Annotated in this window: 189 protein-coding genes, 3 tRNA genes and 2 pseudogenes (2 of these 194 only partly in view); 100 read left to right on the forward strand and 94 right to left on the reverse strand. The window is 65.1% G+C overall.

Going from position 1 to position 230,686, the window contains the following annotated elements; translation table 11 throughout:
• The 7 genes from IDF66_RS12495 to IDF66_RS12525 form a co-directional block, all read right to left on the reverse strand.
• Positions 1-485, reverse strand: the 5' portion of a protein-coding gene (locus tag IDF66_RS12495; protein WP_190267067.1) for a CoA transferase subunit B. 184 nt of this gene lie to the left of the window's left edge; 485 of the gene's 669 nt are visible here — the first part of the coding sequence; its start codon is at positions 483-485; its stop codon lies off the left edge, out of view.
• Positions 482-1,258: a CoA transferase subunit A gene (locus IDF66_RS12500; RefSeq protein ID WP_190267475.1), complete on the reverse strand. Its 777-nt coding sequence runs from the start codon at positions 1,256-1,258 to the stop codon at positions 482-484. The genes IDF66_RS12495 and IDF66_RS12500 overlap by 4 nt, the downstream gene beginning before the upstream one ends.
• A gap of 31 nt (positions 1,259-1,289) precedes the next feature.
• Positions 1,290-1,877 (reverse strand): RBBP9/YdeN family alpha/beta hydrolase, encoded by a 588-nt coding sequence (locus IDF66_RS12505; protein WP_164310044.1) that lies wholly within the window; start codon positions 1,875-1,877, stop codon positions 1,290-1,292.
• Between the two features lie 38 nt (positions 1,878-1,915).
• Positions 1,916-3,253, reverse strand: coding sequence for an MFS transporter (locus tag IDF66_RS12510; RefSeq protein WP_190267068.1), 1,338 nt, complete (start codon positions 3,251-3,253; stop codon positions 1,916-1,918).
• A gap of 38 nt (positions 3,254-3,291) precedes the next feature.
• Positions 3,292-4,359, reverse strand: coding sequence for a BKACE family enzyme (locus tag IDF66_RS12515; protein ID WP_190267069.1), 1,068 nt, complete (start codon positions 4,357-4,359; stop codon positions 3,292-3,294).
• Positions 4,360-4,439: 80 nt separating this feature from the next.
• Positions 4,440-5,324 (reverse strand): TauD/TfdA dioxygenase family protein, encoded by an 885-nt coding sequence (locus IDF66_RS12520; RefSeq protein WP_190267070.1) that lies wholly within the window; start codon positions 5,322-5,324, stop codon positions 4,440-4,442.
• 38 nt (positions 5,325-5,362) lie between these two features.
• Entirely contained in the window at positions 5,363-6,337 is a 975-nt protein-coding gene (locus tag IDF66_RS12525; RefSeq protein ID WP_190267071.1) for a quinone oxidoreductase family protein, read from the reverse strand.
• Positions 6,338-6,518: 181 nt separating this feature from the next.
• Here IDF66_RS12525 and IDF66_RS12530 point away from each other — a divergent pair, with 181 nt between their 5' ends.
• Positions 6,519-7,529 carry an AraC family transcriptional regulator gene (locus IDF66_RS12530; protein WP_164310049.1) on the forward strand — a complete coding sequence of 337 codons (1,011 nt, stop codon included), beginning with the start codon at positions 6,519-6,521 and terminating at the stop codon, positions 7,527-7,529.
• Positions 7,530-7,581: 52 nt separating this feature from the next.
• Here IDF66_RS12530 and ggh read toward each other — a convergent pair whose 3' ends face one another.
• Positions 7,582-8,922, reverse strand: a complete 1,341-nt coding sequence (gene ggh / locus IDF66_RS12535; RefSeq protein ID WP_190267072.1) for a glucosylglycerate hydrolase — start codon at positions 8,920-8,922, stop codon at positions 7,582-7,584.
• A gap of 86 nt (positions 8,923-9,008) precedes the next feature.
• On the opposite strand from ggh, the gene IDF66_RS12540 reads away from it, so the two are divergent.
• Positions 9,009-9,689, forward strand: coding sequence for an SDR family oxidoreductase (locus tag IDF66_RS12540; protein ID WP_190267073.1), 681 nt, complete (start codon positions 9,009-9,011; stop codon positions 9,687-9,689).
• A gap of 3 nt (positions 9,690-9,692) precedes the next feature.
• On the opposite strand, the gene IDF66_RS12545 is transcribed toward IDF66_RS12540, so the two are convergent.
• Both IDF66_RS12545 and IDF66_RS12550 read right to left on the reverse strand, forming a co-directional pair.
• Positions 9,693-10,082 carry a nuclear transport factor 2 family protein gene (locus IDF66_RS12545; RefSeq protein WP_164310052.1) on the reverse strand — a complete coding sequence of 130 codons (390 nt, stop codon included), beginning with the start codon at positions 10,080-10,082 and terminating at the stop codon, positions 9,693-9,695.
• 51 nt (positions 10,083-10,133) lie between these two features.
• Positions 10,134-11,309, reverse strand: a complete 1,176-nt coding sequence (locus IDF66_RS12550; RefSeq protein WP_190267074.1) for a thiolase family protein — start codon at positions 11,307-11,309, stop codon at positions 10,134-10,136.
• Between the two features lie 101 nt (positions 11,310-11,410).
• Between IDF66_RS12550 and IDF66_RS12555 the strand changes: the two genes are divergently transcribed.
• The 7 genes from IDF66_RS12555 (at position 11,411) to IDF66_RS12585 (ending at position 18,768) form a co-directional block, all read left to right on the forward strand.
• Entirely contained in the window at positions 11,411-11,899 is a 489-nt protein-coding gene (locus IDF66_RS12555; RefSeq protein WP_387999213.1) for a winged helix-turn-helix transcriptional regulator, read from the forward strand.
• A 32-nt stretch (positions 11,900-11,931) separates the two neighbouring features.
• The gene (locus IDF66_RS12560; protein ID WP_190267076.1) at positions 11,932-12,846 is read left to right on the forward strand and encodes an IclR family transcriptional regulator; all 915 of its coding nucleotides are present in this window, start codon (positions 11,932-11,934) and stop codon (positions 12,844-12,846) included.
• Between the two features lie 174 nt (positions 12,847-13,020).
• Positions 13,021-13,857 (forward strand): mycofactocin-coupled SDR family oxidoreductase, encoded by an 837-nt coding sequence (locus IDF66_RS12565; RefSeq protein ID WP_190267077.1) that lies wholly within the window; start codon positions 13,021-13,023, stop codon positions 13,855-13,857.
• A 52-nt stretch (positions 13,858-13,909) separates the two neighbouring features.
• A complete protein-coding gene (locus tag IDF66_RS12570) occupies positions 13,910-15,091 on the forward strand; it encodes an NADH:flavin oxidoreductase (RefSeq protein ID WP_317628672.1) in 1,182 nt (393 codons plus the stop codon).
• 36 nt (positions 15,092-15,127) lie between these two features.
• Complete coding sequence (fadD1, locus tag IDF66_RS12575; protein ID WP_190267079.1) at positions 15,128-16,738, forward strand: fatty-acid--CoA ligase FadD1; 1,611 nt, start codon at positions 15,128-15,130, stop codon at positions 16,736-16,738.
• Positions 16,735-17,934 (forward strand): alpha/beta hydrolase family protein, encoded by a 1,200-nt coding sequence (locus tag IDF66_RS12580; RefSeq protein ID WP_190267080.1) that lies wholly within the window; start codon positions 16,735-16,737, stop codon positions 17,932-17,934. Before fadD1 ends, IDF66_RS12580 begins: the two co-directional genes overlap by 4 nt.
• Positions 17,935-17,979: 45 nt before the next feature.
• Entirely contained in the window at positions 17,980-18,768 is a 789-nt protein-coding gene (locus IDF66_RS12585; RefSeq protein ID WP_190267081.1) for an SDR family oxidoreductase, read from the forward strand.
• Between the two features lie 65 nt (positions 18,769-18,833).
• On the opposite strand, the gene IDF66_RS12590 is transcribed toward IDF66_RS12585, so the two are convergent.
• Positions 18,834-20,027 (reverse strand): acyl-CoA dehydrogenase family protein, encoded by a 1,194-nt coding sequence (locus tag IDF66_RS12590; protein ID WP_190267082.1) that lies wholly within the window; start codon positions 20,025-20,027, stop codon positions 18,834-18,836.
• A gap of 63 nt (positions 20,028-20,090) precedes the next feature.
• Between IDF66_RS12590 and IDF66_RS12595 the strand changes: the two genes are divergently transcribed.
• Positions 20,091-20,423 (forward strand): TfoX/Sxy family protein, encoded by a 333-nt coding sequence (locus tag IDF66_RS12595; RefSeq protein WP_164310062.1) that lies wholly within the window; start codon positions 20,091-20,093, stop codon positions 20,421-20,423.
• Positions 20,424-20,456: 33 nt separating this feature from the next.
• Here the strand turns inward: IDF66_RS12595 and leuS are convergent, their stop codons facing one another.
• Positions 20,457-23,366 carry a leucine--tRNA ligase gene (gene leuS / locus IDF66_RS12600; RefSeq protein WP_190267083.1) on the reverse strand — a complete coding sequence of 970 codons (2,910 nt, stop codon included), beginning with the start codon at positions 23,364-23,366 and terminating at the stop codon, positions 20,457-20,459.
• A gap of 89 nt (positions 23,367-23,455) precedes the next feature.
• Here leuS and IDF66_RS12605 point away from each other — a divergent pair, with 89 nt between their 5' ends.
• From IDF66_RS12605 to IDF66_RS12615, 3 genes are read left to right on the forward strand one after another with little or no spacing between them, the layout of a single operon-like run.
• On the forward strand, positions 23,456-23,986 hold the full coding sequence (locus IDF66_RS12605; RefSeq protein WP_190267084.1) for an SdpI family protein: 531 nt from the start codon (positions 23,456-23,458) through the stop codon (positions 23,984-23,986).
• Between the two features lie 6 nt (positions 23,987-23,992).
• Complete coding sequence (locus tag IDF66_RS12610; RefSeq protein ID WP_387998547.1) at positions 23,993-25,000, forward strand: bile acid:sodium symporter family protein; 1,008 nt, start codon at positions 23,993-23,995, stop codon at positions 24,998-25,000.
• A 44-nt stretch (positions 25,001-25,044) separates the two neighbouring features.
• Positions 25,045-25,710: a helix-turn-helix domain-containing protein gene (locus IDF66_RS12615; protein WP_164310065.1), complete on the forward strand. Its 666-nt coding sequence runs from the start codon at positions 25,045-25,047 to the stop codon at positions 25,708-25,710.
• Between the two features lie 18 nt (positions 25,711-25,728).
• Here IDF66_RS12615 and IDF66_RS12620 read toward each other — a convergent pair whose 3' ends face one another.
• Together IDF66_RS12620 and IDF66_RS12625 are read right to left on the reverse strand one after the other, a co-directional pair.
• Positions 25,729-27,753 carry a CocE/NonD family hydrolase gene (locus tag IDF66_RS12620; RefSeq protein ID WP_190267477.1) on the reverse strand — a complete coding sequence of 675 codons (2,025 nt, stop codon included), beginning with the start codon at positions 27,751-27,753 and terminating at the stop codon, positions 25,729-25,731.
• A gap of 103 nt (positions 27,754-27,856) precedes the next feature.
• Positions 27,857-28,504 carry a YqgE/AlgH family protein gene (locus IDF66_RS12625; RefSeq protein ID WP_164310066.1) on the reverse strand — a complete coding sequence of 216 codons (648 nt, stop codon included), beginning with the start codon at positions 28,502-28,504 and terminating at the stop codon, positions 27,857-27,859.
• A gap of 51 nt (positions 28,505-28,555) precedes the next feature.
• Between IDF66_RS12625 and IDF66_RS12630 the strand changes: the two genes are divergently transcribed.
• The gene (locus tag IDF66_RS12630) at positions 28,556-29,887 is read left to right on the forward strand and encodes an MFS transporter (RefSeq protein WP_164310067.1); all 1,332 of its coding nucleotides are present in this window, start codon (positions 28,556-28,558) and stop codon (positions 29,885-29,887) included.
• Here IDF66_RS12630 and IDF66_RS12635 read toward each other — a convergent pair.
• Entirely contained in the window at positions 29,847-30,482 is a 636-nt protein-coding gene (locus IDF66_RS12635; RefSeq protein WP_317628674.1) for a hypothetical protein, read from the reverse strand. The genes IDF66_RS12630 and IDF66_RS12635 overlap by 41 nt on opposite strands.
• A gap of 13 nt (positions 30,483-30,495) precedes the next feature.
• The gene (locus IDF66_RS12640) at positions 30,496-30,834 is read right to left on the reverse strand and encodes a hypothetical protein (protein ID WP_190267085.1); all 339 of its coding nucleotides are present in this window, start codon (positions 30,832-30,834) and stop codon (positions 30,496-30,498) included.
• Between the two features lie 208 nt (positions 30,835-31,042).
• Here IDF66_RS12640 and IDF66_RS12645 point away from each other — a divergent pair, with 208 nt between their 5' ends.
• Complete coding sequence (locus tag IDF66_RS12645) at positions 31,043-32,134, forward strand: aminotransferase class V-fold PLP-dependent enzyme (RefSeq protein WP_190267086.1); 1,092 nt, start codon at positions 31,043-31,045, stop codon at positions 32,132-32,134.
• 49 nt (positions 32,135-32,183) lie between these two features.
• On the opposite strand, the gene IDF66_RS12650 is transcribed toward IDF66_RS12645, so the two are convergent.
• Together IDF66_RS12650 and IDF66_RS12655 are read right to left on the reverse strand one after the other, a co-directional pair.
• Positions 32,184-33,725, reverse strand: a complete 1,542-nt coding sequence (locus IDF66_RS12650) for a glycerol-3-phosphate dehydrogenase/oxidase (protein WP_190267087.1) — start codon at positions 33,723-33,725, stop codon at positions 32,184-32,186.
• 13 nt (positions 33,726-33,738) lie between these two features.
• Positions 33,739-34,341 carry a TetR/AcrR family transcriptional regulator gene (locus IDF66_RS12655; protein WP_190267088.1) on the reverse strand — a complete coding sequence of 201 codons (603 nt, stop codon included), beginning with the start codon at positions 34,339-34,341 and terminating at the stop codon, positions 33,739-33,741.
• 20 nt (positions 34,342-34,361) lie between these two features.
• Here IDF66_RS12655 and IDF66_RS12660 point away from each other — a divergent pair, with 20 nt between their 5' ends.
• On the forward strand, positions 34,362-35,297 hold the full coding sequence (locus IDF66_RS12660) for a YegS/Rv2252/BmrU family lipid kinase (RefSeq protein WP_190267089.1): 936 nt from the start codon (positions 34,362-34,364) through the stop codon (positions 35,295-35,297).
• Here the strand turns inward: IDF66_RS12660 and IDF66_RS12665 are convergent.
• The 3 genes from IDF66_RS12665 to IDF66_RS12675 form a co-directional block, all read right to left on the reverse strand.
• Positions 35,272-36,978 (reverse strand): chloride channel protein, encoded by a 1,707-nt coding sequence (locus IDF66_RS12665; protein WP_223309433.1) that lies wholly within the window; start codon positions 36,976-36,978, stop codon positions 35,272-35,274. The two genes, IDF66_RS12660 and IDF66_RS12665, sit on opposite strands and share 26 nt — an antisense overlap.
• Positions 36,975-37,475 carry a MarR family winged helix-turn-helix transcriptional regulator gene (locus IDF66_RS12670; RefSeq protein WP_190267090.1) on the reverse strand — a complete coding sequence of 167 codons (501 nt, stop codon included), beginning with the start codon at positions 37,473-37,475 and terminating at the stop codon, positions 36,975-36,977. The genes IDF66_RS12665 and IDF66_RS12670 overlap by 4 nt, the downstream gene beginning before the upstream one ends.
• A gap of 88 nt (positions 37,476-37,563) precedes the next feature.
• Entirely contained in the window at positions 37,564-39,000 is a 1,437-nt protein-coding gene (locus IDF66_RS12675; RefSeq protein ID WP_164310073.1) for a CCA tRNA nucleotidyltransferase, read from the reverse strand.
• A 135-nt stretch (positions 39,001-39,135) separates the two neighbouring features.
• Between IDF66_RS12675 and IDF66_RS12680 the strand changes: the two genes are divergently transcribed.
• From IDF66_RS12680 to IDF66_RS12690, 3 genes are read left to right on the forward strand one after another with little or no spacing between them, the layout of a single operon-like run.
• Positions 39,136-40,344 carry an NUDIX hydrolase gene (locus IDF66_RS12680; RefSeq protein WP_190267091.1) on the forward strand — a complete coding sequence of 403 codons (1,209 nt, stop codon included), beginning with the start codon at positions 39,136-39,138 and terminating at the stop codon, positions 40,342-40,344.
• Complete coding sequence (locus IDF66_RS12685; protein WP_223309434.1) at positions 40,337-43,105, forward strand: DUF6049 family protein; 2,769 nt, start codon at positions 40,337-40,339, stop codon at positions 43,103-43,105. Before IDF66_RS12680 ends, IDF66_RS12685 begins: the two co-directional genes overlap by 8 nt.
• Positions 43,102-47,121 carry a murein biosynthesis integral membrane protein MurJ gene (locus IDF66_RS12690; RefSeq protein ID WP_223309435.1) on the forward strand — a complete coding sequence of 1,340 codons (4,020 nt, stop codon included), beginning with the start codon at positions 43,102-43,104 and terminating at the stop codon, positions 47,119-47,121. The genes IDF66_RS12685 and IDF66_RS12690 overlap by 4 nt, the downstream gene beginning before the upstream one ends.
• Positions 47,122-47,134: 13 nt before the next feature.
• Here IDF66_RS12690 and IDF66_RS12695 read toward each other — a convergent pair whose 3' ends face one another.
• Positions 47,135-48,040: a sterol desaturase family protein gene (locus tag IDF66_RS12695; protein WP_190267092.1), complete on the reverse strand. Its 906-nt coding sequence runs from the start codon at positions 48,038-48,040 to the stop codon at positions 47,135-47,137.
• A 132-nt stretch (positions 48,041-48,172) separates the two neighbouring features.
• Here IDF66_RS12695 and IDF66_RS12700 point away from each other — a divergent pair, with 132 nt between their 5' ends.
• Both IDF66_RS12700 and sigM (IDF66_RS12705) read left to right on the forward strand, forming a co-directional pair.
• Entirely contained in the window at positions 48,173-48,868 is a 696-nt protein-coding gene (locus tag IDF66_RS12700; protein ID WP_190267093.1) for a TetR/AcrR family transcriptional regulator, read from the forward strand.
• A gap of 192 nt (positions 48,869-49,060) precedes the next feature.
• A complete protein-coding gene (sigM, locus tag IDF66_RS12705) occupies positions 49,061-49,621 on the forward strand; it encodes an RNA polymerase sigma factor SigM (protein ID WP_164310076.1) in 561 nt (186 codons plus the stop codon).
• Between the two features lie 18 nt (positions 49,622-49,639).
• Here the strand turns inward: sigM (IDF66_RS12705) and sigM (IDF66_RS12710) are convergent, their stop codons facing one another.
• The 3 genes from sigM (IDF66_RS12710) to IDF66_RS12720 form a co-directional block, all read right to left on the reverse strand.
• Positions 49,640-50,227, reverse strand: a complete 588-nt coding sequence (gene sigM, locus IDF66_RS12710; protein WP_387999210.1) for an RNA polymerase sigma factor SigM — start codon at positions 50,225-50,227, stop codon at positions 49,640-49,642.
• A 192-nt stretch (positions 50,228-50,419) separates the two neighbouring features.
• Positions 50,420-51,442 (reverse strand): GAF domain-containing protein, encoded by a 1,023-nt coding sequence (locus tag IDF66_RS12715; protein WP_190267095.1) that lies wholly within the window; start codon positions 51,440-51,442, stop codon positions 50,420-50,422.
• Positions 51,439-52,824 carry a cytochrome P450 gene (locus IDF66_RS12720; RefSeq protein WP_190267096.1) on the reverse strand — a complete coding sequence of 462 codons (1,386 nt, stop codon included), beginning with the start codon at positions 52,822-52,824 and terminating at the stop codon, positions 51,439-51,441. The genes IDF66_RS12715 and IDF66_RS12720 overlap by 4 nt, the downstream gene beginning before the upstream one ends.
• A 256-nt stretch (positions 52,825-53,080) precedes the next feature.
• On the opposite strand from IDF66_RS12720, the gene IDF66_RS12725 reads away from it, so the two are divergent.
• From IDF66_RS12725 to IDF66_RS12740, 4 genes are all read left to right on the forward strand, one after another.
• The gene (locus IDF66_RS12725) at positions 53,081-53,839 is read left to right on the forward strand and encodes an anti-sigma factor (RefSeq protein ID WP_190267097.1); all 759 of its coding nucleotides are present in this window, start codon (positions 53,081-53,083) and stop codon (positions 53,837-53,839) included.
• 156 nt (positions 53,840-53,995) lie between these two features.
• Positions 53,996-55,000 (forward strand): thioredoxin-disulfide reductase, encoded by a 1,005-nt coding sequence (gene trxB, locus IDF66_RS12730; protein ID WP_190267098.1) that lies wholly within the window; start codon positions 53,996-53,998, stop codon positions 54,998-55,000.
• Between the two features lie 44 nt (positions 55,001-55,044).
• A complete protein-coding gene (trxA, locus tag IDF66_RS12735; RefSeq protein WP_164310080.1) occupies positions 55,045-55,383 on the forward strand; it encodes a thioredoxin in 339 nt (112 codons plus the stop codon).
• A 207-nt stretch (positions 55,384-55,590) separates the two neighbouring features.
• Positions 55,591-56,769 carry an N-acetylmuramoyl-L-alanine amidase gene (locus IDF66_RS12740; RefSeq protein ID WP_164311057.1) on the forward strand — a complete coding sequence of 393 codons (1,179 nt, stop codon included), beginning with the start codon at positions 55,591-55,593 and terminating at the stop codon, positions 56,767-56,769.
• A gap of 41 nt (positions 56,770-56,810) precedes the next feature.
• On the opposite strand, the gene IDF66_RS12745 is transcribed toward IDF66_RS12740, so the two are convergent.
• The 9 genes from IDF66_RS12745 to rpmH all read right to left on the reverse strand — a co-directional run bounded on the left by IDF66_RS12745 (position 56,811) and on the right by rpmH (position 64,113).
• Positions 56,811-57,650 (reverse strand): hypothetical protein, encoded by an 840-nt coding sequence (locus IDF66_RS12745; RefSeq protein WP_190267099.1) that lies wholly within the window; start codon positions 57,648-57,650, stop codon positions 56,811-56,813.
• 141 nt (positions 57,651-57,791) lie between these two features.
• Positions 57,792-58,892 carry a ParB/RepB/Spo0J family partition protein gene (locus IDF66_RS12750; protein WP_190267100.1) on the reverse strand — a complete coding sequence of 367 codons (1,101 nt, stop codon included), beginning with the start codon at positions 58,890-58,892 and terminating at the stop codon, positions 57,792-57,794.
• 142 nt (positions 58,893-59,034) lie between these two features.
• On the reverse strand, positions 59,035-60,003 hold the full coding sequence (locus IDF66_RS12755) for a ParA family protein (protein WP_317628676.1): 969 nt from the start codon (positions 60,001-60,003) through the stop codon (positions 59,035-59,037).
• Between the two features lie 143 nt (positions 60,004-60,146).
• Positions 60,147-60,857, reverse strand: coding sequence for a 16S rRNA (guanine(527)-N(7))-methyltransferase RsmG (gene rsmG, locus IDF66_RS12760; protein ID WP_190267101.1), 711 nt, complete (start codon positions 60,855-60,857; stop codon positions 60,147-60,149).
• Between the two features lie 184 nt (positions 60,858-61,041).
• A complete protein-coding gene (locus IDF66_RS12765) occupies positions 61,042-61,752 on the reverse strand; it encodes a Jag family protein (protein ID WP_190267102.1) in 711 nt (236 codons plus the stop codon).
• Positions 61,753-61,829: 77 nt separating this feature from the next.
• Positions 61,830-63,161: a membrane protein insertase YidC gene (gene yidC, locus IDF66_RS12770; RefSeq protein WP_190267103.1), complete on the reverse strand. Its 1,332-nt coding sequence runs from the start codon at positions 63,159-63,161 to the stop codon at positions 61,830-61,832.
• Between the two features lie 3 nt (positions 63,162-63,164).
• Positions 63,165-63,497, reverse strand: a complete 333-nt coding sequence (gene yidD / locus IDF66_RS12775) for a membrane protein insertion efficiency factor YidD (RefSeq protein WP_164310087.1) — start codon at positions 63,495-63,497, stop codon at positions 63,165-63,167.
• Positions 63,494-63,916 (reverse strand): ribonuclease P protein component, encoded by a 423-nt coding sequence (gene rnpA, locus IDF66_RS12780; protein WP_190267104.1) that lies wholly within the window; start codon positions 63,914-63,916, stop codon positions 63,494-63,496. Before rnpA ends, yidD begins: the two co-directional genes overlap by 4 nt.
• Before the next feature lie 53 nt (positions 63,917-63,969).
• A complete protein-coding gene (rpmH, locus tag IDF66_RS12785; RefSeq protein ID WP_124709456.1) occupies positions 63,970-64,113 on the reverse strand; it encodes a 50S ribosomal protein L34 in 144 nt (47 codons plus the stop codon).
• Positions 64,114-64,697: 584 nt separating this feature from the next.
• Between rpmH and dnaA the strand changes: the two genes are divergently transcribed.
• The 15 genes and pseudogenes from dnaA (at position 64,698) to IDF66_RS12855 (ending at position 83,483) form a co-directional block, all read left to right on the forward strand.
• Positions 64,698-66,200, forward strand: a complete 1,503-nt coding sequence (gene dnaA / locus IDF66_RS12790) for a chromosomal replication initiator protein DnaA (protein WP_190267105.1) — start codon at positions 64,698-64,700, stop codon at positions 66,198-66,200.
• Positions 66,201-66,788: 588 nt separating this feature from the next.
• Positions 66,789-67,994: a DNA polymerase III subunit beta gene (gene dnaN, locus IDF66_RS12795; protein ID WP_190267106.1), complete on the forward strand. Its 1,206-nt coding sequence runs from the start codon at positions 66,789-66,791 to the stop codon at positions 67,992-67,994.
• A 48-nt stretch (positions 67,995-68,042) separates the two neighbouring features.
• Positions 68,043-68,969, forward strand: coding sequence for a phosphogluconate dehydrogenase (NAD(+)-dependent, decarboxylating) (gnd, locus tag IDF66_RS12800; RefSeq protein WP_190267107.1), 927 nt, complete (start codon positions 68,043-68,045; stop codon positions 68,967-68,969).
• A 1-nt stretch (position 68,970) separates the two neighbouring features.
• Positions 68,971-70,164 carry a DNA replication/repair protein RecF gene (gene recF, locus IDF66_RS12805; protein ID WP_190267108.1) on the forward strand — a complete coding sequence of 398 codons (1,194 nt, stop codon included), beginning with the start codon at positions 68,971-68,973 and terminating at the stop codon, positions 70,162-70,164.
• A complete protein-coding gene (locus tag IDF66_RS12810) occupies positions 70,161-70,721 on the forward strand; it encodes a DUF721 family protein (RefSeq protein WP_190267109.1) in 561 nt (186 codons plus the stop codon). The genes recF and IDF66_RS12810 overlap by 4 nt, the downstream gene beginning before the upstream one ends.
• Positions 70,722-71,052: 331 nt before the next feature.
• Entirely contained in the window at positions 71,053-73,128 is a 2,076-nt protein-coding gene (gyrB, locus tag IDF66_RS12815) for a DNA topoisomerase (ATP-hydrolyzing) subunit B (RefSeq protein ID WP_190267110.1), read from the forward strand.
• An 84-nt stretch (positions 73,129-73,212) separates the two neighbouring features.
• Complete coding sequence (gyrA, locus tag IDF66_RS12820; RefSeq protein ID WP_190267111.1) at positions 73,213-75,717, forward strand: DNA gyrase subunit A; 2,505 nt, start codon at positions 73,213-73,215, stop codon at positions 75,715-75,717.
• 66 nt (positions 75,718-75,783) lie between these two features.
• Positions 75,784-76,740: a DUF3566 domain-containing protein gene (locus IDF66_RS12825; RefSeq protein WP_203588391.1), complete on the forward strand. Its 957-nt coding sequence runs from the start codon at positions 75,784-75,786 to the stop codon at positions 76,738-76,740.
• Between the two features lie 117 nt (positions 76,741-76,857).
• Positions 76,858-76,931: transfer RNA gene (locus IDF66_RS12830), tRNA-Ile, on the forward strand.
• Between the two features lie 60 nt (positions 76,932-76,991).
• Positions 76,992-77,067 (forward strand) — tRNA-Ala (locus IDF66_RS12835).
• Positions 77,068-77,284: 217 nt separating this feature from the next.
• The gene (locus tag IDF66_RS12840; protein ID WP_190267112.1) at positions 77,285-78,046 is read left to right on the forward strand and encodes a class II aldolase/adducin family protein; all 762 of its coding nucleotides are present in this window, start codon (positions 77,285-77,287) and stop codon (positions 78,044-78,046) included.
• Between the two features lie 785 nt (positions 78,047-78,831).
• A pseudogene (locus tag IDF66_RS24125) lies at positions 78,832-78,941 on the forward strand (agmatinase); the annotation flags it as partial.
• Between the two features lie 512 nt (positions 78,942-79,453).
• Positions 79,454-80,308 (forward strand): hypothetical protein, encoded by an 855-nt coding sequence (locus IDF66_RS12845; RefSeq protein ID WP_190267113.1) that lies wholly within the window; start codon positions 79,454-79,456, stop codon positions 80,306-80,308.
• A gap of 73 nt (positions 80,309-80,381) precedes the next feature.
• Positions 80,382-81,677, forward strand: coding sequence for a hypothetical protein (locus IDF66_RS12850; protein ID WP_190267114.1), 1,296 nt, complete (start codon positions 80,382-80,384; stop codon positions 81,675-81,677).
• A 1,092-nt stretch (positions 81,678-82,769) separates the two neighbouring features.
• On the forward strand, positions 82,770-83,483 hold the full coding sequence (locus tag IDF66_RS12855) for a hypothetical protein (protein ID WP_190267115.1): 714 nt from the start codon (positions 82,770-82,772) through the stop codon (positions 83,481-83,483).
• 715 nt (positions 83,484-84,198) lie between these two features.
• Here the strand turns inward: IDF66_RS12855 and IDF66_RS12860 are convergent.
• Together IDF66_RS12860 and IDF66_RS12865 are read right to left on the reverse strand one after the other, a co-directional pair.
• Complete coding sequence (locus IDF66_RS12860) at positions 84,199-84,675, reverse strand: DUF4190 domain-containing protein (protein WP_190267116.1); 477 nt, start codon at positions 84,673-84,675, stop codon at positions 84,199-84,201.
• 736 nt (positions 84,676-85,411) lie between these two features.
• Positions 85,412-85,615, reverse strand: a complete 204-nt coding sequence (locus tag IDF66_RS12865; protein ID WP_190267513.1) for a hypothetical protein — start codon at positions 85,613-85,615, stop codon at positions 85,412-85,414.
• Between the two features lie 117 nt (positions 85,616-85,732).
• Here IDF66_RS12865 and IDF66_RS12870 point away from each other — a divergent pair, with 117 nt between their 5' ends.
• Both IDF66_RS12870 and IDF66_RS12875 read left to right on the forward strand, forming a co-directional pair.
• Complete coding sequence (locus IDF66_RS12870; RefSeq protein WP_164310104.1) at positions 85,733-86,254, forward strand: peptidylprolyl isomerase; 522 nt, start codon at positions 85,733-85,735, stop codon at positions 86,252-86,254.
• Between the two features lie 47 nt (positions 86,255-86,301).
• Positions 86,302-87,195, forward strand: a complete 894-nt coding sequence (locus IDF66_RS12875; RefSeq protein ID WP_190267117.1) for a rhomboid family intramembrane serine protease — start codon at positions 86,302-86,304, stop codon at positions 87,193-87,195.
• Between the two features lie 16 nt (positions 87,196-87,211).
• Here the strand turns inward: IDF66_RS12875 and IDF66_RS12880 are convergent, their stop codons facing one another.
• Together IDF66_RS12880 and crgA are read right to left on the reverse strand one after the other, a co-directional pair.
• Positions 87,212-87,715, reverse strand: a complete 504-nt coding sequence (locus IDF66_RS12880; RefSeq protein WP_190267118.1) for a PH domain-containing protein — start codon at positions 87,713-87,715, stop codon at positions 87,212-87,214.
• A 92-nt stretch (positions 87,716-87,807) separates the two neighbouring features.
• Positions 87,808-88,098: a cell division protein CrgA gene (crgA, locus tag IDF66_RS12885; protein WP_124709472.1), complete on the reverse strand. Its 291-nt coding sequence runs from the start codon at positions 88,096-88,098 to the stop codon at positions 87,808-87,810.
• Between the two features lie 218 nt (positions 88,099-88,316).
• Here crgA and IDF66_RS12890 point away from each other — a divergent pair, with 218 nt between their 5' ends.
• Positions 88,317-89,000 carry an aminodeoxychorismate/anthranilate synthase component II gene (locus IDF66_RS12890; RefSeq protein ID WP_190267119.1) on the forward strand — a complete coding sequence of 228 codons (684 nt, stop codon included), beginning with the start codon at positions 88,317-88,319 and terminating at the stop codon, positions 88,998-89,000.
• Between the two features lie 96 nt (positions 89,001-89,096).
• On the opposite strand, the gene pknB is transcribed toward IDF66_RS12890, so the two are convergent.
• The 7 genes from pknB to IDF66_RS12925 form a co-directional block, all read right to left on the reverse strand.
• Positions 89,097-91,025: a Stk1 family PASTA domain-containing Ser/Thr kinase gene (pknB, locus tag IDF66_RS12895; RefSeq protein WP_190267120.1), complete on the reverse strand. Its 1,929-nt coding sequence runs from the start codon at positions 91,023-91,025 to the stop codon at positions 89,097-89,099.
• Positions 91,026-91,131: 106 nt separating this feature from the next.
• Positions 91,132-92,508, reverse strand: coding sequence for a serine/threonine-protein kinase (locus IDF66_RS12900; RefSeq protein ID WP_190267121.1), 1,377 nt, complete (start codon positions 92,506-92,508; stop codon positions 91,132-91,134).
• Positions 92,508-94,013, reverse strand: coding sequence for a peptidoglycan D,D-transpeptidase FtsI family protein (locus IDF66_RS12905; protein ID WP_164310112.1), 1,506 nt, complete (start codon positions 94,011-94,013; stop codon positions 92,508-92,510). The genes IDF66_RS12900 and IDF66_RS12905 overlap by 1 nt, the downstream gene beginning before the upstream one ends.
• Complete coding sequence (locus IDF66_RS12910; protein ID WP_164310113.1) at positions 94,010-95,440, reverse strand: FtsW/RodA/SpoVE family cell cycle protein; 1,431 nt, start codon at positions 95,438-95,440, stop codon at positions 94,010-94,012. The genes IDF66_RS12905 and IDF66_RS12910 overlap by 4 nt, the downstream gene beginning before the upstream one ends.
• A complete protein-coding gene (locus IDF66_RS12915) occupies positions 95,440-96,900 on the reverse strand; it encodes a PP2C family protein-serine/threonine phosphatase (protein WP_190267122.1) in 1,461 nt (486 codons plus the stop codon). The genes IDF66_RS12910 and IDF66_RS12915 overlap by 1 nt, the downstream gene beginning before the upstream one ends.
• Positions 96,897-97,361, reverse strand: coding sequence for an FHA domain-containing protein FhaB/FipA (locus IDF66_RS12920; protein ID WP_164310115.1), 465 nt, complete (start codon positions 97,359-97,361; stop codon positions 96,897-96,899). The genes IDF66_RS12915 and IDF66_RS12920 overlap by 4 nt, the downstream gene beginning before the upstream one ends.
• Positions 97,362-97,543: 182 nt before the next feature.
• Positions 97,544-98,743, reverse strand: a complete 1,200-nt coding sequence (locus tag IDF66_RS12925) for a DUF3662 and FHA domain-containing protein (RefSeq protein ID WP_190267123.1) — start codon at positions 98,741-98,743, stop codon at positions 97,544-97,546.
• A 388-nt stretch (positions 98,744-99,131) separates the two neighbouring features.
• On the opposite strand from IDF66_RS12925, the gene IDF66_RS12930 reads away from it, so the two are divergent.
• Positions 99,132-99,217: transfer RNA gene (locus IDF66_RS12930), tRNA-Leu, on the forward strand.
• A 138-nt stretch (positions 99,218-99,355) separates the two neighbouring features.
• Here the strand turns inward: IDF66_RS12930 and IDF66_RS12935 are convergent.
• Together IDF66_RS12935 and IDF66_RS12940 are read right to left on the reverse strand one after the other, a co-directional pair.
• A complete protein-coding gene (locus IDF66_RS12935; RefSeq protein WP_190267124.1) occupies positions 99,356-100,015 on the reverse strand; it encodes a DUF6802 family protein in 660 nt (219 codons plus the stop codon).
• Between the two features lie 216 nt (positions 100,016-100,231).
• Entirely contained in the window at positions 100,232-102,079 is a 1,848-nt protein-coding gene (locus IDF66_RS12940) for a multicopper oxidase family protein (RefSeq protein WP_317628677.1), read from the reverse strand.
• Positions 102,080-102,307: 228 nt separating this feature from the next.
• On the opposite strand from IDF66_RS12940, the gene IDF66_RS12945 reads away from it, so the two are divergent.
• Entirely contained in the window at positions 102,308-103,936 is a 1,629-nt protein-coding gene (locus tag IDF66_RS12945; RefSeq protein WP_190267125.1) for an MFS transporter, read from the forward strand.
• A gap of 5 nt (positions 103,937-103,941) precedes the next feature.
• Positions 103,942-104,784, forward strand: coding sequence for an SDR family NAD(P)-dependent oxidoreductase (locus tag IDF66_RS12950; protein ID WP_164310120.1), 843 nt, complete (start codon positions 103,942-103,944; stop codon positions 104,782-104,784).
• Between the two features lie 270 nt (positions 104,785-105,054).
• Here the strand turns inward: IDF66_RS12950 and IDF66_RS12955 are convergent, their stop codons facing one another.
• Genes IDF66_RS12955 through IDF66_RS12970 form a run of 4 tightly spaced genes read right to left on the reverse strand, consistent with a single transcriptional unit; the run spans position 105,055 to position 110,277 of the window.
• Complete coding sequence (locus tag IDF66_RS12955; protein ID WP_190267126.1) at positions 105,055-106,782, reverse strand: dipeptide ABC transporter ATP-binding protein; 1,728 nt, start codon at positions 106,780-106,782, stop codon at positions 105,055-105,057.
• On the reverse strand, positions 106,782-107,726 hold the full coding sequence (locus tag IDF66_RS12960; protein WP_190267127.1) for an ABC transporter permease: 945 nt from the start codon (positions 107,724-107,726) through the stop codon (positions 106,782-106,784). Before IDF66_RS12960 ends, IDF66_RS12955 begins: the two co-directional genes overlap by 1 nt.
• Positions 107,726-108,682 (reverse strand): ABC transporter permease, encoded by a 957-nt coding sequence (locus IDF66_RS12965; RefSeq protein ID WP_164310124.1) that lies wholly within the window; start codon positions 108,680-108,682, stop codon positions 107,726-107,728. The genes IDF66_RS12960 and IDF66_RS12965 overlap by 1 nt, the downstream gene beginning before the upstream one ends.
• Complete coding sequence (locus IDF66_RS12970; protein ID WP_190267128.1) at positions 108,682-110,277, reverse strand: ABC transporter substrate-binding protein; 1,596 nt, start codon at positions 110,275-110,277, stop codon at positions 108,682-108,684. The genes IDF66_RS12965 and IDF66_RS12970 overlap by 1 nt, the downstream gene beginning before the upstream one ends.
• 222 nt (positions 110,278-110,499) lie before the next feature.
• Between IDF66_RS12970 and IDF66_RS12975 the strand changes: the two genes are divergently transcribed.
• Both IDF66_RS12975 and IDF66_RS12980 read left to right on the forward strand, forming a co-directional pair.
• Positions 110,500-112,839 carry an arylsulfatase gene (locus IDF66_RS12975; protein WP_190267129.1) on the forward strand — a complete coding sequence of 780 codons (2,340 nt, stop codon included), beginning with the start codon at positions 110,500-110,502 and terminating at the stop codon, positions 112,837-112,839.
• A gap of 92 nt (positions 112,840-112,931) precedes the next feature.
• Positions 112,932-113,915 carry a TauD/TfdA dioxygenase family protein gene (locus IDF66_RS12980; protein WP_164310127.1) on the forward strand — a complete coding sequence of 328 codons (984 nt, stop codon included), beginning with the start codon at positions 112,932-112,934 and terminating at the stop codon, positions 113,913-113,915.
• A gap of 108 nt (positions 113,916-114,023) precedes the next feature.
• Here IDF66_RS12980 and IDF66_RS12985 read toward each other — a convergent pair whose 3' ends face one another.
• The gene (locus IDF66_RS12985) at positions 114,024-114,179 is read right to left on the reverse strand and encodes a DUF6131 family protein (protein WP_190267130.1); all 156 of its coding nucleotides are present in this window, start codon (positions 114,177-114,179) and stop codon (positions 114,024-114,026) included.
• A 172-nt stretch (positions 114,180-114,351) separates the two neighbouring features.
• Here IDF66_RS12985 and IDF66_RS12990 point away from each other — a divergent pair, with 172 nt between their 5' ends.
• From IDF66_RS12990 to IDF66_RS13005, 4 genes are read left to right on the forward strand one after another with little or no spacing between them, the layout of a single operon-like run.
• Positions 114,352-115,173, forward strand: coding sequence for an SDR family oxidoreductase (locus IDF66_RS12990; protein WP_190267131.1), 822 nt, complete (start codon positions 114,352-114,354; stop codon positions 115,171-115,173).
• A gap of 10 nt (positions 115,174-115,183) precedes the next feature.
• Positions 115,184-116,449, forward strand: a complete 1,266-nt coding sequence (locus IDF66_RS12995; RefSeq protein ID WP_190267132.1) for an acyl-CoA dehydrogenase family protein — start codon at positions 115,184-115,186, stop codon at positions 116,447-116,449.
• Positions 116,446-117,495, forward strand: coding sequence for a phosphotransferase family protein (locus tag IDF66_RS13000; RefSeq protein ID WP_190267133.1), 1,050 nt, complete (start codon positions 116,446-116,448; stop codon positions 117,493-117,495). Before IDF66_RS12995 ends, IDF66_RS13000 begins: the two co-directional genes overlap by 4 nt.
• A gap of 4 nt (positions 117,496-117,499) precedes the next feature.
• Positions 117,500-118,138 (forward strand): TetR/AcrR family transcriptional regulator, encoded by a 639-nt coding sequence (locus tag IDF66_RS13005; protein WP_164310131.1) that lies wholly within the window; start codon positions 117,500-117,502, stop codon positions 118,136-118,138.
• A gap of 64 nt (positions 118,139-118,202) precedes the next feature.
• On the opposite strand, the gene IDF66_RS13010 is transcribed toward IDF66_RS13005, so the two are convergent.
• Together IDF66_RS13010 and IDF66_RS13015 are read right to left on the reverse strand one after the other, a co-directional pair.
• Positions 118,203-119,705: an AMP-binding protein gene (locus tag IDF66_RS13010; RefSeq protein WP_190267134.1), complete on the reverse strand. Its 1,503-nt coding sequence runs from the start codon at positions 119,703-119,705 to the stop codon at positions 118,203-118,205.
• Between the two features lie 41 nt (positions 119,706-119,746).
• Positions 119,747-120,706, reverse strand: a complete 960-nt coding sequence (locus tag IDF66_RS13015; RefSeq protein WP_190267135.1) for a phosphotriesterase family protein — start codon at positions 120,704-120,706, stop codon at positions 119,747-119,749.
• A 220-nt stretch (positions 120,707-120,926) separates the two neighbouring features.
• On the opposite strand from IDF66_RS13015, the gene IDF66_RS13020 reads away from it, so the two are divergent.
• The 4 genes from IDF66_RS13020 to IDF66_RS13035 all read left to right on the forward strand — a co-directional run bounded on the left by IDF66_RS13020 (position 120,927) and on the right by IDF66_RS13035 (position 124,135).
• Positions 120,927-122,384, forward strand: a complete 1,458-nt coding sequence (locus IDF66_RS13020) for a sulfatase family protein (RefSeq protein WP_190267136.1) — start codon at positions 120,927-120,929, stop codon at positions 122,382-122,384.
• A 103-nt stretch (positions 122,385-122,487) separates the two neighbouring features.
• A complete protein-coding gene (stf0, locus tag IDF66_RS13025; RefSeq protein WP_317628678.1) occupies positions 122,488-123,303 on the forward strand; it encodes a trehalose 2-sulfotransferase in 816 nt (271 codons plus the stop codon).
• Positions 123,304-123,313: 10 nt separating this feature from the next.
• Entirely contained in the window at positions 123,314-123,460 is a 147-nt protein-coding gene (locus IDF66_RS13030; RefSeq protein WP_190267138.1) for a hypothetical protein, read from the forward strand.
• Between the two features lie 48 nt (positions 123,461-123,508).
• Entirely contained in the window at positions 123,509-124,135 is a 627-nt protein-coding gene (locus IDF66_RS13035) for a hypothetical protein (RefSeq protein ID WP_190267139.1), read from the forward strand.
• On the opposite strand, the gene IDF66_RS13040 is transcribed toward IDF66_RS13035, so the two are convergent.
• Entirely contained in the window at positions 124,070-124,879 is an 810-nt protein-coding gene (locus tag IDF66_RS13040) for a DUF1266 domain-containing protein (protein ID WP_190267140.1), read from the reverse strand. The two genes, IDF66_RS13035 and IDF66_RS13040, sit on opposite strands and share 66 nt — an antisense overlap.
• Before the next feature lie 255 nt (positions 124,880-125,134).
• Between IDF66_RS13040 and IDF66_RS13045 the strand changes: the two genes are divergently transcribed.
• Both IDF66_RS13045 and IDF66_RS13050 read left to right on the forward strand, forming a co-directional pair.
• Positions 125,135-126,553, forward strand: a complete 1,419-nt coding sequence (locus IDF66_RS13045) for a phytoene desaturase family protein (protein WP_190267141.1) — start codon at positions 125,135-125,137, stop codon at positions 126,551-126,553.
• A 97-nt stretch (positions 126,554-126,650) separates the two neighbouring features.
• Positions 126,651-127,238: a histidine phosphatase family protein gene (locus tag IDF66_RS13050; protein ID WP_190267142.1), complete on the forward strand. Its 588-nt coding sequence runs from the start codon at positions 126,651-126,653 to the stop codon at positions 127,236-127,238.
• A gap of 3 nt (positions 127,239-127,241) precedes the next feature.
• Here IDF66_RS13050 and IDF66_RS13055 read toward each other — a convergent pair whose 3' ends face one another.
• Entirely contained in the window at positions 127,242-127,871 is a 630-nt protein-coding gene (locus tag IDF66_RS13055) for a TetR/AcrR family transcriptional regulator (RefSeq protein ID WP_190267143.1), read from the reverse strand.
• Positions 127,872-127,987: 116 nt separating this feature from the next.
• Between IDF66_RS13055 and IDF66_RS13060 the strand changes: the two genes are divergently transcribed.
• Positions 127,988-129,397, forward strand: coding sequence for an NAD(P)/FAD-dependent oxidoreductase (locus tag IDF66_RS13060; RefSeq protein ID WP_190267144.1), 1,410 nt, complete (start codon positions 127,988-127,990; stop codon positions 129,395-129,397).
• A 286-nt stretch (positions 129,398-129,683) separates the two neighbouring features.
• Here IDF66_RS13060 and IDF66_RS13065 read toward each other — a convergent pair whose 3' ends face one another.
• Positions 129,684-130,883: an acyl-CoA dehydrogenase family protein gene (locus IDF66_RS13065; protein WP_190267145.1), complete on the reverse strand. Its 1,200-nt coding sequence runs from the start codon at positions 130,881-130,883 to the stop codon at positions 129,684-129,686.
• Entirely contained in the window at positions 130,880-132,262 is a 1,383-nt protein-coding gene (locus IDF66_RS13070; RefSeq protein ID WP_317628679.1) for an LLM class flavin-dependent oxidoreductase, read from the reverse strand. Before IDF66_RS13070 ends, IDF66_RS13065 begins: the two co-directional genes overlap by 4 nt.
• Positions 132,263-132,447: 185 nt before the next feature.
• Here IDF66_RS13070 and IDF66_RS13075 point away from each other — a divergent pair, with 185 nt between their 5' ends.
• From IDF66_RS13075 to IDF66_RS13090, 4 genes are read left to right on the forward strand one after another with little or no spacing between them, the layout of a single operon-like run.
• On the forward strand, positions 132,448-134,115 hold the full coding sequence (locus IDF66_RS13075; RefSeq protein ID WP_190267146.1) for an ABC transporter substrate-binding protein: 1,668 nt from the start codon (positions 132,448-132,450) through the stop codon (positions 134,113-134,115).
• A complete protein-coding gene (locus tag IDF66_RS13080) occupies positions 134,112-135,131 on the forward strand; it encodes an ABC transporter permease (RefSeq protein ID WP_190267147.1) in 1,020 nt (339 codons plus the stop codon). The genes IDF66_RS13075 and IDF66_RS13080 overlap by 4 nt, the downstream gene beginning before the upstream one ends.
• Entirely contained in the window at positions 135,128-135,997 is an 870-nt protein-coding gene (locus IDF66_RS13085) for an ABC transporter permease (protein ID WP_190267148.1), read from the forward strand. Before IDF66_RS13080 ends, IDF66_RS13085 begins: the two co-directional genes overlap by 4 nt.
• Positions 135,994-137,679 (forward strand): dipeptide ABC transporter ATP-binding protein, encoded by a 1,686-nt coding sequence (locus tag IDF66_RS13090; RefSeq protein WP_190267149.1) that lies wholly within the window; start codon positions 135,994-135,996, stop codon positions 137,677-137,679. The genes IDF66_RS13085 and IDF66_RS13090 overlap by 4 nt, the downstream gene beginning before the upstream one ends.
• A 134-nt stretch (positions 137,680-137,813) precedes the next feature.
• On the opposite strand, the gene IDF66_RS13095 is transcribed toward IDF66_RS13090, so the two are convergent.
• The gene (locus IDF66_RS13095) at positions 137,814-138,239 is read right to left on the reverse strand and encodes a MarR family winged helix-turn-helix transcriptional regulator (protein ID WP_190267150.1); all 426 of its coding nucleotides are present in this window, start codon (positions 138,237-138,239) and stop codon (positions 137,814-137,816) included.
• 80 nt (positions 138,240-138,319) lie between these two features.
• On the opposite strand from IDF66_RS13095, the gene IDF66_RS13100 reads away from it, so the two are divergent.
• The gene (locus IDF66_RS13100; protein WP_190267151.1) at positions 138,320-138,631 is read left to right on the forward strand and encodes a DUF2316 family protein; all 312 of its coding nucleotides are present in this window, start codon (positions 138,320-138,322) and stop codon (positions 138,629-138,631) included.
• Between the two features lie 41 nt (positions 138,632-138,672).
• Positions 138,673-139,593, forward strand: a complete 921-nt coding sequence (locus tag IDF66_RS13105) for an aldo/keto reductase (RefSeq protein ID WP_190267152.1) — start codon at positions 138,673-138,675, stop codon at positions 139,591-139,593.
• A 38-nt stretch (positions 139,594-139,631) separates the two neighbouring features.
• Here the strand turns inward: IDF66_RS13105 and IDF66_RS13110 are convergent, their stop codons facing one another.
• Together IDF66_RS13110 and IDF66_RS13115 are read right to left on the reverse strand one after the other, a co-directional pair.
• Entirely contained in the window at positions 139,632-140,822 is a 1,191-nt protein-coding gene (locus tag IDF66_RS13110) for an alkaline phosphatase family protein (protein ID WP_190267153.1), read from the reverse strand.
• Between the two features lie 69 nt (positions 140,823-140,891).
• Entirely contained in the window at positions 140,892-141,875 is a 984-nt protein-coding gene (locus tag IDF66_RS13115) for a hypothetical protein (RefSeq protein ID WP_190267154.1), read from the reverse strand.
• A 321-nt stretch (positions 141,876-142,196) separates the two neighbouring features.
• On the opposite strand from IDF66_RS13115, the gene IDF66_RS13120 reads away from it, so the two are divergent.
• A complete protein-coding gene (locus IDF66_RS13120) occupies positions 142,197-142,583 on the forward strand; it encodes a VOC family protein (RefSeq protein WP_190267155.1) in 387 nt (128 codons plus the stop codon).
• 374 nt (positions 142,584-142,957) lie between these two features.
• Here IDF66_RS13120 and IDF66_RS13125 read toward each other — a convergent pair whose 3' ends face one another.
• Positions 142,958-144,691 carry a DUF3556 domain-containing protein gene (locus IDF66_RS13125; RefSeq protein WP_190267484.1) on the reverse strand — a complete coding sequence of 578 codons (1,734 nt, stop codon included), beginning with the start codon at positions 144,689-144,691 and terminating at the stop codon, positions 142,958-142,960.
• Positions 144,692-144,941: 250 nt separating this feature from the next.
• Between IDF66_RS13125 and IDF66_RS13130 the strand changes: the two genes are divergently transcribed.
• Entirely contained in the window at positions 144,942-145,343 is a 402-nt protein-coding gene (locus IDF66_RS13130) for a hypothetical protein (protein ID WP_190267156.1), read from the forward strand.
• Here IDF66_RS13130 and IDF66_RS13135 read toward each other — a convergent pair.
• Positions 145,325-146,026, reverse strand: a complete 702-nt coding sequence (locus IDF66_RS13135) for a GNAT family N-acetyltransferase (protein WP_190267157.1) — start codon at positions 146,024-146,026, stop codon at positions 145,325-145,327. The genes IDF66_RS13130 and IDF66_RS13135 overlap by 19 nt on opposite strands.
• 1,227 nt (positions 146,027-147,253) lie before the next feature.
• Here IDF66_RS13135 and IDF66_RS13140 point away from each other — a divergent pair.
• Both IDF66_RS13140 and IDF66_RS13145 read left to right on the forward strand, forming a co-directional pair.
• Positions 147,254-148,126 carry a hypothetical protein gene (locus tag IDF66_RS13140; protein ID WP_317628680.1) on the forward strand — a complete coding sequence of 291 codons (873 nt, stop codon included), beginning with the start codon at positions 147,254-147,256 and terminating at the stop codon, positions 148,124-148,126.
• A gap of 74 nt (positions 148,127-148,200) precedes the next feature.
• On the forward strand, positions 148,201-148,680 hold the full coding sequence (locus IDF66_RS13145) for an enoyl-CoA hydratase (protein ID WP_190267158.1): 480 nt from the start codon (positions 148,201-148,203) through the stop codon (positions 148,678-148,680).
• Positions 148,681-149,201: 521 nt separating this feature from the next.
• Here IDF66_RS13145 and IDF66_RS23790 read toward each other — a convergent pair.
• Positions 149,202-149,471, reverse strand: coding sequence for a PASTA domain-containing protein (locus IDF66_RS23790; protein ID WP_223309437.1), 270 nt, complete (start codon positions 149,469-149,471; stop codon positions 149,202-149,204).
• Between the two features lie 265 nt (positions 149,472-149,736).
• Positions 149,737-150,021, reverse strand: a complete 285-nt coding sequence (locus IDF66_RS13155; protein WP_190267160.1) for a hypothetical protein — start codon at positions 150,019-150,021, stop codon at positions 149,737-149,739.
• Positions 150,022-150,225: 204 nt separating this feature from the next.
• Between IDF66_RS13155 and IDF66_RS13160 the strand changes: the two genes are divergently transcribed.
• Entirely contained in the window at positions 150,226-151,524 is a 1,299-nt protein-coding gene (locus IDF66_RS13160; RefSeq protein WP_190267161.1) for a lipase family protein, read from the forward strand.
• 15 nt (positions 151,525-151,539) lie between these two features.
• Here the strand turns inward: IDF66_RS13160 and IDF66_RS13165 are convergent, their stop codons facing one another.
• Positions 151,540-152,022, reverse strand: a complete 483-nt coding sequence (locus IDF66_RS13165; RefSeq protein ID WP_190267162.1) for a hypothetical protein — start codon at positions 152,020-152,022, stop codon at positions 151,540-151,542.
• 93 nt (positions 152,023-152,115) lie between these two features.
• Positions 152,116-153,738 (reverse strand): long-chain fatty acid--CoA ligase, encoded by a 1,623-nt coding sequence (locus tag IDF66_RS13170; protein ID WP_190267163.1) that lies wholly within the window; start codon positions 153,736-153,738, stop codon positions 152,116-152,118.
• 171 nt (positions 153,739-153,909) lie between these two features.
• Between IDF66_RS13170 and IDF66_RS13175 the strand changes: the two genes are divergently transcribed.
• Together IDF66_RS13175 and IDF66_RS13180 are read left to right on the forward strand one after the other, a co-directional pair.
• Positions 153,910-154,281: a hypothetical protein gene (locus tag IDF66_RS13175; RefSeq protein ID WP_190267164.1), complete on the forward strand. Its 372-nt coding sequence runs from the start codon at positions 153,910-153,912 to the stop codon at positions 154,279-154,281.
• A 93-nt stretch (positions 154,282-154,374) separates the two neighbouring features.
• A complete protein-coding gene (locus IDF66_RS13180) occupies positions 154,375-155,448 on the forward strand; it encodes an NAD(P)H-dependent amine dehydrogenase family protein (protein WP_317628681.1) in 1,074 nt (357 codons plus the stop codon).
• An 18-nt stretch (positions 155,449-155,466) separates the two neighbouring features.
• Here the strand turns inward: IDF66_RS13180 and IDF66_RS13185 are convergent, their stop codons facing one another.
• Complete coding sequence (locus tag IDF66_RS13185; RefSeq protein WP_190267165.1) at positions 155,467-156,732, reverse strand: PucR family transcriptional regulator; 1,266 nt, start codon at positions 156,730-156,732, stop codon at positions 155,467-155,469.
• 201 nt (positions 156,733-156,933) lie between these two features.
• Between IDF66_RS13185 and IDF66_RS13190 the strand changes: the two genes are divergently transcribed.
• Genes IDF66_RS13190 through IDF66_RS23795 form a run of 4 tightly spaced genes read left to right on the forward strand, consistent with a single transcriptional unit; the run spans position 156,934 to position 160,950 of the window.
• Positions 156,934-158,325, forward strand: coding sequence for an MFS transporter (locus IDF66_RS13190; protein ID WP_190267166.1), 1,392 nt, complete (start codon positions 156,934-156,936; stop codon positions 158,323-158,325).
• A 47-nt stretch (positions 158,326-158,372) separates the two neighbouring features.
• Positions 158,373-160,268: an alkyl/aryl-sulfatase gene (locus IDF66_RS13195; protein ID WP_223309438.1), complete on the forward strand. Its 1,896-nt coding sequence runs from the start codon at positions 158,373-158,375 to the stop codon at positions 160,266-160,268.
• A complete protein-coding gene (locus tag IDF66_RS13200; RefSeq protein ID WP_317628682.1) occupies positions 160,265-160,645 on the forward strand; it encodes a YidH family protein in 381 nt (126 codons plus the stop codon). The genes IDF66_RS13195 and IDF66_RS13200 overlap by 4 nt, the downstream gene beginning before the upstream one ends.
• Complete coding sequence (locus tag IDF66_RS23795) at positions 160,642-160,950, forward strand: DUF202 domain-containing protein (protein WP_317628683.1); 309 nt, start codon at positions 160,642-160,644, stop codon at positions 160,948-160,950. The genes IDF66_RS13200 and IDF66_RS23795 overlap by 4 nt, the downstream gene beginning before the upstream one ends.
• A gap of 5 nt (positions 160,951-160,955) precedes the next feature.
• On the opposite strand, the gene IDF66_RS13210 is transcribed toward IDF66_RS23795, so the two are convergent.
• The 5 genes from IDF66_RS13210 to IDF66_RS13230 all read right to left on the reverse strand — a co-directional run bounded on the left by IDF66_RS13210 (position 160,956) and on the right by IDF66_RS13230 (position 166,168).
• The gene (locus IDF66_RS13210; RefSeq protein ID WP_190267167.1) at positions 160,956-161,873 is read right to left on the reverse strand and encodes an alpha/beta fold hydrolase; all 918 of its coding nucleotides are present in this window, start codon (positions 161,871-161,873) and stop codon (positions 160,956-160,958) included.
• A gap of 75 nt (positions 161,874-161,948) precedes the next feature.
• On the reverse strand, positions 161,949-162,926 hold the full coding sequence (locus tag IDF66_RS13215; protein WP_190267168.1) for a hypothetical protein: 978 nt from the start codon (positions 162,924-162,926) through the stop codon (positions 161,949-161,951).
• Between the two features lie 275 nt (positions 162,927-163,201).
• Positions 163,202-163,477, reverse strand: a complete 276-nt coding sequence (locus tag IDF66_RS13220) for a hypothetical protein (RefSeq protein WP_190267169.1) — start codon at positions 163,475-163,477, stop codon at positions 163,202-163,204.
• A gap of 1,091 nt (positions 163,478-164,568) precedes the next feature.
• Entirely contained in the window at positions 164,569-165,030 is a 462-nt protein-coding gene (locus tag IDF66_RS13225) for a TY-Chap domain-containing protein (RefSeq protein ID WP_190267170.1), read from the reverse strand.
• Between the two features lie 313 nt (positions 165,031-165,343).
• The gene (locus IDF66_RS13230) at positions 165,344-166,168 is read right to left on the reverse strand and encodes a hypothetical protein (protein ID WP_190267171.1); all 825 of its coding nucleotides are present in this window, start codon (positions 166,166-166,168) and stop codon (positions 165,344-165,346) included.
• A gap of 298 nt (positions 166,169-166,466) precedes the next feature.
• Between IDF66_RS13230 and IDF66_RS13235 the strand changes: the two genes are divergently transcribed.
• Genes IDF66_RS13235 through IDF66_RS13245 form a run of 3 tightly spaced genes read left to right on the forward strand, consistent with a single transcriptional unit; the run spans position 166,467 to position 167,866 of the window.
• On the forward strand, positions 166,467-167,033 hold the full coding sequence (locus IDF66_RS13235) for a DUF3558 family protein (protein WP_190267172.1): 567 nt from the start codon (positions 166,467-166,469) through the stop codon (positions 167,031-167,033).
• Between the two features lie 7 nt (positions 167,034-167,040).
• Positions 167,041-167,397, forward strand: a complete 357-nt coding sequence (locus IDF66_RS13240) for a hypothetical protein (RefSeq protein WP_190267173.1) — start codon at positions 167,041-167,043, stop codon at positions 167,395-167,397.
• A complete protein-coding gene (locus IDF66_RS13245; RefSeq protein ID WP_190267174.1) occupies positions 167,390-167,866 on the forward strand; it encodes a hypothetical protein in 477 nt (158 codons plus the stop codon). Before IDF66_RS13240 ends, IDF66_RS13245 begins: the two co-directional genes overlap by 8 nt.
• On the opposite strand, the gene IDF66_RS13250 is transcribed toward IDF66_RS13245, so the two are convergent.
• Both IDF66_RS13250 and IDF66_RS13255 read right to left on the reverse strand, forming a co-directional pair.
• Entirely contained in the window at positions 167,835-169,097 is a 1,263-nt protein-coding gene (locus IDF66_RS13250; protein ID WP_190267175.1) for a glycosyltransferase, read from the reverse strand. The genes IDF66_RS13245 and IDF66_RS13250 overlap by 32 nt on opposite strands.
• Complete coding sequence (locus IDF66_RS13255; protein ID WP_317628684.1) at positions 169,094-169,738, reverse strand: TetR/AcrR family transcriptional regulator; 645 nt, start codon at positions 169,736-169,738, stop codon at positions 169,094-169,096. The genes IDF66_RS13250 and IDF66_RS13255 overlap by 4 nt, the downstream gene beginning before the upstream one ends.
• A 138-nt stretch (positions 169,739-169,876) precedes the next feature.
• Between IDF66_RS13255 and IDF66_RS13260 the strand changes: the two genes are divergently transcribed.
• The 4 genes from IDF66_RS13260 to IDF66_RS13275 all read left to right on the forward strand — a co-directional run bounded on the left by IDF66_RS13260 (position 169,877) and on the right by IDF66_RS13275 (position 173,310).
• The gene (locus IDF66_RS13260) at positions 169,877-170,845 is read left to right on the forward strand and encodes a hypothetical protein (protein ID WP_190267176.1); all 969 of its coding nucleotides are present in this window, start codon (positions 169,877-169,879) and stop codon (positions 170,843-170,845) included.
• A complete protein-coding gene (locus IDF66_RS13265; protein WP_190267177.1) occupies positions 170,836-171,618 on the forward strand; it encodes a hypothetical protein in 783 nt (260 codons plus the stop codon). Before IDF66_RS13260 ends, IDF66_RS13265 begins: the two co-directional genes overlap by 10 nt.
• A 199-nt stretch (positions 171,619-171,817) precedes the next feature.
• Positions 171,818-172,201: a hypothetical protein gene (locus tag IDF66_RS13270; protein ID WP_190267178.1), complete on the forward strand. Its 384-nt coding sequence runs from the start codon at positions 171,818-171,820 to the stop codon at positions 172,199-172,201.
• 140 nt (positions 172,202-172,341) lie between these two features.
• A complete protein-coding gene (locus tag IDF66_RS13275; protein WP_190267179.1) occupies positions 172,342-173,310 on the forward strand; it encodes a DUF808 domain-containing protein in 969 nt (322 codons plus the stop codon).
• An 11-nt stretch (positions 173,311-173,321) separates the two neighbouring features.
• Here IDF66_RS13275 and IDF66_RS13280 read toward each other — a convergent pair whose 3' ends face one another.
• Positions 173,322-173,630, reverse strand: a complete 309-nt coding sequence (locus IDF66_RS13280; RefSeq protein WP_190267180.1) for a hypothetical protein — start codon at positions 173,628-173,630, stop codon at positions 173,322-173,324.
• A 148-nt stretch (positions 173,631-173,778) separates the two neighbouring features.
• Between IDF66_RS13280 and IDF66_RS23800 the strand changes: the two genes are divergently transcribed.
• The 3 genes from IDF66_RS23800 to IDF66_RS13290 all read left to right on the forward strand — a co-directional run bounded on the left by IDF66_RS23800 (position 173,779) and on the right by IDF66_RS13290 (position 175,439).
• Entirely contained in the window at positions 173,779-173,970 is a 192-nt protein-coding gene (locus IDF66_RS23800; protein ID WP_317628685.1) for a maleylpyruvate isomerase N-terminal domain-containing protein, read from the forward strand.
• Positions 173,971-173,997: 27 nt separating this feature from the next.
• A complete protein-coding gene (locus tag IDF66_RS23805; RefSeq protein ID WP_317628710.1) occupies positions 173,998-174,396 on the forward strand; it encodes a maleylpyruvate isomerase family mycothiol-dependent enzyme in 399 nt (132 codons plus the stop codon).
• A 170-nt stretch (positions 174,397-174,566) separates the two neighbouring features.
• Positions 174,567-175,439 (forward strand): hypothetical protein, encoded by an 873-nt coding sequence (locus IDF66_RS13290; protein ID WP_190267181.1) that lies wholly within the window; start codon positions 174,567-174,569, stop codon positions 175,437-175,439.
• A gap of 4 nt (positions 175,440-175,443) precedes the next feature.
• On the opposite strand, the gene IDF66_RS13295 is transcribed toward IDF66_RS13290, so the two are convergent.
• Positions 175,444-176,958 carry a Na+/H+ antiporter NhaC family protein gene (locus tag IDF66_RS13295; protein WP_190267182.1) on the reverse strand — a complete coding sequence of 505 codons (1,515 nt, stop codon included), beginning with the start codon at positions 176,956-176,958 and terminating at the stop codon, positions 175,444-175,446.
• A gap of 13 nt (positions 176,959-176,971) precedes the next feature.
• Positions 176,972-178,129 (reverse strand): aminotransferase class V-fold PLP-dependent enzyme, encoded by a 1,158-nt coding sequence (locus IDF66_RS13300; protein WP_223309442.1) that lies wholly within the window; start codon positions 178,127-178,129, stop codon positions 176,972-176,974.
• Positions 178,130-178,223: 94 nt separating this feature from the next.
• On the opposite strand from IDF66_RS13300, the gene IDF66_RS13305 reads away from it, so the two are divergent.
• Complete coding sequence (locus IDF66_RS13305; protein WP_190267183.1) at positions 178,224-178,760, forward strand: helix-turn-helix domain-containing protein; 537 nt, start codon at positions 178,224-178,226, stop codon at positions 178,758-178,760.
• A gap of 388 nt (positions 178,761-179,148) precedes the next feature.
• On the opposite strand, the gene IDF66_RS13310 is transcribed toward IDF66_RS13305, so the two are convergent.
• Positions 179,149-180,984, reverse strand: coding sequence for a lipase family protein (locus IDF66_RS13310; protein ID WP_190267184.1), 1,836 nt, complete (start codon positions 180,982-180,984; stop codon positions 179,149-179,151).
• 33 nt (positions 180,985-181,017) lie between these two features.
• Complete coding sequence (locus IDF66_RS13315) at positions 181,018-187,020, reverse strand: DUF4011 domain-containing protein (protein ID WP_190267185.1); 6,003 nt, start codon at positions 187,018-187,020, stop codon at positions 181,018-181,020.
• Between the two features lie 190 nt (positions 187,021-187,210).
• Between IDF66_RS13315 and IDF66_RS13320 the strand changes: the two genes are divergently transcribed.
• The 3 genes from IDF66_RS13320 (at position 187,211) to IDF66_RS13330 (ending at position 189,855) form a co-directional block, all read left to right on the forward strand.
• On the forward strand, positions 187,211-187,555 hold the full coding sequence (locus IDF66_RS13320; RefSeq protein ID WP_190267186.1) for a hypothetical protein: 345 nt from the start codon (positions 187,211-187,213) through the stop codon (positions 187,553-187,555).
• 212 nt (positions 187,556-187,767) lie between these two features.
• Entirely contained in the window at positions 187,768-187,980 is a 213-nt protein-coding gene (locus IDF66_RS24130) for a helix-turn-helix domain-containing protein (RefSeq protein ID WP_190267187.1), read from the forward strand.
• A 375-nt stretch (positions 187,981-188,355) separates the two neighbouring features.
• Positions 188,356-189,855, forward strand: a complete 1,500-nt coding sequence (locus tag IDF66_RS13330) for a restriction system modified-DNA reader domain-containing protein (RefSeq protein WP_190267188.1) — start codon at positions 188,356-188,358, stop codon at positions 189,853-189,855.
• A gap of 18 nt (positions 189,856-189,873) precedes the next feature.
• On the opposite strand, the gene IDF66_RS13335 is transcribed toward IDF66_RS13330, so the two are convergent.
• From IDF66_RS13335 to IDF66_RS13350, 4 genes are read right to left on the reverse strand one after another with little or no spacing between them, the layout of a single operon-like run.
• Positions 189,874-193,092, reverse strand: coding sequence for a type I restriction endonuclease subunit R (locus IDF66_RS13335; protein ID WP_190267189.1), 3,219 nt, complete (start codon positions 193,090-193,092; stop codon positions 189,874-189,876).
• A gap of 1 nt (position 193,093) precedes the next feature.
• Positions 193,094-194,335 carry a restriction endonuclease subunit S gene (locus IDF66_RS13340; RefSeq protein WP_190267190.1) on the reverse strand — a complete coding sequence of 414 codons (1,242 nt, stop codon included), beginning with the start codon at positions 194,333-194,335 and terminating at the stop codon, positions 193,094-193,096.
• On the reverse strand, positions 194,332-195,945 hold the full coding sequence (locus IDF66_RS13345) for a type I restriction-modification system subunit M (RefSeq protein ID WP_190267191.1): 1,614 nt from the start codon (positions 195,943-195,945) through the stop codon (positions 194,332-194,334). The genes IDF66_RS13340 and IDF66_RS13345 overlap by 4 nt, the downstream gene beginning before the upstream one ends.
• 23 nt (positions 195,946-195,968) lie before the next feature.
• On the reverse strand, positions 195,969-197,894 hold the full coding sequence (locus IDF66_RS13350) for a hypothetical protein (RefSeq protein ID WP_190267192.1): 1,926 nt from the start codon (positions 197,892-197,894) through the stop codon (positions 195,969-195,971).
• 630 nt (positions 197,895-198,524) lie between these two features.
• Here IDF66_RS13350 and IDF66_RS13355 point away from each other — a divergent pair.
• From IDF66_RS13355 to IDF66_RS13380, 6 genes are all read left to right on the forward strand, one after another.
• Positions 198,525-201,905, forward strand: a complete 3,381-nt coding sequence (locus IDF66_RS13355) for a helicase-related protein (RefSeq protein ID WP_190267193.1) — start codon at positions 198,525-198,527, stop codon at positions 201,903-201,905.
• On the forward strand, positions 201,902-203,872 hold the full coding sequence (locus IDF66_RS13360) for an AAA family ATPase (RefSeq protein WP_190267194.1): 1,971 nt from the start codon (positions 201,902-201,904) through the stop codon (positions 203,870-203,872). The genes IDF66_RS13355 and IDF66_RS13360 overlap by 4 nt, the downstream gene beginning before the upstream one ends.
• Positions 203,873-203,937: 65 nt before the next feature.
• Positions 203,938-205,443 carry an ATP-binding protein gene (locus tag IDF66_RS13365; RefSeq protein WP_190267195.1) on the forward strand — a complete coding sequence of 502 codons (1,506 nt, stop codon included), beginning with the start codon at positions 203,938-203,940 and terminating at the stop codon, positions 205,441-205,443.
• 27 nt (positions 205,444-205,470) lie between these two features.
• Complete coding sequence (locus IDF66_RS13370) at positions 205,471-206,460, forward strand: PD-(D/E)XK motif protein (protein ID WP_223309443.1); 990 nt, start codon at positions 205,471-205,473, stop codon at positions 206,458-206,460.
• Complete coding sequence (locus IDF66_RS13375; protein WP_317628686.1) at positions 206,457-209,405, forward strand: Z1 domain-containing protein; 2,949 nt, start codon at positions 206,457-206,459, stop codon at positions 209,403-209,405. Before IDF66_RS13370 ends, IDF66_RS13375 begins: the two co-directional genes overlap by 4 nt.
• Before the next feature lie 47 nt (positions 209,406-209,452).
• On the forward strand, positions 209,453-209,932 hold the full coding sequence (locus IDF66_RS13380) for a very short patch repair endonuclease (protein WP_190267196.1): 480 nt from the start codon (positions 209,453-209,455) through the stop codon (positions 209,930-209,932).
• Here the strand turns inward: IDF66_RS13380 and IDF66_RS13385 are convergent.
• From IDF66_RS13385 to IDF66_RS13400, 4 genes are read right to left on the reverse strand one after another with little or no spacing between them, the layout of a single operon-like run.
• Positions 209,892-211,004, reverse strand: coding sequence for a DNA cytosine methyltransferase (locus IDF66_RS13385; protein WP_190267197.1), 1,113 nt, complete (start codon positions 211,002-211,004; stop codon positions 209,892-209,894). The genes IDF66_RS13380 and IDF66_RS13385 overlap by 41 nt on opposite strands.
• 51 nt (positions 211,005-211,055) lie before the next feature.
• On the reverse strand, positions 211,056-211,940 hold the full coding sequence (locus IDF66_RS13390; RefSeq protein ID WP_190267198.1) for a DUF6339 family protein: 885 nt from the start codon (positions 211,938-211,940) through the stop codon (positions 211,056-211,058).
• Positions 211,933-212,883, reverse strand: a complete 951-nt coding sequence (locus IDF66_RS13395) for a hypothetical protein (protein ID WP_190267199.1) — start codon at positions 212,881-212,883, stop codon at positions 211,933-211,935. Before IDF66_RS13395 ends, IDF66_RS13390 begins: the two co-directional genes overlap by 8 nt.
• A complete protein-coding gene (locus IDF66_RS13400) occupies positions 212,880-214,796 on the reverse strand; it encodes a hypothetical protein (RefSeq protein ID WP_190267200.1) in 1,917 nt (638 codons plus the stop codon). The genes IDF66_RS13395 and IDF66_RS13400 overlap by 4 nt, the downstream gene beginning before the upstream one ends.
• A 614-nt stretch (positions 214,797-215,410) precedes the next feature.
• On the opposite strand from IDF66_RS13400, the gene IDF66_RS24135 reads away from it, so the two are divergent.
• A complete protein-coding gene (locus IDF66_RS24135; protein WP_223309445.1) occupies positions 215,411-215,632 on the forward strand; it encodes a DUF3293 domain-containing protein in 222 nt (73 codons plus the stop codon).
• A gap of 181 nt (positions 215,633-215,813) precedes the next feature.
• On the opposite strand, the gene IDF66_RS13410 is transcribed toward IDF66_RS24135, so the two are convergent.
• Both IDF66_RS13410 and IDF66_RS13415 read right to left on the reverse strand, forming a co-directional pair.
• Entirely contained in the window at positions 215,814-216,824 is a 1,011-nt protein-coding gene (locus IDF66_RS13410; protein ID WP_190267202.1) for a hypothetical protein, read from the reverse strand.
• 196 nt (positions 216,825-217,020) lie between these two features.
• Complete coding sequence (locus IDF66_RS13415; protein ID WP_190267203.1) at positions 217,021-217,938, reverse strand: arginase family protein; 918 nt, start codon at positions 217,936-217,938, stop codon at positions 217,021-217,023.
• Positions 217,939-218,715: 777 nt separating this feature from the next.
• On the opposite strand from IDF66_RS13415, the gene IDF66_RS13420 reads away from it, so the two are divergent.
• Both IDF66_RS13420 and IDF66_RS13425 read left to right on the forward strand, forming a co-directional pair.
• Positions 218,716-222,075: a TM0106 family RecB-like putative nuclease gene (locus IDF66_RS13420; RefSeq protein ID WP_190267204.1), complete on the forward strand. Its 3,360-nt coding sequence runs from the start codon at positions 218,716-218,718 to the stop codon at positions 222,073-222,075.
• 619 nt (positions 222,076-222,694) lie between these two features.
• Positions 222,695-223,132: a hypothetical protein gene (locus IDF66_RS13425; RefSeq protein WP_190267205.1), complete on the forward strand. Its 438-nt coding sequence runs from the start codon at positions 222,695-222,697 to the stop codon at positions 223,130-223,132.
• Positions 223,133-223,234: 102 nt separating this feature from the next.
• On the opposite strand, the gene IDF66_RS13430 is transcribed toward IDF66_RS13425, so the two are convergent.
• Entirely contained in the window at positions 223,235-224,449 is a 1,215-nt protein-coding gene (locus IDF66_RS13430) for an McrC family protein (RefSeq protein WP_190267206.1), read from the reverse strand.
• Positions 224,449-226,692, reverse strand: coding sequence for an McrB family protein (locus IDF66_RS13435; RefSeq protein WP_190267207.1), 2,244 nt, complete (start codon positions 226,690-226,692; stop codon positions 224,449-224,451). The genes IDF66_RS13430 and IDF66_RS13435 overlap by 1 nt, the downstream gene beginning before the upstream one ends.
• 663 nt (positions 226,693-227,355) lie before the next feature.
• Between IDF66_RS13435 and IDF66_RS23810 the strand changes: the two are divergent.
• A pseudogene (locus IDF66_RS23810) lies at positions 227,356-227,894 on the forward strand (hypothetical protein); the annotation flags it as partial.
• Positions 227,895-228,033: 139 nt separating this feature from the next.
• Here IDF66_RS23810 and IDF66_RS13440 read toward each other — a convergent pair.
• A complete protein-coding gene (locus tag IDF66_RS13440; RefSeq protein WP_190267208.1) occupies positions 228,034-230,112 on the reverse strand; it encodes a DUF3883 domain-containing protein in 2,079 nt (692 codons plus the stop codon).
• Positions 230,112-230,686: the 3' portion of a hypothetical protein gene (locus tag IDF66_RS13445; RefSeq protein ID WP_190267209.1), read on the reverse strand. 43 nt of this gene lie beyond the right edge of the window; only the last 575 of its 618 coding nucleotides appear in the window; its start codon lies beyond the right edge, outside the window; the stop codon is at positions 230,112-230,114. The genes IDF66_RS13440 and IDF66_RS13445 overlap by 1 nt, the downstream gene beginning before the upstream one ends.

Below are 230,686 nucleotides of genomic sequence, written 5' to 3' on the forward strand. Positions count from 1 at the left end.
TTCGGGTAGCCGAGCTTGTCGGTGTGGTCCATCAGCACGATGACCGTGCGGGCTCCGTGCACCAGATCCATTGCGCCGCCCATGCCCTTGACCATCGCGCCCGGCACCATCCAGTTCGCCAGATCCCCGGACTCCGACACCTGCATGCCTCCGAGTACCGCGACATCCACGTGCCCGCCCCGGATCATGCCGAAGCTGGCGGCGGAATCGAAGAAGGACGCGCCCGGGTTCACCGTCACGGTCTCCTTCCCGGCGTTGATCAGGTCGGGGTCGACCTCGTCCTCGGCGGGGTACGGTCCGGTGCCGAGGATCCCGTTCTCGCTGTGCAACGTGAGCTTCTGCTCAGGGGTGAGATGATTCGGGATCAACGTCGGGAGCCCGATACCCAGATTGACGTAGCTGCCCGCGGTCAGCTCCTGTGCGGCTCGGGCGGCCATCTCGGTCCGCGAGCGGCCGACGACCCGAACGAGGTCCGGCGCGGTCATCGAATTGTCTCCTCGGCAGAGCGCACGGTCCGTCTCTCGATCTTCTTGTCCTGCGGGCCGGTGTGCACGATCCGGTGGACGAAGATCCCGGGTAGGTGCACGCAGTCCGGATCGAGTTCACCGGCCGGCACGAGTTCCTCGACCTGTGCAATGCAGATCCGCCCGGCGGTTGCCGCCGACGGGTTGAAGTTCATCGCCGCCTTGCTGAACACCAGGTTTCCCTCGGTGTCACCTCGTGCCGCGTGCACCAGCGAGAAGTCGGCGGTGATCGATTCCTCCAGGACATAACGCTTCCCCGCCCACGCCGCACCGAACTCGCGTACTTCCTTGGGTGGCGAGGCGACCGCCACCGTGCCGTCGCCGTGATAACGCCACGGCAACCCACCGTCGGAGATCGGTGTCCCCACACCGGCCGGGGTGAAGAACGCGGGGATACCGGCACCCCCGGCGCGCATCTTCTCCGCCAGGGTGCCCTGCGGGATCAGCTCGACCTCCAGTTCGCCGGCGAGATACTGGCGGGCGAACTCCGTGTTGCCACCAACATAGGACGCGGTTACCCGTCGGATCTGCCTGCTGTCCAGCAGCATTCCCAACCCGAGGCCGTCGATGCCGCAGTTGTTCGAGAACACTTCGAGGTCGGTGGCGCCGCCGGCCGCCACTGCGGCGATCAGTTGATCGGGGATGCCGGTCAATCCGAATCCCCCCACGGCCAGTGATGCGCCCGTGGTGATATCGGCGACCGCCTCGGCCGCCGTTGCGCAGATCTCGGTCATTGCCGTCCCGGAAACCGTCGGCGTCTGTGTGTCAGACATGGGCGTCGACGATGCTGTGCGCGATCAACTCGTCCAGGAGTTCGGCCGCCCGCGGCCACCGGCCATGCCCCGAGGCCGGGTTGACGTGACCCACGTCGCCGAGGTCGACCAGCCGGCTGCCCCATGCCTCGGCCATGCCGCTGATACGGCGGTATCCCCCGAGTGCGTCGTCACGACTCGCCGCGACGACGCTCGGGAACGGCAACCGCCGGCGCGGAACCGGGAGCCAGCCACCCTTCTCGATGTCGGCCTTCTTCGGATAGCCGTCCGGCAGTGGGAGTTCCAGATCGGCTGGGGTGACGAGCAACGCACCCTGCACGGGACGTGCGCTGTGTTGCGCCCAGTGGACAGTGGTCATCACGCCTGCACTGTGCGCCACCAGCACGATCGGTCCGTCGATCTGCCGGATGACGTCATCGAGGGCAGCAACACGATCTCGGCGACTGAGCTTGTTGCGTTCGAGCGCGGCCACGGTCCGTGCATCGCCGAGGTCGGCGGCGAGGTGTGTCTGCCAATGGTCGGCCACGAAGTCTCGCAGGCCGGGGACGATGACCACGGTGGGCGAGGTCTCGGTGTTCATGAATTGCTCCTGGCGGGTGGGGTTTTCGTGGTGGGAGATCAGGCAGCCTGCGGCGGTGCGCCTGCGCCGAGGGCCGCGAGCTTGCGCAGTCCGAGCGGATGCAGTCGCCTGCCGGCGACCAGCGCGACGATCGCGAGGATGTAGACGAAGGGTGCGAGCTGCAGCGCCCCGCGCAATCCGAGGTGATCGGCGAGAATGCCGATGACGAACGGCCCCAGCGCCAGGCCCAGGAGGTTGTTGGCGACGGTCAGCGTTCCCATTGCCGAAGCCCGCACCGACGAGTGCGTCAGGTTCGCGACCATGGCAGCCGTGGGTCCCGACGAACCGGCCGAGAAGAATGCGCCGATGCCGAGCAACACCAGCTGCGCGGTGCTGGTTTCCATGCTGAATCCGATCGTCAGACAGACCAGTGAGATGCCGCAGAAGCCGATGGCGGCCTGCCATTTTCGGGTGATGTCGCCGCGGCCGAGCCGATCGGTCACGATCCCGCAGCCCACCATGCCACTGCCGACGAGGAGGATGATGACGGCCGCCGCGACGCCTGCCTTGTCCGGGGCGAGGTCGTAGTAGCGGTTGAAGAAACTGGGCATCCAGGCCAGCAGGATGGCAGCGGTGAACATCTGCAGTCCCCCACCGATGTAGGCACACAGCACTGCCGGGTTGGTGAACAGGCTGGACACGGGTGCACGGAATCGGCGGGACTGTGGTGTGGCCGCCGATTCCGGTTCGTCGACCGCATGCTGCGCCAGTCTGTCCTCGGTGACCAGTGCTCGGAACAGTGCCACCAGAAGCAAACCGAGGACCGCCATCGCCGCGAATGACCAGCGCCAGCCCAGGTGAACGGCGATCGCACCCCCCAGGGCGACACCGAGCACCGAGCCGAAGGACCCGCCTGCCATGAACGAACCACTCAGTGTGGCATGCAGACGCGGCGCGAAGACACTGAGCACCAAGGCGATACCGACGCTCCCGTACGCGGCCTCACCGACCCCGACGAGGAATCGGGCACCGAGCATCTGCTCGTAGTTCGTCGCCACCGCACAGAGCAGGGTGGCCACCGACCACAGCACCGCCATCACGATCAGGCTCCGCACCCGCCCCCACCGATCGGCCAGCAACGACAGCGGCAGCGTCAGCAGACCGACCATCAGCGCCACGATGCTGGTCAACGAGGCGAGTTGCGAATCCGCCAGTGACCATTCCGCTTTGAGGAGGGGGAAGATCGCGCTGAGTACCTGCCGGGACATGTAATCCGAGAGGAGCAGACCGAACGCGAGCGCGAAGACGATCCACGGGTACTTCCGAGATCGTGTGGATGGGCGGGCGGGACTGCCGTCGTCGCCGACGCGTTCCGCGACGGAGGTGGATGTCGCCATGGGAGGTACTCCTGGGGGGGCTCGTCTGAGACGGCTGATCAGCCGTGGTGGGGGAATCCGTGATGGGTGAAGCCGACCTGTCCGGGACGGCGATTGGGTGCATAGCCGAGCTTGGCGAGCGTTTCGTCGGCATCCCGGTAGGTGTCACCGATCCGGTAGATCTCGCGGGCTTCCTTGCCGGTGGCCACTTCCCGGCCCAGCTCACCTGCGATGCGCACCAGCTGCTGGATCTGCTCCACCGACGTGTACTTCTCGCCGATGCCGCCCCAGATGGTGTCCTCGTTGCCGCAGCGGCTGTGCAGGCCCATCGCGATCGCCATCGCGTTGACCGGAAGCACCGACCGCATCAGGGTTTCCAACGTCAGGCATGCCCCGTCGGGGACCCGCTGGATGAAGTTCATGATGTTGTACGGATTGGGGCCGTCGAAGCCGCCACCGATGCCGACCCAGGTGAGGTTCAACGGGCCCGTGTAGACGCCGCGACGGATGAGGCGCTCGACGGTCTCCAGCTGGGGGATGCTCGAGAGCTGAAAGTGCGGCTGGATGCCGGCGGCCTGCAGTCGACGAAGGTGCTCTTCGACCCATTCCGGTCCGGCGGGTACGGTCATCTCCCGGTAGGTCGCGGAGAGTTCCGGGCGTTCGAGTGACGTACCGGCGATGTCGTCGGCGGTCATCAGCTCCATGATGTTCATCTGGCTGGTGTTGATGGCAATGGTCACCTGATCGGGGGCCGGGTCGAGCTCGGCGAGCATGTGGCGGGTGTCGTCGGAGAGCCATTTGGCGTCGGCCCCCTCGCCTTCCGGTGCGAACGAGATCGATCCACCGACCTGCAAGATCATGTCCGGCACTGCTTCCCGAAGTCCGGCGAGCAGTTCGTTGAACTTCGACAGCCGCTTGCTGCCCTTGCCGTCGAGCTCCCGCACATGGATGTGCAGTACGGTGGCGCCGGCCTCGTAGCAGTCCACACCCTTCTGGATGTGCTCCTCCATGGTCAGCGGGAGGTCTTCGCGGAAATCGTCGAGTTCCCATTCGGGGCCATAGGGGGCGGCGGTGATGACCAACTTCTCCTGGGTCTCGGGGAAGAGGGCGTCGTCGTGGAAATGCATGGCTGTCTCCTGGTTGATCTGTTGTGGTTCAGAGGTTTTGGGCGATGCTGGGGTTTCGGTGGTGCTGGGGTGCCGGTGGATCAGAAGGGGCGGTCGCCGACGATCCCGGCGCGCTCCATCTTCCGAACGGCGGGCCAGTAGTCCTGGACCGCGTAGTGCTGGGTGCACCGGTTGTCCCAGATGGCGATGCTGTTCTCGGTCCAGCGCCAGCGGACCTGGTACTCCGGTATCGCGGCCTGACTGGTCAGGTACTGCAGCAGATTGCCTGCGCCAGGGGCGTAGTCGCTACCGAAGCGGACATTGTCGGCCGTGTGGTAGTTGACCAGGTGCGTCGTGAACGAGTTGACGAACAGGATCTTCTCGCCGGTCTCCGGATGAGTGCGTACGACAGGGTGTTCCGCGTCCGGGAACCGGGCGTGCAGAGCGTGCCGCTGGTCCATCGTCATCCGTGCACCGAAGGTCGCCTCGATGCTGTGCCGGGCCCGGAGCCCGGCGATCTGGACCTTCACGGTCTCCGGCAGACGGCGGTACGCCTCGGCCATGTTGACCCAGATCGTGTCGCCACCGACCGCCGGTCCCTCCACACAGCGCAGCACCGAGCCGAACGGCGGGTTGTCGCGCCAGGTGGCGTCACAGTGGAAGGCATTCTCGAAATGCTCTGGCGGACTGTCGACGTCCTTGTAGATCCGGACCAGTCCGGGATGGTCGGGGTCACTGCCGACGACGGGATGGTCCTCGAGGGGACCGAACCTCTCGGCGAGTGCGACATGCTCGGCACGGGTGATGTCCTGATCGCGGAAGAAGAGCACCTTGTGGTCGATCAGCAGCGACCGGAGGCGGTCGAACTGCGCATCGTCGCGGGCGACCTCGCCCAGGTCGATGTCGGACACCTCTGCTCCGATGGAGCAGGTGAGCGGTTCGACCCGAAATGCCGTGCGGCTCGACGGTCGGGTGGCGGTCGTCATGATTCGTCCTTTCTGACAGGCGAAATGGTTCGGGTGGCTCAGAGGGAGAAGACCGACGACCCGACACTGCGGCCGGACTCGAGGTCCCGGTGTGCAGCCGCCGCGTCGGCGAGCTCGTAGCGCTGGTTGATGTCGATCGCGATGTGACCAGCAGCGACCATCGAGAACAGCTCGGAGGCGAGCTCGGCGCGCTCTGCGGGATCGGCGATGTAGTCGGCGAGTGCCGGCCGGGTGACGAACACCGAACCGTTGACGGCCAGTTGCATCGCATCGATCGGTGGGACCGGCCCCGACGCGGTGCCGAAGCAGACGAGTAGTCCTCGGCGGGCGACCGACTTCAGCGATGACTCGAACGTGGTGGCACCGATGCTGTCGAAGACGACGGGAACCCCTGCGCCATCGGTCAGCTCACGGACGCGGGATGCGATGTCCTCTCGCTTGTAGACGATGACCTCGTCGCATCCGTGATTGCGCGCCACCTCGGCCTTCTCGTCAGTCGATACACTGCCGATCACTTTCAGGCCCAACAGCTTTGCCCACTGACTGAAGATGAGTCCGACCCCGCCGGCGGCCGCGTGCAACAACACGGTGTCACCGGACTTCAGCGGCCAGATCCGGCGCAGCAGGTACGCGGTGGTGAGTCCGCGCATGGTCATGGCGGCGGCGGTCTCGAATCCCACCGCGTCGGGCAACGGGATCAGGTGCTCGACCGGCATCACGCGTTGGGTGCTGTAGGCACCGAGCGGGCTGCCGGTGTAGGTCACCCGATCGCCCTCGCCAACCGACGTGACGCCCGGCCCGACCTCCTGCACGATGCCTGCGGCCTCCACGCCCATGCCTGCCGGGAGCGGCGCCGGGTACAGCCCGGTACGAAAGTAGGTGTCGGCGAAGTTCAGGCCCACGGCCTCGTGCTGGATCCGGACCTCACCCGGCCCCGGCGCCCCCACCTCGACGGTCTCCCAGCGCAGAACCTCAGGCCCGCCGATCGCGTCGAATCGCACAGCTTGCGCCATGGTGTCCTCCTCCTTTTCGGCCCGGGATCGCTCATGGGAGTCATCACGGCAGGCCTGTGACTGTGATCGCCGCTTCGGTCGACCATCTGATGTGATGCATTCGACATTACGAGGATTACCGCCCGGATTCTTTTCGCTACGGGACGTGTGATTGTGCAATCGGGGACATAGGCTGAATGTCGTGAAACCGCTCGCCCGCTACGCCGCCCTCAACAACTTCGTCGAGCTCGGTCACTCGCTGCGGCTCGATCCCGCCCAGCTCGTCCGTGACGTCGGACTCGACCCTGCGAGCCTCAGCCTCCAGGACCGTTGGGTACCCGCCGAGGCGATCGCCGACCTACTCGAGCGATCTGCTGCCGCGTCGGGTCGGGAGGATTTCGGGCTCGCACTGGCGCGCTATCGCCGCCTCGCCAACCTGGGCCCACTGAGCCTGGTCATCCGGGAGGAACCCGACGTGCGGAGCGCTCTCGGGGTGTTGATCCGTCATCAGCACATGTACAACGAAGCCCTGCGTACGCGATTGTCGGAGGTCGGCGGCATCGCGACGCTCCGCATCACCCTCGACGTCGGTGTTTCCGGAGAGTTCCGGCAATCCGTCGAACTCGCCGTCGCCGTTCTGCACCAACTCCTCCAGGGATTCATCTCGCCCGACTGGCACCCGGTCGGCGTCACCTTCACCCATCTACCGCCCGACGATGCCCGGGCACACAACCAGTTCTTCGGAACCGACGTCCGATTCGGACAGGACTCGAACGGGATCTCGCTGTACACAAAGGATCTCGACACCCCCAACGTCTTGTCGGATCCGGAGCTCCGCCGCTACACCCAGGATTTTCTCGACGACACCGTCGGCTCGGCCGATCCGCGAACCGAGTACCGGGTGCGCGAACTGATCGAGCTCCTCCTACCGACCGGGCGCTGTTCGGTCGATCAGGTCGCGCGCAGCCTCGGGGTCGACCGCCGGACCGTCCACCGACGACTCGCCGCCGAGGGTGAGACCTTCTCTTCGGTCCTCGACTCCATCCGAGTCGAGCTCGCCAAGCACATGGTCGGCAACCGGCGCCACGCCCTCATCGAGATCGCCGAACTGCTCGGGTTCTCGTCCCCCGGCAACTTCTCGCGCTGGTTTCGTCAGCGGTTCGGCCAGACGCCGACCCAATGGCGGCGGGAGTACGCGGTCGAGCCGGCCTGATCGAGGGCGAGCGCCAGGGGCGCGTTTTGCCGGTGCCCGGGCCGACGATGTGTCAATCCAGCCAATCCAGCACTGCCGCCGCGGTCCAGCTCTGCTGCATGCTGCCCAGTGGTTCGCCGGTGAAAGGTTCGTAGTATTCCGCGAATGCGCCGTCGGTGGCCTGACGGAGCCCTTCCTCCCGCAGGCGCGCCGACCGCTCGGTCCACCCACGGCGCGCGAACGCCCAGCTGAACAGCCAGGTCATCACCGGCCACACCGGCCCGCGCCAGTACTCGCGCGGTTTGAAATCCATCGAGATCGGCGACGTCGACGGCGGCACCGCGTAGCGCAGATCCGGGTGACCGCAGAACCGCGGACCGTCGAACAATCGGAGCAGTGCCCGCTCACGCTCCCGCGACAATCCGCCGCAGATGAGCGGCGCGAACACCGCGATCGTCTCGGTGTTGATCCAGGCGCCGGCGCGCAGATCGAAATCGCTTGCCGCACCGTTGCGTTCGTTGGCTGCCGCCACCACGCCGGCACGGAAACGATCCGCCCAGGCGCGCAGGTCACGGACGTCGGACCGGGGCTTGGAATAGTCCTCACCGATCGTCGCGAGCACGTCGCAGGCCACCGCGAAGATCGCACTGACGAACACGTCCTCCACCGCGAAGCTCATCACCTTGGGGAGGATGTCGTCGTCGTACTCGGCCCGCTTCATCTGCTCGACCAGCCAGATGTACCGGTCGTACTCGTTGTTGCTCGGACGCATGGACAGATCCGCCACGTGGTCGAGGTCGGCCCGGGTGTACGGCGGGAGATCCTCGCCGGGAACCACATTCGCGTAGGGACGGTCCCACCGTGGCGAGTTGTCCATCCCCGACTCCCAGCCGTGGAACAGGGTGATGCGGCCGCGGCCGTTGGGATCACGAGCGTGGGCGAGCCACCGATGCCACCGCACCAGCGAACCCCATCGCCGATCGATGAACTCGTTGGCGACCGACCGGGTGGTGCGTCCGTGGCGACGCGAGTGGTCCAGGATGCGTTGCACGGCAATGGCATGCACCGGCGGTTGGGTGATGCCGGAGGTGTCCGGATAGTCCGGAGCACAAGCGGCGAGCCTGGCGCACTCCCAGCGCGCGGGCCCCGGGAAGTAGCCGTCGCGCCCGTTGGCGAACACGATGTGCGGGATCATCCCGTTCTCCCACTGCGCAGAGAGCAGGGTGTCCATCTCGATCACGGCGCGCTCGACCGACAACGGCGCCAGACCGACCGTCACGAATGCGGCATCCCAGCTCCACATGTGCGGGTACAGCTTGGGGGCGGCGCTCGTCATGGTGCCCAGGTCATTACCGCGGAGCAGATAGGCGGCACGCGCAGACAACTGAGTCGGGGTGAATCCATACCGGGCCACGGGTCGATTCTGCACTGCGCGCCGCGCCTGCGCGCAGCGAGGGGAAGCGCTGTCGGCGCCCAGGCGGACCCCGTAACCTCGAACCCGTGCCCACCGCTCTGATCACCGGGGCAAGCCGCGGCCTCGGCGCCGAGATCGCCCGCCGGCTGTCCCCCACTCATGACCTCCTGCTCGGAGGACGCCCCTCGTCCGAACTCGACACGCTCGCGACCGAGTTGGACGGAGCGAGCACCTTCCCCGTGGACCTCACCGACTACGACGAGGTCGAGGCGGCCACCGAGGCGATCAACGCCCTCGACGTCCTGGTCCACAATGCCGGAGTCGGCAGTTCCCTGGAAGGTGTGGCCGATACGCCGGTCGAGGAATGGCAGCACGTTCTGGAGGTGAACCTGGTGGCCGCCGCCGAATTGACCCGGCTGCTGCTGCCCGCGCTACGGGAGGCCGGCGGCCACGTGGTGTTCGTCAACTCCGGCGCCGGCCGTCGCGCCAATCCCGGCTGGGCGCCGTACGCGGCCAGCAAATTCGGCTTACGGGCGCTGGCCGACGCACTCCGCGCCGAGGAGCCCACACTGCGGGTGACCTCGGTCTTCCCCGGTCGCATCGACACCGAGATGCAACGGGACCTCGTCGCCATCGAGGGCAACGAATACGACCCGTCCCAGTTCCTCAAGACCTCCACGGTCGCGAACGCCATCGTCCATGCGATCGCCACGCCGGCCGACGCACATCCCGAGGAGATCGTGCTCCGGCCGACGGGGCGGGGCTGACTGCTAGAGCTGCTTGAGGTCCGACTGCTCCCACACGGCGCGCATCGACGACACCTTGCCCTGCGCGTCGAACACCATGATGTCGATCGGGGTGATCTCGAACTTCATCCCCGACGTACCGGTGACCAGGGTGAACTCGAAGACCGCGGTGTCACCGGCGATCTTCTTCCACTTGAGTGTCGCCGTCCGCTCATCCATACCGGTGATCACCGAGTAGAACTCCACGAGCTGATCGCGCGTCGTGCGCAGATCCGCACCGATCGGGTCCTCTACCGATGCGTCGGCCGCATAGAGATCGGCGATCTGCTCGGCCGTTCCCGAATTGAGCAGCTCGACGTAGGCGTCCACCGCCGCATTGATCTTCTCGCTCAGTGTGCCCTGGTCAACCGTCATCACAAGCCTTCCTCGAAGTAGAACGTGTTCTATTTCGAGACGGTAGCACTGTCAGGCATCGAGGCGCTCGTAGATGGTCGCGTTCGCGAGACCGCCCGCCTCACACATCGTCTGCAGCGCATAGCGTTCGTCGCGTTGCTCGAGCGCGTTGATCGCCGTCGTCGCCAGTCGGGCACCGCTTGCACCCAACGGATGGCCAAGCGCGATGGCACCGCCGTGCACGTTCACCCGCTCCGGATCGACACCGAGTTCGGCCGCCCAGGCCAGCACGACGGGAGCGAACGCCTCGTTGACCTCGAACACCCCGATGTCGGCGAGATCGAGGCCACTGCGGGCGAGGACCTTGCGGGTCGCAGGGATCACCGCCGTGAGCATCATCAGCGGATCGTCACCTGCGACCGAGAACGAGTGCACCCGAGCCCGTGGCCGCAGACCCAGTTCGCGCGCCTTTTCCTCGGACATGATCAGCAGCGCGGCCGAACCGTCGCTGATCTGACTCGCGCTCGCGGCAGTGATCTTCCAGCCGATCTCCGGGAACCGCGTCGCGATCACCTCGTCGTAGTAGGCCGGCCGGAGCCTTGCGAGATCGGCGACCGTGCTGCCCATCCGGATGCCCTCGTCGACGGCGAGTCCGGCCAGTGGCACGATCTCCTTCTCGAACAGTCCGTTCTTGGTCGCCACCGCCGCGAGATCATGGGACCGGAGCGCGAACTCGTCGATGGCGGTTCTCGAGATGTTCCAGCGGGCGGCGATCAGCTCAGCCGAGATACCCTGCCCGACAAGACCCTCGGGATAACGTTCGTCGAATGCGACGCCGTTGAGGTCACTCGTCCCGGCGACCGCCGATCCCATCGGCACCCGCGACATCGACTCCACCCCGGCCGCGACCACGACGTCGTAGGCGCCGGAGATGACCCCCTGCGCCGCGAACGCGATCGCCTGCTGGCCGCTACCGCACTGGCGATCGACGGACACGCCAGGCACCGACTCGGGATACCCGGCAGCCAGCAATGCGCGACGTGCGATGTTGAACCCCTGCTCGCCGGACTGGGTGACCACCCCGGTCACCACGTCGTCGACGACCGCCGGATCGATACCGGTGCGTTCGACGAGGGCCGACAGGCTGTGTGCCAGCAGATCCACCGCATGCACATCGTGCAGCGCTCCGGTCGGTTTCCCCTTGCCGATGGGCGTCCGTACCGCATCGACGATGACCGCGTTTGTCATGGTTCCTCCATCTCCGGGCCCACCTGACTTGGGTGGGACATAGTCAGAGGTCTACGCGCTGACTATGGTTATGTCAAGCCAGATGTAGGATGTCTCACATGATGACGCTCACCGGACCCCTCGCCGACCGCGACAGCTGGGAGGCAACCGACTGTTCCATCGCCAAAGCCCTCGACCTGGTCGGAACGCGGTCGGCGATGCTCATCCTGCGCGAGGCGTTCTACGGCGCCACCCGGTTCGACCAGTTCGCCCGTCGCGTCGGGATCACCGACGCGGTCGCGTCGACCCGGCTGAGGGAACTGACCGAAGCAGGCATCTTCGAGAAGGTTCCGTACCGGGAGCCCGGACAACGCGCGCGAAACGAGTACCTCCTGACCCAGATGGGCCGCGATCTGCTGCCGGTGGTGCTCGGCCTGCTGCAGTGGGGCAATCAGTACCTGCAGCCGCAGGGCGCCCCGCTTCGCCTCACCGATTCCGAATCCGGCGAGCCGGTGATCGTGGACGTCCGGACGCGGTCGGGCGACGAGGTGGATGCCGACCACATCGATGTCGGTCTCGTCCGGCGGCCCCCATCTCGACCGCATCGGTAAGGTGATGGCGTCCGGGCGATGGAGAGGTTTCGGTGGCAAAGCACAGCAGAAGTGCCTCACCGCCGACGGCTCGCGTCCTCGACATCCTGGACTACTTGGTGGAGCACCGGGGTCAACGGTGGGGCCTGTCGGAGCTGGCGCGCAACTGTGAGATCAGCAAGCCGACCTGCCTGGCGATACTGACCGAACTCACGGCCCGCGGATACCTGCGCAGCCATCCTGAGGACAAGACGTACGGCCTCGGCCCGGCGCTTGTCACGGCGGGACGGGCGGCCCGACGAGACTTCGCGCTCGACCCGGTCGTTCGCGACGAACTCGATTCGCTCACCCGGCAATTCGGCGTCATGAGTGTTGCATCGGGTCGCGTCGGCGACCAGTTCATGGTGCTGGAGGTGGCCACCCCACCCGGCGTCCGACCGCCGGTCAGCGTTGGGCAGACCTTCCCCTTCGCCCTGCCGACGGCATTGATGTACGTGCTCTGGCAACCGGACGAGGTCCTCGAGCAATGGGTGCGCGGTGAACACACGTGGTCGGCGGGGCTCGATCTCGATGAGCTGCGCCGCATGGCTGCCGAGTGCCGCAGCACCGGCTATCTGGTCGAGAAACTCACTCCGACGCTCGAACGCGTGTACCAGATCCTGGGCAGCGCCGCCGCAGATGACCTCCCACCCGAGTTGCGTTCGCTGATCACGGATCTGCTGGCCGGTATGGGCGGACAGCGCGTGCTCACCCGCGACGAACTCCGGCAGGCCGATCCAGGCATGTCTCATCGCGTCGGTGTCATCGCGGCACCGACCTTCGACGCAGACGGCGACCAGTCACTGCTCCTGACCGTCAATGTGCAGGACGCGCTCACCGCGGGCGAGATCGCCCACCACGGAACGGTTCTCAAGCAGACCGCGGATACCCTCACCGACTCGCTCGGTGGGCGGAAATCCCAGGCGTAGAAACGCCTCACACCGCACCGCCTTTCCACGCACCTTCCTCAGCGCACCCCTTGACCCTTCCGGATGCCGCTTGTAGCGTGACGCCCATCATATTCGACCGAACTGGTCGATTATTCGACCGACTGCCGATGGCCCTCGGACTGCCGGGCCATCTCGAGGAGAAGTGGTGTCACGTTGAACGCCTTCGCAGGAAGAACCGCACTCATCACCGGCGGCGCACGGGGACAGGGCCGCGCGCATGCCGTGGCTCTCGCGGAGCAGGGTGCCGACATCGTCGTGGTCGATCGTTGCGCCGACAGCGAGTCGGTGCCGTACCCACTCGCCACGAAGGCTGATCTCCAGGAGACCGTCCACCTCGTCGAGCAACTCGGCCGCAGGTGCATCGCCGTCGAGGCGGACGCGGCCGACCGCCGCGCAATGGACGGTGTGGTCGCCACCACCGTGGCCGAGATGGGTCGGATCGACATCGCGATCGCGAACGCGGGTGTCTCCGTGGCGGCCCCGGTGCACGAGATGACCGGTGAGGTGTGGCACGAGGTGCTGTCGAGCAATCTGACCGGGGTGTTCACCACGATCGCCGCGGTCGCGCCCGAGATGATGTCGGCCGGCTTCGGACGCATCGTCACGATCAGTTCGATGATGGGCCGATCCGCGGCTCCCGGGCTGGCCGCGTACAGCGCGTCCAAATGGGGCGTGATCGGCCTGACCAAGAGTGCGGCACTCGATCTCGCCCCCCACGGCATCACGGTCAACGCCGTGGCACCCGGCAATGTGTCGACGCCGATGGTGCACAACGACTCGCTCTACGCCCGGATGCGCCCGGATCTGGACCACCCGGGGTTCGACGACGTCGAGCCGATCTTCCGGACCCTCCATGGCCAACCGGTCGCGTTCCTCGAACCCGAGGAGGTCACTCGGGCGGTGCTGTTCTTCGCAGCCGAACAGAACGCGCACATCACCGGCACCGTTCTCGCCGTCGATGCCGGCGCCGCGGCACGGGTCAGCGCCTGAGCACGGCCGAATCACCCCACACCTGACCACATCTCGCCCCGAGGAGTCGCCCGTGCTCGCCAACAGCCCGCCCGACGTGTTCGAGCCCGCCCGGCTCGGTCCGATCACCCTGCGCAACAGAATCATCCGGTCCGCCACCTTCGAGGGCCGGACTCCTCGCTCGCTGGTCACCGACGATCTGATCGAGTTCCACCGCCGACCTGCTGCAGGCGGGGTCGGCATGACCACCGTCGCGTACTGCGCCGTCGCGCCCGAAGGGCGCACCCAGCGCGGCCAGATCTGGATGCGTCCCGAGGCCGTCGACGGATTGCGCTCGCTCACCGACACGATCCACGCCGAGGGCGCCGCGGCGTCAGCGCAGATCGGCCACGCGGGGCCCGTCGCGAATCCCCGCTCCACAAGGAGCGCGGCCCTCGCACCATCCGCAATGCTCAGCCCCATGAGCCTGCGCCGCATCCACGCGGCCACCGAAGACGACATCATCCGCATCGTCGGCGCCCACGCAACCGCAGCCGAGTACGCCGTCGACAGTGGATTCGACGCGGTCGAACTCCACTTCGGGCACAACTACCTCGCCAGCTCGTTCTTGAGCCCACGACTCAACAAGCGCACCGATTCCTACGGCGGCACCCTCGTGAACAGAGCCCGGCTCGCACGTGAGGCCGCGCGCGCGGTGCGTGACGCGGTCGGCGACCGCATCGCCATCACCGCCAAGCTGAACATGGATGACGGTGTCGCGGGCGGTTTCTGGGTCGACGAGGCGATCCAGGTGGCCCGATGGCTGGAATCCGACGGCAGTCTCGACGCTCTGACCCTCACCATGGGTAGTTCCCTGCTGAATCCGATGTATCTCTTCAAGGGCGACGCCCCGATCCGCGACTTCGCGGCTGCCATGCCTCAACCGATCCGGGCCGGTGTTCGCACCGTGGGAAAGTTCTTCATCAAGGAATACCCGTACCAACCGCTGTTCATGCTCGAGCAGGCCAGGCAGATCCGGGCCGCCGTACGGATGCCACTCGTGCTCCTGGGCGGTGTCACCGACAGATCCGGGATGGACCGGGCGCTGTCGGAGGGATTCGACTTCGTCGCGATGGCCCGGGCATTGCTACGTGAGCCGGAACTGGTGAATCGGATTCGGGCGGAATCCGATTCACAGTCGCTGTGTATCCACTGCAACAAGTGCATGCCGACCATCTTCACCGGCGCGCGGTGCGTCCTCGCCGACCCCGCCTGAAACCGGACATCACCCACCCCTGACCCCGGAGACCACATGGCCGAGACCATGCACGAACTCATCACCCGACGAGCGGCCCAGCACACGCCTGCAGTCATCCATGCCACCGATGACGGGCAGGTCGTGTCCTTGACCTGGGCCGAATATGTCAGTCGCTCAAGCCAACACGCAGCCGCCGTGCTCGAACACGTCGACACCGCCAGGCCCGCGCACGTCGGCGCCCTGCTCGGCAACTCCCCGGAGATGCTCGTCGCCCTCGGCGCCGCAGCACTCGGCGGCTACGTCCTGTGCGGCATCAACAACACACGCCGGGGCGCAGGCCTCATCACCGACCTCCGGACCGCAGACGTACAGATCCTCCTCGTGGACGACGACCACGCGCGACTTCTCGACGGTCTCGATCTGACCGGTGTCGAGATGATCAACGTCGACGACCCGCACTGGGCGGAAGAATGCGCGGCGGCTCCGGCATCGACCCCGAGCCGGCGGGTCGAGGGTGGCGATCCGTTCATGATCATCTTCACCTCCGGCACGAGCGGCGACCCCAAGGCGGTTCTGCTCACCCACCACATGGCGGTGTTCGCCGGTGACAATCTCGTCGGCAGGTTCTCGCTCGGCGAATCGGACGTGTTCTACCTCGCGATGCCGCTGTTCCATTCGAACGGGATCATGGCGGGCTTCGCACCGGCCGTCGCGGCCGGTGGCTCCATGGCACCCGCCCGATTCTCGGCATCCCGCTTCCTCCACGACATCCGGACCTATCGGGCGACGTACATGAACTATGTGGGAAAGCCCCTCGCGTACGTGCTGGCCACCCCTGCTCGACCCGACGATGCCGACAACCCCTTGCGCGTGGCGTTCGGCAACGAAGCATCGGATCGCGACATCGCCGAGTTCTCGCTGCGTTTCGATGCCCACGTGGTCGACGGTTTCGGCAGCACCGAGAACGCCGTCATCATCACGAGGGAGGACGGCACCCCACCCGGATCGATCGGTCGCGGACTTCCGGGCGTCGCGATCTATCGGAGCGACCCGATCACCGAGTGCGCCCCCGCGATCTTCGACGGCGCAGGCCGGCTCTCCAACCCGGACGATGCGATCGGCGAACTGGTGAACACATCGGGTGCGGGCTTCTTCTCGGGCTACTACAACAACGAGAAGGCGAACGCGGAACGTATGCGCGGCGGCATCTACTGGTCCGGTGATCTGGCCTACCGCGACGTCGACGGTTGGATCTATCTCGCGGGGCGTACCGCGGACTGGATGCGTGTGGACGGTGAGAACCTCACGGCCGCACCGATCGAACGGATCCTCTCGCGCTGCCCGCAGATCAATCGGGTCGCCGTGTATGCCGTCGCCGACCCGACCGTCGGGGATCAGATCATGGCGGCAGTCGTGCTGCAGGGCGGGAGTGTGCTGACTCCCGACGAGTTCACCCGCTTCCTCTCCGCACAAGACGATCTCTCGCCGAAGGCGTGGCCCCGGTACGTGCGCGTCGCCGCCGAACTCCCCACGACCGCGACGAACAAGATCCTCAAACGGGCGCTGATCGCCGACGGGACCACCGTCGGCTCCGATGTGCTGTGGGCGCGGGACGTCCGCGGCCGTTCCTACCACTCCGCCTCTGCAACTGTGAGGATTCCATGACCGCTCGCTCATCAGTCCGTTCTCGGCGCACCTTCGCCACGCTCGCCGCCGTCGTGGCGTCGGTGGCCGCTCTCGCTCCGGTCGGCGCCGCAACGGCGCAGCCCTCACCCGGCTCCCTGAGGGCCGGCGCCCTGCTCGGTGCACGGCCGTTGACCACCGCCGCCGCCCTGCCCGACGCCGCACGCACAACGCGTATTCTCTACGCCTCCGACGATGCCCACGGCAAGCCGATCGTGGTGTCCGGCACCGTCGCGGTTCCCCGGTCGGCTCCGCCGCGCGGCGGATGGCCGGTGATCAGCTGGGCACACGGGACGACCGGCTACGCCGATCCGTGTGCGCCGTCGAGAGACACGAGCACCGGGCCCGAGCATGGCTATCTCGGCCCGATCACCTCCGTCCTCGACACCTGGATTCGACGCGGATACGCCGTCGTACAAACCGATTACGAGGGCCTCGGGACCCCCGGCGGGCACCCCTACATCAACGGGACGAGCGAGGCGAACGCCGTGACCGACATCGTCCGCGCCGCACGTGCGCTCAACCCGCGCATCGGCCGGAACTGGATCGCGGCCGGGCACAGCCAGGGAGGCCACGCCGCCCTGTTCGCGGCACAGATGTCCGGTGCGCGAGCGCCACAACTCTCGCTGAAGGGGGTCGTCGCCATCGCCCCCGGCGGCGTCGGACTGAGCAGAACCGTCGACTTCGTCAGAAGCGGGATGCCCGGCGCCGAGGCCGCCGAGGCCTTCCTGCCGCTCATCGTGCTGGGCGCCAACGCCGCCGAGCCGTCGATCAGGCCGGACGCCATCTTCTCCGATCAGGCCGGGCCGCTCGTGCAGGCGGCGCGAACCGGCTGCCTTGACCAGATCCGCGCCGTTCCTCCGATACCTCCCACACAGGTCCTCCGGGCCGACGCCGACACCGCCGCGCTGACCCGGTACCTCGACAGCCAGGACCCGGCGCGCACCATCCCCCGGGTGCCGGTCATGATCGCTCAGGGCACCGCCGACACGCTGGTTTCCGAGACCGGCACCGATCAGCTCGTCGCCACGCTATGCGGGAGAGGACGACCCATCGACTACCACGTCTACCCCGGGCAGGATCACCGCGCGACGGTACCTGCATCGCTGTCTGACACACAGGCATTCGTGAGCTCGGTGCTGGCCGGCAGACCGCAGGCGAACACCTGCGGGACCTGATCGACGTCACCTCTCGCCCACTTCCCCACTCAGCAAGGAGTTCTCGTGATCCTCGATCGATTCCGCCTCGACGGAAAGGTCGCTGTCGTCACCGGCGCCGGCCGCGGACTCGGTGCCGCCACTGCCGTCGGATTCGCCCAGGCCGGCGCCGATGTGGTGATCTCTGCTCGCACGGAGGCCGACCTGGTCGGCGTCGCCGATGCGGTCGCGGCTGCTGGTCGGCGTGCCCTGGTGATGCCTGCCGACCTGTCGACCACCCATCCGGGCGTCCTCGCGTCGGCGGCCGTCGACGAGTTCGGCCGCCTCGACATCGTCGTGAACAACGTGGGTGGCAGCTATCCCAAGCCCCTGATCGACACCAGCGTCGACGATCTCGCCCGCGCATTCGATTTCAACGTCGCCACAGCACATTCGCTGGTGCTGGCGGCGGTGCCGCATCTACGCCGAAGTCCCGGCGGTGGCTCGATCATCAACATCGCCTCCGCCGTCGGGCGGCTGCCGGGTCGCGCGTTCGTCGCATACGGCACGGTGAAAGCCGCGCTGATCCACTACACGAAGCTGACCGCGCTCGATCTCAACCCACATATCCGGGTGAATGCGATTGCCCCGGGGTCGATCCTGACGTCGTCGCTGGAGACGGTCGCCGCCGATGACACGCTACGAGCGGAGATCGAGAACCGCACACCGCTACGCCGGCTCGGAGAACCGTCCGACATCGCCGCTGCCGCACTCTTTCTGGCATCCGACGCCGGAAGCTTCCTGACGGGCAAGGTGATCGAATCGGATGGCGGCCTGATCGCTCCCAATTTCGAACTCGCCGTTGCCGACGTCTGAGCTGCGGCGTACGGGTTCCGCCGTCGACGCGGCCCGGCCGCGCGGGGGCACGGGCCCGCAGGTCATCACCTCAGGTCGGCGCTGGACTTCCCGAGTACGCGTCGCGCGATGATCAGCTGCTGAATCTGCTGAGTGCCCTCGAAGATGTCGAGGATCTTCGCGTCGCGGGCCCACTTCTCCAACAGCATCGTCTCCGAGAAACCCGCCGTCGACCCGACCTCGACCGCCTTGTTGGTGATGTCGGTGACGGTGCGGCCCGCCTTGGCCTTCGACATCGACGCCTCGCTGGAGTTCGGCTCCTTGTTGTCGGCCATCCAGGCCGCCCGCACCGTGTGCAACCACGATGCCTCCCAATCGGATTCGAGACGGATGAACTCACACACCGACGCATGCTGGGCAGCGGCCGGCTTGTCGTAGTCGATCGTGTGCCCGGCCTCCTCGAGCATGCGCCGCAGCTCCTCGAGCGCGGCTCGGCCGAGGCCGATGGCCATCGCGGCCACCACGGGACGCGTGTTGTCGAAGGTCTGCATGACGCCGGCGAACGCCTTCTTGGTGTCCACCTCGGGCGAGCCGAGCAGGTTGTCGGCGGGGACGCGGGCATTCTCGAAGCGCAGCACCGCGGTGTCCGACGACCGGATGCCGAGCTTGTGTTCGAGGCGGGCGACGGTCACCCCCTCGGTGTCCATCGGCACGACGAAACTCTTGATCGCGGCCCGCCCCGCGCTGCGGTCGACGGTCGCCCAGACCACGACGTGATCGGCCCGGGAGCCCGCGGTGACGAAGATCTTCTCACCGTTGATGACGTAGTCGCCGCCGTCGCGCGTCGCCGTCGTCGACACGGCGGCCGAGTCGGAACCGAAGCTCGGCTCGGTGATGGCCATCGCCGCCCACACCCCGGAGAACTTCTCGAGTTGCTCGTCTGTGGCCACGGCGGCGATCGCCGCATTGCCCAGCCCCTGGCCGGGAATGGAGAGCAGCAGCCCGACATCTCCCCAACTCATCTCGCGAGCGGAGATGAGGGCCCGCATGTTCGGGCCGTTGCGCGACGGAGCCTCGGCGCCGACGGTGTCACCGTCGGATTCCTTCTCCTTCGACCGGGCCTGCTTGGCGAGTTTGCCCAGCTCATCGAGCTCGGTCGGGTAGTCGTGCTCACCCTTGTCGTACTTGCGCGAGATGGGCCGGAAGATGTGCTCGGCCGCGAGATGGGTGCGCTCGACCGTCGGGTCAAATGTCGACGGGAGCTCCAGGTTGATCGCCATGCCGACATCTTACTCATCGGTAAGTTCTTTTCCAACCCTCCCGTCGGGCTTACTCTCGACTCCGTGGCCTACGACGACGACCTCGCCCACCGGATTCGTGGGATGCTGGCCGCCGAATGCGGACTGGACGAGAAGTCGATGTTCGGTGGACTCGCGTTTCTGATCAACGGCAACATGGCCATCGCGGCGAGCGGCCACGGCGGTCTCATGGTGCGGGTTCCACCCGAGGAGACCGAGGTGCTGCTGGAGTTCGACCACACCGAGCCCATGGTCATGTCCGGTCGCGAGACCCGCGGCTGGCTGCGCATCTCCGACGACGGCATCCGCACCGAACGCCAACTGCGGCGGTGGGTGGCCATCGGCGCCGACTACGCCCGCAAACTCCCGCCCAAATAACCGGCCGCAGTCGATCGCGGCCCCAGCGGCAGCCTAGGGGACGACGTTGACCATGCGGCCCGGCACGACGATGACCTTGCGGGGCTCGCCGTCGAGGAGCGGCGCGATCTTCTCGTCGGCCAGCGCGGCGGCCCGCACGGTCTCCTCGTCGGCGTCGGCGGCCACGGTGATACGGCTACGGACCTTGCCCTTGACCTGGATGGGGATCTCGATCGTGTCCTCGACAAGCCACGTGTCGTCGGCCTCAGGGAAGGGGCCACGCGCGAGCAGCGTCTGATGACCGAGCCGATGCCAGAGCTCCTCGGCGACGTGCGGCGCCAGCGGAGCCAGCATGACGACCAACGGTTCCACGGCCGCGCGGGGGGCACCCGACTTCTCGAAGTTCTTGGTCAGGTGATTGGTCAGCACGGTCAGTTTCGCGACCGCGGTGTTGTTGCGCAGCTCGGCGTAATCCTCGCGCACACCGGCGATCGTCTTGTGTAGCAGTCGTTTGGTGTCGTCGTCGAGTTCCGTGTCGGTGCACCGTACCGAGCCGGCTTCCTCGTCGACCACCAGCCGCCAGATCCGCTGCAGGAACCGCTGCGACCCGACCACATCCTTGGTGGCCCACGGCCGCGATTGGTCCAGTGGCCCCATGAACATCTCGTAGACCCGGAGCGTGTCCGCTCCGTAATCACGGCAGATGTCGTCGGGCGCAACGGAGTTCTTGAGGGACTTGCCCATCTTGCCGTATTCCTGGGTGACCGGTTCGCCGTTGTGGAAGTACCCACCGTCACGTTCGACGACGTCGTCGGCCGGCACATAGATGCCTCGCGCATCGGTGTAGGCGTACGCCTGGATCATGCCCTGGTTGAACAGCTTTCGGTATGGCTCGCGGCTCGTCACGTAGCCGAGGTCGAAGAGCACCTTGTGCCAGAACCGTGAGTACAGCAGGTGCAGCACCGCATGCTCCACACCGCCGATGTACAGATCGAGCCCGCCCGGATCGTCGGGGCCGTGTCCGGCCGGACGCGGTCCCATCCAATAGGCCTCGTTCTCCTTGGCGCAGAACGTGTCCTCGTTGGTGGGATCGATATAGCGCAGCTGATACCAGGAACTGCCCGCCCACTGCGGCATCACGTTGGCGTCGCGGGTGTAGGTCTTGACGCCGTCGCCCAGATCGAGTTCGACGGTCATCCAGTCGGTGGCCTTGGCCAGCGGTGGAGACGGTTCACTGTGCTCGTCGTCGGGGTCGAAGGACACCGGCGCGTAGTCGTCGACCTCCGGGAGCTCCACGGGCAGCATCGATTCCGGCAGTGCATGCGCGTTGCCGTCCTCGTCGTAGACGATCGGGAATGGCTCACCCCAGTACCGCTGCCGGGCGAACAGCCAGTCGCGGAGCTTGTACTGGATGGTGCCCCGACCGGCCCCCTGCTCCTCCAACCACTCGACGATGGCGACCTTGGCATCGTCGACCTGCAGGCCGTCGAGGAAGCCGGAGTTGACCGTGGGGCCGTCCCCGATGAAGGCGTCGGTCTCGATCCCCTGTTCGGAGCCGATGACCTCACGGATCGGCAGACCGAACAGCGTCGCGAACTCGTGGTCGCGGGTGTCGTGTGCCGGCACCGCCATGATGGCTCCGGTGCCGTAGCCCATCAGCACATAGTCGGCGATGAACACCGGGATCTGTTCGCCGTTCACCGGATTCGTCGCGAAAGCGCCGGTGAAGACGCCGGTCTTCTCCTTGTTCTCCTGACGCTCGAGATCCGACTTCGCCGCGATCGCGGTGCGATAACTCTGCACCGCTTCGGTCGGGCTCTGCGCGCCGCCGGTCCAGCGATCGTCGGTGCCGGCCGGCCAGGCGTCGGCAGTCAGGATGTCGACCAGCTCGTGCTCGGGTGCGAGCACCATGTAGGTGGCGCCGAAGAGCGTGTCGGGTCGGGTCGTGAACACCTCGACGGCGTGGTCGCCGGCCGCAAACGTCACCTGCGCGCCCCGCGATCTGCCGATCCAGTTGCGCTGCATGGTCTTGACCTTGTCCGGCCAGTCGAGCAGGTCCAGGTCGTCGAGCAGGCGGTCCGAGTAGGCGGTGATGCGCATCATCCACTGCCTCAGGTGCTTGCGGAACACCGGGAAGTTGCCGCGATCGCTGCGGCCGTCGGCGGTGACCTCCTCGTTGGCGAGCACCGTGCCCAGCCCCGGACACCAGTTGACCAGCGAATCACTCTCGTAGACAAGGCGGTACGAGTCGATCACACCGTTGCGCTCCGCCGGTGTCAGCGACGACCACTGCCGGCCGTCCCCCACTTCACGCTCGCCCGAATCGAACTCGTCGATCAGTTCGGCGATCCGACGCGCCTTGCGCTGGTCGGTGTCGTACCAGGCGTTGTAGATCTGCAGGAAGATCCACTGCGTCCACCGATAGAACTCGACGTCGGTCGTCGCGACACGGCGGCGCTCGTCATGTCCCAGACCCAATCGGCGGATCTGGCCCAGGTAGCGCTCGATGTTGGCCTCGGTAGTGGTCCGCGGGTGCGTGCCGGTCTGGACCGCGTACTGCTCGGCCGGCAGCCCGAAGGCGTCGAAGCCCATCGTGTGCAACACGTTCTTGCCGGTCATCCGCTGATACCGCGCGAACACGTCGCTGGCGATGAAGCCCAAGGGGTGGCCGACGTGCAGCCCCGAACCCGACGGGTACGGGAACATGTCCTGGATGAAGACCTTCGCCTCGGCGTCTGCTCCGGTTCCACCGAACGCGGCCAGATCCCCGGCGAGCGGGCCCACCGGATTGGGAGCCTCATACGCGTGCTGGTCGGCCCAGTGACGTTGCCACCGCGCCTCGATCTCCCCGGCGAGCTCCGCCGTGTACCGATGACCGGGCAGACCGGCGTCCGGGGCGGTCGACGCGGTGCGGGCAGAATCAGCTGAAGTCACCCGACCAGCGTAAATCCTCGGTTCGGCCATGTTGTCGACGGGGAGTGGTCTCGACTGTCGCCGACACGACCACGGGTGCGCGAGCGCGGTCGATTCGGTCTGCTACGACGGTCGGTCGTATGGTGGTCGATGTGATCGTCCTGTCTGTCGTCGCTGCTGTGGTCGTCTTCGCGCTCGCCGCGTTGTGGCTCGTGGTCGGCGGGCTGGGTATCGTCGGCCGTCTCCCTCGCAACCGCTGGCTGGGTGTCCGCGCCGACGAGTCCATGCGGTCCGACGAGGCATTCCAGGTGGCCAACCGGGTGGCCGCGCCCGGCTTGTTCGCCGCCGCCGGCATCCTCGTGCTCAGCGGGATCGTCACACTCGGCATCGGCGGATACTGGTCGATCGCCTTCGCCGTCGTCGGAGTGGTCGCCGCGCTGTTCGTGGTCGGCCTGGTCAGTGCCTACGGGGTCCGCGCCGCTGCCGCGGTACCTGCCGACGACGAGGGGTGTTCGTGCTGTTCCACGCACGACCATGACGAGCCGGCGGCCGACCCTGCCGGCGCCCCCGCCGACACTGCCGACGAGGCTCATGCGGCCGAGTGCGGTACCTCGAGCTGCGGGGCATGCAGCCTGCGCGCCGTCTGCTCCAACGAGTCCGCCCAGGCCTGAGAGTCGGTGCCATCTCCTCTGGCGGTCGCCCGTGGGCTGCTGAGCCGCTCGCCCGTCGACGGCTTCGTCCTGGCCATCCTCGGTACGGTCGTGCTGGCCGCGTTCCTACCCGCACGCGGCGACGCCGCCGACGTCCTCGACTGGGTCGTCGTGGCCGCGATCGCCCTGCTGTTCTTCCTCTACGGCACGCGGCTTCATCCGCGCGAAGCGCTCGAGGGCCTCAGACACTGGCGTCTGCATCTGACCATCCTGACGTTCACCTTTGTGGTGTTCCCGATCGTCGGCCTGGTCCTCCGTCCGCTGGTCGAGCCGATCGTCGGTGGAGGTCTCGCCGCCGGCCTCCTGTTCCTGTGTCTCGTGCCCTCCACCGTGCAGTCGTCGATAGCGTTCACGTCGATCGCACGCGGGAACGTACCCGGCGCGATCGTGAGCGCATCGGCGTCCAACATCCTCGGTGTCGCGTTGACGCCGCTGCTGGTCGTCGCGCTGATGACCACCCAGAACGGCGTACAGATCGACGCGACGTCGGTGCTCAAGATCCTCGGCCAGATCCTCCTGCCGTTCATCGTCGGGCAGCTCGCGCGCCCGTGGGTCGGCGCCTTCTTCTCCCGGCACGCCCGGGCCACCAAGCTCGTCGACCGAGGTTCGATCGTGCTGGTCGTCTACTCCGCATTCAGCGAGGGCGTCCGCGAGGGCATCTGGTCGATGGTCGACGCCTCGCAGGTCGTCGCGGTGGCCGCGATCGCAATGGTGTTGGTCGCGGTGATGCTGGTGGTCACCCGATGGGTTCCGCGGCGCCTCGGATTCGACCGGGCCGACGTCATCGCCATCCAGTTCTGCGGTACCAAGAAGAGTCTCGCCACCGGCTTGCCGATGGCGACGGTGCTGTTCGCCGGCCCGACGGTCGGCCTGATCGTGCTTCCGTTGATGATCTTCCATCAGATCCAGCTGATCATGTGTTCCTGGCTGGCGACGCGGTACAGCCGAGATTCCGAAGCCGTCACCGCACCTTGAGCGCTTGTCCACTGTCAGGAAACAAAGTTCGCTAGACTGCGCCCATGAGAGCCGACGCGTCCAACATCGTCCGCGACACCGGCGACCCCGCGCCCGTCCAGCGTGAGGTCGTCGGGGACCCGCCGACCGGCGGCGATCTGGAAGCGGCGATCGCCCATCAGGTACGACTTCTCCGACGCAACGCCGGCCTCTCGGTGGCCGAGATGGCCACCAAGGTCGGCATCTCCAAGGCGATGCTGTCGAAGATCGAGAACGCTCAGACCTCCTGCAGTCTGTCCACCCTGGCCCGGCTCGCAGCCGGCCTCGACGTGCCGGTGACCTCGCTCTTCCGTGGCGCCGATGTGGAGCGGGAAGCCGTCTACACCGAGTCGGGCAAGGGTGCCGTGATCGTCGGGCGCGGCACTCGGGTCGGCCATCACTACGAACTCCTCGGGGCGCTACGTGGTCAACACAAGCGTCTCGAGCCCGTGCTGGTCACGCTGGCCGACGACAGCGAGGTGTTTCCCCGCTTTCAACATCCGGGCACCGAACTGCTCTACATGCTCGAAGGCGTGATGGTCTACGGGCACGGGAACGCCGAGTACACGCTTCGCCCCGGCGACTGCCTGCTGCTCGACGGGGAAGGCATCCACGGCCCGCACGATCTGGTGCGACTGCCCATCCGCTTCCTCGCGGTGACCGCCTATCCGGACAACCACGAGGCGGAGTGACCCGGCGCGGCTCCCGCGCTATGAGATCGGCGTCGACAGCGGGAGGTTCACGAAGCTGGGTCGCTGCGGGTCGAGCTGGATGTGCTGCGGCTTCAGTTGCGACTCGTTCAGCAAGGGGCGCAAGGGAAGTCCGCGCGGCACGTTCATCGCGAACACGTCGACGCGCAACCGGTGGCCCGGCTTGATCAGCGCTTCGGTCGGCAACAGCCCGATGTCGACGCCAACCGGCGTCCCCGGTGTCACCGGCTGCCGCGAGGCCAGGGTCAGATTGTAGAACGGATCGATCACATCGCCATTCGGCGCGAACTGCGATCGTGACCGATCGTATCCGCGCAGCGACGCCATCACCTGTCCGGAACTGATCACCTTCGATGACCCGTCCGGCGCAACATCGTTGAGCGTCGCCGTCCAGTAACCATCGGTCGCATCCATGACCGTGTTGAGGTGCAGGTTGGTGTAGCCGGACACGCTGCGCGTCGTCCGCATCGGCGCGGTGGTGAACGTGAGCGCATTGCGTTCGGGGATGCGTGCATCCTCGGCGCAGAACGGGAACAGGGCGAGTGCACCGGCCGTCTGCTGTGCGGAATCCCGCGAGCAGAGCGTGAGGAGCCCGGGCGAGACGGTCATCCGCCCACGCGTCGCCGGGGTGGCGGTGGTCAGGCTCCCGTCCCGCACCGCATAGGGCGCGGTTCCGCTGCGCCGGTCACCGAGGTAGAGGCGCTGTCGCGACATCCCTGCCCGCGGGAACTGCTGTGCCGAGATCCACTGATAGCCGACCTGCTTGAGGTTGACCGGCCCGTAGGAGTCGACGTTGTTGTCGATTCCCTTGAGCCACTTGTCGAACCACGCCTTCTGCAGCACGTCCAGACGCGGAGGCGTCCCACGCCTGCCCTGCTGGCCGCCGCCGATCGTGAGGTGGTAGCCGTCGCCCATCATGAGCTGCTTGTGCCCTGGCGGCAGCGGGATCTTGTTGTACATCCGCACTTCACTGTTGGTGAACAGGTCGAACCAGCCGCCGTAGATGAAGGTGGGGGTGGTGATCCGTTCCGCGTTGTCCTGCCACGCCTTTCGGGGCTCGGAGTTGTCGGTCAGCAACTCGTCGAGTTGCGGCGGCACCGACTTGACATCGGGGGTCACCAGCGCCGCCAACAGCTGCGGATAGAACGTGAGTGGGTCGGAGATCCGGTCGGCCAACCATTTCCAGTCAAAGGTGCCGTTGAGCATCGACGCGACGTTCGGCACCATCTTGGTGGTGTTGACCAGCGTCAGCCACAGCGGCAGGAAGCCTGCGCCGAGTGCACCGCCGGGCGCGACGATGTCGCGGATGAGGTCGCCACCCGGTTCGACCGGGAAGATCGCCTTGAGCGCCTTCGGATTCTTGTTGGCGGCCTGGATCTGGTTGATCGCCGAATACGAGACCCCGGACATGCCGACCTTGCCGTTCGACCAGCGTTGCCGGGCCGCCCAGTCGATCACCTCGGTGGTGTCGGCCTGTTCGCGGCTCTGGAAGACATCCCATTTCCCCTGCGAGAAGCCCGTGCCGCGCACGTCCACGACCACCTGGGTGTACCCACTGCGCACCAGGTCGAGGTCGACCATGAAGGTCTTCGCGCCGCCGTCGCGGAGGGTGTTGGTGAGTTGCGAGATGTCGGCGAAGTCGCGGATCGGCGTGGCGACCTGGTTGACAGCCGTCACGAGCTGCCTCAGGAGCGGTTCGAGAACCGGATGTTGGGTGACCGCGGCGCCCACAGCAGTGATCAGCTTGGTGTACGGCGTCATGTTCACGATCACCGGATCGCGTTTGGTCGTCGCCCGACCGGCGCCGTCGGCGGGCCGATAGATGTTGGCGCGCAGTATCGTTCCGTCACTCATCCGGATCGGGACATCCCAGGTGACCGCGACCCCCGGATAGGGCTGCTTGCCGTCGTGGGACGCTGCCCACCCCGCCGCGGACGCACCCCCGCTCGGCGTCGAGGGCGCCGCGCCCGCCGTCGCCGGAACCACCAACATCGCCACGAGGATCCCGAAGATCCCGCTGATCATCCCCACCCGCACGCCATCGACCCCCGTCTGACTGGACCAAGCGTCCAAAACCTAGCAGAGACCGTGTCGCACGTCACCCACTATCGCGGATATGGGGATCAGCTCAGTTACGTGAGACGTCGATCGGATGCGAGGCGAGCAGCGGCCTCGGCCACGGTTGCCTGCGGAGTACGTCGCCCCACAGATCGGCGGTCGGCGGCACGAGCAGATCGGTGGCCAGTGCCGAGGCCAGCATCCAGCTGTTCTGTTCGAGCTCGCCGTCGAGCTGGCCGATGCCCCAGCCCGAGTAGCCCGCGAACACCCGGACACCGACGAGCACCTCGGACAGCGCCTCCGGATCACCATCGAGATCGACGAGTGCCACGCGGCCGTCCAACGGTCGGATGGCCTCGTACCCGCTGACGTCCGCGCCGAGTCTCACCACGCCGAGGCAGAGGGCGGCATCCTGCTTGACGGGGCCACCGATGAACAGCGCCCGGGGCGATGCCGAGAGATCCGACCACTGCGGCAACAGATTGTGCACGGCGGTCTGGCTCATCCGGTTCAGGACGACGCCGAGACTCCCGGCGTCGTTGTGTTCCATGACGTAGATGACCGTTCGGGCAAACGTCGGTTCGAGGAGATCCGTCGATGCGAGGAGCAGGGTGCCGGGCCGGACCCGACCGGCCGACGAAATGTCTCGCGCGGCATCCGGTGCCCCCTCCGAGTAGAACTCGGGGGTCGGTTCCTCTGAATCGTCGCCGCCGGCCACCCACACATCATCGCATGGCAGCGACGTTCAGGTCGGTAGTCTGGATCAGTGATGTCAGGCTTGCAGCATGCCACCCCCGGTATACGGGGGTTCGTTCGCTCGCTCGCTCATTCACCCGGCCTCGGGCGCCTTCTCGCGGTCCGCCTGACCAGCCAGATCACCGACGGTGTCTTCCAGGCCGCGCTCTTCGGTGCCATCCTGTTCAACCCCGAGCGGCACGCCGATCCGCTCGCCATCGCGGGCGGCCTCGCCGTGTTGCTGCTCCCCTACTCCGTGATCGGTCCGTTCGCCGGGGCGCTCCTCGACCACTGGGACCGACGCCACGTCCTGATGTACGCCAACGTGATTCGGGCCGTCATGATCGGGCTCGTCGCGGTTGCGATCGCCGCCGGGGCCACCGACACCATCGTGCTGATCGGCGCTCTTGCAGTGACAGGGGCGAGCAGGTTCGTGGCCTCGGGTCTGTCCGCGGGGCTGCCCCACGTGGCACACCGCGACGTCATCGTCGCGACGAATGCTCTGTTCACCACCCTGGGAGCGGGCATGCTCGCCGTCGGTGCGGGCATCGCCGCGGTGTTGCGCGCGCTGTTCGGCCCGGACAATTCCGGCAGCGCCCTGACCACCCTCGGCGGTGTGGTGATCGCCCTGATCGCCGGGGCCCTGGCCCACGGCTTCGCGCGACTCCAGCTGGGTCCCGACGAACCCGACGATCCGGGCCGCTCGGCCCTGCACGCGGTGACCGTCGGGTTGCTGCACGGCGCCCGGGCAGTCGCCGGGTCACGCACGGTGTCGGCCGCCCTCTCCGCGATAGGCGCCCATCGCCTCGTCTTCGGCATGAACACCCTCATGCTCCTGGTGATCGGCAAGCAGGCCGGTGCAGGCGACGGCCTCGCCGGCGTGAGCGTGGTCGCCGGGTTCACCGCGGGCGGCGCCCTGCTCGCGGCTCTGGTCACGCCCTACTCGGTGGATCGGATCGGCCGGAAGACCACCTTGATCGTCGCGTTGCTCGTCGGCGCCGTCGCAGAGGTCTCGCTGGTGACCTTCAACCCCGTGGTCCTCTGCATCTCCGCCTTCGTGCTCGGCCTCATCGGGCAGATCGCCAAACTCTGCGGCGACGTCGCCATGCAGGTGGACATCGGCGACGCGGTGCGCGGGCAGGTGTTCTCCGTTCAGGACGCCGTCTTCAACATCGCCTACGTCGGAGCGGTGGCGTTGGCGGCCGTCGCGATCCCGGACAACGGCAAGTCGGTGGGCCTTGTCGTCTTCGGCACCGTGCTCTACGTGATCGGCTCGCTCGTGGTCCGCGTCGTGCACACCCCGTACCACCCACGCCATGAGTCACTCAGCGACGATCGAATCCAGGCGAACGGGAGTCATAGCTGACGTCGGCCACCCCGTCACCGTCGTCGTCGATCAACACGTGGTCGAAGCGGCCATCACCGTCGTCGTCGACATAGAGCCGATGCGCCACCGGGATCCCGGCCCGGCGATCCCCCGTCATCTCGATGTCGGCGGCGCCGTCGCCGTCGAGATCCTCGGAGCGGACCACGACGGCATCCATCGTAGAGCCGGCCGGAGCGCGACGGGGCGACGGGACATCGACCCGGCCCGCTGCCTGCGGATTCTGCGGAGTGTGCCCGGCCGGTGATTCACCGACCGACGGATCCTCGGTCCGTTCACCCCACACCCCGGCACCGTTGTCGCGGTAGTGGTCGTCGGGGCGGCCGTCGTCGTCGGTGTCGATTGCGACGACATCGGCGGTTCCGTCGCCGTCGGTGTCCCACATCGCATCGTCTCGACGACCGTCGCCGTCGAAATCCAGCCGGACCGCATCGGCCGTCCCGTCGCCGTCGAGGTCGACATCCGCGGCCGACACCCACGACGTGGTGTGACCGTCGCCGGTTCCGAACAGGTAGTCGATGGCGGAATCCATACCGGTTGGACGCAGTGCGGGCATGGCGGGTTCCGGCCGCGCCATCGCACTCAATCGATCATGCGTTGTCCACCGGTTGCGGACGGGGATCCGCGGACCTCCCCGGACGATCCTCGGTGATCGTCATCCTGGGCCACGGTGGCTGGCGGAGGACCGCGGCGGAACCGAGGGCCGCGGCGATCAGACCGGTCATCACACCGATGAGAGCCACCCGTCCCTGATCCACCGCGGGCGTCCATGTGGTGGCCCCGTCGGTGACGGTGAACGCACCCACCGCCACCGGCCGGCCCCGAACGCCCTTGCGGGTGACCGGGATGAATGTCGTGTGTTCGTCGATGGTGACGGGATCACCGATGAGCGCACGGTCGACCGGACCGGCGGGTTCGCGATTGGCCATTGATTCTCCTTGCGCGCCTTGATGATCGTCGACACACTCCGATGCCCACAGGCAACACAATGGTAAGCGAGGCCGCGTCACGTCACGTGCCGAATCGGGCATGTGCACAGCGGGGATCCGGACCGGCTCCGATCCCACGATCGCCCGATGTCCGGCTCATCCGACCCGATCGTCGATTCGTCGGCACAAACCGGTAGGTTCAGGGTCTATGTACGTGAGCGAACTGGGTGAACAATGGCGCCGTGCTCGCCTCCGCCCGGAGATCGTCCACCTCGACTCGGCGGCCGCCGGTCGGTCGTCGAACGCGGTGATCGGCGCCATCTCCGCCCATCTGTGGCGTGAGACCGAACGCGGCTCCTACATCGCCGCCGCCGATCGTGACGACGAGATCTCCCGCGACAAGCGCGATCTCGCATCCCTGATCGGGCACACCGCCGACGAACTGGCCTTTCGCGAGAGCGCGCGGGCCGCCCTGCGTGCTCTGCTGACCTACTGGAACCTGCCGATCTCCACCACCGTGTGGGTGGCGAAGAACGAGTTCGGTCCCAACCTCGTCGAGTTCGAACGCCGGGGCTATGCCGTGCGACCGCTGCCGGATGCCGATGTGTCGGGGCATGTCGACACCGACGCGCTGGAGAACATGCTGCAGTTCGAGCAGCCCGACTTCATCCACATCTGTCAGATCGGCTCGGCCTCGGGTGTCGTGCAGCCGGTCACCCGAATCGTCGAGATCGCCCACGCCGCCGGGGTGCCGGTGGTGGTGGACATGGCCCAGTCCGCCGGACACGTTCCGACCGTGACCGGGGCCGACGTGGTCTACGGGACGAGCCGCAAATGGCTGACCGGACCACGCGGCGTGGGATTCGTCGCGGTCCGGAAGGACTCCCTGCGGCCCGTCGAGGTGGAGAGTTCGGAAGCGTTCGTCGCCGGCCGCCTCGGCCTCGGTGTCGCCGTGTCGGAGATGCTGACCATCGGGCAGCAACGCGTGTTCCGCGAACTGGCCGCGATCGGTCGCACCACCCGCGAGCGACTCGACGGTATCGCCAGCTGGGAGGTCCTCGAACCGATCGACGAGCCCTCGGCCATCACCACTCTTGCACCGCCCCCCGGCTGGGGGCCGTCCGACGTCGCGGCCGCGCGTGACAAGCTGCTCGGGCTGGGCATCCTGGTCACCTGCGCGGACTCGTGGCGCGCACCGCTGGCCACCGAGCAATCGGTGTTGCGGGTGAGCCCGCACCTCGACGTCGAGCGTGAGGATCTCGATCGCCTCGCCGAGGCCCTGAGGACGATGGGTTACTGACCGCGCTCGCCGGAGTGCACCCCGGTCGACGAGGGGTGGAGGGTTGGCCTCAGCAAGGCGAACTCAGCGCGGCGTCGACGATATCGGTGACCGCTGCCCGGGCCAGCTCGGCATCGGCCGCCACCAGTCCGATGCGGGTGCGCCGATCCAGGACGTCGTCGACCGTGATCGCACCTTCGTGGGTGACCGCGAACTCGACCTCTGCCCGGGTCACATCGAGCTCGCCCGCGATCGGATCGAGCGGCCGGGCCAGCCGCGCGGCAGACACCACCTTCGTTGCCTCCGAACCGAATCGATGGATCATCGAGGACGGCAGATCGATGTTGTCGGGAACCCCGGCCGCCCCGACCAACGGGGTGTTCGCCGTCACGCAGGCGCCTGCGGTGAGCCCGCCGGCCGCGATCGCCGCGTCCACGGCGTCCTGTGCCATGCGCCGGTAGGTGGTCAGCTTTCCGCCGATCACACCGACCAGGGTGCCGTCGGTCACCTGCACCCGGTGGCGGCGCGACACATCGGCGAGATCGCCTGTACTGCCGTCGGTTCCGTGCCCGGTGTCGATGAGCGGACGCAGTCCCGCGAAGCTGCCGATGATGTCGGCGCGGGAGACCGGTTGTTCCAGAGCGACATTCACCGAGTCGATCAAGAAGTCGATCTCGTCGTCGGACGGCTCGGGGACGTCGGGTATGGGGCCGGGTGCATCGACGTCGGTGAGCCCCACGTAGACGCGACCGAGCTGCTCGGGCAGGGCGAACACGAAGCGCGAGACCGAACCCGCGACCGGAACCGTGAGCGCGCCGGTCGGATGTCCGAAGGTCGCCGCGTCGAAGACCAGGTGGGTGCCGCGGCTCGGCCGCACCCGTACCGACGGATCCACCGTCCCGGCCCACACGCCGGTCGCATTGACCACCGTGCGCGCCGCCACGTCGAAGCTCTCCCCGGTGCGGGTATCCGTCAGTCGTGCACCGGTTCCGGTGACGTTGTCGGCCCGGGTGTAGGTGCACACGGTGACGCCGAAGGTGGCGGCGGTGCGCGCGATCGCGATCACCAGTCGTGCGTCGTCGACGAGCTGGCCGTCGGCGCTGGAGGCGGCGCCGCGCAAGTTCTGTCTGGTGACCGCCGGACACAGCGCGATGGTCTCGTCGGCGGTCAGTCTGGCCGGGGCGGGCAGGATGTCGGTCGGTGTACCGGCGACCCTCCGCAGGAGATCGCCTGCGCGGAAACCGGTCCGGATCAGGGCGGCCGAGCCCTTCGACCCGATGTCCGGAACCACCTGTCGCAGTGGGCGGATCAGGTGCGGTGCGATCGCGGTCATGAGGTGGTGGCGCTCGACCGCGCTCTCCCGCGCGATGGGGAGGTGGCCGCCGGCCAGATAGCGCAGGCCGCCGTGGACGAGCTTGCTGCTCCACCGCGACGTTCCGAAGGCGAGGTCGTTGGCCTCCACCAATGCCACCCGCAGTCCACGGGTCGCGGCGTCGAGCGCCACGCCGACGCCGGTGATCCCGCCGCCGATCACCAGCAGGTCGAGCGGCTCGGTCGGCTCGGCGAGCGCGGCCAGCCCGTCGCGACGACGATCGGCGTTCAGCACTGCCATCAGCTCGCCCGCATCAGGTTGCCGCCGGCAGGTCGTCGAGCGGACGGAGATAGGACGAGAGCGCGTGGTGGAGTTCATGGCTCCACTCGTCGCCGAGGATCGATTCGACCAGTGCCCGCGACTGGATGGATGACTGGGTGATCAGCAGGACCATCGCAGCCATCTTGTCGGGGTCGCCGTCGCGGACCTGCCCGCGCGCCTGACCGTTGGCGATCGCGTCGGACAGGATCGCGAGAACGCCCTGCTGACTCGTTCCGAGCCGGTCGAAGACATAGGGCATCATGAACTCGCGTTGTTCGCGCCACAGGGCCGAGACCAGTTCGTCGTCGCGCAGCGCGGCGACCACCCGCACCACGACGTCGACCGTGGCGTCGAAGTCGGCGGTGCGCAACGGCGTGACGTCGTTGACCGCGGCGACGACGCCGAGGACCTCCCGGGTCAGCAGAGCGCGGATGATCTCGGACATGTCCGGCCAGCGCCGGTAGACCGTGGGCCTGCTGACCCCGGCCTCGCGCGCGACCTCGGCAACGGTCACCTTGCGGCCGTTGTTGCGCACCAGGCATCGGCGGGCGGCGTCGAGCACCTGGTCCCTGATGTCCTCTTTACAGATTGACATGATATGTAACACTGTAACCCATGGGTTCCACATCCCACGGCCATCGGGTTCGTCACACGACGGTCCTGGCCAATCCGCACTCGCGACACGGCGCAGGCCGTGCGATAGCCGAACGTGCGGTCCGCGAGTTCGAGGCGCGGGGAATCGACGTGGAACTGATCATCGGCCGCGATGCGCAGGACGCCGCCGAACGGGCGGCCAAGGCCGCGCGCACCGACACCGATGCGATCGTCGTGGTGGGCGGTGACGGGAGCGTCCGGCTCGCACTCGAGGCAACCGTCGACACCGGAACCCCGGTCGGCGTGATCCCCGCAGGCACCGGAAACGACGTGGCCCGCAACCTCGGCATCCCGCTCGACGACGCCGCGGCGGCGGTCGAGGTGATCGCGAACGGACACACCCGCACGGTGGATCTCGGGCGGGTGACCTTTCCCGACGGCCGGTCGTCGCTGTTCGCCACCGTTGCCGCGACGGGCTTCGACGCGTCGGTGACCGCGCGCGCCATCGGGATGCCCTGGCCGAAGGGCCAGGCCCGCTACACCATCGCGGCGTTGCTGGAACTGATCGGTCTGCGCTCGCGCCACTATCACGTGCGTGTCGACGAGACGGAACTCGACGACGACATGGTCTTCGCGTCGGTGGGCAACACCACCTCGTACGGCGGGGGCATGCAGATCACCCCAGCGGCGTCGATGGTCGACGGATCTCTCGACGTCACGCTGGCCGTCCGTCCGTCGCGGTTCGCACGACTGACCGTCGCCAAGGTGTTCCCCACGGTCTTCTCCGGTCGCCACGTAGATCATCAGATGGTTCGTACGCTCCGTGGCCGTGAGATCGAATTCTATTGCGACCCACCGGCTCTGGTGTCGATCGACGGTGACCTCGTCGGCGAGCTGCCCGCGACCTTCGAAGTGGTCCCGAGCGCCGCGGTCATCTTCGCGCCGCCGGCAGAATGAGCTGATCCTCGCCCGCAGGCGTCGTCACACGGCGACGCGGCAGCGGTAGGTACCGTTGCCGATGTCGCGACTCGGTCAGATCGTGCAGCCTTGCGGTGAGGAGGTCGGCGGTCGTCAGCAGTCCGATCGGCCGGCCCCCGGCACCGAGAACGATGGCGCTGGTGGCACCCGCGTCGGCCAGATCGTAGGCCACTTCCCGCAGGGTCTGCCGCGGGTAGACGTGCGGAAGGCTGCCGACTTGTGCCGCGGCCTGGGCCAGGGCATCGGAATCGGCCCGCGCCACATCCGCGACCGTGAACGCCTCGAGCGGATCCGTGGAGTATTCGCGTGTCAGATGCTGCCCTCGGCGGGCGAGCTTCTCGGTCAGCACCGAGCGTTTGAGTATCAGCACTGACAACGCGTAGGCGGCGGTCGCGGACACCAGAAGTGGCAGCATCGCTGACCACGCGTGAGTCAGTTCGACGGTGAAGATGACTCCGGTGAGCGGTGAGCGCATGACACCACCCAGCACGGCAGCCAGTCCCAGCATCGCCCATAAGCCAGCAGTGGTGTGCGGCAGAATATTTCCCTCCAACGCACCGAGCGCCGCACCGATCATGAAGATCGGTGCCAGCACTCCCCCAGATGTACCCGAACCCAACGAGAGCGCCCAGATGACGGTCTTCACGGTCAGGATGCCGACGATCAGGCTCATCGTCGCGTGCCCCGTGAGGAGATCGTCGATCACGTCGTAGCCGACACCCAGTGCCCTCGGCTCGATCAGTCCGCCGATCCCGATCACGAGTCCGCCGATGGCCGGCCACCACATCCAGTGCACTGGCAATCGCGCGAACGCGTCTTCGGACCGGTACACCAGCCACGTCGCGGCGACGGCCAGCAGACCGCCGCTGAGTCCGATCAGCACGGCGCCGAGATCGACCGTCCACGGGAACACGTTCTGCGACATCGGGACTGCGAATACGGCGTCGGTGCCGAGGATGAACGCCCGCACCACGGTCGCGGTGGCGACCGCGGCAACAACCGGGATGAAACTTCTCGGTCGCCACTCGAACAGGAGTAGCTCCACCGCCAGCAGCACTGCTGCGACGGGCGAGTTGAAGGTGGCGGCCATACCGGCCGCGGCTCCCGACACCAGCAGCGTCTTGCGCTCGTCGGCCGTGATATGCAGATGCTGCGCGAGGATGGAGCCGATCGCACCCCCGGTCATGATGATCGGCCCTTCGGCCCCGAAAGGTCCTCCGGTGCCGATGCTCACGGCGGAGGACACCGGTTTGAGTACGGCCACCCGAGGTGAGATGGTGCTTCCGCGCGTCAGGATAGCCTCGATCGCCTCGGGCATTCCGTGGCCGCGGATCGCGGCGGAGCCGAAACGCGCCATCAACCCCACAACCACGCCACCGAGGACCGGTGCCGCGACGATCAACCACCAAGGATGTCCGTGCGCTCCCGGGGAGATCTGGTCGAATCGAAACCGTTGATAGAAAACAAGATTGGTGACGAGTCCGATCAGATGCAGCAGCACCCATGCAGCTCCGGCACCGAGCGCCCCCACGGGGATGGCCCAGGCAGTGACGAGGAGCATTCGTCGGTCGACTGCGAAGTCGCCGAGCGCCGGCCGGTCCGATCCGTCACCGTGCTCGTCACAGACGCCTTCCAACATGTCTTGTTTGATGGAGGTCATAACGGAAGCGGGCCGGTTTCGGATGCGTACTCTTCACCGACCCCCTGATGCATGGCGTGTAGGCCGTCGACCAGACCCGCGCGCACATCGGGCCCGAGTAGGGACAGAATCCTGGTCAGTTCGTCCTTGCGCCACTGCAGCACGCGTTTCACCAGTTCGTGCCCCGCCGTTGTCAGATCCAGCGTCACCACACGCCGATTGGTCGGTTCCGAACCCCGCTCGAGGTATCCGGAATGCTGCAGCCGGTCGGCCAATCGCGTCACCGACGATGCCCCGACACCGAGAGCGTTCGCCACCTGTGCTGACGAACTCGGCCCGATCACCGCGAGGGTCCACAGCATCCGGAACTGAGCGAGTGACACGTCGCCGGTCGTCGCCGCTACGCTGCGCAACGCGATACCGACGAGGTCGCGGGTCGCCAACTGCAACGTGTCGACGTCGGACGCGGTCGGGCCGTCCAGCCGATCCCGCGGGCCAGGCCTCCCATTCGTTTGCATTTCAGAAGTATTGCATAATGCAAGTGTTGCCTAGTGCAAGGGCCTGCTGGCGCCCGCCCGGGACCGGTGATCCGCCGGGTGACTCCCGCTAACCCTGCTCGCGCCACCACTCCTGGAGTGCCTCGACGGCCTCCTCATACGAGAGTGGCCCGCGGTCGAGCCGCAGCTCCTTCAGGTATCGCCATGCCTCGCCGACCTTCGGGCCCGGAGGCAGTCCGAGCAGCTCCATGATGGCGTTGCCGTCGAGGTCCGGTCGTACGCGGTCGAGATCCTCCGCCGCCTTGAGATCGGCGATCCGCCGTTCCAGATGGTCGTAGTTCTCCTGCAGACGCCGCGCGCGGCGCTTGTTCCGGGTGGTGCAGTCGGCCCGGACGAGTTTGTGCAGTCGATCCAGGAGGGGTCCGGCATCACTGACATAACGTCGGACCGCCGAGTCGGTCCAGGTGCCGTCGCCGTAGCCGTGGAACCGCAGGTGCAGGAACACCAGGTTCGAGATGTCCTCGACGACCGCCTTCGGATACTTCAGAGCCCGCATCCGGCGGCGGACGAGTTTGGCCCCGACCACCTCGTGATGGTGGAAACTGACCCCACCGCCGGGCTCATGGCGACGGGTCGCGGGCTTACCGATGTCGTGGAGCAGGGCCGCCCATCGCAGCACCAGATCGGGATCGCCCTCCTCGAGGTCGATCGCCTGCCGCAGCACGGTCAGCGAGTGCTGGTAGACGTCCTTGTGCTGGTGGTGTTCGTCGATGGTGAGCTTCATCCCCGGCACCTCCGGGAGCACACGCTCGCCGAGGCCCGTGTCGACCATCAGGTCGATGGCCTCCAGCGGATGCTCACCGAGGATCATCTTGTCCAGTTCGGTACGGACACGTTCGGCGGTGATCCGCTCGATCTGCGCCGACATCTCGGTGATCGCGTCGGACACCCTGGGCGCGACCCGGAAGCCGAGCTGCGAGACGAACCGGATCGCCCGCAACATCCGCAGCGGGTCGTCGTCGAAGGACTCCTGCGGGGTGGCCGGGGTGTCGATGATCCCGGCCAGGAGCGCGGTCATCCCGTCGAGGGGGTCGCAGAACTCGGCCGGACCGTCCGCCCCGACCCGGACCGCCATCGCGTTGATGGTGAAGTCGCGGCGCACCAGATCGTCGGCTAGCGATTCACCGAAGACCACCTCGGGATTACGTCCGATCCGGTCATACGCATCGGACCGGAATGTCGTGATCTCGACCATGTGCTCGCCCTTGCGCGCACTGATCGTGCCGAACTCGATACCGGTGTCCCACTGGGCATCGGCCCAGTCGGACATCAACGCCGAGACCTGCTCGGGCCTGGCATCTGTGGTGAAGTCGAGATCGCCCGAGAGCCTGCCGAGCACCGCATCCCGCACCGACCCGCCGACCAGATACAACTCGTGGCCCGCGCCCGCGAACGCCGCGCCGAGCGGTACCAGGACGTCGGAGAGGCCCCGCAACGTCACCGCCGCTGATGCCAGCAGACGGGTACGGCGTTCGGGCTCTGTCACGGCATGCCAGCCTACCGCTGCCAGGTCCGGCGACCACAAATCGTCGCCGGGCCCGCAGACAGGACCGGCCGCCACCCCGCCGCCCACGGGGCCATCCGGGCAAACAGCAGGTGACCAACGGCTAGCATCGAGAGCGTGTCCGCCGATCCGTCCACCGACCCCTCTGACGTCTCCTCCGACGTCACCGCGGGTGGTCACGGTCCCGGCGATGTGACGCACAACACCTCATCGGCGCGACCGGACGCCGGTTCCGGCCGGCGCGTCACCCCCGCCGATCTGGCTCGGGGATCGCACGGCACCGCATCGAGTCCGGCCACCGCGGCCACCCCGGAGGAGACCAGCCCCGGGCAGGCCCGCCGAGGACGGCGGGGACGCCGGCGGCGCGGACGACGACCGTCGGTGGCGCCGTCGGGCAGCGATACGCCTCACAGCGCCCCCGACGACACTCCCCCGCGTCCCGTCGAGCGCCGCGACGCGCCCAAGCCCGGGCCCATGCCGAAGCGGCCGACAGATCCCGAGCGGCTCGTCGGCGACGACGACGAACTGCACCCGACCCACACCAGGGTCTCGCCGCCGAAGCCGTCCGATCTGGTCGCGGTCACCGCCAAGATCACCAAGACCGGCCTCACCCATGCGGTCGGCTCCGACGGCGCCACGACCGCAGGCAAGTCCAAGAACCGCCGCCGGACGGGTACCCGGCCCGACCGCGGGCAGGGCCAGGGGCAGGAGCGCCTGCGCACCGTACGCGAGACGTCGGCGGGCGGGCTGGTCATCTCCGACCTCGACCTCCCCGTCGATGAGCTCTGCGCGGCACTCATCGGCCGGATGGACCGGCGCGGCCGGATGATGTGGTCGTTGCCGAAGGGCCACATCGAGACCGGGGAAACCGCCGAGCAGACCGCGATCCGGGAGGTCGCGGAGGAAACGGGCATCAACGGCACCGTCGTCGCGCCGCTCGGAAAGATCGACTACTGGTTCGTCAGCGAGGGCAGACGTATCCACAAGACCGTTCACCACTATCTTCTCCGCAGCATCGGGGGCGAGCTGTCGGACGCCGATTACGAGGTGAGTGAAGTGGCATGGGTGCCGCTCGCCGAACTACCCCGCAAGCTCACGTACTCTGACGAGCGGCGACTGGCCCGCATGGCCCGAGGCGTCATCGCCGATCTCGCTGCCGACCCGAACCGGTTGGCCCAGTCCGAGGCCGAGAGCATTCGCACCGAACCCAACGCCTATGAGAGAGCCGCAGCCGCACGCAACCAGCGCCGCAACGAACCGCCACCCCCGTCGCGGTCCCGTCGGCGCAGGCGGCGTCCCCGGCGCCCACCGGCCGGCGATGCCTGACCGCCGGGTGAACAGACTCCTCGCTCCCCTCCGTCGATTCGCGCGGATCTCCGCCGCGATCTTCGCTGTCCTGACGATCGCGCTCCTGTCCGCGGCGCCGGCGGCCGCCGCGCCGGACGCATCGGCCGCCTCGGACGGCGAGATACCGGACGACTTCCTACGGCTGGCCATCGACACCATCACGCCGTCGCTGGTCACCAGCAGTGGTGGTTCCGTGGTCACCGTCTCGGGGCACCTCGAGAACATCGGGGACCGCCAGCTGCACAACCTGTCGGTGCGGCTCGAACGTGGCGATCCCGTCGCGGACGCCGCGGGACTCCGCAGCAGCCTCGCCGTGACCCCCGTCCCGGTGAGCGCCGCCACCCCGTTCCGGCACATCTCCGACGACCTCACGCCGGGCCGGTCGATCCCGTTCACCGTCACGGCCCCGCTGTCGGGCAGCGGCGGCCTCGACATCCAGCGCACCGGGGTGTTCCCACTGCAGGTGAACGTGAACGGTCTCCCCGACTACGGGAATCCGGCCAAACTCGCACAGTCGCGCACCCTCCTGCCCGTGCTGTCCCTGCCACCCGATCGTGGTCGGGCGGCAGGGTACGTCGATCCGACCACCGATGCGGAACAGGCCGATCCGCGTGACACCGATCTCGGCGCGGACGGCTCGGTCTCGGCCAACCTGTCGAGCCCGGCACGGTTCACGATGCTCTGGCCGCTGGCCGCACCGCCGCAGCTCACCCCGGGCGTGCTCGGCGGACAGACCGAGCAGGTCCGTCTGGTGGGCGAGGACCTGGCCAGATCCCTCGAACCCGGTGGCCGGCTCAATGTGCTCCTCGCGGCGGCACGATCGGTCGCAGGAGAATCCGAGTCAGCCGACAACGATTCGGCTGCCTCCGGATCCGAGGCCGTGACGAGCGGCAACGGAGCGTCGAAATCCGCCGAATCGGCCCCACCGTCGTCCGGCGGCGACAACAACTCCCCTGATACCGGCAACTCCGACGACACCGGCACCTCGACCGATCGGAAGCCGTCCAAACTCGAACAGAGCATGTGCCTGGCCATCGATCCGGATCTCCTGGTGACCGTCCGGTCGATGTCGCTCGGATACGGGGTGTCGAGCGATCCGATGGACCCGACGTCGTCGACCACCACGGGCTCCGGGCAGGCGGCCGCAGTGCAGTGGCTGACCGAGTTGCGTCAGCTCGCGGGACAGATGTGTGTGGTGGCGTTGCCGTTCGCGCAGTCCGATCTGACGTCGCTGGCCCGCATCGGCAACACCGGCCTCACCACGGACGCCCTGTCGACGCCCCCCGACGTCGTCGACGCGATCCTCGGTGTCCGTAGCGTCCGCGGCATCACCATCCCCGCGCTCGGGGCCCTCGACTCGACGGGCGCAGGCGTGTTGAAGTCGGCATCCGTCGGGAAGGCCGTCACGTCGACGAGCAGCGTGGCGACCGCCCGCCCGGGCGCCACCGGGCAGTACCGGGTGGGCGACCTGCGCGTCCAGTCCACCGATGCGCCGGTCTCGGCGTCCCTGGCCGGCCTCGGTCCTGCCCCGTCGACGACTCCGCTGACACCGCCCGACCAGGAGGTGTCGTTCGCCGGTGAGTCGGCCGCGGGCAGGCGGCAGGCCGCGGTCGCAGCGCTGGCGTATCAGTCGATCGCCGCGCCCGAACCTGTCGAGCGCGGGCGGGCGCAGCCTCGACTGCCCGCCGCCGGACGCAGCGCCTTCGTGATGCCACCGACCTACTGGGCACCGTCCACCGACGACACCAACGCGTTGTTCACCACCGCCACCCTCCTGCTGGAGTCCGGCGCAGCGACACCCACCTCGCTCACCGACGTCGTCGGCGAACTCGACCGTGCCGACTCGACCGCGCGGTTCGTGAGACCACCCGGCGTCGCGTCGCTCGCATCGCTCGGCGTCGCGGTGTCCGACCGGGTCGCGACGACGATGCGTGACAACGCCGAGTTGTCGTACCAGTTGCAGGCCTCGCTGATGCAGTCCGCCGACGTCGCCGCCACTCCCGAGCGGTACATGGCGCCGCTCCGGGAAGACCTGTTGCGCGCCATCCGGACACCGGATCGGGCCGGTGCCGCCGAGCGGGCCGACATCCGCACCCAGCGCGCGGCCAGGGTCACCGCATCCGGCGGCACCCTGCAGCGGATGCGCAACGCCGTGACCATCCTCGATCCCGGTGGGAGGTACACGCTCGCGTCCGAGCGCAGTCCCCTGCTGCTGGTGGTCCGCAATGAGCTGTCGCTGCCGATCCGGGTGCGTATCAACGTCGCCGCGCCCAAGGAACTCGACGTCGGCGACATCGGCGTCATCGAGATCCCCGCCCGTGGCACCCGCCAGATCCAGCTGCCCACCCGCGCGGACAGCTCGGAGGCCGTCACCGTCACCATCGGTATGTCCACCTCGAGCGGGGTCTCCCTCGGCTCGCCCATCCGGCTGTCGGTGCATGCGAATGCCTATGGAAAGCCACTGTTCTGGATCACGATCGCTGCGGGTGTCGCCCTCGTGCTGCTGACCGCGCGGCGCCTCTGGCACCGATTCCGCGGCGAACCCGACCCGGCCGACGATGACCGTCCCGACCCCGATGACCACGAACGATTGCTTGCCGGCACCACCTATCAGGAGCGTCGCCGTACCCTGCATCAAGAGATGCTGCACGCAGAGGCCGACCCGGAGACAGAGCACCCCGAGACAGAGGATGAGGCACCGCCCGCGACGACGGGCCCGACCGACCGAGACACACCATGACCGACCAAGGACCACGCGAACCGCGCCGCGCGTCGCCCCGCCGGATACCTCCCCGCGGGGCTCCTGAACGACGCCCCGCCGCCGGTCCGCCACCGATGACGGGCCCGGTGGCCGACCAGCCACCCCTCGCCGGCCGGCCCTCCGGTCCACCGGCATCCGGTCCCCGCGCGCCTGCACCACGGCCCGCCCCGCCCCGCCCCGCGCAGGCCAGGCAGCAGGCGCCGCCGCCACGGTTCATTCCGTCGCGGCCACCGGCCGACACGCTCACCGACACCGGCGAGCGGCCTGCGCGTGACACCGGCACCGGCGCGAGCGCCACCACCGGGCTCTCGCGCGATTCCGACTCGAGCATCCTCAAGACCAGCGGCTCCATCGCTCTGGCCACGCTCACGAGCCGCATCACCGGGTTCATCCGAACGGTGCTGGTGCTGGCCATGCTCGGACCGGCCATCGCGTCGGCCTTCCAGGCCGCCTACGTGCTGCCGAACATGATCGCCGAGGTCGTCCTCGGTGCCGTGCTCACCGCGATCGTGATCCCGGTGCTGGTCCGTGCCGAGGCCGAGGACGCCGACGGCGGACGCGGGTTCATCAACCGCATCTTCACCCTCACCCTGGTCACCCTCGGTACGGCGACGGTCATCGCGCTGATCGCCGCGCCACTCCTGACCTTCCTCAACGTCGGCGACGGGGACGTCAACCGGCCACTGACCACCGCGCTGGCCTACCTGCTCCTACCGGAGATCCTGTTCTACGGACTGTCCGCGCTGTTCATCGCGATCCTGAACATGAAGGGGTTCTTCAAACCCGGCGCCTGGGCTCCGGTGATGAACAACATCGTCCAGATCGCAACGCTGGTGCTGTACGCCCTGATGCCCGGCGAGATCACGCTCAACCCGGTCCGGATGTCGGATCCTCAGCTCCTGGTGCTCGGCATCGGCACCACGCTCGGTGTGGTGGTCCAGGCATCGGTCCTGGTGCCGTGGCTCAAGCGGGCGGGGGTGCGGCTACAGCTGCAGTGGGGACTCGACGCACGCCTGCGCACCTTCGGGAACATGGCCCTGGCCATCGTGCTCTACGTCGCGATCCTGCAGGTCGGGCTGGTCATCACCTACCGCATCGCCGCACACGCCGACGCATCGGGTATCAGTGTCTACGCCACGCACTGGCAGCTGCTCCAACTCCCCTACGGCGTGCTGGGCGTGACGATCCTGACCGCGATCATGCCCCGGCTGTCACGCAACGCCGCCGCCGACGACGATCGTGCCGTTGTCGACGACCTGTCGCTGGCCACCCGGCTGACCATGGTCGCACTGGTGCCCGTGGTCGCGTACATGACCTTCTTCGGCCCGGCCATCGGCATCGCGGTGTTCAACTTCGGCAAGTTCGACGCCGACACCGCCTCCCAACTCGGCTCGGTCCTCGCGTGGGGTGCCTTCACCCTGATCCCCTACTCCATGACGCTGGTGCAGCTGCGCGTGTTCTACGCGCGCCAGGATGCCTGGACGCCGACCGTGATGGTCCTCGGCATCACGATCGTCAAGGTGGCCGCCTCCTACCTCGGGCCGGTGCTCTTCTCCGATCCCGAGTTGGTGGTGCGCTGGCTCGCATTGTCGAACGGACTGGGATATCTGGTCGGTGCCGTCGTCGGCCACTACCTGCTGCGCAACCGCCTGAACAACGCCCGTCTCACCGATGTGTACCGCACGACGGTCATCACCCTCGGCGTGTCGATCGGTGTCGCTGCGGTCGTCTGGGCGGTCGCCAACCTGTCGGGAATGCATCTCCTCGCCACGGAGGTCGGCAAGCTCGGCTCGCTCGTCTATCTCCTCGTCACCGCGGTCGTCGTCCTGGGCGTGACCTATGCCGGACTTGCCGCGGCCAAGGTTCCCGACGTGGTTTCGATCGGAATGTCCGTGCGGCGCATGCTCGGTCGGTTCATTCCGGCGCTGGCACCACCGCCGAGTTCGGTAACAGAATCGGCACCGACGATCACGGTTCAGTTTCCGCGGATCACTCCGGACGAGTCGCTCCCGTACTCTGGTCAGGTACAGGTGCTCCGACGATTCGACCGGGGCACAGCCACCTGGCAGTCGTACTCGGTTCACAGCGGTGGAGCCGCACGCCTTCGTGATGGCGGCGAGATGCGGGTCCATTCGCCTCGCGATATGCGCTACCGCAGGAGAGGAGCTCGGCGCTTGAGTGACAACGAGATCGGTACCACACAGGACACCGAGATCATCCCCGACGCCCCGACCTCCGACGGCGGTTCGGTGACCGTCGACGAGAAGCCGGACCGACCACGCGGTGACGAGGTCGACACGTCGGCGACATCGGACCGGCCGGGCCCGGATTCCCCTGACTCCGCGCAGCAGGCGCCGACCCGAACCACACCCAAGGGCGAGAAACCCTCCGACACAGACAAATCCGACAAGGACGCGGTTCCCGTCAAACGGCCGCGGCCGCGCGGCCCCCGCCTGGTGCCCGGTGCCGCCGTTGCCGGTGGCCGCTATCGACTGCTCGATCACCACGGCGGATCCCGCGGCCTGCAGTTCTGGCGCGCACTCGACATCAACCTCGACCGAGAGGTCGCCCTGACCTTCGTCGACGCCGAGCAACTCGCACCTCCCCCGGAACGTGGTGAATCGGCCAAGGTGACCGACGAAGGTCCGCAGGCCGTGCTGTCCCGGACATTACGGCTGGGGCAGATCTCGTCATCCGGGGTCGCACGTGTGCTCGACGTGGTGCGCGGCTCGTCCGGCGGCATCGTCGTCAGCGAATGGGTACCGGGCTCGTCGCTCAGCGAGGTCGCACAGTCCGGCCCGTCCCCGATCGGCGCCGCTCGCGCCGTCCGGGCGCTCGCCGCCGCCGCGGAGGCCACCCATCGATCCGGTGGAACGCTGTCGATCGATCATCCGGATCGCATCCGCATCAGCACCGACGGCAACGCGGTGCTGGCATTCCCGGGCACCCTCACCCCGGACGACAAGTCCTCCGACGTGCGCGGACTGGGCGCCGTGCTCTACGCACTGCTCCTCGCCCGGTGGCCTCTCGACAGCGAGACCGGATCGACGCTGGTCACCACCGACGACACCACCGAACCGGTCGGTGGGCTGCCGATCGCCGCGCCCGGCAAGGACGGATCGCCTATCGAGCCGCGCCAGGCGCGGCCGGAGACCCCGTTCGAGATCTCCGCGGTCGCGGCGCGCGCCCTCGACGGCAGTCGCGGTATCCGAACTGCGGGCACCGTCCAGCACGTCCTCGACCAGGCCACCGTTCTCGACCTCAACACCGACATGCTGCCGGCCATCGACGCCGACGCGGCGCCGGTCGCGATGGGATCGAAGTCCGATCGTCCCTCCGGCTCCGGCGAGGCCGACAAACCAGGCAGACGCAACATCGCGCTGCTCGTGGGCGCCGGGTTGTTGACTCTGTTCATCGTGCTCGCGCTGGTGATATGGGCGACCAATCTCTTCGGATCCGACGACGGATCGACCGATATCGACTCGATCCTGACCACCACATCGGCGCCACCGTCGCCGAGTGCCGCCGCTCCGCCCGCACCCACCCCGGCCGCGGCGGGACCCATCGCACTCCGGAATGTGTCGCTGGTGGATTTTTCGGGTCAGCCGCCCGACAACGCGTCGAACCTGCAGAACGTGATCAGTGGCGCTGCCCCGCCGTGGCAGACCGACAGCTACCGCGGGTCGGCGAACTTCGGCGGACTCAAGCAGGGGCTCGGGTTGATGTTCGATCTCGGCGGCCCGCACGCGGTGAAGTCGGTGACCATCACGACGCCGACGCCGGGTTTCAACGTCTCGATCCGCACCTCACCGACCGCCCAGCCCACGCTCGCGCAGACAGCCGAGGTGGCGGCCGGACCGGTTTCCCAGCCCACCACCACCATCACGATCCCGAACCCGCAACAGAGCCCGTTCCTGATGGTGTGGCTCACCTCGCTGCCCCCGGGTCCCGGCGGCTTTCAGGCCAAGATCGGCAAGATCGAGATGACCGGGTGACGGTCAGTCCGGATCAGTACGGCCGGTGATCCGGCCGCCAGCCGGGCGGACCGAACACATGGCCCAGGCGCGCCCGCAGGCCGTCGGCCGTGCGCACGTCCCGCGCGATCGCGCCGTACTCATGAGTCTGCAACCGCCAGATGTTGTAGGTGTCAACCGGTTTGGTCAATCCGTACGTTGGTCGGTAGGTCTCGGAGCGGAAGGTTCCGAACATCCGGTCCCAGATGATGAAGGTTCCGCCGTAGTTGCGGTCCAGGTAGTCGGCGTCGCTGCCGTGGTGTACCCGGTGATGTGACGGCGTGTTGAAGACGAACTCAACAGGCGCCCAAAGCTTTCCGATGTGCTCGGTGTGAATCCAGAACTGGTAGACCAGGTTCAGCGAGTACGCCGCGAACACCAGGGCGGGTGGCACGCCCAGGAGGGGGAGTGGCAACCACATGACGATGCCCGCACTGTTGTTCCACTTCTGGCGCAGCGCGGTGGTGAAATTGAAGTACTCGCTGGAGTGGTGGGCCTGGTGGGTGGCCCAGACCAGCCGGACGCGATGGGCCATCCGGTGCTCCCAGTAGAAGAGGAAATCCAACCCGACGAACGCGATCAGCCAGGTGTACCAGGCGTTCGCCGGGAGCTGCCAGGGTGCGAGATAGGCGAAGATCGCCGAATACGCGAGCAGCGCGGTCATTTTCCATCCCGCACTGGTGGCGATCGAGACGAGTCCCATCAGGAGGCTGGCACGAGAATCTCGTGCGTTGTACGAACCGCGTGGCGCCGGGACGCGTTCGTCGTGTTGAGACGGACGGTCCGTCGCGGTGTGATCGAGTTTCCAGGCCGCCACCCACTCGAGCACCACGAGGAGCACGAAGAACGGGATCGCGAGCACGGTCGGCTCGCGCATCGCCTCCGGTAGGAAGTCGAGCATCGGTTCTCCTGCTGGTCCGTTCGGCCATCTGACACGGGAACATGTCAGATGATGTTCTGACACGATATCGTGTCAGATAGAGTCGTGTAAAGAGATCTACAGCCGTGACCACCGACGATGCCGAGGAGTCCGATGAGTACCCCCGAGGGGCGCCGCTACGGCGGGGCCGACGCCGACGAACGGCGTGACCGGCGACGGCTCGATCTGATCGCCGCCGGGTTGGATCTGTTCGGCTCCGACGGTTATGCGAGCGCCTCCGTGAAGCGGGTGTGCGAGCACGCCGGTCTGACGCAGCGCTACTTCTACGAGTCGTTCGCCGACCGCCCCGCGCTGCTGGCCGCGGTCTACGAGGATTGTGTGGAGTTCGCCCGCGTCGCGACCGTCGATGCCGCGGCCGGTTTCGTCGCCGACGGTGGGGGAGTGGGTGCGGTCGGTGTCTCGTCTCCCGACGCACCTGCCGTCGCACGGGCTGCGCTGACCGCATTCGTGCGATGCCTGGCCGACGACGCACGTCGGGCCCGCGTGATGCTCGTCGAGGTCGTCGGTGTCAATCCTGATCTGGAACGCCTGCGGCTCAACGCGATTCACGAGTGGGCCGATCTGATCCTGACGTTTGCGCTGGGGGAGGAGACCGCCGATCGCACGCAACGCCTTGCCGCCATCGGTCTGGTCGGCGCGCTCACGCAGCTCCTGGTCGATTGGTACACAAGTGCCAACGGGGAGTTTGCCGCGCCCGCCGACGCCGGCCCGGACCTGTTCGACCTCGACGCGATCCTGGACGTGAGCGTCGAACTGTTCGTCGCCGCGTACGAGAGCCTGCTGGGCTGAGTCCCTGCTGCGCCGACGACACCCGATTTCTCGCCCTCAGCAACCACCGTTCCGCCGACGGCAACTGATTCTCCGCCATCCGCGCCACCCCGAATCATCCACTCGTCCACAACCTCTCCGGTGTCCCCAGAACTGTGGACAACGTGCAGGTCAGTGCGCCGAGGACCCGTGGTGTCCACTAACCTTCTCGGCATGACTCGGGGGAGCGTCGACGCGCGCAGCGACGAAGATCTGCTCCGCGCCCATGTTGCCGGTGAGCCCGACGCCTTCGCGACGCTGATCGAACGTCATCAGACCTATCTGTGGTCGCTGGCCTGCCGCACGAGCAACAATCCCGACGACGCCGCCGACGCCCTGCAGGACGCCCTGCTCAATGCACACCGAATGGCGTCGCGATTCCGGTCCGACGCCAAGGTGACGAGCTGGCTGCACCGGATCGTGGTGAACGCCTGCCTCGACCGCATCCGCCGCAACCGCGTGCGGCGCACGGTGCCGATCCCGGAGTACGACCTCCTGCCCCTCGCCGACGATCACGACCAGATGGCGGCCGTCGACCTCTCGATCTCGATCGGCAGGGCACTCGACACCCTGCCGCCGGATCAGCGTGCCGCGGTGATCGCGGTGGACGTGGAGGGCTACTCGGTCAGTGAGGCCGCGCAGCGTCTCGGTGTACCGATCGGAACCATCAAGAGTCGGTGCTCACGCGGTCGGCTCCGGCTCGCGCAGGCTCTCGGTCATCTTCGAGAGTGCTGACCTCGGCCGATCGGGCCATCACCGTGTTCGCAGGTGACCGAGCATCGTGGCGAGTTCGGCGCGCCCCCGTGCGCACCTGCTCTTGACGGTGCCGGGTGCCACGCCGAGCCGCTCGGCCGTGTCGGCGATGCTGTAGCCCTCGACGTCCACGGCGATGATCGCCACGCGCTGATGATCCGGCAGGGCGGCCAGGGCGTCGGCGATGTCGAGCCGGAAGACGAGCCGGTCGGCCGGATCGGTTCCGTCGGAGCGGTCGGGCGCGTGGTCCTCCGGCCGTTCGACGGCCAGGCGGGCCTGATCCCGGCGCAACCTGTCGAAACACGCATTGACGACGACACGATGGAGCCACGACCGGACCTGGGCGTCGCCCCGGAATCGGCAGGCGTGACGGTGAGCGTTGAACAGAGCGTCCTGCAAGGCATCGGCGGCGGCGTCGGAATCGCGGGTCGTGCGCATCGCGACGGCCCACAGGTAGCTGTCGTGGCGACGCACCAGCGTGCGGAAAGCGCGGGGATCGCCTGTGGCATGTGCGGCCAGCAGTTCGGCGTCCGAACGATCGGCGCCGTCGGAATACGGATCGATCCGACGGACCCCACCACCGGCCACGCCTTCCGCCGAGGCGACTGTCAACACGCTCGTGCCCTCTCGCATACTGCCGAAGCAGTCGACCCTGCAGGGTGCTGCTTCAGGCTCTGTGTGCGACCGGGCTCGGACATCCAGAGCGCCGGGAACTTCCACCTCGAGAGGCGCGCGTTTGTGTCGCTGATGCTAGCAGGCGATGCGGGGTCGACCTGCCGCTCAGCCGGCAGCGGGGGCGAAACGACCGACGAGCAGCTGACTGCCGACCGCACCCGGGTAACGCCTGAGCCGGAAGCGCACCGGCACCCACGCCCCGTCCGGTGCGAGCAACCGCACCGCCGAGGGCACCTCGTAGTCGTCGAGTTCATTCTGCAAGGCCTCTCGCGCCCGTAGGAATCCCTCGAAGTCGTCGGGGTGGATCAGATTACCCGGCAGATCCGGATGGTGGTCCACCGCGGATTCCGCGACATAACCGGGTCGGGTCGACAACCAATAGATGAGGAATGGCACAACATCGTCGGGATCTGCCGGATTGGTCCGGAACGCGACCAGGACCGCAGGCGGGACGTCACCATCCCGGTCGAGATCGACGAGACGGAGGGCGGTGAGCGGATCGACGCGGATCGGTTCGGTGTCGGTGACGTCATGGAACAGCCCTCGCACCTCGTCGGCATCGCGACCGGCACCACTGCGGGCCAGGCCGCGCCAGGTCATCAGGTGACTGTCGTCGTGCAGCACGGTGAGCGGGCCCTGGAACGTGGTGCGCTGGCCGGAGTTCGTGCACAGCTCGGCCAATTCGTTCAAGGCGTCGAACTGCACCACCTTGCGCAGGAACTGGCCTGGGTCCCGGGTGTCGCCGAATCCGTCCGGGCTCTGCGACGACATCAGGTACGACTCCAATGTGTGCCGGGCGATCAGCGTCTGGGGATCCCAGTTGACCGATGCGATCGCGCGCTCCGGCGACACCGGCTCGCCCGGGTCGCCCACCCAGGTCTTGACGCCGTAGACCTCACCCTCGTATCCGAGGACCGGCCGCAGCACGAGGCGGCGGTCGCCCAGTCGGCCTCCGATCACACGATCGAGGGGTAGCCGCGACCTGATGACCTCCGCGATCGGCGCAGCGACGTCGATGCCGTCCGATCGGGTCAAGGCACGCAACGACCCCCAGTCGCGAAACTCGCCCTCCCGGAAGACGATCGACATCGTGTCGTCGGTGAGGCACTCGATCAGGTACCAGGTCATCGCTCAGACTTCCGCGGGGTCGCGACGATCCTGAAGGGTTCGGGCCGCAGTGTGGCCCGCTCCCGCATCACCAGCTCGCCGGATTTCTCCAGTCGGAAACGGAATCTGGACAGCAGGGTGGCGAGTAACAGACTCGCCTCATGCATCGCGAACTGGCGACCGATGCACGACCGCGGTCCGGCACCCCAGGGCGAGAAGAACTTTCCGGAACCGGCGGTGATCCGCTCGGCGGTGAAGCGATCCGCCCGGAATCGGTGGGCATCCGGACCCCACACCGCGGTGTCGCGCTGCGCGGCCAGTGCGAGGACGAACACCCCTCGCCCGGAAGGGATGTGATAGCCACCCAACTCCTGGTCGGTGCGCGCAACCCGGAAAAAGCCCGGGGCCGGCGGCCACAGTCGAAGGCATTCGTTGACGTAGGCGCGGATCTGGCGTGACTTGACGACCCCCTCGTAGGTCAGCGGCGCCGGGTCGAGCTCTGTCTCTGCGATCCGATCGGCCGAGATCGGTTCGGCCGCCAGGTGATAGAGCGCCACCTCCATCAGCGCCGCGGTCGTCTCGTGTCCGGCGGCCAGAAATGTCAGCACCTGGTCGGTGACGTTGTGCAGTGGCAGCCGGTCGCCCGTGTCGGGATCCTCCGTCTCGAGCATGAGGCCCAGGAGATCGGTGTTCCCGTGATCGCCTGACTGCAAACGGCTTTCGATGATCCGCTGGACGAAGTTGCGGCAGACCGCGATGTCCGCGTTGCGGCGCCGGGCACCGAGAAACTCACGGACCGTACCCACGATCGGTACGTCGTTGGTCGATTCACTGGCCCAGACAAGCACGCGCCCAAGGGAATCCAAGAACTGCTCGGTTCCCTCCGCCGCTCCGTCTTGTCGGCCGAGCAGGCCCATGCGGCACGAGAACCCGGCCCGGCCGATCACTTCCAGGGTGGCCGAGGTCATGTCCTGATGCACGTCGACCACCGGCGACGTCGCCCATTTCGCGGCCAGGTCGTCGGCGACGCTCGCCATGGCGTCGTGATAAATGCGCATCGCCGATTGCGAGAACCCCGGTGTCAGGATTCGGCGCGCCTGTCCCCACAGCGGGTCCTTCGACCGTGCCGTGAAAAGACCCGCTCCGGCGAGCTCACGCAGCTGCGCGAGCGGCCCGACGAGCGCCCGCCCCCAGGAACGCTCGTCCAGCGTCTGGTTCGCCAGATCGGCTCCACCCACCACCACCAGGCGGTTGCCGAGCAACTCGCGCTGGAAGACGGGACCGAGCCGGAGGGCCAACTCTGCTTCGTGTTGGGTGGGGCGCCGCCGATCTGCTGAACGGACATCTCCCAGGATCGGGATGCGACCCGGCGGATGTGGCAGAGCACTCAGTGGCTTGCTCACGAACTGCTGCCTCTCGACGTTCGGATGTTCGGCGGACGCCCGTGGGCACCGCGCTGACACGCATGGTGCCACGACCGAGATGTCGCCCGCCGCACCGCTGACGGCCGCTGACGAATCCGATGGAACCGGACCGCGGACCGGTGCGTCTTAAACCCTGACGATCACGATCACAGGCACGGCCAGATACCAGTCGGACGCCGCGCTCGATCCACCCACTGTGGATCGGGTCCGGGGAGAGAAGTGGGAGAGTGGAGCGATGATCCCGCCGGGAGCAGCAGACGACCCTGACCGCACGGTCTCGCGCTTCCCGCAACCTCCCTACTCGACCGATCTCCTCGCAGATCTGCACGCCGATGTCCTGCCGCCCGACGTCGCCGAGTACATGAGATCTCGTATCTCCGACGACCCCGATGCCCGCGCGGTTCTCGACGCACTCGACCGCACCACCGCACAGCTGCGCGGCACTGACGTGCCACCCATTCCCGTACCCGCCGAGGTGGCGTCCAGGACCCGGCGGACGCTCGACGAGATCGGCGCGGAGACCGCCACCACGCCCGACGGCGCCGTCGGTGATATCGCCGAACGCCGCAGGCGGCGGATGCCTGCCCGATGGTTGGCGGCCGGTGGCGTCGCCGCCACGATCGTCGCGGTGCTCGCCATCACCGTCACGGTGCTGCGGTCACCGGCATCCGACCCTCCGCTGCAGGCCCAGCCGTCCGCGCCACCGATCACCGACCTGGCACCCGGTGAACGGGTCGCGCTGTTGTCCGTGCTGGGAAAGGACGACGTCGCGCCGTTCGGATCGGCGCAGGCACTGCGCCGCTGCACCGCTGCCAACGGTGTCGCGGCAGACACCGTGGTCCTCGGGACCGGGCCGGTCACCGTGCGTGGACGCAACGGTGTCGTCATCCTGCTGTCCACCGGGACCGCGGGCCGCTTCGATGCGCTCGTCGTGGCGCCCGACTGCACCACCGGAAATCCCGCGCGCATCAGCCGTACCGTGATCGGCGGCTGACACCGCGCCCGAACAGTCACATCGGCCCGACCACATGTGATCGTCCACGCACGCCTCCCGCTGCCGGGAACATCTGCCCTTACCCTGATGTTGAGACAGCCGAGACACCCGGCGCGGCGTCGAACAACGCATCGCGCCGTCGAGCACGGAGGACGGATGACCCAGCCAGACAGCCAGCAGATCCACGACCTGATCATCATCGGATCGGGCCCCGCCGGCTACACCGCCGCGATCTACGCGGCTCGCGCCGAGCTCGCCCCGATCGTTTTCGAGGGCACACAGTTCGGTGGCGCGCTGATGACCACCACCGAGGTGGAGAACTTCCCCGGCTTCCAGGGCGGCATCCAGGGCCCACAGCTCATGGACGAGATGCGGGAACAGGCGATCCGTTTCGGCGCCGACCTGCGCATGGAAGACGTGGACACCGTGCGCCTCCAGGGACCGGTCAAGGAGGTCGAGGTCGGTGGCGAGGTGTTCCGTGCTCGCGCAGTGATCCTGGCCATGGGTGCTGCGGCCCGGTACCTCGGCGTCGAGAACGAGCAGACCCTGCTGGGTCGCGGTGTCTCCGCATGTGCCACCTGTGACGGCTTCTTCTTCAAGGACCAGGACATCGCCGTGATCGGCGGAGGCGACTCCGCGATGGAAGAGGCGACGTTCCTGACCAAGTTCGCGCGCAGCGTCACCCTCGTCCATCGGCGCGAGGAGTTCCGTGCCTCCAAGATCATGCTCGAGCGCGCCCGCGCCAACGAGAAGATCCGGTTCGTCACCAACTCGGCCGTGACGTCGGTCCTCGGCGACAATTCCGTCACCGGGCTCGGGCTCACCGACACCACGAGCGGCGAGACCAGCACGATCGACGTCACCGGCATGTTCGTCGCGATCGGACATGATCCCCGTAGCGAACTGGTCCGCGGCCAGGTCGACCTGGACCCCGAGGGATACGTGCAGGTCGCCGGCCGGACCACCTACACGTCGATACCGGGCGTGTTCGCCTGTGGCGACCTCGTCGACCACACCTACCGTCAAGCCGTCACGGCTGCCGGCAGCGGCTGTTCGGCCGCGATCGACGCCGAGCGCTGGCTCGCCGAACAGGGCGATGTCGACATCGACGCCGGACTCGAGGGTGAGTTCGTGGTCGTCGACGCGCCTGCGACTGCCTGATATCACCAGACACATCGACTTCTGACGTCCATAAGGAGGACACCATGGGAGCAAACACCGTCGCCGTCACCGACGCGACCTTCAAGGACGAGGTACTCGGCGCCGACAAGCCGGTACTCGTCGACTTCTGGGCGACCTGGTGCGGCCCGTGCAAGATGGTGGCACCCGTTCTCGAGGAGATCGCCCGCGATCACGGCGACAAGCTGACCATCGCGAAGCTCGACGTCGACGCCAACCCAGGCGTCGCCCGCGACTTCCAGATCATGTCGATTCCGACCATGATCCTGTTCGAAGATGGCAAGGCCACCAAGACGATCGTCGGCGCCAAGGGCAAGGCCGCCCTGCTGCGTGAGCTCGACGGAGTCGTCGGCTCGCCTGCATGATCAACTGACCTGCGGTTACCCCGGAACCGGACGACGGTCCGGGCCCGCAGGACCCCGATGATGGCGCCCCTGGTGGCGCCATCATTTGGTCGTGCCGTCGCGACCTGAAAGAATGCTCGGTGTTTGCGGCGGTGTGCGGTGAGCACCGATCTGGGGGACGCTGACACCCATACCCATCCACCGCGCTGCCTGGACGAGGAGTTGCTGATGCCGTTGTTCCGACTCGGGGATCATGGCTCGGCTGTCGCCGAGATCCGGAATATCCTCGTCGGACTCAGACTGCTGACGTCGAGTCCGGCGCCTGAGAGCATGTCCGGCACGATCAGTGGCTGGACACCTCCCGAGGCGATCTTCGACGACGCGTGCGATCGCGCCGTGCGTGCGTTCCAGCAGGAGCGCGGGCTGATCGTCGACGGCATCGTCGGTCCGGCCACCTACCGCGCCTTGCGCGAGGCCTCGTATCAGCTCGGCACGCGAGTACTGCTCTACCGTCTGTCCGCACCGATGGTCGGTGACGACGTCGCGACCCTACAAGCGCGCCTCCAGAACCTCGGCTACTACACCGGCCTGGTCGACGGCACCTTCGGCGAGACCACCCATAACGCGGTGTGCCTCTATCAGAGCGAGTACGGCCTGTCGTCCGACGGAATCTGCGGACCGGCGACCCTGCGTTCGCTCGAGCGACTCGGCACCCGCGTCACCGGCGGGTCGCCGCACGCCATTCGCGAGGAGGAGCAGGTCCGCCGTTCCGGGCCACAGCTCTCCGGCAAGCGAATCCTCATCGACCCGGGTTCCGGTGGGCTGCACGACCTTTCATCCGGCATCACCGCCGATCTCGAGTCCGCGGTGTTGTGGGACCTCGGTGCCCGGCTGGAGGGGCGCATGGCCGCCGCCGGTATGGAGACGTTCCTCTCCCACGACGGCCGGGGCCGTCCCAGCGACGACGAACGCGCCCGGGTGGCCAACCTCGTCGACGCCGATCTGATGATCTCGCTGCGCTGCGGTCACTACCCCAACGACCGCGCGCACGGTGTGGCATCGTTCCACTTCGGCAATTCACACGGGTCGTTCTCGACCATCGGCCGCAACCTCGCCGGTTTCATCCAACGCGAAATCGCCGCCCGCACAAGCCTCACCGACTGTCGGACGCACGAGCGGACCTGGGACGTGTTGCGGCTCACCAGGATGCCTGTGGCGCTGATCGACGTCGGCTACATCACGAACCAGAACGACGCAGAACTGCTCAACGACCCGAAGGCCCGCGACGTCATCGCCGAAGCAATCCTCGTGGCCGTGAAGCGGCTCTATCTCCTGGGTGAGAACGATCGCCCGACGGGGACGTACACGTTCGCAGAACTTCTTGCGGCGGAGCGCCTTTCCAGCTGACGCTGTCTGTTTTCTCGGCCGGCTGATCACTCAGCTGTCGGTCAGCGCTGCCGACGGCCGACCGGCACCGATGCCGGTCGCTCGCGGCCGGCGAGGTCCATCGCGGCCATCACCACCAGCTTCTCGAGGGCGTGCTCGACCTCGTGCTTCCAACCCAACCCTTCGTCGAGTTCGAGGCGGAACCGGGGAAACCGCGGATGTGATGCCACCAGATCGAATCCGGAGTCCTTCAGGAAGTCCGCATCGATGATGCACTCCGTGCAGAGGTTCGCCTGCGGGCTGTCGTGCATGGCGCGGGTGATCTCGACGATCGTCTCGTCTGCCCAGACCTGCATCTCATTCGAGATCGATTCCAGGGCGCCGAGCTCCGCCACCTCATCGTGCTCAGATGGTGGTTGGCTCAATGCGGACGAATCTGCGGATTCCGCCGGTGTGCGGACGATGCCGAATGCCTCGACGGCACGAACACCACGACGAACCAGATTGGTCACGACGCTGTCGAGAAGGATAGGGGCAGCTTCTTCGAATCCGGGTTCGGTGCGGATGGAGGTCAGAAGAACCGCATCGGCGCTCACCGGAGAAGTGGGGAAGTGGCCCGACCGCGGGACGCGTCCGGGTGGCGCGTAGAAGGCGGTACCCACGTAGTGTCCGGTCTGTCCGTCGATCGCCACCTGACCGCAGGTGCCCCATTCGAGGAGCACACCGGAGATCCACGCTTCCTTGTCGAACTCGCTCTCGAACGATGACCCGAACTCGCCCAAGATCTCGTTCTCGGCGGTGCGTGACGACGACGGATCGACCTCCCAGAACACGCAGCGGCGAGTGTGCATCGGCAACGACTCGAAAGATTCGAGATCGACACGAGTGACCGCGAGATTCATTCCGACATCTCCGCCTCGATCGGGTTCGGAAGATCGAAAGTGTAGTGCGACAATAGATTTCGTACTTTCACCGTCGTCCTCGCTGATCAATTGTCACTGTGACGTATCTCCCGGGTGCCCCCATGAGGCACTTTCACACGGTCACGAGACCCCACGGGGGTCGACAACACCGACGATCCGTTCGAGGTCTTCGACCGAGCCGAACTCCACCACGATCTTGCCTTTTCGCTTCCCGAGACTGACTGTAACCCTCGTGTCCAGACGGTCGGAAAGTCGCTCGGCAACGTCCTGCAGACCCGGCATCTGCATCGGCTTGCGCTTGGCAGGGCAGGGTGCCGCCGGATCCCGGTCGCCCCGATTCGAGAGGGTGACCGCCTCCTCGGTGGCGCGTACCGACATACCCTCCGCGACGATCCGGGCAGCCAGGGCCTCCTGAGCGTCACTTCCGGTCTCGAGGGACAGCAGTGCGCGCGCGTGACCTGCCGACAGCACCCCCGCCGCAACCCGTCGCTGGACCGGGACCGGCAGCTTGAGCAGTCGGATCATGTTCGTGATCAGCGGACGCGATCGGCCGAGGCGATTCGCCAGTTCCTCGTGGGTGACGCCGAACTCATCGAGCAGCTGCTGATACGCCGCGGCCTCTTCCAATGGATTGAGCTGCGCACGGTGGATGTTCTCGAGCAGCGCATCACGCAGCATGTCCGCGTCGGCGGTCTCACGAACGATCGCGGGCAACGCATCGAGACCGGCTTCTTGACCGGCACGCCAGCGCCGCTCACCCATCACGAGCTGGTACAGAACCCCGTCGTCGGTGGGTGCCGACAGGCGTCGCACGACGATGGGCTGCATCAGCCCGAATTCCTTGATGGAGTGCACCAGCTCTGCCAGCGCATCCTCGTCGAACACCGTGCGCGGCTGTTGCGGGTTGGGTTGGATCTGCGACGGCGGAATCTCGCGGTAGACCGCACCCATCTCGTTCGAGTTCAGTGCGGTGGCATCCGATGCGGTGCCGTCAGAAGTTGGACGATCCGATGCACCACGCTCCACGGTGGCACCGGGGGAGCCCGCATCCGGGCGATCAGACCCCACGCCTGGAGTGGTTCTGCCGATCACCACATCCGCCGCGGCCGAACCGAGACGTGGACCGCTCGGCTCATCACCTTCGGGCGGACCGGTGGGGATCAGCGCGGCCAGACCACGCCCGAGTCCGCCTCGACGCTGTGCAGTATCTCGCTGACTCACTGCTGTCCTCTCGCTGAATACACCGGGAGTATCGGCGACTGCCGCCGCCCCATGATCTCGAATCCTATCCGCACCGACCGACTGTGTTCGGTATGCAGGGACGTGGTCGACCAGAGCGTGTTCGCCGAGGTGACGCCGCTCATCATTGCGCCGCGCCCCGTAGTGCCAACTCTCTACAGGCGTCGAGGTAGCTCATCGATCCACGTGAACCCGGGTCGTATTCGATGATGGTCATGCCGAATCCCGGGGCCTCGGAGACCTTCACACTTCGCGGAATGATCGCCTTCAACACCTTGTCGCCGAAGTGATTGCGCACCTCGTCGGCGACCTGATCGGCGAGCTTGGTCCTGCCGTCGTACATGGTCAGTACCACGGTCGAGACGTGCAGCGCCGGATTGAGATGTGCCTGCACCAGCTCGATGTTGCGGAGTAGTTGGCCGACGCCCTCGAGCGCGTAGTACTCGCACTGAATCGGGATGAGTACCTCTTTGGCCGCCACCATCGCGTTGACCGTGAGCAAACCGAGCGACGGCGGGCAATCGATCAGTACGTAGTCCACGTCGAGGTCTCGTAACGTGTCCTCGTTCAGAGCGTTGCGGAGCCGATTCTCCCGAGCGACCAACGAGACCAGTTCGATCTCGGCGCCTGCCAGGTCGAGCGTCGCAGGCACGCACAGGAGCCTGTCATTGTTGGGGCTCTTCTGGGTCGCCTCGGCGAGCGTCACCTCGCCCAGTAGCAGTTCGTACACCGATGCAATGTCCGGAGCGCGATGATCGATCCCCAGCGCAGTACTCGCGTTGCCCTGGGGATCGAGGTCGACGACCAGGACGCCGAGTCCGTGCAGGGCCAGTCCCGCTGCCAGATTCACCGCGGTGGTGGTCTTGCCGACGCCGCCCTTCTGATTGGCGATGGTGAGGATCCGGGTCTTCGGCGGTCGCGGGAGTTGGCCGGCGCCACCGGGCGTGAGAACCTGACTCGCTCGCGCGGCCGCGGCGGCTATCGGGGTGTCATGGAACTCGGGGCGTGATGTCGGGGGGACTGGGGTCGGCGGGGTAGGGGATCCGCCACCGACAGTGGTTTCACGTGAAACACTCGGGTCCTGATCGACCACGCTTGGACTCCTTCGCCCGACTTCGTAACCTTCGGCAACCTGCCCCGCGTGGGCATCTCGATGATCCGCGGCTTCTGATGCCGCCGACCGATCACCGGTCTGCCGTCTATTCTGCGCCCTCCGTGGACTCCACACCAATCCGGTCACCTCTTCTTGTTGCGTGTTCGCGAACGCTTTCCGGAACCCCCGCCGATGCGCCTTTTGGTTCCGATGACCACCGTCGTCGGGACATCCAGGACGGCCTTACCGCACTCGTCCACCCTCAGGTTGGTGATCCCGGACCGACCCACCAGATCGCGGTCCCGGTCGATCTCCTCCCGAGCAGACGCACCCTTGATTGCCACCATTCTGCCGTCTTCTCGGACCAGCGGTCCGCACCACTTGGCCAAGCGCTCGAGCGGCGCGACGGCACGAGAGGTCACCACATCGGCTTCACCCACCGCTGCCCGAATCGCCTTCTCTTCGGCTCTCCCGCGAACGACAGTCACGTCGAGCCTCAGCTCCGCAACCATTCTCTGCAAGAAATCACTACGTCGCAGGAGTGGCTCCACGAGAGTCACAGACAGATCCGGTCGGGCGATCGCGAGGGGGATGCCAGGCAGCCCCGCACCGCTCCCGATGTCGACAACGGTCTCACCCTCGATGATCACGTCGCCGATCACCGCACAGTTCAGGATGTGCCTATCCCACAGACGTGGTACTTCCCGTGGTCCGATCAGACCGAGCACCACGCCATCGCCGGCGAGCGCCTCGTGGTACTGCTCGGCAATCTCCAGGCGGTCACCAAAGACTGTGAGGGCCTCTGGGGGAGCGGGCTGTGGATCGTCGGTCGCGGTTGGTTCCACGTGAAACATCCTTTCATCGGCAACGCTGGAGCTGGCTGTGTTTCACGTGAAACGAACGACAGAACTGACTCCACGCGTTTCACGTGAAACAGCGCAGCAGTCGTGGGTCGTGAACTGCATCGATGTGATTACTGATGCCGGATACAACAAAGTCCCGGCCGTAACCGGGACTTCGTCGTATGCGTTCACAACACTAGCTGGACCGCAGCACCACCACGCGGCGCTTGGGCTCGGCGCCCTCGCTCTCGCTCACCACGCCGTCGACCGCAGCCACTGCGTCGTGCACGATCTTGCGCTCAAACGGCGTCATCGGGTCCAACTCCTCGCGGACACCCGACTCACGGACACGCTCCGCCACCTCGGTACCGATCCGGGCCAGACGGTCGCGACGATCCGCACGCCACCGCGCGATGTCCAGCATCAGCCGGCTCCGATCGCCCGTCGCCTGCTGCACTGCCAGACGCGTCAGCTCCTGCAGCGCGTCGAGGACCTCGCCCTTACGGCCGACCAGCTTCGTCAGATCGTCGCCCCCGTCGATACTCACGATCGCGCGGTCACCGTCGACGTCGAGATCGATGTCGCCGTCGAAGTCGAGCACGTCGAGGAGCTGCTCCAGGTAGTCACCGGCGATCTCGCCCTCTTCGACCAGACGTTCCTCGTCGTCTACCTCGTCATCGTCGGAGTCATCGTCCTCGTCCGACTCGTCCGCATCATCGGTAGCGGTTGCCGAGCCGGCATCGGCACCCGAGGCTTCTCCCGCACCGGCGACTGTCCCAGCCGTCTCGGTCTCCGGCGTCTTGCCATCCAACGTCTCGACCACACCGCCTTCCGTGACCTCGTCGGCCGACTGCGCGGCGTCGTCGCGGATCTCCTGCTCGTCCTGTGCAGCGGTCTCTGCTGTCATCTCAATCCCACCTAACTCTGCTTCCGATCAACGTCTCTGGTGCCACCCACGAAGGGGAGGGGAGTGGCTGCCCTCGATCAGTGGCGTCCGCCGGGACGGCCGCCCTTCTTACGTTTCGCATTGCCCTTACGGTTCTTGCCCGCGACGTGGGCGGTACCCGACTTCTGACCTGCGGGAGCTTTCTGACCTGCGGGGGCCTTCTGACCACCGGATTCGCCACTGGCGCCGGCCTTCGTCGTCGCGCCATCACCGTCGACGCTCGACGCCGACTCATCAGATACCGCGCTCGAGTCCGGGTCGGAGGTCGCGACACCGTCGGGCTCGGTGGCCGCAGAGGACGCCGGGGCATCCTTCGCACGACGATCCGGACGAAGCCACCGTTGCAGACCGCTCAGCGGACCAGCCGACGTCGCAACCGCCGCTGCGGGCGCCGCCGACTCCGCCTCGTCCGCGTTTCCGTCCGACTCACCCTTGGCGAGTTTTCGACCGGGATCGGGACGCGCGCCGGGCTTGGGCGCGTTGGCTTTCTGCTTCTCCTGTTTCGCCAGTTTCGCCGCTTCCTCTTCCTTCGCGATACGACCGAAGACGATGTGCTGCTGGCCGTAGGTCCAGATGTTGTTACTCATCCAGTACAGGAGGATGGCCACCGGGAAGAACGGACCGGTCACCAGAATGCCCAACGGGAAGACGTACAGCGCCAGCATATTCATCATGCGGGTCTGCGGATTCTCGAGAGCCGCCTCGGGCTGACGGGCCACCGACGCTCGCGAGTTCATGTGCGTCGCGATCGACGCAATGATCATCATCGGGATCACCACCACCACGATCTGCCCGCGGGTGAAGTCGATCGGGGCGCCCGGCTGGACGAACGCCTGGAACTGCTCGACCGGCTCGGTGATGAACGCCGACAACGGGACACCGAACAGACGGGCATCGAGGAAGTTCTGCACGAGTTCCGGGCTGAAGGCGTAGTTGCCCACCAGACGTGTCTGCTCGGGCGTCATCCCGAGCTGGCCCATGCCGGTCGCCGTGCGGTTGAAGGACCGCAACACGTGGAACAGGCCGATGAACACCGGGACCTGCAGCAGCATCGGCAAGCAGCCGAGCAGGGGATTGAACCCGTGCTCCTTCTGCAGCTTCTGCATCTCCTCGGTCATCTTGACGCGATCCTTGGCGTACTTCTTACGGATCGCCTGGAGCTGAGGATTGATCTCCTGCATCTTCTTCGTGGTGCGGATCTGCTTCACGAAGGGCTTGTACAGAATGGCGCGCAGGGTGAACACGAGGAACACCACCGACAGCGCCCAGGCCACACCGTTGCCTCCCGGGGTATCCGGCGTGATCTCGGCGAAGAGCCAATGCCAGACCCACATGATCCAGGAGACCGGATAGTAGATGAAGTTGAGCACGGGTCAGTTACCCCTAACCTCTGACGGTGTGTTTTCGGTGGCTCTGAACAGGTCCCGGAACCCACGTTCGGGTACCGGGTCGTAGCCGGGTTTGTGCCACGGGCCGCATTTGAGCAGCCGCACGATCGACAACCACCCGCCATAGACGAATCCATGGCGGGTGAGGGCCTCGACGGCATATGCCGAACACGTCGGCTCGAAGCGGCACGTGGGAAGCCGCAGTGGGGAGACCCAGGTGCGGTACAGCTCGATCAGGAAGATGATGATCCGCCGCGGCAGAAGGTAGAACCACCGCGCGGGTGTTCTCCGTTCGACCCCGTTGTCGGAATCTGTCATCGCAATGCCTGACGGTCGGAAGGGTCGAAGGCTTCCCGGACTCGGCGACGCGACAACGCGTCGGCGATTTGCTCCGAGAGTTCGATGCTGCTGAGTTCCACAGTGGACCTGCGGGCCCTGATGACCATCATGGTCTGAGGAATCCGGAAATCAGCGCGACGCTGGTGAAAGGCTGCACGGAGCCGGCGTGCCACCCGATGCCGGATGACTGCATTGCCGACGGTCTTGCTCACGATCAGCCCCAGCCACGGTCCGCCGACAGTGGCGACATCAGGGTCTCGTGGGCCGCAGGGGTCGGTAGTCGACCCCGTGAGCGGGAGAACATGGACGACGAGGTCACGCGTAGTCACCCGCACACCGGTCTTCAGCGTGCGATCGAAGTCGGATCCCCGAGAGATCCGATGCGCAGCAGCCACCATCGATACCAGCGACCGGCGATGTCGAGGACACCGCCGGTGTTGTCGCTGTCGAATCAGGCGGTGAGCTTTGCGCGGCCCTTGCTGCGGCGACCGTTGACGATGGCGCGGCCGGCGCGGGTGCGCATCCGCAACCGGAAACCGTGGACGCGCGAACGACGACGGTTGTTGGGCTGGAAAGTCCGCTTTCCCTTGGCCATGGGTGACTCCTTGTGCTCCTGCGTGGCGCCGCGCCGACTTGCACGCGCGAACCACATCCTTCTTGGTGGTCTTCTGATCCCGGTGCGGTGCCGAACTGGTGTCGGTTGGGCGTCCGTGGATGTACCGACCTTCCCCGAAATGCTCTCGGGACCGACCACCACATGACCACAGGCCACCGCGCAAATACGCAACCTGGATGACCAGTCGAGACTACTGAGTACGACCGAGCAAATCAAACGAGCGCAAGGCAAACACCGCCCCACGTGACGTCGCACACAGGTCACCCGGCGTGGACCACGATCCGGATGCACAATCGGGGTGACTTAATCCGCTGATTCACTTTGTCGGCGGGACTGCACTCTGTTAACTTCGGGCGCAGAGTCAACGAAGAGACGATTCAGTGGACCCTTCCGGCCGCCAGAGCACTCAACGTACCCCCAGATCTGTACACAGCTGTGGACAACCATGTGGACAACTCATGGCAGGGTGCGGCATGGTGACATCCTCATGACCGACGCTGGTCGTTGTTCCGGCAGGAGGGCCTGGCTTCTTATGAGTGATGCACCGTGATGAGTGATGCACTGTGATGAGTGATCGCGATACGTTCGGCGAGGTCTGGCAGAGCGTGGTGGCCGAGCTCAACAACGACGCCGCCGCACACGACCACGAACCGTTGACCCGCCAGCAGAAGGCCTGGCTCTCGCTCGTCCAGCCGCTCACCCTCGCCGAGGGGTTCGCACTGCTCACCGTGCCTACCCCGCTGGTCCAGGAACAGATCGAGCGCAATCTCCGCGACACCATCCGGTCGGCCCTCAGCCGCCACCTCGGCCAGCCCGTCGATCTCGGCGTCCGCATCTCCACACCGGTCGTCGAGGAACCGCTCCCCGAACCGGTCACGCAGATGTCCGAACGGTCCGATCCCGCGGTCGCCACCGTCACTTCGCCCCCTCCCAACCAGAGTGGCTTCGACGGACGGCCCGAACGCGCGTCGACCTCGGAACCCGCGGACTGGTCGACCTACTTCGCCGAGCGGCCGACCTCCGGGCAGTCACCGTCGAGTGCCAATCTCAGTCCCAAGTACACCTTCGACACCTTCGTCATCGGTGCGTCGAACCGATTCGCCCACGCGTCGGCCGTCGCGGTCGCCGAGGCACCGGCCCGCGCTTACAACCCGCTGTTCATCTGGGGCGAGTCCGGGCTCGGCAAGACCCACCTCCTGCATGCGGCGGGTCACTATGCGCAGCGCCTGTTTCCCGGGATGCGGGTGAAGTACGTCTCGACCGAAGAGTTCACCAACGACTTCATCAACTCCCTGCGTGACGACCGGCGGGTCGCGTTCAAACGCAGGTACCGCGACGTCGACGTCCTACTCGTCGACGACATCCAGTTCCTGATCGGCAAAGAAGGTATCCAGGAAGAGTTCTTCCACACCTTCAACACGCTGCACAACGCCAGCAAGCAGATCGTCGTCTCGTCTGATCGGCCACCGAAACAGCTTGCGACACTGGAGGACCGGCTCCGAACTCGATTCGAGTGGGGGCTGATCACCGATGTCCAGCCGCCCGATCTCGAGACACGGATCGCGATCCTGCGCAAGAAGGCACAGATGGACAACATCGCGGTGCCCGACGATGTGCTCGAACTCATCGCGTCGAAGATCGAGCGCAACATCCGTGAACTCGAGGGCGCTCTGATCAGGGTCACCGCGTTCGCCTCCCTCAACAACGCCGACCTCGACAAGTCGCTCGCCGAGGTCGTCCTACAGGCACTGCTGCCCAATTCCGGGACCCTCGAGGTCAGTGCGGCAAGCATCCTGGCGATCACCGCCGAGTACTTCGACATCTCCGTCGAGGAACTCCGTGGCCCCGGCAAGACCCGATCGATCGCACAGGCGCGGCAGATCTCCATGTATCTCTGCCGCGAACTGACCGACCTCTCCCTCCCGAAGATCGGCGAGACGTTCGATCGCGACCACACCACGGTCATGTACGCCGAGCGCAAGATCCGCAAGGAGATGGCCGAGCGACGCAAGGTCTACGACCACGTCCAGGAGCTCACCGCGCGCATCAAACAACGCGCTGTCTGAACCACTCCGGTAGCAACTCTCGACTCGAACCACAGAGTTTGTCATGCCCGGATCCGCTGGATCCGTGCTGATTCGGCGACCGATTGTTGTCATCACCAGCTGTGGACAACCTTCGGGATAACCGGCCTCCGCTTGTGCACCGAACGTGGAGAGAGGTTGAACAGTCGTGGGATTCCACATGACCGGCCGGACGCCTCGACAGATATCCACCGCACATCCACAGCCGCCGGTCCGCCGTGACCAGTCACGATCAGCGTTCGTACACAGATCCACAGGCCCTATTACTGTCATGGATCCTTCTCTAGAGAATCTCTTCTAAAAGAAGGGACTGTGCACAGTGAGCATCAGGACCCGACCAGCGCCACGAGATCGCCGCGTTCAGTTCCCCCCAACACCTCCCCGTCTGGCACCCTCGTTCTACAGTGGAATCCCCACCCGGAATCCCATTCGCACGAGCGAGCGGTATTCCGGCGGGAATCCCCATGCGAACCGCTCACCGCACTCGCGCCGGGCCGATCCGGATCGGTGCGCTGCGGATTCGGGTGGGCGTGACGAGAGTCAGCAGACAGAGAAGGGCAACCACCCAGCATGAAGTTCCGTGTCGCGCGTGACGAGTTCGCAGATTCCGTTGCCTGGGTGGCCCGCAGCCTGCCTGCGCGCCCGCCGGTCCCGGTGCTGGGATGTGTGGTTCTGACCGTCGGCGATTCGGGCGCCGGGAACGCAGAGAGCGGGCCCAATGGCGGCGGCTTGGAGGTCTCGGGCTTCGACTACGAGGTGTCCGCGCAGGAGTCCGTCGCGGCAGAGGTCGCCGAGCCCGGCAAGGTGCTCGTCTCGGGGCGTCTGCTCGCCGACATCACCAAGGCTCTGCCGAACAAGCCGGTCGACGTGAGCCTCGACGGCACGCGTGTGGCCATCGCCTGCGGCAGCGCCAAGTTCTCACTGCCGACGATGCCCGTCGAGGATTACCCGGAGCTGCCGACCCCGCCGTCGGTCACCGGAACCATTCCGGCCCAGATCTTCGCCGAGGCGATCGGCCAGGTCGCCGTTGCCGCCGGCCGCGACGACACGCTGCCGATGTTGACCGGTGTCCGCGTCGAGATCGAGGGCAATCGCGTCGTGCTGGCCGCCACCGACCGGTTCCGCCTGGCCGTGCGCGAATTGGAGTGGGATCCGACCGCGTCCGAGACCTCCGGCGCGGTGCTGGTGCCGGCAAAGACACTCTCGGAGAGCGCCCGTACCGCGGGATCGGAGTCCACAGGACAGATCTCGCTGGCATTCGGCACCGGATCCGGCATCGGCGGCGAGGGAATCCTCGGCATCCTGGGGGAGACCAAGCGCACCACCACCCGGTTGCTCGACGCCGAGTTCCCGAAGTTCCGCCAGCTGCTCCCGGCGAGCCACACCGCCATCGCGACCATCGAGAGTGCGCCGCTGATCGAGGCGATCAAGCGTGTCGCGCTCGTCGCCGAGCGCGGGGCGCAGGTGCGGATGGAGTTCAGTGAGGGCACCTTGCTGCTCACCGCGGGTGGCGACGAGGCAGGCAAGGCCGAGGAAGAACTCGCCGTGCAGTTCCACGGTGAGCCCCTGACGATCGCCTTCAACCCCGGCTACCTGCAGGACGGGCTCTCCGCGATCGGCGTCGCGTCGGTGGATTTCGGATTCACCACGCCGAGCCGGCCTGCGGTGTTGCGGCCGTCGACCGGTGAGGATCCGGTGGCCGACGAATCGGGCGCGTACGTCGCCCCGAACAGCGTGTTCACCTACTTGCTGATGCCGGTTCGTCTGCCCGGCTGATCCGCGGATCCGTCCATTTTCCAAGCTCCACCGAGCGGAGGGTCGTCGATGCAACTCGGACTGGTCGGTCTCGGGAAGATGGGTGCCAACATGCGCACCCGGATCCAGGAGGCGGGACATCACGTCGTGGGTTACGACCCACGCCCGGAGGTCTCCGACGTCGCCTCCCTCGCCGACATGGTCGGTGCTCTCGAGGCACCGCGGGTGATCTGGGTGATGGTGCCGTCGGGAGATCCGACGCGTACCACCGTCGCTCAGCTGGCTGATCTGCTCGAGGACGGTGACCTGGTCATCGACGGTGGGAACTCCAAGTACACCGATGACCTGCCGAACTCACAGACCCTGGGCGCCAAGGGAATCGGATACATCGACTGCGGTGTGTCCGGAGGTGTATGGGGCCTCGAGAACGGCTACGGACTGATGGTGGGCGGCACCGACGACGACGTCGAACGGGCCATGCCGATCTTCGACGCGCTGCGGCCGCCGGGGGAACGTGCCGATGGTTTCGCCCATGCGGGCCCGGTCGGCGCCGGGCACTACGCCAAGATGGTCCACAACGGCGTCGAGTACGGGCTGATGCATGCGTATGGCGAGGGCTACGAACTCCTCTGCGCTGAGCCGCTGATCACCGATGTCGAGGGCACGCTGCGGGCCTGGACCCAAGGGACGGTTGTCCGGTCCTGGCTCCTGGAACTGCTGGTACGGGCGCTCCAGGAGGATCCTGGATTCTCCGAGATCTCCGACTACACCACGGATTCCGGCGAGGGACGGTGGACCGTCGAGGAAGCCATCCGGCATTCGGTACCGGCCAACGTCATCTCCGCCGCGCTGTTCGCGCGATTCGCGTCTCGCCAGGATCAGGGATCACCAGCGCTGAAGGCGGTGTCCGCGTTGCGGAATCAATTCGGCGGACATGCGGTGACCGACAAGCAGGGACGTTCGGTCGGCGAAACCGGTACGCCCGTCGCGGATTGACGTGTACGTTCGCGAGCTGCGCCTGCGTGACTTCCGATCCTGGGGCGAGATCGATCTGACTCTGCGCCCCGAACCCACCATCTTCGTGGGCCGCAACGGATTCGGTAAGACCAACCTCCTCGAGGCCGTCTACTATCTGGCACATCTGAGGTCACACCGGGTCAGCTCCGACGCGCCGCTCGTGCACAGCGGCGCCGATGCCGCCCTGGTCACGGCGACGGTGGAGAACGCCGGCCGCGAGCTCACCGTGCAGTTGCAGATCAAGGCCGACGGTGCCAACAAGTCAACTGTCAACGGCAGCCCCTCGCGCCGCTCTCGCGACATCCTCGGGATCCTGCGCGCGGTGATGTTCGCGCCCGAAGACCTGATGTTGATCCGGGGGGATCCTTCCGAACGACGACGCTTCATCGACGAGTTGGTGGCACAGCGCGGACCACGTTGGGCGGCAACACGTTCCGACTATGATCGGGTTCTCCGCCAGCGTTCTGCGCTGCTCAAGACCGCAGGCGCTGCGCTCCGGCGCGGCGGTTCGGACGCGGATTCGGTGATCAGTACGCTCGACGTGTGGGACGGTCAGCTCGCCGATCTGGGCGGGCAGGTCACCGCGGCGCGGATCGAGGTACTGCGCGCGCTGACCCCCCATGTCACCGAGTCCTATGCGGCGATCGCACCCCATTCACGTTCGGCGACCCTGGCCTACCGTGCCGCAGCCGGACCCGACGTGGTCCCGCCAGACGATGCGCCGGTGTCCGCCGACGAGATCGGTGCGATCCTGCTGGCCCGGCTCAGTGAACTTCGCAGCAAGGAGATCGACCGCGGGGTCAGTCTGGTCGGTCCGCACCGTGACGACATCGACATCGTGCTCGGCGACGACGTGGCGAAGGGGTTCGCGAGTCACGGTGAGTCGTGGTCGCTGGCGCTGGCATTGCGACTCGGATCCGTGGAACTCGTGCGGGCCGACGGCGTGGAACCGGTGATCATGCTCGACGACGTGTTCGCCGAACTCGATGCTCAGCGTCGTGCGCAACTCGTCGCATTCACCGAATCCGCCGAACAGTTGCTGGTCACCGCAGCCGTCGCCGACGACATCCCGGCGGCGATCGCGGGTCGTCGCATCAATGTCGGCGTGACGGAGGAGAATGGTCCCCGGCGCTCGGTCGTGAGCGGCGACGACATCGGGGAGGGCGGCACATGAGCGACGATCCCGCGGTACCCGAACAGTCATCCGCACCCGCGCCGTCCTCGGGTTACGAACTCGCGCGACAGGCCCTCGAAGAAGCCAGGGCCGCCGCGCGCGCTGCCGGCAAGTCGGTCGGTCAGGGACGTTCCTCACCGATCACGGGGGCGCGACGGAACGTGGGCAGGCGACGGCGATGGTCCGGATCCGGTCCGGACGGTCGCGATCCGCAGCCGCTGGGACGACTGGCAGGCCATATCGCCAAGGAACGCGGCTGGCAGCCGCATATCGGACAGGGCACCCTGTTCGGGATGTGGGAGCAGATCGTCGGCGCCGACATCGCCGCACATGCACAGCCGACAACGTTGAGTGACAACGTCTTACACATCCAGGCGGAGTCGACGGCCTGGGCCACCCAGCTGCGGTACATGCAGCCGACCATCCTGGCGAAGATCGCTGCCGCCGTCGGAGACGGCATGGTGACCGGTCTGCGGATCACCGGGCCGAAGGCGCCGTCGTGGCGCAAGGGTCCCCGGCACATCTCCGGTCGCGGTCCCCGGGACACCTACGGCTGAGACCCACCGAGCCATCGGGCAGGCCACGCCTAGCAGATCCCGAGCCGCAAAGCGAGGTCAGCTTTCCCCCAGACCGTAGATTTGCCGCCGATGCACAATCGGACCGGCATCGGCCGAAAAAAATCGATCTACGCGGACGGTAGCGGCCCCGGATACCCGTTTCTGTTCGGGTCAGGCAGTACTATGTAGTAGTTGTCCCGACAGGGGTGGACGTCAGCCGGTCTCCGGGCCCGGGCTGTATACCGATCTCGTCCGCGTCACCGGCGCGGATCAGGTCGTCGTGTGTCCACTGCTGCGGGTATCACCGAGACAGAAGGAGCGGACGCAACTCGTGGCCGACACCAACGACCCCAATCAGTCCGAGAGCGCTGCGGCGAAGAAGAGCCGCAAGCCGAAGAAGTCGGGCGAGTACGGCGCCGATTCGATCAGCATCCTCGAAGGTCTCGAAGCCGTCCGGAAGCGCCCCGGTATGTACATCGGGTCGACCGGCGAGCGAGGGCTGCACCACCTGATCTGGGAGGTCGTCGACAACTCGGTCGACGAGGCGATGGCCGGGCACGCGAGCCGCGTGGACGTCACCCTCCTCGAGGACGGCGGCGTCCAGGTCGTCGACGACGGCCGTGGCATTCCGGTGGACATGCACAAGACGGGTGTACCCACCGTCGAAGTCGTCATGACCCAACTCCACGCAGGCGGCAAGTTCGATTCCGAGGCGTACGCCGTCTCCGGTGGTCTGCACGGCGTGGGCATCTCGGTGGTCAACGCGCTGTCGACCAAGGTCGAACTCGAGATCAACTACGGCGGATTCCACTGGGATCAGACCTACGACTATGCGAAGCCGGGACCACTCAACCAGGGCGAGGCCACCCGCAAGACCGGCACCACCGTCCGGTTCTGGCCGGACGCCAAGATCTTCGAGTCCACGACGTTCAGTGCGGAGACGATCGCACGTCGTCTCCAGGAGATGGCCTTCCTCAACAAGGGCCTGACCATCACCCTCACCGACAATCGTCTCAGTGACGAAGCTGTTGTCGCCGAGGCCGAGATGGACGAGGGCGACGATTCGGCCGAGAGCATCAAGTCGGAGGCCGAGAAGGCGCAGAAGGCGGCCAAGGTCCGCACCCGCACCTATCACTATGCCGACGGCCTGATCGACTACATCAAGCACCTGAATCGCACCAAGAACGCGATCCACGCCTCGGTGATCGGGTTCACCGCAAAGGGCACCGGCCACGAACTCGAGATCGCGATGCAGTGGAATGCCGGCTATTCGGAGTCGGTGCACACCTTCGCGAACACGATCAACACCCATGAGGGCGGTACCCACGAAGAGGGCTTCCGCGCGGCGCTCACCAGCACGGTCAACAAGTACGCCTACGACAAGAAGCTCCTCAAGGAAAAGGACGGAAAGCTCACCGGCGACGACATCCGCGAAGGCCTTGCGGCAGTCATCTCGGTGAAGGTCGGCGACCCGCAGTTCGAGGGTCAGACCAAGACCAAGCTCGGCAACACCGAGGTCAAGAGCTTTGTGCAGAAGACATGCAACGAGCACCTCGGCCACTGGTTCGAGGCCAATCCGGCCGAGGCGAAGACCATCGTGAAGAAGGCGGTCGACTCGGCGCAAGCACGCCTCGCGGCCCGCAAGGCACGAGAGTTGGTGCGGCGCAAGACCGCAACCGATATCGGGGGTCTGCCCGGCAAGCTCGCCGACTGCCGCAGCAACGATCCCAGCAAGTGCGAGGTCTACATCGTCGAGGGCGACTCGGCCGGTGGTAGTGCCAAGTCCGGCCGGGACTCGATGTACCAGGCGATCCTGCCGTTGCGCGGCAAGATCATCAACGTGGAGAAGGCACGCATCGATCGCGTGCTGAAGAACACCGAGGTCCAGTCGATCATCACGGCTTTCGGTACCGGCATCCATGACGAGTTCGATCTCGCCAAACTGCGGTATCACAAGATCGTGCTGATGGCCGACGCCGACGTCGACGGCCAGCACATCTCGACACTGCTGCTCACCCTGCTGTTCAGGTTCATGCGGCCGCTCGTCGAACACGGACACGTCTTCCTCGCGCAGCCGCCGCTGTACAAACTCAAGTGGCAGAAGAGCGATCCGGAGTTCGCCTACTCCGACCGCGAGCGCGACGGACTCCTCGAGGCCGGGCGGGCTGCCGGCCGGAAGATCAACGTCGACGACGGCATCCAGCGCTACAAGGGCCTCGGTGAGATGAATGCCAAGGAGCTGTGGGAGACCACGATGGATCCCTCGGTCCGGGTGCTTCGTCAGGTGACGCTCGACGACGCGGCCGCCGCCGACGAACTGTTCTCGATCCTGATGGGAGAGGATGTGGCCGCCCGACGCAGCTTCATCGCCCGTAACGCCAAAGACGTTCGTTTCCTGGATGTCTGACCACACTTCGCCGGCCGTCACGCCGGTCGAGGTGCGAGGAGCGTTCGCGACGAGCCTCGAAACCCTGTGTGAGAAGGAATCTTCATGACTGACACCACGCTGCCACCTGCCGACGGTGCGGGCGACCGCATCGAACCGGTCGATCTCGGCCAGGAGATGCAGAACAGCTACATCGATTACGCGATGAGCGTGATCGTGGGTCGCGCGCTCCCGGAGGTTCGCGACGGCCTCAAGCCGGTGCACCGCCGACTGCTCTACGCATCCTTCGATGCCGGGTTCCGGCCCGATCGCAGTTACGTGAAATCGGCGAAACCCGTTGCCGAGACGATGGGTAACTATCACCCACACGGTGATACCGCGATCTACGACGCGCTGGTGCGTCTCGCCCAGCCCTGGTCGATGCGCTATCCCCTCATCGACGGACAGGGCAATTTCGGTTCGCGTGGCAACGACGGCGCGGCCGCGATGCGTTACACCGAGGCCCGCCTCACCCCGTTGGCGATGGAGATGCTGCGCGACATCGACAAGGAGACAGTCGATTTCACGCCGAACTACGACGGCAAGACCAATGAGCCGACCGTCCTGCCGTCGCGGATCCCGAACCTGCTGATCAATGGTTCGGGTGGCATCGCGGTGGGTATGGCCACCAACATCCCGCCCCACAACCTCAATGAGGTTGCCGCTGCGGTGTTCTGGGCCCTCGACAACCCCGAGGCAGATGACGAGGCGCTGCTGGCGGCCTGCATGGATTGCGTCAAGGGACCGGATTTCCCCACGGCGGCACTCATCGTCGGTGGGCAGGGGATCAAGGATGCCTACACCACCGGCCGTGGCAGTATCCGGATGCGCAGCGTCGTCGACATCGAGGAGAACAAGGGCACCACGACCCTCGTCGTCACCGAACTGCCGTATCAGGTCAACCCGGACAACCTGATCCAGTCGATCGCCGAACAGGTCAACGAAGGAAAGCTCAAGGGCATCAGCCGGATCGAGGATCAGTCCTCGGACCGCGTGGGTATGCGCATCGTGGTCACCCTGCGCCGCGATGCCGTCGCCAAGGTCGTCCTGAACAACCTGTACAAGCACAGTCAGCTGCAGACCAGCTTCGGCGTGAACATGCTGTCGATCGTCGACGGTGTGCCGCGCACCCTGCGCCTCGATCAGATGATCCGGTACTACGTGGCGCATCAGATCGACGTGATCGTGCGTCGGACGCGGTACTTGTTGCGCAAGGCCGAGGAACGCGCCCACATCTTGCGTGGTCTGGTCAAGGCGCTCGACGCCCTCGACGAGGTCATCGCGCTGATCCGTGCGTCGGCCAACACCGAGTCGGCACGCAGCGGGTTGATGGATCTGCTGGAGATCGACGAAATTCAGGCAGACGCGATTCTTGCGATGCAGCTGCGCAGGCTGTCGGCATTGGAGCGGCAGAAGATCGTCGACGAACTCGCGGAGATCGAGCGAGAGATCGCCGATTACGAGGACATCTTGGCCAAGCCGGAGCGGCAGCGCGCCATCGTCCGCGATGAGCTGGCAGAGGTCGTCGAGAAGTACGGGGACGAGCGGCGGACCAAGATCATCGCGGCCGACGGTGACGTCTCCGACGAGGATCTCATCGCCCGTGAGGACGTCGTCGTCACGATCACCGAGACCGGCTATGCGAAACGTACGCGAACCGACCTCTACCGCAGCCAGCGCCGCGGCGGGAAGGGTGTGCAGGGCGCCGGGCTCAAGCAGGACGACATCGTCAAGCACTTCTTCGTCAGCTCGACCCACGACTGGATCCTGTTCTTCACCACCAAGGGCCGCGTCTACCGCGCCAAGGCGTATGAGCTGCCCGAGGCCAACCGCACTGCTCGTGGTCAGCACGTCGCCAACCTCCTGGCGTTCCAGCCGGAGGAGCGGATCGCGCAGGTCATCCAGCTGAAGACCTATCAGGACGCGCCGTATCTGGTACTCGCGACGCGCAACGGGCTGGTGAAGAAGTCGAAGCTCGAGGACTTCGACTCGAACCGTTCCGGTGGTATCGCCGCGATCAACCTCCGGGGTGAGGACGAACTGGTCGGCGCACAGTTGTGCAGTGCCGATGACGATCTGCTGCTCGTGTCGCAGAAGGGGCAGTCGATCCGTTTCCACGCCGATGACGAGGCGCTGCGGCCGATGGGTCGACAGACCTCCGGCGTGCAGGGCATGCGTTTCAACGGCGACGACGAGCTGCTGTCACTCAATGTGGTCCGAGAGGGCACTTACCTTCTCGTCGCGACCTCGGGCGGCTACGCCAAGCGGACCGCGATGGACGACTATCCCGTCCAGGGACGCGGCGGCAAGGGTGTGCTGACCATCCAGCACGATCGCAGGCGCGGCGAGATCGTCGGAGCGCTGATCGTCGACGACGATTCGGAGCTGTACGCGATCACCTCGGGTGGCGGCGTCATCCGGACCGGCGCCAAGCAGGTCCGACGTGCTGGTCGGCAGACCAAGGGCGTGCGTCTGATGAACCTCGACGAGGGCACCACCTTGCTCGCGATCGCCCGCAATGCCGACGAACCGGACGAGGATCCAGAAGCATCGGCGGGTCCCGGCAAGTAGCGTCCGGGCTCGGAGACCGGTAGCAGTTAGTGTGGGTCATACGACCACCGAATGAGGGAATTGCCAGTGAGCTCACCGAACACACCGGACGACAAGAAGCCGACAAACGGGGATGTCGGTCCTCACGCGGCTTCCGGTCCGGGTGCACAGGCGCCCGGATCCGGAGGCGAGCCCAATTCGCACGGGCCCGGTACCGGGCCGCAGGGCAGTGGTCCGGGAGGTCTCGTCCCGCCGTGGCAGCGCGGTCCGAACGGCAGCGGTGCAGCGCAGGCGCCCACCGGGCCCAACGGTTCGCCGCAGCACGGCGAGGGTCCGAACGGCACCGCGCATCAGCCGGGCCCGCCGCCGCGAGGGATCGTCAGTGCCACTGCCGCCGCCAGTATGGCCGGCCAGCAGGCGCCGATCACCAAACTGGATGATCCTCGTGGCGATTCCGCCGCATCGAACTTCCGGGGCGAATCGAGCGGTCCGCGGGGGAGCACCGCCACTGCCACCGACGAGTCGACGGAGAAGTTCGTCGAGTCGCCGACCAGGCATATCGAGCGAGACGACCTGCCCGGCGAGAAATTGCCGAATCTGGACGCCATTCACCATGTGAACGCACAGCCGGCAGCGCAGCAGACTGCGGCGCGGTCTGCGCCCACGTCGATCGGTGGCAGGCCTCTGCGCGCGGCGGTCCAGATCCGCCGTATCGACCCCTGGGCGACCTTCAAGATCGCGGCGGTGCTCTCGGTGGCAGGTTTCCTGATCTGGATGATCTCCGTGGCGGTGCTGTATCTGATCCTCGACGGCATGGGCGTGTGGGATCAGGTCAACAGTTCGTTCGGCACCTTGGTGACCGCGGACGGATCCAGTAGCGAAGGCGACATCATCGGGGCGGGCTCGGTGTTCGGCTGGGCGGTCCTGCTGGGCGCCATCAACGCGATCCTGCTGACGGCGCTGGCGACCATCGGTGCCTACATCTACAACCTGTGCGCCGACATGATCGGCGGCGCCGAGGTGACACTCGCCGATCTCGACTGACCGGTCGCGTCTCAATTCGTCCGTTGAATGCGGCGACGAGGAGCGGCGTATCGAGGCCCCCGACCACCCGTTTTGTATGTTCGGGCCCCGTTCGGGTAATCTCACACCTCGGTTCAAGGGCCTATAGCTCAGGCGGTTAGAGCGCTTCGCTGATAACGAAGAGGTCGGAGGTTCAAGTCCTCCTAGGCCCACTGCGAGAGGTGTTCCGCACACCCGATTCGCACCCAGTTCGGTCGTGACCCGACCGGTCCGGGGCCTTAGCTCAGTTGGTAGAGCGCTGCCTTTGCAAGGCAGATGTCAGGAGTTCGAATCTCCTAGGCTCCACCATTTTCGGCGTACTCTCTGAGACCTCGGCGTCTCCTAGCGTGGGACCGCATGTCGCTCCTGCTGAGACCACTCCCGTCGCCAAAGACCCTTCGCGCGCGAAAGGTGTCTGGCGAGGGATGAGGTGTCTATCGTCTCTGCTGGATCGGCTCGTGACGATCACGGGGCTCATCGACCCGATGCCACACTGGAAGCGTCCGAGCGGAGAGGTGGGCTGTCCATGGTTCCGGATCCGGTGAGCGTCGACGAGGCGGAACTCCGTCGACAACTGGCGGCCGTCTACCGGCTGATGGCGCACTTCACCATGACCGACCTCATCTTCACGCACATCTCCGTGCGGCTCCCTGGACCCGACGACCATTTCCTGATCAATCCGTACGGTTTGATGTTCGAGGAGATCACGGCGTCCAATCTGGTGCGGATCGACCTCGACGGTCGGGTGGTCGGGGACACCTCGGCGCCGGTCAATCCGGCCGGCTTCGTCATTCACAGCGCCATCCACCGCGAACGTCCGGATGCGCACTGCATCGTGCACACCCACACACTGGCCGGGTGTGCGGTCGCCGCGTCAGAATCGGGGTTGCTCCCGCTCAACCAGATCTCGATGGAGTTCGCGGGACGGGTCGGCTACCACGATTACGAGGGGGTGGCGCTCAACCTCGACGAACAGAAACGGTTGGTGGCCGACATCGGCTCCCACCCGGCGCTGATCCTGCGCAACCACGGTCTGCTGACGGTCGGGACCACCCCGGCGCAGGCCTTCTTGCGGATGTATTACCTGAACAAGGCGTGCGAGATACAAGTGGCGGCGACACGAGCCGGTGACGTGGTCATTCCCGACAGCGCCATCGTCGAGCACACGGCACAGCAACTCAACGGTGAGACGCCCGGAGATGATTTCACCGACGACGTCGGCTACGGCCTGGCCTGGGAGGCGTTGCTGCGACTCGTCGAGCGGATTGCGCCGGACTACAAGGAGTGAGTTGTCGTGGGTCCTGGGTCGGGGGCGCTTGTCGTTCACACGGAGGACGATCGTGGCGTCCGAATCCGCATGAAGTAGCGTGAACGCGTTGTTGGCGATCGATGTTGGGGGATTCTGGTGTTTACGCGGAAGATTTGGGTGCTGCTGCTCGCTGTCGTCGTAGCTGCGCTGAGCTTGCTGGGCGCTGGGCGTGTGGCAGCGGAGCCGCAGTTGCCGCGGATCGCGATCTACAGCGACAATTTCGGCACCGTGGGTGACCACAACAATTGTCGCGGAGCTCTCAACGTTGGGGTTATTGCACCGAAAGGTAAGCGCGGGACCATTCGAGTAACCGTGACCTCCTTTGGATTCACAGGCGACGGAACGGGGTGGACGCGAAACCCAAAGTGCCGGTTTCTCCTTCGACTGACGCAGTGGAGTGCGAGGTATCCGGTCGGCAAGGAGGAGTTCTATCCGGTCGCGTTCGGCCCGCGCCGGGGCGAGAGGTTCGTTCGCGAACTCCATCCAGGATCTGGCATCGGCTCCTTCAACGTAGCCACCTACGCAATCAATCAGCCCGTCCAGGTGCCCCAGTCTTATGGTGGCAGCGGATTTCTTGCCACGGTTCCTTGAGATGAGTGGATGTGCTGATGCAGGTCCACTCTCGCGAACGTTCTACACCCGGAACTACCCAGAAGCTGATTGAGCGCTGGACTTTCAGATGGTTCGCTCGGCGCCTACTCGTTCGGCGGGTCCGCTGTATCGTTCGGCGATACACTCTCGGGCGGCCGGCCTGATCTGGACCCATGGGCGCCGACTTCGTCGAGGCCGCGCCCGCCGATCATCCCTATGACCACGCCGAGATCACCGGTGTCGCGGCAGCCATCTCAGTTTCGAACTGTTGTCGGTGATGGCGGCAGGCGGCTTGGTTGATGTTCCCTTGTTTCACCTCCAGGATCGGGCAACCAAGATTCATAACAGTCTGGCGATCTGGTTAAGGCCCTCATCACCCCATTGGTTTCGCATTCGGCGGTCTTGTGTTCAGTGGCGTGTCTGCGCAGTCGAGGGACAGGGTTTCGACGAGATGGTTCACCCTTGCGCGTCGTCCGAGCGAATGATTTTGAACGTGTCTTCATCACCCGGGAGGGTTTGGGGTCGGAAACAGCGCTACCGCGATGTCACAATCCGGACGGCGGATACACGGCGAGAACGGACAAAGGACTGGTCGGGTATCCTGCCAGCGAGCATTGTCGGGGGCGCGGTTGTTCGGGGGCTTCATTTGACGCAGGGGGAACTGTCCGCCACTGGTGTTGACGTAGCGCCGGTGTGGGATTGCCACGCTGCTTGCAGCGGCGTGACGTGCCGCCGTCATCCGGACAAGCCAGTTACGCCACGGACTTGCGACGGCCTGGGGAGGAGGCAACGACAGTGGTGACCGAAGGTAGGCACGAGTGGTTCGCCGACGTTCCCGCGTGGCCGACAACGGGCGACACGCCAGCGCGTGCATTGGCCCGGGCTCTTGCCGACGCGAGGCTTGTCACTGTCGGCCCCAGGCCGGCGTCCCCGATTGGCGGGCGCACGGAGGAATCACCACCGCCACCCGATCCCCAGCATCCTGAGACCTCGGTTCCGGAGGTCGCACCGGATGACGATCAACCAGCGCGAACCGCTCTCTCTGATGAGGATCTGTTTGAGCAGATGCGCGTCCGTAAGGTCGCCCCGAAGGGGAAGAAGGGTCCACAGCGCTTCTGGAAGGATCACCGCGGTCCCATTGTGGGGGCAGCCGCAGCCGCTTTGGTGGTCGGTGTTGCGGCAGCGCTTGCGATTGGCAAGTCCATGAGCGGCGACGACCCGACCCCGAAACAAGTGGCCGTGCCACAGCCCTCGGCAACATCTTCTGCCGCAATGGCTGAGCCTTGCCCGTCATCTACCGACGGCGCGGTCACGACTGGCAGTGATGCCGGCGACCAGAGGTCCGGTCCCGGTGTGATCAAGGCCTTCAATCACGCCTATTACATCGAACGATCAGCCACACGGGCCCGAGCGGTATCCACCCCGAACGCAGTGGCATCACGAGACGTGATGCAGAAGTACATCGATCAGCGACCGCGCGGCACCGAATACTGCCTTTCGATCACGGCTCGCGGCAGAACGACATATGACGTCGAGCTCACTGAGACGCCGCCGGATCCGGGCGCGGTCCCCATCGTCTACCGGCAGACGATCCAGACTGTCGAGGCCGGCGGTAAGACCTGGATCTCCTCGATCAAATCCATCGGATGACGTACCTCCGATGAATCGCCAACAGACCACAGGCTTCCCGATGGAAGCCGCCTTTGAAAGGAATCTCACCACCATGGCTTACGCATCAGAGCGCCGGTCGCGGCATCGTCATGATCCGGAGGGTCGTCGAAGCCCGTTGTTGTTGTCGGTGACCTCGGCGGCGTTGGCCGCGTCGATTGCTGCGGGTGTGGGTGCGGGTTTGGCGCAAGCTGCTCCGGAGCAGGGTGGTACGAGTCCGAGTGATACGGCGCCGCAGCAGGGTGGTACGACTCCGGATGTGCCGGCGCCTGAGCAGGGTGGGACGACGCCGACTCCGCAGGTGGAGCCTGCGTATACGCCGGGTCCGGGGTCGATTCCGGCGCCGCCGCAGGAGGCGCCGTATCAGTCGTATTCCGAACCTGATTCGGGTGCGAGTTATGAGAATGCGTATACGCCGTTGCCGTCGCGGCCGTTGACCGCGCCCAAGCTTGCCAAGCCGGTGCGCCCGATTGCGCCGCCGCCGAAGAAGATTCGGGTCGGCAACTTCGTGTCTGATATTCCGAAGGGGATGTCGCAGAAAGATGTGAACTCGGTCAATGCGTGGTCGGCGTATGGGGAGGCCAAGATCGCGCAGGGTTTGATTTCGGTGGGGGTGCCCGAGGATCAGGCATCCCGTCAGGCGGCGTCGACGATCATTGGTGTGATGACCGGCGGAACTGCGGGTGCGGTGACGTTGGGGATTCCGGCTGCGGTGATGGGCGCGGCAGGTGGCGCGGTGATCGGAACCGGGGTCGGGGCGGTGGCGGGCGCGGTATACAACGGGGTGGCTTTCGGGTGGCTAGGTCCGCTGTCTCCGCAGTGGGGGGTAATGGTCGGCATCGGCACTGCTGCGGGCGCCGGCATTGGACTCGCAGCAGGCGGTGCGATCGGCGCAGTCGGTGCCGGTGCCGCCGGTGCGGCGCTGGGCGCAGCAATCGGTGGAACCGCTGGTGGAGCCCTCGCGTACGCCCTCGGAGCAGGAGACCCGGGCGCGCATCCTGAGGAACCCTGGAAGCAGGGCAAGCCACAGTCACCGAAAGCCAAGCCGCTCCCGAACCCCGGGGCCAATCAGTTCGAGTACAAGCTCTCCGCCCAGGATGCGAAGAAGTCGGGATTGCCGGCCGTCAATTACGTCGTCAATCACCGCGGTGACGTCAACGTCGAGGTCGGGAACTGGAAGGCGAACTGGAGCGTCGAACAAGCGCTCGCGCCATACGGGCTGATGGGTGGCGAAGCTAAGCAGGGCGAGAAGTCTGCGCGTGACATGACCAAGCAGCGCAGTAGTCAGATCGAATCCACAGTTCCGGGGGGGAAGGTGGACTGGCCGCAGGAAATCGCGCCAGGACACTGATTAACTCAGCACCACCAATGACCTTGCAAAATGACCCAAGGTGACGATCACCTCGAACGGCCCACAATCCGCGCCGCAAGGGATGTGACCAAGACAGATCTAAATGATCAAACTGCATGAGTGCTAGGGGGAGAGTGTGATTCGGAAGCTGGCAATGCTCGTCGTGACTGTCGTCGTGGGTGCACTGACTGTACTTGGTTCGGGCGTCGCATCCGCTGATCGGCCGGTTCCGCGATTGACAGTCTACAGCGAAACCCTCGGTATGTTTGGTGACCACGACTTCTGTCGTGGAGCAGTACATGTTGGGTTGACCACGCCCACCACGAAACGTGGAGTTCTCCGGCTGACCTTAAAGTCTTACGGATTCATCGGCAATGGTTCGGGGTGGCAGCGTAATCCGCATTGCCGAGTGCTCGTGGATGCGGTGACCACAAGTGCGAACAATCTCTACAAAGAGACCTTCATTGCCGCTACATTTGGTGCGCGTCCGGGCCAGCTAGTGATTCGCGATATTTACACTGGCTCGGGGCCGGTCAGTATCGGCGTAAATCCGTACGCACGAGATACACCGATTCGGGCCCCGCAGGGGCAGGCCGTTGGAGCGATGGTTCTGGTTCCATGACGTCGCACTCGTCGGCATAAACGATCGATTATCCACGCAGTCCGGATGCGGCCGCAGACGTATCGGGCCACCGAGGCCGTGGTCAAGAGGGCGAGCTATGCAGACCACGGTGAGTTGTGGCCAGATGGTCTGATAGAGGTATGTTTCCAATCACAGCTTGCAAAATGGACGAGGGCGTGGCTGGACATGCAATCCGGCTTGGCGTGCGGTTACGGTGGCCAGCAACTGGGGTTCGCGAGGATAATGGGTAGTCGCTGTTTCGGTGGCGTTTGGTCGCGACATGACCAAGCAACACAGCGGTCAGGGAATTCCACAGTTCCAGGCCCTGAAGTCAACTGGCCGCAGGAGTCCGCACCGGCCCACCGGAACAGGACGAATAGACTGGGGGCGGCCCGCGCAACACTGGGTCGCACCGGGTTGGTGACCAAGTCCCACATGGTGCGCCGATACAACGGAGTTCGAGAGTTACGATGAGCGAGGATGCACAGGGACGGTCCGACCCTATCCATCCACCGGACACCGCAGAACGCAGTGTCGTCGTTTGCGGCACCGCAGGCGGAGTTGGTACCTCGGTGGTTTCAGCTCTCCTGGCCGAATACCGTGCAGCGACCTCACTGGGTGGCGCGTCCTGGTGGGTTGACGCTGCGGGAAACGACGGAGATCTGCACCAGCGGCTTCGTGCAACAGGGGATGAGGCGTTGCTCCGAACGGCGTCGGGTACGGGATTACTCCCCGCCCCCGACGCTGCGGTCACCGATGTCGTTTTACACACATGGCGTTTCGGCGCCGTGCCCGTAGTCGATGCCGGATCGCGCCCTCTGACGGTCCTGAGTGAGCTCGAGTCACCCGAATTACGTGACGTCACACCCGTTCTGGTCGTCGGTCCGCGTCCTGATCTCCTGAACCGCGCACGTGAGATCTTCACCGAATGGGATCAGGCCGGGGTGCTCGAACGCACCGTCGTGGTGGTCTGTTGTCAGGTACCGACTCTGAATCATCAAGCGCTCACCCAAATGCTCATCGACGTGGTGTCGGGCAGTGTCGCAGGCGTCATCGGGTTTGATTATGAGCCGGTGCTGGGTGGTGGCACTGCGCTCGATAGAGAAGCTCAGCGGGGGTTCGCACCCGGTTCATGGAATGCGTTTCGCGATCTGGCCGAGTTGACCAGCGGGAGACGCGCTTAGACATCAGATCGTCTTTTTGGTGGCAGGTCCGGCCTCCGCGCGCGTCGAGAACCGCGACAACTGCAGACGGCCAATGAAGGATCTGACAAGACCAATTGAATCAGGGAATGAGAACGAAATTTCTTGTGCCCCAGGACAGGCCATGAGTCTGGAAACCTAGTACGTGCAGACCCGAACCAGTGGGTAGCGTCAGGTGAACCGACCTTCCGCCCCGGGGTCCTGCGGTAACGGTCCGATTCCAACCCCCGCGAACGAAGTCCATGCCGACTTCGATGTTGACCCTGCAGACTGGATTGGCTCGCCAATGCGCACCGTCTCCTGCGAAGCTCCGCGGCGTGTACGTAACGAATGCTCGACCGGGCCGCGCCTGGTCGACATCGATGGCGACGTGTATCGCTCCGCGACACCCACTGTTTCCGCCCACTGCCCAAACATCCTCGCTGTATTGGCTGATCCTGGGCGCCGGGTGTGATGCCGCGGCAGCGGTTCCTGCGCCGATGGCCGGTACAACGACGAGTGCAACAGCAGCGCACAGCAGGGTCAGGGAACGATGGAACACGCCAGGCCTTTCGATTCAGTTCACGGGCACAAGCCACTATGTCTTGCCGGTGATGCTAGCGAACCGCGTCAGCAAGCAAACGATCACACCGGTCGGACCGCTCAAGTGTCAGTCACCCGAATGACTCTGCCGATCAGCAGCGCCTCTGGTGACCGCCTACGACCCCTGCCCAGCAATCCAGAAGTACGTGAGCAACGCCAGCACGACCACCGCGACGTAGAGCCAACCGATCCAGATGGCAACGCGCGCAAAGGGTTCACCGAGTTCACGACTACGCGCGATGCTCGCCCGTGAGCGGTAGCCCAGATAGAGGCCGATTGGTGCGGTGATCCCGAGGATTGAGAGCACCAACGCCCAGATGGCCGTCCGATTGGTCGGACGGTTCGATGCCGGTGATCGGGAGGGCTGCGGTGGCGCGGTCTGGGTCCGTGGCGGCACGGGCTCCTCCGGAACGTCGTCGACGGGCTTGTTGATGGAAGCGGAGTAGGCGAGCGGGCGGGGTGTCTCGCTCTGTTCGGTCTTCGCGTCCGGCGTCGAGTCGACGGGACTGAAGTCGTCGGCAGGTCCGAGGAACGGCGCGGCACGGTTGACGGTCGTCTTTTCGTCGCCGGGTGGCGTGGCCGGTGCCCGCATCGTGGCGTCGGAGGATGCTGCAGCGTCAGGCGGTGACGCAGCTCGGGTCGGCGCGGCGCCAGGGGGTGGGCCACCGGGCTGCGGACCACCGGGCTGCGGACCACCGGGCGGCGGAGCGTCCGGCGCGGATCCGCGAGGACGAAGACCACCAGGGGGCGGACCACCAGGGGGTGGGCCGCCACGGCCCGGAGGGGGCGGACGTTGTCCGGGAGGAGGTCGGTAGCCGGGAGGCGGGGGACCACCGCGACGCGGAGGTGGAGCGTTGCGCGGTCCACCAGGGCCGGGGTTCCAGGGCGGAGTACCGCCACCGGGTCCACTGGTGCCAGGGCCCCCGCTGCCGCTGGACGGGGGCGGAACCAGTCCTCGACCACTCGGTCCGCGTCGTCCCTGAGGTGGCGGGCCAGGCCTGCTCGCAGGTGGCGGTCCGGATTGAGGAGGGCGGGGAGTGCCACGGCCCGCCGGTGGTGGCGCGGCCGACCGCGACGGCCCGGAGGCCGGAGGCAGGGGGCCGGGCGCGGTGACCGGTGCGGTCGGGCGGCGTTCCCACGGAGCCGGGACCTGTGGGTTCGGCGTCGCGGCGCTGCTGTCGTCGTCCTTCCCGCTGTCCGTGGGTTTCGGATTCGCGGGCGGACGCGAACTGTCGTCGGAGGTCACCATTACAAATTACCGGTGTGGGCGCGGCGACCGCGCCGCTACCGCTGGGTCGTTCGTCGCAGTGGGCTGGGCTGAGTGGCTTTCATGACGCCGCCGGGGCCGAATCCCCCGATGTGGCGTTGAGGTCCTCGACCCGGGGGACGGTCGCGGATACCGGTGCCGGTTCGCGACGTGAGCGTCGGACGATGACCACTGCTACCGCGGTCGCGAGCAGGGAGGCCACGACCGACACCGCGGCCCACACATACTTGTTCGGCATGCCCACCAGCGTGCCAGCCCGACTCATCGCCTGTCACCTCGGACGTGTCCGACATGTTCGGGCAGGACGCCTATCGGGCTATACGCGGGGGCATGTTCGCGGACGGCAGAGTGCAGACCTGGCGTCAAGTGGTTGGATGGAGACGTGACTACTCAGAAGCAGACCGCGACACTTCACACCAATCGCGGCGACATCGTTGTCGAACTCTTCCCCAACCACGCACCCAAGACCGTGGCCAACTTCACCGGCCTGGCTGACGGCTCAAAGGAGTACAGCCAGCCGAACGCCTCCGGCGGTGACAGCGGCCCGTTCTACGACGGCTCGGTCTTCCATCGCGTCATCGAGGGCTTCATGGTCCAGGGCGGCGACCCGACCGGCACCGGCCGCGGTGGCCCTGGCTACCAGTTCGAAGACGAGTTCCACCCGGAACTGCAGTTCGACCGCCCGTACCTGCTGGCCATGGCCAACGCCGGGCCGGGCACCAACGGTTCGCAGTTCTTCATCACGGTCGGACCGACCCCGCACCTGAATCGCCGCCACACCATTTTCGGTGAGGTCGTCGATCCCGCTTCGCAGCAGGTTGTCGACGCCATCGCGACCACGTCGACCGACCGCTCGGATCGTCCGCTCGACGAGGTGGTCATCCAGAAGATCGAAATCAACTGATCGGCCCGCAACAACCCGGACCTCAGTACGCCGCCGGCTCACCGGCGGTGTGCTTCCGGCATCCCGACCGCCCGACCGGCCTGGCGTGCAGCCGCTGCGGACGACCCGCATGCCCGGAATGTCTGCGTCCGGCGGCGGTCGGCCAGCACTGCGTTGACTGCCTGCGCAATGACGGTGTCCAGAAGTCAGTGACGCGACCGACGTTCGCCGACCGCGGCATCCGCCCGATGGTGACGAAGCCCATGGTGGCGGCCCGCCCGTACGCGACGTACGGCCTGATCGCGGTCAATCTCGTCGTCTTCGCCATCTGCGCGATGCAGGCGAAGGGCGTCGACATGGTCCGATCGCCGCTGTTCGTCGATTGGGCGCTGGTGAAGCCCTGGGTCGCCGACGGCGACTATTGGCGATTGCTCACGGCCGGATTCCTGCACTTCTCGGTCACCCACATCGCGCTCAACATGATCTCGCTGTACATCCTCGGGCGTGACCTCGAGCTCGCGATCGGCATCCCGCGCTACCTGGCTGTCTACGTGACATCGCTGCTCGGTGGCAGCGCGGCCGTGATGGTGTTCGGATCGGTTGCCGTCAACGCCGGGGCATCGGGCGCCATCTACGGTCTGATGGGCGCAGTGCTGGTCATCGTGCTGAAGGCGCGGGTCTCACCGGTCCCGGTGATCTCGATCATCGCGCTCAACCTGGTCCTGTCGGTGACCATTCCCGGAATCTCACTGCTGGCTCACGTCGGCGGCCTGGTCTTCGGCGCAGCGGCCGCCGCGGGCATCATCTTCCTGCCGCAATGGGTGCTCTCGCCGCAGCACCGTTCGGCCACGTCCGTCAGTCGGGTGGGCTGGACCAGTGTTGTGGTGCTGCTCGTCATCGCGCTGGCCATCGGTATCGGCGCGGGGGTCGTGTACGCGAACTCGCACGTCCTGGTCGGCTGACGACGCGGCAGCGCGACTACTTGCGCTGATCCTCGACGACGAAGCCGGCGCGCCGGAGGTCGTCGGCGACATCCCCGAGGTCTGCGCCGAGATCCCATCGGCTGAACACCACCAGGCGCGTGTCCTCACGCAGGCCGTCCGCGGGTGCCGTCGACGGCGCGTCGTCGCGCAGTACATCGAACTCCAGCTGACCGGTCCGTCGGCCGATGCGCCGGAAGTCGATCAGACGGATTCTGTCGATCCGATCCCGCGGATACGTGTGGGTGCCACTGAGGGTGCGCACCGTGATCGCCGGCTGTGGATCATCAGTCGTCGCGGCGAGGCGTGGACGTATCCACAGGGCGTATCCCGCGAAGCCCAACAGCAGCAGCGCGGCGAACCCCATCAACACCACACCCACCGGGTCAGAAGCGGTCAATACCGCCGCGACCAGCAGAATCAGCCCCCCAGCGGCAAGCGTGAATGCGGCAGGTCGTGGTGTGGACCATTCGAGTGTGGACAGATCGGCTGAGTTATCCACAGGACTTACTCACAGTGGGGATGAGTTACACACATGTGATTTCCACAGTGTGGATGAATTACACACATGTGAGTCGGGTTCGACACCGGTGGTCAGCGCCACCGCATCGTCATCAGCAGACCCACCACCATCAGGGCGAATCCGATCAAGAAGTTCCACGGGCCGAGGTTGTACATCCAGTGCAGGGCCTTGCCCTCGGCGCCCAGCGCCGACGGTGTCGCGACGAGGTAGAACACGATGAGCCAGGCGAGGCCGAGCAGCATCAGTCCGAGCATGATCCACACGTAGATGTTGCTCGATGGTCCGGCCTTCACCTTGACCGGCGTACGGCTGGCCGGGTTGATGGTGTAGTCGGTCTTCTTCCGGACTTTTGACTTCGGCATGACTTCCTTTGTAGTGCTGAACAGCGCGTCGGGCTGTCGGTCGGCGCGACGGTGCCGGAGATGGCCCGCATCGGGAGCCGGCGGTCCGTCGCTCTCGCAAGAGTTCTGTGTCTACGGTATCTCACCAGGTAGCTGACCCGACAATGTCGCGATTCCGACGTCGGGCGGCCCGGAAAACCGGGTGACCCGTCTGTGGGTGCCCGCGGTAGCCTGACGGGGTGAATCAGCCGTCTGCGCACGTGGGAGCCGGAAACACCTCCGGCCGCATCCTGGTCATCGACAATTACGACAGCTTCGTCTACAACCTGGTCCAGTATCTGGGTCAGCTGGGCGTGGAGGCCGTGGTGTGGCGCAACGACGACCCGCAGCTCGACGACCCGACCGCCGCGACCGAGGGCTTCGACGGCGTGCTCCTGAGCCCCGGACCAGGTACCCCGCAGCGCGCGGGCGCGACGATCCCGATGGTCGGCGTGGCACGGGAGACCGGCATACCGCTCCTCGGCGTGTGCCTCGGCCACCAGGCGATCGGCGCGGCGTTCGGTGGCACCGTCGACCGCGCGCCCGAACTCCTCCACGGCAAGACATCGCTGGTGTTCCACGACGACGCGGGTGTGCTCGTCGGACTGCCGGATCCGTTCACCGCGACGCGGTATCACTCGCTGACGGTCCTGCCGGAGACGATCCCGGACGAGCTGGTCGTGACCGGCCGTACCGAGTCGGGCATCGTGATGGCCATGGCGCACCGCGAACTGCCGATCCACGGGGTGCAGTTCCATCCCGAGAGTGTCCTCACACAGGGCGGTCACCGGATGCTGGCCAACTGGCTGGCGGTCTGCGGCGTCCACATCGACGAATCGCGGGTGGCCGTTCTCGAGGCGGAGATGGCCGCCGCGGTCGGCTGACCGCGGGATCTCGATACGGCTCCTCGCTGCGCTCGTCGCCTACTCGATCGGCGGGTGGCGATTCGGTCGGCGGGTGGCGGGTGACCGGGGACCGGATCAGCCGGGCAGCAGACTGCCCTGACCGACGACGATCGAGACCGAGCCGTTCTTGCGTACGCGTGCCCCGGCATCGGGCTCCTGGCCGACCACTTTGCCGTCATCGGAGCTGGTTATCGGGACGTTCCGCGTCGACCGCGTGAGCGTGGTGTCCTCCCAGCCGGCCGCGGCGAGCGACTGGCGGGCCTGTGCGGGGGTCTGCCCGCGCAGGTTGGGCATCACGAACATGTTGCCGCGCGACACGACGATCTGCACGGTCGAGCCCTGTTCCACGGTGGTACCGGCCGACGGTGAACTGCTGACGACCTGACCGGCCGGCAATTCGGAGTCGCCGGCGACCGAGACGACCTTCAGGTTGACCTGCTCCAACACGGTGCGCGCCGCGTCCTCGGTCTGACCGGTGACGTCGGGGACGGTGATCTCCCGCGGGCCGTTGCCCACATGGACCACCACGGCGCCGTTCACCGGGGCCTCGGCGCCGATCGGCGGCGTGGTGCTCACGACCTTGTCCTTGAGGTCGGCACTGGAGTCGACCCGATCGGTCTTCACATTCGAGAAGCCCAGGACGCGTAACGCCTCGGTGGCCTCATCCGGGGTCTGGCCCTGTAAATCGGGCATCTGGTGTCGCTGAGGGCCGGTCGAGATGTACAGCGTGATCTCGGATCCCTGCGCGGCCAGCACGTTCTCGGCCGGGGTGGATCGCGTCGCCGAACCGGCGGCGACGTCCAGGCTGGGTTCCTCGAGCTGTTTCACCTTGAAACCGGCCTTTTCCAGGCTGTCCCGCGCGTCCGTCAGGGACTTCCCCGCGACGGCGGGTACCGGCACCTGCCGGGCCGAGTCCGAGCTCCACGGCGACCACAGCAACAGCCCGGCAAGCAGGACCACCACAGCCGCGACGGCACCGATCACCGGACCACGGATACGGCGCCGCGCCGGTCCGGCGTCGTCACCGTCACCGTCGGCGTCGTCACGCCGGTGGTTTCCGCTGCCACGTCGGACACCGGCGTCGGCAGCCAGGGCGCGGCGCGGGCCGCTGTCCATGAACTCGGTACGGTCCTCGTCGGACAGCAGCATCGGCGCCGACGGTTTGCCGCCGGCGAGCACCTTGATGAGGTCGGATCGCAGGTCGGCGGCCGACTGGTACCGGTTGGCGGGGTTCTTGCTCATCGCCTTGAGCACCACGGAGTCCAGCTCGCGCGGGATCTCCGGACGGATCGACGACGGCCAGGGCGGGTCTTCGTGCACGTGCTGGTGCGCGACCGCAACGGGCGAGTCGCCGGTGAACGGAGGTTCGCCGGTGAGCAACTCGAACAGCACGCAGCCCATCGAGTAGATGTCACTGCGCGGATCGACCTTGATGCCGCGCGCCTGCTCCGGCGACAGATACTGCGCAGTGCCCATGACCGCCGACGTCTGCGTCATCGTCGACGTCGAGTCGCTCATCGCGCGCGCGATGCCGAAGTCCATCACCTTCACGGCGCCGGACTTGTCGATCATCACGTTGGCGGGCTTCATGTCGCGATGCACGATGCCGTTGCGGTGTGAGAAGTCCATTGCGGCAGCCACATCGGCCATCCAGGTCATCGCCTGTCGCGGCGACACCTGTCCGTTGGCCCGGAGCACGTCGCGCAGCGTCTCGCCGTCGACGTACTCCATCACGATGAACGGGAGCGGGCCGTCCTCGGTCTCGGCCTCACCGGTGTCGAACACCTGCACGATGGTCGGGTGGTTCAGCTTCGCCGCGTTCTGTGCCTCGCGGCGGAATCGGAGATAGAAGGTGGGGTCGCGGGCCAGATCGGCGCGCAGCACCTTGACCGCGACGTCACGGTGAAGTCGGAGATCCCGGGCAAAATGGACTTCCGACATCCCGCCGAATCCGAGCGTCTCACCGAGCTCGTAACGATCGGACAGATGGTGCGGTGTCGACATCACCTTGCGCTCACCATCTTTCGCTGCTCGCGATCGTCCGGACGGTGACCGGGCATGATTGCCCGGACCGCGCGTGGAAACGACACCTCATCCATTATCGGTCAACTCATCCACCCGGGAAGCCAGGAATGGTGAACGTCGGAAATGTCGGACGGGTCGCGGTGGGAGCACCGGTGTCGGTGGTCTCCGGAACCGTCGTCGTGGTGGGCTCCTCGGGAGTCGTCTCCTCGGTGGTCGTCCGGGTGGTCGTCGGCTCGCGCGTGGTCGTCTGGACCGGGGCTTCTTCCTGCGTGGTCTCCGGGGCCTGCGTGGTGGTCTCGGTGACCGTCGTCGTGGACGACGGCGCAGGCGCCTCGGGTGACGACGAATCCATGTTCAACAGCCAGTAGCCGAGCAGTGCCAGCGCGGCGATCAACAACACCCCGGCGGCACCGGCGAGCACCTTCTGGCCGGTGGTCCAGCTGTTGTCGTCGGCCGGGGGCGCCGGCCGGCTCGGCGGCCGGCTCGTGGTGCGCGCCGTCGCGGGCTGGGATGCAGCGGTATCGGCCATCGACCTCGTCGTGGGCCGCATCGCAGCGGCTGCGGCAGCCCCGCCCAGGGCTCCTGCGGCGGCGGCCCCGGCAATCGCGCCGGGACGAGGTGGTCGGTGTCCGGCCCGGACCGCCGCGACCGCGGCCGCGAACTCACCGCCGTTGGCGTAGCGCTGGCGGGGATCCTTGGCCAGCGTGGTGTCGATCAGATCGCGCACGTTGCCCGGCACGCTCGTCGGCAGCGGCGGCGGCGTCTCACGGATGTGCTTCATCGCGACGGTGATCGCACCGTCGCCGAGGAACGGGCGCCGACCGGTCAGCGCCTCGTAGCCGACGACGCCGAGCGAATAGACATCCGACGCGGCGGTCGCCTCGTCGCCGGTGGCCTGCTCCGGCGAGATGTACTGGGCGGTGCCCATCACCATGCCCGTCTGGGTGACCGGTGCCGAGTCGACCGCCTTGGCGATGCCGAAGTCGGTGATCTTGACCTGGCCGGTCGGCGTGATCAGGATGTTGCCCGGCTTCACGTCCCGATGTACCAGGCCCTGGCTGTGCGCGGCCTGCAGGGCACGGCCGGTCTGCTCGAGCATGTCGAGGGTGTTGGTCAGCGAGAGCCTGCCCATCCGGGAGATCACCGAGTTCAACGGCTCACCGTCGACGAGCTCCATCACGAGGTAGGCCAATGGATCGCCGCCGCCCCGGTCGGGTGTCTCGCCGTAGTCGAAGACGTTGGCGATGCCCGGGTCATTGAGCTTCGCCGTGGTCTGCGCCTCCGTGCGGAATCGCGCCGTGAACTCGGGATCGTTCGAGTACTCGGCCTTGAGGACCTTCACCGCGACGCGCCGGTTCAGACGGCTGTCGACGGCCTCCCACACCTGGCCCATGCCACCTGTGGCGATGAGACGCATCAGCCGGTAACGATCGGCGATCGTGGTGCCACTTTGGAGCGTCATCAGCGTGCACCTCCCACCAACGCATTGATCACTGCTCGTCCGATCGGCGCAGACACCGCACCCCCTGTTGACGCGGGACCCGGGTCCCCGTTCTCGACCACCACGGCGACCGCGATCTGCGCATTCGAGGACGGCCCGAAGGCGATGTACCACGAGTACGGAGTCTCCGACTCGACGTCCGAGGTCGCCGAGTGCTCGGCGGTGCCCGTCTTCGAAGCGATCGAGACCGGGCCGCCGGCCCCCTGTGTACTACGTTCCGACTCGATCATCAGCGAGGTCAGGGTCGCGGCCTGGTCCGAACTGATCGGCTCGTTGATGGTGGTCGGTTGAGTTGTCTGCAGCGTCCGCAGATCGGCGGCCTGCAACTTGTCCACGAGATAGGGCTGCATCCGGACGCCGCCGTTGGCGACGGTGGATGCCACCATCGCCATCTGCATCGGGGTCACCCGCACGTCGCGCTGCCCGATGGACGCCTGCCCCAGAGCGGCGAGGTCGGGAATGGCGCCGACGGTGGACCGGGACACCGGCAGAGGGGTGTCCGGTTGCTTCTCGTCGAGGCCGAAGCGCTGCGCCGTCTCACGGAACACAGTGATCGGATCCTTCATCTTGTTCGTCGTCAGATCGACGAATGCCGTATTGCACGAGTACTTGAACGCCTGGAGCAGCGAGACAGTGCCCCCGGACGAACCCGGGCAGGTCTCGCCGCCGTAATTGGTCAGGGATGTGTTGGTGCCGGGCAGCACGATCGACGGTGCCGCGGTGAGCCGGACATCGGGGGTCTCGCCGTCGCGCAGCGCGGCCGCCGTGGTCACCACCTTGAACGTCGATCCGGGCGGATACAGCTCGTTGACGGCACGGTTGAGCATCGGGTTGTCGATGTCGCCGGGCTGGTTCCATGCGGCCCAGCTCTTCTCCCGCACATCCTGGTCGTGGCTGGCCAGCTTGTTGGGGTCGTAGCTCGGCGTCGACGCCATCGCCAGGATCTTGCCGGTGTTCGGCTGCAGTGCCACCACTGCGCCGCGGCAGCCGCCCTGACAGCCGTTGCGCAGACCGTCGAAAGCCGCGCGCTGCACCCGCGGGACGATGGTGCTCACCACGTTTCCGCCGCGCGGATCCCGGCCCGAGAACATGTCCATGAACCGCTGACCGAAGAGTCGGTCATCGTTGCCGTTGAGGATCGAGTTCTGGTACAGCTCCAGTCCGGTACTGCCGTACTGGAACGAGTAGTAGCCGGTGACCGGGGCAAAGGCGGTCGCCGTGTTCGGCGGATAGGTGCGCAAGAACTTGAGCCGGCTGTCGGTGGGCACCGACACCGCGACCACGGAACCGCCGTCGGCAGTGATCGCGCCGCGCTGCCGGGCGTACTCGTCGAGCAGCACGCGGTTGTTGCGCGGGTCGGAGCGCAGCTTGTCGGCCTTGAACACCTGGACGTAAGTGGCGTTGGCGAGGAGCGCGATGACCATCACGATCACCGCCATCGACACCCGCTGGATCGGCTTGTTCATCGGCGCACCGCCTGGGTGGGCAGCGAGTCGATGCTCTTGGGCGGCGGCCGCTTACGCGTGGGATCGGGTTCACGTGCCGCGTTCGAGATCCGGATGAGCAAGGCCACCAGGATGTAGTTGGCGAGCAGTGACGAACCTCCGTACGACAGGAACGGTGTGGTCAGACCTGTCAGTGGGATCAGTTTGGTGACGCCGCCGACGACGACGAACACCTGCACGGCGATGGTGAACGACAGGCCGGTGGCGAGCAGTTTGCCGAAACTGTCACGAACCGCGATGCCGGTGCGGAGTCCGCGCAGGACGAAGATCAGATAGAGCATCAGGACCGCCCCGAGCCCGACGAGTCCCAGTTCCTCGCCGATCGTGGCGATGATGAAGTCGGTGTTCGCGAACGGGACGATGTTCGGCCTGCCGGAACCCAGACCGGTGCCGAAGAGGCCTCCGGTGGCCAGACCGAAAAGGCTCTGGCCGATCTGGTAACCGGAACCGTTGAAGTCGCTGAACGGATCCCGCCAGATCTCCACGCGCACCTGCAGATGGGCGAACAGCTGGTAGGCGAGGAGCGCGCCGACGACGAACAGGGTCACGCCGAGGACCAGCCAACTCGCACGCTCGGTCGCGACGTAGACCATCGTCAGCATCGTCGAGAAGATCAGCAGGGAGCTGCCCAGATCGGACGAGTAGGCGAGCACCGCGATCGAGACGAACCATGCGGCCAGCAGCGGACCGAGGTCACGTGCACGGGGGAAGTCCATGCCCAGGAAGTGTTTTCCCGCGGTGGTGAACAGATCCCGCTTCGAGACGAGGAACGCCGCGGTGAAGATGATGATGAGGATCTTGGCGAACTCGCTGGGCTGGATCGAGAAGAACGGCAGGATGATCCAGTTCTTCGAACCGTTGATCTCCGACATCGACGACGGCAGCAGGGCCGGGATGATCAGGAGGACAAGGCCTCCGAGACCCAGCGTGTACGAATACCGCGACAGCGTGCGGTGATCGCGGACCAGGATGAGGATCGCCGAGAACGCGATGATGCCCAACGCCGCCCAGACGAGTTGCTGATCGGCGTTGTGGGTGACGTCGGTGGGGTTGACCGTCTCGCCGTTGCGGCCGGTACCCAGATCAAGCCGGTGGATGAGCACCAGTCCGAGGCCGTTGAGCACGGCGACCACCGGCAGCAGCAGCGGGTCGGCATGTGGTGCGTAGCGTCGCACCACCAGATGTGCCGCACCGAACAGCACGATGTAGGCGATCACGTATTTCGCCAGATCCCAAGTGAGACTTTGCCCTTGGGCTGCCTGGACGATGAGCAGCGCCACCGTCACCAGGCCGATGGCGAATCCGAGCAGCACCAATTCCGCGGTGCGGCCGGTCTGTTCGGGCGGCTGGCGCGGCGGTGCGTGGACGGAACCTGCGGGTTGGCTCATCAATGACCTCTGCAGATCTTGTTGCCGTCGCTGTCGTACTGCGGCGGTGCCTGCGAAGAGGTCTCGGTGGTCTGTGGGGCGGGTGCCGTCGTGCCCGGTGGCGTCGTGCGTGGTGCCGACGGTGCCGGAGACGGGGCAGGCGGCGCACCCGGGGTCGGGACGGGAGCCGGAGCGGGCGTCGGCGCGGGGCACAGCGGCAGGAAGTTCAGGTGCCGTACCCGTTCTTCGGCGTCGGCCAGCGGCATGTTCCGGATGGACTTGCCGACAACCGCGTTGCGGTCGAGTTCGGCGAGGTCGGCGACCTGCAACGGGGTGCAGGTGTCCGACGCGCCGTGGTCGACGAACTCGACCACCGGGTCGGTCTGGTCGAGCCCGGTTACGCAGGCACTCTGGGATGGCGAACTGAGGTCGAGGAACAGCACCTTGTCGGGTGAGCCCTGGAAGACCACGACGTCACCGTCGACTGCGCCGACGTAGTAATTGTTGCGCACCATCGCCCGGGTGACGAAGAAGCCGGCGACGATCAGCGCGATCACCGCGACTGCCGTACCCGCCACGAGCCACCGGTGCCGCCGATTACGAGGGGGCGGTTCGTCGTCGGCCATGATGGTGGGCCGCTGCGGTTCCGCGGGCGGCGGTCGCAGTGCTGCCGCCCGACCGGCGGCCGTTGCCGGGTTGGGCGTGTAGCCCTCGTCGTCGACGCCCGCGGCGCCGCCGACGATGGGCCGTGAATCTCCGTACTCGGTGTCGACGACGTCCGCGACGATGACCGTCACGTTGTCGGGACCGCCACCGCGCAGCGCGAGTTCGATGAGCCGGTCGGCACATTCCTTGTGGTCGACGATCGAGCCGAGGGTGTCGGCGAGCGTCTCCTCGCTGACCACATCCGACAGTCCGTCACTGCACAGCAGGTAGCGGTCGCCGGCGCGCGCCTCGCGGATCGTCAGCGTCGGCTCCACCTCCTGGCCGGTCAGCGCGCGCATGATCAGCGAGCGCTGCGGGTGGGAGTGGGCCTGTTCGGGCGTGATGCGTCCCTCTTCGACGAGGGTCTGCACGAACGTGTCGTCGCGGGTGATCTGGGTCAGCTGGCCGTCCCGGTACAGGTAGCCACGGGAGTCCCCGATGTGGCACAGGCCGATGCGGTTGCCCGCGAACAGGATCGCCGTCAGGGTGGTGCCCATGCCCTCGAGTTCGGGGGAGTGGTCCACCTGGGCGGCGATGGCGGCGTTGCCGCTGTGGGTGGCGCGGTCGAGTTGGGCGAGCAGGTCGCCGCCCGGCTCGTCGTCGTCGAGGCCGCGCAGCGCCTGGATGACCAACTGACTGGCCACCTCGCCTGCGGCGTGACCGCCCATACCGTCGGCGAGTGCGAGCAATCGGGCGCCCGCATACACGGAATCCTCGTTGTTCGAGCGGACCAGCCCACGGTCGCTTCGCGCGATATAGCGCAACACCAGTGTCACGGGCGCAGCTCGATCACGGTCTTGCCGATGCGAATCGGGGTGCTGATGGGGACTTTGACGGCGGTCGTCACCTTGGACCGGTCGAGATAGGTGCCGTTGGTCGACCCCAGGTCCTCGACGTACCAGTCGTCACCGCGCCGCGACAGCCGAGCATGCCGCTCGGACGCATAGTCATCCGTCAGCACCAGCGTCGAGTCGTCGGCCCGGCCGAGCAGGACCGGCTGGGTACCGAGAGTGATGCGGGTGTTGGCCAGCGCGCCATGCGTGACGACGAGGTAGCGCGCCGAGCCGCGGGCGGCCCGAGCCGACCGGTCACGCTTGTCGCCCCGCGTGTAGCGCGCCAACCGACTCCCACCGGCGGTCGCGATATCGGCCCGAAGCGTGCGGATGACGGCGTAGACGAACAACCAGAGCAGCAGCAAGAACCCGAATCGGGTCAGCTGCAGCACCAAGCCCTGCATTTACGTGTTCACCTCCAGCGCCATCGCCTCTCGCGGCCCACTCGTTCCACCCCGGGCGCCTTGTCGTTGAAACGGACCCGACTGCATCTTATGGGCAGACGCTGATTTCGCCGACATTGAGATGTGACAGTTCAGTATCAACGCCCGGTCTCTCGCGGGAGACCGGGTGGATGACGTGGGGACTACTGGAACCGGACGGTGATGTCGGAATGCCCGACGCGGATACGGTCGCCGTCGGCGAGTTCCCAGCTGCTGACCTGGAGGTCGTTGACCGTGGTGCCGTTGGTGGAGTTCAGATCGGTCAGCATCGCGGTGGAGCCATCCCAGCGGATCTCCACATGCCGGCGCGACACGCCGGTGTCCGGCAGACGGAACTGTGCGTCCTGGCCGCGGCCGATGATGTTCGATCCGTCACGCAGCTGGAAGGTGCGGTTGCTGCCGTCTTCGAGCAGCAGGGTGATCGCTGCCGGCGCGTAGCCCCCACCCGGCTGGGCATAACCCTGGTCATAGCCGCCCTGCTGGTAGCCGTACTGGGGCTGCTGGGCATAGCCCTGCTGGTAGTCGTAGCCGGGCTGCTGTGCGTATGCGGGGTCGTAGCCGCCCTGCTGGTAGCCCTGGTCGTAGCCGGGCTGCTGTGCATAGTTCTGGTCGTAGCCGCCCTGCTGGTAGCCCTGGTCGTAGCCGGGCTGTTGCGCATAGTTCTGGTCGTAGCCGCCTTGCTGGTAGCCCTGGTCGTAACCCTGCTGGCCGTACCCGGGCTGTCCGTATCCCTGCTGCGCGTAGGCCTGGTCATAGCCGGGCTGCTGGGCGTAACCCTGCTCGTAACCACCCTGCGGGTAGTCGTAGCCACCTTGCTGGCCACCCTGGTCGTACGCCGGGTCGGTGCCCCTGCGCTGGTCGTATCCGGGGTTGTTGGTCATTTGTGGGGCTCCTACTTCTCGGTGTGCACGTTGTGGGTGCTGCTGTGCTGGTGGTCGTTGCGGACCGGGCGCGACAGGCCGCAGACGCGCATCCGGGTTCACCGCACCGCGGGCGCGGAATATACCCGTATGCAACGACGGCGACTGGTCGAACTCTACGACCACCCGGCCGTAGGTCTGCCAGCCATTGTCGGAGATGAAGTTCTCGAGATGCTTGGAGAACGTCTTGCGATTCAGTTCGTACTCGGCCGCGATCTGCTCGTAGTCGGTGGGACTGAACAACAACGTATAGCTGTTCGGAGCGAGGACTGCACCGTCGCCGAGGTCCTCGAGGGATTCCTCGGCCTCTCGCTGCAGTCCGTTCTCGATCTCCTGCGGGGCCACCTGGCCCCCGAAGACCCGTGCGAAGCCGTCGTCGACGGCGCCCTCGAGCTTGCGCTCAATACGCTGCAGAATGCCCACCGGCGACCTCCCTTCGCGGCTCGGTTCCAGACGGCCATGGCGTGTCGCCGTGCGTATGGCCTTGATAGATGATACCGATTGTGCCCATTGTGACGGGGTTCCCGTCAATGCAGCACCGCGCGCAACATCAGCACCACCGACGTCGTGCTCATCACCCTACCCGCCGATCCGGATGTGACCAGCGCGTATACGCGTATTTCTGATCACGAATCGGGCTATTCAACTCGGCAAACGCGGGTGTATTCGGCCCACGCGTGCCGTCGACGACCCGCGTTGTGCCGCCAGACCCGCGTGACTGGCCACCAGGACGGGTGAGCGGCGCCGCCGACCGGTTTTACTTCCGCCCACCGGCCTTGCTATCGTCTTCCAGTCTCACGCAGACGGCCACGGGCGAGTGGCGGAATGGCAGACGCGCTGGCTTCAGGTGCCAGTGTCCTTCGGGACGTGGGGGTTCAAGTCCCCCTTCGCCCACCACGAGCGGTTCAGCTCACAGCAGTACATCAGGTCAGGTTGCAGAAATGCGGCCTGGCCTTTTTCGTTCCCGAGTGCGCCGACAGCGCAGTGCGGCAAGACGAGCGCCTCCGCCGTCGACGGCTCGAATGATGATGTCCGTCAGGCGAGGACGTCGTGGTCGTAACCGCCGCTGGTGTCCTCGTGCGGCGTGGTCGGCTCGTCGGACGAGGAGGACCCGCTGTCGTCGGTGTAGGTGTCGATGTGACCGTCACCGTCGGTGTCGTGCCCGTACGCGTCGGCCTGGCCGTCGTAGTCGGTGTCGACGGCGGAGGTGTCGAGGTGGCCGTCGCCGTCGGTGTCCATGGCCACCGCATCGATCTTGCCGTCGGCGTTGGTGTCCAGTGCGAGGGTGTCCGGGTCCCCGTCGCGGTCGGTGTCGGAGAGCACGGTGTCGGCCCGTCCGTCAACGTCGGTGTCGAGGGTCTGCGAGACGAGGCGACCGTTTTCGAGCGTGTCGACCTGGGTGACGTCACCCGACGCGTCGAGGTGAACGATCTGATCCGCCTGCCCGTCGCCGTCGACGTCCGAGGCCACCAGCACGCCACCGTCGGAATCCGAGACCGCTCTGGTGTCGAGCGTGCCGTCGCCGTCGGTGTCGGCGTCCACGAGGACGACGTTGCCTGCGCCGTCGTAGTGCACCTCGACCTCGTTGCCGTTCTTGTCGGTGGTGTGCACCACGGTGCGTGGCTCATCCGACGTGCCGTTCGGGGTGGTGGCGTTGTCGGGGCTGGTGGCGTTCGGGTTGGCATTACCGGACATGGCGGTGGCCTTTCAACTCGGTGGGTGATCCTGTCGGGAGTCTGATGCAGCCCGATATGCGAGATGTTCCCGCCGATCTGCGCGGTGACGGTGTTCATTGTCCCGACGGACCACCGGTGACGCGGCCCGCAGATGCGAAATCCATTTGATCGACCGACGCATGTCCACGCCGGTGGCGACCCACGACCGAGCCGGGTCCTCGACAACCGGTTCCGCTTACCGGACCAGCCGATATCGCAACATCATGTCGTGGTCCTCGTGATCGAGGATGTGGCAGTGCCAGACGTACCCCTGCAGGTCGGTGGTGATCATCCGGTGTGCGGGCATCGCACCGGCGTGGTGGCCTCCGGACATGTGCGGCGCGACCGATCGGCCGTGGGCCGGTCGAATGCGCGAGTCGGTCGCGTCGGATGAGAAGACCGCGTCCGGATCGAAGCCGAGTTCGTCCGCCCGGGGGAACCGGACGAGGATCGAGGTCACGTGGCCGCCGTCGGCCCGCACCGTGTCCTTCCACCCGGCCTCCCACGCGGCGGCCGGTCGCATCGGCCCGGCGTAGAAGTTGCTCGGGTCCGGCGCCCACCGGGTTCCGATGGGCGGCTGCGGATTCGCCACCTGGTAGTCGACGGTGCGGAGGGGACGTCGCCCGAGGACCCGGAACATGATCAGGTGCAGATGGATCGGATGCGGGTCGGGCGTGATGTTGATGATGTCCCAGCGCTCGACGGTGCCCTCCCGGGGCTTTTCGATCTGTGGATCGCTGAAGCGAAGATTGTTGAGCGACATGATCGCCGGCGGCAGGCGGACCTCGTAAGGCTGTGACACGGACACCCGTCGGATCACCTCGGGCCGGGCCGGGGGAGGGATCCGTGCCGGCCGATTGCGCCCACCGCGCAGGGCGGTCGGTACCGGTCGCCGGTCGCCACGGCTCGTCCCGGCTGTGAACCGACAGAACCTCGACAACGCGACCTCGCCCAGCACGGCGGCCTGGAAGGGTGGGGTCAGATCGTTGCACAGCTCGACCGATTCACCGGGCGCCAGCGAACTGAAGTCCACCAGGATGTCGAATCGTTCGGCGGGCGCCACCAGGATGGAATGGCACCGCACCGGCTCGTTGAGCAGACCACCCTCGTTTCCGATCACCCAGAAACGCATGCGGTTGGAGAAGAACAGCCGCCAGACCGAGAACGACGCGGCGTTGATGAGGCGGAACCGGTACACCCCGCGGGCAACGGTCATCTTCGGCCACACCCGGCCGTTCACCACACCCCGATCGCCGACGGCTCCGCCTTCCCACAAGCCCTGCGGCACTACGGGTGTGGATCGCAGACTCTGTCGGCCGTCCTCGTGAAAGACCTTCTCCTGCAGGATGAGTGGGATCTCATTCGGCCCGGACGGCAAACCGAGGGGGTTGTCGGCGCCGCCGGTGTCGTAGCCGTCGCGCAGAAAGTACATCCCGGTGAGGCCTGCGTAGACGTTGGCGCGGGTGATGCCCATCGCATGATCGTGATACCAGAGATGCCCGGCCTCTTGACGATTCGGGTACTCCAACAGCGATGTGCCGTGGTGGGGCAGCAGCAGGCGTTGTGGATGCCCGTCGAACTGTGGGGGCGTGGCGCCGCCGTGCAGATGCAACGACGTGGGCGGGCTGCTCCGATAACTCTCGGAGACACCGTGGAGCGTGGTGTCGAGATCTGCGGCGAAGGTGTGCCTGCCGAGTTCGCTGCGGTAATGGAGAGTCGTCTGCTCGTCGACGTGGGCTTCGATCGTCGGGCCGTGATACGACTCGTCGTTGTAGCCCATCGCCGGTACCCGCGGCTGGTCTCGATGGAAACGCGTCGTCGTGGACCGCGCGACCATCTCGATAGGTTCGGTCGGCGATGACATGATCACCCTCGGCACCGGGAGATCGTCGACGTACTTCTCCATCGGCGGCGAGTGGAAGATCGTCGGGTATGCCGGCGGCGGTGCGGGCTCAGCTGCTGCGCTACCTCGGCCGAGCCGGGCCGCTGCGGCGGCTGCCGCAGCTCCCACGAGTAGTTGCCGACGACCGATGTTCGCGCTCACGCCTGCTCATCCCCCGGATCATTTACGTTCATTGAGACACCTGTGGAGAAGCTACTCGGCGTCTCGTCGCGCCCGACCGGGCGCACATCCTCGCGCTCCGTGAACCCTCCAGCCGCCATCCCCGGTGGTATGTTGCCCGCGAGTGACCATCGACAGAAGAACCTCAGGCCGGCAGTGCCTCTGCGGGCAGTGTCCGGCTCGGCCGAGTGCGTGACGGAGGGCTGTGTCATGACCACCCCGACGACCGATCCACAGACCGAGGACCGATCATCGTGGCTCCCGATGATCGGGCTGTTCCTGGCGCAGGTCCTGATGTCGTTCAACGTCGCCGCCCTCCCCGTGTCGCTCGGGGGCATGGTCAGCGATTTCGGCGTGGCCCCGACGGTCGCCAGTTCGACGATCGTCGTCTACGGACTCGCGGTCGCTGCTCTGGTCATGGTGGGCGCCAAGCTCGGGCAACGCATCGGCTGGGTGGTGCTCTTCCGCGTTGTGGTGGCCTCTTTCGCCTGTTCGGCGCTGTTGATGATCGTGTCGCCGACGGTCGGCTGGGCCATCGCGGGCCAGGCCCTGGCCGGCGCGTCAGCCGCGATCATCGTGCCCTCCCTGGTCGCCCTGATCGCCGAGAACTATCACGGGGATCAGCAGGCCACCGCCATCGGCTCGTTGGGATCGGCACGCGCGATCTCCGGCGTGAGCGCCTTCTTCATCGGTGGTGCGCTCGGCACCCTCGTCGGCTGGCGGCCGGTGTTCGGCATCGTCCTGGCACTCGCGGTGATCGTCTTCGCTTTCAGCTTCACCCTCCGGTCGAGCCGGGGGGACGCGAGCATCAAGATCGACCTCGTCGCCGCAGTGCTCATCGGTGCGGGCATCGTCCTGCTGACCCTCGGTTTCAACAACCTCAACGCATGGGGGGTCTTCTTCGCCGACCCCGGTGCACCGTTCGACCTGCTCGGGTTGTCACCCGCGCCGATCATGATCGTCATCGGAGTGGTGCTCGGTCAGACGTTCTTCCTGTGGACCAGGCGGCGCATGACGGAGGGCAAGGTCCCGTTGGTGGATCTGTCCGTACTCGCCCGTCCCAGCGAGCGAGCCGCTGTGTACGCGATGTTCATCGTGGTCTCGATGGAGGCGGCGATCAACTTCACGGTTCCCCTGTACATCCAGATCGTGCAGGGGCGCACGCCTTTTGACACCTCGCTCGCGATGATGCCGTTCAACTTGACCGTATTCGTCACCGCGACACTCGTCGTGCGCATCTACAAGCGGTACTCGCCGCGTGTGATCGGCACCGTCTCGTTCATCCTCACCACGGTGGCCTTGTTGTGGCTCGCCTTCGTCGTCACCAACAACTGGGAGACGATTCCGACGATCATCGGCCTGATCGTCTTCGGGATCGGGCAGGGTGCACTCGTCACCCTCGTGTTCAACGTCCTGGTGACGTCGGCACCCAAACGCCTCGCAGGCGATGTCGGCTCGATCCGTGGAACCACTCAGAACCTGGCATCCGCGGTGGGCACCGCCGTCATGGGAGCGTTGCTGGTGACGATTCTGAGCTTCGGCGTCGGGCAGGCCGTCGTCGAGCATCCGCGGCTGCCGGAGTCCCTCGTCGCCCAGGTGGATCTGGACAACGTCAACTTCGTCAGCAACGACGAACTCCGTGACGTGCTCGAGGGAACCGATGCCACACCGGAGCAGGTGGACGCCGCGGTGTCGGTGAACGAGGACGTCCGCCTGCGCACCTTGAAGTTCGGGTTGCTGATCCTCGTCGCGCTGAGTGCCATCGCGATCTTGCCAGCGAGCCGGCTGCCGAACTACCGGAGGGAGGAGATCCCTGCCCCGGCCTCCGGTGCAGAATGATGCCCATGCCATCCCTTTCCCTGACCAGCACGCTGATGGACCTCGTCCAGCGCCGTAGTCTCCTGCCCGGCGTCGTCGAGGACGTTCTCGCCGGCCCAGGGCGTGACATCACCGGCCTCACGATCGTGGTCACCGGCGCGTCGGCCGGGATCGGCCGGCAGGCCTCCACATTGCTCGCCGAGCGGGGCGCCCGCGTCATCGCGGTCGCTCGACGTGAGGACGAACTGCGCTCGCTGGCAGGGGAAACGGGCTGTTCCTACCGGACGTGCGATCTGTCCGACGAGAAAGCCATCGAAACCCTGGTGGCCGACCTCGTGGACGAGGAGGTGGACGTTCTCGTCAACAACGCGGGCCACTCGATCCGGCGGACGGTGTTCGATTCGGTCGATCGTCTGCACGACTACCAGCGCACGATGCAGCTCAACTACTTCGCGCCGGTGCAACTGACTCTGGGACTCTTGCCCGGCATGGTGGAACGGGGCCGCGGACAGTTCGTGAACGTCTGCACATGGGGGATCATGGCGAACACATTCCCCCGCTTCTCGGCCTACGCGGCGTCCAAGAACGCGCTCGCCATCTTCGGCCGCAGCCTCAACGCCGAGAACGCACATCCCGGCGTGCGCGCGACCAACGTGCTGTATCCCTTGGTGCGCACCGAGATGATCGCGCCCACTGCCGAATACGACGACGTGCATGCGCTCGGTGTGGACGAGGCGGGCCGCTGGATCCTTCGCGCGGTGACGCATCAGCCCACCGACGTCGCGCCGGCCGCCCTGCGCGCGATCCTTCCCGCGATCGACTATTTCACCCCGACGACGGCCGACCGCGCGATCGCATCACTCACCTGACTCCGGCGGCATGTCTGCGAGAGAGATTGCGGTACAGCGATTTACAGACCAATGGCGAACCACGTTGTTGCTCGACGTGACTTGTTCACCACAGGAAGCCGCCGACAGCTCGGAGAATGTTGATGACCAACTCTGAGATCAGACCGAACATAAGGGACACCTCCCTCCGGCTCGTCGCGCCGAAGACCCAAGTGTAATCCAGATCACACCTGCCGTCGACGCTGTTCGGTCAACCGGATGACGACGGAATCATTAGCGGTACAAACGAGTTCAGCGGGAGCCGGCGGGCACCTGTCGGTCGGCGCGCTGCCGAACCGGGTCGGGGTACGGGACGGCTGCGAGCAACGCCTTCGTGTACTCGTCACGCGGCGCCGACAGCACGGTCCGGGCGTCGCCGGTCTCCACCAGGCTGCCGTCGCGCAGAACGGCCACCCGGTCGGCGACCTGCTCGACGACGGCTAGATCGTGACTGATGAACAGCGCGGCGAATCCGAGGTCCCGCTGCAATTGTGCGAAGAGCTCGAGAACACGAGCCTGCACCGAGACGTCGAGTGCGCTCGTCGGTTCGTCGGCGATCAGCAGGGCGGGCTCCACTGACAGAGCGCGGGCGAGGGCGACCCGCTGGCGCTGCCCGCCGGAGAGTTCGTGCGGCAATCTGCCCGCGAACGTGCGCGGCAGCTGAACGGCGTCGAGGAGTGCGGCGACCCGTGTGTTCTGCTGGTCGCGCGTGCCGAGGCGATGGATCTCCAGCGGTTCGCGAATCGATTCGGCGACGGTGAACCGAGGGTCGAGCGATGCCGTCGGATCCTGCGGGACAAAGGCGATCGTACGACGCAGGTTCCGCAACTCCGCGCGTGACACCTGTGCGATGTCCTTGCCGCCGAGCACGATCCGGCCGTCGACCGGTGCGATGAGACCGCCGATGGTGCGGCCGAGCGTGGTCTTGCCCGATCCCGACTCGCCGACCACCCCGACCACCTCGCCGGGGTGAACCGTCAACGAGACACCCTCGAGGGCGGTGTGTGGCGCGCTGCCGAATCTGCCCGGATGCCGCACGGTGATGTCATCGACATGCACCACCGCCGCCGACGTGGGCGCGTCGTCGTCGGGTTCGTCGTCGGCGCGCTCGTCGTCGGCGCGATCCTCGAGGGGGGAGGGCAGCGTGGGGACGGCGGCCAGCAGCTGCTTGGTGTACGGCTGCGTCGGCGCGGCGAAGATGTCGTAGACGTCGCCGCGTTCGACCACCTCGCCGAGCTGGACCACCACCACTCGGTCGGCGATGTCGGCGACGACGCCGAGGTTGTGGGTGATCAGCAGGATCCCGGCGTCGGTGCGGTCGCGGAGGCGAAGCAGGAGATCGAGGATCTCACGTTGTACGGAGACGTCGAGTGCCGTGGTCGGCTCGTCGGCGAGCAGCAGCACCGGGTCGTTGGCCAGCGCCAGCGCGATCACCACACGTTGCTTCTGCCCGCCGGAGAGTTGGTGGGGGTACTGGGCGGCTCGCTGTTCCGGATCGGGGATCTCGACCAGCCGCAACAGTTCGACGGCCTGCTGATGGGCATCTCGCCGGGACAGCCGCCGGTGGGTACGCAATGCCTGACGCAGCTGCCACCCGATGGTCTGGACCGGGTTGAGGGCGGTCTGCGGTTCCTGGAAGATCATCGCGACCCGGGTCCCCCGGACGGCGTTGAGTTCCTTCTCGGATCTGTTGAGCATCTCGACGCCGTCCACCTTGACGGATCCGGTCGCGGTGGCGGCGTCGGGGAGGAGCCCGATCGCGGCCCGGGCCGTCATGGTCTTGCCGGAGCCCGACTCGCCCACGAGCGCGAGGATCTGGCCGCGGTCCACACGGAGGCTGATGCCCGCAACCGCGGGCCGCGGATACGCGAAGGTGACCCGCAGGTCGTTGACCTCCAACGCGGGCACCGTCGCATCAGGGGTGGCGGCTTCTCGTGCGGCCGCAGACCGGGTGGTCGCCTGCTTGGCGATGTCGGACATCACTGCCTCCGGGTTCGGGAGATGGATTGTGCGATGAGGTAGAAGCCCAGGACCAGGGCCGAGATCACCACGAGCGGGCCGAGTGAGAACCAGGGGTTGGTCTCGAGATAGCCGTTTCCGGCCGCGAGGATCGAGCCGAGGGACGGGGTGGGCGCGACCACACCGATCCCGAGGTAGCTCATCGCGCCCTCCACGAACACCGCCAGCGACAGCGACAGTGCGAACTGGACGCCGAGCGCCTCGACCGAATTGGGCAACACGTGACGGAGGAGGATGTGCCGGGTGGTCGCCCCGCTGACGCGGGCGGCCTCGACATAGGGCATCTCCCGGACCTTGAGTACCGACGTCCGCGTCAGCCGGCCGAAGATGGGGATCTCGGCGATGGCGATCACGATCACGATGGTCTGGGCGCCGGGCGACAGGACCGCGGTGAGTGCGATTCCGAGGAGGAGGGCGGGGAACGCGAGGATCACGTCGAAGGTCCGTTGCGCGATCACGTCGCTCCAGGGATGGGTGACGGTCACCAGGCCGGCCGCGATACCCACCACCGCACCGATCGGAACGGCGATGAAGATGATGAGCAGGTCGACGCGGATTCCGTAGAGCACCCGGGTCAGCAGGTCGCGGTTCAGGTCGTCGGTGCCCAGCCAGTGCTGCGAGCTCGGCGGCAGGAGGTATGCGCCGTCGATCTGCTGGTCCGCTGCGAACGAGGTCAACAACGGGCCGACCACCGCGAGCAGCACGACGATGGCCACCAGAACGGTACCGACCAGACCGGATCCGCTGAGCAGACTGCGCAGCGTCGACTGTCGCGTCCGGGACCCGACATCGGTGGCCGACTCCGGGAGGAGGCCTGGCTCGATGTCGAGGACGGCCTCGGCCCCGAAGGTCGAGGCGAACGGGTCGGTCGTGGTGGGACTGTTGGTCGCGGTTCTTCCGGACATCACTGACCTGCCAATCGGATTCGGGGATCGAGCCAGGCGTGCAGAATGTCGGCGGCGAGCTGGAGCACGACGAACACCGTGACCGACAGCAGGACGAGCACCTGGACCAGGGGATAGTCACGCGCGAAGATGCCTTCTTCGGTGAGGAGTCCGAGCCCCGGCCAGCCGAAGATCGACTCGACGAGGATCGCTCCACCGAGAAGCCCCCCGACGACGAGGCCGAGCGCGGTGAGGGTGGGCGGCAGCGCATTTCGAAGTGCGTTGCGGAGGACGATGGTGTGCCACGGGACACCGAGCGATCGTGCGGTCACCGCGTACGGCTGGCGGAGTTCGGTACGCAGGGCCTCGGTCAGGAACCGCGCGAGCACCGCGCCGGCAGGCAGCCCCAGCGTCAGAGCCGGGAGGATCAGATACTGCAGGCTGATCTGAAAACTCTGCGTGTAACCACCGGGCGGTGTGCCGCCTGCCGGCAACCAGCGGAGCTGGACACCGAATACGAGGATCAGCACCGTGCCGACGACGAAGGTCGGGATGGCGATGGCGACGGCGTTGATGCCGATCAGTACGGCATGGACTGCGCGGCTCTCGAAGATCGTGGCGGACAGGCTCAGGGCCAGCGCCAGCACGACGGCGATCACGAGTGCGGTCACGGTCAGCACCACAGTGTTGACGAGTCCGAATCCGATCAGGTCGCTGATCGCGCCGCCCACCTGGTAACTCTCCCCGAGGTTCAGTGTGAAGATTCCACCGAGCCAGGCGAAGTACTGCACCAGGAAGGGTCGGTCGAGACCGAGGTCGTGCCGGATCGCCGCGAGCTGTTCGGGCCCCGCGTCGGGGCCGGCGAGCGCCGCCTCGGGACCACCCGGGATCAGTCGGAGGATGGAGAAGATCAGGAGCGAGGCGATCGCCAGCACGACGACGGCCGTCGGGATCCGTCGGATCACATAACCCAGCATTACGAATTCCGTCCAGTGGTGTTGAGGTAGGTGTCCTTGAGGTGCAACTGGTTACGTCGATCCCAATCGATGTTGCCGACCGCGTTCGACGTTGCGACCTTCTGGAAGACGACGCCGATCTCGACCAGGAAGAGGTCCCGAAGCCAGATGTCGTCGAGTTGGCGATAGGCACGCAACGCGGCAGGCGATGCGCCGTCCGGCACGGTCCACGCCGCATTGGCGGCGGCGGCGTACGCCGGGTTGACGTAGTTCGACGAGTTCTTGGCCGCGTTGAACGGATAGGCCGAGACCGCAAGCGTCGACGGGGTGAATTGGGCAAAAGCATGCTGCAACAACCAGATTCCGGTGAACTTCCCGCCGATCAGCTTGGCCGACTGCTGGGTCTGATCGTTGGGGACCAGCGTCACCGGGATGCCGATGTCCTTGAGATTCGACTGCACGATCTCGGCGACCACCCGGTCGATCCCCTGTGTGGAGAAGTCCAGTGGAATCGGCGGTACCGGGCCGTGCTGCGCCACGAGCTTCCTGGCCTGCGTGATGTCGCGACCGTAGGTCGAATTGGCTGCGGCGTCATAGGCGGGCGACCACTTCGGCCACGGGAGATTCACCACGTAACCGCTCGTGCGGAAGACGTCGTTGATGATGCGGGGTCGGTCGATGGCAAGAGCGATCGCTCGACGGAGGCGTACGTCGGACAACGCCGGATTGGTGACGTTGATGCCGACATATTCCTGCGATTCGGCACCGGTGAAGGTGACGCCTGTGAAGCCGTAGCGCGTGGTCGCGAGCTGCTGATCGTGGTAATTCAGTCCGTACGCCACATCGATCTGACCGGTGCGCAGCCGGGTGTACAGCGACTGCTGGTCCCTGATGATGACAAACGTGATCGAATCCAGGTTGGGTTTACCGCCCCAGTAGTCGTCGTTGCGGACCAGTCGCAGCGACGAATTCGGTTGCCAGGAAGCGAATTTGAACGGTCCCGTCCCGATATAGGACTTGCCCGCCTGCAGCTGCGGCAGGGAGGCAGCATCGAGGATGGGCGCGGAGTCGAGCAGATCGAAGATGTTGCTCAACGGGTGGGCGAAGCGCAGCACCACGCGATGTGGATCGCTGGTGTCGTAGGAGGTGATGGCGGCCGCGGTGCGTTTGAACTGGGGCGTCCACGGCCCGGCGAGGTAGGCCTCGAGGGACTTCTGCACATCCGACGAGACGAACGGCCTGCCGTTGTGGAACGTCACGTCCGAACGGAGATCCAGTGCCAGCGAGAGTCCGTCAGGCGACAACCGCCATGCGGTCGCCAGGGATGGCCGGACGGTCAGGTCGTCACGCGAGTAGCGGATGAGCGTGTCGAAGGTGTTGCTCACCACCTGTCCGGCGAGATTCCCGGTGCCGATCTGCAAGAAGGTCTTGGGCGACATGTCGCCGAGTACCCCGACACGGAGATTTCCACCTTGCGGCGCCGGTTGCCCTGGGGCCAGGGATTGGGAGGCGGTGTTCTCCTGCTGGGCGACCGCAGACTGACACCCCGCCGCGAGGAGGCAGGTGGCAAGGGCCAGCGCGAGTACTTGCACCGCGCGGGTACGGCGTCCGGGCATCGTTGTGAACTCTCTGTCCGAGGGGCTGACATGGCCGTTCGCGTTATCTCGCACGAACAGCCCAGGTCACCACTCTGGGCAGACGGGTCGCCGAACGCCAAGCCCGGACGGGGGTTACGAAGCGTCTCGGCGAAAGTATTGACAGTTGCGCCGACTGTCTGAAAGGTGCTGTGACGCACGGTGTCACCGTGCGATCGCGACGGCACGAGAAAGATGGATCCCATGGCGCAGCACCAGAGTCCACCGGAGGAGTCCCGCGGCTACGCGGACTTCCGCGGCATCGTCGGACGGACGTCCTCGGTCTCGGAGCCCTGGTGGCCGGCCGAGCCGACCCCGCCGGCGGGAGCCCCCAACATCGTCGTCGTGCTCGTCGACGACATGGGCTTTTCGGACATCGGTCCGTTCGGCGCCGAGATCGACACGCCGAACATCGACGCGTTGGCACGGCGTGGTCTGCGGCTGAGCAACTACCACACGACGCCGGTCTGTTCGCCGGCCCGCGCAGCGCTCCTCACCGGGCTCAACCCGCACCGTGCCGGCTACGGGAGCGTCGCCAATTCCGACCCGGGATACCCGGGTCTCCGGCTCGAACTCGCCGACGACGTGCTCACCTTGCCCGAGATCCTGCGGGAGAGCGGCTATGCCACGTATGCGGTCGGCAAATGGCATCTGGTCCGCGACGCGAACATGGGCCCGGGCCGTAACCGGGACTCGTGGCCGGTGCAACGCGGCTTCGACAGCTACTACGGATCGCTCGAGGGGCTCAACTCGTTCTTCCACCCGAATCAGCTGATCGCCGACAATTCGGTCGTCGACGTCGACGAGTATCCGGACGACTACTACGTCACCGACGATCTCACCGATCGGGCCATCGGCCAGATCAAGGCGTTGCGAGCGCAGGATCCGGCCAAGCCGTTCTTCCTGTACTTCGCCCACATCGCGATGCACGGTCCGCACCAGGTGAAGGAGTCCGATCTGGCGAAATACCGCGGACGCTACGCCGAGGGCTGGGACGTCATCCGGCAGAAGAGGTTCCAGCGGCAGGTCGATGCCGGCCTGTTCGACCCGGACACCCCGATCGCCGAGCGCAATACGACCCCCGGTTACGACGCGCCGCCGTGGGACGCCCTCGACCCGGACGAACAGCGCCGCTTCCAGCGCTACCAGGAGGTCTATGCGGCGATGGTCGACAGCGTGGACCAGAGCGTCGGACGCGTCGTCGACACGCTCACGGAACTGGGCGAACTGGACAACACGATCATCGTGTTCACCTCGGACAACGGCGGGACCGCCGAAGGCGGCCCGGTCGGCACCCGCTCGTACTTCAGCCAGTTCGTACACGGTCCGGTGCCGGCCGACTGGGAGCGCGACGTGCCGCACGACGAGGAGTTGATCGGGTCCGCCGCCCTGGGCGTGCATTACCCGCGCGGGTGGGGTCAGGCGTCCAACACGCCGTTCCGCTTCTACAAGGGGCAGACCTTCGCAGGCGGGGTCCGGGTGCCATTCGTGATCTCGTGGCCCGCCGGCCTGCAGCGCGACCAGGCCGACAACGGCGTCCGACGTCAGTATTCGTATGTCACCGACGTGGCACCCACTCTGCTGGATCTCGCGGGCATCCCCACGCCCGCAGCCCGATTCGGTAAGCCTGCCCAGGAACGCGACGGGGTGAGTGCGGCCGCCTTCCTGAGGGAACGAACGGCAGCGTCGGTACACACCGAGCAGTACGCCGAGTTCGGGGGCCATCGCGGCTTCTATCGGGACGGCTGGAAACTGGTGTCGCTGCACACTGATCCGGCGACGGTCGACGACCCGGCGTGGGAGCTCTACGACGTGACCGCGGACCCGGCGGAGACCACGGATCTGGCAGCGCGTCACCCCGACCGGGTCACCGAACTCGCACAGGCGTGGGAGGACGCGGCCTGGCGCAACACGGTGTTCCCACTGTTCGATTCACCGGCCGATCAGATCAGACGGCGGCCGGCGGAGAGCCGGTACAGCGAACCGGTCCGCATCCTCGCCGGCACGCCGACCCTGGAGCGATACCGGTCGAGCCGATTGATCGCCTATCGGGATTTCGACATCGAGGTGGAGCTCGCCGGCCGGACCCGCTCCGATGACGGTGTACTGGTCGCGCACGGTGACCCGCAGGGTGGGTATCTGCTGTACATCGAGGATGCGGAAGTACATTTCGTCTTCAACAGCTACGGCAGACGTGCCCGGGTCTCGGCACCGCTGCCCGACGACGTGTCCGCTGTGACCGTTCGTGCCGTCGCGACACCGGAAGTGCGCTGGGACTTCGAGATCGAGGTCACCGCCGCAGGCCAGACGTGGGTGGTTGCCAAGCTGCCCGATCAGTTCCAACTGGTCGGCATGGCGCCGTGGACGGGTATCTCGGTCGGCCTCGATGCGCGCGGTCCGGTGGATCCGGACCTCCGTGCGCGGCACGGGGTCTTCCGTTTCGGTCCGGCTCTGCGCGCGGTCACCTATCGGCCCGGCCCGGTACGAGTCCCGGCCGGAGTCCGCCGTGCGATCGACGAGAGCGCGGAGCATCACGCGGACTGACCCATCGGGACTTCGAATCGTCGTGATTTCAGGTCTCGATCACCGCGTCGAACTGTGCGGAAATGTAGGGAAAGAACAGAAAGGATTGCCCAATGACATTGGCACAGATCGACGAACGGGCCGACCGGGATGCGCGTGCCCGAGAGATCTACCGTGACGCAGGCATCACGGTCGACAAGCTCGGCGAGAACATCGGCGCCAAGATCGGACAGGTGCGTCTCGGCGGCGATCTGCCGGCCGAACAGGTAGAGGCGATCAGGCTCGCGCTGGCCAGCAACAAGGTCGTGGTCTTCACCGATCAACAGCACCTCGACGACGAATCGCAGTATGCGTTCGCCGAATTGCTCGGTGACCCGACCGCACCGCATCCGACGGTCACCTCGCGTGGAACCCAACTGCTGACCATCGAGGGTGCCGCCAACAGCTGGCACACCGACGTCACCTTCGTCGACCGGATCCCCAAGGCATCGATCCTGCGCGCGGTCACTCTGCCGGAGTATGGCGGTGCCACCACCTGGGCGTCGACGGTGGCCGCCTACGAGCAGCTGCCGAAGCCGTTGCGGGCGTTGACCGAAGAGCTCTGGGCAACCCACAGCAATCTCTACGACTATGTCGGCCTGAAGGAACCGTCGGGTGGTGTGGACATCTCCAGGAAGGCAGATCACTACCAGGAGTTCACCAGTACCGAGTACCAGACGCTGCACCCCGTGGTCCGGGTCCATCCGGAGACCGGTGAGCGGAGTCTGTTGCTCGGCCACTTCGCGAAGGAGTTCCGGGGACTCAAGTCTGCCGAGTTCGCCGATCTCTACCAACTGCTCCAGGCACGGATCACCAAGCTCGAGAACACCTTCCGCTGGAACTGGCGTCTGGGCGACGTGGCCATCTGGGACAACCGGGCCACCCAGCACTACGGCATCGCCGACTACGGGAACCAGAAGCGCGAACTGCACCGCATCACCCTCGCCGGCGATGTCCCGGTCGACGTGCGCGGCGAGAGCAGCCAGGTGCTGCAGGGCGATGCCTCGCATTACTCCGGGGTCGAACAGCCCAACCGTCTCGAGGTCTTCGCCGCGTGAGTGCCTGACCTCATCTGACAAACGCCGCGGCCGGCGGACACATCACAGCTGTGTCCGCCGGCCGCGGCGTTTGCGCGGTGTTGCCGGGTCGAGTACTCGACCTGATCGTCAGTAGTAGTGCGCCCGCCCGCCGACCGCGCGGCCGGTCGCACCCAGAACGGCGAGAATCGCGCCGATCACGATCAGGATGATGCCGATCGTCCAGAGGATCGGGATACTGAAGATGAACCCCAGAACCAGCAGGACGATGCCGAGAATGATCACGTGTGTCTCCTTGCGATGGACAAACACGCACTCGACGCTGCTGCAAGTGCCTGTCCGGTCACCTTAGCCCTGCTGCGACACGCACCGGGGATTCGTCATCCTTTCGCCACACTTGAACCTGAAGACAACTTCAAGTAGGTTCACGTTCAAATTCGTTGGCAGAGGGATGTATATGCAACTCGACGGCAAGGTGGCCATCGTGACCGGGGGCGCCGGAGGAATCGGTGCCGCTATCGCTCAAGCTCTGGTCACCCAGGGTGCTCGCGTCGTCGTCACCGATCTGAACCAGACCAGCCTCGAGACCGTGGCGACCGGGATCGCGACCTCGGTGCCGGGGGCGGTGGCGTCCATCGCGGGTGACGCGACCTCGACGCCCCACATCGACGCGGTGATCGAACTGGCCGAATCACGGTTCGGTCCGGTCGACCTCTACTTTGCAAACGCCGGAATCGGCGGAGCCCCAGGTCTGTTCGCTTCCGACGACGAGTGGTCACAGGTCATCGACGTCAACGTGATGGGACACATCCGCGCTGCCCGACGTCTGGTACCGGAGTGGGTCGAACGCGGCAGTGGGTACTTTATCGGGACCGCGTCGGCGGCCGGACTCCTCACGCAACTCGGCTCTGCCACTTATTCCGTCACCAAACATGCGGCCGTCGGATTCGCAGAGTGGCTCAACGTCACCTACGGCGATCGCGGGGTCCGGGCGAGCTGTCTGTGCCCGATGGGTGTCGACACCAAACTGCTGCGTCCCGACGACATCCCCGACGATGAGGATGCGCGACTCATGCAGCGCGCGGTCGAGACCGCGGGCCGCGTGCTGACGCCGTCCGAGGTCGCCGACACCGTGATCGAGGCCCTCGGCGACGAACGTTTCCTCATCCTTCCCCATCCCGAGGTGCTCGAGATGTATCGGCACAAGAGTGCCGACTACGACCGCTGGCTGCGCGGGATGCGGCGGTACCAACAGGGTCTCAAAGAGGCCACGTCGTAAGGAGTCACCGATGGACCTGCTCAACCCGTCTGAACGGACCGAGAAGTACCGCGCGCAGTTGCTGGACTTCATGGACACCCACGTCTACCCCAACGAGTCGGTGTTCGATCAGCAGATGCGCGAGTCGGAAAACCCCCACGCGACCCCGCCGATCCTGTTGGAGCTCAAGGCGAAGGCCAAGGAGGCCGGGCTGTGGAACCTCTTCCATCCGCACGCGGAATGGGGTCCGGGGCTGACGAACCTCGAGTACGCACCGTTGGCCGAGATCATGGGGCATGTCGCGTGGGCCCCCGAGGTCTTCAACTGCAACGCGCCAGACACCGGGAACATGGAGGTGCTCACGCTCTTCGGGACCGACGAGCACAAGGAGCGGTACCTCAAGCCGCTCCTCGACGGTGAGATCGCATCGGCTTTCGCCATGACCGAACCCGCGGTCGCGAGCTCGGACGCCACCAATGTGGAGCTCTCGATGGTCCGGGATGGCGACGAGTACGTTCTCAACGGCCGCAAGTGGTTCGCCTCCAACGCAGTTCGTCCGGACTGCAAGGTCCTCATCGTGATGGGCAAAACGGACCCGACGGCTGCCACGCATCGTCAGCAGTCGATGATGGTCGTCCCCACCGACGCGCCGGGCCTCACCATCCTGCGCAACCTCCCCGTCTTCGGCTATGTCGACCGCGAAAGCCACGGCGAACTTCTCTTCGAGAACGTCCGTGTGCCCGCGAAGGACGTGCTCAAGGGTGAGGGCGAGGGCTTCGCGATCAGCCAGGCGCGACTGGGCCCCGGCCGGATCCATCACTGCATGCGAACGATCGGTATCGCCGAGCGCGCGCTGGAGTTGATGTGCACCCGCGCCACCCAGCGCGTCACCTTCGGGCAGCCGATCGCCGACCGCGCCAACATCCAGGACTGGATTGCCGAGGCGCGCATCGACATCGAGATGGTCCGGCTTCTCACGCTCAAGGCCGCGGCCATGATGGACACGGTCGGCAACAAGGCCGCCGCCACCGAGATCGCCGCGATCAAGGTCGCCGCACCCAACATCGCGCTGAAGATCATCGACCGCGCGATCCAGGTGCACGGTGGTGGGGGCGTCACCGACGACTTCCCATTGGCCATGGCGTACGCCCACATCCGCACCCTTCGCCTCGCCGACGGCCCCGACGAGGTCCACAAGCGGGCCATCGCCCGTCGAGAGCTTCGGCCATATCGGGATGCTGCGTCGGCACCGGAGACGGTGGCAGGCGTCTCGGATCAGGCGCTCGTCTCCCGATGAGCGCAGGCGTCACAACCGGAACCTCCATCCCCGACACCGATCTGACCGCTCTGGTCGGGTGGCTGCGGTCGGTCGGTGTCGAGACGTCGGGTGAGATCACCTGTTCACGTGTCGGTTTCGGACAGTCGAACCTGACCTATACGGTCCGCGACGAGGCCGGCAGACAGTGGGTGCTCCGCCGGCCGCCGGTGGGCCACCTGCTGGCATCGGCGCACGACGTCGCCCGCGAGGCGCGGATTCTCGAGGCGTTGGAGGCGACCGACGTTCCGGTTCCGCACATCTACGGGGTGTGCGAGGACGCCGCCGTCAGCCCGGTGCCGCTCGTGGCGATGGAGTTCGTCGACGGGGCGGTGCTGACCGATCGCAGTGCGGGCGAGAAGGTGTCGCCAGAGGTCCGCAGCGCCGTCGGCGCGGCGATGACCGAAACGCTCGCCCACATCCATGCGGTCGATCTCGACGCGGTCGGGCTGGCGGACCTCGCAAGTCACAAGCCTTACGCCCAGCGCCAGCTCAAGCGGTGGAGCGCGCAGTGGGAGAAGTCGAAGACGCGTGAGCGTCCCGACCTCGACACCCTCACCGCGCGTCTGTCCGACAACATCCCGGAACAGCACGAGACGACCCTGGTGCACGGCGACTTCCACATCCGCAACGTGATGATCGGCCCGGAGTCCGGAGCGGTGTCGGCGGTACTGGATTGGGAACTGTCGACGCTGGGCGATCCGCTCGCCGACATCGGCAGCACGTTGGCCTACTGGCCGGAGCGGACCGACGCCGTGGTGCTGGGAGACCCGGTCGAGGTCATGGACGGTTTTCCCGATCGTGACCAGTTGGCACAGGCCTACCTGGAGCGAACCGGACGCGATCCACAGGCACTGCGGTACTGGCACGTACTGGGGCTCTGGAAGGTCGCCATCATCGCCGAAGGCGTTCTGCGGAGGGCACGCGAGAACCCGGCCAACCGAGCGGCCGCCGGCGTGCCGACGCCCGCCCATGTCGACAATTTCGTGGCCCGTGCGGTGGCCGTGGCCGACGAGGCGGGACTATAACGTCATGCCGAAGGACGACAGCGCGCCCGTCCGCTCCCGACCGCTCACCCCACGGGGTGAGCGCACCCGCTCGGCGCTGATCTCCGCGGCGCGGACGGTGTTCGAGCGCGACGGCTTCAGTGATTCGAGGCTCACCGACATCACCGCCGAGGCGAACTGCGCGACCGGCTCCTTCTACACCTACTTCGACAGCAAAGAGGACATCCTCGATGCAGTCCTCGCCGAGGCGCAGGAAGACATGCTGCATCCCGGTCTGCCGCACGTCGAGCCGGCATCCGACGATGATCCGACGGCGGTGATCGAGGCGGCCAACCGCGCGTACTTCGAGGCCTACCGGCGCAATGCGCAGCTGATGCTGGTGCGTGAGCAGGTCGCGGGCCTCAGCACCGAGTTCCGCGAGACCCGACGTCGTCGAGGGCAGGTGTTCGCGGAGCGCAATGCCAAGCGCATCCGAGATCTCCAGGCCCGCGGCCTCGCGGATCCCGATCTGGATCCGCTGGCGGCCGCGCGCGCCCTCTCCGGCATGGTGTCCCGGATGGCGTATTACGGCTTCGGTCTCGGCGACGAGGTCGACATGGATGAGCTGGTGTTCACCGCCACCCGGCTGTGGGTCAACGCGATCGGACTGCGCCGCCCCACCTGACGCCGACAGCAACCGAATTCCCGCCGACGGCAACGGGAATCCCGCCGAGGGCAACCTGACGTGATCAGTGCGCCACCTGCCGCAAGCCCTCCCGATCGATCGCGCGTTTCAATATCTTGCCCGTCGCACCCTTCGGCAACGCGTCGACGGTCTGCACGATGCGTGGCACCTTGTAGGCGCTGAGCCGCTCTTTGGCCCAGTCCCGTAGCCGGGCGGGATCGATGGTCGCTCCCGGGCGGGGCGTGATCACCGCGGCGATCTCTTCTCCGTAATGGTCATCGGGTACCCCGACCACGGCCACCTCGACGATGTCGGGATGTGTGTACAGGACCTCTTCGACCTCGCGCGGGTAGACGTTGTAGCCACCCCGGATGATGAGATCCTTCACCCGGTCGACGATGCGCACATTGCCTGCGGTGTCGACCGCGCCGAGGTCGCCGGTCTTGAACCATCCGTCGGTCAGCTCGGCCGCGGTCGCATCCGGCCGGTTCCAGTACTCCTTCATGACGGTCGGCCCCTTGACGAAGATCTCGCCGACCACATCGGCGTCGACGACCTGGCCGTCCGGGTCGCGTACCTCGACCTGGGTTCCGGGCAACGACGGACCGACGGTGCCGACGACGGGGCTGCCGCTGACATCGTGAAAGGTTGCAGCACCTGATGTCTCGGTGAGTCCGTAGCCCTCGAGGATCACGCAGCCGAACTGCTCCTCGAAGGAGCGGATCACCTCGGCGGGCAGCGCGGCCCCACCCGAGCCGGCCAGCCGCAGCGCGTGGAAGTCATCGGCCGAGTAACCCTGCGCCACGTGCAGCATGGCGTTCCACATCGTCGGCACACCGCATGCGATGGTGATCTCCTGGTCGCGGAGCAGTTCGAGGAATGCCGTCGGCTCGAACGGACTGATCAACGACAGGGTGCAGCCCTGCGACAACGCCGAGTTCATCACGATCGCCTGGCCGAACACATGGAACAGGGGCAGGCCGGTCGCCCACCTGTCGTCGGCGGTCACCTCCATCAGCTGTCGGAAGGCGACGGGGCAGGCGTTGATGTTCCCGACGGTCAGCGCCGCACCCTTTGGTCGGCCGGTGGTTCCGGACGTGTAGAGGATCACCGATACGTCGTCGTCGGAGCGGTCGACATAGGAGGACACCGGGTCGGGGAGATCGGCGGCCTCCTCGTACGGACCGACCTCGAGGAACGGAATGCCCGCGGATTCCGCACCATGGCGGGCGGTGTCGGCGCATTCATGCCACGCGATGACGAGCGATGCCCCGGAATCGTCGAGCACGTACTCGATCTCCGGCTTCGTCGACATCACGTTCATCGTGATCGCCGTGGCTCCCAGCGTCTGGAGTCCGTAATAGGTGATCACGAACTCTGGAATCGACGGCGCGACAAAGATGACGCGATCTCCCTCGTGCACACCGAGACCGGCCAGCGACGCTGCGGTGCGCGCGATCCGGTCCCGGAGGCCTGCGTAGGTGAGTTCCCGATCGCCTGCCCGGACGGCGGGTCGGTCGGGTCTGTCGTCGGCAAATGCCCAGAGATTTGCGACAGTGCTGGCCATGGTGTTCCTGTCTGTGTGGAGAAGTGGTGCGGTGCAACCGATCACTCGAAATAGCGACGAGGGACATCGACGAGCATGGTGTCGATGTCCTTGTCACTCACCCCACGTGCACGCAGGGCAGGCAGCACGTCCTCACTGATGTGCCGGTAGTTCCACTTGGGCACGGCCTGCCGCTTGGCCTCGGGATCGAACCAGTCGATGAAACAGGCGGCATCGTGGGCCAGCGCCATGCGATCGGCGTACCCCTTCTCGACGAGTGCGACCACGGTGTTGATGCGGTCCTCGAACGGCAGGAGGACGTCGAGGCCGAAGCGGTCCATCCCGAGGATCGACCCGGCGTCGGCGAGTTTCATCAGATAGTCGAGGTCGGTCGAGTCGCCCGAGTGTCCGATCACCACCTTGCTCAGGTCGGCTCCTTCCTCCGAGAGCACCTGCTGCGCAACGAGTCCGGACTGGGTGTGCGGGTTGGTGTGCACGGTGATCGGTGCTCCGGTCTGTGCACTGGTCTGCCCGACTGCGCGCATCACCCGTTCCACGCCGGGTGTCAGGCCCTGCTCCTCGATCGCGCACTTGAGGAACGAGGCCTTGACCCCGGTGTCGGCGATGCCCTCGGTCAGGTCCTTGGTGAAGAACGTGACCAGTGGTTCGGACACGTCGAACAGCAGACCCGGGCCGGTGTAGTGGAACTGGAAGGGGATGTCGTTGTAGGTGTAGAGACCCGTCGCGACGACGATCTTCAGATCGATCTGTTCGGCGATCCGTTGGATGCGCGGGATGTAGCGGCCCAGTCCGAGGACCGTCGGGTCGAGGATCGTGTCGATGCCGAGACTCTTGAGCTCGCGGAGGTCGCGGACAGCGTCGGAGATCTTGCCGTCCTCGTCCCAGTCGTCCTGATAGTTCTGCCGGTACTCCTCGCCCAGGACGAAGACATGCTCGTGTACGAGAACGTTGCCGAGCTCGGCGGAGTCGACGGGGCCGGTGACGGTGTTGACGATGCTCATGTGTGTCCTTCGCGACGTGGGAGCCACAGGTGTGGTCTGGCTCACTCCGGGCAGACTGTATTTGAGGATGAGTTCAACTTCAAGATCCCCTGCTCGCTGGGGTGCGAGCGAAGCGTGCCACTCACGCTCACGGTGATCGAAACCGTGCGACGAGCACAACGTGGTCGAGCCCCGGTCCCGATGTTCGTGCAGGTGAGCGCGAGTCGTGCATGATGGAGCAATGCCGACCACGCAACCTCTTGGCGCGGCAGGCGCTGATGCGCGCAGCAGCGCGGCGCCACGCGAGAACGTCCTCTTGATCCACTGGCATGACCTCGGCCGCCATCTGGGCTGCTACGGAATCGAGGGTGTGGAGAGCCCCAATCTCGACGCGCTCGCCTCGAACGGCATCCTGCTCACCGATGCACACGCCACCGCGCCGCTGTGTTCGCCTGCGCGGGGCTCGATCTTCACCGGCCGGTATCCCCATCGCAACGGGCTGATCGGCCTCGCGCACCACGGATTCGAATACCGCCCCGGTGTGCGCACGCTGCCGGCCGTGCTGTCGGAGGTCGGATATCGCACGGTGTTGTTCGGCATGCAGCACGAGAGTGCCGACCCCAGCGGGCTGGGATTCGAGACCATCGATGTCTCCGACTCGCTCTGCGACTACGTGGTGGCCCGGTCACAGGAATGGCTGCACGAGCACGTCCACGTCTCCGACGAGCGACCGTTCCTGCTGACCGCAGGCTTCTTCGAGACCCATCGTCCCTACCCCTCCGAGCAGTACAAGCATGCCGACCCGGCGTCGATCACGGTGCCGTCGTTCCTGCCCGACACCGACGACGTACGCGAGGATCTGGCCGGGCTGCACGGCAGTATCACGCAGGCCGATGCCGCCGTCGGTCGTCTGCTCGACACGGTTGCCGAACTCGGGCTCGACGAGACGACCTGGATCGTGTTCTTCACCGACCACGGCCTCGCCTTTCCGCGCGCCAAGTCGACCCTGTACACCGACGGCACCGCGATCGCGTTCATCGTCCGCCCGCCGGCCCGCCGGGGCGTCGCCCCGCACAGCTATGACGATCTGTTCTCGGGCGTCGATCTCACCCCGACGATCCTCGATCTCCTGTCGGTGCCCACACCCGCCGACGTCGACGGTGAGTCCCACGCCGAACAGCTGCTTGCCGAGCACGAGGTACCCGCCCGCACAGAGGTTTTCACGGAGAAGACGTACCACGATGCGTTCGACCCCATCCGAGCAGTGCGGACCAAGGAGTTCAGCTACATCGAGAACTACGCCGAGCGGCCGGGTCTGCTGTTGCCGCTCGACATCGCCGACAGTCCGTCTGCGCGATCGCTCGATCACGCCGTGATCGACGCACCACGGCCGCGCAACGAGCTCTACGATCTGACCTCCGATCCCGATGAGCGAAACAATCTCGCCGACGATCCAGCCCACGCCGACGTCCGGAAACGCCTCGCGGACAAGCTCACCGAATGGCGGACCCGGACCGAGGATGTGATCCCCGACGACCGCGAGGGCACTGCGGTCGCCGACCGGTTCATGGCCGACTTCTTCGCGAAATCGCAGGGCAGCACCGCCGATGAGGAGGCTCTTCCCTCTCGGCGCCCGAGGGGAGATCGGCGCGAGTTGCACGGCGAGATCGCGACCGTTCGCAACCGGCGAGAAGACTGAGTCACGCCGTCGGCACGCCACGTCACGTTTGTCAATGATTTGCGCTTCTCTGAGCTTGAATTCCCAGGTTGCGAGCGGTTTTCGCGTGGCTAGACTGATCCGCGTGTCCGACGTGTCGAACTACCTCGTGTGCGCGAGCCAGCGCAGCGGCAGCACCCTGTTGGTGGAGTCGCTGGCCGCGTCCGGAGTCGCCGGGAAACCTCAGGAGTTCTTCCAGTACTTCGCGTCGTCGTCGCAGTCACCGCAACCTCGCGAGTGGTTTGCGGGCGTCACCGATCCCGACATCCTGGACCTCCTGGCGCCGGTGGAACGCGGTGTCGTCGACGCCCGCCACACGGAGGACTGGAAGGCCGACATCCTCGATCAGGGGCGATCCCCGAATGGTGTGTGGGGCGGCAAACTGATGTGGAATCAGACGCCGCTGCTCATCGCCCGGACGCGCGTCGCATCGGGTTCGCTACGCACCGCCCTACGATGGTTGTTCGACGGTGACGATCCCGTGTTCATCCATGTCCATCGTGAAGATGTGGTGCCGCAGGCTGTTTCGATGTGGCGGGCCGTGCAGACCCGGGTCTGGCGAGACGATGCGGGCCTGCATTCAGTCGACGACGGTGCGGTCTACCACGCGGAGGGAATCGCCCACCTCGCGGCGATCCTGCTGGAACAGGATCGCAACTGGCGGCACTGGTTCGCGACCGAGTCGATCCGGCCCCTCACAGTCGGTTTCGACGAACTGGTGCGGTGTCCGACCGAGACCACGGCGCGGGTCCTGGGCGTTCTCGGTCAGGATCCCGATCTGGCCCCGCCGCCGCCCCTGAAGCCACAGTCCAATGCACGCTCGCGCGAATGGGCGCAGCGATACCGCGTGGACGCCGCGCGGAACGGCTACCCGCTCAGTGCCGGCGCTGCCGGCCAGTAGTCCGGATCTCGTGTCATTCGGCCGGCCGAACGGAGCCCACGGGGTCGGGGGCTACTCGGTGGCGGTGACGTCGGGTGGGCTGCTCGGTGCTCCCGACACCGGGGCTTTCCACACGACGCTGGTCACGGCGATCAACGAGGTGTCCGGTGCCGGCTGAGGGTGCACCCGTCGCGCATCACTCGAACGAGCAACTAGATTGCTTGCTGTGAGTGATGCCGACACACCGTTCGCACATCTCACCGGACTGGCCACCGGGCACGGTCCGGTGTCGCCGTACCGTCCCGACATCGCCGCAGCGCTCTGGTGGGAGTCCGAGCCCAACGGCAAGCTCGACCGGCTGATCGCCTACCTGCGCGACGACGAGCTCCTCCTCGCGGCGCGTAACGCCTGGCTCCGCGGTGTCTGGGGGATCATGGCGGTCACCACGCGGCGCGTGATCATGGTGAGTGTGCCGACGGAGAGCCGGGAGGGCTACGCCTACGAGCTCCCTGTCGAGGCGGCCCTTGAGATGACCGACGGCGGTACCGACGACGGGTATCGCATCTTCTACCTGCACGACTACGAGGCGACGACCAAGTTGTTCTTCACCAATGCGCTCGTCGGCGAGTCGTTGTACGACCGGCTGTACTGGTGCGTCTCGCGGACGATGCTCGATGATCGCGGTGGCCGACTGGAGCGTGCGGACGACCGTGGGGTGACCGATGATTTCGCCCGTTTCCGCAAGCTCAAGGACGCCTTCGACACCGGCGCCCTCGACGACGATGCATTACGGAACGCGACGTTGCGGCTCTTCCTCGGGCCAGAGGGGCATCCGCCGCCACGGACTGTCTGACCGGACCAGGAGGGCATTGACCCAGTTACCGGCGACCTGTGCCGCGTCGCCTGCTTTCCCGATGTCGGTGAGGGCACTCCAATAGGCGCGGCCGATCACCACGCCGTGCGCGAACTGCCGCCAATTGGCGTAGTAGCTGCGCGCGGAGTCGAGCGCGGCGAACAACATCGGCCAGCACTCGTCGACCTCGAGGAAACCCGAGCTCAGGCAGGTCCGCACGACGAACGGCAGTCGACCGAGGTCCCAGGCGCGGATATGGGTGGGAAAGTGTCTGTCGGAGACCGTGTTCCGAAGGATCTTCGCGGTCCGCAGGTTGTAGAGGGCGTTGTAATGGCTGATCCAGTAGCCGGGTGATTCGCCGCGCGCGGCTGCGCGCGCCGCCAAGAACTCTCGGTGGACCTCCGGATCGTGGCCCGGGGATCTGTTCGTCGCCTCCGCGACCAGGGGCGCGATCACCTCGAACGTCGCACTGTGCATGCCGTCGAGCAGCAGACCGACGGTCTTCCTGGCCGAGACGTCGTCGGTGATACCCCACCAGTCGCGGATGCGGGCGCGCAGCAGCTCCGGGTCGTCGTCGAGAGCGATGGTGTCGCAGGCGTACTGATTGGGGATCCACATGTGGGCGCCGACATTCAGCGCGGCCTGTGGTCGTTCGGGCAGGGGTGCGTCGCTCTGCCAGAGGAAGGGTCGGCCCAACGACGACCTCTCCCCGGAAGGGAACGGCGTTATCGGCGGGATGGACACATCGATGAGGGTAGCGGCAGAGCCGTCCGGCAGACCCGCCCGGACGTCCCGTCTCGTCAACCGTGGCCACCATCTCCGCCGGTCGCGCAGAGTTCTCGCTGATCGTGCGCGGTCGCCGTGGTGGACAGGGTGAGGGCCGGCGTTGACGCGGCGGTCTGACCTGACAGATGCTGGGTTCATGGCCGACATGACGACGAGATCCGACGCTCACGCCGACCACGACAACGCTTCCGACTCTCGGAATCGGGTACGGCAATGACCACTGCGGTTGTCGTCGGAGCCGGGCCGAACGGGCTCGCCGCAGGCCTTCACCTCGCGCGCAGCGGCGTCGATGTGCGGGTTCTGGAAGCATCGGACACCGTCGGCGGCGGAGCGCGTTCGGGCGAACTCACCGTGCCGGGTGTCGTTCACGACCATTGCTCGGCATTTCACCCGCTCGGTGTCGGGTCGCCGTTCTGGGCGGAGGTGGGTCTCGAGAAGTACGGTCTGACCTGGAAGTGGCCGGAGATCGACTGTGCGCACCCGCTCGATTCGGGAGATGCAGGCCTGCTGTATCAGTCGATCGACGCCACTGCGGCGGGTCTCGGTGAGGACGGGCGGCGATGGCAGTTGGCGTTCGGCGACCTCGCCCGGAACTTCGATGACCTCGGGCACGATCTGCTGCGGCCGATCCTGGGTGTTCCAGCGCACCCGCTCAGGCTCGCCGCCTTCGGTCCGCGCGCGCTGCTGCCGGCGACCGTGCTGGCCCGCTGGTTCCGGACCGAACGTGGACGTGCCCTCTACGGGGGCATTGCCGCCCATCTGTTCTCCCGCTTCGATCGCCCGTTGACCGCGGCGCTCGGGCTGATGATCGCCGCGAGTGGACACCGCTACGGATGGCCGGTCGCCGAGGGCGGCTCGGGATCGATCAGCGCCGCCGCGGCCGCAGCGCTGACCGATGCCGGCGGCAAGATCGAGACCGGGGTGCGGGTGGTCTCTCGCGCCGACATTCCCGACGCGGATCTCGTCATGCTGGATCTCTCCCCGGCGCAGACGCTCACGATCTACGGCGACGAGATGCCCGCTCGGGTCAAGCGGGCTTATCAGCGGTATCGCGTGGGGGCCTCGGCATTCAAGGTCGACTTCGCCATCGAGGGCGACATCCCGTGGACCAACCCCGACTGCGTGCGCGCCGGGACCGTTCACCTGGGTGGGGACTTCGGCGAGGTCCGCGACACCGAACGCCGACGTGCGGCCGGTGTGATGGTCGACCGCCCATTCGTGCTGCTGGGTCAGCAGTATGTCGCGGACCCGACTCGGAGCAACGGAACCGTCAATCCGATCTACGCCTACGCTCATGTGCCTCGCGGTTACGACGGAGATGCCACCGGGGCGATCATCGCGCAGATCGAGCGATTCGCCCCTGGGTTCCGTGAACGAATCATCGCGACCGCGAGTGCAGGGGCCGCGCAATTGCACTCGTACAACCCCAATTTCGCGGCAGGCGACATCATCGGTGGCACCAATGACGGGCTGCAGATGGTGTTGCGCCCCAGACTCGCGATCGATCCGTATGCCGTCGGGGTCGATGGCGTGTTCCTGTGCTCGCAGTCGGCACCACCGGGGGCGGGTATCCACGGATTGTGTGGCTACCACGCGGCCGAATCGGCGCTGAAGTCCCTGCCGCGACGCTGACAACCCGAATCCCGCCGACGGCAACCACTTGTTCTCAGCGCCCGGCCGGTCTCACCCCGCCGGACCGCTGCGACGACCCATGCGATGAACTGAACGGATGGAACTCCTGCTCATCCGCCACGCCCAGCCGTTCCGGCTGACCGATCCGAACGGCGCCGATCCGGATTTGACCCCGGAGGGCGAGGAGCAGGCCAGGCGGCTCGCCGCGGCGCTGGCCGACGGCCGGTATGGCAAGGTCGATCGGCTGGTCAGCAGTCCCATGCGACGCGCTGCGCAGACCGCGGGTTTTGCCCGCGAGGCGCTGTCGCTGGACGTGGCCACCGATCAGCGGCTCGTCGAGCTCGACCACGGGTGGACCACCTACGGGGCCGTGGATGCCTACACCGACCGCAGCCTGCTGCTGCAGGACATGAACGGTGGACGGCTCGGGGAGAACACCTTCGACCCCGACCTGTTCCGCGAACGGGTCGTCGACGGGATCGAGGAGGTGGCCGCACCCGCCGACGTCGGTGCGGTGGCGATCGTCTGTCACGGCGGCGTCATCAACGCCTACCTGTCGCATGTGATCGGCACTGCGAACATGTTCTTCGTCGAGCCGTACCACACTTCGGTGACCCGCGTTCTCGCGCTCGAAGGCGGCCATCGACAAGTGTTGTCGATCAACGAGATCGACCACCTGCGCTGAGGCTCACCGCCTGGCTGTGATCGTCAACCAGATGGTTCGCGACAACGCCTTCACCAACCGCTCGTCCGACGACTCCCGCGGGTGCAGGATGTGCTGGGTGACAGTCCGTTCGACCATCCACGTCACGGCCGCGACGGCATCCGACGTCACCGCGTCGTCGACCCGGCCCTGCGAGCGCCACTCCGCCACCCGCGTCGCCGCGAAGTCGATGAACGCGTTGATGCGGCCGAACCAGAACTCGGCGACCTCCGCGTCGTAGGCCGCGACCTCGCCCAGAGCGCGCATGAGTGTCCAGTGTTTCCGGAACTCGACGATCATCGCCCCGATGGCCCGCTCGACCCCGGCGACGCCGGCATCGAGCGACGCGTCATCGGCGAACCACGATGTGGGAGCGGCGAAGAACTCCGCCGACGCCACGTCGGCCACGTGGATCAGCACCTGGCTCTTGCTGGGAAAGTACTGATAGAAGTTGGTCCGCGACATCCCGGATCGTTCGGCGATGCGTTGGACGGGTATCTCGGTGAACCGTTCGCCGGTTCCCAGGAGTTCCTCGACGGCACCCAGCACCCGCTCGGTGGCCTCAGCCCTGCGCTCGCGCGCCTGGACGGCCTGCGACCTGGTCACCGATCCCATGGCGCTGATGCTACGCCACGTCTTGACACCCCGGTTGTACAGGCATAACGTCGCACTGACACTGTGTCGGACAATCTGTCGAACCCCTGTCTGTCAGGAGGTCGGGAGGAGCGCCCATGAGCGCAGCTGTCGAACATGTCGATGCGGTCGTCGTCGGGGGACGCTGTGCGGGCGCGGCCACGGCGATTGCGCTCGCACAGCGAGGCCTCCGAGTGCTCGTCCTCGATGCCGCGCGGTTCCCGTCCGACACAATCTCCACCCATCTGCTCTGGCCCACCACGATGGCCGAGATCCAGGCGCTCGGTGCACTGCCTGCGGTCGAGGCGATCGGCGCGCCGCGGATGCCGCTGGCGGAGGCGGTCCTCGACGAGATCGGCTGGCGCACCGGCTACTCACCCGTCTCGGGGATCGACTACGCGATGTGTGTCGGCCGGACACATCTCGACCATGTTCTGGTGGAGGCGGCGGCCCGCACCGGCGCCGAGATCCGTGAGCGCTGCACTGCAACGGATCTCGTGGTCCGGGGCAACCGGGTGATGGGACTCCGCTACGCCGACGACGATGATCGCACGCACGAGGTCCACGCGCCGGTGGTGATCGGCGCGGACGGCCGTCGGAGCTTCGTCGCCGAGCGGGTGGGCGCCCGCGTGCCGACATTGGCGGCACCCAGCGGCCGGGCCTGCTACTACGCCTACTGGTCCGATTCGCGAGAAGACCTGCGTCACATCGCCTCTCAATGGCGGATCGGCCCGCTGCTCGGGACGGCGTTCCCCTGCGACGGCGGCGATCTGCTGTCGTTGCTGCAGCCTCCCGTCGATCTCATCCCGGAGTTCCGTGGACGCCGGGCTCAGGACGCCTACCTGCGCGGCATCGACGCACTCCCGGGACTGGCGCGGCGGCTCGACGGGTGCGAGCTGGTGTCGCGAGTGCGGTCCTGCACGGGGATCGAGTCGTATTTCCGGCGGTCGAGCGGCCCCGGCTGGGCGCTGCCGGGAGACGCCGGACACTTCAAGGATCCGGTGACCGCGCAGGGCATTCGCGACGCCTTGCGATACGGCAGGCTGCTCGGCGAGGCCATCGCACCGGTGCTGGGGGCGCGTGACGGCGTCGACCCGGACGCTCTGGACCGCGCGACCGCGGTCTGGGCCGCGCAGCGAGAGCGTGAATGCATCGAGGTCTATCAATGGACCAACGTCCTGGCATCGGGAGAGCCTCCGTCGCCGCTCGAGTACGAGCTGTATCGGCAGGCGCAACTGCGGCCCGGATACGCAGGCGTGCTCAGTGACATCTACAACCGCGTGCAGCCACCGACCGCGATGATGTCCGCGACGGCCATGGTCGGTGCCGTCACTCGTGCGCTGCGCAGACCGGGGAACTCGACTCGTGACGTCGTCGGAGACCTGCGTTCGCAGCAGAAGCGGATGGTGGCGGATTGGCTGGAGAAGCGCAGATTCCTCCGTTCGGAGGTCATCGACGGGCATCCAGGAACCTCCCAGCCGACGTCGAGGGTCCCACAAGACGCGTAGCGCAATCTCAATGGTGTCAACGAGATCCGGACCGGATCTCACCATCGAGAAAGGCCGACGATGCCCACTCCGCAGCACCCGAACAACAACACCCACCGCGCCCCGCAGGCCCCGGCTCGCCGTCGCCGGCGGGTCCGCCGCTTCGATCAGCGCTCGCGTCGCTGGCTGTGGGTCTGGCAGTGAGCTGACCGGCCTTCGCCGCTCTACACCGACCCCGCCGTGGCAGACGCTGCGGCGGGGTCGGTGTCTGTTCGGAGTGCCTCCCGAGACGAGAGCGGTCTGCCGCTCAGAAGTAGCCGTTGGCCGGCAGCGGCGTCCCGTTCACCAGCCGGTCGCCGAGAGCGATCGCCTTGTACGACGTCGGATTGTGCAGGGTGACGGTCCGGATGTTGCGCCAATGGCGATCGAGATTCTTCGACCGGCTGGCCGACGACGCGCCCCCGATGTCGAAGAGATCGGTGGCTGCGCGAAGACCGATCCGGTCGACGTGCACCTTCACCCTGGCCGCCGCCACCGACGCCTGGGTGAACAGTTCCGGGTCGATGGAGCCTCGGCGTGCCGGAGCGAAGGCCGCCTCCACCTCGCGCGCGGCCGCGAGCACCGCAGACCGCGACACGTGTGCCGCCGCGTCGATCTCTCCGACTGTCTGCAGCAGAACCGCGTCGTGTCGGGGCGACTCATCCGGCGCGTGCTCGAAAGTCCTCTTCCGCGAGCGCAGCAGCTCGGCGGCGTCGTCGGCGACCGACAACAGGATGCCGGTGATCAGTGCCTGTAGATAGAGCTGCAGGAAGGGGCCGTCGTTCGCGGCCGGCCGCGTCGACGTGGGATCGCTGAACGCCAGCACGTCGTCGGGTGTCACCAGCACGTCGGAGAGATTGGTCGAGCCGGTTCCGGTCCGGTGCTGTCCGATCCCGTCCCAGTCGTCGACGATCGCGATGCCCTCCCGGTCCACCGGCAACACCACCCGGGCAATCTGCTTCTCCGAATCGCGACCGCGCACCGTGGCCGCCACCGATACCCAGTCGGCGAATGCCGTCCCGGTGCTGTAGAACTTTGCGCCGGTCAGCAGCCAGCCCCCGTCGATCGGACGCAACTCGGTGCGAAACGCCTTGGCACCGGCGTCGCCGGTACGTTCGCTTGTGGCGTTGCCGAAGATCGCGCCTGCGCGTACCTCGGCGGCCCACCGTCGGCGGGCCGGACCGGGTGGCAGCCGTCGGATCTGCTCGACGAACCAATAGTGGGCTCGCAGGATGTGGGCGACGATCGGGTCGGCCCTGGCCAGCTCGACGAGGAACTCGAAGAACTCGACGATGTCGGCGCCGGAACGGGTGTCGTCGTCGAGGGTGATCGCGGTGAATCCGGTCTCGGCGAGGAGCCGCACCTGTTCGTGTGGGTCGCTGCCTGCGCGCTCCCGCGCCGCAGCATCCGCGGCGATCTCCGCGAACACATCTGCGCGGTCGGCGGAGATCCTCGTCACGACCGTCATGCCGGCACCTCCACCGCCTCGGCGAACGCACCGCGGTAGCGCGCTGCCGGATGGGTGTCGGGCAGGCGGTCGCGCCCGGTCAGCTTGTGTCGCACAGTCCCCGGCGAATAGTCACGTTGCGCCAGGCCGCGGTCGCGTAGCACCGGCAGCACGTGCTCGGCGAACTCCAGGTAGCTGCCGGGGATCGTCGCGTTGATCACGTTGATCCCGTCGACCCCGGCGTCGCGCCAGTGTTCGAGCCGGTCGGCGATCTGCTCAGGCGTGCCCACCACGCGGCTGCTTCGGCTACGCAGTTCGGCGAGGTCCCGGACTGTCGGCTCGCGATCCGGAACAGCCTCGCGCAGCCACAGCAGGGTGCTCTGCGTTCCCTCGGTTCGGATCTCACCGACCGGGGTGTCGAGATCATAGAACCCGAGGTCGACGCCGAGACCGCCGGCCGAGTGGGCGATGATGGTGCCCGGATCGATGTACTCGTCGAGTTCCCGGGACTTGCGCTTCGCCTCGTCCTCGGTGCTGCCGATCACGAACGAGAGCCCCTGGAAGAAGTTCAGGTCCTGCGGGTCGCGGCCGGCTTCGGCCACGAGTCGCCGGGTGTCGTCGACGAGTCCTCGGGCCGCCTCCGGGTTCGGGGACTGGATGAACTGGGCCTCGGCGTTGCGGGCGGCGAATCGGCGCCCGGTGTGCGACGACCCGGCCTGGAACAGGATCGGGGTGCGCTGCGGCGACGGCGCGACGAGATGAGGGCCCTCGACGCGGTACCGCTCACCCTCGTGGTGGATCTTGTGCACCTTGTCGAAGTCGGCGTGGATGCCGCTGCGCTGATCCTGCACGAGCGCGTCGTCGTCCCACGAGCCCTCCCACAGCTTGTAGACCACGTCGGCGTACTCGTCGGCCCATGCGTAACGGTCGTCGTGTGCGGTGATGCCGTCGTAACCGAAGTTGCGCCACGCATTCGACGACAGACTCGTCACGATGTTCCACGCGATCCGGCCCTTCGAGGCGTGATCGAGCGTGGAGATCTTGCGTGCGAAGTCGAACGGGTGCTCCTGCAGGATCGAGCTGGTGACCGCGATCCCCAGATGTTCGGTGTGCGATGCCAGCGCGGACGCGAGAACCAACGGGTCATTGCTCGGGATCTGCAGACCGGTGTCGACGAACTTCTTCCAGTCGCCCTGATAGTCGTCGTAGAGCCCGACGACATCGGCGAAGAAGATGAAGTCGAATCGGGCCTCCTCCAACGTCTTCGCGAGGTCGATCCAATGCTCCAAAGAGTTGAAGTCGGTTTGCTGTGCGCCCGGAACACGCCACGCCCCATGCAGGATGTGGGAGGTGGTGTTCATCACAAAGGCGGAGAAACGCAAGGGTTTTGGTTGTGCCACTCGCCTGACGCTAGTCAGCCAGGCGCTCACGAAGGGGTGTTGCGCTCACCGTGAACTCAAGACCTGACGTGGGCGGTGCGGATCGCTACCGTTCTCGCCGAACCGCCGTCTGCGCTTGTCGCGCACCGGTCGTGCCGTCGACATCGCCGTGACGTCCAGCCCCAGCCGAACCGAGGAGACCCCCCGTGCCCAGATCCGTCCGCCCAGCGCGGGCTCGAGTGCTGCTCGCCGTGAGTCTGTCGGCAATGGCTCTGCTCGCGGCCTGCGGGCAACGTCCAGAGACAGGTGACGGACGGTCCACCGGCGTCGCGGCATCCTCGGGGGAGTACGTGCGCGGCGGAGTCATCGAGTATGGACACGAGCAGGAACCGCCGTGCATCCACGGCGGCTGGGTACAGAACGCCTACCTGGCCCGGCAGTACCTCGACAACCTCGTGTCCCTCGACGACTCGGGGAAGCCGGTGCCGTGGCTGGCCACCAGTTGGGACATCTCACCCGATCGCCTCACCTACACCTTCCACCTCAAGCCCGATGTCCATTTCACCGACGGCACCGTTCTCGACGCGGCGGCGGTCAAGACCAACTTCGACGCCTACCTCGACCAGGACAAGCCGAACGGTACGGTCAACGCCTATATCGGTCAGTACTACGCGGGTGGCGAGGTGGTGGGCCGCAATACCTTTGCGCTGCACCTGAAGTCGCCGTACAGTCCGCTGCTCACGGTCCTGACCCAGGGATACTTCGGCATCCAGTCGCCGACCGCCCTCGCACGGGGAGCCCAGGCCAACTGTTCCAAACCGATCGGATCGGGGCCGTTCGTCATCGACCGATGGGACCGTAATCGCAGTATCACCTTCCTGCGCAACCCGAACTACAACTCGGCGCCTGCGAACGCGAAGCATCAGGGCCCGGCATATGTCGACAAGGTGATCTGGAAGTTCCTCAAGGACCCGGTGCTGCGGTACGGCTCACTGACCAGCGGATCGTCGGATGCCATCTACAACGTGCCCGCGATCAACTGGGCCGACGCGACCAGGCGATTCCAGACCCGCCAGTACGTGACACCGGGACGGCCGAACGCGATCACCCTCAACGCCGACCACGCGCCGTTCGACGATGTCCGGGTCCGGCAGGCATTCGCCTACTCGGCCGACCGCGAGAAGTCTGTCGAGACGGCGTATCTCGGTGTGGTGCCATACAACCCGAACGGAGCGCTGAGCCAGAGCACGCCCGACTACGACGCAACCGCAGGCGCCTACGTGCGGGATCCGGCGAAGGCCGGCGCCCTCCTGGACCAGGCTGGGTGGACCCAGCGCGCCGACGACGGGGTGCGGGTCAAGGACGGCAGGCGCCTGAGTGCGCGGGTCGTGTACGCCGCGGACGCCATCATCGGTCCGGAAGGAGCAGCAATCCTGCAGGACATCGCCTTTCAGGCTCGCCAGGTCGGGTTCGACATCCAGTTGGTGCCGGCGACGCAGAGCGAGTACTTCGGGGGACAGTACGCCAAGGCGCCGACCTATGACGCCTACGTCGGTTACTGGACCAGCCCGACCCCCGGGCTGTTGTACATCAATTGGCGGCAGCGTCTGGACGGCAATCCGAATCCGTACAACAACGCCTTCTACAACGACCCGGCTCTACAGGGTCTGATCGAGAAGGCGAACAGCTCGGCCGATCCTGCCGAGCAGCAGAAGCTCTACGGCGACGCCCAGCAGCTGATCGGTGACAAGGCCCTCGCGATCGGGCTCTACACCCAGACGACCTCGATCGCGAGTTCGCCTCGGCTGCACGATGTCTGGATCGAGAAATCCCAAGGTGAACCGGTCTTCTCGGATGCGAGGTTCGTGCGATGACAACAGTGGTCGATGCTACGGCGACCGGTGACAACCGCGTTCCGGCCCTTCCACGACGCCTGCGGGGCGGCGCCGGCGCAGGGTGGCTGCGGTGGCTCGGCAAGCTGGGGTCCGCGATCTTCGTACTCTGGGCGGCGGCCACCATCACCTTCCTGCTCCAGGTGCTCGCGCCCGGCGATCGGGCGACGTTGCTGCTCAACCTGTCGTCGGGGGAGAGCCGTGAGCGGACTCCAGACGAGATCGCGCCTGTCAACGAGCAGTACGGGTTCACCGACTCCATCTGGCAGCAGTACCTGCACTATCTGCAAGGCCTTCTGCATGGCGACCTCGGCACGTCTTTCCAGCTACAGCAACCGGTGACGCAGGTCATCGCCGAGCAGATCGGACCAACGCTGGTGCTGACCGTCAGCGCACTGGTGGTCGCGTGGCTGCTGGTGTTGGCGACCACGACCCTCACCGCGGGGCGGCGGGGACCGTTCGGCGCGCTCGGCGCCTTCCTGGAGACGGTGAGCGCCGGTCTGCCCCAGTATTGGCTGGGATCGATCCTGCTCGTGGTCTTCGCGATCAACCTCGCGTGGTTCCCGGTGGAGAGCGGAACCGGACTGCGGGGTCTGGTCCTGCCGGTCCTGACCCTGGCCATCCCGTTGGCCGGCTTCTTGGGCAGCATCGCCCGCGATGAGTTCGCCAGGGCGCTGGACCAGCCGTTCGTTCTCACCGCCCGCAGCCGAGGGCTCGGCGACCTCGCCGTTCGTGCACGGCATGTGTTGCGGCACTCGGTGATACCGGCCGTGACGGTTTCCGGGTGGGCGATGGGTGCGCTGCTCTCCGGTGCGGTCATCGCGGAGACGGTGTTCGCCCGCGCCGGTATCGGCCAGACGCTCGTGGCGGCGGCCAGTTCCCGCGACGTCCCGCTCGTGAGCGGCATCGTCGTGCTGGTCGCCGCGATCTACACCATCGCCAATCTGGTGGTGGATTTCCTCTACACCGTCATCGACCCCCGGATCGAGATCCCATGACCGCCCTCTCGCCGACCCCCGCCGCCACGGCCGCGCCCACACCGGGCCGGCGTCGCCGGTGGCCGTTTCCGCCGAGCGTCACCGCAGCACTGGTGGTGCTCGTCCTGCTCCTCGTTGCCGTGGTGGTCCCGTCACTCCTCGCGCCCTACGACCCTCTCGCGGTGAATCTCGACGCCACACTCACGCCACCGACCTGGGCACATCCGTTCGGCACCGACCTGTCGGGTCGAGATCTGTTGAGCCGAATCGTCTTCGGTGCCCGACAGTCTCTCGCCATCGGATTCGGAGCCGTCGCAGTGGCATTGGTCCTGGCCGTACTCCTCGGCGTCGCCGCAGGCCTCTCGGGCCGGGTCGCGCAGGCCCTGGCGAACCGGTGGATCGACGTGATGTTCGCATTCCCGACCATCCTGCTCGGTCTACTCCTCACCTCGGTGTTCGGACCGGGGTCATCCACGCTCATCTTCGCGATCGGGATCGGGATCGCGCCCGGGTACGCACGGATCGTCCGTGGCCAGGTGTTGACCGTGCGCAATGCGCCATACGTCGAGGCGGCCACCGCGCTCGGACACTCACGTACCCGAATCCTGTTACAGCACATCGCCCCCAATGCCCTCCGCCCGATGATCGTCACCGCGACCCTCGGGATCGGGCAGGCCATCATCTGGGCCTCGGGGTTGGCCTATCTGGGCCTCGGCGTGGCGCCGCCCGCCCCGGAATGGGGCGCGCTGCTCGATGCCGGCCGCACGTACATCACCGTCGCGTGGTGGCTGGAGATCTTCCCCGGGCTGATCATCGTGATCGTCGCCCTCGCATTCACCACCGTGGGTCGCCACCTGGGCGCCCGACTGGAAGGAACCATCCGATGAGCACGCTGTTGAGTGGCGAGTCCGCCGCGGCCATCGAGACGACGCCGCTCGCCGAGGTCCATGACCTGCGGGTGGCCTTCGACGGTAGGGAGGTGGTCAAAGGCGTGTCGTTCAGTGTCGCCGCAGGCGAATGCCTGGCCATCGTCGGCGAATCCGGATCGGGCAAATCGGTGACGGCGCGCACCCTCATCGGATTGACCGGTGAGCGGGCGCAGATCGATGCGGGCTCGATCACGTTCGATGGGCGGTCGCTCGTAGGTCTGACCGACCGGCAGTGGCGACAGGTGCGCGGCCGGGAAATCGGCTTCGTACTGCAGGATGCTCTCGTATCGCTCGATCAGCTACGGACCTTCGGCAGCGAGATCGCCGAGGCCTGGAGTGCGCATCATGGCGTCCGGTTCGGAGGTTCCGCTCTGCGCCGCGCCGAACGGGAGGAGAAGGTCGTCGAGCTGTTGAGTCTGGTCGGCGTACCCGAGCCCCGTGTGCGCGCGGGTCAGCGTCCCCATGAACTGTCGGGCGGATTGCGGCAGCGGGCGCTGATCGCGTCGGCCCTGGCACAGGACCCGAAGTTGCTGATCGCCGACGAGCCGACGACCGCACTCGATGCCACCGTCCAGGCGCAGATCCTGGATGTGTTGGCCGATGCCAAGAAGCGGGGCAATGCGGTCATCCTCATCTCGCACGACCTCGCCGTCGTGTCCCGGCTGGCCGACCGGGTGGCGGTGATGCGGGAGGGGGAGATCGTGGAGTACGGGCCCGTCTCGGACGTCCTGGTACGGCCCGCCCACGAGTACACCCGCAACCTGCTGGCATCCGTGCCGGCGCGGACATCCAAGGGAACGTTGCTCACCAGCGGTGAGGTGCTGCCCGACCCGGCCGTCCCGGCGGCGCCGGATGAGCCACCGGCGCTGCGCGTCCGGGAGGTGCGAAAGTCGTTCGTGGCCAAGGACAAGTCCTCACGTACGGCGGTGCGCGGCGTGAGCTTCGATCTGGCACCAGGACGGACGCTCGGTATCGTCGGGGAGTCCGGCTCCGGCAAGACCACCACCGCACGGATCGTGCTCGGCCTCACCGCCGCGGACTCCGGCACCGTCGAACTGAACGGCCGCCCATGGAGTGCACTGAGCGATGCCGGCCGCCGCGCGAATCGCCACCAGATCTCGGTGATCTATCAGGATCCGCTGAGCTCCTTCGATCCCCGGTGGAACGTCGAACGAATCCTGCGGGACAGCCTGCGTTCACGCGACCTCCGCGGCGCGGCCGTCGACGAGCGGCTCTCGGAACTGCTGGATCAGGTCGGGCTGTCGGACGAATTCCGGCGCCGTCACCCGCTGCATCTGTCCGGCGGACAGCGACAGCGGGTGGCGATCGCGCGGGCCCTCGCACCCGAACCTTCGGTGATCGTGTGCGACGAGCCCGTCTCCGCCCTCGACGTGTCGATCCAGGCGCGTATCCTCGACCTGCTCGCGCGGCTGCAGGCGGAAACCGGTGTCGCGCTGGTGTTCATCTCGCACGACCTCGGCGTGATCCATCACGTCGCCGACGACATCCTGGTGATGCGCGACGGTGACGTGGTCGAGTACGGCGCTGCCGACAAGGTCTTCGGTGAACCGGAGCATCCCTACACCCGCGAACTCCTCGCCGCCGTTCCGACCATCGACGCCGACCAACTCGTCGCCTGACCCCACCTCACCGCACCGCCGGCCGCGCCCGCTGAGGTGCCCGCGATGCCGATCTGTCTCCCGTGTGCGTCCGACGATCTCGAGTTCCAGCGGGCCGCCGATCGGGAGGCCGCCGCGTACCGTGCCGGCGGCACCTACCCGTCGAGCGTGGTGAGGATGTCGCGCAGCGCCCGCTGCTGCTCGCCGTCGAGTCTGCTGATGAGATGCCGTTCGACGGCGTCGTGAAGCGCGCGCTGCTTGTCGACCATGAGGTCCTCGCCCGCCGGCGCGAGTGACACCTCGACGCCGTTGCGTAGCCGCTCACGGGTGAGGAATCCGCGCTTCTCCATCCGCGTGAGGAGGTGCGAGAGTCGACTGCGGTCCCAACCGGTCGACGCGACGAGCGCGTTCTGGCGCGACGTCCCACCCGCCTTGTTGAGATGCACGAGCACCGTCAGTTCGGGTTCGGAGACGGAGTTCGCGGCCGTGACGTCGTCGATCACGGCGGTGCGGATCACCTCGCTGGTCCGCTTCCAGAGAAGCCACAGCGCGACACCGGACTCGTCCCCATCTGTTGACATTTCTACACCTCGCTTCTACTGTTGACATTACAACACCCGCAATCGCCGCGCCAGATCAAGGCGCGCGGGAAGTAGGAACAATGTCACTCGACGACGCACAACGGCGACGCACCAGCGATGAACTCCGGCGCAACGCCGACCTCTGCGGTCTGACACACGGTGCGATGGCAGCCGACCTCGGATTCACCACCGATCATCTGCGCGAAGTGGTCGCGCTGTCCGGACCTCAGGATCCGGTCGACGTCTGGTTGCTTCGGGACTATCTCGAGCAGGCCGTCCGCGACGCCGGGCGTGACCCCGAGCCGTTCACCGTGCTCACGCCGGCGAGTCGGCGCATGGCGCGAATGTGGTTCCGGCTCCGGCCGGCTCCCCGGCACATCTTTGCCGCCTGATCCACCAAACATCCATCCAGTCAACCGAATCGAGGATTCCGATGTCGGACACCAATTCCGTCTCCACCGCATCCCACCCGGGCGGGACCGGGACCATCGGCGACCACTCGGTCGCCCGCGTCGGCTACGGCGCCATGCAGTTGGAGCACCGCCGCGACGACCGTGCAGCTGCCGTGGCCGTGATCCGGCGGGCGATCGAACTCGGTGTCGACCACATCGACACCGCGCAGTTCTACGGAAACGGCTTCTCCAATGAGCTGATCCGTGAGGCCGTACGCCCCGACGACGGAGTCACCGTGGTCACCAAAGCGGGTGCCGATCCGAACCCGGACGGCCCGATGCCGATGCGAGCCGCGCAACGGCCGGCCGAACTCCGCGCCAGCGTCGAACACAATCTGCGAAGTCTCGGCGTCGACCAGATCCCGGTGGTCAATCTCCGACGCGTCGACGCCAACGCTCCGATCCCCGTGTCGGAGGATCAGGTCGTCGACTTCGACGACCAGCTCGCCGCGATGGTCGCCATGCGCGACGAGGGCCTGATCGGCGGCATCGGACTCAGCACCGTCTCGATCGACATGCTGCGCCGCGCGCTCCCCGCGGGTATCGCGTGCGTGCAGAACGCCTACAGTCTCGTGTCCCGCACCGACGACGACATGCTCGACCTGTGCACCTCAGAGGGCATCGCGTGGGTGCCGTACTTCCCACTCGGCAGTGCATTTCCGGGGATGCCGAAGGTGACCGACGAGGCCATCGTGGCGGAGGTCGCGCAGACTCTCGACGTCACGCCGTCGCAGGTCGGGCTGGCGTGGCTGCTGCATCGGGCCCCGGGTGTGTTGCTGATCCCGGGCACGTCGTCGGTGGAGCATCTCGAACAGAACGTCGCCGCCGGTTCGGTTGTGCTCGATGCCGACATGCTGGCAGCTCTCGACAACGTGCCGCACCGTGAAGGGCAAATCGTCTGACAGACAACAGGTGTCAGGCGACAGGTATCAGGCGACGATCAAGCTTCACCCGCGTGTATCAGCACCGGTACCAACTGTTCGGCAGCCGTCCAGGCGCCGTGGTGGCCGGGCATGTTCACCTCCGGCGCCGGGTCGGCCAGGGTACGTGTGATGATCGTTGTTCCCCGTGCCACGGCCACCAGGTCGCCGATCCGCTCGGCGACCACGTCGGTCACCTCGGCACCGAACCACTGTTCGTCCAGCACCTGCTCACGCGGCACCACGAACGCGTGGTCACCCAGGACGTCGGTCCAGAACGTGTGCACGTCGTCGCGCGCGCCGGGCCGGGTGTAGACGTGCCGGACGCGCATCTCGCCGGCCACCGCCTCGACGCCTTTGAGCATCTCGTCGGTGGTGTCGATGTCGATCCGGTTGTCCGCCTGGATCATCCCGTGATCTCCGGTGACCACCAGCGTGGCGTCGCGGGGGAGGTCCGACGCGATGTCGGCGACCAGGCGGTCCACCACTCCAAGCGTCTTCACCCACTGCGGCGAGCCGGGCCCGAAGAGGTGCCCGGCCGCATCGAGATCCGGCCAGTAGGCATACACGAGACGATGATCCGCGGTGGACGGCGTCAGTGCGTCCCCGATGCCCGCGAGGATGTCGGCAGGCGTCCGAGCGCCGATGTAGGTGCCGTCGACGCGGAAGGCGGCCCGGCTGAATCCCGACCCCCGGTACGCCGTCGGCATCACATAGGTCACGTCGATGCCCCGGCCGGACATCTCGGCGAGGAGCCCAGGTTCCGGCTGAATCTGTTCCGGCACATACAGTCCCAGAGCCGATCGACCGTCGGACCGATTGAAGGTCCATCGTAAGGCGTTGAGGGTCCGGCGTTTCGGCCCGCGGGTCTCGTCCCGATCCGTCCGGAACGAGTAGCCGATGATGCCGTGGCTCCCACAGGGTGCGCCCGCCATCAGGCTGGTGATGCTGGTCGCCGTCGTCGCCGGGAAGCCCGCGCGGATGGTGGCCGACCGCAACGCGGTCAAGGTCGGCGCGCACTCGGCGTGGTCGTCGAGCAGGGTGGCGCCGAGACCGTCGATCAGCAGCAGTACGACGTCTTTGCTCGAAGGGATCGGCACGCTCGACGTCGGGGCCTGGCCGAAGGCGTCGTCGATCGCCGGCAACACGTCGGCGAGGGTCGCAAAGCTGCTCCACTGCAGGGGATGGAGCTCGTCCGACGATTCACTCACAACGACACGGTATCCGCATTCCTTGTGGACAACCCCCGTGCATCGCTTGCTCGGTCGGTCACCCGCTCTTCAGTCCCGACGACGTGCGGGCGATGCCGGAGGACGCGTGACCGCTCTGGCCGCCCCTGCAGTACCCGGCTGCACGTCCGGGCCAAAGCCGGAATCCGACATTGCGGCCAGAACGGGGTCTTCGGACAGGGCGCCCACGCTGCGTCGTGCGAGATCGTCGTCGTCGTATGACTCGGACCAGGGAAAGCGGTGCCGGCGGTACTCGTCCACCGTCAGCGGCGGGTGATGTGGCTCCCGGCCGGTGAGTTCTTTCCACGCAACCGAATTGACGATGCGCAGTACGGCCCCGGATCGCGCGGTCGGATGCCAGTTCTCGGAGGGTTCGACAGGGGCCGCGATGGACCGGGTGACCGATCCGCGGGCACTCAGACCCATGCTGCCGGTCAGGGATGCGCCGCACGCGTCGACCTCGGGAACCATGCCGGCGCTGCAATGATCGGGGTCGATTCGTCGCGCCTCCCAGCTCTCCCCGCGCAATGGGATGACCTCGAGGCAGACGTTGCCGTCGTCGGGGCCGGCACGCCGATCTGTGCGCGCCTCACTCCCGGCCGGGGCGGCGACGAACTGCCGGACCGTCGAGGCGTCGGTCCGGAAACCAGCGAGCCACGACTGGTCCGGGACCTCGAAATAGTCCTCCGCGTCAAAATCGGGATCAGCGGAGAAGGACCGGCCGGTCACGGCGTTCACCCCGTCCACGCCGATCCGGACAAGGAAGGGATACACGGACGCGAAATTGATCAACGCCGCCTCGGATTGCCACATCGGGAGCAATACGTCGGCGCTGTGCCACCCGGTCGGGCGGCTGCGCGACCCGATGTGTCCTCCGGAGAGCAGGTCGAAGGAGCCGAGTCCGGGTGGCAGTGGGTGGGTGGTGTCGTCGTCGGGCACTCGCAGTGTGCGTACGAACTCGATGTACATCTCGGCGTCGGCGTGAACATCGGGGAAGGAGAATGCAAGGGTGTCGTGGGAGACGGTCACTGCCATGGGTCTCCAGTCGTCGGGAATGACAGCACGGTACGAAGCGGGTCCGACAAGTTCGGGGCCGACTCCATCATGCTGGGCGGGGTGCCTTGGCCAGAAGATCGGCGTGCGCGGCGCAGGTGTTACATAGCCGCTGGTCGGCAGCGCTCGCGTTCACCAATCACGCGTGACCGTTGACGTCGCCGAATGGACCGCTCGGCTGCAGGCCGTTCGCCCCGACCTGGGCCGACCCGACGATACGCAAGGCGGAGTGCATCGAGATCGAGCGCATGCACCCCGAGCGTTTGCCGATCCGCCGTGGCGCGGGCGCGTAGATTCGCACGCATGCTGGACCACGTCGCCCTGCAATGTGCCGATCCCGCCAGAGCCGCCGGCTTCTACACCACGGTGTTCGCCGCCATCGGCGTGCGTGAGGCCATGCGGTACGAGCGCGACGGCGGCCCGGTGATCGGGCTCTCCGGCGCTGACGGGTTCCCGCACCTGTGGGTCGGGCCGCTCGACGACACCGGGCACCGGCCCATCCACCTGGCCCTCACCGCCCCGAGCCGTGAGGCCGTCGACGATGTGTTCACGGCGGCCCGGGCAGTAGGCGCGACGATCCTGCACGAGCCCCGCGTATGGCCCGAGTACCACGCCAGCTATTACGGGGTCTTCCTGCGCGACCTCGACGGCAACAACGTCGAGGCCGTGCATCACGGGTTCGACGGCTGACGCCGCTTTCGTACCGAGCAAACTGCCAGGAAAAGACGATGGCACCGCAAGGTTGCCATCGCATTGTTGTGGGTGTCAGAGAGCCGGCACCGGCCGGATCAGAGAGCAAGGAGCAACGATGCCGACCCCCAACAACAACCGCAAGAACACCCCCGCCGCCCCGCAGCGTCGCCGCCGGCGAGTGCGCACATTCGATCAGCGCACCCGTCGCTGGAACTGGGTCTGGCAGTGATCTGACCCCCGGACCTCACGGTCACACACGGCCCCGCTGCGACAACGTCTCGCAGCGGGGCCGCGGTGTATACGGCTGCTCGGCGACGATCAGCGGTCGGTGATGCGGTTGGCGTCCTCCGAGTTCAGGTGGGACATCATGCTCACCGACCTTCTGCCTGCCACGTCACCGTCACCGGGATCTCGTCATCCCATGGCTGCCGGGTGACGAGGTCGGATACCTTCACGAATCCCCGCTCGAACTCGCCGACTGCCGGGTCGACGAGCCGGTACTCCTGCGTCTGCCGATGGATCGGCTGCGCGTCGAGGATCACGATTCGCACCTCGCCGGGCTCGAACCGGCAGTGCCGCTGCAACGACGCGATCAGCTGTTCGTTGCACATATGGCCGTCACCGAAGTTCCAGCCCATCGCCGTGCTGGTGATCCGCTCCCCATCTGTCAACACGAACCCCGCCTCGTCAAATCCCGCCATCGCCCGGTGCGCGAGCGTGAACAACGCCCGACCGTGACTGTTGAACGAGCGGAACGCATATCCCATGTAGAGCGGGATCTGTGCTGCTTCTGCGCTGCCGTAGAAACGTTCGAGTTGTGCTGCCGGCATCGACGCGATCGCGACGATGCCGCTCTCGATCTTCGCCGATGCGGCAGGCGTGAGGCACCACAGGCTGGTGTCCCAGTTGCCGGCGTAGTACCGCATACCCGGCAGGAAGGAGACCTTGCGTGGCATCAGGTTTCCGGTGATCACGGTGCCCGCCGACACGAGGAACAGCAGGATCGGCCAGACGGACTCGAGGTCGGTGAGGCCGATGTCGGAGTGCCCGACGAACAGCGCCACCACACCGAACATCATGAACACGTTCCACTCCAGCGGTACGCCCATCGGGATCGACGACAGGATGCCGAAGTGGAAGATCAACATGATGATCGCCGCGACGGCGGTCAGCCAGCCACCGCCGGAGAAGAACAGGACGATCGGGACGAGACCCTCGACGGCGGTGGAGAAATGGGCGATCCACCGCGACCGCCGTCCGGGCCGGAGGTCTTCGGGGAAGTCCTCGAAGAACTTTCGTTTGATCTTCGGGGACCGCCAGATCGGGTTGTTCGACATCATCGTGGAGATCACGAACGGGAAGTGCTTGTTGAGCTTCGATGTTGCCGCACCCATCCAGATGACGAGGAAGATGAGTTTGGCGCCGAGGATCATGTCGACGCCTGCGAACAAGAACGTGACGGTCAAAGCGCCGTACACCTCGCCGCGGGCGGCCAGGAAGATCGTCTTGTCGCGCAGGCCCGCCGCTGCGAGCAGTACGACGATGGTCCAGATCTCCCAGTCGGGCAAGACGCCGACGGTGGTGTCGAGTTCCGGGATCGCACCCGTACCCGAACTGAACAGCGCGACCACCAGCATCACCAGTAGTGCTGCGTACAGCAGCACGTCAACAGGTTGCCGCGAGTCCCCCTTGGTCAGCGGAATGCGATTCGGCCATGGCGGCTGACGAATAGTCTTGGGCCGCAACCAATACAGTACGGATCCCATCGGCGGGAAGAACCTGTTGTTCAGCGGTCCGAATCCGCAGCCGAGGCCGACGACCTCGAACAACATCGTGTACAGCACGACCTTCTGGAAGACGATCGGCTCGTTGTACCAACTCGTCACATCGAAGAAGCCGTCGATGCCGGGCGTGGTGATGACCACCGCCCATGCGATCAGGATGTAGAGCACGATCTTCACGACGTAGAACAGGTGCAGCGCGACGGGCGTACCGAAACCCACCTCGGCCCAGTGCCGGGCCATGGGCTTGATCTTCTCGGCCCGCGTGCCCTGACTCCAGGTCGGGAAGTCGATCTCGGGAGTGGTCTGCTTCAGGAATCCCATCGCTCTCGCCCTCGTCACCTGTGCGTTTGTCGCCGTGGCCGGGCATGCCGGCATGTCGTGTGTCGAGGAGGGAGCCTAACAAACCAAGCAAGTGCTTGGTAGTCGTTCGGCGATTGCTGCGAACGGACCGCAAGCGAAGCCCACCTCTCGTCGAGGCATCTGTCTACGCTGAGACCACCACCGTCAGCCGTCACGTTCGTCGTCGACGTTGAACGCGTGAAGAGGTGACAGGCCGGGAGTGAGAATCCAGATGACAGCCGACGACGATCTTCCGCCACGTAACAGTCTGGGCGACAAGGACAGTCGAGAGCGCGTCCTTGTCATCATCCTCGCGTTGGCCGGTGTGATGTCGACTCTCGCGCTGTCGGTGCTGCCGGTATTGGCCGACGTGTCGCACAGTCCAGGGTTCACCGCACTGATCGGATCGGTGAATACCGCCGGATACCTGGCGACCATCGTGGTCGCCGCGCGATCACCGCTGCGCTGGGTGCTGGTCCGCCGGGTGGCGCTGGTGATGGTCGGGTTCGCTGTCGCCGCCGCGGTCGCGGCCGCGACGATCCTCGACGAGAACGCCGGACCGGGATTTCTGCTCTCGATGTCGGCCTTGATGGCGGCGGTGATTGCTGCGCTGAGCTACCTGCGAATCTCGTGAGGCGCCACGAAGGACTGGAACATCACCTCCCGACGCAGGGCGAAGCCGAGCGTCTCGTAGAGGCTGATCGCGGTGGTGTTGGCTGCCGAGGCGTGCAGGAACGGCACCTCACCGCGCAGCCGGATGCCATGCGCGAGTGCGCGAATCAGTCGGCTACCCAGCCCCTGGCCCCGATTGTCGGGATCGGTACAGACGGCGCTGATCTCGGTCCAACCCGGTAGGTGCAGACGCTCACCGCCCATGGCCACGAGGCGCCCACCACGGCGGATACCCAGGTACGTGCCGAGTTCGATGGTCCGCGGTAGGAACGGGCCGGGCTCGGTACGGCGCACCAGGTCGAGCATCTCGGGCACGTCGTCGGTCGTGAGCTCGATCGCCTCGTCATCGGGCGCTGCCGCGACGCCGTCGTCGACCATCTGGACGCCGTTCATCCGCATCTGCAGACCCCAGTCGGCGGGTGGTGTCACGTCGACGACGGGAAGGAACATCGAGGTGCCGGCCCCTACGAGCGCGGCGGCGTCGGTCCAGTCGCCGAGGGTGGGGTTGTCGGGGAGGGCGGCCATCGGGCAGACATCCCGCTGATAACGCACCGCGTTGCCGTGACGATCCGCGAAGTGGGCATGGGGCCCGCGCAAGGCGGCCAGTGCCGGGTTGTCGAGTGGGCTGGAGGTGCTGCTTTCCACGGCTCGACGATACCCGTCGTCGCAATTGGGCGACTTGCCGACTCTGAGCGCCCGGTTCGCAGATTCTTCTCAGGCGCAGATGATTTCGGCCCAAGGTAGGCGGGGCAGTGTCGACGGTGAACGAGCGATCCGGCATAGGCGTCCGGACCTCACAGACCGAGAGGGTGACGATGCCGGATCCGAGCTGACGCTGGACAGACCGCGACCCACCGGCCGGCGTGTGTGCTTTGACGGCTCACACGCTCGCAGCGGTGAGTCGGGGTGTGCCAACGAACCGACCGGCGCGATGCCCGTGCCGTGTGACCCCGTCGTAGACGTTTCTGTCGCGGCGGGGTCGCAGTGTGTGCGCAGGCGGGTTTCGGATTGTGTCCGGGCAATTTCTAAGGACTGCGGGGACACTCCTCGACGTTCTGATCCTGACGGTCGCAGGAGTCTGTGTTTCGGACGCCGACGCACGCCGCATGTCCGTACTGGGATTGCCGTCGGCGGGCTGGCTATGGTCGCAACGAGTCTGCTCGTGCGGAGTGCGTGGACTCCACTGACAACTGAGATCTGTCATCTGAGCAAATGAACTCATCACCGCTCGCTCCGTGAAACTGGCCAGGTACAGGCCTTCAGAGTTCGCGCGGACGTTCTACCCACCGAGGTCGAGACCAGGCATGTTGGGTACCATCCGACCGAACATTGTCGGGGTGGAGTTGTGATGCTGTTTCGGGGGAATGCCGTGACCCACGGCGAGCTACCCGGCCACATGAGGCCGGGCGGCAGCGACGGGCGATCAGCGCTGCAGGCGGACGAACCAGCACCGCATCATCCGCGTCCCGTCGGTACGGAGGGGACTTTCAGATGATGGCTCAGCCAACCAACCAGCGGTCGCGTCATCGTCATGATCCGGAGGGTCGTCGTAGCCCGTTGTTGTTGTCGGTGACCTCGGCGGCGTTGGCTGCGTCGATTGCTGCGGGTGTGGGTGCGGGTTTGGCGCAAGCTGCTCCGGAGCAGGGTGGTACGAGTCCGAGTGATACGGCGCCGCAGCAGGGTGGTACGACTCCGGGTGCGCCGGCTCCTGAGCAGGGTGGGACGACGCCGACTCCGCAGGTGGAGCCTGCGTATACGCCGGGTCCGGGGTCGATTCCGGCGCCGCCGCAGGAGGCGCCGTATCAGTCGTATTCCGAACCTGATTCGGGTGCGAGTTATGAGAATGCGTATACGCCGTTGCCGTCGCGGCCGTTGACCGCGCCCAAGCTTGCCAAGCCAGTGCGCCCGATTGCGCCGCCGCCGAAGAAGATTCGTGTTGGCAACTTCGTGTCTGATATTCCGAAGGGGATGTCGCAGAAGGATGTGAACTCGGTCAATGCGTGGTCGGCGTATGGGGAGGCCAAGATTGCGCAGGGTTTGATTTCGGTGGGTGTGCCTGAGGATCAGGCGTCCCGTCAGGCGGCGTCGACGATCATTGGTGTGATGACCGGCGGGACTGCGGGTGCGGTGACGTTGGGGATTCCGGCTGCGGTGATGGGCGCGGCAGGTGGCGCGGTGATCGGCGCCGGGGCTGGTGCCGTAACCGGACATCTTCTCTCAGCTGGTACGGGTGTCCTTGTCCCGCAAGGAATTCTCATAGGCGCCGGAATCGGAGCGACCGCCGGCGCTGTCGGCGTTGGTGCTGCAGGCGCAACGCTGGGTGCTGCAATCGGGGGAACCGCTGGTGGCGCGCTCGCCTACGCGCTCGGTGCCGGCGATCCGGGAGCGCACCCGCGCGAGCCGTGGAAGGAAGGAAAGCCGCAGGCTCCCAAAGCAGAACCGCTGCCGAATCCCGGGGCCAACCAGTTCGAATACAAACTGTCCGCGAACGATGCGCGGAATTCCGGTCTGCCGGGCGTCGAGTACGTCGTCAACCAGGTCGGCGATGCCGACCTCAAGGTCGGCAGCTGGAAGATGAGCTGGAGTGTCGACCAGGCGCGCGCGCCGTATCTGTTGGCGGGTGGCGATGCCAAACATCTGGAGAAGTCAGCCCGCGACATGACGAGACAACGCAGCGACCAGCTCCAGTCCGCCATCCCGGGAGGCGAAGTCAACTGGCCGCAAGAGAAATTGCGGATCCATTGATGTGGGCAGGGTGCGACGGTGGTCTGGTTCGTAGCGAGAGTCAAGCGTCAGCGATTGCTTGGAGGATTGTGTAAATGAGGAAGAATCTCGCACTGCTGCTCGTTGCAGGGATAGGTGCGCTTTCGTGGTTTGGCACGGGAACTGTTGCGGCTGAACCACAATTGCCGAAGTTCTCGACCACGGGAGACAACTTCGGCACGTTTGGTGACCACGACTTCTGCCGCGGCGCGGTGAATCTCGGCCTCACGGCCCCGAAGGGCAAGCATGGTGTCGTGCGTGTCACCCTGACGTCATTCGGATTCATGGGAAGCGGCCGCGGGTGGGCTCGAAATCCTGTCTGCCGGGTCTTGATGGTGGCAACCCAGACCAGTGGGAACAGCGTCCTCAAGCAGACACCGATGCCGGTGGCCTTCGGTCCTCGTCGTGGGCAGAAGGTTACCCGCGACATCGTTACGGGGCCGGGAGTTGCGCTGGTCTCCGTTATCCCGTACACAACCAAACTCCCGCGGATCAGTCAGGGGAATGGCGCAGGGGCCTACGTCCTCGTTCCGTGATCATGGTCGAGCGTGATGTGACGTCGGTGAATGAGTGGCCGGCGTATGACGACGCCGGGATTGCTCGGGGACTGATCTCAGGAGGTGTGCCTGAGGATGAGGCGGCGTCGACGATCACTGGTGTGATGACCGGCGGTACCGCAGGTGCGGTGATCGCAGCTGCCGGTGCAGTTCTGGGAGGCACGCTTGCATATGCACTCGGTGCGGCCCTCGTGCCCACCCGAAGGACCCGTGGAACCACCAATGACGTCAACGTCACCGCGGAGCTTGGAAAGCCAACTGGTCGGTGGAGCACGCCGTTGCACCGTAGGCCTTGTCAGGTGCCTGCGCTTCGCAGCGTGAAAGACGGCGCACGATATGTCGGCAGAGTGTGGTTCGCCGTCAGAGACGACCGCGATTTCGAGCGCGACAATGGTTCCGACGATGGCTAGCAGTGCGCTGACGGGGATTGCCCACAGGAATGAACGCAGCACAGACGAAACAGCGTGGGTTGGCGAGAGTCATTCATCGGCAACACAGGTTCAGCAGGAATCCGACTCACCGATCTTGACCGCCGACAGCACTGCGTCACCCTCACCGATCGGCGTTCCCGGATCGGGCGTTTGAGCGACCACAATCCAGTTCCGATCCAGGATCTGGGATCGCCCTTGTCCCGTTGCATCGGTGCTCCGAGAGAAGAAGACTCCGGCGTCCTGGATCTTGTTCTGTGCGTCCTGCAAATTCATGCACACGACGTCGGGCATGATCGCTGCATCTTCGGCGGGGGCCGTGGTTGCGGTCGCCTGCGTCATCGTCGGAGGCGCTTCGGTCGTTGGGGGCTCGGTAGTCGATACGTCCGTCTCGGCGGTTTCCGCGGCGGTCGTTGTCTCGGTAACTGTGGTGGTCGCCGCATCCCCACCTCCGCCGCATCCGGCGATCGCGAGAGCGATCAGCAGGGCTCCTGCCGCTGCACCAGCGGACTTCCGGACGTGCGTCATGCGCTCTCCTCTGTCGACGGGTATCTCTGCGTCCCCTTGTATCGACGCCGATGGTGACTCGTGTTACACCCCCGATTGATCAGAGTCCCAGATCGCCTTCGAACCGCCTGAGATAGTTGTCGGGGTCCTCGTTGTAGGCAGCGTTCTCCTGCTCGCATCGGTCGAGCAGGCTAGCACGATCTGCCCTCTCGACAGCCCGCCGAGCGCTGTTGGCCTTGATCAGTTTCGACGTGGCGAACACCAACAGCCCGATGGCTGCCGCCGCGACGAAGACGTACCAGAACTTCACGACCACGGCGATGATGATGAGCACCACGATCACCATCGCGCCCGCGCCTTTGCTGCCGGCATCCGACTTGGCCATCACTTCGCTCCCTCACGATCGTCGTGTTGGGGACATCGTCGCAGGGCATACCGACAGTTACAGCAGGTGGCAGCGTTGTCGGGTGACCCGGCGGAATGGTCACCAACCCGAGAATGTTGGAATGCCATGTAAGCGTTTGCTTAGGTGTCGGCTCGGGCAAGTCCGTCCGACGACGACCACCCGGGCTTGGAACAGGGGGCGGCCATGGCCACACACGTTGATCACACATCGAGCGGCGATGTTGCCGTCCCGTTGGTGCTCCCCACCGAGGACTCCTTCTATGACGAGCCCGCGGGCCTCAACACCATGCGGCCGGGCGAGATCATCCGGTCGCGGCAGGTCGAGCTCAAGGACTATTGGGCGTCACATCACCGCAGCCAGGCGTGGCAGCTGCTGTATCGCTCGACCGATCTCAACGGAACTGCCGGTGTAGCGGCCACCACGGTCGTCATGCCGCGCAAACGTGCGCGCGACGGCCAGTTCCAACTCCTGTCGTTCCAGTGTGCGATCGATGCTGTCAGCTCGCAGTGCTTCCCGTCGTACGCACTGCGCAAGGGTGCCTCGGCCGCCAAAGCGATTGCGCCGTTCGAGTTCCTGGTGGTCCGCCGTGCGCTGGCCAAGGGCTGGGCGGTGTCGATCCCCGATCACGAGGGCATGCTCGGCGCCTGGGGTGCCCCGCGTGAACCCGGCTATCGCACTCTCGACGGCATCCGTGCGGCGTTGTCGTTCAACGACTTCCAGTTCCGTTCCGACACACCCGTCGGACTGTGGGGATATTCGGGCGGCGGCATGGCGACATCGTGGGCCGCCGAGATGGCGCCGCAGTATGCGCCGGAGCTGAATCTCATCGGCGCGGTTCTCGGATCGCCGGTGGGGGACATGGCATCTGCGCTGATGCGCCTGAACGGTGGCTTCCACACCGGTTTGCCGGTGATGGCCATCGAGGGACTGCGGCGCGCCTATCCGCAACTCGACCGCGTGATCGTCGAACACGCCACCGAAATCGGACGCAGGCATCTCGCGGAGATCGCCGAGATGCCCACGGTGGAAGCGTTGCGACGGTTCAAGAATCACGACATCGACAGCTTCCTCGACATTCCACTCGCCGATGTGCTCGCCCGCCCCGAGATGGTCGAGATGATGAACGATCTGCAACTCGGCACGCATGCCCCGACGATCCCTCTGCTGGTGGTGCAGGCGGTGCACGACGAGGTGATCGGCGTCGACGACATCGACGGCCAGGTCGAGCGCTACCGCGAGCAGGGCGTACCGGTGACCTATGTGCGTGATCAGCTCAGCGAGCACTACTCGTTGCTACCGCTGTCGGGTCCGTTGGCGGTGTCCTGGTTGGCGAATCGGCTCGCCGGCCGGCCGGCACAGGACAAGACGGTGACTGCCGTGGCCGGGCAACGGCCCCCGCGCTGGGCGAAGTTCCTCGGTGCGGGACGCGCGCGGCCGGATGGCGAGAGCGCGGTGGCCGACGGTGAGCGGCCGGCGGCCTGAAGCGCCTACCGAGCGTCAGGCCGCGTCCTCTGCGTGCAGGGCACGATCGGTTCGGTGCATGCGGCCGGTCGTGTATCCGATGGCCAGAGCGCCGGCCGCCACACAGAGCACGATCGTGACCCATCCCGGCCACTCGAGCTCCTCGACGAGTTCGAAGGCCTCCTTGATCCCGATCAGTGCGGCGCCGGCGCCGACGATGAACCAGCCCGCGGCCTTGTTCGAGTACTCGATGAATTGCTCTCGTTGTTCTGCCGGGAGCGCCGCCATCACCTGTCGTCGCCATCTGTCCTGCGCGTTGTGGATCAGAACGTAGGCGACCGGTGGCAGCAGCCACCACCACGGTGACACCCTCTCCTGATGTGGAATGGCCAGCGATTGCTCGCGGATCATTCCGCGGTCGATCTGCTCTTCACTCAGCTCGAGCGCTCCCTGATACATCGGACCCGCCACGAGCAGCCATGCCCCGACGTACCCGCAGAATGCGACGAACAACTCCATCAGTGCGCCTTTCGGACTGAATACTTCCGCGGAGCCAGGTGGTGACGCCACGCCGGGACGCTCTCGCGCCGACCACCGCCGGCGGAGAGTCCGTCAGATCCGGGTGACCTCGAGATCGCCGTCGTGATACTGCGACCGCAACCTCTTCTTGTCGAACTTGCCGACGCTCGTCTTCGGCACCTCGTTGATCACCGTCCAATTCTCCGGCAACTGCCACTTGGCGACCTTGTCGGACAAGAACTCTCGCAATGTGTCGACGGTGGCGCCGGAGCCTTCGCGCAGCACCACGGCAACCAGGGGCCGCTCGTCCCACTTCGCGTCCGGCACACCGATCACCGCGGCCTCGATGACGTCCGGATGCCCCATGACGGCGTTCTCCAGATCCACCGACGATATCCATTCGCCACCGGACTTGATGATGTCCTTGGTGCGATCGGTGAGGGTCAGATAGCCGTCGGGAGTGATGGTTCCGACGTCGCCGGTGCGGAGCCAGCCGTCATGGAACTTGTCCGGCGCGTCGACGCCGTAGTAGGCGGCGGCGATCCACGGTCCGCGGACCTCCAGTTCGCCGACGCTGTTGCCGTCGTGCGGGAGGATCTCGCCCAGATCGTCGACGAGGCGGGCCTGCACCGACGCCGGGAACCGGCCCTGGGTGTAGCGGTAGCGCCAACGCTCTTCGCCCTCGGTGCCTGCGGGTGGACGGGCCACCGACCCCAGTGGGGAGGTCTCCGTCATCCCCCAGGCGTGCAGCACCTGGATGTCGTGGTCGTCCTCGAAGGTGTGCATCAGCGACGGGGGCACTGCCGAGCCGCCGATCAACACGTCGTGCATGCAGGAGATGTCCTGCGGGTGCTGCTCCAGATACTGATGCAGGCCTTGCCAGATGGTCGGCACCGCAGCCGCGAACGTGGGTTGCTCGGCAGCGATCAGAGCGGCGAGCGGTTCGGGCTGGAGGAACCGGTCCGGCATGATCAGTGACGCACCGATCATGAACGCCGCGTACGGAAGTCCCCATGACATGGCGTGAAACTGCGGAACCACTGCCAGGGCGCGATCGCCCTGCTTGAGCGCCGGCCCATCGGTCATGCACACCTGCATCGAATGCAGATAGATCGAACGATGAGAGTATGCAACACCTTTCGGGTCACCGGTGGTTCCCGATGTGTAGCACATCGCAGCCGCGGACCGTTCGTCGACCTCCGGCCAGTCGAACTCGGTGGGCTGGTCGGCCAGCAACGCTTCATACGAGTGCACCTGCACGGAGTCGGGGGCCTCGACCCCGTCGGCGGAGTCGCCCGTCACGATGAGGTGCTTGACGGTGGTCAATTGGGGAAGCTGCGGCGTCAGCAGCGGCAGCAGGGTGGCGTCCACGATGACGATGTGGTCTTCGGCATGGTTGGCCACATGCACGAGTTGTTCGGGAAACAGTCGGATGTTGAGCGTGTGCAGCACCGCGCCCATCGACGGGACCGCGAGGTAGGCCTCGAGGTGTTCGGCGTTGTTCCACATGAACGTCGCGACCCGCTCGTCGCCGGTGACGCCCAGGGTGCGCAGTGCGTGCGAGAGCTGAGCGCAGCGGCGGCCGACCTCCGCGTAGCTGCGGCGGCGCGTGCCCGCGCCGGTCCATGTCACGACCTCGGCGTCGCCGTGGACGGTGCTGCCGTGTCGCAGCAGCTGCGCGATCGAGAGCGGGGTGTCTTGCATGGTGCTGAGCATCGAACTCTCCAGGTCCTGGTGTAGCCGGTGGGTCGAACTGATCTATCAGAGGGTCGCATCACGCTGCCATTCGTGCGGGGGATTCTCACGATCGGCGCGCGGATGTCCACGCATCGGATATGAGTAGTTTCCCCGATTCGGTGGCGACCGCGGATGCCTACGGTCGATGACATGAGCTACCCGACCTACCCACCTGCCCCGTCCCGCTCCACCGGCACCGCACGGTCCAGCGCGGACGTGCTGGCCGCAATCATCCTGCTGGGTATCTACCTGGTCGTCGCGGCCGGCTCGGTCCTGTTCAGTCTGCTCTTCGCGATGGCAACTGACGTGTGCACATCCGGTCGGCCCTGTGACACCAGCGGGGTGGGACGCGCTTACCTCGTGACCGACGGTGGCGCTGTCGCGGTGTTCGTCACCGCGGTGATCATGACGATCGTCGCGCTCGACAAGCGCTGGGCGATCTGGTGGATTCCGCTGGTCGCGGCGTGCGTGCAGGTGCTTCTCACCTACCTCGGTGCCACGATGGCGGTCGCGGTGGTGTGATGCCTCCCGCACGAAACGGACCCATCAGCGGTGCGGCGATGTTAGAACAGACCGGCGGTCATCACCGCGCTCACCGACCAGGGGGTTCACCACGTGACCAGCAAGCGGATCGTCGTCTGGGGGACCGGTTTCGTGGGGAAGATGGTGATCGCGGAGATCATCGGGCACCCAGCGTTCGAGCTGGTGGGCGTCGGGGTCAGCAATCCGGAGAAGGTCGGGCGCGACGTCGGTGAGCTGTGTGGGCTCGACCCCATCGGGTTGTCGGCCACAGCGGACATCGACGAACTGATCGCCCTGCAACCCGACGCGCTGGTCCATTACGGTCCCACCGCCGCGCATGCCGACGAGAACATCGCCCTCATCGGTCGGTTTCTGCGGGCCGGCGTCGACGTGTGTTCCACCGCCATGACGCCGTGGGTGTGGCCGGAGATGAAACAGAATCCGCCCACGTGGATCGATCCGATCACCGAGGCCTGCGAGGTAGGGCAGGCCTCGTGTTTCACCACCGGCATCGATCCCGGCTTCGCCAACGACCTGTTCCCGATGACGCTGATGGGTCTGTGCGGGGAGGTGCGGACCGTACGGGCCTCGGAGCTGCTCGACTACACGAACTACGAGGGGGACTACGAGTTCGAGATGGGTATCGGCATGCCCGCCGACCACACACCCCTGCTCGAGCATCCCGACATGTTGATCATGGCCTGGGGCGCAACAGTTCCCATGATCGCTCGGGCCGCCGGCATCGAGCTCGACGACATCACGACGACGTGGGAGAAATGGGTCACGCCCGTGGAGGTGAAGACCGCCAAAGGAGTGCTCGAGCCCGGAAACGTTGCCGCGGTGCGATTCACCATCAACGGGATCTATGACGGAGAGACGCGAATCCAGCTCGAGCACGTGAACCGTGTGGGTGAGGGTTCGGCCCCGGACTGGCCCACCGGAAACCAGAACGATGTGTACCGCGTGGACATCGAAGGCAGCCCCAGCATTTCGCAGGAAACCGCTTTCCGCTTCACCGACGGCTCGGGCCGTGACGCAGCCGCCGCCGGGTGCCTGGCCACCGGTCTACGAGCCCTCAACGCCGTTCCCGCGGTCAACGACTGTCCGCCGGGTTGGGTGACCGCGCTCGATCTGCCGCTCATTCCCGGAGTGGGGACGATTCGCTGAGTGGGTATGGCGATCGACTCAGGACTTGCCTGTGAACCCGCCCGGCACATCGTCGCCGGGTGTGTTCGCAGCCACGGTCAATGCCGCACCGAAGGCCATCACACCCACGAAGCTGCTGGGATCCACTCCGCTGAGCGAGGTCACCTTGTGAAGCCGGTTGTTGATCGTATTCGGGTGCACGCCAAGCGCTCTCGCGGTGCGCCCGCGGTCCATGTCGCAGCGGAGGTATTCCTGCAGAAAGGTCATCAATTCCGGCAAGGGTTCGATGGGCGCCAGCACGGCGCCGACATGATCGGCGGCCGGACCCGGCCTGGTCAGCTGAAACTCCAGCGCCACATCGGCCAGCCGGTACACGCTGCGCCTGCTGCGATGCCCCGCCGACAGCCGCAGCACCTCGGCTGCCAACGTTCCCGCCGGTGGCACGTCGGCGATCGACACCGTCTCCACGAGACCCGCCCGCACCGCGACACCCACCGATGCCCCGATGCGTTCGACCAGTTCGGTGGCAGTGGCCGGCGCCGACGCGGAGCCGTGCGTGTCGACCGGCAGGAGCAGATGACCGCCCGCCGGACCCAGCGTGGTCAGGATCGATGTGGCGCGCCGGAATTCGGGTAGCGACAGGATCGAGCGCATCTTGCGCCGCCCGGCCACCAGCCGGCCGGTCGGGTCGTCGACCAGTTCGTCGGTCGTCGACGCGATCGCCAGCGCGAGCACGTGGTACTCGGCGGCCAGCTCGATCCGGAAGCGATCGGCATACGGCCGGGCCTCCTGACCATCGAGAATCATCCGCGCCACCAGGTGCCCGGCGCTGCTCTTCTCGCTGTCGAGAATCATCTGTTCCTGCTCGTAGGCGTCGACGAGTGTCGCCGAGAAGGTGCCGAACAGCGAGATCAGGGCGGTACCCAGGTAGGCCAGCGCCGCACTCTCCTCGGGACGGGCGAGGGCGGCCGCCTCGGTCCAGAAGCGTTGGAAACCCGCTTGCCAATTGCGGATCACCACCGACAGCGGCACCCCTTCGTCGGCGCGCTGCACCGCGATCTCACGGGCGGGGCGCAGTTCGTCGGCGCTGGGTGCCACGTTGTCGCCGAGCGCCCGGAACACCGTCGACAACGTCCGGCGGGTCACCCACGGCACTTCGGTCAGCCGGATGTCCGACGGCAGCGCCCGCAGCGCGTCGGAGCTGTCCAGCGCCGACTGCTTGATCATGTCGTTGGCGCGCATCTGCAGCCGATGCAAGAGCGCGCTGGTCCCCACCGGCGGCGCGGACGATGTCAGAGCGGCCATGCCACACCTCCATGCGTGTGCGATCGCACATCGCATCTGTAGGTCACCTGTGAAAATCGAACATTGCGATGGTCAAGAGCCCACCATAGCGTGGTGACACGGCAGCGAATGTGATGGGCACCACCCCATCGTCGCTTCGCCCGGTCCCGTCTCAGGTACCGACTTTCTGCTCGCGACCACGAGGAACACTGAGGACTCACGATGGATCAATCGGCCACCCGGCAACGCGGCGCGCCCGATCACCTGCAGCCCGTCGTCCCCGAGTCGGCCGGGTGGCGTCGCGCCGGTCGCCCGCGCCGATCCGGTGCGGCCACGGTCGGCGGCACCCGTGCCTGGGTCATCACCGCGATGTTGATGGTGCTGATGATGATCAACTTCGCCGACAAGGCGGTCCTGGGATTGGCCGCGACCAGCATCCGGGCGGAGTTCGGGCTCACCGCCGCGCAATACGGCACCATCTCGAGTGCGTTCTTCCTGCTGTTCAGCATCTCGGCGCTGGTCGTCGGCCATCTCGCCGACCGGTTCAGCACCCGCACGGTGCTGCTCGTTCTGGCGCTGGTCTGGTCGGTCGCAATGGTGCCGGTCATCGGTCCGGCAGGGTTCACGGTGATCCTGATGTCGCGCGTCGTGCTGGGTGCCGCCGAAGGGCCGGCGTTCGGCGTGGCACAGCACGCGGTGCACAAGTGGTTCGCCGACACCGATCGCGGAATGCCGACGGCGCTGGTGAGCACCGCGACCTCGATCGGGGTGATCATCGGTGCCCCCGTGTTGTCGTGGTTGATCTCCGCGCACGGCTGGCGGTCGGCGTTTGTGCTGGTGGCCGTCGTCGGCGCAGTGTGGTGTGTGGTGTGGCTGTTCGTGGGACGCGACGGCCCGATCGACGCACAGTCCACGACGTCGACCGCCGGCTCGGTGCGCCCCATCGACCAGGTGCGTGTGCCGCTGCGCAGCATTCTGTCGTCGCGCACCTGGCTCGGTGCCGCACTGAGCGCGTTTGCCGCGTACTGGTCGCTCGCGCTGCTCATCTCGTGGGTGCCGGCGTTCCTGACCGACGACCTGGGGCACAGCAAGTCCGCGGCGGGGACGCTCACGGCCTTGCCGTGGCTGGTCGGGATGATCGCCTTGCTCGTCCAGGGATTCGCCACCGAACGCATGATGCGGAACGGTCGTTCGAGCAGCGTCGCACGAGGCATCATGCCCGGCATCATCGTGGTGGTGGGCGGTGCCTGCATCCTCGCGTTCGGCTATGTGCATGCGAGTGCCCTGATCCTGGTGTTGATGGCGCTCGGACTGGGGTTGTCCGGTGTGGCACTCGCCGCAGGCGCCACCGCGTGCAGTGAGATCTCGCCGGTCGGTCAGCGCGGCGTCGTGCTCGGGGCGTACGTCGGGCTGTACTCGCTGGCCGGCGTGATCGCCCCCTTCGTTGCCGGTGTCCTCATCGATCACGCGGGAGGCGATCCGCATTCCGGCTACACCGTGGTCTTCGCGCTCACCGGCGTGATCGTGGTGGCCGGCGGAGTCCTGGCCATCACCCTCATTCGTCCCGAGCGCGACACCGTCCGACTCATCGCGGCCGGCTCGTCCACTCCCTGACCGCGGGCACCTGCCCAACTGTTGTCCACTCTCGAAACGGAGTTCTCTTGTCCAGCACCACCCAGACCGCCACCGCGCACACCGCAGCCGCCAACCGGGCCGTGCTCGACCAGCTGCCCTTCGACGATCGTCGCGCCTTTGACGACGCGCACCGCGGCTTCATCGCCACCCTGGATCCGATGGTGATCACCGACGACACCGGTCGCGTCGTGTGGGATCTGGAACGCTTCACCTTCTTGCAGGGTGATGCGCCGGCGACGGTCAACCCCAGTCTGTGGCGGATGTCCCAACTGCACACCGCACATGGGCTGTTCCAGGTGGCCGATCGCATCTTCCAGGTCCGGGGATTCGACATCTCCAACATGACCGTCATCGAGGGCGACACCGGTTACGTCATCGTCGACCCGCTCACCTCGGTCGAATGTGCCCGGGCGGCCATGAATCTGGTGCGTGAACACCTGGGCGACAAGCCGATTCGTGTGATCATCTACACCCACAGCCACGCAGATCATTTCGGCGGGGTCAAAGGCATCGTGTCCGACGACGAGGTGGCCGGCGGTGCGGTACGGATCGTGGCGCCGCTCGGCTTCCTGGAGCACGCGGTGAGTGAGAACGTCTACGCAGGAAACGCCATGACGCGTCGCGCCCAGTACATGTACGGGCAGAACCTGCCGGTCGACGCTGCCGGGGTGATCTCGACGGGCCTGGGGATCGCATTGTCGAAGGGGCAGATGAGTCTGCTCGAACCGACCGACGTGATATCCGGGACCAGCCAGGAACTGGTGCTCGACGGTGTCCGGTTCGAGTTCCAGTACACCCCGGATTCCGAGGCGCCTGCCGAGATGCACTTCTATCTGCCCGATATGAGGGCATTGTGTATGGCCGAGAACGTGTCTCACCACATGCACAATCTCTACACGCCGCGTGGCGCGCAGATCCGGGACGCGGTGGGGTGGAGCCGCTACATCGACGAGGCGCTGCGGCGCTACGGCCCGGTGACCGATGTGATGTTCATCTGTCACCAATGGCCGGTGTGGGGGAGGCGGTCGGTGTGCGAGTTCCTGGCCGAGCAGCGCGACCTCTACCGCTACATCCACGACGAGACGCTGCGCCTGGCCGCGCACGGGTACACGATGGTCGAGATCGCGGAGATGGTGGAACTGCCCGAGGGGTTGGCCACCTCGTGGATAGCGCGCGGGTATTACGGGTCGCTCAACCACAATGTGAAGGCCGTCTATCAGAAGTATCTCGGGTTCTTCGACGGCAACCCGGCGCACCTGCATCCGCACCCGCCGGTCGAGGCCGGGCGACGCTATGTGGAGTTCATGGGTGGCGCCGACGCGGTGTTGAGCAAGGCGCGCAAGTCCTTTGACGACGGCGACTATCGGTGGGTGGCCGAGGTGGTCAATCATGTGGTGTTCGCCGAGCCGAACAACCAGGCAGCGCGCGAGTTGCAGGCCGACGCGCTCGAACAGCTCGGCTATCAGAGTGAATCGGCACCGTGGCGCAACTTCTATCTCACCGGGGCACAAGACCTGCGCGAGGGTGCCCACAGTGACGAGGCGGCGCTGGGTGCGAGCGAGGTGATCGCCGCGATGACCGTCGACATGCTGTTCGACTATCTGGCCATCCGGCTGAACGGACCCAAGGCAGGCGGCCAGAGCTTCGTGATGCAGGTGCAGCTCACCGATACCGGCGAGTCCCGGCGCGTGGAGCTCGTCCACGGCGTAGTGAACTGCGCGCCTGCGCAACCCGACGACCACGCGGACACCACGCTGCACCTGCCGAAGGCGGCCTTGACCGGGTTGGCGTTGGGTGCGGTGCCGCTGGCCGACGCGGTGGCGGCCGGCCAGGTGGAGATCGCCGGTGACGAGGAACCGGCGTACCGGCTGTTCGGGCTGCTCGACACGTTCGCGCGCACGTTCAACATCGTCGTCCCGTGACCGCGCGGTCATCGCCGCAGGTCTCGGAGGCAGAGAAGGCGCCGGGGGTGTACGACACCGAACCCGACTACCGGTTCACGCTGGCCAACGAACGCACCTTCCTCGCCTGGATACGCACGGCGCTGGCACTATTGGCGGCCGGGGTCGCCGCCGACGAACTGATCGGTGGCGGCGCCGGGAACATCGACCATTCGGTGCTCGCGGTGACATGTGTGGTGGTGGCGACCCTGTTGTCGCTGGGCGCGTTTCATCGGTGGCGTCGGGTGCAGTCCGCGATGCGGCGCAGCGATCCGCTGCCTCCGGCGTCGATCGTGCGGGTAACGGTCGGCGGGGTTTGCGCCATCGCGCTGGTCTGTGTGGTGGTCGTGATCCTGTGACGACGACCGAACGCGATCCCGGTCTGCAGCCGGAGCGAACGCTGTTGGCCTGGCGCCGAACAACTCTGACAGCGGTCGGGGTGTTTCTGCTGTGTTGTCGTGCGTTGGTCGTCGGTCAGACGATGGCTGCTGTGGTGGCCGTTGTACTCTCCGGCTCGCTGGTGTGCACGCTGTGCATCGGCATGCGGCAGCGCGCGCGCCGCTATCAGGAGAATCCGCGGTGTGCCGAGCATGCGTCGACGGTGGTGCTGTGGGCGATCGCGGTGGGGATCGGTTGTGTTGGTGTGGCGTCGGCTCTCGGGTAACGCTGTCACACGGCGTCGAGGAAGTTCAGGATCGCGGCGTTCACGCGATCGGGCTCCTGCATCTGCACGAAGTGTCCGGCGCCAGGAATGGTCTCGACGTGTCGCAGACCCGGCACGAGCTGCTTCATGGACCCGAGCGGGTCGCGGCCCATCATCCCGAGGACCGGGTCGCGATCGCCGACGACAAACAATGTCGGAGTGTGTATCTCGGCGTCACCGACACTCTCGTTCTGTACCCAGACCGCATCGGCGGCGCGGTACCAGTTGAGTCCGCCGGTGAAGCCGGTGCGACGGAACTCGGCGACGTAGTGGTCGAACTCGTCGCTGCTCAGCCACGGCCAGGGAAGCGCAGGCGCGGGCGGGAGCACGTCGAGGTAGCCGTTGCCTTCTGACGGGTGCTCCCAGCAGGTGCGGTAGCGGTCGACGTCGCTGAGCGCCCAGAAGATCCGGCGAAGGAACTCCTCGGCGTTGTTGTCGAGTTCCTGGTCGGCCACCCCCGGCTGCTGGAAATAGTGGAAGTGTAGGAAATGGTCTCGGGCCATGGCGGTGTAGATGGTGCTGGGGCTGACCGGCATGCGGGGAGTGAGCGGGACGCTCACCTGGATGAGGCCGGCGACGCGATCGGGAATCCAGCGGGCCAGATCCCAGGTCAGCTGGGCGCCGAAATCGTGTCCGGCAAAGATCGCTCGGTCGGCACCCAGTGCGTCGAGCAGGCCTTCGATGTCGGCGACCGTCGTGGTGCGGTCGTATGCCGCCGCGTCGGTCGGCCGGCTGCTGTGACCGTAGCCGCGCATGTCGGGGGCCACGGCATGCCTGCCGGCGGCCGCGATGGCGGGGATCTGATGGCGCCACGAATAGCCGAGTCCGGGGAATCCGTGGCAGAGGATGACAGGTACGCCGCTGCCCTGTTCAGTGATGGACATGTCGATTCCGTTGACATGGATTGTCCTGGTGCGGAGTTCATCGGTCACCGGGTGGACGTTACCCGGATGCGCGAATCATTGTGTCCGCGGAGATCGAACACGCGTCGACGCGCGCGTGGTCAGGACGATCGAGAGTACCGACGCCAGGCGGCGCGCATAGTTGCGCTCGACATTCTGTCTGCATCGATACATCACGTAGTACTGGGACAGTGTGGCCACGACGAGGATGGTCAGAGCGGCCGCGATTCGACCGGGGCCCGGTGAGCTGGCTGGCCCTAACAAGATGCATGTGTTGAACGCGAACATGGCGATGGCGGCAACGCTGACGGCGTATCGACTTGCGCCGAGTGTGTGGTACAGGTCCGACCCGTTCGTGTACTCCTTCTTCACGGGCGCGAAACCTGACTCGCATTCCAACCTGTCGAGGACTGTTTGGAGGAGGGTCCAGTTGTCGATGAAGCGACGGTGATACGTGTTTCGGCAATATGAGCAGCGGGCAGAGGACCAGGAAGCATTGTGATCGTCCTCGGGCGCGCACAGGCGCTCGCCGGTTGTGACGTGGAGAAGCGGCAACCACCGTCGGGCGTGTGCAAGCGGCGCTTTGGACAATCGGTGGCAGATCTCGTCGGCAGTAGCCGTGCGTGAAAAGCGTGCCAGCGCTTGCGGGCTTCCTTTGAATGCAGAGATGTACTGTCCCAAGACATGCGCACCGCGATCCCGACGATAGAACAGAGTGATTCCGAACAAGCTGGAATCGCTCCGGTATCGAAAGTAATACATCTGGTACAAGATGAACCCGAGGGGCAGCGATGCGGCAAACGCGGCGAGCAGAGTATGCGTAGCGGCACTGTCGAGAAACTCGGACAGCCCGTTCTTCGGGTTGTTGAGTAATCGCCAGACCGATTGAAAAGCGATGACGTTCAGCATGAAGATGAAGCCCGGAATGCTCCAACGCAATACCTGCCGAGCTGTCTCCACATCATCTCCTGGTTTGAAAGTCGCATCAGAGTTGAGCGAATAGTACGACACCAAGGTTCTATTTGCTGGCGTCACGTGAACATTCTCCAGAATGTGCCGCGGAATCGGGAAATGTGCCAGGAATCGTCCGGCGACCGCACTCGAGTGGGCAACGGGTCGGGGCGTGCACCTGAACCTCTGCGGCGGTGCCTCTGGTTGCAGAACTCTACGAGAGTGGCTCCGGCACACGATGATTGGTGGTATCCTGACGAATCACATCATTCGCCTGGGTGAGGGTCTCGTTGAGATGTGTGACGCCCACCGCGCGCTCCGTCGCTGTGTGCGTCCGCTGCGCACAAAGGCCTCCGCAGTCAGCGGGCGCGTCGACGTAAGGCAGCAATTCCGAACGATGACGCAAGCCAGGTCAGTGGAATCCACACATAACACGAGAGCACATACCAAAGACTGACAACCGCGAAACTCGCGCCGAGACTCGTTGCCCCGGGGCCCCGATTCGGCAGCACACCGGCGGCCCAGAACACGATCATGAAGATGAGGTAGCTCACCGGCACGGATAGCAGGAAGAGCTTCAACGAGTATGGACGCAGTTGGGGCTTCTCGTCGCGCCGCGGGTCAGTTGCCTCCAACGGACACCTCGTGATGACCCGGAAGGTGCTTTGCCGGTCCCCACGGGTCTGAAGGGTCTGGCATGAACTGGTACACGGGGGTGGTTGTGCCCGAGTCGCTGTCGTTGTAGACCTCCCAGGCAGGGTAGTTGGTCAGTTGGCCGTCCAATGCTGGAGCAGAGCCGTCGAACGGTTGTGTTATGAGAGTGCCGCGCACACTGTGCCGATAGTGCTGGAAGCCCATTGGCCTACCTTCTGGTCGTAGAAGGGCATGTATGGATCCTTCGCCTCGAAGGTCACTTGAACTTGGTCTCCGTCCTGCGCCACGCCCATCGTGGGAGATCCGACTTTTGTTGCTCCCGAGGGGATTTCGATGGATGGATTCTGTCGCATCACTACAACCCCTCTGTTGTAGTCGACGAATACGGAGACACGGCTGTCTTCCGGCCCCGCGGTCGGATCGAATCCTCGCGCGTCGCCGCGATTCTGGTAAGGGATGCTATTCACGCTGTCGCGGGGGATGAACGCGTTGATCCGTTGAAGTCCCCGTATGACGGTGAACCCTATCGGCCAACCTCTGATGCTCGCGCTGCCAACGGCCTGCCAACTTGACCATGGACTGGCCGGAGGAACCGGCCCATCCGGACGAGATGCTGTCACCGATCGCGCTACTGGATCGACTGAATTGTTCCGCACAATCACCGTGCCAGGACGTGATGCGGGCACGCACCGCGACGAGCTCGTCGGGGTCGACTTCGAAGTCGGTCATGCGGAGCAGACTAGCAAGCGCCCGTGGCCGTTGCGGTTGTGCCATTCATCCAGGCCACAGGCGCTTCTCATAGACGGTCCACGACGGCGACTTGGGAGGTGAACAGTCAAGCGGGTTCGGCAGTGGGCGCAGGTATCTCGTGTCTGCCTCCGAAGCGGGTGCGCGGTCGTGTGCTTGGCTCGGCCACGAGCGTCGATGTCCGAGGAGAGGCGTTCTGGTTCGGTTTACCGTCCGGAGAAGGTGAGGACATGCGCGACGGCCGCCTGCGGTTCCCGCGTGTCGGCGCTATGCGCTCGCCGGAGGTACTGCCCTTCGCCATGCCAAGGACATTGAAGGTATCGCCTCACCCGGTGAGCGACAACGGATGCACGGTACTGATCGGGTCGGTGAGACTCAGGAATGACGGATGGGTGACACCCCATTGGCCGCGCAGCAGGGTGATGGACTGGACCGCCGCCCGGTACAGTTGTCGGCGGCCGAACTCCCGGACGAACTCGTCCTTGCGGGAGAGGTAGCGCCAGTCGAGCGCCTCGAAGGTCCGCTGCGTCTGTGACCAGTCGGGCTGCCGCGTGCCGACAAGCGCACTCTTGGGCACTGTTGCGCGGACACGACCCGCCCGGTTGGCGCGGAAGGTGATGAGCAGCTGTTCGCGATTGCCGACGGGGTGCGCCAGATCGATGAACTCGAACGAACCGAACCGTAGATCACCAAGACGCGCCGCAAGGTCCGCGGTGAAGTCGCGCCAGGATTCGGCGATCTGCTCGTCGTATCCCTCGACGTCGTCGCCATACGTCTCAGCGGTCATGGTCCTCCAGGGTCGATGGGCGGACCGGCAGCTGCCGATGACGACGAACTTACGGGCGGGGTACGACACTCTCCGACGGCTTGCAGCATTACGCGTCGGCGCAGCCAAAGCCCGTCGACGGCTCTTCGTGGAGGCTCAGCGTTGGGCATACTTACGACACCAAGGTTCTATTTGCCGGCGTCACGTGAACATTCTCAGAATGTGCCGCGGAATCGGGAAATGTGGCCAGAATCGTCCGGCGACCGCACTCGAGTGGTCAACTGGTCGGGGCGTGCTCCTGAACCTCGGCGGCGGTGCCTCTGGTTGCAGAACTCTACGAGAGTGGCTCCGGCACATGATGATATGTGGTTGCCTGACGAATCACATCATTCGCGTGGGTGATGGTCTCGTTGAGATGTGCGACGCCAACCGCGCGCGCTCCGTCGGAGTCGCCGGTGGTCGCCAGGTGTTGTGCGGCGACGACTGCGGCCTCGGTGGCGCCGACCATGACGAGTTCGGGAGCCTGGAACAGGACGGCCGACCCGACGTCGATGGCGTCGAGTGTCGCGGCCTGCGCTGGTGTGGTGGGAGTGGCGATCTGTGGTGGGTTCGCGACGATCGGAGCGTTGAGTGCGTCCACGATCTTCGCCCGCCCGGTGTCGACGGCCTTGCCGACCGCCGCAGGCGGGCCTCCTGACCGCACGGTGTCTGCGACGGTGAGTCCCTCGACCACGGCCACCTCGAGTGCGTTCTGGGCCCGGGGCAGAACGAGATTCAGATCGTTGTCGATGATGCCCGTCATCGCCGAGTTCGTGGGACGCGTGATCGATGCGGCCGCGATACCCGTTGCGCGGTCGGTGGATCCGGTTTGCGCGCGGGCCGCTGCGAAGACTCCCGGAGAGCGGACGATGGCGACTGGCACGTCCACCACGAAGTCGATGATGTGGGGACAGATGAGCGCGCAGTATTTCAGTTGGTTGCCGGCGAAGGTGGTGACGATGGCGCCAGGTGGTGGTGGCATCGTTGGTTCATCGGGGTTCACGAAGGTGAGCGGCGGACCGTCCTCGGCCGCCGATGCCGGGGCGTTGACGAGCGTCAGAGCGGCGAGCGGCGTCAGCATGACGGTCGCCAGGATGCGGGCGTGATGGTGCCGGTTCATCCGGGCTCCCAGGGTTGCTCTCGGTGGACCATCCGAGTGTGCGGGATCGGAGCTGAAGGGTTGCTGAAACTCGGCGGTCGGAGGGCCGCTCGGGGTCATCCACACGACTGACGCCGGTTGATCGAGTCGGTCGACCCACTTGCTACCGTCGAACCGATCTAAACGCAGGTGGGGGCAGCGATCGGGGGGTCGTCGAGTTCATCGATGTGGACACCGCGTTGGACCTGGAGCGCTTGAGCGACAGGCCAACCGCCGCCTACAACCCGGGCATGGGTCCAGAAGTATGGGAGGACGAACGGTGAAGTACAGATCCAGACTCTTGCTGGCGATCTCTGCCTCGTCCGTGGCGCTGCTGCTCGCTGCATGTGGGAGTGATTCTGCCGACGATACTGCTCAGCAGACAACAGGACAGAGTGAGGCGTCCGCTTCCCACGAAGGTCCTGTGGAGAGCCCGACCGCATTGACCGCTGAAGACATCTGCGCGGCGCTCACTCCGCAAGATATCGCGCCTCTTACCGACGGTGACGTGACCGAGCAGCCGGAACCGAAGAACGACCGCGGTCTACCTGGATGCGAATGGCCGGTCAGTGACGGTTATGGGTCGCTGGAAATGGATGTCTTCAAGCCCTTCGACGTGAACATAATTCTGGGCAGCGCCATGGTCCGGCAATTCCCGGTAGGGGACGGAACCGTGTACCAGCAGACACAGGATGATGCTTCAACGTGTCGGGCACTGGTAAGAACGCCCAATACGCCAAAGGGCTTCGTCCTGCGGGTGAGACTTGATGGCCAAGCAGATGCATCGAAACTCTGCGAATCCGCCATCCCCCAGACCGAAAAGGTCCTCAAGGCATTGGGCTGGTGAGATGGTCATGACGGACTCGGCTGGCTTTGACGCAGCACTTCGCCAGCTGCAGGATGCCTTGGATCACCTCGCCACCGCAACGATCCGAGCGCGCAACATCGAGTTCCCGAGCGTCGACTTCACCTCGCCGGAGCCAGAACCCGACGCCGATCCGGGACGCACCGGCGATGAGCTCGCCGATCTGCGTCGGTGGGCAACGGACGAGAACGCCCGCAATGCCGAGTTCCGTAGGCGTGTGGACGAGGCTTTCGACGCCGAGATCGATGGTCGGGGAGGCTGGCTCACCGATGAGCGGCGTACCCAGATCATCGAGGACGTGCGTGCAAACCTGCTCGCCCAACTGCGGCGCTTCGGCGGTGTCTAGCAGGTCGGCGGCGGGCGCCATGCTGCTCCTCGAGCGGTGGAGTACGCCGCTGGGAATCGTTGCGTTGCAGACGGTTATGGTGGCGGCGATGATCGGGATCGGTAACGAGGCGGAGTACCGATCCTGGGATGACCGGTATTCGCTCTCGGTCTCCTGGAACGATGACCGCGATGGCACTGACGATCGTGACGCGACGTCGGGTGACGTCGGCGCGATTCTCGACGGGGACCTGCCAGACACCTGGAGTCATGTGCCGCAAGCGTATCCGGATGGCGGCGAGGGCGCGTTGTCGTCACTGGCCGACGCGATGCACAATCTGGATGACGCGATCAAGCGTGCGAGGTCAATCGATTTCGGGGGTGCGGGTACGGGTGTCTTCGGCTGGGGGATCGAGATGCGGGTGACGATCTTCGTGATCGTTGCGTATGTCGTCGCTGCTACCCGCCGTCGGCGAGTAGCTGTTCGATGATTCGGCTGGCGGCGAGCTCACCGTTTTCGGCGCGCAGTAGTTCGCTGATGCTCCGGGCGTGATCGGTGTAGGCGGGATCCGTGGTGGCAGTGGTGATGGCGGCGGCGAGGTCATCAGCGGTCAGTGTTGTGCGTCGCAGCGGTGGTGGGCTCACGCCGAGCTGGTGGAGGCGGTGCGCCCAGAATGGTTGGTCCATGATTCCAGGGATCGCGACCGATGGGATTGCCGCGCGGAGGGTTGCTGCCGTGGTTCCTGCGCCGCAGTGGTGCACTGCGGCGGCTGTTTTCGGCAAGAGCCAGTTGTGGGGGACGTCATCGATGGCGTGGATGTGCGGGGCGTTGTTGCCGTGCAGGTTGGCCCAGCCGCGGTGGATGATGCCGCGGTGACCTGTCTTGGCCAGTGCGTCGGCGAAGATGTGGCTGAGGCGGTCGCCGTGGGTGGTCGCTGTGCTGCCCAAGCCGATGTAGATCGGTGGCGGGCCGTCGTCGAGGAACTCGACAAGCGCCGCCGGTGGAGTGTAGTCGGCGGTCTCGGTGGGCCACCAGTAGCCGGTGAGGTGGGCGTGGGTGGGCCAGTCCGCGGGCCGAGGGATGACGTGGCTACTGATGCCGTGCAACTGGGGCCAGGTGTCGGCGCGGCGGTGTTGGTAGGCGCGACGTGACTGCTTCGGCAGCCCGAGGGTGGCACGCAGGTCGTCAATGAGTGGGGTGAACAGCTTTTCCCCGGCGGCCGCCATGGTCCAGGCGGTGCGGTTGCCCCACCGCCCAAACGAGCGGGTTCCCAACGCGGGAGGTGCGAAATCGCCTGTTGGCGTCGAGGGTTGCAGGAACAGAGCCGCACTGGGGATGTCGGCTACTTCGGCGACGTGCCAGCCCAACAGCGATCCGACCGGGCCTTCGCACAGCAGCAGGTCGGCATCGGCTGCGGCGGTTGCCATGGCTTCGCCGACGCCGGCGAGGTCGTCGCGCATGCCCGCCAGGGCTTGTTTGGATGGCCGTAGCTTCTCGCCGTCGACCATCGCTTGCCCGTAAGTGGAGTCGCGGGTGGATTGCTCGGTGTCGCCAGGTAGTTGGCGGTAGTCCAGCCCTGCGTCGATGATCAACTGCTCGTAGGGCTGTTGGGCAGCGATCGCGACACGTACTCCCAGATCGTCGCGTAATCGGGTTGCGAGCCCGGTCAGCGGGGCGACGTCGCCGCGGGTGCCGAAGGCAAGGATGACGATAGTGGTCATTGCGGTGCTCCCAACGCGTGGAGGAATAGTTCGCCGACACCCGCGACATAGCGGCCCACCGGGTAGGTGGCGTCGCGAGCGAGGTTGCTGACCGCGCCGTCGAGTGCAGCGCGCAGAGCATCTTTCACCAGGGCGGCGTCAACGGCAGTCGTGAACTCACCCGACCGGATACCGCGCTGGATGATGGTGTGCGGGTCGAGAAGCGCAAACTCAGGTGGGACCCCATGCTCGTCCACCGATTCGGCGACCGCCTGATCCCACCGGAGACCAGCAGCAGTGCGGTAGCTGGTTGAAATCTCGTACAGGGCGACCGCACCCGCGCGGTTCGACTCCAAGAACGTACCGTTGGCGCTGATGTAGGCGGCCAATTGATCTCGCGCGGTGGTCGCGGTCGACACAGCCGGAATCATCACCGACGCCGACGCGGTGAACACCGACTCGACCACTGCGGCGACAATCTCGTCCTTGCTGGTGAAGTGATACAACAGCGCGCTTTTCGCGATCTCCGCCCGCTCGGCGATCTTTGCCAACGATGCCTGGGGATAGCCCACCTCAGCGATCAACTCGATCGCACATCCAACGATCTGCTCTCGCCGAGCCCGATCGGCGAACGTTCGCTTGTCACCTCTGTCTGACCGCACGGTCAAATCATAGACCAATCGGTCAGCGCGTGCACGGCGCTTGTCAATCTGGGTGGGTCAGGTGAACGACCTGATGGGCACCTCGGGAGGGAGCCGTGGCAACATGTCCGCGAGGAAAGTGCCTGCTCGGGGGTGAAAATGGGCAAACTGTGCATAGCCGACATTGATCGGTGGGATACGGGCGCGATCGCGCATGTTTTCGGGATCTCGACGAATATCGCCGACCATTCGCTCAACACGTCCGGCAAGCTGGGCACGTTGAGCGTGTTCGAGACGTGGAACAGCGACGCAGCGGTCGCCGCTCACAAGTCGGTGGGTGTGACCCGCAAGGACTTGGATCGCCACGGCGATATCGCCACAAAGGTGGGTGAGGCCGCGCGCAAGGCCGAGCAAGAGGTTCAGGACGTCAAGAACTCCCTGAAGAAGCTGCGAGCCGACATCGCAGCTGCCGGATTCGTGCTCGACCCGCACACCGACGTCATCTCCGATCCGCACCCGGAACGGACAGAGTGCATGTCCGATGAAGCGGCGAAGGAGTACATAGCCACGCTGGGACGGCTGAACTTTGAACTCGCTGCGGTGCTGACCGCAGCGGATTGTGCCGACCACGACCTCGCCACCGCGATCAGGAATGCCGACGGCGACTGGAACATCGTGCAATGGAAACCGAGCAAGGCCGACCTCATCATGGGTAGTGCCGGCGCCATCTCCGGAACCAAAACGGACATCATCCAAGAGATCTGGCGAGCGTCGATGGGCGAACACCCGACGGGTATCGACGCGAAGATCGCGCCTTGGCTAGAAGAGGTCGGCAAACTGAGAGTGTCTCGTGCCGGCGGAGCGTTCGGTGTCCTGACAGCGATCCCGTCCGTGTTCGCCGACCGTGCCGAGGGCAATTCGTGGGGTGAGGCGATCACGCGGGAGGGTGCGGCGACGGCGACAGGGCTGGTAGCCGGGGCCTATCTGGGTGCTCAGGCGGGTGCCGTCGCCGGTACATTCGTGCCCCTACCAGGCGTGGGTACGGCCGCGGGTCTGGTTGTGGGGGCTACGGTAGGGTTCCTTGCGTCGTATGCCACATCCAAAGGAGTGGACTCGCTATGGCGTTAGGTATTGGTAACCGTAAGTTCACTCTTCTGTGGAAGAGGTACACGGCTTACGCCTATCAGCCGTCGCGCTGGTCAGCAATTGGAGTGGTCGTTCTGGTTGTAGCAGGATGCGTTGTATCAATTGCGCTTTCTTTGCCGCTCATTGCGTTTGCATTCGCTACTTTGGTACTCCTGCCGGTCGCGATGCTGGCTCCGCTTCGAACCAAAGTGATTGCTCAGCAGCGCGGAGTCGAAGTGCACCGTCAACCTTTCTATTCGAACCCAGTGATACTCATTGCCTTGATGTCGGGGCTCATATCGGCTGCAATGATAATTGCTATCGCAATTGGCTACTGGCAGGCATGGAGACTGGTGATTCCTGCATTTGGCGGATTGGTGCTGGTTCCGCTGCTGAGCGTGGTCAGTTTCAAGGAACGCGGTCCGCTACTCCTCAGCGCTGACGGAGTCGTGTTCGGCAACGGAGATCGCTACCAGTTTGATTCGTCAGCGATCGCTTTCACGGTGTTGAGCAATGGGGTGCCGGCGATCGAGTTCACCCACAGCGCCGCCGGATACTCAACGCGCCCGCGACGGTTGGTGCACCGTCCCTACAACGTTGACTTCAACTCCCTGCTTTCGACTCTTGAACAGTTACAAAAGTGGCACCATCAGCGGAGACCTGCGAGCCCAGCAGAGATCAAAGGCATGCTCACCGTGACTCCCCCCGACGACGTTGAGGTCGGCGAGTCTGTCCAGATCGAAGCGCTGGTCGAGGATGACCTCGCGCATCGGTGACGTGTCGGCAGATCGTCGGGGCATGACAATGAGGCCTCTGCCCGACCCGCTGGAGTTCGGCTATCACCCTGTGGGCCTCCCACATGCTTGGCGACGCATCCGCGCCGACATGGCCGCTGGTCAACCTGCAGCGATGTGGCTCGACTCGACCGCGGTCGGAAATCTGACATCCACCGACGAGGTCACTCAGGACGGCTTCGTGTCATCGGCGATCGTGATGGGCTGGATGGCCGGCGGAATGTCGACGTCAATCGCACGGCTGGCCGCCCTGGCCGGCGACGTCACCGGCAGCACACCAGGCTGGACGCCTCGGGATCAGCGCAGCGGAGGTCTACCGTTCGACGGCTTCTCCGTTCAGTTGTTAGGAACCGTCGCATCACCTTTCGGCCCCCTGGTGTCGAACGCGCACACCGTTGCCTTTCCGGTCGGTGACGGAAACGCTGTCGTCATTCAAATGGCTGTCACCGCCGTGCAGGACTGGGCGGACGCGGCCGATGGCCTCGTCCTCGAAGGCACACCTGGCGCAAGTCCGATATCTCCCGGCATGGCATCAGCGCAGGATCTCGTCGATCGGGATCGATAAGTGAGGGTATGAATGAGCCATGCCCTCACTTAGCCGCTAAGTGAGGGCATACGTCAGTCGGACCCCCGGCGCACCTCCCGACCCCACCCACCGCAGGGCATACTTGTTCCTGATTCGTGCACCTTTGTCTGGAGGTTCCTGTGGCCGGTGGCCTCGTGGCTCTGCTGGATGACATCGCGGCCCTGACCAAGGTGGCCGCGGCGTCGATCGACGACATCGGCGCCGCAGCCGGTAAGGCCAGCATCAAAGCAGCAGGCGTCGTCGTCGACGACACGGCCGTGACGCCGCGGTATGTCCACGGCTTCACCCCCGACCGCGAACTGCCGATCGTTCGCAAGATCGCCGTCGGCTCGATCCGGAACAAGCTGCTGATCATCCTGCCGGTCGCGATGATCCTCAGTCAGTTCCTCCCGCAGGCCCTGCCGTATCTGCTGATCGCTGGCGGCCTGTTCCTAAGCTACGAGGGTGCCGAGAAGGTGTACGAGGCCCTCGGCGGTGGGCACGGACACGACCACTCCGACGACGCTCCCGCGTCGGAGAAGGGGCCGGAGTTCGAGAAGTCGATGGTCAACGGCGCCATCCGCACCGACCTCATCCTGTCGGCGGAGATCATGGTGATCTCGCTGTCGTCGGTCGAATCCGAACCGTTCCTCACGCGGCTGCTGGTGCTCGTCGTCGTGGCGTTCCTCATCACCGCGCTCGTCTACGGAGTGGTGGCGCTGATCGTCAAGATGGACGACGTCGGACTCGCTCTGGCGCAACGGCAGTCGACGGCGAGCCAGAAGATCGGACGAGGTCTGGTCAAGGCGATGCCGAAGATCATGTCCACCCTGACCGTGGTGGGCATCGCCGCGATGCTGTGGGTCGGCGGCCACATCCTGATCGTCAACGTCGGCGAGGCCGGATTCCATTGGCCCGCCGATCGTCTGCACGACATCGAGCACTGGTTCGAGGAACTCTCCCACGGGTTCGGCGGCGTCCTGTCGTGGACGTCAGGCACCGTGGTCTCGGCGCTCGTGGGATTGGTGATCGGCGCGATCATCGTGGCGATCATGCATGTCATCCCGAAGCGGGGTGCAAAGGACACGACAGCCCAAACCGCGGAGTGATTGAGGGATCCTCACACCCACGCGAGGATGAGCAGGAGCCATCGGCCGGCTCCGCCCGCCGCGCACGCGCCGATGAAGACCGCCAGCGGCATCGGCGCCTTGATGTGTCGGGCGAAGGCGCCCACCACCCAACCGATGATGAGGGCGGCCACACCGACGGCCAGCCAGCCGCTGATCAGGAGGGTGCCGAACCAGCAGGTCGCCAGCACGGTGAACACGACGACGATCCGCGTCACCGGGTCACGCTGAGTCGTCGGTGTGGTGTCGGGGGTCATCGCGTGCCCTTCGTCGGTCGCCTCGGCCGATCGTGTGACCGGCACGTGTGTCACGCGACCGCGCAGCGGTGGGGTCGGCGTGACAGTCTGACGTCCTGACCTGTGGGCGATGTTCCCGTGCGATCTCGGCAAATCGTGTGACGATGGACGTCGACCGGACAGCCGCTCTCGAGATGGAAGCGACGGTGCCACCGTGAACGACGACGACATCTTTGCCGCCATCGCCGACGAGCGCCGCCGCCTTGCCGACCTCGCCGACACCTTCACCGACGACCAATGGGCCACTCCGTCGCTGTGCGTCGGCTGGACCTGCCGCGACGTGACCGCCCACCTGCTGGTGCCGCTGGTGGTGTCGATACCGGCATTCGGATTGGCGATGCTGTGAGCACGTGGCAACTTCGATCACGCCAATATTGCCGCGGCGGCCAAGGTCGGCGCGAAGTATACGGACCTGCCGAAGGCGTTGCGGGACAAGGCCGACAAGCGGTTCACCCCGCCGGGTCAGGGGCCGTGCGCACCGCTCACCGACGTCGTCGTGCACGGCCTCGACATCCGACGACCCCTCGGCATTCCCGCGACCCTCGATCCCGACCGCACGCGTGTGGTGCTCGACTTCCTGATCCGCCCGGAGAGTTCGCGCATCTTCGGAAAGGTTCCGACGACGGTGCGCTGGGTGGCGACAGACCTGGACTGGTCTGCAGGTGATGGACCGGTTGTCGAAGGCTCAGCGGACGTGTTGCTGTTGGCGCTCACCGGTCGTGCGGCTGGGATCGCCGACCTCGACGGCGACGGAGTCGCGCAGTTGCGGTAGCGGCGCGAGCCCTGGGCCTCACGCTCGAGGCGCCAAGACTCCCAGCCATCCTTGGCCATAGCTTCTCCTCGACCTCTGGTCGTCGATCAGCCCTCGACGACGATCGCCGCCACCAGCGTCCACGGTGCTCGCGCGCTCGGCGGAGCCCCGGATCGTGCTGTACTGGAGAAATGATCAAGCTCCTCGTGATCGTCGTCGTCGCGGCGGCGATCGCGGTTGCGTTGGTCGTGATCGGTTCATGGGTGGCCAACGGTGCCCGATCACTGGGCGCCGGAATCGGACGACTGATACGAGGTGGCGGTTCAGCTGGCGAGACCCACCCCGAGCTGCCGACGGGTGATGCAGATGCGAGCACCGCGACCGCCGACGCTCTCGCCACACTGGCCGACGATCTACGCGCGGCCCGCACCCGGCGATTGACGCGATGCCGAGAGATCCAGGAACTCGCCGAACCCACCGAGTCGCGGCGATACCTCCACCTCGCCGTCGAAACCTGGCCAGAGTCCGCCCAGGACAGAGACCGACTGAGCAGCGACTCGATCGGACAGATCGCCATCGCCGCGGGCATGGTCGCCGACCGCGTGACCGACTACCCGGCCTGGAAGCTGGACTTCTTCGATCACCACGGTGTCCGTGTGGACTTGGCTGCCGAAGTCGTCGCGCTCGCGACGTCGGCAGCGACTGTCCGCGAGCAGGTCACGCTCCTCGGCCAGCCACCCACACACCTGCGGACCGACCGGGACGTGGTCGAGACCTACACCGCCAAAGCTCGGCTGCTGTCGCGGCGGCTCGACGGACTCGTCGAACGGCTCGACGCGCTGGCCGAGTACCAACAGATCGTCGCCGCCATTCAGCGTCGACTGGACAAGCGGGAGTGGCTCGACCGGGTCAGCGCCATCGACGAGTTCGAGAACGAGGTCGACGCCCAATGGGACACCACCGAGGCCGACCGAATCCGCACCACCGCCGACGAATCGGAGATGCTGGCGTCGATCTACCTGGATGCGCTTGCGCCGCTGGCGAAGAGGCTCGAGCAGGATTGACGCGTTAGCTGTTCGCACCCACGGTGCTAGCAGTCGGGGTCGAGTCGGCTGTCTGAGCACTGGCGGTATCGACGTCGCGATCCACGATCTCGACCGGCTCTCGCACGGGTGCACCATCGGCCCCCTCGAACCGCCGACCCCAACCGGTCAGGATGGAGAACGCCATCGCCACCGACAGCACCAGCGGATAGAAGGTGACCGCGAACAGCGCCAGCGCGGACACCTCATCCGGCCCCTCCGTCAGCATGCTGGCGATGAGGAGGAACGAACTGACCACCGGCACAACCGAACCGAGACCAAGGACATTGCAGTCCATCACATTCGCCCGGCGGTAGGGGTGCAGTCCGACGCGCGAGCCGATGCGGTCGACGAGCGGGCCGTAAAACATCATGGTGGGTCCGTTGACGCCGGCGAACAGCCCACCGGACACGATCGCCCCGACAGCGATGGTGGCTTCGGTGCCACGCGCGGTCGTCGTGAAACGGGAACTCGTGACCGCCTCGACGATGGCGTCGAACACACCGGACCCCTCAAGCACGCCGATGATGGCGAACACGATGATGCCCAACCCGATCAGTGGCAGGACGTCGGTGATGCCGTCGACGAGGAAGCCTGCAGCTGCATCGTCTTTCGCGGAGATGATGTCCGCCGGAGTGATGAGGCCGAAGACCAGACCGATGACCGTGCCGACGACCAGGCCAACGGTCGTCGCGAGGAACAGATCCCGCTTCCAGAAAGCCACGCCCAGCAGAGCGACCACGGCAACGAGCATGATCAGCGGCTTCGGACCAACGTCAGTGGGTGTGGTGATAGAACCGGAATCACTCGTGAGGACAAGGCCGACAACGATGTACAGCACCAGGGCGATGGCCGCGGTGGTCAGCGAGTAGCGCGCCCTCGAGCGCACGACACCGGCGATGTCGGCGACGCCCTCCTTGCGGCGGAACCGCTGGGTCGCCGACGACACGACCGTCGAATCCGAGATGGGCGCGAGGTTGTCACCGAACAACGCTCCCGACAGGATGGCACCGGCGAGCAGGAGCGGGTGTGCGCCAAGTGCGGTGCCGGCCGGGAAGATGACCGGGAACGCGGTGAACAGTGTGCCGATCGACGTTCCCGTCGACATCGACATCACGCCTGCGATAGCGAATGCGATTGCGGGGAAGAAGCTCGGTGACACCCCGGCTTCCTGTGCCGCCCAGATCAATCCGTTCGCCGCACCGGACGCGTTCAGCAACATGGAGAACAGGCTCACCGCGAGCAGAATCATCAGCAGTGTGCTCGCCGTCGGCGACGACAGTCCGCGCAGCGCGGCATCCCAGTAGCTCGAGTACTTGCGCGCCAGGAGCGCGCCGAGGAGCAGACCCACCAGACCGGACGCGGTCAGTGCGGTCATGTCGAAGACGTTGAACGCGATGAAGTACGAGGTCACCCCGGCGAGGAAGATGACCGGTGCGACGAACGCGACGTACATGCCGCCGCGGAACTCCAGGCGGTCGGGTGTGGTGGTGGTTTCCATGGGGACTCCGATGTCAGGCGCGGCGGTAGGCCGCGATCGCGGCGATGATGCGGTCGACGTCGTTGTCGTTGCTGTAGTAGTGGAACGAGATTCGCAGCCGTTTGCCACGAGGCGCGGTGCTGATGCGGTGCTCGGCGAGCAGCCAGGCGGCGAGGGTGTCGGGGTCGTCGTCGACCAGCGCGACCTGGGGCCCCGCGAACTCGAGCTCCTTTGGGCGATCGATCTGCTCACCGAGCGCGCGCAGCTCGGTGGCGGTGCGCTCGGCGAGCCGCTGTACCTGTGCCCATCCGGCGTCGGCGTCCACGGTGTCGAGGGCGTCCAGCCCGCCCAGCGCCGCGTACACCGATGGAACACCCGGGGTGCCGGTCTCGAATTTGGCTGCGGTGCTGGAGGCTTCGATGTTGTCGGGATCGAAGTTGAACGGGTTGCTGCGGCCGAACCAGCCGGTGAGGGCGGGGTTGTCGAGCTCGTCGGGGTTGCGGACGTAGAGGAAGGCGATGCCGGGCAGTCCGAGCATGTACTTCAGGGTGCCGGTGACGAGGAAGTCGCAGCCGAGGTCGTCGACGGTGTAGGGCACCACACCGCTGCCCTGGTAGGCATCGACGAACATCGCAGCACCCGCAGCGTGGGCGGCGTCGGCGATGGCGCGGACCGGTGGGCGGGTGCCGTTGATGTAGGAGACGAGTGGCGCGGACACGAGGCCGACGGTGTCGTCGATCTGTGCTGTCCAGGCCGATGCAGTCAGCACGTCGTCGGCGGCGATCGAGCGGATCGGTGTGCCATCGGCAGAGGCGCGCCATACGTGGCCCACAGAAGGGAACTCGTGGTCGCTGGTCAGCAGGGCCTTGCTGCCCCGGGCGTGGATGGTCGAGCGCACCTGGTACGCGGCGATCGACGCGTTCGGTGCGATCGCGACCTGCTCAGGCGCGGCGCCGATTCGGGCAGCGAACCGGGTGCGCAGGGTCTCGACGAGTTCCATCCAGCGACCCCACGGTGCGGGGTCGGCGATGAGGTCGTCCTGCATGTCCTGCAGTCGACGCTGAAGGTCGACGGACAGGGCACCTTGGCTGCAGCTGGCGAGATGCGTGACGTCGTCGAGGTGCGGGAACCGGGCGCGGAACGCGGCGAGCTGCTCGGTCGCCGTCGCGGTGGCTTCCTGGACTGTGGTCATGGAGTAATCCTGCGGCACGGTATTAACACTGTCAATCGGAATATTAATCTGGGTCCACCCGTCGGTTCACTCAGTCGCCTGCAATGATGCTGGTGTGCTGGGGACGACGATTCGCGAGGTGCGCAAGGCGCGCAGGCTGACGATGGTGCAACTCGCCGAGCAGGCCGGCGTCTCGCAAGGGCTGATCAGTCAGGTCGAGAACGGGCGGGCCGACCCCAGCCTGGAGACGCTGAGGCGCCTCGCCGAGGCGCTCGGTGTGCCGCTGTTCGACCTGTTCCAGGACGGCGCACCGAGCCCGGTCAACGTGCTGCGTGCCGGCAGTCGGGTCTCGGTCACCACGCCCACCGGGTCGTTGACCTACGAGAAGCTGTCACCGCCGAGCGCGACGCTCGAGGTGCTGCGTGGTCGGCTGGAGCCGAACGACGTGTCGAGTGTGGAGCCGCATGCGCATCCGGCCAGTGAGTGCGTCGTTGTGGAGAGTGGGGCGATGGTGGTCGAGGTCGCGGGGGAGCGGATTGAGCTGTCGGCTGGCGACAGCGCGACCTATGACTCGCGGTTGCCGCATCGGTATTTGAATGAATCTGGATCGGTGGCTGCATTTTTGGTGTTTGCGTCGCCGCCGAGTTTCTGAGGTTGGTGAGCGAGTGCGACGCGACTGGGCAAACTGCTCGAGTCCGTTGGCGCTACGCGCTATCCAACTCTGACGTTGTCACCGACTGGGCGCGGCTTAACCGAGTAGGTGACGGTTTCCCCGGCCCGTCGCCGATGACAATTTCCTAACCAACTATGACCTGGTCCGCTGAGTATCCAGTGAGGCTCTGGGGCGGCCGCGCTCGGCGAAGGTGAACAAGCCCACGCAGTGTCGTCGCGCAACCCACCGGCGACGTAACGGGGCGCGCATCGAAGTCCTCTCATACGGCTTCGAAACGGGTCGCGTACCGAGGCCGAGACGTCATATTGGAGCGCGATGCGGGCCGGACCAAATAGCGGTGTTGTAGCCGTTCCTCGCGGGCCAATGGTCAGGAGAGCTTCAGCTTGCCGAGTCTCGCAGACGGACCAGAGCCGCTGGTGGGATCGTCGCGGTCGGCCGTTCCGGCGCTTGCCTCGAGAGCTCGCGGGGTCAGGCCCTTGGCGATCATGAAGACCATGAGCTTGTCGACGATCGTCAAAGCGGACTGCAATCGTTGCACCGAGATAGCCTTCTCGTCGCTGAACGCAGAAAGACGGTTGAGTTCTGCGCCGATCTCGGTCTCGGCCGTCGTCAGTCGATACCAGAGTGACTCGTCGTGGGGTTCGTCGATGGACTTCAGCGCGTGGGCGATGGCGACATGGATTGCGATGCTGGTGGGATCGGTGAGAAGGGGTTGTGCACCCCCGCGGGCGGTGGCAGCGACCGTGGTCACCATCGCGCCGGTGGACGCCAACCCGCCCAACATGGCGAGGCCGCCGACCATTCCGCCTGGCCCGAAAGCGGCTAGACCGCTGACGATTGCTGCTGCCCCGGCCGCCCCGGCAGCACCGGCCATGGCGATTCCGACTGGCCCGGCAGCCAACAATGCGACACCGACTGCTGCGGCGAGAAACCGGGATTTGGAGCCAAAGGAGCGCTTTCCGCCAGACACAACATCCACGACTTCTTGGACGGATTCGGCTACCTTGAGTCCGGTCTTACGTGGGTAGCCGAGTTCCATCAGCAGCGGGGTCAGCGCATCGATCCGAGCGTCTCCTGCGTCGATCTCGTAGGGATCGAGGACGTTGGTGAATGACAACACGACTGCCTGGCTGATCGCATCGGGGAGCCCCCACCGATGGGGCAAGATCGGAATTCTGCCTTGTGCCAGTTCTGCCAGCTCCGGTGATAAAGGGCTGCCCTCGGCACGTGAGAGAAGTTCTTGACCAAAGTTGTCCTGCAACACGGCAAGAGCATCTTCGAACCGTTCGCGGCTATCGTCGTCGATCAGTACAGCGACATGGTGCGCGTACTTGAGTGCCAGCAGCGAGGACGCTTCGGCGTCCTCGAGACGGAGGGTCATCCCACTCGCGCTGGGAACCAGATCGGTGGACGGATGGACCGCCTCAGCCACCAGCTCAGCGACTGCCGGATGTTTGAGGTAGAGATGTGCCGAGTGTGCTGCGGCGCGGTTGATTCCGAAGTCTTGTGCACCGTTGAAGATGCCGGTAAGTCCGCGACCTGCGGTGACCGGATCGTAGCAATCGAGGAAGTTGGACCAGTCATCGACCCGGGCGTATGGAAATCGCTTCAGAATGCGCTCGCTGCCTGTGTGCAGCGCTGGTGATCCGGCTGGGCTGCCGATGGTGATGAATCGCCGGACATGCAGTTTCGGATGGAGGTGATCGAGCAGATCGATGGCGATGACACTGCCGAGGCTGTGTCCGATGAGCACGACATCGCCCTTGGTAGGGATCTCGTCGAGGATCTTGGACAGCACGGCTGCCCGGACGTCCTCGTCCATCATGTACCGCTGCACTTGCTTGAGGAGACCTGTGACGCCCAACCCTATCCCGGCTCGTTGGACTTGCTCCAACACGGGTCCGGGTACGTGGCCGAACCCGAAAGTCTGTACGGTCCCCGACTTTCGGAGCATTCGCTGCACCCGAGCTTGGCGTCGCTCGAAGGCGCGCCGGTCCTCATGGTCATTCTTGACGTTGTAGGTCCGGTCCGGATGCTTGCTCTTGATCCCAGTGGTGTTGAGACAGCTTGAGTATTGAGGGGCGATGACATTGGTCTCGTCGATGGGCATCGCGCCGATGCCGGCCAGGCCCTGGTTCAGGCCGGTAAGCCATTCGCCTTCCGGGTCGCCCGTGCCGACACCGTGGAGGTAAACGATCTTCATCTGATTCCTTTTCTGTTGACTGGCATGGACGGGCTATACCCCTGCCCGAACCATCCCACCAATCCGGACGAGCCGGCCCGCCGAAATGCCAAACGCAATGCAGGCAGTGAGCCGATCCGTATTGCCCTGTGTGAGTCGGGTCTGGCCGAACAACGCAAGCGTCTCCCGCATTAGCGCGGTGTCATCGAGCTCGCGACCTTGGCAGGCCGTCCGCATCGCGTTCACGACCTCCTCGGCCGCAACATCACTGAGAGCGCGTGACATATCCTCGGGAGTCGACCGGTACCCGCGCCAGGAGTTCGGGTCGAGGGCGTCGGGCCAGGCAAACGAACCCAGGTCGTCAGTGCGAACCAGAGTCTTTGGGACGCACGATATAATGAACTCCTTGCGATTCGCACGAAGCCGTTCGTAACCGAACCGATGACCCACGCGGCGCGCGAGCTGGTCTAGCTCGATAGGACCTTCCAAGGCCACGGTTTCACGCACCGCGTCTGTGATGGTCCGGCGTACTGTCGTCGAGTTCACTCGGTCGAGGTCCTCGCGGGTGCCGATCGGCGCCGTGGGTGCGGCGAGATATCGCGCGGGTTGACCGTGCCAATCTCTTTCTGAATCCTCCACATTGGACAAGGTCGGCTGATCGGTGACGAGGCTGGCGATGAGCCTACTCGGCTCGTCCTCGGATTCCGCCTCAGGCGATTGTCGCTCGACATCGCGCGATTCCCATTGGAGTTCGGGTTCATCTTCCGACTCCGGTTCGTCACCGGCCAAAGCACCGTTGGCCCGCGTCTGTTCGATCGCCGCTGCACGGGCTTCGGCTGCGGCTTCGAGTTCCGCTTCGTGTTGTCGGCGGCGCTCGTTGGCGGCGATGACCGCCGCGTCGATCCGTTCGAGGACTGCTGTCGGCGCGTCGATCCATTCCGGAAGCCACACCCGTAGGGCGGCTCCCCAGTGCATCATCGGTTCCAGCAGCTGCGGTGTCAGATCTCGATCGGCGACGGTGGGACGCTCCGCCCATCGCGGGCCGTCGAGCATCAACGCGACCTGCCAGTGCTCCGACCCGGCTTCGCGAACAACGATGTCGAGCACGAAGTCCGAGAGTCCGTAATTGAGCTCGACTTCGTAACCACGATCTTGGAGCGCAGCGCTGATGGCGTCCTGCACCGGGTCGATCACCGTGTCACGTCGTGTCGATTCGATGGAACCGGGTTGTACTCCGTGGCCTGCCATCTCGAGATAGGCGCGCAGATGTGCGAGGCCCACCGACTTGGTGCGCGAAAGGTCGATGTCGGACGGCTCGAACGAGGTGAAGATCAGCACCTTGCGTCGCGCACGCGTCACTGCGACATTGAAGCGCTTCTCACCACCGGTCACCGACAGTGGCCCGAAATTCAACGGCAGCTTCGGATCTCCGGGCTTCTTGGAGAACGCGGTGGTGAACAGGATGACATCGCGCTCATCTCCCTGGACGTTCTCCAGGTTCTTGACGAAGATCCCCTCCTCGGCATCGGGGCGTAGCCGGTCGAGGACCAATGGGTCGCCAGACTCCTCCAGGAGATCGTGCACCAGCGACTGTTGTTGTTGGTTGAACGTCACCACTCCGATGCTCTGGCCGGCAAGATCCGGTGTACCCAGCCGTGCACGAATCTCCGCGACGATTGCCTCGGCTTCGACGCGGTTGGTGCGGAAACCGTTCTTCTTGTCTTCCCGGTTGAAGTGACCATCGACGCGCCGCCATTCGACGCCGGCGGTCTCATCGCCACCGGGCGAGGGCAGGCTGGCCAGACGCCCTTCGTAATACTTCTGGTTGGAGAAGTTGATGAGGAATTCGTCCTGGCTGCGGTAGTGCCACGACAGCCACAGCCTGGGCAGTCCGGAATCGACACATTCGGTCAGGATGCTCTCGAGATCTTCCGGGACGACGGCACCGTCTTCGTCGGCATCATCGCTGTCGTTGAGGCTGACCTGCCCGATCGCGGTGGGCGGCATTTGCTGTGAATCCCCGACGATCACCGCTGCCCGGCCACGTCCGAGCGCGCCGATCGCTTGCGGGACGGGAACCTGAGAGGCCTCGTCGAAGACGACGAGATCGAAAGTGGCCGAGCCGGGGGGAATGAACTGGGCCAGCGACGCGGGACTGACGAACATCACCGGGGTCGCGGCGAGAATGTGTCCGCCGTAGCGACTCATGAGCGTCCGGAACGTCGCGCCGCCGCGTTTACGGTCGAGCTGACGACGCAGCTCACCCACCTCACCACGCAGCCCGCCGGCCTGGAACGGCCGCTCTCTGAGCAGCGCAGCAGGCAGTGCTTTGGCCTGTTCGTCGCGCAAAGTGGCTGCGGCGGTCACGAAGTCGTCGATCTCGCCATCTCGAAGAGCGGTATCGAAGATGGTGAGGCCGGCGGCCGCGCGTCGTTCCTTGATCGACGTCAGCGCCGCACCGCGGATCAAGGCGACACCGGCCTGGGCGGCATCGACCTCGCCGGTGAGCAGCGAGTGAACATAGTCTTTGAGTCCGGCCTCGCGGAGCGGATCAAGGAAGCCCGACATTCGTGACCAACCCAGGAGGTTGCGTCCGCCGGTGTCGGTGCAGTCGCGTTCCCAGTCGGGAATGTCTTGAGCCCACGCGTCCAACCAGTGTCGGCCGTTTCGCCAACGATCGAGATCATCCGTGGTGGTGCGGGTGACGGCCTTCCAATTCTGCCAGGTACCGGAGATCTGGGACAGTGCCGTGATCGCGGAGTCGTCAGGGAATCCGACGGACGTGAGCAGGGCCCAGGAGGTGGGGTTGGTGCGGGTGAATTCCGCTGTCTCCGCGAGGTACGAGAAGATTTCGTCTAGGGCTGCTGCCGCGTCGGGCGCCAGCGGGTTCCAATGGATTGGCGCGTAGGGCCCGAGTACTTCGCCCACCTGAGTGTGGAGCCGCGAAATATGCTCGCGCGCTCCGGGGATGGCCCGCAACAGGGGGAGCGTTGTGGCAGGTGACAGATCGGCTCCGTCCATCCCGTAGGGAGCGAGGTTGCGTTCGAACTGCTCGGCCCGCTTCTTCTTTCCGAACAATCCCTTTCCGGCTTCTTCTGCTTGGGTCACAAATGTGGCGATGTCGCCGGACTCGACGAACATCGGCGTGAAAGCTGCGAGCATTGGCGCGCAGTTCTGCTGTAGACGCGAGATCTCATGCAGGAGCCCTTCGTGCGCGGACTGGTGCCGACCGCCCCGCCACCACTCCAGCATCTCCGTCTCCGGGACTGTGCGGCCCAGCTGCCGCCGTGCTTGAGGGAGTAGCGCGGCGATCTCGTCAGGCGAGTTGACTCCTCGTAGCAGTGGAGACACGGTGTCAGCGAGGGCGGCCGCCCTCGCCAGATCTGCCACCGACGCCGTGAGGTCCTCGCTGGACACAGTCACGCCGGGACCCACGAGCGACCATGGCGACGCAGGTCGGATGTCCATCGAGCGCGCTGCGCGCGAGAACTGTTCCAGCCCGTCCTCGATCACACGGTGCGGCACTGTCGGTTGTGCGACGTAGGAGACCGGGACTGGCGCGACCGGACCGTCGCCCACAGCTAGTGCGGACTCGTAGGCGCGCCACAGCGATTCGCCGGCACCGTTGCGGTCGTGGATCTTGTCCGGGTAATCGGCCAACGGTGCGTACCGGGATCGGAAGTCAGCCAGTTTCGCCGCCCACGCATTCTCGTTGTAGCGAGACGTGTTGTCGATTGCGCGGCGCAACTGCTCCCGGATGATGTTGGGGCTCTGACTCTTGCCGTGCAGGTCGAGGGTGAAGTCGGACAGCCCGATCTTGGTGAGCCGCTTCTTCACCACGTCCAGGGCTGCCTGCTTCTCCGCGACGAACAGGACGGTCTTTCCCTTGCTCAGCGCGTGGGCGATGAGATTGGTGATGGTTTGCGACTTGCCCGTGCCGGGAGGGCCTTCGAGGACGAAGGTTCGTCCCTCGGCGGCCAGCGAGACAGCCCGCAGCTGCGAACCGTCTGCCGGGATCGGGACAGGGACGTCGATCTCGTCGACCGGGGTGTCCTCGATCAACAGGTCATCGGTTGTATTCGGATCGACGAACGATTCGCCGGCCTTGTGCGTCAGATGATGCACGATCGGGCTCTGTTCGAGGATGTCCCAGCGGTCCTCGAGGTCCTTCCACATGCCGAAGGTGCCGAACTGGCAGATCGAGATCGTCGCGACCTCGTCGACGCGCAGGTCCAGATTGTTGGCGACGAGCGCGGCGCGGATGTCTCGCAGCGCATGGTCGATGTCGATCCCGCTCTCGTCGAGTTTCGGTGTCTCCAGGGCTTCGATGGTCACGTTGTGCTTGATGTGTAGCCACTGCACGAGACAGTGATTCGGCGTAGCGACGGCCGTGGTGTCCACGGCGAAACCGAACGGGCTGCGGCCCGTGCCGCCGGTGATCTTGACCGGGAGCAGGAACAGCGGTGCGCGGGCTTCGGCCCCGGATGAGGTCTTGTGGATCAGCGCGCCCAAGGTGAGGTAGAGGTTGGCGCTGCCGGTTTCCTCGAGCATCGATCGCGCTGCACGGGACAGCCCCTTGAATCGGCGCACGTAGGCGTCTTTGGTGACGGCTGCATACACGTTGCGGTCTTCGTCGAGGTATTTCAGCAGCAGCGCAGGATCGATCTCCGCTGCGCGGCGGGCACCTTGCAGTTGGTGGATAGAGCTCAGCTCATCGTTCGGTGCGAGTGTGATCGTCTTGCCTGCGTGTGCCAGATCGTCGAGCAGTGCGAGGCCTGAACTCGGGACGTGTAGATCGATCACCTGGGTGCCCGGGCGCAGGTTGAGCAGCCGGTTGCGGGTACTGAGGTCGAGCAACGACCGCTTCCACTTGCGCACTCGGGCGGGCGCGGAATCGCTCATGTCCAGCACGAGGTCGTCATCAGACTTCGCTGCCAGCAGTTCAGCCGGGAGATCGAGGGAAGACGACTTGGTGTCCGCCGACGGCGATTCCTGTTGAGCGACAGCTTCGTCGGCGCTGGGGAGCGGGCGCAGACCGGCCTTGCGGGCCGCAGTCACCCCGACCACGCCGAACAGCCGCGACGGATCGGCGAAATACCCGCGGGCCTTGGTGATCGCCGACTTGAAGCTCCCGGCCTGGCCATCCTTGTAGTAGATGGCGTCCACGGGAACCGCCATCCCTGACTCGACGAGGTTCACCAGCGCGTTCTCCTCGGTTAGCGAGGGCCGCGCGAGCGTGGTCTCTTCGCGGAGGAACCCGCCGAACGCATGGCCGTCGATCACCCAGATCAGCGGCCGGATACCCGCGGCTTCGAGGCAGGCGGCGTAGGTGACCGTCAGGTCGATACAGGTGCCGAACCGTTCGTCGAGTACCTGTGAGGTCGTGCGAACCTTCTGCCCGGTGTTCTCGAACGACGCGGGCGGATCGATGTAGCGGATGCGGCGCCCGTGCAGGGCTTCGTAGATGGCGTTGGCGATGAGCGCGGCGCGCTCTGGCCCACTCTGGTAGCCGCCGAGCGACGAGTCGCCGGTGTCCTTCTGCAGAAGGTCCGAGGCGGTGTCGAGGACGGCCGAGACCGCGCGGGTATTCGGCTGAACGAACGCGGCCAGCGAGTCGTAGAAGATCGGCGCGTTGAACCACTCGTTGTGCGCGAGGACGCTGACCGGGATGGTCAGCTGCGCGGTGTCGGTCCACAGGCTCGACACGGTCACCGTGAGTGTCGCCCGGTAGCTCTCGTTCAGGGTTTTGAGGTCATCGACCTGCGGCAGGAAGCTGCCAAAGTCATCCCAGATGACGTTGGCGCCCGTCTTGATGCGCCCGTCGTAGGTGCGTGAGGTACTCGGCGTCAGCTCTACGCCGTTGCCATGCAGGTGCAGACTCGCGGTTAGGTCCGTCAGTTCCTGTTCGGACTCGTTGATGACCTCGAGTGCAGTGATCAGCGGGACCCCGTTGTGGACGAGCGCGAGGTTGATCGCAGGGTGTGCGTGCAGAACAATTCGCAGGCCAGCCTGCTCAAGGACATGGGTGCTTTCCACTGACTGCGTTGGCGTGCTCATCTGATCTCCTGCGGCCATAGCTCTGTCGACGACTACGTCCGCCGACACTTCGTCGGAAGATATACCAGTGCCCTCCGACTGTTCCTGGCAAGTGACTTAGGTCCACATCTTTGGTTGATATCGGGAACGCGACATTTCGTGGTAGGAAGCGCCCGTCGCAGATGTCGGCGACATCTGCGACCATTCGGATGTGAACGAGGATCGGCACGGGGACGCGGACTACGAGCGCGAGTTGCATGACTGGGCCTACCAATACGACGGCTATCGGAGACTCGCCGCAAGCCCGAATCAGCTGTTCAAGGTTCTGGAGCCGGTGCGATTGCCATACGAGACCGATGGTGAGATTCCCGACTGGGCAGGGGTCGACCTACTTCGGGGCTGGGCGTTCTACGTAGTTAGGGCGCATCGCTTCAGCGGTTGGGGAGAGCTTCGCGAAGAATATCCAGAGATCGACGCCATCGCGGATGCGGTGAGAGTGCACCCTGAGGCAGCGGCTTCGGACCTACCGCCGGAATTGCCTCGCAAAGGACCCTGACTCGTTGGTCCGATCCGTGGTCAGGGTCGCTGGGTACCGGTGTCGAACAGGCTTATTGGGTTTGCATCGCCATCTGCAGGGGCGTGAGGACGATGGTTGCGAAGCCGATGCTAGATGGCACCCCTTCCCGGTTCCGGTCAGACGGCCGGTAGCGGTTGCTTGGGGTCGCGGGCCTCGTAGTGGTCTCGGATCACAAGGACTAAGTTCTACACATGCTCTCGGAAGACGACCTCAAGTATCTGGCAGACAGTGCGAGAAGGGCCGACGAGATCCTGAGGCTCGCCGTCGTCGAAGCGGTCAGGGCTGGAATGCTGCGACGTGACGTGCATGACCTGACAGGCGTGGCTCGTACAACGATCAACCGTTGGATTGCGGATTCCGATGGTCTCAGACCTGAGATTTCAACGTCCTCTAGCGAGGAATGAAGCGTCTGCGACCAGGGCGTCGACACCGCGAGCTGAGCCAACAACTTACGACGCCGACGTAACTGAAGTATCTGCCATCTTGTAGCTCGTCGATTACTTGACTTCGCGCAGACCGAGGGCCCTTTGTCTGGAGGTAGTTTGCAGGTCGCGGTACCTTCTGGGTTGCAAACGGCAGTACGTGTCCGGACTCTCCATGTGAACCAGGTGGGCTATCAACCGGCCGCAGGTGCCTGGGCGCCGACCGAGCTGTGAACTGTCCCCGCGAGCTCTAAGCGGTATGGAGCAGGGGGAGTAACGTTGGTTGGTGAAATGTGTCCAAGTGAGCATGAAGAATATGGGATCGCTCTCGATAATTGTGCGACCGGTTGATTCCTGATGGGCGCCGCGAGGTGGTGGCAGCGTGCGGGCATCGAATGCGACGATTTGGCTGATAAGGGCACCGGCAACGCGCAGTCACGCGATCGGCGCCCACGACGATTGGACGAAGCCCTTATTTGCTTCCCGAGCACTCCCACGAACAGAACAATCGAGCAGGAGACGCGCTTGCGTAATCTGGAAAGAAAGCAATTACTGATCGGCGGGCGGCGAATCAGAATCCTTGACCTTATCGAAGGCGGACTTCTGGTTCCGGGACAGGACTTGGTCTTCAAACGACCTCGGGCCGGCGCGCGGTACGACGCAAGGGTCGAAAGCGATGGATCACTCACGATCGAAGGCAGGCGGTACACGAGCCCATCGAGTGCCGCATCGGCTGTCGCTGAAGTCTCGTTGGACGGCTGGCACGCGTGGCAGGTCGGCGACGGCGGGCCATACTTGCACAAACTCCGAGAACAGCTGCTTGACCAGCAGAAGCCTGAGTCAACTGGCGCGGACGGGGACGAGCGCGTTCGACTTCGACAAGAATTCCTAGCAACTGTGGATGAGCGGGGCGTCTCCTGTACAGTGCGTGAGTTGCTCGCGTATTGGGGCGCGGACAGCAGGTCTCAACTCGTCGCGGACGAGATCGACGCAGACCTGGTCAATTATGACCTGCTGACAACGCCGAACTACCTGAAGGTCGGAATGGAGGATGTGGTCCTCCTTCACCGTAGGCGCACCGATACGGATCGTGACGAGGAAGAAGCTGCCGACGACGACGCGATGCCCACGTTGAGCGAGATCGGTATTACGCTGGGCAACATCAGCTTTACGTCTTCAGATGTCGTCAAGGTATCGCCCGACTCATCGTTGGACGAAGCCATCACCTTGATGCTCCTGAATGACTTCTCGCAACTGCCGGTTGTCGCGGGCCCGCGTTCGGTCAAGGGAGCCGTGACGTGGCAGTCGATCGCCCGAGCCAGACACCGAGATGTCGAGGCCAAGTTGCGCGACGCAATGATTCCGGCGCTCCAGCTCCCATATGACAAGGAACTCGTTGATGTCCTGTCTGATCTACAGAAACATGACTTCGTTCTGGTGATGAACGCGCAGCGTGAGCTGACAGGTATCGTGACCACTGCCGATGTGGTCGACGCTTATGGACGACTCGCGACGCCCTTTTTGTTGATCGGTGAGCTCGACCAGATACTACGCAGGGTCATCAGCGACCACGTCGATATAGGCAAAGTGAGCTCGATCTGCCATCTAAGCTCTGACCGACGGATCGTAAGCTTCAGTCAGCTGACCATGGCCCATTACGAAGCCATTCTTCGTGACGACTCGGTATGGGAAACCTTGAACTGGCCGCTGGACCGAAACACCTTTCTCGAAGGGCTGAGCGATCTTCGCAAGGTTCGCAACGACGTTGTCCATTTCAATCGGGATACAGTCCCGACGCACGTCATCAACCAGTTCCGGCAGATGATCCGACTGCTGCGTGAGTATATCGACGGATAGCGTCCGAGTCTTCTGGACTCACAGTGCAACTTCCTCCGCATACCGCGGCGCCAGTGCCTCCATCTGCTGCATCACCTGAACGAGTGCCGCTGGCTGTTGATCTGGCGGATACCCGTACTTGCGCAGCAGTCGCTTGATCGTCGCACGCAGCTTGGCTTTCACGTCTTCGCGGACCGTCCAGTCGGTGCGGGTATCTTTCCGCATGGTACTGACGAGGTCTCGTGCAATCTGAGCCAGAACATCATCACCCATGACATCGACTGCCGACTCGTTCTGCGTGACAACGTCGTAGAATGCCAGCTCGTCGGATTCTAGAGGTGGCTCGAACTGTTTACCGCGATCGGCCTCGGCGACGACTTCCTTGGCCATCTCGACCAGTTCGGCGATGACCTCGGCGGCGGTCAACTGCTGATTAGTATACCGGGTCATCAGGTCGTTGATCCGTTCGGAGAACAGTTTCCGACGTACTTCGTTGCCTTGTGTGACGGCGGCTGAGTCTTCCATCAGACTCGCCTTCAGTGCCTCGATCGCCAGCTGCGCCTTGCTGGGCTTCGACGCCTCCTCCTGCCATGCAGGTGTCAGGGTATCGAGGGTTGGTCGTTCAAGACCGGCTTCCCGGTAGATGTCGATGACGCCGGTGGACGCGGCAGAAGTGACGATGATGTCGCCCAGCCGACGCCGAATATCGTCCGGGATGGGTTCGCCCCGTGCCACGCGGTCTTGGGCGTCGAGTTTGGCCATCCACGTCCGAACTTCCTCATGGAAGCGGACTTCGAACCGAGCGGCCTCCCACTCCGCTTGGTGGTCGGCGTCGTGTTTGACGCCCGCTGCCAGGGCCCATGCGCGGCCCAGTTTCGCCGACAGACTGCGGTACTGGTCTCCAAGCGGACGAGCTTCCGCGTCCTCTGGATCGACGTTGCCAGGAGTACGGGGTGACCGCAGCATCGATGTCACTGACAGAACAGCGTTCACCCACCCGGCCTTCGGGTCCGAGTTGTAGATCGCCTTCCACTCGTCGCCGATCAAAGTGGACAGAGACTCGAGCAGGTCATGCACGATCTGCGCTGCCTCCTCGGCCGTTTGCCCGACCACTCGATCACCAGTCTGTGCGGTGTCGCGAGTGAACTCGGATAGCGCCTTTCTCAGGTTGTCGGCCAATGGTGCGTAGGCGACGAGCAGACCATCCTGCTTTCCGCGGTACGTACGGTTGACGCGTGCAAGGGTCTGCATGAGGAGCGCACCCTTGAGTGGCCGATCCAGATACAGCGTGTGGAGCGCCGGCGCGTCGAAGCCGGTCAGCATCATGTCTTTGACGATGACGATCTCGAGTTCGTCGTCGGGGTTCTTGATTCGCTTCTTGACGGCAGCCGTCGCGCTCGGGCGCCGCATGTGTTTCTTGATCAGCTCCGGGTCGGAAGGGTTCGCGGTGTAAACGACCTTGATCTTGCCCTTGTCGTCGGCGACGTCGTGCCACTCCGGCCGGAGTGCGGTGATCTCCTGGTACAACCGAGCGGCGATAGAGCGTGTGGCACAGACGATCATCGCCTTGCCGGGACCACCCATGAATTGCCGCATGGCTTCTCGACGCGTCTCCCAATGCTTGACGAAGTCGTCGGCCAGCTTCTCGAGTCGCTGCGGAGCGCCGTAGACGGTGTCGAGCACCGCGACGCTGCGTTGAAGACGATCCTTGTCTGCTTCGTCCAATTGTTCGGATACTTCTTCGGCCGCTTCGTCGAGCGCGTCATCGTCGACGCCCTGCGCCCGAACCAGCTGGATGAGTCGGGGTTCGAAGGACACTGGCACGGTCGCGCCGTCAGCTACGGCGCGATGTAGGTCGTAGACGTCGATGTCGTCGCCAAAGACCTTTCGGGTGTCGCGTTCGCCTTCGGCGATCGGTGTTCCGGTGAACGCAATGAGCGTTGCATGCGGAAGGGCGTTCTTGAGGTGAGCGGCGTATCCGTCGATGTTGTCGTAGTGACTGCGATGTGCCTCGTCCGCCATCACGATGATGTTGCGACGGTCTGACAGCAAGGGGTGGTCGGCCCCGGCCTTGCGTTCGTCGTCTGTGAGCCCAAACTTCTGCAGGGTGGTGAAATAGATTCCACCCGTACGCCGATCGGCCAACTGCTGGCGTAGTTGTTCGCGAGACGTCACTTGCTGCGGCGACTCAGGCAGAAGGGTGCTGCGCTGAAAACCGTCGAAGAGCTGGGTGTCCAGTTCCGTGCGGTCGGTGATCACCACGATTGTCGGATTCGCGAGCCGTGGGTGCCGCATGACCTTGGCCGAGTAGAGCTCCATCTCCATGGACTTGCCCGACCCCTGGGTGTGCCACACGACCCCCGCACGACCGTCGCTGTCGATGGCGCGGACGGTGCTGCCGACCGCTTTGGTGACAGCAAAATACTGATGAGGCTTCGCAATTCGCTTGTTCAGCCCACTTTCGTCCTCATCGAACGCGATGAAGTCGCGCAACAGTTGTCCGAACCGTTCGACGTTGAAGACGCCTTCGAGGGTGAGTCCGAGCTCGGTGGCCGGCTGCCCGTCGAGACCGACCTCGTCGGAACCGACGAGGCGTCCGTCGTCGTCTACGTTCCATGGCGCGAAGTGATGCCATGGTGTGAACGGTGTTCCGTAGCGTGCGGTGACGCCATCGCTGGCCACCAGGATCGCCGAAAAACGGAACGCCATGGGGAACTCGTGAAGGTAAGTCTGGAGTTGGTTGAAGGCTCCCTCCGCGCTGGTGTTCTTGGCGCCGGCCTTCTTGAGCTCAATGATCGCGAGTGGGAGACCGTTGACGTACAGCACCACATCAAAGCGGCGCTCAAACTCGCGACTGCGGATGGTCACCTGATTGACGGCGTGGTACCGATTCTTGGTGGGGTCCCCCGACGTGAAGCGGATTGTCGGGTTGACCTGTTGCCCATCGTCGTCGATGAATGTGATGCCGCGGTAGCCGTTCACCAGAACTTCATGGAGGCGAAAGTTCTCAGTGATCGCATCCTGCGACCTCGGTAAAAGCACTTCGGCCGACGCTTGCTGTAGATACTCCTCCGGCACTTCGGGATTGAGATTTCGAAGCGCCTGATCCAGCGTGCCGCGGAGTACGAGGTCGTGCCAGGACTCACGCTCACCCGAGCCTGGCGCGACGTCGCGCCCGTGCCGCTTCTGCCACTCGATCTCCGCAAGTTGATCGAGAGTCCATTGTTCCCAAGCGGCTTCGTCCATGTCGTGGACCATTTCAGATGTCCTTTTCGACGTGTCGTTCAGCGTCTTTGACCGTGATCTTGCCGCTCATGATGAGGGGTAAAAGCGCATCCCGAGTCGCTACCAGGCGGGAAGACTCTTCTTTTGCTGCAACTTCGCGTGCGGTTAAAGTCGCAATCGTTGACTCAACATCAAGCAGATCTGACTGGGCTGGGCAGGTTACTGAAACTGCCTTGAGGTTGCCCATTGACAGTTTGGGCTGAACCGCGCCTGTGATGCGGTCCGCGACGCTCGTTCCGGCAACGAGGTAGCGCAGCAATTCGGTACTAACGCCAAGACCCGTCAGAACGTGGGCGTGATTATTCACCCAGGCTGGTCCCCAGATGTACTGCACGACAGCGGTGCCAGTATCGGTAGATACGGTGCCATCCTCTCCAACGAGGACCAAGGGTTCGTCGAAGAGTGGACGGTCAACCCAATCGACTATTCCTGTCGCGCCGTAATATGGTACCGGGCCACTTTTGGCCAAGCGCTCATTCTTTGATAGCGGTACTCGCTTTCGATTATGGAAGACGGCTATTTCTGCCAATCGGCACATGTGACGTGAGTTTAGGAGGCTTCTCTCAACGGTTGCGTTGGCGAGTTCTTGTATTATTCGAATCATTCTTCGGTTTGCTCTGATCTTGTTGTCGAGGGCGCCGAGGACATCGACGATAGCCTCCTGCACCCCTCGAGAGGGCATCAGTAGATTAATCGCTTTTGCTTCAGGGTAGTACAGCGTTTTGTGTGTAGACCCAGTTGCCCAGCGGCGAATGCTGTCGGATTCAGCTTTCAGCGCGTAACGTAAGTAGTCAGGTCGGAGCTCTTCTCCGCAGACCCAGTTCACGAAGTCTTGACTAGTGCACATCGGTACTGCCATTTGCACGACATAGCCGACCGACGCGGTGCGTGAGAGGCATACTGTGCCTTCCGGAAGCAATCGAGTTGAAGAGTTCTCGATGCCCAGCTGTGAGATTTTCTGAAAAGTCGAGGTGATGATTTCTCCGTGGTACGTCGTAGCGTCTTTAATGCCGATCCACGGGATCCCGTCGTTCCAGTACTCGTCATGCAGGCGGCTTGGCGTATGCCCGGATTCGAGTCGCGAGACTCGGCTGAGGGGCGTCCAGTTGTAACCGTCGGGAGCTGGGGTCTGCGGGTTACCTATGCTTAGAATGCCAGCACCAGGAATTACCGCTGTGGTCGCTTCTCGCCCTCCGGTACGGGTCTGTCCGTTCACTGGTGGATCGCCTCCAACTGCTTCCTTACGATCTTGTCGAGCTGCGATGACTCATCAAGCGCTTCAGTCAGGTCCTTTTTGAGACGTGCAATTCTATCGCCGATAGTCTCAGAGTCGTGCGCTGTTTCGGGAAGTCCGACGTAGCGTCCCGGAGTAAGTACTCGGCCCGCCGTTGTAATGTCCGTGAAAGTCGCGCTCTTACAGAATCCAGGTATATCCGAGTAGCCGCCAATTGCGGATTCGCGGCCGCGCCACGCCCGGAAGGTGTTGGCGATGAGCTTGATATCTTGGTCGGAGAGTGTGCGTTCGACGCGATCGATCATGTACCCCATCTCGCTTGCGTCGATGAAAAGTACTTGATTGCGACGGTCGTTTGAGCCCCTCGATCCAGGGCTTTTGTCTTTGGAGAAGAACCAAACACACACCGGGATCGAAACAGAACGGAACAGGTTGGATGGCATAGCTAGGACGCACGACACAACGTCGTCGTCGAGCATTGCGCGCCGAATATCGTCTTCGCCGCCCGCACTCGAGGACATCGTTCCGTTGGCCATGACGACGGCGGCCTCGCCCTGCACCTTGAGCTTGGAGATTATGTGTTGCATCCATGCGTAGTTGGCATTTCGCACTGGAGGCACCCCGTACTTCCACCGTGCGTCGTCCTCGCTCCGTGCCCAGTCCTTGATGTTGAATGGGGGGTTGGCGAGGACAAAGTCGGCGGTGATGTCCGGGTGGATGTCTCGGGCAAAAGTGTCGCCCCAGCGCGAGCCCAATCCTTGCGAGTCGATGCCGTGGATGGCGAGGTTCATCTTCGCCAGCCGCCACGTGCGCTCGTTCAGTTCTTGCCCATACACCGCGATGTTGGTCGGGTCCTCGTTGTGGCGCGCGAGGAACTTCTCTGCCTGGACGAACATGCCGCCGGAACCACAACAGGGGTCATAGACACGGCCGTGGTGTGGCTCGAGAATTTCAACCAGGGTCCGCACAAGAACGGGGGGCGTGTAGAACTCGCCGCCTCGCTTGCCCTCGGCTTTTGCGAACTTGTCGAGAAAATACTCGTATACCTCGCCGAGGAGATCCCGTGCCTTGGATGCGCCGGCCCCGGTGAAGCGAGCAGAGTTGAACAAGTCCACGAGTTCGCCCAGCCGTCGCTGGTCTACGTTATCGCGTCCGTACATCGTGGGGAGCGTTCCCTCGAGTGAGGCGTTGTCGGTGGCGAGGATTCGCATCGCAGCATCGATGAGATCGCCGGCAGACTTGGCGTCGTCGGTTGCGGATGCTGCGATGCCTTTGGCGTGGTCTGCGATGTAGCTCCACCGAGCTTCTGGCGCCACCCAGAACACCCCGTTGCCGAGGTACTCGTCGACGTCTTCAAGAGTTTCGGCGATGTAGGTCTCGGCTTCACCGTCGAGCTCGGCGCGGATCGCTTCCCGGCGCTCTTCGAAGGCATCTGAGACGTACTTGAGGAAGACGAGTCCGAGAACGACATCCTTGTACTGGCTGGCGTCCATGGAGCCCCGGAGCTTGTCCGCGGCCTTCCACAGGGTGTCCTTGAGTTCCTTCGGAGTGGAAGGCGCGAGCGCCACCTGATTCTTCGGTTTGGGTGCCATCACTTCACTTTCGTTGTGTTGGATCATAGATTCTGTTGCGTTGTTAGCGAGCGTTCTGAAAGGCCATCTATGATCTCGGTTCTGAGTTCTTCGACGTTGTTGAGTTGGTCGAGTAGTTGTTGTCGTCGTTGGTCGGTACGCCGTATGAGTTCTTCGAGGGGCGCCACTTCCTCCACATGAACGGTGCGTAGCTGCCAGGTGCGTCTGTCGGTACCCTGTTGCGCAGCGATGTCAGCGGCCACGACGGCCGGCACCAATTGTCGATCGTCGACCTCCGCATCGCGGCAACGAAAAGCCCGGGCAGGCGCCAGTACGACATGTCCGCCGTGATGGTCGATGACTGCGGCCGGCCCGCCTGCGGAGACGTAGATAACATCTCCGGGTTCGGTGAGTCTGGCCCGTGGTGCGACCGACTCGAGAACGAGGCGGTCGATGCCAATGCTTCCGATGTGAGTTGGGCTGCGTACTTCGTCGGGCCCGACGACATGGGCCCATCCTGGTTGAGCTTCGCCGACATGCTCGCGTGGTATTCGAGATCCTGCCAGGTCCCGACCCAGTTCGCGGGTGGCGACAGTGAAGCCGACCTGCTTCGGCTCCTCCGATGCGGCTGTCAAAGAGATCCCGTCGAGCATCCCGCGGTCGAGTTCCCAAACGCGTGCGAGGCGCTCGCCGCTCTCATCCGCTGCATTGACACGGACCGGGACCGTCAGCGTGGGCCGCCGCACGATGTAGCTCGACGCTCGCACCACGCTCGAGTGAAAAGCGTGTGCATGGAGGTCGGCGGTGGGGGAGATCGCGGTTGCTGCGTCTGCAGCGATCGCCTCACAGGCCGCGATGTCCATTCGCGTATCGGAGTGTGCGCCGACCACGGTCCAACTCGAATCCGGCCGACCAAAGATCCAGAGCGCAAGGCGACGTCTACCCCCGAATCGGCTCAGACCTTTTGGTAGGCGAGCCACGTACCGTAGCGGAGCGATATACGAGCTTGCTGGCACGAGAAGCTTCTGACGTCGGGGCGCGCCGTCGGCATCGACCATCAGACGGGCCGGTCCGACTACCAGCAGGACGTCATCGACGCCGAGGTCGAGGAGGCCATTTTCGACACTGTCGAAGAAGCCACTGTCCGACCGCAGGTTTTGCATCATCATGAGGTGAAGTCGGCCCTGCTGGTCATCGAGTAGTTCGCCGGGGTTGTCAATCGCATTGGCCGGCCAGCCGTCCGCGACGAGGCGGCGCCACGCGGCTCGATCGCACGGCTGATCGAATGTCGAAGTCCTGATCGAGAAGTCGCATCGTTCGTCCTCATCAAGTTGGTCGACCAAGGCGTGGGCGAGGATCTGGCCGCCTGTTCCTGTGGGAACAATCGTCAGCGGTTGGGCGCGGCGAATTTCGGCGATCACCGAGGCCAGAAGGTCCCGTCCGTCCGATGTGAGGGCCTCGTTGGCCCAAGGGCCCCCAGGTTTCACAAAATCCGCGACCAGAATGTCGAGGACTCGACATCCGGAGAACCCCGCCTCCGCAAGCTCGTCAACAGCGCTCACGAGTGCGGAGTCCGCCAGCGCGATGACCGCATCAGCACTGTTGGCCACGGAGCTGACTTCTGCGCGCGTCTCCAGGGCAGCAGCCGCCTCTGCGGGGTGTAGGCCGGCGATAGGTTCTCCGACCAATTCGTGCAGAAGCAGCAACGTCGATGCGGCATCGATGTTGTCAACGAGCTTCTGGAACAGGGACGAGTGAAGACTCGCTTCGAATCGTGACTCCGTGTTGTTGCCATGACCGGTTTCGTCGAGCCAAGCCGCGACTTGCCCGGCATCGAACAGGAGGGGGTTCCCGCCCATCGGTGCCGGAAACGGGGTATCGGACATCGCGAAGCGCGAGCGCCACATTGACACGACTGGCCGTTTGACCTGCGCCAACTCGGCGATCGCCTGCATGGTCAGAGTGCTCACGCTCACTGCTCCTTTCGTCTTCTGAGTCGACCCTCACTCAACCACACGGGACCACGGCAACGCATGAGAAGAGCTGATAAGTCCTCTTATCAAGCAAGCAGACGCTTTGTTCGAACCTGCGTGTCAGTTTGGAATGCGACAGAGGAGGGCACGTGAACCGACACCGGACAAACGACCGCAACAAGCGACAGATCGAGCAACTGTTCGACATGGCAGCTCCTGGCTGCGCGCCGTGGAGAGTGGACGAACCCGGCTGTGCCACCGGAAAGCGCCGATGGCCCACAGAGTCGAGGGCCGAAGCGGCTCTGAGAAGTGCCCAGCACAAGAGGCGACGGAGAGCCAGGGGTGATCATCGGGGGAAACTGGAAGTCCGAGTCTATGGGTGCGACGCCTGCGAGGGCTTCCACCTCACTTCGATGAGTCTCGACGCGTACGAGGAAAGCCGACTTGCCCGCGCCCGGAGCACCTCACGATGAGTCTGATTGTCGAACCTGACATTTGTGCTGAACCGACGGGCCCATCCTCGATCCGATGTCGCCCCGACCTGCGCCGTAACGTTCCCGGGCGCGTCAGCGAGTCTGTTATTACTGGACATGAAACGTCGACGAACAAGTGAGAGACAACAGAGCGGTGACCGAAACGGCCGGTATATGGAGGGGCGGGACCGAGCCAGTCTTCGGATATCTACCGACGTCAGAGCGCAGCGGCCGTGTGCTGGAGCGCGGCGCGGACATCGTGCGTGCCGTGATCGTGGGCGGTCAGGTAGACGATCTCTATGCCGACGGACGCGAATGCCGGTACCTGACGAACACGGAGGTTGTGTTACCGGAGGGGCTCTATTGGTTCGAGGCGGTCGATGGTGGTGGCCTCGTCATGCAGATTGCCGCCGGAGTCGGTGGACCGGCGGCTTCGTCGCGGGTGACTCCGGTCGATCAGCTGGACGACGATGATCCGTTGGTGGCCGGATGGGAATGGGCCGAGCAGTTGTGGGATGAGGCGCGGCCCGTGCCAAGGCCGCGGTTCGCTGTAGACGAACATGCATTGTCACGGGCGGGCGACGCGGATGTGGTGATTCGGAGGCGGCGCTTTCTGCAGAGGTGGGTATACACGGTATCCCTCGACGGAAAGCAGGTCACGCTCGTCGAGTCCGATCTGCTGCCGCGCCCGATCAGTGACGATCCGGTCTCGTGGGTGGCTGACGCGCCGGCGCCGGCAAGTCGCTTCTCTGCGACTCTGACCAGAGCGAAACTTCTCGGCGGATTCAGCAACACGTTGTTCTCTTTCCGTGCGACACGCACCACTTTCCGCCCCTACCAGTTCAAGCCGGTCCTCAAGATGCTCGAAACGGGGAAGGCCCGCATCTTGATCGCTGATGAGGTGGGTCTGGGCAAAACCATCGAAGCAGGCCTTCTGTGGGCGGAGCTCGAGGCACGCCGTGAGGCCGACCGGGTATTGGTCGTGTCTCCTTCCAGTCTCGTGGAGAAATGGATCGGCGAGATGCGCGAGCGTTTCGGGTTCGAAATGACCCGACTCGACACCCAAGAACTGGCGAAGTTCACCGCTCTCCACCAGGAGAACCGGTTGCCAGCGCGAGCCTCCTACGTCGCCAGCCTGGAGACCCTGAGGAAATGGGAGGGGCTCGACGACCTGCGGGAGTTCCCGCCCAGCTTCGATCTGATCATCGTCGACGAGGCGCACAGCATGCGCAATCGGGATACCAAGAGTTACTTCCTGGGCACTGAGCTCTCGGACTGGGCAACCAATCTGGTCTTCTTGACTGCCACGCCCATCAATCTGCGGCAAGACGACTTGCTGTCGTTGCTGGAGTTGCTGTCGCCAGAAGACGCAGGTGACATCGAGGATCTGCTCCTACGGCTGGAACCCAACCGGGTCCTCAACGCTGTCGCCGTGAAGCTGCGTGCCAAGGGTGTCGACGGCCGGGAGCTGACAGGGGATCTGTCTGAGCTGGCAGACATGGATTACGGGAGGACTCTCATCGAGAGGCATGACTTCCAGCAGCTGATCGAGACCCTGAGCAAACCCGTGTTGTCTCCGCGAGATGTCGTTGTCGCCAGGGGGTTGCTGAGCAGACTGAACACGCTGTCCGCGATCATCACGCGAACCAAGAAGGTCGAGGTAGACGATCGAAAATCGACACGGTCCGAAGTCCGCGAAACGGTAACCTGGACCGAGTCGGAAAGTCGCTTCTACAACGAGTTTGTCGCGTGGTGTGATGCTCGCGCGAAGGAAGCCGGGCTCCCCCTCTACTTTGCTATGCAGATGCCGTTGCGGCTCGCAAGTGCGTGCCTGCCGATGGCACGGCAGGCGGTCCTCGATCCGGATGGCTTCGGTCGATTGTCTGACGAAGACGACCCGTCGGTACCCGCCGCCCCGCGTCTCGCGCCACATCCCGAGCTGATTGCGACTGCCGAAGCTCTGGCCTCCACGGTTGACACCAAGTTCGAAGCGCTCATCCGTGTCCTCGAACGTCTCGACGTCGGGAATCGGCGGTGCCTCCTGTTCACGCATTCGCGGAAGGCGTTGTCATATCTCGAGCAACGGCTCGGAACCGATTATCGAGTTGCGGTCCTGCATGGTGGTGTCGACCCGTCTGCGCGCCTCGAAGTCATGGCGGACTTCAGAGCGGGCCGATTTGACCTCGTCCTGGCAAACCGGGTGGCCAGTGAAGGCCTTGACTTCGAATTTTGTTCCGCTGTAATCAATTACGATCTGCCCTGGAACCCCATGGAGGTCGAGCAGCGAATCGGCCGTATTGATCGGATCGGTCAAGTCGAGGAGAAGATCCTCGTTGTCAACTTCCTCAACAACGAGACCATCGACGAGCGGATCATGCACCGATTGCTCGAGAGGATAAGGATCTTTGAATCTACGATCGGGCAACTTGAACCGATCATCTCCGTGAACGCGACAGAAGCTCTTCGAGCCGGGTTCGACTTCTCTCTGGACGACGCAGAGCGCGAGCAAAAGCTCTTCGAAGCTCTCGCCGCCGTCGAAGAACAACGCGCAGGACTGGAGGAAGTCACGGATGCGTCGACTGAGTTGTTCGTGTCCGGCGACGTCGACGTGGACGGCCTCGAGGACGACCTGGTCAGAACGGGCCGCTACGTTGGCCAGCACGAACTGGCGCTGCTGATCGATGACTGGGCGCAAACCGATGGTGCCGAGGGTGTCGCAATGTCTGCCGATCGGCGGCGCGCAGAGGTCACCGGCAACGCTCGGATGGCCGCTCGTCTCGATCAGTCAGCACGAGCCGCTCGCGGACTTACAAGCGAGGCCCGCGCCGTCTCGGCACAACTGCGCCATGAGGCACCGATCCACGTGGTACTCGATCAAGAGCTCGCTCGAACGGGCGGAGGCTCGTTGCTGACGGCCTCTCACCCCCTCGCAATCGCTGCCGCTTCGATGCCTCATCACCGCCAGGCGAGATTCGGTTCGATCGCCGTTCGTACCGCGGACACGGACGCACACGGTGACTACCTGGTGCTGCTGGCCCGTGCAGACAGTGAAGGGAGGTCCAGCAGTGAAATCTGGGGTTCTGCAGTGACTCTGGATGGCAGGGCCGGGGGAAGCGAACCGGTCGACTTACTGCTGGCGGCGCTGGCGGAGGGCCGGATCGAAGACCACGCGCTTACGGAGTCTCGCCGGATGAGTCGGCTCGTCGAGATGGCCCAGGACTCCCTGCTCCTGCGGCAGGTCGATGAGCAGGCTCGCCGGGAGCAGGATTTCCACTCGGCGCGGCAGGCGCGAGTAACCACGTTGAAAGCTCAGTATGAGCGCAGAGCGACAGCAGTTCGACGGCGGATCGACACGGCCATGGCGCGGGGTCGAGACAGCCGCGTCATTGCTCTGTTCGAAAGCCAATTGGCACGAGCAGAGAGGAGATTCGCGGAATTGGCTGCGGAGGTCGGCGAAGAGCAACCGCCGGTGATCATGTTGGAGCCGCTGGTCGTTTGCTGTGTACGCCTGACGTCGGCGGAGTGCGCTCCATGATCCTGCGACCGAAAGATCTCCAGATCGAGGATGAGCGCACAAACCAGCGTAGGTATCGGCGAGAGCTCGAGCAGCAGGATGCCAGCAGGCGGAAGTATGACGGCCCCCGGAACAATGTGTGGACCGGCACTGCTGCGCCTGCCACGTCATCGAATGGCGGCGGTTCAATCGTGGGCAGGGTGGCCTTGACGGGCGTTGACCAGGCATTGGGGCGGTCGGAATACTACATCGGTGAACGATACGCCGAGTTCGGCGGTGTGGCTGTATTCGGCTGGGCTTCCGATATAGCGGGCACGTTCTTCCTCGGTACGACAGAGCACCCGCTGTGCGACGACGTCGCTGTCATCCGGTCGTTCCGAAGCGCTGACTGTCAGATCATCGATTATGCGGACGATGTCGTCAGATCCGGAGCCGTCAGCTTCGCCAGACCTGACGACGCGCTGAAGATTCCCTCGCCGGCGCAGAAGCGAGCTCGATCCAGGCCTCGACGGCCCGGGACTTCGGATGATGCCGCCGAGTCCCAGCAGACCTCAGGCGCAGATCACTCGGCGACGAGGCAGACCCGCGAGCGACGAGTACCCCGATTGGGTGCCTCGGTACGTGCTGAACGGCTCCTTCGTGAACGCTTGGCGGCCCCGCGAAAGATCGGACTCGCGTCGGTTCTCGCTACACTGCAGCCCGACCAGTACGACCTCGTCGCGCGGCCGGCAATGGAGAGCACCGTGATCGAGGGTCCTCCTGGCACCGGCAAAACGATCATCGCAACCCATCGCGCCGCCTATATGATCAACGCACAACCAGAGAACTCGCTCGACGGCGACGTGCTCGTGGTCGGTCCCACCGACGGGTATGCGCGGCACGCGCGTGGGGCCTTGCGGGAGTTGACGGGCAGCGACACGCGGATCACCGTGGAATCGATTCCGGGATTGTTACGTCGAATCGTTAATGTCAAATCGCTTCCGACGGGCGACATATCGACTTGCTGGCAAGACGCGGATGTCACGCTCGGGAGGTTCGTCGACTCAGTAATCAGCACTCAGCCGCAAGGCCGAAAAAGTAATCGACGCAGATTCACCGCACTTGAGATCTATGAAATGCTTCGCAAAAACAAGAATCAGGCGAGCGGGCGACCGATTACCGCCGATCCAGAGTGGACGTCTTATCTGGGGAGGCTGCCCGATTGGTATCGCGCGCGCCGAGTCCGTGCGCTCCTGCCACTCGTCGCGTATGTCAACTGGGTGGTCAATCGCGAACCTCCAGTCGGATTGCGGCACATCGAGCACATCGTCGTCGACGAGGCACAGGACATGACCGGGCTCGAGTGGCTCCTTCTGAATCAGATCAACCAGACCGGTGCGTGGACGATCATCGGTGACATGAATCAGCGGAGATCGGACCACACCTACGGGTCTTGGTCGCGGGTCCTCGAGGTGGCACAGTGTTTCGCTCATCCGACCATCGAGACGCTCGAGCGTGGCTATCGGTCGACCAAGCCGATACTCGACTTTGCCAATCGTTTGCTCTCTCGTGAGCAGCGCACGGTTTCGGCTGTCCAGATCGAAGGGCCTGCGCCGGTCGTGGAGGAGGTCGGGCCCGCAGAAATTGGCGCGGCGGCGATCAATCAAGCAGTGAGGATGGTGGCAGCGTATCGCGATGGAACGGTGGCAGTGATAACGAACCATGGCAGGCCTGTGATCGAACACCTGCGTGCCAACGGGTGGTCAAAGAGCCCCCAGGCGGGTTCGCACATCTGGAGAAGGGGGAGTTTCGGCTTGACTGTGCTACATCACGATGCCGCGCGCGGTTTGGAGTTCGACGGAGTCGTGGTGGTTGAGCCAGCGTCTTTCCCCAAGAACTACGGCCGGAATGGACCCCTGTATACGGCGCTCACCCGCGCCAACCGGGAATTGGTTGTAGTGCATGCGAAGGCGCTGCCGCGTGGGTTGTCACGAGATGCCGATGAGTGACTGTCGGCCCTCCCCTGCTGCAGGAAATCTTTCGGACGATCGAGGAGGGGTTGATGGTGGCCAGTATGAGCAGCGATGCTGACGAGGTGATCGGCCGGATAAAGCTTGATCCGGATCCGGGACTGGTCAAGAGCTTGGGCGCAAACCATACCCTGGAGTCCGCGATAGCGGATCTCATCGACAACAGCCTCGACGCCGACGCGACGCACGTCGCGGTCAGACTCCTGACCGAGGGAGATCGCCTCGTGCAAGTCGAGGTCGTCGACAACGGTACGGGCATGGGGCAGAACGAGATCGATGCAGCGATGACCATCGGCCGGCAGCGCGACTACGCTGCCGGTGACCTCGGGCACTTTGGCATGGGTCTGAAGGCGGCGTCTTTTGGTCACGGCGACGTTCTGACGGTCTGGTCGAGCAAGCGTGCGGGTGAGCCCCAAGGGCGGAGGATCCGGCGGGGAGACTACTCCCGGGACTTCACGTGCGAAGTGCTGTCCTCCGGGCTGGCCTCCCAGTACACGGTGGATCGCGAGAGGATCGTGAGATCCGGGATCGGTACCACAGTCATCTGGTCAGAGCTTCGAAGTGCGTATCGAGGCAACAGTTCTGATGAGGCACAATCCTGGCTTTCAAAGCGTAACGAGAATTTGCGCGCGCACTTGGGGGTCACATACCACAGGCTCCTGTCAAGCAATAGGCTGAGTATCGAAGTGCTTGTCGCCGAGCGTGCGGAGGCCAAAGACTCCCTGGGAATTCCGGTGCTCCCTGTCGACCCTTTCGGATACCGAACACCTGGCCATCCGGCGTATCCAAAGGTGCTCGTCGCGACAGCGGGTGGAACCGAGGTAGAGATGGTCTGCCACATCTGGCCAGCGAAGTCTGACGTCACTGGCTACCGGATCGCGGGCAACCCCGGTGTGCAATACCAAGGTTTTTACATATACCGAAACGACAGGCTTCTTCAGGTCGGCGGCTGGTCGGACACAGCTGCTCACACCCCGGCGAGGCAGCTCGCCCGAATTGTCGTCGATGACTCCGATGCCATCGGCCAGTTCCTGACGATGAACCCGGAGAAGAGCGGCCTGAAGTTCGAGCCAGCCTTCCATGACGCGATCGACAAGGCGCGGTCGAGCGACGGAACCACCTTCCTCGATTACATTCAAGATGCTGAGACAGTCTTCGCCGAGTCCAACAAGCGCAGGCGGAGAAGGAAACCCGTCATCCAGCCGGGCAAGGGCTTCGCTCCGGCGCTACACAAGCGGATTGGGGCTGAGCTCTCATACCTTCACGGCGACTCACTCGCCATGAAGTGGACGCGGCTACCGGCCGGCGAGTTCATCGACGTCGACTTTCATTCAAAGACAGTGTGGCTGAACAGCCGCTACAGGTCCTTGTTCGCCCCCGGAGGGGGACGGCTCAACGACTCTCCGATGCTCAAGTCCCTCCTCTTCCTGTTGACTCATGGAGTGTTCGAGGGACAGGTACTGGGAGCTCGTGACAAAGATGAAATAGCGCTCTGGACAAGTGTGCTCGGCGCTGCGGTGGTGGCCGAGGAGCAGATGCGTGATGGCTGATCGCAGATCGCGGGGAGGGCAAGGGCAATGTCCATGACACCGCAGGACGGCCGACACCTGACCATGGCGACTCTGGAGTCTCTGTGGTCCAACGAGGCTCCGATCGAGATACCCATCGCTGGTGAACCACCATGTAGTCTGCAATTGAATGCGCGGAATCACGTCATCACGCTGGTCACCACGTACCAGCGACCTGAGCCGGACACTGCCAGGCTCATGAACTTGAGCTTTGACGCATGGACGGTGGATAACGATGAACTGGCAGCGATCAGTGTCAATGTCGAAGGAAACATTCACGGGGCGTATGGACTTCTCGCAACCATCGCCGACGAAATACAGGTAAATCACGCTCCGCTCGCAGTGGCAGTTGACACAGCGGTGACCCGCCATCGTGACGTGGTGGCCGCCCGCGGTGCTCTCGATGTGAATCGCGAGATCGGACTCTTCGGAGAGCTCTTGTTCCTGGACTTCTTGATTCACGCGATAGGTGCCGGTCCGGCAGTCGATGCTTGGATGGGGCCGATCTCTGAGGAGCACGACTTTGTGTTCGACGACGTGCACATCGAGGTCAAAACGACCAGTACGGAGAGACGGCGTCACGTGATCAACGGACTCGGGCAGCTGGTGCCGGTAGGCGACACGGCACTGTCCCTGTTGTCTGTCCAACTGACACGCGTAACGGCAACAGCTGGGCGGACGTTACCGCAGCTCGTCGCGGCTGTGCGAACGGCAGCGGGCGGGCATGCCGTGGCACTCGACCATCGACTCGAATCATCGGGGTGGCTGGACGAGGACGCCGAACTCTATCCGACGAGCTGGCGGCTGCGCACGGTCCCGATGGCGTTCCCCGTAGGCGTTGACTTCCCGGCCCTCACGCCGGACGCGGTCGCGCGCGTGGTCCCCAACTCGGCACTGGTGGTTGATGTCTCGTACATGGTCGACCTCACAACTCTTCCCAGCTGTTCGCTACCCGAAAGACTCAACGGGTTTGTCACCAAGGAGGAATCCCCGGAGTGAATGACCAACGACCGGAATGGGCTGACTCGTTGGCCTATGTGTTCGATGCGCTCAAGAAGCAGCGGCCGAAGCCGCTGTTACCGTTGTTGAATTTGATGGCAGATGCGTCCGTCACCGACGCCGAGCTCATTCACTTCATCCGCACAACAGGCGAGAACGAACCTGCGCTGACCCAGATCCGGATGGCACTGGCGGGGTGGGACAACTTGTCCGACTTCGAGGATGCAGAAAAAGGGCCGACCGTTCCTCGCACACAGGCGAGGCGGATCGCACTCTACGGTGCACTCGATCTCTCTGAGGATCTCGCAGCCGCTCTGACCCAGCGGGTCGGCGTGTTCGAGGAACACTCGACAGTGATCTCGAAGGTCTTCGAACCTTGGTACGCCGAGGAACGTAAGAAGAGGTCGAGTGTGTACTGGGATGACTACGAGGATTATCTGCAAAATGTGAAGAAGTGGCCTGCGTCGTCAATCACGTCGCTCGACGAATCGACGACGCAGGTAATCGAGCGTTTGAGCCGCCCGACCCGGTCGGAAGCCAAGCAGACCAAAGGCATAGTCGTGGGCTATGTGCAAAGCGGAAAGACAGCCAACTTCACGGGCGTCGCGGCTAAAGCGATCGACGTCGGCTACCGGCTCGTCATCGTTCTGACTGGCACGATCGACATCTTGCGGTCGCAGACACAACGCCGGATGGACATGGAACTGATGGGCGTGGAGAACATCCTGGCCGGGCAGGATCCAACCGATCCCGCGGTGCTAAAGGAACTCGACTATCAGCAAGACGACGACTGGTTGAGCGGTAACTTCGTCAAGCATGGTGAGGCGCTTGACCTGCCAGGAGTTGTTGAGATATCGCGGGTCACCAGTCATCACAACGATTACAAACGTCTCCCGATGGCGATGACAAAGCTCAGATTCGCGCGCAAGAACAAGCAAAAGCCGCTCAACGACGAGGAGAATCTATTCCACTCTGGAGCATACGTTGCAGTCATCAAGAAGAACCGAGCTCCTCTCGAGGGTCTGATCAAGGATCTGAAGCCGTTGAAGAAGGATCTGGCCGAACTTCCCGTTCTCATCATCGATGACGAGTCAGATCAAGCTTCAGTGGACACAACCAATCCGAAAAAATGGAAGAAAGAGTCGAGCGAAGAAAAGAAGAGGACCACGATAAACCGCCTCATCACCGAGATACTGGAGCTTTGTCCGCGCGCGCAGTATGTCGGCTACACAGCAACGCCGTTTGCGAATGTGTTCGTCGACCCAGATGACGAGCGGGATCTGTTCCCGGCCGATTTTGTTCTGTCGCTTCATCGACCACCCGGATATATGGGGGTGCAGGAGTTTCATGATGTCGGGAAACGCTGGGACGACGAGATCAAGTCGGTATCGAACTGCAACGAACTTGCGTACATTCGTAAACTGGTCGGCGACGCGGCATTTGACCCCGACCAGCGAGACAAAGAGCTGCTGGAAGCACTCGACGCGTGGGTTCTGTCGGGTGCGATCAAGAAATATCGCGAAGACTCTTCGTCGCTCACCTTCCGGCATCATACGATGCTGGTCCACGAGTCCGTGAAGACCAACGATCACGCCGAGACCGCAGCAGATGTTCGATTCCTTTGGCGAAGAGCGGGTTTTAACACCTCGAAGGGCCTTGGTCGACTCGAGAGACTTTTCTCGGACGACTTTCTTCCGGTGATGTCTGCGCGTGCGGAGGGCGCCCCGATCCCGAAGTCCTTTGATGAACTGAAACCATATGTGACGACAGCGCTCGCGGAGATGACTCACGATGGTGATCCCGTTCTGATCCTGAACTCCGACAAAGAGATTCAAGCACAGCAGAAGAAACTTGACTTCGAAGCCCAAAAGGTATGGAGAATTCTGGTCGGTGGTACCCAGCTCAGCCGTGGGTTCACGGTAGAAGGTCTGACTGTCTCGTACTTCCGACGCAAGGCCGGACAGGCGGACACGTTGATGCAGGCGGGCCGGTGGTTCGGTTTTCGGCCTGGGTACAAGGACCTCGCCCGACTCTATATTCGCCGGGACCACGATGTGGACCTGTACGAGGCGTTCGAAGCACTCCTCCTGGATGAGGAAGCTTTCCGTGCTGAGCTGCGGCAGTACGAAGGATTCGACGAACAAGAAATGCCGCTGCTCGAACCCCGGCAGATCCCGCCGCTGGTGAGCCAACACTTGCCCTGGTTGAAACCCACGGCGCGAAATAAGATGTGGAATGCCGTGATTGCTGACAAGGCGCCGACCGATGTGCAGGACCTCTACGGACTGCCTGAGCTCGGGAGTTATCAGAACCGTGAGAATTTCGAGAATGTCATCGTGCCGATCTTGCAGCACGCCACACAACCCGTCGACCTTCCGTACGCGTTGGATGGAACGAACTCGACTCAGCCGGCCATGGTCGGAGTCGTCTCGTCGGACGAGTTCTTGCAGTTGTTCGGCCGGTTGGCGTGGCATGAAGAGTACGGCGAAACCGTGCGAATCGTCCGAGCGTTCATGCAGAAGGCCGCGGAGAGGAATGAGATCGTGGATTGGGCGGTCGTCTGGCCGCAGCCCAAGACCAAAGGGCGTACCGTCAATGTCCCGGAGCTCGGCGGTGATGTGCCGGTGGTGAAGCGCAAGCGGCGCGTCAACCGCATCGACTTCATCGGATCGGACCGAAAGCATCGAGCTGCTGCGCGAACGATTGCACACGGCGACGATGCTGGTCCAATTGGGGCATCGACGAAACGTGGCGTCGTACTTGTGTATCTCGTTCCGGATCGCGAAGACGACGATCACACGATCCCAGTGAACCGCGACGAGGTGGTGGGATTGATCTCGCTGGCAGTGCCATCGGCCTCTGTACCGCGCAAGGATCTGATCCGATGGACTGTCGTGAACACGACGCGACCGGAAGAGGTGGCGGTGGACCCGCCAGAGGTCTGAATGGTGAGGTGTAGCGGTCGACTCGGCAACTTGGCGGGTGTGAGCCGGTGAGCTATCGTCCTCCGGCGTCCTCCGAGAGCGTTCGGTCACGTATGAGCGAACAGCGACGTCGCGATACCGCGGCCGAGTTGCGCGTGCGCCGCAGGCTCCACGCCCGGAGTGTGAGGTTCAGGGTTGACGTGAAGCCAGAGTCTGATCTGCGTGCCAAGGGAGACATCGTATGGCGCGGCCTCAAGCTCATCGTCTTCATCGATGGCTGCTTCTGGCACGGATGCCCCGAACACGCAACACGCCCACGAGCGAACGCCGAGTGGTGGGCTGAGAAGCTGGACAACAATGTGCGACGAGACAGACGAACTGACGCAGATCTTTCTGACCGGGACTGGCATGTCCTGCGCTTCTGGGAGCATGAAGACCCGAACGAGGTCGCCGACGTCATCTGCGCGAAGCTCGACGAACTGAGGTCTGCCGGCAGGTCACAGAGATTCAGTTCACGAGCTCCAGAAGCTCAGCGGAGGGGTCGGTGATGGGGATGACGACGCCGCCCTCTCTCGAAGACTCCCACGGAGCGCACACTGACCTGTCCAGTTCCTCGAGGTCGATCAACAGATTCAATGCGGCCGCGAGAACATGAACCGACAGGCGAGGCGGAATGGCGTTGCCGATCTGTTGTGCGATATCGGCTCCTGCCCAAGGGTAGTCACGCGGAAAGGTCTGAAGCCTCCCCGCCTCCTGCAGGGTGAAGCGCCCGAAGTCGTTGTTCGCGAGTTCGAGTCGGTTGCGCATGATCTTGCCCGTGACTGTCGCGGCAGGCTCGTCCGACTGCCGTCGACCTCGCTTGCGGGGATCGCCGCCACTGCCATAATTCGAGATGACCGTGAACGGTACGGTGCGATCGAGTGCATCTGCCATAGAGACCCACGGCTCGAGCTTGCGGGTGGATTGTTGCGGTTGCCCTCGCCGAAACGCGTGGTGAGTGGGGGCCGGTATTGTAAGTTCTTCGTCATCGAGCCTTGCTATCAGTACAGCTCGGCGTCGCGTTTGTGGAACACCGAACTCCTCTGTGCGAACGATGCCGTGATCGACGCCGTAGCCGAATCTTTCGAGGACCTTGTGGTACGCGGCCCAGACGGGTAGGACCTGCGGCACCTGCTCGAGGACGATGGCCTCGTACGGGCTGTCTTGGCGCAGCGCCTCAAGGATCCAGCGCATCGGCTCGAGCACGAGGCTGGTCCGCTCGTCTTCAAACACACTCAGACTGTCAGCGGCGTCCTCACCGTTCGCCATCCGGTCCACAAGTGTTACTACGTCATCCAGCGCCCTACGCCCGGATCCGCTTCCCGCCACCGTGAACGTTTGACACGGCGGACCGCCGGTGAGAACGGTCGCGTCAGGGAAGTCCTCTGGGCCGAACTCCCGGACGTCCCCCTGTCTCGTCTCCAGACCCGCGGCGTCGCGCGTCGCGCAGGCATTGTCGTCGAGCTCGATGCCCTCGGAGGGGATCCCCAGCCATGCTGCCCCCACATCGAGGCCACCCGGGCCGGCGAAGAGGTCGACAATCCGCGGCTTGCCCTCGGAGTCACCCGATCCCAACACCATGAGAGAGATGGTAGCCGGCGGGGCCGTCAAGATCGCGTAGGCGGTGACGGGTCAGTCTGGCGCCGCCTGTGCGCCGATCCTACGACGCTCGGCAGAGCGAGCGCCCGCACTCGCGGCCGCGGCGTGGGCATAGGACCAAGCGCGATCCGCGATGGTGGTTCCGCCGCTGATCGATGTGGTGCTCGTGTCCACGCATCCAGGGCCGGCGGGGAGCGCGTCCCAGCTCTCGGGGATGTCAGGGATCTGGAAGACCCACCGTTGATAGCCGACGAAATCGTCCTGCTGGAAATCGGTCTCGGTCTCGGGTGGCGCACCCGCGGTGGCAAGGTTCAGCACCCGGGCGAGGTCGTTGATGTCGTCGGCCGACTTCGGCCGGCCGGCGCCCGACGCATCGTCTACTGCGATGAGTTCGAGCACGGCCAGAGCAAGCGAGCGACAACGAACAATCGGCCGGTGCAGATAGCTGTTCGGAAGGTCCTGAAAGATGAAGGCCTTCTCCACGGATCGATAGTCCGACCCGTTCCGGAACAGCTCGGCTCCCCACCAGAGTCGTGCGAATGCCTGCTTATGGACGGGGCCGCGGAAGCGATTCTCCGCGGTGTCGTTCTTACCCGACCACCGCCATTCCACGTAGTCGAGGAAGCGGATGCCCAGCCATGCCCACAGGTCCGGGTCGGCGGCTTCTGCGCGACTCAGTCGCAGCGCGTGATGGAGTCGGGGTGCCAGCCATCGATCACTTGCCGAACGATCGCCCCAGGTGTTCTTGCGCCGGTTGAACTCGCCCATGAGTGAGATCATGCAGTCGAGGGGGATTGCCCCGGAGCCGCCTGCGCGCGTGAGCGGCTCGGAATGAAGCTCCCAATCGTAGTCGTCGAACATGCGCAGTCGCTCGCGCGAATCCATGGAACCTGTGAGCCGCCAGACTATCTCAGACATACTGCACCTCCGATGTCGCGGAGGAGGCAGTGGAGGATGCGTCGGTGAGGGCATCGATCGCCGCGTCGATATCTGCCCAAAGATCCGCGAGATCTGTTCGGGACGTACTCCGTGCCAGCGCTGCGTACAGCTCGTCCACGGAGGTGAAGTGAGGTATGGCGCCGGCCACCTTCTCACACGTGCTTCGTAGCAACGGATCCGACGGGCCGATCGGGTCTTCGTCACCATCCGCCACGACCTCGGCGGCGGCGAGCCGGAAGAGCGTCGAGACCGTATAGCGGGCAATCTGCGATCCGAGGATGTCTCGAAGCCGTCGGCGCTCGAGTTTCGCATTCTCTGCTGTGAGGATCATCTGTAGGCCGGGGACTCCCGCGTTCAGGTAGAGGACAGGCTTGTCCGGCGCCGCATCCAGCGCCGCGAGCGCGCGGGTGTTCTTACGTGCAACCGCGGGTGCATCAGCTGCGTTGAAGTCGACCCAGACCTGACTGATCGGAGGTTCTCCGGCCTTTGTCGGAGCGTCGAACTCTCGCAGCACGATGGTCCAGGGGATCGCTCTGGCGACTACTCGGGTCCGACCGTCGACCTGAGCTGTGATCTCGGTGGACAGTGTGGCCGAGCCCTCGAGGACGTCGCGGTTGAGGGTGATCAGCCCGGAGAGCTGATCCGGGTTGCTCACATCCGGGATCAGGCGAAAAGGGATGCGGGTATTGGTGCCGCGACAGGTGATCAACGCGTATCCATGGCGCGCATCGATCCCGGCCGGCGCGGGCTCGGTCGGGGACACGTTCAGCGTGAAGGTGACAGTGCGCCAGCCCAGTTGCTCGAGGTTAAGCCGGTACTTTTCTCTGTCGGGTTCGACGGCCGCGTCGGAGTCCGTGACAACGTCGAGCAGATCTGAGGTCCACTGGCCCTTGTATGTGGGCCACGCGACGACAGGACTCATTTCGCTGCCTCCTGACCAAGGTTGATCAGGTCGCGCACCTCGACATCGACGGTGGCCTCCTCGGCGGGGATCGGGAGGGAGCCGGTTGATACACCGGTGATCGTCGCGGAGACGAATCGGCCGCGATCCTTGCCAGGGATCACCACGACGCCGTCGTCGACCTTGGCATCAGCCGATGCGAGGCTCGACCATGCGACCTCGACGTTCCTGCCATCGAGACCGACGAACATCAACGCCGGCGCGATCCGCCAGCCTTCGCTCCGATTGCGTGCCTTGATCTGAAAGGTCAGGTTCCATAGTCCGTCCTTGACCTCCCACGATGTTATCGACACCGTTGGTTTGGCCGCGCGGCCCGTTGCCGCGGCGCCCTTGCCAGGTTCACCCGATAGGAATCGGAGATGCCTGAACACCGACTCAGGCGGCTTGCCATCAGTCGGTGGAGCGGCGCCGAAGATGTCGAAGAGCGCTGCGTTGATCTGCTCTTCGATCCGTCGCAGGTTCGGAAGCCACGGAGGCACATAGTGCGCGTTCAAGCTCGATTGCGAGGTCTTGCTTCGCCCGCCCCGCGGAATCCACCGGTCATGGGCCGGCGGTTCGGAGTATCTCAGGAAGTCGTCGGCCAGTTGATCGTCCGGATCATCGTCGTTTGGACTGACGGCGCCTCCGACCAGCAGAAAGCCGTGGTATGTGTGGTTCTCGAAGGTCTTGTCGATGGTCTCGACGATCATCTCCGGTTTCCGGAACAGGCACACCTTGTTCTCCAGGGTGTCCTTCTGTTCATCGGAGAGCGTGACAACCAGCTGTGCGTTGTGCACGAACTTGGGATGTCGCGGGTCCGACTTGCGCGCAGGCACCTGGATCGGGATCTTTCGCGCGATCACCGAATAGGGCTCGGACAATTCGTCATCGAGGTCGCCGGCGTCGAATCGCCTCAGCGCACGGACCAATTCGGTGTAGGTTTCCTCGGGGTCGATCTCCACATCGGACACCGCTCGGCCGTTCTCCTTGACCGTGATGGAGACGTCCATTCTTCCGCGAGCGAGCAGCGGCCAGAAACTCTCCTCGACGCCGGCGCGCAGTTCGGTGGCCATGTCCTTCACACCTTCGATGCCGCGGCCGCCCTTCTCCGGATCGTCTGGGTCCTGAAAGCCGACCAGTAGAGCGGTGGTCCCAGGTCGAGGATCGGTGCGTTGGAGATGAAGATCAAGGGTCTGCTGATCGGTCGCCCATGTCGAGGCGACGTCGCCCTCGGCCTTCTGGATGCCGAAGTATCCACGTCCCTGGTAGGACGAGCCATTGAGCCGATGGGCGACACCTTGGTTCACGCCGAACAACCGGTTTCGCGTGTTCCCGTCGACAGCGTCCACATCGGCAAGGACCGAGTTGAACAGCACGGTCTGAATGCTGGAGAACCGCCAGTACACCGCCTTGCCCAGCCCGAAGCTCCCGCCTGCTGCCTTGTCTTTGCCACTGAACAGGTCGAGCCTGCACAGCTTGATGAAGTTGCCGAACTCGGCAGTGTCGATGTTGGAGAACTCGGGTCCGGTGAGCCCGCGGCAACCGTAGTCGGAGACCGACAGCAGAATGATCGAATCGGAGTCCCTGAGCTTTTCGAGACCCGTGCGAATGTTGCCTGCCGCCACAGCCCCGGCCGATTCCTCTGACATAGCCCGCAGATGCGGCGCGAGCTGATCCCCCCAACCAATGACTTTGAGGAAGTCCTCGCGGTGCTTTCCGCTGAGTAGGTGAAATGTGAAGTCGAGGGCCGGCGTGGCCTCCGTCCGGGCGTCGTTCGAGTTCTGCGTGCTCTCACGGGCCAGCGAGCTCATACCGGCATTAACGGTCCATTGATTGGCATTTCCGTAGTTCCCGTATGTTGCGCTCTGCGGGTCCCATTTCCAGGCCAGCGTCATACTTTCACTCTCGTCGCTTGCAAAGTTGAACTGCCGACACCATATCGGACTGGGCCGACAGTGCTGTCGTGGTTTGATCGGTGCGAAGTGTCCGCGGGAACCAGGTGGTGTTCGACTGAATGCGCCATGGCCGATGCTGCGCCTTCCACGGACCTGGCCGGCAATGCGGGCACTATTCCTCATCGCGGTCGAACTTTGCGGTAGCCTACGCGGGGACGTCCGCAATTTTCCGCGACCAAGATGACCTCGGTCGTCTTCGGGACCGACCCGGTGGACTTTGTGACCCCATCGGTCTGCGCTCAGTCTGTGCGTGAAGGCGTATTTCGGATGGAGAGTGGCAAGTTCCATGTTCGAGCACCTGGAGTTCTCTTGGCCGGATGCTAGGGAGCTCGCGCGGTACGCGGCGAATGACGAGTTGTGGCAGCACTACCTGAATACGAAGGTGTTAATCGAGCTGACTGACGGTTCCGGGACTGTCTGGCCGTCGAACTCGACGACGGGGCAACCGTCGCTCAGGCCTTTGCATGTTGTGACCGCGGTACAACCCGATTCCGACCCAGGGGACAGCGACAACGTCTCGCGGATGAAGCTTCTGGATCGCGAGTTGCGGGGGGATGAGCGTGTCGCACGTACCCGCGGTCGGCAGTAGCCTGGACGGCTCGCATAGCGAAGACAGCCGCGCGGTCTTCGGACTGACTGACGGCCAGGCTCGTGAACTCGGAATGCGTTTCGGTCAAGTCGCAGTATTTGCACTGCGTGGATGGCAATGGTCCCTCCTCGCATGCGTCGGTAACAGAGAGTCAACCTGCGGATGGCGCTGGGAGCCAGTGGTTTAGCCGTGTGATCACGTGGTGGCAGTCGACCTGGTCGAATCTTGTCCGGTCAGCGGCGCGCACCGCGTCCTACCCATTCGGATACATCTGGGGCTCTAGAGACGTTCCCACGGCTCGTGAATGTAGAGTTCGTCGGCTACCCGTGTCGGATGGCCGCTCTTGCCGTACCTACCTCGATCCGGTGTCAGTTTGCGTTCGAGCCGAACCATGAACGAGCGAACTGAGATCGCACACTCTGATCCCAGACGATGTTTTCCACGCGCACCAGATGCGACAACATGTTGGGGACAAATGAACAGAATGCCAGGGTCCTGTCGGATGTTGGATCTGGACACCACGCTCCCAAGAGGTGGGACAGCGACTGGCCGCCGGCTTCCGCAGCGTTGAGCGCGTTCGCTATTGATGGGATGTCCTGCGGGTTGGGGCTGACCGGAAGTTTCATAAGGGTGAATAGTCCGTTTCCGGCCTCAGGGTGGGCGACGTCGGTGAATATCTGAACCAACGAAGTATGTAGCTGATCGCCGCCCGCCATTGACGTCACCGCCATCGGTTCGTTCCTTGTGAAAGGCACCTCGCAGGTCAGTCCAGTGGCGTCTGCGGAACCGAGAAAGTTCATCTGAACCAGGAAATCGCTCGCGTTTGCCATGCCTGGCCCTGTAAATCTTGACGGATAGCCGCCTTCCGGGACGAGGACATGAGAGGACATATTGAGGATGTCGTCACGCTCGTCCCTCCTCCCGTTCGATGGATGATTCGACGCTGCCGGTTGGCCGCCGCAAGCCCGAGCCAGGTCGTGGGCCTGGTTGTGCGCGCCCGCGTTCTGTACCACGGCTGCCGTTGCCAGAATCTTGCTCATCCAGCCAATGGTTTCGTCGTGGACGACCGCCGAGCTGCAGCGCGAGATCATCGACGTGTTGGGGCTCCACACCAGCGCATCCGAGGTTGCGTGCATGTTGAACGGTGCGATGACGATGGCTGGACTCGTTCTCGGGTCGACATCGCCGACCGTCTCGGTCCAGATCCTGACCGTGCACACCTCCACACCGTGCGACTGGAAAGGGTGGCTCACCTCGATGTGTTGAGCCAGTCGGTATGACCACCACGTGAACCCGCGCTCGCGACGGACGCACCATGCGTCGTCGATCATCAACTGGCTGTAGAGGTTGCCGAGCATCCGCAATCCGACATCTGCCATACGTGTCTCCCCACGGTCGCTGTGATTGAGCGGCGATCCTGAGGCTCGAGGTTACGCGACTAAACATGCCTTACCTGCCTGTAAAGCCCACGAACAACGCATGGGTCGCCACTTCAGGTGGCCGTGCGTTCCTCGCTGTTGGGCCACCGCACTCGATGTTGATGATGCGGCCCCTGGGTGTCGAGGCCTCGGGTGATCAGTTAGGACCGTCGTCCGTGTCGTTAGTTGGTGTTGACGTTTTGGCAGCGACGTCGATGGTAAGCCGGTGCAGTTCCACGAGGTCACCCTCATCAAGCTTGCTGCTGATGTACCCGCCTGCGAGCACGAACGCCGTCGGCAGAGCCGACTCTCGGCGCCAGTCGAACACCATGCGCTCCCGATGGGCGAGCACGTCGGCGGTGATGCCGTCCAGACCGCCCGGGACACAACCCTCGTGGGGGTCCATCCCCGCGTTATATAGACACAAATCGAACGCTGCGGCATGGGCCTGGGCCAGGGCATCCTTGATGGCCTTCAGATAGTCGTCGGCGTTGTCCACCAGCGACAGCGTCGAGTTGCCATGCCCCGGGTAGCGATCGAACGGGCTGACCGACACGTCGACCTGCGCGATTCGCTCATCGCCGATGATGAGCTGGGCAGTCCCGCCGCCACAGTGTGCGTCGAAGTCGAGGATCAGCACCGAGCTAACTTTGCCCTCGTACAGCAGCTTCTTCGCTGCGATTACCAGGCCGTTGAAGGTACAGAATCCTGCGCCCTCGTCGTGGCGCGCGTGGTGCAGCCCAGAGGACAGCGAGCCGGCCACGCCCTCGTTCAAGGCGCTGCGAGCAGCGGCGAGTACCCCGCTGTTGGACGACAGCACCATCCGCCACAGCGAGGGGTCCCAGTCGAATCCCTGCGACTCGGCGAGCCAGTCAGGGGTGCCCGTCCGCACTGCTGACACATACTTGGGGTCGTGGACACGGGTGAGGTCGCGCATGGCCAGCGGCGTCGGTGCAGTGACCTCGACACCCTCGATCGGATCGGCGGCCAGTGAGTCGGCGATCCAGCCGGACTTGCGCGTGGTATCGAATCCGTGCCTGGCGGCGACGTAGTCTGCGTGGTAGTAGAGCTTCACAACTATCGGTCTCTTTTGGTCAGTGGTGTGGGTGCGGGCCGATGGTCGTTCCCCGCAGCGGACTCATGGCCATGGGGCCATCAAGAGCATCTCGACATCGTAGATAGCCCATCGAGTCTTGCCGTCCTAACCTGATCGTGAGGCGTCAATCAAAAGCGATGGAGGAGGCTTCCGGTGAGCCGCTCGAGTTCCTCGAGTGACCGGGCACAGTGCGTGTCATACCACCCCGGCCATCGAGTGCATTGGATTCAAGCCCGCAAGACCCACGACGAAGGTCAGAGCATGGCCCGAGTGTCCGCGACCGTGCGCGATGACGATTCGATCCGGCTTAGAGGTCAGGGTCTCGACGAAAGCATGTGGAGTCATGACCTTGACAGCCTCCGTCGCTACAGCGGGGATGTGCTGGCACACGCCATCTGGCTCCCTCGCCTTCACGTCCTGGTTGTCAACGGAGCGATGTTCAGCCTCGCAGCGTCGGATGCACGCACGCCGTGCATTCCCGATGACGCCAGCCGCGAACCGTCCGGCGACGATGTTTCCGTAGAAGCGCCCCGGCACGTCGACGAACGCGGTTGATTCACAATTCCGTGGTCAGGCGATCTCCATGAATGAGCAAGGGCTTTCGCGACGCGGATACACCCAACCTGTCGTAGATCCTGTGCAAGATGGGGTCGTGCCTTTCACCCGCGATAGCCACGGAGCATCGATCAGACGGCGTAGGCAGTGCCATACGTGGGTCGCCCGCCTAGGTTCCCTTCTGCCAGACGGGACGGACTGGTGACCGGCCGGACAGCATCGCAGCGGTTACTGACCCCGTCGAAGGTGACGGCGTGGTTGGATTGCCCGCATTATCTGACGTTGCGCAGCCAAGTCGAAGATGGGGTGCTCGAAGAGCCCGGCTCATTGTTCGGGTCTTTCGCCGAACTGCTGAAGTCGAAGGGACTCGATCATGAATCTGAATGCCTGGCGGAATATGCGCGCCAGGGTATGCGGATTCGGCACGTGCAGGACAAGGCGAAGGATCAGTCCTTCGCGTCCTGGGTCACGAGCATCGGAAACCCATTCTCTGAGGAATGGGATGTCGCGTACCAGATGCCGTTCATCCGCGGCGGCATTCGTGGCGTGGCCGACTTCGTGGTGCGGGTACAGAACCCGGCCACCGGCGCGGTGTCCTATGAGCCGGTGGACGCCAAACTTGCTCGGGCGGAGGCCAAGCCCGGGCATGTGTTGCAGTTGTGCTTCTATGCCGACGCCATCGAGGAACTGACGGGCATCAGGCCAGAGCACATGCACATCTGGCTGGGCTCTGGTCAGATGGAGACGCTTCGGGTCAGCGAATTCCGACCGTACTGGCGGCGCCTGCGAGGTCGCTTGTCTCGCGCGCTCGCAGACGGACCCGCAGCGGATACGGTGGCCGAGCCGTGTGCCCACTGTGCGTTCTGCGAGTTCAGCCAGATTTGCGACCAGCAATGGCGGGAAGCCGATTCGCTGATCTACGTCGCGGGAATCCGTACGACCGATATCGAGACGCTCACCGACTCGGGGATCTCGACGTTGACGGAACTCGCAAACCCGAGCAGCAGCGCTGCCGAGCTCCTGGCGCCCGAACGTCTGGCACGTCTGCAGGGGCAGGCCTCCCTACAAGTGCAGGCACGGCAGCGGCCCGACGATCCGCCCCCATTCGAGATGATCGCGTCGGGCGAGGAGCCGTGGGGTCACGGCTTGGAGAAGCTTCCGGAACCGGATGAGGGCGATGTGTTCCTGGACTTCGAAGGACACCCGTTCTGGCGAGCTGATGCCGGCCTGTTCTTCCTGTTCGGGTTGATCGAGCAGGACCCCGGCGGCCAGTGGGGCTACCGCACCTGGTGGGCTCACGACCTCGATGAGGAAGCAGTCGCGGTGACAGAGCTGATCGACTACCTTGCCGAACGTCGAAACCAGTTCCCCGATATGCACGTGTACCACTACAACCACACCGAACGCTCGGCGCTGGAAAGGATGGCCGAGACGCACGGTGCGGGTGAGGTGGCGCTGGCCGAGCTGATCGACACCGGCGCATTCGTCGACCTCCTCCTCGTGGCCCGCAACAGCATTCAGGTTGGGGTCGAGTCCTACGGGTTGAAGCAGATCGAGCGGTTGACCGAGTTCGAGCGCACCCATGAGATCGATCAAGGTGCGGGCGCAGTCGTGCAGTACGAGCGATTCATGGCAGATCAGAGCCCGGAGCACCTCACCCCGATCGCCGCCTACAACGAAGACGATGTCCGTGCGACCCGTGCCTTGCGCGACTGGCTGGTCGATCACCGCCCCAACGAAATGCCCTGGCGTGAATCGCATGTCGAGCCTGATCCCGACCTCCCCGAATTGAACGAGACCGTCGAACGGCTACATCGGTTCGACATCGGCACACTCGAGCACGACCTCGGCGATCTTCTGTGCTATTGGCGGGATGAATGGTTCGCCTACCTGGCCCCGAAGAAGGTGAAGCTCGAGGCCGACCCACTCGACCTGATGGATGATCCCGAGGTCATCAGCGACCTAAGACCTGCGGGGTTGGTAGAGCGAATCGGCGCCCGGGGCAACGCGATCACACCGGCGATGCGATTCTCGTTCACACCCCAGGAACTCGATCGGTTCGGCCGCAGCGACGCGACCGTCATGTTCAGTACTTCGGATGGCGAGCGCAGGTACTGCAGCATTGTCGGTCTCGATCGTGAAGCCGGGTTCGTCGACCTCCAGTGGAACAAGCAACTGCAGGAAGCGCAGGTCTTCCCTCGCGTGGTGGTTCTGCACGACTGGGTGACGACGGAGGTGAAGTTCGAGGCTCTTGAAGCCTTCGGGAAAGACTTGCTCGATGAGCGGTCGCCGAACCCGGCCACCTTGGCACTGCTACGCCGAGACCTCCCTCGATTCAGGGATAACGGCCCGACAAATGGTGTGTTCGTCGACGACCTCAAAAACATGGCAAGCTGGGTGACCCAACTCGAGAACAGTTGCGTGGCGGTCCAGGGGCCACCGGGCACGGGCAAGACCTACAGTGCCGCACGCTTGATTCGGCAGCTGGTGCGCGCGGGGAAACGAGTCGGAATCACCGCGGTCAGCCACCATGCGATTGGCAATGTGCTCGAGGCCGTGGTCGCCGCGTTCGCAGAGAGCGGCGAGCTCCCTCTGCTGACTGCTGTGTGCAACCCCGGAGGCAGTTCGGTGCGGCGCTTGGCCGATGTGGCCTATTTCCGCGACAACAAGAAATGCGCAAAGGATGAGTTCAACGTGGTTGCCGGCACCACCTGGCTCTTCACCAACCAGGCGATGCGCGCCGCCCCGGTCGACGTGTTGCTGGTCGACGAGGCCGGACAACTCGCCCTCGCCGACGCCCTCGCCGCTTCCACATCGGCCCGCAGCATGATCCTGCTCGGCGACCCGCTGCAGCTACCGCAAGTAGCACAGGCCAACCATCCGGGCATCTCCGGCCGCAGCGTGCTCGAGCACATCGTCGGCGACGAGGTCACCCTCCCTGACGACAGAGGAGTCTTCTTACATCAGACTCGCCGTATGCATCCCGCACTGTGCCAGTTCCTCTCCGAGCAGATCTACGACAACCGGTTGCTCAGCCACGACGACTGCGCCGGCCAGTCGACGGCTGCGGGGACCGGGTTGCGCTGGATACGTGCAGACCACCAGGGCAACCGCACCTCCTCCGCGCAGGAAGCAGACCTCATCGCGGCGGAACTGTTGACGCTGATCGGCGCCGACTGGACCAATCAGAACGGGGAGACGAAACCACTTGAGGCGGAGGACTTCATGGTCGTGGCCCCTTTCAACGACCAGGTAACCACGATCCGTGCGCGGCTGGCGGAGGAGGCGGTCCTGTCGGACGTTCCGGTGGGGACGGTCGACAAGTTCCAAGGCCGTGAGGCGGCCGCAGTGTTCTTCAGCATGACCACTTCCAGCGGCGAAGACTTGACGCGTGGAGTGGACTTTCTGTTCTCCCGCAACAGACTCAACGTCGCGATAAGCCGCGCCCGCTGTCTGGCATACCTGGTCTGCACCGAGGAGCTTCTCAATACACGTGCTCGCACCGTCGAAGACATGAGGCTGATAGGCACGCTGAACGCTGTGGTCGAAGCGGCGGGGTAGTCGGTGCAGATCGCGAGCCGAACTCCGCGCCAGCGCGACCGTTGTATCCCGACAGCCTGGTTTGCGTCACACTCGAAAGTCAGGGCGGTTGGCCGCTGCTCACTCTTCGTAGAGATCGGCAACTTCAGCGCGCCGCTTCGCCTCCTCCTCGGCGCGCAACTTCGCCGTCCGCAGGTGTGCGTATCTGCGCCCGTAGCTGTTCCGGTCCAGGCGGTCGGCAGGATTGTCGGGCTGGTCCGGTGGCGTGTTTTCGTCAGGTCCGTATCGACTAGTCATTGTTCATCCCTCGTGCAGTTTGGGCTCGTCGTGTGCCGAGACGCAATCGTGATGATCGCGAGTGGCGGAGCTCCCTGTCCAGCAATTCGACAGAATCGACATGTCGACGGGCCGCCGGGGACGACAGCGACGGCCGGAGATGATCCTGGGCGACTTCCGCAGATGCCGCGGCTCGCTTCGCCCACGCGTCATATACTCAGCGCCGCGTGCGTCAAGGAAGGTGCTTCCGCCCCGGATTGTCCACGCGACAGGGTGAGGTTACGGAAAGTACTCCCTCATAGGTAGACGTGATCGCGCTTGAGGGGCGACTCCGGGAACGCGACGGCAGTCAGATGGGAGACACGTGGATATCGAATCGGAGTCAGAAACCGAACCGTGGGATGCCGACCCAGTTGACCAGCTTCCGCCGGTCATCGAGCCGGGACGGATCAGCCTGACTCTCTGGTCGGCGCCGTACTGGACAGACGAGATGATGGCCTGGGATGTCGAGTTCTCGTGGACCGGCGGCCGCGAAGCCGAGTGGTACCAAGACATCAGCATGTCGACCGGCGGCCTCTCGGTCATGTCCAGTGCTCCCACGCATGGAACAGCGACCTGGGAGAACGGTCGAGATCTGCACCTCACCTACAGTTCAGCTGAACTTGATCTGGACGGCGAGGATGTGTTGAAAGGCGCCGCGCCGACCGCTGGACCGCCGGATTCGGACGAGGTGATGCGGTCACCGCAGGTCTGGGTGAAACTCGCCGAGACGGTGTTGGGTTTCGTTCACGGTCTCATGTAGTTCACTGCCTGAACGTTCGGCGACGGATGCTCTGCCGAAACTTGCTGACATGTAGTTGCTTGCAGGCGGATGTTCGCGCCGGATCGTCAAACCTGAGCCGGCCTAAGCCAATGTCGACGGTACGGTTCTGGAGCCCGCCGCCGCGGTAGCAATTACCTGACCGAGGTCCGAGAGCTCTTGCTCAACCTGCCCGGGAGAACCACTGAGGTCGAGCGACCTCAGAACCAGCCTCGTCCCGGCATGCCGGACGATGACAGTCCTGCTACCGTCTTCGTCGTTCTCGTGACGACAGTAAATGAGCACGCCCTCGGGCAGGTCCAACGCCGTGGTGTAGGCGAGGAGTTGGTAGTAGTCCCCGCTTCGGCCGCGTCCGTCTTTGGCGAGCTTGTACTTGATGTCGCCGACGTACAGCGGCTCGCCACGCGGGTTGCGGAACAGCAGATCCGGCATCATAGTCACCCGTCGCCCCGTACCCAGATGCACGATCGGCTCATCTATCACATCGAGACGCCCCCTCAGTTCGCGTCTCAAGCGTTCGGTGACGAAACGCTGGAAGAGGTCGTTCATGTCGATCATGAAGGACGATGCGGATGCGGTTCCCTGGGAGTCGGTGAGTGTGAGGTTTGCGAGGACGAGCCGGGCGAGTCCCAACGCGGGTGCATAGTGCTGGTTCAGACGGCTCAGTTGGATGCGGTCGACGTCGTCGGGGGCGACTGTCTGGTCCGCGACTCCGTCGAGCGCCACGAGTTGACGCATCAATCGTTGTCGGTCGGTCGGATCGATCCGGGGAACGCGAAGTGCACGTTGGACTGCGGCCCGCAGAACCCGGTTCTCCGCGATGTCTTCGGTGAAGTCGTCGAACGTGCACGCCACCGGTGTGAGAACTCCCGCGCGCCGGAACTGCCGTGGCACGTCCAGTCGACCGCGCAGGGCAATCACGGTCTCTTCTACGGTCTTGTAGGACCGCAACACTCCGCGCGCCAGCGTTGTCTCGAGGGCCCGTGCAAAGAAGGCGATCACGGACGGAAGCAGATCTGATGAGACATCGTACTCGAATGCCTCTCGGCGCCAGGCATTGTGGGGAAGTCCTGGCTCTAGGAGCAGAAAGAGATTCTCAGGGTTGATCTTCGGGCGGATGAGCAATCGGATGTCACCTACGACCAGTGTTCCGACATACGATGTCGCCGTGACGCGCCACCGAGCACCCGGTGCAGGCGTTACTGCGACGAAACCGGTCGATTGGAGAACCTCGGCTTGCGTGCGCGTCAGGTCGAGGTCTCGAAACTCATACTCCCTGAGGACCACTCCTGCATTCATCAGATCTCCGGCTCGCCGCCGTCTGACATCTCGCCGATCGATTCGCCTGCCAAGTCGTTGAAGCGTTTCCACACCTGGTCGAATCGGAAGTAGTTGATCCGTGTGGCGTCGCCGAAGAACTGGTCCTCGATGAATGGTTCGACGTCATATACCCAGATGCGTTGCAAGGCATCTTTGTCCAGCCCGCGCTTCATGAAGTGGCTCGGTCCGAGTTGCAGGTGAGGTCCACCGAGCTCACGCTCGAGCTCATCGTTGACCTGTGCGACCACGTCTCCCACCCAAGCCGGTTCACCTTCCCGCTCGAGCCAGCGAGCGAGCAGTCCAGCCATCGGACCGTGATTCGGAAAGAACGGGACGAAGTGAAATCGTCGTCGGAGTGCCGCGTCGACCAAGGCGATGGACCGATCGGCTGTATTCATCGTTCCGATGAACCAGATGTCTTTGGACAACTCGAACGGGTCGTCGGGGCGATACAGAGTTCGAACCGGAGTGTTTCGATACTCGAAGAGAAAGAGTAACTCGCCGAGCACCTTTGGCAGATTCGCGCGGTTGATCTCGTCGATGATCATGAGATGGCGCCGCCCCGGCGCATCGTTGGCGCGGGCCGCAAGCTCGGCGAGCGGACCGCGCTGCAGTCGGTAGGTCATGAGGCCGTCAGCATCGGTCTCGGGTCGGTACCCCTCGAAGAAATCTTCGTACGAGGTCGACGGATGGAACTGGACGACAGGCCGACGTGCAGGGTCGGGGACCAGTGCCTCTGCCAGTTTGCGGGCAAAGTATGTCTTCCCAGTTCCGGGTGGGCCATAGAACACGACCTGCTTCTTGTCTTTGAGCAGTGCCACGATGTCGTCGACGAAGCTGCGGTCGACGAGCATCTGCTCAGCGAGATCGTCGAGAGGATCGACGACGGGCTCGAGGCTCGGACTCTGGTCGTGTTCGGCGTACCAGTATAGGAACGCGCCCATGCCGAGGGGATCACCGGGGAAGAAGCGGTCGAGTCGTGCGTGGAGAGCGTCGTTGGAAGCGACTTGAAGCTCGCCGCGTCCGGCCGCGTCCGGCGCCGCGATGCCCATCAGCTTGAGCATCCGGAGCTTGCCCTTGGGGCCGGTGTACGGGTACACGGTAATGAACTTCTCCGGATGGGTGATAGCGAGCATCTTCATCATCACCGACTCGCCGAACCCTCTGACCCGAAGGGTTTCGTCCTCCAGTGCCCGGTTGATTCGTATCGCCGGCGCGTCGTCTCCCCAACAGACGTATGAGAATGTGTCGATGATGCGCTGATACTCGGTGTCGTCCGCATCACGGATGCTCTTGTTGAGCGTCGACATCGGGCCGGTACCGCCGTAGCGCTGTGTGTTCCAAATGGGACGGAGGTCGGCGCGGTCGACAATTGACAGCTCCTCAGGATCAAGTAGCTGTGCAAAATCGCGACGATCTGCTTTGTCTTGTTCATGGCCGGGTGTCGGGTAGCCGGTCGCGGATTTGAACTCCGCCACTATGGCAGTCAAGCCGTCGTCGTTCGCATCCATGGTGGTGGTGTCACCGTTAAGTTCTGCCATGATCGGTGCGATGTCGCGGGCTGCTTGGAGAACCTCAGCTCGTAGATCCAGCGATGGGAACGTCGACCGGTCGAACCAGCGCGCGTAGATCACTTCGCCTGTGCCGCCGCCGGTGAACCCGACGTCTCGGCCGACACGTGACCTTCCTGCGAGGACCTCGTAACCTTCCAGCGGATGGCTGTTGATCACTTCGACGGCGTGCTCGGTCGCTCCGGGTTGGGCATCGGGGAATGGGCGAAGTCCGACGGCAAGTCCGTTCGCGTTGAGCCAGAGTCGGAGCGACAGGCCGTAGGTGCCGGGTACGCGCCAATCAGTCCAGAGATCGCCGCGTGGCCACACGGTATCCCACATCACGCCGGGGGTATGTGCCTTTAGGGTTCGTCCGGCGGCCTCGGCGACGGACGACTCGAGGGCGGAGCCGATGTGTTGTGCGACCGCTACCAAAGCGGCTGCGTTGTCCCGGTACAACTCCGGGTCGTCACCCCGGTTCTTCGCCCCTTCGCGGAGAGCGGCACGCTCGCAAAGGACTTCGTCGAGGAGAACCGGGCGCTCGTCCGCCCACCAGGCAGCCACCTGCTCGAAGCGGCGCGGGTCCCCGTCGATCTCTGTTGCGCACCGGAAGAGCTCAGCGTATCTCTCGCCCTGGTCGTCGAACTCCGAGTTCCCGGTCAGGTAGGTCATGTACTCGGCCGACTTCGGCCACGCCGCCGGCCATGCCGCCGAATCGTCGAGAGCCCAGTAGTAGGAGGCGACGAACGGTGCGCGTTTGGGGCTCGGGTGGGCGCCGACCCGAATCTCCTGGAGGTGGTCGGCGAGTAGACGGACCTTTCGAACGGCGTCGTCGAGGCCTTCAGGAGTCGACAGCGCGTCGAGCAGCACACTCACGGCGATGTCGGGGTCGGGCGACATCTTGTTGATCTGGTTGATGATCATCTGCCCGGCGGTACCGCTGTATCCGGATTCGAAGTTGCGTACCCAGCGATCGGTATCGGCTTGGAACTTGCTCAAATCCCGAGACCGGCCGAGTGTCTCGAGGAACTGACGCGCTTCGGACGCATGCGGGGTGAGGCGCGCCTCTCTCCATGAGATGCGTGTCTCGTCACCTGCGGCGTTGAACCGGGCGACGTGTGCTCGGTGCCACCGCTGCCGAAGCTCGACCTCTCGCACGTCGATGTCCTCACGGTCGGTCATTGCTACCTCCTCGCCTCGTCGAGGGTAGCGATTCGCGCCAAGGCCTGAGATGGCTTTGCAATCGACGCGCGAGGCGCCGGGAGTTTGTGGACACGGTCGGCGTCGGCTTGACGTCGATGGTCGCCGAACCCGCTGCAGGGCGACGGTTAGCCGCCGAAATTCATCGATCCTGTCGACCGGGCACGCCAGGCCTGCTACGCATTACGCGACTATGTGGAACTCGATCCCCGATGGACGCCAGGCCGAATCCGGTGGGACCACATGGTGGTGCTGCCACAATCGGAGATCCCCGCCGACTTCTCGCTGCCGGACTGTCCACGCTGGAAGATCATCGACCGCAACCAGCTCGACCAGCTCATGCGGGTGCGGTTCATCGCCTGCGCCCCGACGAAGGCGCAGGATGCGGCGGATGACCAGATCGACGTTCGGATGGCCCGAGGACATCGCACTCCTGACGACGGGGAGGCGTCATCCCGAGCAGGTCGAGCGGCAGGCCGAAGGCAACAAGTCTTACTGGGATACCTTCTGGGACGAGGATCAGGTGTTCTATGGTCACGTCCTCGGTTTCAAACGTCTCGAGCGACGTGTCGTCGTGCTCGGGCTGAACGAGCCAAAGCCGCGAGATCGGTCGAAAGAGTGCTTGTATGTGGTACTTTCGCGTGCGCCAGATCAGCTCGTCGTGTGGAGATTAAGACTTTGTTCGACAGGTCGGGGGACCGGATGTTGCGAGGCGGTTGGGAGTCTGAATCGGGCTACCGGCCTGTTGTGCGCCGCTCGATTTGCAGCATCGCCGAGACCGAAACGCTACGCCATATTCGGTCCGTCCGTCGATCACGCCGACCAGCCATCCTGACCGCGCAGGTCCGCACGAACAGTCTGTGGTTGCGAGTTCCGAAGAACCTGATCGGCTTCGTAGATGGTCACTTCGGGCTCGTCGCTCAGAGTATGTGTCACCACCGCGAGCTCCCACGCATCGTCATGCTCCGCGACCCGGCACTCGTTGGCTGTGAGCAGCACTATCGGTAATGACCCACTCACTCCTTTGACCTCGACGTGCCACTCCTCGCCCGCAGGGGTCGTGACCGTGAGATCCCAACCCATGTTGAAGGTGTGGACGTCGTCTACCGCTGCCTGCCAGTGGGTCTCGTAGTACTGCGTGACCGCGTCCATCGCCGCTTGTTCGACGAGTGCGTTGTTCTTGGGTGAGCCGAATGCTGCACCGTATGGGCCGAGGGTCACGGTGGTCAGCGGGACGTCATCCGGCGCAGGCCATGGCGGCAACAGCGGCTCGAGTGCGGCCAGCTGAGACCGAGAGATCCAGGAGGGATTGGAGCCCTGGGGGACGGTGAAGACCTCAAGGTCGGAGAGATCGGGAACAGCGGCGATGTCGCCGGCGCGGAGACGGTCGGGCTCGTCGAGAATTCGAATTGCGGTTGGAACTATGTGGCGAACCCGAGCGGCGTGGTCATCGTCCTTCCAGTAGCCACCGCCGAGACCACTGGTTTCGTAACTGCCGCCGGTCGTCCATCCGATACCCCAGATTCCGCGAGGCGCGGAGCCGTCTCGGGTGCCGGACATCCACAGGATCGCTCTCTGTCCGGCAGTGATCATCTGCGAGCGGTAGTTGTCGGCGACGCTCCACCCGTCAACGAACGATTCTCCGTCGGCAATCTCAGCAGGCAGATCGTAGATGTCGGGATTGCACTTGAATACCCAAGCACCCAAATCATGCTCGGTGACTGCGCGATTGGTCATTCGGGACTCCGTACTCTGAGATTGTGGCGTAGCCGGTTGTTGAGGTCTGGTCGGCGATGACACACCGCCACCAACCTGGCTCATCCAGGTGTGCGGGTCATCTGATCGGAGTGTGCTCGGATCGATGGAGTACGTGCGACCGTCGTCCCCGAACAGCTCGTGCACGACTCCAGGACCCCAGGCCGAACTGCTGCTGACCTGCCGAGGCAAGTACTCACCGACGATGATGCGCCCGGGTTCGGTAACGCGCGAGAACGGCCGGTATACGCCCGGTGGAGCGGTGGCAATACGTGCACGAACCCCTGTGACAGTGTGTTCGGACGGTAGCGGTTGATAGGCTTCGTCGTCCTCGGTCCATGTGTAATCGCATTCGCCGCATCGGTATTCAGGTGTGAACGGAGACGTAATTACACAACCGGCGATATCGGTGCCGGGGCCAGGCGGTCCCGCGGGCATACCCCAGATCACCTGGAAGGTCCGTGTCGCCGAGCAACTTGGGCACAGCGGTCGGAACCCGAACATCACGTCGTCAGCCCCCGGAGCCAACGGACGGTGCAAGCGGTCGTGGCACGATGCGCAGACGGTGAGCGGCCCGGTCCCGAAGAAGTCCTGTTCCAGATCATCGACGAGCGCGTGCAGTTCCCACTCGGCTGCGTCGTATGGGTGTTCTCCACAGCATGCGCACGGTGCCCAACTGTCCGGACCCGGCCAGTCGGCCACCTCGGCGAGGCAGCCGCGTTCGTCGAGTTCGCGCCAGGGTGTCGGATCCGACGCCTCTGCATTGATCGCCTGGATCAACCGTTCGCCGAGTTCCTGCTCGAGAGTGGCGGTTCCGGCCGGGAGTGTGGTGGCAAGCCGGGCTTCGATCGAGGCGATCGACAGACCGAAGTCGAACGGCCCCATATAGGTGTGTTCGTCGGAGCGTGTTGCGTTCGAGGCGGTCTCGGATTCCTCGACGACGATGATCGCCGGTGTGTGGCTGTCAGTCGTGACAACAACAAATAGATCGCCGGCGTCCCACCGTTCGGGAAAGCCGAATCGCAAGTCGTGTATCTCGACATCGTCGTCGGGGTTGAAATAGCAGTCGACTGCTTGCTGCCACGGTGTAGCCGTGACCAGGTGGACGCGGCTGATGAGCTTCGGGGAGTCGGTCATCAGGCGAGGTTTCTGCGCGCGTAGTTCCAAACCGCGTGATCCAACTCGGTGGCGTTGACGTCCCGCTTCGCCGCGACGGCTGTAAGCCATTGTCGGGCCTCGTGCGACGTGACGTGATGGCCCACCGCCTTCTCGACGAACCGGAGAATCCACGTGTCAGCTTTGATATCCGGGCTGCCGAGGAGCATTCCTAGGTAGGACCACGTCACCGGACCGCAGCCCTTGACCGACAGATACGCGGTCTTCTGGTCCGGTGTACTGCCGAACTGGCGTGCGTGGTGAACATCGGCGTCGATGAGTGCTCGTGCCGCATCGACGACGATCGCGGCCTTCAGTCGTCCGCTCGCACGCGAAGAGTTGCCGACTATGCGAACGAAATCTGCCGGGTCGACCTGTGCGAGGACGTCGAGGTCGTCGAGGGGGCGAGCTTGATAGTCGCGCCATCTGCTGACTACGGCACGTACGCCGCTGTGGGGGCCGCCATAGCGCGCTTGGATGGAGAACACGGCATCGATCAAGGCCGCTTCGATCTCGCCGGGCCAGCCGCCTGGCCAAGTAGTAAGGCTGTCATGGA

This window comes from Gordonia hankookensis, assembly GCF_014673215.1.
Taxonomy (GTDB): Bacteria; Actinomycetota; Actinomycetes; order Mycobacteriales; family Mycobacteriaceae; genus Gordonia; species Gordonia hankookensis.

What these genes read in the sequence shown, in the direction of transcription:
- IDF66_RS12500 (WP_190267475.1), bottom strand. Translation starts at nt 1,258, where the DNA reads ATGACCGAGATCTGCGCAACGGCGGCCGAGGCGGTCGCCGATATCACC.
- IDF66_RS12505 (WP_164310044.1), bottom strand. Translation starts at nt 1,877, where the DNA reads ATGAACACCGAGACCTCGCCCACCGTGGTCATCGTCCCCGGCCTGCGA.
- IDF66_RS12510 (WP_190267068.1), bottom strand. Translation starts at nt 3,253, where the DNA reads ATGGCGACATCCACCTCCGTCGCGGAACGCGTCGGCGACGACGGCAGT.
- IDF66_RS12515 (WP_190267069.1), bottom strand. Translation starts at nt 4,359, where the DNA reads ATGCATTTCCACGACGACGCCCTCTTCCCCGAGACCCAGGAGAAGTTG.
- IDF66_RS12520 (WP_190267070.1), bottom strand. Translation starts at nt 5,324, where the DNA reads ATGACGACCGCCACCCGACCGTCGAGCCGCACGGCATTTCGGGTCGAA.
- IDF66_RS12525 (WP_190267071.1), bottom strand. Translation starts at nt 6,337, where the DNA reads ATGGCGCAAGCTGTGCGATTCGACGCGATCGGCGGGCCTGAGGTTCTG.
- IDF66_RS12545 (WP_164310052.1), bottom strand. Translation starts at nt 10,082, where the DNA reads ATGACGGTTGACCAGGGCACACTGAGCGAGAAGATCAATGCGGCGGTG.
- IDF66_RS12550 (WP_190267074.1), bottom strand. Translation starts at nt 11,309, where the DNA reads ATGACAAACGCGGTCATCGTCGATGCGGTACGGACGCCCATCGGCAAG.
- IDF66_RS12555 (WP_387999213.1), top strand. Translation starts at nt 11,411, where the DNA reads ATGACGCTCACCGGACCCCTCGCCGACCGCGACAGCTGGGAGGCAACC.
- fadD1 (WP_190267079.1), top strand. Translation starts at nt 15,128, where the DNA reads ATGGCCGAGACCATGCACGAACTCATCACCCGACGAGCGGCCCAGCAC.
- IDF66_RS12580 (WP_190267080.1), top strand. Translation starts at nt 16,735, where the DNA reads ATGACCGCTCGCTCATCAGTCCGTTCTCGGCGCACCTTCGCCACGCTC.
- IDF66_RS12590 (WP_190267082.1), bottom strand. Translation starts at nt 20,027, where the DNA reads ATGGCGATCAACCTGGAGCTCCCGTCGACATTTGACCCGACGGTCGAG.
- leuS (WP_190267083.1), bottom strand. Translation starts at nt 23,366, where the DNA reads ATGGCCGAACCGAGGATTTACGCTGGTCGGGTGACTTCAGCTGATTCT.
- IDF66_RS12605 (WP_190267084.1), top strand. Translation starts at nt 23,456, where the DNA reads ATGGTGGTCGATGTGATCGTCCTGTCTGTCGTCGCTGCTGTGGTCGTC.
- IDF66_RS12615 (WP_164310065.1), top strand. Translation starts at nt 25,045, where the DNA reads ATGAGAGCCGACGCGTCCAACATCGTCCGCGACACCGGCGACCCCGCG.
- IDF66_RS12620 (WP_190267477.1), bottom strand. Translation starts at nt 27,753, where the DNA reads ATGATCAGCGGGATCTTCGGGATCCTCGTGGCGATGTTGGTGGTTCCG.
- IDF66_RS12630 (WP_164310067.1), top strand. Translation starts at nt 28,556, where the DNA reads ATGTCAGGCTTGCAGCATGCCACCCCCGGTATACGGGGGTTCGTTCGC.
- IDF66_RS12635 (WP_317628674.1), bottom strand. Translation starts at nt 30,482, where the DNA reads ATGGCGCGGCCGGAACCCGCCATGCCCGCACTGCGTCCAACCGGTATG.
- IDF66_RS12640 (WP_190267085.1), bottom strand. Translation starts at nt 30,834, where the DNA reads ATGGCCAATCGCGAACCCGCCGGTCCGGTCGACCGTGCGCTCATCGGT.
- IDF66_RS12645 (WP_190267086.1), top strand. Translation starts at nt 31,043, where the DNA reads ATGTACGTGAGCGAACTGGGTGAACAATGGCGCCGTGCTCGCCTCCGC.
- IDF66_RS12650 (WP_190267087.1), bottom strand. Translation starts at nt 33,725, where the DNA reads ATGGCAGTGCTGAACGCCGATCGTCGTCGCGACGGGCTGGCCGCGCTC.
- IDF66_RS12655 (WP_190267088.1), bottom strand. Translation starts at nt 34,341, where the DNA reads ATGTCAATCTGTAAAGAGGACATCAGGGACCAGGTGCTCGACGCCGCC.
- IDF66_RS12660 (WP_190267089.1), top strand. Translation starts at nt 34,362, where the DNA reads ATGGGTTCCACATCCCACGGCCATCGGGTTCGTCACACGACGGTCCTG.
- IDF66_RS12665 (WP_223309433.1), bottom strand. Translation starts at nt 36,978, where the DNA reads ATGACCTCCATCAAACAAGACATGTTGGAAGGCGTCTGTGACGAGCAC.
- IDF66_RS12670 (WP_190267090.1), bottom strand. Translation starts at nt 37,475, where the DNA reads ATGCAAACGAATGGGAGGCCTGGCCCGCGGGATCGGCTGGACGGCCCG.
- IDF66_RS12685 (WP_223309434.1), top strand. Translation starts at nt 40,337, where the DNA reads ATGCCTGACCGCCGGGTGAACAGACTCCTCGCTCCCCTCCGTCGATTC.
- IDF66_RS12690 (WP_223309435.1), top strand. Translation starts at nt 43,102, where the DNA reads ATGACCGACCAAGGACCACGCGAACCGCGCCGCGCGTCGCCCCGCCGG.
- IDF66_RS12695 (WP_190267092.1), bottom strand. Translation starts at nt 48,040, where the DNA reads ATGCTCGACTTCCTACCGGAGGCGATGCGCGAGCCGACCGTGCTCGCG.
- IDF66_RS12700 (WP_190267093.1), top strand. Translation starts at nt 48,173, where the DNA reads ATGAGTACCCCCGAGGGGCGCCGCTACGGCGGGGCCGACGCCGACGAA.
- sigM (WP_164310076.1), top strand. Translation starts at nt 49,061, where the DNA reads ATGACTCGGGGGAGCGTCGACGCGCGCAGCGACGAAGATCTGCTCCGC.
- IDF66_RS12715 (WP_190267095.1), bottom strand. Translation starts at nt 51,442, where the DNA reads ATGACCTGGTACCTGATCGAGTGCCTCACCGACGACACGATGTCGATC.
- IDF66_RS12725 (WP_190267097.1), top strand. Translation starts at nt 53,081, where the DNA reads ATGATCCCGCCGGGAGCAGCAGACGACCCTGACCGCACGGTCTCGCGC.
- trxB (WP_190267098.1), top strand. Translation starts at nt 53,996, where the DNA reads ATGACCCAGCCAGACAGCCAGCAGATCCACGACCTGATCATCATCGGA.
- trxA (WP_164310080.1), top strand. Translation starts at nt 55,045, where the DNA reads ATGGGAGCAAACACCGTCGCCGTCACCGACGCGACCTTCAAGGACGAG.
- IDF66_RS12740 (WP_164311057.1), top strand. Translation starts at nt 55,591, where the DNA reads ATGCCGTTGTTCCGACTCGGGGATCATGGCTCGGCTGTCGCCGAGATC.
- IDF66_RS12745 (WP_190267099.1), bottom strand. Translation starts at nt 57,650, where the DNA reads ATGAATCTCGCGGTCACTCGTGTCGATCTCGAATCTTTCGAGTCGTTG.
- rsmG (WP_190267101.1), bottom strand. Translation starts at nt 60,857, where the DNA reads ATGTTTCACGTGGAACCAACCGCGACCGACGATCCACAGCCCGCTCCC.
- IDF66_RS12765 (WP_190267102.1), bottom strand. Translation starts at nt 61,752, where the DNA reads ATGACAGCAGAGACCGCTGCACAGGACGAGCAGGAGATCCGCGACGAC.
- yidD (WP_164310087.1), bottom strand. Translation starts at nt 63,497, where the DNA reads ATGACAGATTCCGACAACGGGGTCGAACGGAGAACACCCGCGCGGTGG.
- rnpA (WP_190267104.1), bottom strand. Translation starts at nt 63,916, where the DNA reads ATGGTGGCTGCTGCGCATCGGATCTCTCGGGGATCCGACTTCGATCGC.
- rpmH (WP_124709456.1), bottom strand. Translation starts at nt 64,113, where the DNA reads ATGGCCAAGGGAAAGCGGACTTTCCAGCCCAACAACCGTCGTCGTTCG.
- dnaN (WP_190267106.1), top strand. Translation starts at nt 66,789, where the DNA reads ATGAAGTTCCGTGTCGCGCGTGACGAGTTCGCAGATTCCGTTGCCTGG.
- gnd (WP_190267107.1), top strand. Translation starts at nt 68,043, where the DNA reads ATGCAACTCGGACTGGTCGGTCTCGGGAAGATGGGTGCCAACATGCGC.
- IDF66_RS12810 (WP_190267109.1), top strand. Translation starts at nt 70,161, where the DNA reads ATGAGCGACGATCCCGCGGTACCCGAACAGTCATCCGCACCCGCGCCG.
- gyrA (WP_190267111.1), top strand. Translation starts at nt 73,213, where the DNA reads ATGACTGACACCACGCTGCCACCTGCCGACGGTGCGGGCGACCGCATC.
- IDF66_RS12840 (WP_190267112.1), top strand. Translation starts at nt 77,285, where the DNA reads ATGGTTCCGGATCCGGTGAGCGTCGACGAGGCGGAACTCCGTCGACAA.
- IDF66_RS12850 (WP_190267114.1), top strand. Translation starts at nt 80,382, where the DNA reads ATGGCTTACGCATCAGAGCGCCGGTCGCGGCATCGTCATGATCCGGAG.
- IDF66_RS12855 (WP_190267115.1), top strand. Translation starts at nt 82,770, where the DNA reads ATGAGCGAGGATGCACAGGGACGGTCCGACCCTATCCATCCACCGGAC.
- IDF66_RS12860 (WP_190267116.1), bottom strand. Translation starts at nt 84,675, where the DNA reads ATGCGGGCACCGGCCACGCCACCCGGCGACGAAAAGACGACCGTCAAC.
- IDF66_RS12865 (WP_190267513.1), bottom strand. Translation starts at nt 85,615, where the DNA reads ATGAGTCGGGCTGGCACGCTGGTGGGCATGCCGAACAAGTATGTGTGG.
- crgA (WP_124709472.1), bottom strand. Translation starts at nt 88,098, where the DNA reads ATGCCGAAGTCAAAAGTCCGGAAGAAGACCGACTACACCATCAACCCG.
- pknB (WP_190267120.1), bottom strand. Translation starts at nt 91,025, where the DNA reads ATGTCGACACCGCACCATCTGTCCGATCGTTACGAGCTCGGTGAGACG.
- IDF66_RS12900 (WP_190267121.1), bottom strand. Translation starts at nt 92,508, where the DNA reads ATGACGCTCCAAAGTGGCACCACGATCGCCGATCGTTACCGGCTGATG.
- IDF66_RS12905 (WP_164310112.1), bottom strand. Translation starts at nt 94,013, where the DNA reads ATGAACAAGCCGATCCAGCGGGTGTCGATGGCGGTGATCGTGATGGTC.
- IDF66_RS12910 (WP_164310113.1), bottom strand. Translation starts at nt 95,440, where the DNA reads ATGAGCCAACCCGCAGGTTCCGTCCACGCACCGCCGCGCCAGCCGCCC.
- IDF66_RS12920 (WP_164310115.1), bottom strand. Translation starts at nt 97,361, where the DNA reads ATGCAGGGCTTGGTGCTGCAGCTGACCCGATTCGGGTTCTTGCTGCTG.
- IDF66_RS12935 (WP_190267124.1), bottom strand. Translation starts at nt 100,015, where the DNA reads ATGTCCGGTAATGCCAACCCGAACGCCACCAGCCCCGACAACGCCACC.
- IDF66_RS12945 (WP_190267125.1), top strand. Translation starts at nt 102,308, where the DNA reads ATGACCACCCCGACGACCGATCCACAGACCGAGGACCGATCATCGTGG.
- IDF66_RS12950 (WP_164310120.1), top strand. Translation starts at nt 103,942, where the DNA reads ATGCCATCCCTTTCCCTGACCAGCACGCTGATGGACCTCGTCCAGCGC.
- IDF66_RS12955 (WP_190267126.1), bottom strand. Translation starts at nt 106,782, where the DNA reads ATGTCCGACATCGCCAAGCAGGCGACCACCCGGTCTGCGGCCGCACGA.
- IDF66_RS12960 (WP_190267127.1), bottom strand. Translation starts at nt 107,726, where the DNA reads ATGTCCGGAAGAACCGCGACCAACAGTCCCACCACGACCGACCCGTTC.
- IDF66_RS12965 (WP_164310124.1), bottom strand. Translation starts at nt 108,682, where the DNA reads ATGCTGGGTTATGTGATCCGACGGATCCCGACGGCCGTCGTCGTGCTG.
- IDF66_RS12970 (WP_190267128.1), bottom strand. Translation starts at nt 110,277, where the DNA reads ATGCCCGGACGCCGTACCCGCGCGGTGCAAGTACTCGCGCTGGCCCTT.
- IDF66_RS12975 (WP_190267129.1), top strand. Translation starts at nt 110,500, where the DNA reads ATGGCGCAGCACCAGAGTCCACCGGAGGAGTCCCGCGGCTACGCGGAC.
- IDF66_RS12980 (WP_164310127.1), top strand. Translation starts at nt 112,932, where the DNA reads ATGACATTGGCACAGATCGACGAACGGGCCGACCGGGATGCGCGTGCC.
- IDF66_RS12990 (WP_190267131.1), top strand. Translation starts at nt 114,352, where the DNA reads ATGCAACTCGACGGCAAGGTGGCCATCGTGACCGGGGGCGCCGGAGGA.
- IDF66_RS12995 (WP_190267132.1), top strand. Translation starts at nt 115,184, where the DNA reads ATGGACCTGCTCAACCCGTCTGAACGGACCGAGAAGTACCGCGCGCAG.
- IDF66_RS13000 (WP_190267133.1), top strand. Translation starts at nt 116,446, where the DNA reads ATGAGCGCAGGCGTCACAACCGGAACCTCCATCCCCGACACCGATCTG.
- IDF66_RS13005 (WP_164310131.1), top strand. Translation starts at nt 117,500, where the DNA reads ATGCCGAAGGACGACAGCGCGCCCGTCCGCTCCCGACCGCTCACCCCA.
- IDF66_RS13010 (WP_190267134.1), bottom strand. Translation starts at nt 119,705, where the DNA reads ATGGCCAGCACTGTCGCAAATCTCTGGGCATTTGCCGACGACAGACCC.
- IDF66_RS13015 (WP_190267135.1), bottom strand. Translation starts at nt 120,706, where the DNA reads ATGAGCATCGTCAACACCGTCACCGGCCCCGTCGACTCCGCCGAGCTC.
- IDF66_RS13020 (WP_190267136.1), top strand. Translation starts at nt 120,927, where the DNA reads ATGCCGACCACGCAACCTCTTGGCGCGGCAGGCGCTGATGCGCGCAGC.
- IDF66_RS13045 (WP_190267141.1), top strand. Translation starts at nt 125,135, where the DNA reads ATGACCACTGCGGTTGTCGTCGGAGCCGGGCCGAACGGGCTCGCCGCA.
- IDF66_RS13050 (WP_190267142.1), top strand. Translation starts at nt 126,651, where the DNA reads ATGGAACTCCTGCTCATCCGCCACGCCCAGCCGTTCCGGCTGACCGAT.
- IDF66_RS13055 (WP_190267143.1), bottom strand. Translation starts at nt 127,871, where the DNA reads ATGGGATCGGTGACCAGGTCGCAGGCCGTCCAGGCGCGCGAGCGCAGG.
- IDF66_RS13060 (WP_190267144.1), top strand. Translation starts at nt 127,988, where the DNA reads ATGAGCGCAGCTGTCGAACATGTCGATGCGGTCGTCGTCGGGGGACGC.
- IDF66_RS13065 (WP_190267145.1), bottom strand. Translation starts at nt 130,883, where the DNA reads ATGACGGTCGTGACGAGGATCTCCGCCGACCGCGCAGATGTGTTCGCG.
- IDF66_RS13080 (WP_190267147.1), top strand. Translation starts at nt 134,112, where the DNA reads ATGACAACAGTGGTCGATGCTACGGCGACCGGTGACAACCGCGTTCCG.
- IDF66_RS13085 (WP_190267148.1), top strand. Translation starts at nt 135,128, where the DNA reads ATGACCGCCCTCTCGCCGACCCCCGCCGCCACGGCCGCGCCCACACCG.
- IDF66_RS13090 (WP_190267149.1), top strand. Translation starts at nt 135,994, where the DNA reads ATGAGCACGCTGTTGAGTGGCGAGTCCGCCGCGGCCATCGAGACGACG.
- IDF66_RS13095 (WP_190267150.1), bottom strand. Translation starts at nt 138,239, where the DNA reads ATGTCAACAGATGGGGACGAGTCCGGTGTCGCGCTGTGGCTTCTCTGG.
- IDF66_RS13100 (WP_190267151.1), top strand. Translation starts at nt 138,320, where the DNA reads ATGTCACTCGACGACGCACAACGGCGACGCACCAGCGATGAACTCCGG.
- IDF66_RS13105 (WP_190267152.1), top strand. Translation starts at nt 138,673, where the DNA reads ATGTCGGACACCAATTCCGTCTCCACCGCATCCCACCCGGGCGGGACC.
- IDF66_RS13115 (WP_190267154.1), bottom strand. Translation starts at nt 141,875, where the DNA reads ATGGCAGTGACCGTCTCCCACGACACCCTTGCATTCTCCTTCCCCGAT.
- IDF66_RS13120 (WP_190267155.1), top strand. Translation starts at nt 142,197, where the DNA reads ATGCTGGACCACGTCGCCCTGCAATGTGCCGATCCCGCCAGAGCCGCC.
- IDF66_RS13125 (WP_190267484.1), bottom strand. Translation starts at nt 144,691, where the DNA reads ATGGGATTCCTGAAGCAGACCACTCCCGAGATCGACTTCCCGACCTGG.
- IDF66_RS13130 (WP_190267156.1), top strand. Translation starts at nt 144,942, where the DNA reads ATGACAGCCGACGACGATCTTCCGCCACGTAACAGTCTGGGCGACAAG.
- IDF66_RS13145 (WP_190267158.1), top strand. Translation starts at nt 148,201, where the DNA reads ATGAGGAAGAATCTCGCACTGCTGCTCGTTGCAGGGATAGGTGCGCTT.
- IDF66_RS23790 (WP_223309437.1), bottom strand. Translation starts at nt 149,471, where the DNA reads ATGACGCAGGCGACCGCAACCACGGCCCCCGCCGAAGATGCAGCGATC.
- IDF66_RS13155 (WP_190267160.1), bottom strand. Translation starts at nt 150,021, where the DNA reads ATGGCCAAGTCGGATGCCGGCAGCAAAGGCGCGGGCGCGATGGTGATC.
- IDF66_RS13160 (WP_190267161.1), top strand. Translation starts at nt 150,226, where the DNA reads ATGGCCACACACGTTGATCACACATCGAGCGGCGATGTTGCCGTCCCG.
- IDF66_RS13165 (WP_190267162.1), bottom strand. Translation starts at nt 152,022, where the DNA reads ATGGAGTTGTTCGTCGCATTCTGCGGGTACGTCGGGGCATGGCTGCTC.
- IDF66_RS13170 (WP_190267163.1), bottom strand. Translation starts at nt 153,738, where the DNA reads ATGCTCAGCACCATGCAAGACACCCCGCTCTCGATCGCGCAGCTGCTG.
- IDF66_RS13175 (WP_190267164.1), top strand. Translation starts at nt 153,910, where the DNA reads ATGAGCTACCCGACCTACCCACCTGCCCCGTCCCGCTCCACCGGCACC.
- IDF66_RS13185 (WP_190267165.1), bottom strand. Translation starts at nt 156,732, where the DNA reads ATGGCCGCTCTGACATCGTCCGCGCCGCCGGTGGGGACCAGCGCGCTC.
- IDF66_RS13190 (WP_190267166.1), top strand. Translation starts at nt 156,934, where the DNA reads ATGGATCAATCGGCCACCCGGCAACGCGGCGCGCCCGATCACCTGCAG.
- IDF66_RS13210 (WP_190267167.1), bottom strand. Translation starts at nt 161,873, where the DNA reads ATGTCCATCACTGAACAGGGCAGCGGCGTACCTGTCATCCTCTGCCAC.
- IDF66_RS13225 (WP_190267170.1), bottom strand. Translation starts at nt 165,030, where the DNA reads ATGACCGCTGAGACGTATGGCGACGACGTCGAGGGATACGACGAGCAG.
- IDF66_RS13230 (WP_190267171.1), bottom strand. Translation starts at nt 166,168, where the DNA reads ATGAACCGGCACCATCACGCCCGCATCCTGGCGACCGTCATGCTGACG.
- IDF66_RS13240 (WP_190267173.1), top strand. Translation starts at nt 167,041, where the DNA reads ATGACGGACTCGGCTGGCTTTGACGCAGCACTTCGCCAGCTGCAGGAT.
- IDF66_RS13250 (WP_190267175.1), bottom strand. Translation starts at nt 169,097, where the DNA reads ATGACCACTATCGTCATCCTTGCCTTCGGCACCCGCGGCGACGTCGCC.
- IDF66_RS13260 (WP_190267176.1), top strand. Translation starts at nt 169,877, where the DNA reads ATGGGCAAACTGTGCATAGCCGACATTGATCGGTGGGATACGGGCGCG.
- IDF66_RS13265 (WP_190267177.1), top strand. Translation starts at nt 170,836, where the DNA reads ATGGCGTTAGGTATTGGTAACCGTAAGTTCACTCTTCTGTGGAAGAGG.
- IDF66_RS13290 (WP_190267181.1), top strand. Translation starts at nt 174,567, where the DNA reads ATGATCAAGCTCCTCGTGATCGTCGTCGTCGCGGCGGCGATCGCGGTT.
- IDF66_RS13295 (WP_190267182.1), bottom strand. Translation starts at nt 176,958, where the DNA reads ATGGAAACCACCACCACACCCGACCGCCTGGAGTTCCGCGGCGGCATG.
- IDF66_RS13300 (WP_223309442.1), bottom strand. Translation starts at nt 178,129, where the DNA reads ATGACCACAGTCCAGGAAGCCACCGCGACGGCGACCGAGCAGCTCGCC.
- IDF66_RS13310 (WP_190267184.1), bottom strand. Translation starts at nt 180,984, where the DNA reads ATGAAGATCGTTTACCTCCACGGTGTCGGCACGGGCGACCCGGAAGGC.
- IDF66_RS13315 (WP_190267185.1), bottom strand. Translation starts at nt 187,020, where the DNA reads ATGAGCACGCCAACGCAGTCAGTGGAAAGCACCCATGTCCTTGAGCAG.
- IDF66_RS24130 (WP_190267187.1), top strand. Translation starts at nt 187,768, where the DNA reads ATGCTCTCGGAAGACGACCTCAAGTATCTGGCAGACAGTGCGAGAAGG.
- IDF66_RS13330 (WP_190267188.1), top strand. Translation starts at nt 188,356, where the DNA reads ATGGGCGCCGCGAGGTGGTGGCAGCGTGCGGGCATCGAATGCGACGAT.
- IDF66_RS13335 (WP_190267189.1), bottom strand. Translation starts at nt 193,092, where the DNA reads ATGGTCCACGACATGGACGAAGCCGCTTGGGAACAATGGACTCTCGAT.
- IDF66_RS13345 (WP_190267191.1), bottom strand. Translation starts at nt 195,945, where the DNA reads ATGGCACCCAAACCGAAGAATCAGGTGGCGCTCGCGCCTTCCACTCCG.
- IDF66_RS13360 (WP_190267194.1), top strand. Translation starts at nt 201,902, where the DNA reads ATGATCCTGCGACCGAAAGATCTCCAGATCGAGGATGAGCGCACAAAC.
- IDF66_RS13365 (WP_190267195.1), top strand. Translation starts at nt 203,938, where the DNA reads ATGAGCAGCGATGCTGACGAGGTGATCGGCCGGATAAAGCTTGATCCG.
- IDF66_RS13370 (WP_223309443.1), top strand. Translation starts at nt 205,471, where the DNA reads ATGTCCATGACACCGCAGGACGGCCGACACCTGACCATGGCGACTCTG.
- IDF66_RS13385 (WP_190267197.1), bottom strand. Translation starts at nt 211,004, where the DNA reads ATGGTGTTGGGATCGGGTGACTCCGAGGGCAAGCCGCGGATTGTCGAC.
- IDF66_RS13390 (WP_190267198.1), bottom strand. Translation starts at nt 211,940, where the DNA reads ATGTCTGAGATAGTCTGGCGGCTCACAGGTTCCATGGATTCGCGCGAG.
- IDF66_RS13395 (WP_190267199.1), bottom strand. Translation starts at nt 212,883, where the DNA reads ATGAGTCCTGTCGTCGCGTGGCCCACATACAAGGGCCAGTGGACCTCA.
- IDF66_RS13400 (WP_190267200.1), bottom strand. Translation starts at nt 214,796, where the DNA reads ATGACGCTGGCCTGGAAATGGGACCCGCAGAGCGCAACATACGGGAAC.
- IDF66_RS24135 (WP_223309445.1), top strand. Translation starts at nt 215,411, where the DNA reads ATGAGCGTGTCGCACGTACCCGCGGTCGGCAGTAGCCTGGACGGCTCG.
- IDF66_RS13410 (WP_190267202.1), bottom strand. Translation starts at nt 216,824, where the DNA reads ATGGCAGATGTCGGATTGCGGATGCTCGGCAACCTCTACAGCCAGTTG.
- IDF66_RS13430 (WP_190267206.1), bottom strand. Translation starts at nt 224,449, where the DNA reads ATGAATGCAGGAGTGGTCCTCAGGGAGTATGAGTTTCGAGACCTCGAC.
- IDF66_RS13435 (WP_190267207.1), bottom strand. Translation starts at nt 226,692, where the DNA reads ATGACCTACCTGACCGGGAACTCGGAGTTCGACGACCAGGGCGAGAGA.
- IDF66_RS13440 (WP_190267208.1), bottom strand. Translation starts at nt 230,112, where the DNA reads ATGACCGACTCCCCGAAGCTCATCAGCCGCGTCCACCTGGTCACGGCT.